This is a genomic window from Cryobacterium sp. CAN_C2 (genome assembly GCF_015751745.1).
Taxonomy (GTDB): Bacteria; Actinomycetota; Actinomycetes; order Actinomycetales; family Microbacteriaceae; genus Cryobacterium.
Genome location: NZ_JADOUX010000004.1, coordinates 1 through 228846 on the forward strand (window position 1 = coordinate 1; position 228846 = coordinate 228846).

General features: G+C 65.2%; 222 protein-coding genes and 1 riboswitch (1 of these 223 only partly in view). Of the genes, 64 read left to right on the plus strand and 158 right to left on the minus strand.

Going from position 1 to position 228846, the window contains the following annotated elements; all coding sequences use genetic code 11:
- Positions 1 to 94: 94 nt before the first annotated feature.
- The 3 genes from IWX77_RS04500 to IWX77_RS04510 form a co-directional block, all read right to left on the minus strand.
- Positions 95 to 613, minus strand: coding sequence for a pyridoxine/pyridoxamine 5'-phosphate oxidase (locus tag IWX77_RS04500; RefSeq protein ID WP_196843337.1), 519 nt, complete (start codon positions 611 to 613; stop codon positions 95 to 97).
- A gap of 354 nt (positions 614 to 967) precedes the next feature.
- Positions 968 to 2224, minus strand: a complete 1257-nt coding sequence (locus IWX77_RS04505; RefSeq protein WP_196843338.1) for a GAF domain-containing protein — start codon at positions 2222 to 2224, stop codon at positions 968 to 970.
- Between the two features lie 80 nt (positions 2225 to 2304).
- On the minus strand, positions 2305 to 3603 hold the full coding sequence (locus IWX77_RS04510) for a DUF445 domain-containing protein (protein WP_196843339.1): 1299 nt from the start codon (positions 3601 to 3603) through the stop codon (positions 2305 to 2307).
- Between the two features lie 220 nt (positions 3604 to 3823).
- On the opposite strand from IWX77_RS04510, the gene IWX77_RS04515 reads away from it, so the two are divergent.
- A complete protein-coding gene (locus tag IWX77_RS04515; RefSeq protein WP_196843340.1) occupies positions 3824 to 4123 on the plus strand; it encodes a hypothetical protein in 300 nt (99 codons plus the stop codon).
- 78 nt (positions 4124 to 4201) lie between these two features.
- Here the strand turns inward: IWX77_RS04515 and IWX77_RS04520 are convergent, their stop codons facing one another.
- Complete coding sequence (locus tag IWX77_RS04520) at positions 4202 to 6124, minus strand: primary-amine oxidase (protein ID WP_196843341.1); 1923 nt, start codon at positions 6122 to 6124, stop codon at positions 4202 to 4204.
- Positions 6125 to 6280: 156 nt separating this feature from the next.
- Here IWX77_RS04520 and IWX77_RS04525 point away from each other — a divergent pair, with 156 nt between their 5' ends.
- The 3 genes from IWX77_RS04525 (at position 6281) to IWX77_RS04535 (ending at position 10625) form a co-directional block, all read left to right on the plus strand.
- The gene (locus IWX77_RS04525) at positions 6281 to 6877 is read left to right on the plus strand and encodes a TetR/AcrR family transcriptional regulator (protein ID WP_196843342.1); all 597 of its coding nucleotides are present in this window, start codon (positions 6281 to 6283) and stop codon (positions 6875 to 6877) included.
- Between the two features lie 815 nt (positions 6878 to 7692).
- Positions 7693 to 8811, plus strand: coding sequence for a helix-turn-helix domain-containing protein (locus IWX77_RS04530; RefSeq protein WP_327012064.1), 1119 nt, complete (start codon positions 7693 to 7695; stop codon positions 8809 to 8811).
- Positions 8812 to 9119: 308 nt separating this feature from the next.
- Positions 9120 to 10625, plus strand: a complete 1506-nt coding sequence (locus IWX77_RS04535; RefSeq protein WP_196843343.1) for an APC family permease — start codon at positions 9120 to 9122, stop codon at positions 10623 to 10625.
- A gap of 152 nt (positions 10626 to 10777) precedes the next feature.
- Here IWX77_RS04535 and IWX77_RS04540 read toward each other — a convergent pair whose 3' ends face one another.
- A complete protein-coding gene (locus tag IWX77_RS04540) occupies positions 10778 to 11710 on the minus strand; it encodes a DMT family transporter (RefSeq protein WP_196843344.1) in 933 nt (310 codons plus the stop codon).
- A 72-nt stretch (positions 11711 to 11782) separates the two neighbouring features.
- On the opposite strand from IWX77_RS04540, the gene IWX77_RS04545 reads away from it, so the two are divergent.
- Complete coding sequence (locus tag IWX77_RS04545; RefSeq protein WP_196843345.1) at positions 11783 to 12424, plus strand: LysR family transcriptional regulator; 642 nt, start codon at positions 11783 to 11785, stop codon at positions 12422 to 12424.
- A 106-nt stretch (positions 12425 to 12530) separates the two neighbouring features.
- On the opposite strand, the gene IWX77_RS04550 is transcribed toward IWX77_RS04545, so the two are convergent.
- The 3 genes from IWX77_RS04550 to IWX77_RS04560 are packed head-to-tail and all read right to left on the minus strand — an operon-like array spanning position 12531 to position 16434.
- Positions 12531 to 14558: a TPM domain-containing protein gene (locus IWX77_RS04550; RefSeq protein ID WP_196843346.1), complete on the minus strand. Its 2028-nt coding sequence runs from the start codon at positions 14556 to 14558 to the stop codon at positions 12531 to 12533.
- 49 nt (positions 14559 to 14607) lie between these two features.
- Complete coding sequence (locus IWX77_RS04555) at positions 14608 to 15594, minus strand: aldose 1-epimerase family protein (protein ID WP_196843347.1); 987 nt, start codon at positions 15592 to 15594, stop codon at positions 14608 to 14610.
- Between the two features lie 9 nt (positions 15595 to 15603).
- Positions 15604 to 16434, minus strand: coding sequence for a DeoR/GlpR family DNA-binding transcription regulator (locus IWX77_RS04560; protein WP_196843348.1), 831 nt, complete (start codon positions 16432 to 16434; stop codon positions 15604 to 15606).
- Between the two features lie 84 nt (positions 16435 to 16518).
- On the opposite strand from IWX77_RS04560, the gene galT reads away from it, so the two are divergent.
- Genes galT through IWX77_RS04575 form a run of 3 tightly spaced genes read left to right on the plus strand, consistent with a single transcriptional unit; the run spans position 16519 to position 19491 of the window.
- Positions 16519 to 17742, plus strand: coding sequence for a galactose-1-phosphate uridylyltransferase (gene galT / locus IWX77_RS04565; RefSeq protein ID WP_196843349.1), 1224 nt, complete (start codon positions 16519 to 16521; stop codon positions 17740 to 17742).
- A complete protein-coding gene (galK, locus tag IWX77_RS04570) occupies positions 17739 to 18896 on the plus strand; it encodes a galactokinase (protein ID WP_196843350.1) in 1158 nt (385 codons plus the stop codon). Before galT ends, galK begins: the two co-directional genes overlap by 4 nt.
- Positions 18897 to 18948: 52 nt before the next feature.
- Positions 18949 to 19491, plus strand: coding sequence for a gamma carbonic anhydrase family protein (locus IWX77_RS04575; protein WP_196843351.1), 543 nt, complete (start codon positions 18949 to 18951; stop codon positions 19489 to 19491).
- Positions 19492 to 19572: 81 nt separating this feature from the next.
- Here IWX77_RS04575 and IWX77_RS04580 read toward each other — a convergent pair whose 3' ends face one another.
- From IWX77_RS04580 to IWX77_RS04615, 8 genes are all read right to left on the minus strand, one after another.
- Complete coding sequence (locus tag IWX77_RS04580) at positions 19573 to 20457, minus strand: bifunctional methylenetetrahydrofolate dehydrogenase/methenyltetrahydrofolate cyclohydrolase (RefSeq protein WP_196843352.1); 885 nt, start codon at positions 20455 to 20457, stop codon at positions 19573 to 19575.
- 183 nt (positions 20458 to 20640) lie between these two features.
- Entirely contained in the window at positions 20641 to 21933 is a 1293-nt protein-coding gene (glyA, locus tag IWX77_RS04585; RefSeq protein WP_297412815.1) for a serine hydroxymethyltransferase, read from the minus strand.
- A gap of 21 nt (positions 21934 to 21954) precedes the next feature.
- Positions 21955 to 22043, minus strand: a riboswitch (ZMP/ZTP riboswitch).
- Between the two features lie 50 nt (positions 22044 to 22093).
- The gene (mnhG, locus tag IWX77_RS04590; protein ID WP_196843353.1) at positions 22094 to 22438 is read right to left on the minus strand and encodes a monovalent cation/H(+) antiporter subunit G; all 345 of its coding nucleotides are present in this window, start codon (positions 22436 to 22438) and stop codon (positions 22094 to 22096) included.
- Entirely contained in the window at positions 22435 to 22704 is a 270-nt protein-coding gene (locus IWX77_RS04595) for a monovalent cation/H+ antiporter complex subunit F (protein ID WP_297412814.1), read from the minus strand. Before IWX77_RS04595 ends, mnhG begins: the two co-directional genes overlap by 4 nt.
- Positions 22701 to 23306 carry a Na+/H+ antiporter subunit E gene (locus tag IWX77_RS04600; protein WP_196843354.1) on the minus strand — a complete coding sequence of 202 codons (606 nt, stop codon included), beginning with the start codon at positions 23304 to 23306 and terminating at the stop codon, positions 22701 to 22703. The genes IWX77_RS04595 and IWX77_RS04600 overlap by 4 nt, the downstream gene beginning before the upstream one ends.
- Complete coding sequence (locus IWX77_RS04605) at positions 23303 to 24910, minus strand: Na+/H+ antiporter subunit D (protein ID WP_196843355.1); 1608 nt, start codon at positions 24908 to 24910, stop codon at positions 23303 to 23305. Before IWX77_RS04605 ends, IWX77_RS04600 begins: the two co-directional genes overlap by 4 nt.
- The gene (locus IWX77_RS04610) at positions 24907 to 25452 is read right to left on the minus strand and encodes a sodium:proton antiporter (RefSeq protein ID WP_196843356.1); all 546 of its coding nucleotides are present in this window, start codon (positions 25450 to 25452) and stop codon (positions 24907 to 24909) included. The genes IWX77_RS04605 and IWX77_RS04610 overlap by 4 nt, the downstream gene beginning before the upstream one ends.
- Positions 25449 to 28415: a Na+/H+ antiporter subunit A gene (locus IWX77_RS04615; protein WP_196843357.1), complete on the minus strand. Its 2967-nt coding sequence runs from the start codon at positions 28413 to 28415 to the stop codon at positions 25449 to 25451. The genes IWX77_RS04610 and IWX77_RS04615 overlap by 4 nt, the downstream gene beginning before the upstream one ends.
- Before the next feature lie 422 nt (positions 28416 to 28837).
- Between IWX77_RS04615 and IWX77_RS04620 the strand changes: the two genes are divergently transcribed.
- Positions 28838 to 30313 (plus strand): amino acid permease, encoded by a 1476-nt coding sequence (locus IWX77_RS04620; RefSeq protein ID WP_327012075.1) that lies wholly within the window; start codon positions 28838 to 28840, stop codon positions 30311 to 30313.
- A 32-nt stretch (positions 30314 to 30345) separates the two neighbouring features.
- Here the strand turns inward: IWX77_RS04620 and IWX77_RS04625 are convergent, their stop codons facing one another.
- Entirely contained in the window at positions 30346 to 31599 is a 1254-nt protein-coding gene (locus IWX77_RS04625) for an MFS transporter (RefSeq protein WP_196843358.1), read from the minus strand.
- Between the two features lie 216 nt (positions 31600 to 31815).
- On the opposite strand from IWX77_RS04625, the gene purU reads away from it, so the two are divergent.
- Positions 31816 to 32676 (plus strand): formyltetrahydrofolate deformylase, encoded by an 861-nt coding sequence (gene purU / locus IWX77_RS04630; RefSeq protein ID WP_196843359.1) that lies wholly within the window; start codon positions 31816 to 31818, stop codon positions 32674 to 32676.
- A 76-nt stretch (positions 32677 to 32752) separates the two neighbouring features.
- Positions 32753 to 33109 carry a YrdB family protein gene (locus IWX77_RS04635; RefSeq protein ID WP_297412810.1) on the plus strand — a complete coding sequence of 119 codons (357 nt, stop codon included), beginning with the start codon at positions 32753 to 32755 and terminating at the stop codon, positions 33107 to 33109.
- 35 nt (positions 33110 to 33144) lie between these two features.
- On the opposite strand, the gene IWX77_RS04640 is transcribed toward IWX77_RS04635, so the two are convergent.
- The 7 genes from IWX77_RS04640 to IWX77_RS04670 form a co-directional block, all read right to left on the minus strand.
- Complete coding sequence (locus tag IWX77_RS04640) at positions 33145 to 33852, minus strand: alpha/beta hydrolase (protein ID WP_196843360.1); 708 nt, start codon at positions 33850 to 33852, stop codon at positions 33145 to 33147.
- A gap of 76 nt (positions 33853 to 33928) precedes the next feature.
- On the minus strand, positions 33929 to 34927 hold the full coding sequence (locus IWX77_RS04645) for a ring-cleaving dioxygenase (RefSeq protein ID WP_196843361.1): 999 nt from the start codon (positions 34925 to 34927) through the stop codon (positions 33929 to 33931).
- 91 nt (positions 34928 to 35018) lie between these two features.
- Positions 35019 to 36257 (minus strand): MFS transporter, encoded by a 1239-nt coding sequence (locus IWX77_RS04650; protein ID WP_327012065.1) that lies wholly within the window; start codon positions 36255 to 36257, stop codon positions 35019 to 35021.
- An 85-nt stretch (positions 36258 to 36342) separates the two neighbouring features.
- The gene (locus IWX77_RS04655) at positions 36343 to 40041 is read right to left on the minus strand and encodes a S8 family peptidase (RefSeq protein WP_196843362.1); all 3699 of its coding nucleotides are present in this window, start codon (positions 40039 to 40041) and stop codon (positions 36343 to 36345) included.
- Between the two features lie 234 nt (positions 40042 to 40275).
- Complete coding sequence (locus IWX77_RS04660) at positions 40276 to 43857, minus strand: S8 family serine peptidase (protein ID WP_327012066.1); 3582 nt, start codon at positions 43855 to 43857, stop codon at positions 40276 to 40278.
- Between the two features lie 457 nt (positions 43858 to 44314).
- Positions 44315 to 44491, minus strand: a complete 177-nt coding sequence (locus tag IWX77_RS04665; protein ID WP_196843363.1) for a hypothetical protein — start codon at positions 44489 to 44491, stop codon at positions 44315 to 44317.
- 274 nt (positions 44492 to 44765) lie between these two features.
- Positions 44766 to 45980, minus strand: a complete 1215-nt coding sequence (locus IWX77_RS04670) for an NADP-dependent isocitrate dehydrogenase (RefSeq protein ID WP_196843539.1) — start codon at positions 45978 to 45980, stop codon at positions 44766 to 44768.
- 159 nt (positions 45981 to 46139) lie between these two features.
- On the opposite strand from IWX77_RS04670, the gene IWX77_RS04675 reads away from it, so the two are divergent.
- Positions 46140 to 46592: a GNAT family N-acetyltransferase gene (locus tag IWX77_RS04675; RefSeq protein ID WP_196843364.1), complete on the plus strand. Its 453-nt coding sequence runs from the start codon at positions 46140 to 46142 to the stop codon at positions 46590 to 46592.
- Positions 46593 to 46595: 3 nt separating this feature from the next.
- Entirely contained in the window at positions 46596 to 46922 is a 327-nt protein-coding gene (locus IWX77_RS04680; protein ID WP_196843365.1) for an MGMT family protein, read from the plus strand.
- 36 nt (positions 46923 to 46958) lie between these two features.
- On the opposite strand, the gene IWX77_RS04685 is transcribed toward IWX77_RS04680, so the two are convergent.
- A complete protein-coding gene (locus IWX77_RS04685; RefSeq protein WP_196843366.1) occupies positions 46959 to 47990 on the minus strand; it encodes a LacI family DNA-binding transcriptional regulator in 1032 nt (343 codons plus the stop codon).
- Between the two features lie 206 nt (positions 47991 to 48196).
- Here IWX77_RS04685 and IWX77_RS04690 point away from each other — a divergent pair, with 206 nt between their 5' ends.
- The 3 genes from IWX77_RS04690 (at position 48197) to IWX77_RS04700 (ending at position 52047) form a co-directional block, all read left to right on the plus strand.
- Entirely contained in the window at positions 48197 to 49429 is a 1233-nt protein-coding gene (locus IWX77_RS04690; RefSeq protein WP_196843367.1) for a sugar ABC transporter substrate-binding protein, read from the plus strand.
- A gap of 96 nt (positions 49430 to 49525) precedes the next feature.
- Entirely contained in the window at positions 49526 to 51136 is a 1611-nt protein-coding gene (locus IWX77_RS04695) for an ABC transporter permease subunit (protein ID WP_196843368.1), read from the plus strand.
- Positions 51136 to 52047, plus strand: a complete 912-nt coding sequence (locus tag IWX77_RS04700; protein WP_196843369.1) for a sugar ABC transporter permease — start codon at positions 51136 to 51138, stop codon at positions 52045 to 52047. The genes IWX77_RS04695 and IWX77_RS04700 overlap by 1 nt, the downstream gene beginning before the upstream one ends.
- A 172-nt stretch (positions 52048 to 52219) precedes the next feature.
- On the opposite strand, the gene IWX77_RS04705 is transcribed toward IWX77_RS04700, so the two are convergent.
- The 3 genes from IWX77_RS04705 to IWX77_RS04715 all read right to left on the minus strand — a co-directional run bounded on the left by IWX77_RS04705 (position 52220) and on the right by IWX77_RS04715 (position 56359).
- Complete coding sequence (locus tag IWX77_RS04705) at positions 52220 to 52489, minus strand: hypothetical protein (RefSeq protein WP_196843370.1); 270 nt, start codon at positions 52487 to 52489, stop codon at positions 52220 to 52222.
- Positions 52490 to 52676: 187 nt separating this feature from the next.
- A complete protein-coding gene (locus IWX77_RS04710; RefSeq protein ID WP_196843371.1) occupies positions 52677 to 54500 on the minus strand; it encodes an ABC transporter ATP-binding protein in 1824 nt (607 codons plus the stop codon).
- The gene (locus IWX77_RS04715; protein ID WP_196843540.1) at positions 54497 to 56359 is read right to left on the minus strand and encodes an ABC transporter ATP-binding protein; all 1863 of its coding nucleotides are present in this window, start codon (positions 56357 to 56359) and stop codon (positions 54497 to 54499) included. The genes IWX77_RS04710 and IWX77_RS04715 overlap by 4 nt, the downstream gene beginning before the upstream one ends.
- 621 nt (positions 56360 to 56980) lie before the next feature.
- Between IWX77_RS04715 and IWX77_RS04720 the strand changes: the two genes are divergently transcribed.
- Positions 56981 to 57751 (plus strand): DedA family protein, encoded by a 771-nt coding sequence (locus tag IWX77_RS04720; RefSeq protein WP_297413718.1) that lies wholly within the window; start codon positions 56981 to 56983, stop codon positions 57749 to 57751.
- Positions 57752 to 57779: 28 nt separating this feature from the next.
- Here the strand turns inward: IWX77_RS04720 and IWX77_RS04725 are convergent, their stop codons facing one another.
- The 8 genes from IWX77_RS04725 to sucC all read right to left on the minus strand — a co-directional run bounded on the left by IWX77_RS04725 (position 57780) and on the right by sucC (position 65819).
- Positions 57780 to 58859 carry a Glu/Leu/Phe/Val dehydrogenase dimerization domain-containing protein gene (locus IWX77_RS04725; protein ID WP_196843372.1) on the minus strand — a complete coding sequence of 360 codons (1080 nt, stop codon included), beginning with the start codon at positions 58857 to 58859 and terminating at the stop codon, positions 57780 to 57782.
- Between the two features lie 127 nt (positions 58860 to 58986).
- Entirely contained in the window at positions 58987 to 59889 is a 903-nt protein-coding gene (locus tag IWX77_RS04730; RefSeq protein WP_196843373.1) for an SCO6745 family protein, read from the minus strand.
- A 94-nt stretch (positions 59890 to 59983) separates the two neighbouring features.
- Positions 59984 to 60094, minus strand: a complete 111-nt coding sequence (locus IWX77_RS04735; protein WP_196843374.1) for a LysR family transcriptional regulator — start codon at positions 60092 to 60094, stop codon at positions 59984 to 59986.
- 35 nt (positions 60095 to 60129) lie between these two features.
- Positions 60130 to 61794, minus strand: a complete 1665-nt coding sequence (gene purH / locus IWX77_RS04740; RefSeq protein WP_196843375.1) for a bifunctional phosphoribosylaminoimidazolecarboxamide formyltransferase/IMP cyclohydrolase — start codon at positions 61792 to 61794, stop codon at positions 60130 to 60132.
- Positions 61791 to 62384, minus strand: a complete 594-nt coding sequence (gene purN / locus IWX77_RS04745) for a phosphoribosylglycinamide formyltransferase (protein WP_196843376.1) — start codon at positions 62382 to 62384, stop codon at positions 61791 to 61793. Before purN ends, purH begins: the two co-directional genes overlap by 4 nt.
- Before the next feature lie 9 nt (positions 62385 to 62393).
- Positions 62394 to 63641, minus strand: coding sequence for a cell division protein PerM (locus IWX77_RS04750; protein WP_196843377.1), 1248 nt, complete (start codon positions 63639 to 63641; stop codon positions 62394 to 62396).
- 107 nt (positions 63642 to 63748) lie between these two features.
- Positions 63749 to 64636, minus strand: coding sequence for a succinate--CoA ligase subunit alpha (gene sucD / locus IWX77_RS04755; protein ID WP_196843378.1), 888 nt, complete (start codon positions 64634 to 64636; stop codon positions 63749 to 63751).
- A 13-nt stretch (positions 64637 to 64649) separates the two neighbouring features.
- Entirely contained in the window at positions 64650 to 65819 is a 1170-nt protein-coding gene (sucC, locus tag IWX77_RS04760; protein ID WP_196843379.1) for an ADP-forming succinate--CoA ligase subunit beta, read from the minus strand.
- Between the two features lie 220 nt (positions 65820 to 66039).
- Here sucC and IWX77_RS04765 point away from each other — a divergent pair, with 220 nt between their 5' ends.
- The 8 genes from IWX77_RS04765 (at position 66040) to IWX77_RS04800 (ending at position 71098) form a co-directional block, all read left to right on the plus strand.
- The gene (locus IWX77_RS04765) at positions 66040 to 66750 is read left to right on the plus strand and encodes a VIT1/CCC1 transporter family protein (RefSeq protein WP_196843380.1); all 711 of its coding nucleotides are present in this window, start codon (positions 66040 to 66042) and stop codon (positions 66748 to 66750) included.
- Between the two features lie 18 nt (positions 66751 to 66768).
- The gene (locus IWX77_RS04770) at positions 66769 to 67140 is read left to right on the plus strand and encodes a DUF3054 domain-containing protein (RefSeq protein ID WP_196843381.1); all 372 of its coding nucleotides are present in this window, start codon (positions 66769 to 66771) and stop codon (positions 67138 to 67140) included.
- A gap of 43 nt (positions 67141 to 67183) precedes the next feature.
- Positions 67184 to 67600 (plus strand): hypothetical protein, encoded by a 417-nt coding sequence (locus tag IWX77_RS04775; protein ID WP_196843382.1) that lies wholly within the window; start codon positions 67184 to 67186, stop codon positions 67598 to 67600.
- Positions 67601 to 67846: 246 nt separating this feature from the next.
- Positions 67847 to 69787: a PKD domain-containing protein gene (locus IWX77_RS04780; RefSeq protein ID WP_196843383.1), complete on the plus strand. Its 1941-nt coding sequence runs from the start codon at positions 67847 to 67849 to the stop codon at positions 69785 to 69787.
- A 17-nt stretch (positions 69788 to 69804) separates the two neighbouring features.
- Positions 69805 to 69993: a DUF3054 domain-containing protein gene (locus tag IWX77_RS04785; protein WP_196843384.1), complete on the plus strand. Its 189-nt coding sequence runs from the start codon at positions 69805 to 69807 to the stop codon at positions 69991 to 69993.
- Positions 69994 to 70144: 151 nt separating this feature from the next.
- Complete coding sequence (locus IWX77_RS04790) at positions 70145 to 70492, plus strand: type II toxin-antitoxin system Phd/YefM family antitoxin (RefSeq protein WP_196843385.1); 348 nt, start codon at positions 70145 to 70147, stop codon at positions 70490 to 70492.
- On the plus strand, positions 70489 to 70878 hold the full coding sequence (locus IWX77_RS04795) for a type II toxin-antitoxin system VapC family toxin (RefSeq protein ID WP_196843386.1): 390 nt from the start codon (positions 70489 to 70491) through the stop codon (positions 70876 to 70878). Before IWX77_RS04790 ends, IWX77_RS04795 begins: the two co-directional genes overlap by 4 nt.
- Positions 70859 to 71098 (plus strand): hypothetical protein, encoded by a 240-nt coding sequence (locus tag IWX77_RS04800; RefSeq protein ID WP_196843387.1) that lies wholly within the window; start codon positions 70859 to 70861, stop codon positions 71096 to 71098. Before IWX77_RS04795 ends, IWX77_RS04800 begins: the two co-directional genes overlap by 20 nt.
- A 57-nt stretch (positions 71099 to 71155) precedes the next feature.
- On the opposite strand, the gene IWX77_RS04805 is transcribed toward IWX77_RS04800, so the two are convergent.
- The 6 genes from IWX77_RS04805 to IWX77_RS04830 all read right to left on the minus strand — a co-directional run bounded on the left by IWX77_RS04805 (position 71156) and on the right by IWX77_RS04830 (position 78110).
- Complete coding sequence (locus IWX77_RS04805; RefSeq protein ID WP_196843389.1) at positions 71156 to 71968, minus strand: FAD:protein FMN transferase; 813 nt, start codon at positions 71966 to 71968, stop codon at positions 71156 to 71158.
- A 55-nt stretch (positions 71969 to 72023) separates the two neighbouring features.
- On the minus strand, positions 72024 to 72566 hold the full coding sequence (locus IWX77_RS04810; RefSeq protein ID WP_196843390.1) for an FMN-binding protein: 543 nt from the start codon (positions 72564 to 72566) through the stop codon (positions 72024 to 72026).
- Complete coding sequence (locus tag IWX77_RS04815) at positions 72563 to 73987, minus strand: ferredoxin reductase family protein (protein ID WP_327012067.1); 1425 nt, start codon at positions 73985 to 73987, stop codon at positions 72563 to 72565. Before IWX77_RS04815 ends, IWX77_RS04810 begins: the two co-directional genes overlap by 4 nt.
- Positions 73988 to 74105: 118 nt before the next feature.
- Positions 74106 to 74333: an FUSC family protein gene (locus tag IWX77_RS04820; RefSeq protein ID WP_327012076.1), complete on the minus strand. Its 228-nt coding sequence runs from the start codon at positions 74331 to 74333 to the stop codon at positions 74106 to 74108.
- 65 nt (positions 74334 to 74398) lie between these two features.
- Positions 74399 to 76942 (minus strand): ATP-dependent helicase, encoded by a 2544-nt coding sequence (locus tag IWX77_RS04825; RefSeq protein ID WP_196843393.1) that lies wholly within the window; start codon positions 76940 to 76942, stop codon positions 74399 to 74401.
- Between the two features lie 55 nt (positions 76943 to 76997).
- Entirely contained in the window at positions 76998 to 78110 is a 1113-nt protein-coding gene (locus IWX77_RS04830) for a glycerophosphodiester phosphodiesterase family protein (RefSeq protein ID WP_196843394.1), read from the minus strand.
- A 244-nt stretch (positions 78111 to 78354) separates the two neighbouring features.
- Here IWX77_RS04830 and IWX77_RS04835 point away from each other — a divergent pair, with 244 nt between their 5' ends.
- The 3 genes from IWX77_RS04835 (at position 78355) to IWX77_RS04845 (ending at position 80901) form a co-directional block, all read left to right on the plus strand.
- Complete coding sequence (locus IWX77_RS04835; protein ID WP_196843395.1) at positions 78355 to 79173, plus strand: Bax inhibitor-1/YccA family protein; 819 nt, start codon at positions 78355 to 78357, stop codon at positions 79171 to 79173.
- A gap of 91 nt (positions 79174 to 79264) precedes the next feature.
- Complete coding sequence (locus tag IWX77_RS04840) at positions 79265 to 79417, plus strand: hypothetical protein (protein WP_196843396.1); 153 nt, start codon at positions 79265 to 79267, stop codon at positions 79415 to 79417.
- Positions 79418 to 79587: 170 nt separating this feature from the next.
- The gene (locus tag IWX77_RS04845) at positions 79588 to 80901 is read left to right on the plus strand and encodes an MFS transporter (RefSeq protein ID WP_196843397.1); all 1314 of its coding nucleotides are present in this window, start codon (positions 79588 to 79590) and stop codon (positions 80899 to 80901) included.
- A 12-nt stretch (positions 80902 to 80913) separates the two neighbouring features.
- On the opposite strand, the gene IWX77_RS04850 is transcribed toward IWX77_RS04845, so the two are convergent.
- The 7 genes from IWX77_RS04850 to IWX77_RS04880 form a co-directional block, all read right to left on the minus strand.
- A complete protein-coding gene (locus IWX77_RS04850) occupies positions 80914 to 81210 on the minus strand; it encodes a HigA family addiction module antitoxin (protein WP_196843398.1) in 297 nt (98 codons plus the stop codon).
- Between the two features lie 11 nt (positions 81211 to 81221).
- Positions 81222 to 81503 (minus strand): type II toxin-antitoxin system RelE/ParE family toxin, encoded by a 282-nt coding sequence (locus IWX77_RS04855; RefSeq protein WP_196843399.1) that lies wholly within the window; start codon positions 81501 to 81503, stop codon positions 81222 to 81224.
- Positions 81504 to 81724: 221 nt separating this feature from the next.
- Entirely contained in the window at positions 81725 to 83338 is a 1614-nt protein-coding gene (guaA, locus tag IWX77_RS04860) for a glutamine-hydrolyzing GMP synthase (RefSeq protein ID WP_196843400.1), read from the minus strand.
- Positions 83335 to 83769, minus strand: a complete 435-nt coding sequence (locus IWX77_RS04865; RefSeq protein ID WP_196843401.1) for a DUF3817 domain-containing protein — start codon at positions 83767 to 83769, stop codon at positions 83335 to 83337. The genes guaA and IWX77_RS04865 overlap by 4 nt, the downstream gene beginning before the upstream one ends.
- 9 nt (positions 83770 to 83778) lie before the next feature.
- Positions 83779 to 84561 carry an SURF1 family protein gene (locus IWX77_RS04870; RefSeq protein ID WP_297412740.1) on the minus strand — a complete coding sequence of 261 codons (783 nt, stop codon included), beginning with the start codon at positions 84559 to 84561 and terminating at the stop codon, positions 83779 to 83781.
- Between the two features lie 5 nt (positions 84562 to 84566).
- Positions 84567 to 86048: a cation:proton antiporter gene (locus IWX77_RS04875; protein ID WP_196843403.1), complete on the minus strand. Its 1482-nt coding sequence runs from the start codon at positions 86046 to 86048 to the stop codon at positions 84567 to 84569.
- Positions 86049 to 86052: 4 nt separating this feature from the next.
- Positions 86053 to 86586 (minus strand): cation:proton antiporter regulatory subunit, encoded by a 534-nt coding sequence (locus IWX77_RS04880; protein WP_297412739.1) that lies wholly within the window; start codon positions 86584 to 86586, stop codon positions 86053 to 86055.
- Positions 86587 to 86803: 217 nt separating this feature from the next.
- On the opposite strand from IWX77_RS04880, the gene IWX77_RS04885 reads away from it, so the two are divergent.
- Positions 86804 to 87829 (plus strand): hypothetical protein, encoded by a 1026-nt coding sequence (locus IWX77_RS04885; RefSeq protein WP_196843404.1) that lies wholly within the window; start codon positions 86804 to 86806, stop codon positions 87827 to 87829.
- A 246-nt stretch (positions 87830 to 88075) separates the two neighbouring features.
- On the opposite strand, the gene IWX77_RS04890 is transcribed toward IWX77_RS04885, so the two are convergent.
- From IWX77_RS04890 to guaB, 3 genes are all read right to left on the minus strand, one after another.
- A complete protein-coding gene (locus IWX77_RS04890) occupies positions 88076 to 89806 on the minus strand; it encodes a glycerol-3-phosphate dehydrogenase/oxidase (RefSeq protein ID WP_196843405.1) in 1731 nt (576 codons plus the stop codon).
- A 100-nt stretch (positions 89807 to 89906) separates the two neighbouring features.
- Positions 89907 to 91025, minus strand: a complete 1119-nt coding sequence (locus tag IWX77_RS04895; protein WP_196843407.1) for a GuaB3 family IMP dehydrogenase-related protein — start codon at positions 91023 to 91025, stop codon at positions 89907 to 89909.
- A gap of 101 nt (positions 91026 to 91126) precedes the next feature.
- The gene (gene guaB, locus IWX77_RS04900) at positions 91127 to 92629 is read right to left on the minus strand and encodes an IMP dehydrogenase (protein ID WP_196843408.1); all 1503 of its coding nucleotides are present in this window, start codon (positions 92627 to 92629) and stop codon (positions 91127 to 91129) included.
- Positions 92630 to 92903: 274 nt separating this feature from the next.
- On the opposite strand from guaB, the gene IWX77_RS04905 reads away from it, so the two are divergent.
- The 4 genes from IWX77_RS04905 to IWX77_RS04920 are packed head-to-tail and all read left to right on the plus strand — an operon-like array spanning position 92904 to position 96870.
- Positions 92904 to 94169 (plus strand): branched-chain amino acid ABC transporter permease, encoded by a 1266-nt coding sequence (locus tag IWX77_RS04905; RefSeq protein WP_196843410.1) that lies wholly within the window; start codon positions 92904 to 92906, stop codon positions 94167 to 94169.
- A gap of 8 nt (positions 94170 to 94177) precedes the next feature.
- Positions 94178 to 95158, plus strand: coding sequence for a branched-chain amino acid ABC transporter permease (locus IWX77_RS04910; RefSeq protein WP_196843412.1), 981 nt, complete (start codon positions 94178 to 94180; stop codon positions 95156 to 95158).
- Between the two features lie 46 nt (positions 95159 to 95204).
- The gene (locus IWX77_RS04915; RefSeq protein ID WP_196843544.1) at positions 95205 to 96116 is read left to right on the plus strand and encodes an ABC transporter ATP-binding protein; all 912 of its coding nucleotides are present in this window, start codon (positions 95205 to 95207) and stop codon (positions 96114 to 96116) included.
- Complete coding sequence (locus tag IWX77_RS04920; protein ID WP_196843413.1) at positions 96103 to 96870, plus strand: ABC transporter ATP-binding protein; 768 nt, start codon at positions 96103 to 96105, stop codon at positions 96868 to 96870. The genes IWX77_RS04915 and IWX77_RS04920 overlap by 14 nt, the downstream gene beginning before the upstream one ends.
- 189 nt (positions 96871 to 97059) lie before the next feature.
- On the opposite strand, the gene IWX77_RS04925 is transcribed toward IWX77_RS04920, so the two are convergent.
- From IWX77_RS04925 to groES, 4 genes are all read right to left on the minus strand, one after another.
- Positions 97060 to 98361 carry an ABC transporter substrate-binding protein gene (locus tag IWX77_RS04925; RefSeq protein ID WP_196843414.1) on the minus strand — a complete coding sequence of 434 codons (1302 nt, stop codon included), beginning with the start codon at positions 98359 to 98361 and terminating at the stop codon, positions 97060 to 97062.
- Positions 98362 to 98488: 127 nt separating this feature from the next.
- Positions 98489 to 99196, minus strand: a complete 708-nt coding sequence (locus IWX77_RS04930) for an ABC transporter substrate-binding protein (RefSeq protein ID WP_196843415.1) — start codon at positions 99194 to 99196, stop codon at positions 98489 to 98491.
- Between the two features lie 51 nt (positions 99197 to 99247).
- The gene (gene rarD, locus IWX77_RS04935; protein WP_196843416.1) at positions 99248 to 100192 is read right to left on the minus strand and encodes an EamA family transporter RarD; all 945 of its coding nucleotides are present in this window, start codon (positions 100190 to 100192) and stop codon (positions 99248 to 99250) included.
- Positions 100193 to 100278: 86 nt separating this feature from the next.
- Entirely contained in the window at positions 100279 to 100575 is a 297-nt protein-coding gene (gene groES / locus IWX77_RS04940) for a co-chaperone GroES (RefSeq protein ID WP_196843417.1), read from the minus strand.
- A gap of 125 nt (positions 100576 to 100700) precedes the next feature.
- Here groES and IWX77_RS04945 point away from each other — a divergent pair, with 125 nt between their 5' ends.
- Positions 100701 to 101906 carry a class I SAM-dependent methyltransferase gene (locus tag IWX77_RS04945; RefSeq protein WP_196843418.1) on the plus strand — a complete coding sequence of 402 codons (1206 nt, stop codon included), beginning with the start codon at positions 100701 to 100703 and terminating at the stop codon, positions 101904 to 101906.
- A 5-nt stretch (positions 101907 to 101911) separates the two neighbouring features.
- Here the strand turns inward: IWX77_RS04945 and IWX77_RS04950 are convergent, their stop codons facing one another.
- From IWX77_RS04950 to glmS, 10 genes are all read right to left on the minus strand, one after another.
- Positions 101912 to 102322, minus strand: a complete 411-nt coding sequence (locus tag IWX77_RS04950) for a hypothetical protein (protein ID WP_196843419.1) — start codon at positions 102320 to 102322, stop codon at positions 101912 to 101914.
- An 85-nt stretch (positions 102323 to 102407) separates the two neighbouring features.
- Positions 102408 to 102854 (minus strand): DUF4190 domain-containing protein, encoded by a 447-nt coding sequence (locus IWX77_RS04955; RefSeq protein ID WP_196843420.1) that lies wholly within the window; start codon positions 102852 to 102854, stop codon positions 102408 to 102410.
- Between the two features lie 52 nt (positions 102855 to 102906).
- Complete coding sequence (gene tsaD / locus IWX77_RS04960; RefSeq protein WP_196843421.1) at positions 102907 to 103992, minus strand: tRNA (adenosine(37)-N6)-threonylcarbamoyltransferase complex transferase subunit TsaD; 1086 nt, start codon at positions 103990 to 103992, stop codon at positions 102907 to 102909.
- A complete protein-coding gene (rimI, locus tag IWX77_RS04965) occupies positions 103989 to 104495 on the minus strand; it encodes a ribosomal protein S18-alanine N-acetyltransferase (protein ID WP_196843422.1) in 507 nt (168 codons plus the stop codon). Before rimI ends, tsaD begins: the two co-directional genes overlap by 4 nt.
- Entirely contained in the window at positions 104492 to 105127 is a 636-nt protein-coding gene (tsaB, locus tag IWX77_RS04970; RefSeq protein WP_196843423.1) for a tRNA (adenosine(37)-N6)-threonylcarbamoyltransferase complex dimerization subunit type 1 TsaB, read from the minus strand. The genes rimI and tsaB overlap by 4 nt, the downstream gene beginning before the upstream one ends.
- Before the next feature lie 13 nt (positions 105128 to 105140).
- Positions 105141 to 105908, minus strand: a complete 768-nt coding sequence (locus tag IWX77_RS04975) for a sulfite exporter TauE/SafE family protein (protein ID WP_196843424.1) — start codon at positions 105906 to 105908, stop codon at positions 105141 to 105143.
- On the minus strand, positions 105905 to 106471 hold the full coding sequence (gene tsaE, locus IWX77_RS04980) for a tRNA (adenosine(37)-N6)-threonylcarbamoyltransferase complex ATPase subunit type 1 TsaE (RefSeq protein ID WP_196843425.1): 567 nt from the start codon (positions 106469 to 106471) through the stop codon (positions 105905 to 105907). The genes IWX77_RS04975 and tsaE overlap by 4 nt, the downstream gene beginning before the upstream one ends.
- Positions 106464 to 107585, minus strand: a complete 1122-nt coding sequence (gene alr / locus IWX77_RS04985) for an alanine racemase (RefSeq protein WP_196843426.1) — start codon at positions 107583 to 107585, stop codon at positions 106464 to 106466. The genes tsaE and alr overlap by 8 nt, the downstream gene beginning before the upstream one ends.
- Positions 107582 to 107938 carry a holo-ACP synthase gene (locus IWX77_RS04990; protein ID WP_196843427.1) on the minus strand — a complete coding sequence of 119 codons (357 nt, stop codon included), beginning with the start codon at positions 107936 to 107938 and terminating at the stop codon, positions 107582 to 107584. The genes alr and IWX77_RS04990 overlap by 4 nt, the downstream gene beginning before the upstream one ends.
- Before the next feature lie 5 nt (positions 107939 to 107943).
- Entirely contained in the window at positions 107944 to 109794 is a 1851-nt protein-coding gene (gene glmS, locus IWX77_RS04995) for a glutamine--fructose-6-phosphate transaminase (isomerizing) (RefSeq protein WP_196843428.1), read from the minus strand.
- A gap of 34 nt (positions 109795 to 109828) precedes the next feature.
- Here glmS and coaA point away from each other — a divergent pair, with 34 nt between their 5' ends.
- Entirely contained in the window at positions 109829 to 110785 is a 957-nt protein-coding gene (gene coaA / locus IWX77_RS05000) for a type I pantothenate kinase (protein WP_196843429.1), read from the plus strand.
- A gap of 5 nt (positions 110786 to 110790) precedes the next feature.
- Here coaA and IWX77_RS05005 read toward each other — a convergent pair whose 3' ends face one another.
- Genes IWX77_RS05005 through IWX77_RS05015 form a run of 3 tightly spaced genes read right to left on the minus strand, consistent with a single transcriptional unit; the run spans position 110791 to position 115025 of the window.
- Positions 110791 to 112305: a carboxyl transferase domain-containing protein gene (locus IWX77_RS05005; protein ID WP_196843430.1), complete on the minus strand. Its 1515-nt coding sequence runs from the start codon at positions 112303 to 112305 to the stop codon at positions 110791 to 110793.
- Position 112306: 1 nt separating this feature from the next.
- The gene (locus tag IWX77_RS05010; protein WP_196843431.1) at positions 112307 to 113611 is read right to left on the minus strand and encodes a CaiB/BaiF CoA transferase family protein; all 1305 of its coding nucleotides are present in this window, start codon (positions 113609 to 113611) and stop codon (positions 112307 to 112309) included.
- Between the two features lie 31 nt (positions 113612 to 113642).
- Positions 113643 to 115025 carry an SLC13 family permease gene (locus IWX77_RS05015; RefSeq protein WP_196843432.1) on the minus strand — a complete coding sequence of 461 codons (1383 nt, stop codon included), beginning with the start codon at positions 115023 to 115025 and terminating at the stop codon, positions 113643 to 113645.
- A 116-nt stretch (positions 115026 to 115141) separates the two neighbouring features.
- Here IWX77_RS05015 and IWX77_RS05020 point away from each other — a divergent pair, with 116 nt between their 5' ends.
- A complete protein-coding gene (locus IWX77_RS05020; RefSeq protein WP_196843433.1) occupies positions 115142 to 115846 on the plus strand; it encodes a FadR/GntR family transcriptional regulator in 705 nt (234 codons plus the stop codon).
- Positions 115847 to 115868: 22 nt separating this feature from the next.
- Here the strand turns inward: IWX77_RS05020 and glmM are convergent, their stop codons facing one another.
- The 4 genes from glmM to IWX77_RS05040 form a co-directional block, all read right to left on the minus strand.
- Complete coding sequence (glmM, locus tag IWX77_RS05025) at positions 115869 to 117230, minus strand: phosphoglucosamine mutase (RefSeq protein ID WP_196843434.1); 1362 nt, start codon at positions 117228 to 117230, stop codon at positions 115869 to 115871.
- Positions 117231 to 117249: 19 nt separating this feature from the next.
- Positions 117250 to 117735, minus strand: coding sequence for a 30S ribosomal protein S9 (gene rpsI, locus IWX77_RS05030; RefSeq protein WP_134468461.1), 486 nt, complete (start codon positions 117733 to 117735; stop codon positions 117250 to 117252).
- Between the two features lie 50 nt (positions 117736 to 117785).
- On the minus strand, positions 117786 to 118232 hold the full coding sequence (gene rplM, locus IWX77_RS05035) for a 50S ribosomal protein L13 (protein ID WP_092107284.1): 447 nt from the start codon (positions 118230 to 118232) through the stop codon (positions 117786 to 117788).
- 191 nt (positions 118233 to 118423) lie between these two features.
- Positions 118424 to 119347 (minus strand): tRNA pseudouridine synthase A, encoded by a 924-nt coding sequence (locus IWX77_RS05040; RefSeq protein WP_297414618.1) that lies wholly within the window; start codon positions 119345 to 119347, stop codon positions 118424 to 118426.
- Positions 119348 to 119436: 89 nt separating this feature from the next.
- On the opposite strand from IWX77_RS05040, the gene IWX77_RS05045 reads away from it, so the two are divergent.
- Positions 119437 to 121392, plus strand: a complete 1956-nt coding sequence (locus tag IWX77_RS05045; RefSeq protein ID WP_196843435.1) for an acyltransferase family protein — start codon at positions 119437 to 119439, stop codon at positions 121390 to 121392.
- Between the two features lie 4 nt (positions 121393 to 121396).
- Here IWX77_RS05045 and IWX77_RS05050 read toward each other — a convergent pair whose 3' ends face one another.
- From IWX77_RS05050 to IWX77_RS05300, 51 genes are all read right to left on the minus strand, one after another.
- Positions 121397 to 122440, minus strand: a complete 1044-nt coding sequence (locus IWX77_RS05050) for a GNAT family N-acetyltransferase (protein WP_196843436.1) — start codon at positions 122438 to 122440, stop codon at positions 121397 to 121399.
- 39 nt (positions 122441 to 122479) lie between these two features.
- Positions 122480 to 123523, minus strand: a complete 1044-nt coding sequence (locus tag IWX77_RS05055) for a GNAT family N-acetyltransferase (RefSeq protein WP_196843437.1) — start codon at positions 123521 to 123523, stop codon at positions 122480 to 122482.
- Positions 123524 to 123634: 111 nt separating this feature from the next.
- Positions 123635 to 124168, minus strand: coding sequence for a 50S ribosomal protein L17 (rplQ, locus tag IWX77_RS05060; protein WP_196843438.1), 534 nt, complete (start codon positions 124166 to 124168; stop codon positions 123635 to 123637).
- 50 nt (positions 124169 to 124218) lie between these two features.
- Entirely contained in the window at positions 124219 to 125208 is a 990-nt protein-coding gene (locus IWX77_RS05065; RefSeq protein WP_196843439.1) for a DNA-directed RNA polymerase subunit alpha, read from the minus strand.
- A 135-nt stretch (positions 125209 to 125343) separates the two neighbouring features.
- Positions 125344 to 125742: a 30S ribosomal protein S11 gene (gene rpsK / locus IWX77_RS05070; protein WP_035834641.1), complete on the minus strand. Its 399-nt coding sequence runs from the start codon at positions 125740 to 125742 to the stop codon at positions 125344 to 125346.
- A gap of 45 nt (positions 125743 to 125787) precedes the next feature.
- Positions 125788 to 126162 carry a 30S ribosomal protein S13 gene (gene rpsM, locus IWX77_RS05075; RefSeq protein WP_092449488.1) on the minus strand — a complete coding sequence of 125 codons (375 nt, stop codon included), beginning with the start codon at positions 126160 to 126162 and terminating at the stop codon, positions 125788 to 125790.
- A gap of 143 nt (positions 126163 to 126305) precedes the next feature.
- Positions 126306 to 126419, minus strand: coding sequence for a 50S ribosomal protein L36 (gene rpmJ, locus IWX77_RS05080; protein ID WP_035834639.1), 114 nt, complete (start codon positions 126417 to 126419; stop codon positions 126306 to 126308).
- Between the two features lie 65 nt (positions 126420 to 126484).
- Positions 126485 to 126706 (minus strand): translation initiation factor IF-1, encoded by a 222-nt coding sequence (gene infA / locus IWX77_RS05085; protein ID WP_035834638.1) that lies wholly within the window; start codon positions 126704 to 126706, stop codon positions 126485 to 126487.
- A gap of 199 nt (positions 126707 to 126905) precedes the next feature.
- Entirely contained in the window at positions 126906 to 127736 is an 831-nt protein-coding gene (gene map / locus IWX77_RS05090) for a type I methionyl aminopeptidase (RefSeq protein ID WP_327012068.1), read from the minus strand.
- 162 nt (positions 127737 to 127898) lie between these two features.
- Complete coding sequence (locus IWX77_RS05095; RefSeq protein WP_196843440.1) at positions 127899 to 128495, minus strand: adenylate kinase; 597 nt, start codon at positions 128493 to 128495, stop codon at positions 127899 to 127901.
- A complete protein-coding gene (gene secY, locus IWX77_RS05100) occupies positions 128492 to 129814 on the minus strand; it encodes a preprotein translocase subunit SecY (protein WP_196843547.1) in 1323 nt (440 codons plus the stop codon). The genes IWX77_RS05095 and secY overlap by 4 nt, the downstream gene beginning before the upstream one ends.
- 127 nt (positions 129815 to 129941) lie before the next feature.
- On the minus strand, positions 129942 to 130520 hold the full coding sequence (rplO, locus tag IWX77_RS05105) for a 50S ribosomal protein L15 (protein ID WP_196843441.1): 579 nt from the start codon (positions 130518 to 130520) through the stop codon (positions 129942 to 129944).
- Complete coding sequence (gene rpmD / locus IWX77_RS05110) at positions 130520 to 130702, minus strand: 50S ribosomal protein L30 (protein ID WP_066597599.1); 183 nt, start codon at positions 130700 to 130702, stop codon at positions 130520 to 130522. Before rpmD ends, rplO begins: the two co-directional genes overlap by 1 nt.
- Complete coding sequence (gene rpsE / locus IWX77_RS05115; RefSeq protein WP_442784421.1) at positions 130702 to 131409, minus strand: 30S ribosomal protein S5; 708 nt, start codon at positions 131407 to 131409, stop codon at positions 130702 to 130704. Before rpsE ends, rpmD begins: the two co-directional genes overlap by 1 nt.
- The gene (gene rplR, locus IWX77_RS05120) at positions 131406 to 131777 is read right to left on the minus strand and encodes a 50S ribosomal protein L18 (RefSeq protein WP_092107252.1); all 372 of its coding nucleotides are present in this window, start codon (positions 131775 to 131777) and stop codon (positions 131406 to 131408) included. Before rplR ends, rpsE begins: the two co-directional genes overlap by 4 nt.
- A 2-nt stretch (positions 131778 to 131779) precedes the next feature.
- Complete coding sequence (rplF, locus tag IWX77_RS05125; RefSeq protein WP_196843442.1) at positions 131780 to 132316, minus strand: 50S ribosomal protein L6; 537 nt, start codon at positions 132314 to 132316, stop codon at positions 131780 to 131782.
- 6 nt (positions 132317 to 132322) lie between these two features.
- The gene (gene rpsH / locus IWX77_RS05130) at positions 132323 to 132721 is read right to left on the minus strand and encodes a 30S ribosomal protein S8 (protein WP_092107248.1); all 399 of its coding nucleotides are present in this window, start codon (positions 132719 to 132721) and stop codon (positions 132323 to 132325) included.
- Between the two features lie 198 nt (positions 132722 to 132919).
- Entirely contained in the window at positions 132920 to 133510 is a 591-nt protein-coding gene (gene rplE / locus IWX77_RS05135) for a 50S ribosomal protein L5 (RefSeq protein ID WP_196843443.1), read from the minus strand.
- Positions 133510 to 133869 carry a 50S ribosomal protein L24 gene (rplX, locus tag IWX77_RS05140; RefSeq protein ID WP_196843444.1) on the minus strand — a complete coding sequence of 120 codons (360 nt, stop codon included), beginning with the start codon at positions 133867 to 133869 and terminating at the stop codon, positions 133510 to 133512. The genes rplE and rplX overlap by 1 nt, the downstream gene beginning before the upstream one ends.
- 2 nt (positions 133870 to 133871) lie before the next feature.
- Positions 133872 to 134240, minus strand: coding sequence for a 50S ribosomal protein L14 (gene rplN, locus IWX77_RS05145; protein WP_196843445.1), 369 nt, complete (start codon positions 134238 to 134240; stop codon positions 133872 to 133874).
- 34 nt (positions 134241 to 134274) lie between these two features.
- Positions 134275 to 134574, minus strand: a complete 300-nt coding sequence (gene rpsQ / locus IWX77_RS05150) for a 30S ribosomal protein S17 (RefSeq protein ID WP_196843446.1) — start codon at positions 134572 to 134574, stop codon at positions 134275 to 134277.
- 2 nt (positions 134575 to 134576) lie between these two features.
- Complete coding sequence (gene rpmC / locus IWX77_RS05155) at positions 134577 to 134921, minus strand: 50S ribosomal protein L29 (protein ID WP_196843447.1); 345 nt, start codon at positions 134919 to 134921, stop codon at positions 134577 to 134579.
- Complete coding sequence (gene rplP / locus IWX77_RS05160) at positions 134921 to 135340, minus strand: 50S ribosomal protein L16 (protein WP_035880247.1); 420 nt, start codon at positions 135338 to 135340, stop codon at positions 134921 to 134923. The genes rpmC and rplP overlap by 1 nt, the downstream gene beginning before the upstream one ends.
- Positions 135340 to 136110, minus strand: coding sequence for a 30S ribosomal protein S3 (gene rpsC / locus IWX77_RS05165; RefSeq protein ID WP_092107240.1), 771 nt, complete (start codon positions 136108 to 136110; stop codon positions 135340 to 135342). Before rpsC ends, rplP begins: the two co-directional genes overlap by 1 nt.
- Complete coding sequence (rplV, locus tag IWX77_RS05170; RefSeq protein ID WP_035880249.1) at positions 136110 to 136475, minus strand: 50S ribosomal protein L22; 366 nt, start codon at positions 136473 to 136475, stop codon at positions 136110 to 136112. The genes rpsC and rplV overlap by 1 nt, the downstream gene beginning before the upstream one ends.
- Before the next feature lie 26 nt (positions 136476 to 136501).
- Positions 136502 to 136783, minus strand: coding sequence for a 30S ribosomal protein S19 (gene rpsS, locus IWX77_RS05175; RefSeq protein ID WP_104127852.1), 282 nt, complete (start codon positions 136781 to 136783; stop codon positions 136502 to 136504).
- Positions 136784 to 136792: 9 nt separating this feature from the next.
- The gene (gene rplB, locus IWX77_RS05180) at positions 136793 to 137632 is read right to left on the minus strand and encodes a 50S ribosomal protein L2 (protein WP_196843448.1); all 840 of its coding nucleotides are present in this window, start codon (positions 137630 to 137632) and stop codon (positions 136793 to 136795) included.
- A 22-nt stretch (positions 137633 to 137654) separates the two neighbouring features.
- Entirely contained in the window at positions 137655 to 137957 is a 303-nt protein-coding gene (gene rplW, locus IWX77_RS05185; RefSeq protein ID WP_092107233.1) for a 50S ribosomal protein L23, read from the minus strand.
- Complete coding sequence (gene rplD, locus IWX77_RS05190; protein ID WP_092107231.1) at positions 137957 to 138607, minus strand: 50S ribosomal protein L4; 651 nt, start codon at positions 138605 to 138607, stop codon at positions 137957 to 137959. Before rplD ends, rplW begins: the two co-directional genes overlap by 1 nt.
- 5 nt (positions 138608 to 138612) lie before the next feature.
- Positions 138613 to 139272 carry a 50S ribosomal protein L3 gene (rplC, locus tag IWX77_RS05195; RefSeq protein ID WP_196843449.1) on the minus strand — a complete coding sequence of 220 codons (660 nt, stop codon included), beginning with the start codon at positions 139270 to 139272 and terminating at the stop codon, positions 138613 to 138615.
- Between the two features lie 8 nt (positions 139273 to 139280).
- Complete coding sequence (rpsJ, locus tag IWX77_RS05200; protein ID WP_035834607.1) at positions 139281 to 139589, minus strand: 30S ribosomal protein S10; 309 nt, start codon at positions 139587 to 139589, stop codon at positions 139281 to 139283.
- Between the two features lie 634 nt (positions 139590 to 140223).
- On the minus strand, positions 140224 to 140511 hold the full coding sequence (locus tag IWX77_RS05205; RefSeq protein ID WP_196843450.1) for a hypothetical protein: 288 nt from the start codon (positions 140509 to 140511) through the stop codon (positions 140224 to 140226).
- Between the two features lie 80 nt (positions 140512 to 140591).
- Complete coding sequence (locus IWX77_RS05210; protein WP_196843451.1) at positions 140592 to 141029, minus strand: hypothetical protein; 438 nt, start codon at positions 141027 to 141029, stop codon at positions 140592 to 140594.
- A 176-nt stretch (positions 141030 to 141205) separates the two neighbouring features.
- On the minus strand, positions 141206 to 142399 hold the full coding sequence (gene tuf, locus IWX77_RS05215) for an elongation factor Tu (RefSeq protein ID WP_196843452.1): 1194 nt from the start codon (positions 142397 to 142399) through the stop codon (positions 141206 to 141208).
- 133 nt (positions 142400 to 142532) lie between these two features.
- Positions 142533 to 144647, minus strand: a complete 2115-nt coding sequence (gene fusA / locus IWX77_RS05220) for an elongation factor G (RefSeq protein ID WP_196843453.1) — start codon at positions 144645 to 144647, stop codon at positions 142533 to 142535.
- 137 nt (positions 144648 to 144784) lie between these two features.
- A complete protein-coding gene (gene rpsG, locus IWX77_RS05225) occupies positions 144785 to 145255 on the minus strand; it encodes a 30S ribosomal protein S7 (RefSeq protein WP_092107221.1) in 471 nt (156 codons plus the stop codon).
- Positions 145255 to 145629, minus strand: coding sequence for a 30S ribosomal protein S12 (gene rpsL / locus IWX77_RS05230; RefSeq protein WP_035834602.1), 375 nt, complete (start codon positions 145627 to 145629; stop codon positions 145255 to 145257). The genes rpsG and rpsL overlap by 1 nt, the downstream gene beginning before the upstream one ends.
- A 408-nt stretch (positions 145630 to 146037) precedes the next feature.
- Positions 146038 to 146739 carry a spermidine/putrescine ABC transporter substrate-binding protein gene (locus IWX77_RS05235; protein WP_196843454.1) on the minus strand — a complete coding sequence of 234 codons (702 nt, stop codon included), beginning with the start codon at positions 146737 to 146739 and terminating at the stop codon, positions 146038 to 146040.
- Positions 146740 to 146800: 61 nt separating this feature from the next.
- Complete coding sequence (locus tag IWX77_RS05240; RefSeq protein WP_196843455.1) at positions 146801 to 147292, minus strand: DUF6121 family protein; 492 nt, start codon at positions 147290 to 147292, stop codon at positions 146801 to 146803.
- Positions 147293 to 147374: 82 nt separating this feature from the next.
- The gene (locus IWX77_RS05245; protein ID WP_196843456.1) at positions 147375 to 148439 is read right to left on the minus strand and encodes a hypothetical protein; all 1065 of its coding nucleotides are present in this window, start codon (positions 148437 to 148439) and stop codon (positions 147375 to 147377) included.
- A gap of 87 nt (positions 148440 to 148526) precedes the next feature.
- Complete coding sequence (locus tag IWX77_RS05250; RefSeq protein WP_196843457.1) at positions 148527 to 149300, minus strand: hypothetical protein; 774 nt, start codon at positions 149298 to 149300, stop codon at positions 148527 to 148529.
- Positions 149301 to 149302: 2 nt separating this feature from the next.
- Positions 149303 to 149968 carry a hypothetical protein gene (locus IWX77_RS05255; RefSeq protein ID WP_196843458.1) on the minus strand — a complete coding sequence of 222 codons (666 nt, stop codon included), beginning with the start codon at positions 149966 to 149968 and terminating at the stop codon, positions 149303 to 149305.
- Entirely contained in the window at positions 149965 to 151053 is a 1089-nt protein-coding gene (gene pilM, locus IWX77_RS05260; RefSeq protein WP_334353649.1) for a type IV pilus assembly protein PilM, read from the minus strand. Before pilM ends, IWX77_RS05255 begins: the two co-directional genes overlap by 4 nt.
- Positions 151037 to 151864 (minus strand): prepilin peptidase, encoded by an 828-nt coding sequence (locus tag IWX77_RS05265; protein ID WP_196843459.1) that lies wholly within the window; start codon positions 151862 to 151864, stop codon positions 151037 to 151039. Before IWX77_RS05265 ends, pilM begins: the two co-directional genes overlap by 17 nt.
- 5 nt (positions 151865 to 151869) lie before the next feature.
- Positions 151870 to 153306, minus strand: a complete 1437-nt coding sequence (locus tag IWX77_RS05270) for a hypothetical protein (protein ID WP_196843460.1) — start codon at positions 153304 to 153306, stop codon at positions 151870 to 151872.
- Positions 153297 to 153866, minus strand: coding sequence for a hypothetical protein (locus IWX77_RS05275; RefSeq protein WP_196843461.1), 570 nt, complete (start codon positions 153864 to 153866; stop codon positions 153297 to 153299). The genes IWX77_RS05270 and IWX77_RS05275 overlap by 10 nt, the downstream gene beginning before the upstream one ends.
- A gap of 1 nt (position 153867) precedes the next feature.
- Positions 153868 to 154248, minus strand: coding sequence for a hypothetical protein (locus tag IWX77_RS05280; protein ID WP_196843462.1), 381 nt, complete (start codon positions 154246 to 154248; stop codon positions 153868 to 153870).
- Between the two features lie 135 nt (positions 154249 to 154383).
- The gene (locus tag IWX77_RS05285) at positions 154384 to 154833 is read right to left on the minus strand and encodes a type IV pilin protein (protein ID WP_196843463.1); all 450 of its coding nucleotides are present in this window, start codon (positions 154831 to 154833) and stop codon (positions 154384 to 154386) included.
- Between the two features lie 132 nt (positions 154834 to 154965).
- Positions 154966 to 156195, minus strand: coding sequence for a type II secretion system F family protein (locus IWX77_RS05290; RefSeq protein ID WP_196843464.1), 1230 nt, complete (start codon positions 156193 to 156195; stop codon positions 154966 to 154968).
- Positions 156196 to 157599 (minus strand): type IV pilus twitching motility protein PilT, encoded by a 1404-nt coding sequence (locus IWX77_RS05295; protein WP_196843465.1) that lies wholly within the window; start codon positions 157597 to 157599, stop codon positions 156196 to 156198.
- Between the two features lie 19 nt (positions 157600 to 157618).
- Positions 157619 to 159289 (minus strand): GspE/PulE family protein, encoded by a 1671-nt coding sequence (locus IWX77_RS05300; RefSeq protein WP_196843466.1) that lies wholly within the window; start codon positions 159287 to 159289, stop codon positions 157619 to 157621.
- Between the two features lie 235 nt (positions 159290 to 159524).
- Between IWX77_RS05300 and IWX77_RS05305 the strand changes: the two genes are divergently transcribed.
- From IWX77_RS05305 to IWX77_RS05315, 3 genes are all read left to right on the plus strand, one after another.
- The gene (locus IWX77_RS05305; RefSeq protein ID WP_196843467.1) at positions 159525 to 161741 is read left to right on the plus strand and encodes a putative bifunctional diguanylate cyclase/phosphodiesterase; all 2217 of its coding nucleotides are present in this window, start codon (positions 159525 to 159527) and stop codon (positions 161739 to 161741) included.
- 57 nt (positions 161742 to 161798) lie between these two features.
- Positions 161799 to 163844, plus strand: a complete 2046-nt coding sequence (locus tag IWX77_RS05310; RefSeq protein ID WP_196843468.1) for an amino acid adenylation domain-containing protein — start codon at positions 161799 to 161801, stop codon at positions 163842 to 163844.
- A gap of 87 nt (positions 163845 to 163931) precedes the next feature.
- The gene (locus tag IWX77_RS05315) at positions 163932 to 164690 is read left to right on the plus strand and encodes a 4'-phosphopantetheinyl transferase family protein (RefSeq protein ID WP_196843469.1); all 759 of its coding nucleotides are present in this window, start codon (positions 163932 to 163934) and stop codon (positions 164688 to 164690) included.
- Here IWX77_RS05315 and IWX77_RS05320 read toward each other — a convergent pair.
- The 3 genes from IWX77_RS05320 to IWX77_RS05330 are packed head-to-tail and all read right to left on the minus strand — an operon-like array spanning position 164687 to position 166181.
- The gene (locus tag IWX77_RS05320; protein ID WP_196843470.1) at positions 164687 to 165526 is read right to left on the minus strand and encodes a class I SAM-dependent methyltransferase; all 840 of its coding nucleotides are present in this window, start codon (positions 165524 to 165526) and stop codon (positions 164687 to 164689) included. The genes IWX77_RS05315 and IWX77_RS05320 overlap by 4 nt on opposite strands.
- A 51-nt stretch (positions 165527 to 165577) precedes the next feature.
- Positions 165578 to 165916, minus strand: a complete 339-nt coding sequence (locus tag IWX77_RS05325; RefSeq protein ID WP_196843550.1) for an EAL domain-containing protein — start codon at positions 165914 to 165916, stop codon at positions 165578 to 165580.
- Positions 165888 to 166181, minus strand: a complete 294-nt coding sequence (locus IWX77_RS05330; RefSeq protein ID WP_196843471.1) for a hypothetical protein — start codon at positions 166179 to 166181, stop codon at positions 165888 to 165890. The genes IWX77_RS05325 and IWX77_RS05330 overlap by 29 nt, the downstream gene beginning before the upstream one ends.
- 362 nt (positions 166182 to 166543) lie before the next feature.
- Between IWX77_RS05330 and IWX77_RS05335 the strand changes: the two genes are divergently transcribed.
- Entirely contained in the window at positions 166544 to 168937 is a 2394-nt protein-coding gene (locus IWX77_RS05335; RefSeq protein WP_196843472.1) for a glycosyltransferase family 2 protein, read from the plus strand.
- Positions 168938 to 168974: 37 nt separating this feature from the next.
- Here the strand turns inward: IWX77_RS05335 and IWX77_RS05340 are convergent, their stop codons facing one another.
- From IWX77_RS05340 to rpoB, 11 genes are all read right to left on the minus strand, one after another.
- A complete protein-coding gene (locus IWX77_RS05340) occupies positions 168975 to 171989 on the minus strand; it encodes an EAL domain-containing protein (RefSeq protein WP_196843473.1) in 3015 nt (1004 codons plus the stop codon).
- Between the two features lie 83 nt (positions 171990 to 172072).
- Positions 172073 to 172924 carry a hypothetical protein gene (locus IWX77_RS05345; protein WP_196843474.1) on the minus strand — a complete coding sequence of 284 codons (852 nt, stop codon included), beginning with the start codon at positions 172922 to 172924 and terminating at the stop codon, positions 172073 to 172075.
- Positions 172911 to 173783: a PP2C family protein-serine/threonine phosphatase gene (locus tag IWX77_RS05350; RefSeq protein WP_196843475.1), complete on the minus strand. Its 873-nt coding sequence runs from the start codon at positions 173781 to 173783 to the stop codon at positions 172911 to 172913. Before IWX77_RS05350 ends, IWX77_RS05345 begins: the two co-directional genes overlap by 14 nt.
- 3 nt (positions 173784 to 173786) lie before the next feature.
- On the minus strand, positions 173787 to 175082 hold the full coding sequence (locus tag IWX77_RS05355) for a DUF5684 domain-containing protein (RefSeq protein WP_196843476.1): 1296 nt from the start codon (positions 175080 to 175082) through the stop codon (positions 173787 to 173789).
- Positions 175083 to 177710, minus strand: a complete 2628-nt coding sequence (locus tag IWX77_RS05360; protein WP_327012070.1) for a transglutaminase-like domain-containing protein — start codon at positions 177708 to 177710, stop codon at positions 175083 to 175085.
- On the minus strand, positions 177707 to 179077 hold the full coding sequence (locus IWX77_RS05365; protein ID WP_196843478.1) for a DUF58 domain-containing protein: 1371 nt from the start codon (positions 179075 to 179077) through the stop codon (positions 177707 to 177709). The genes IWX77_RS05360 and IWX77_RS05365 overlap by 4 nt, the downstream gene beginning before the upstream one ends.
- Positions 179074 to 180039, minus strand: a complete 966-nt coding sequence (locus IWX77_RS05370; RefSeq protein ID WP_196843479.1) for an AAA family ATPase — start codon at positions 180037 to 180039, stop codon at positions 179074 to 179076. Before IWX77_RS05370 ends, IWX77_RS05365 begins: the two co-directional genes overlap by 4 nt.
- 51 nt (positions 180040 to 180090) lie before the next feature.
- Positions 180091 to 186087, minus strand: coding sequence for an Ig-like domain-containing protein (locus IWX77_RS05375; RefSeq protein WP_196843480.1), 5997 nt, complete (start codon positions 186085 to 186087; stop codon positions 180091 to 180093).
- A complete protein-coding gene (locus IWX77_RS05380) occupies positions 186087 to 187259 on the minus strand; it encodes a serine/threonine-protein kinase (protein WP_297412838.1) in 1173 nt (390 codons plus the stop codon). The genes IWX77_RS05375 and IWX77_RS05380 overlap by 1 nt, the downstream gene beginning before the upstream one ends.
- Positions 187260 to 187550: 291 nt before the next feature.
- Positions 187551 to 191474 (minus strand): DNA-directed RNA polymerase subunit beta', encoded by a 3924-nt coding sequence (locus IWX77_RS05385; protein WP_196843481.1) that lies wholly within the window; start codon positions 191472 to 191474, stop codon positions 187551 to 187553.
- A gap of 42 nt (positions 191475 to 191516) precedes the next feature.
- The gene (gene rpoB / locus IWX77_RS05390; protein WP_196843482.1) at positions 191517 to 195008 is read right to left on the minus strand and encodes a DNA-directed RNA polymerase subunit beta; all 3492 of its coding nucleotides are present in this window, start codon (positions 195006 to 195008) and stop codon (positions 191517 to 191519) included.
- Between the two features lie 308 nt (positions 195009 to 195316).
- Here rpoB and IWX77_RS05395 point away from each other — a divergent pair, with 308 nt between their 5' ends.
- Positions 195317 to 196207, plus strand: a complete 891-nt coding sequence (locus IWX77_RS05395; RefSeq protein ID WP_196843483.1) for a spermidine synthase — start codon at positions 195317 to 195319, stop codon at positions 196205 to 196207.
- 232 nt (positions 196208 to 196439) lie between these two features.
- On the opposite strand, the gene IWX77_RS16960 is transcribed toward IWX77_RS05395, so the two are convergent.
- A complete protein-coding gene (locus IWX77_RS16960; RefSeq protein WP_297412836.1) occupies positions 196440 to 196751 on the minus strand; it encodes a hypothetical protein in 312 nt (103 codons plus the stop codon).
- Here IWX77_RS16960 and IWX77_RS16965 point away from each other — a divergent pair.
- From IWX77_RS16965 to IWX77_RS05410, 3 genes are all read left to right on the plus strand, one after another.
- A complete protein-coding gene (locus tag IWX77_RS16965) occupies positions 196743 to 196982 on the plus strand; it encodes a hypothetical protein (protein ID WP_297412835.1) in 240 nt (79 codons plus the stop codon). The genes IWX77_RS16960 and IWX77_RS16965 overlap by 9 nt on opposite strands.
- Before the next feature lie 278 nt (positions 196983 to 197260).
- Complete coding sequence (locus IWX77_RS05405) at positions 197261 to 198433, plus strand: PQQ-dependent sugar dehydrogenase (protein ID WP_196843484.1); 1173 nt, start codon at positions 197261 to 197263, stop codon at positions 198431 to 198433.
- A complete protein-coding gene (locus IWX77_RS05410; RefSeq protein ID WP_196843485.1) occupies positions 198433 to 198927 on the plus strand; it encodes a SprT-like domain-containing protein in 495 nt (164 codons plus the stop codon). The genes IWX77_RS05405 and IWX77_RS05410 overlap by 1 nt, the downstream gene beginning before the upstream one ends.
- 18 nt (positions 198928 to 198945) lie before the next feature.
- Here the strand turns inward: IWX77_RS05410 and IWX77_RS05415 are convergent, their stop codons facing one another.
- Positions 198946 to 200211 (minus strand): hypothetical protein, encoded by a 1266-nt coding sequence (locus tag IWX77_RS05415; RefSeq protein WP_196843486.1) that lies wholly within the window; start codon positions 200209 to 200211, stop codon positions 198946 to 198948.
- Positions 200212 to 200254: 43 nt separating this feature from the next.
- The gene (locus IWX77_RS05420) at positions 200255 to 200695 is read right to left on the minus strand and encodes an EVE domain-containing protein (RefSeq protein WP_327012071.1); all 441 of its coding nucleotides are present in this window, start codon (positions 200693 to 200695) and stop codon (positions 200255 to 200257) included.
- Between the two features lie 43 nt (positions 200696 to 200738).
- On the opposite strand from IWX77_RS05420, the gene IWX77_RS05425 reads away from it, so the two are divergent.
- The 5 genes from IWX77_RS05425 to IWX77_RS05445 all read left to right on the plus strand — a co-directional run bounded on the left by IWX77_RS05425 (position 200739) and on the right by IWX77_RS05445 (position 205602).
- Entirely contained in the window at positions 200739 to 201290 is a 552-nt protein-coding gene (locus tag IWX77_RS05425) for a hypothetical protein (RefSeq protein ID WP_196843487.1), read from the plus strand.
- Between the two features lie 80 nt (positions 201291 to 201370).
- A complete protein-coding gene (locus IWX77_RS05430; RefSeq protein ID WP_196843488.1) occupies positions 201371 to 202009 on the plus strand; it encodes a DUF1684 domain-containing protein in 639 nt (212 codons plus the stop codon).
- Between the two features lie 226 nt (positions 202010 to 202235).
- On the plus strand, positions 202236 to 203906 hold the full coding sequence (locus IWX77_RS05435) for a DEAD/DEAH box helicase (RefSeq protein ID WP_196843489.1): 1671 nt from the start codon (positions 202236 to 202238) through the stop codon (positions 203904 to 203906).
- A gap of 118 nt (positions 203907 to 204024) precedes the next feature.
- A complete protein-coding gene (locus IWX77_RS05440; protein ID WP_196843490.1) occupies positions 204025 to 204516 on the plus strand; it encodes a GNAT family N-acetyltransferase in 492 nt (163 codons plus the stop codon).
- A 96-nt stretch (positions 204517 to 204612) separates the two neighbouring features.
- Positions 204613 to 205602, plus strand: coding sequence for a nucleoside hydrolase (locus IWX77_RS05445; protein WP_196843491.1), 990 nt, complete (start codon positions 204613 to 204615; stop codon positions 205600 to 205602).
- Between the two features lie 136 nt (positions 205603 to 205738).
- On the opposite strand, the gene IWX77_RS05450 is transcribed toward IWX77_RS05445, so the two are convergent.
- Complete coding sequence (locus IWX77_RS05450; RefSeq protein WP_196843492.1) at positions 205739 to 206323, minus strand: NUDIX hydrolase family protein; 585 nt, start codon at positions 206321 to 206323, stop codon at positions 205739 to 205741.
- Positions 206324 to 206452: 129 nt separating this feature from the next.
- Between IWX77_RS05450 and IWX77_RS05455 the strand changes: the two genes are divergently transcribed.
- Positions 206453 to 207115: an alpha/beta hydrolase gene (locus tag IWX77_RS05455; protein WP_196843493.1), complete on the plus strand. Its 663-nt coding sequence runs from the start codon at positions 206453 to 206455 to the stop codon at positions 207113 to 207115.
- 133 nt (positions 207116 to 207248) lie between these two features.
- On the opposite strand, the gene IWX77_RS05460 is transcribed toward IWX77_RS05455, so the two are convergent.
- On the minus strand, positions 207249 to 207686 hold the full coding sequence (locus IWX77_RS05460) for a DUF5997 family protein (protein ID WP_196843494.1): 438 nt from the start codon (positions 207684 to 207686) through the stop codon (positions 207249 to 207251).
- Positions 207687 to 207769: 83 nt separating this feature from the next.
- Here IWX77_RS05460 and IWX77_RS05465 point away from each other — a divergent pair, with 83 nt between their 5' ends.
- Positions 207770 to 208621, plus strand: a complete 852-nt coding sequence (locus tag IWX77_RS05465; RefSeq protein WP_196843495.1) for a LysR family substrate-binding domain-containing protein — start codon at positions 207770 to 207772, stop codon at positions 208619 to 208621.
- 89 nt (positions 208622 to 208710) lie between these two features.
- Here the strand turns inward: IWX77_RS05465 and IWX77_RS05470 are convergent, their stop codons facing one another.
- The 5 genes from IWX77_RS05470 to IWX77_RS05490 all read right to left on the minus strand — a co-directional run bounded on the left by IWX77_RS05470 (position 208711) and on the right by IWX77_RS05490 (position 212596).
- On the minus strand, positions 208711 to 209115 hold the full coding sequence (locus IWX77_RS05470; RefSeq protein ID WP_196843496.1) for a VOC family protein: 405 nt from the start codon (positions 209113 to 209115) through the stop codon (positions 208711 to 208713).
- A 35-nt stretch (positions 209116 to 209150) separates the two neighbouring features.
- Positions 209151 to 210098: an ABC transporter permease gene (locus IWX77_RS05475; protein ID WP_196843497.1), complete on the minus strand. Its 948-nt coding sequence runs from the start codon at positions 210096 to 210098 to the stop codon at positions 209151 to 209153.
- Positions 210095 to 211162: an ATP-binding cassette domain-containing protein gene (locus tag IWX77_RS05480; RefSeq protein ID WP_196843498.1), complete on the minus strand. Its 1068-nt coding sequence runs from the start codon at positions 211160 to 211162 to the stop codon at positions 210095 to 210097. The genes IWX77_RS05475 and IWX77_RS05480 overlap by 4 nt, the downstream gene beginning before the upstream one ends.
- A complete protein-coding gene (locus IWX77_RS05485) occupies positions 211159 to 211374 on the minus strand; it encodes a hypothetical protein (RefSeq protein ID WP_196843499.1) in 216 nt (71 codons plus the stop codon). The genes IWX77_RS05480 and IWX77_RS05485 overlap by 4 nt, the downstream gene beginning before the upstream one ends.
- A 259-nt stretch (positions 211375 to 211633) precedes the next feature.
- Positions 211634 to 212596 carry a hypothetical protein gene (locus IWX77_RS05490; protein ID WP_196843500.1) on the minus strand — a complete coding sequence of 321 codons (963 nt, stop codon included), beginning with the start codon at positions 212594 to 212596 and terminating at the stop codon, positions 211634 to 211636.
- A 502-nt stretch (positions 212597 to 213098) separates the two neighbouring features.
- On the opposite strand from IWX77_RS05490, the gene IWX77_RS05495 reads away from it, so the two are divergent.
- Positions 213099 to 213563: a hypothetical protein gene (locus IWX77_RS05495; RefSeq protein WP_196843501.1), complete on the plus strand. Its 465-nt coding sequence runs from the start codon at positions 213099 to 213101 to the stop codon at positions 213561 to 213563.
- 224 nt (positions 213564 to 213787) lie between these two features.
- Here the strand turns inward: IWX77_RS05495 and IWX77_RS05500 are convergent, their stop codons facing one another.
- The 3 genes from IWX77_RS05500 to IWX77_RS05510 form a co-directional block, all read right to left on the minus strand.
- Positions 213788 to 215074, minus strand: a complete 1287-nt coding sequence (locus IWX77_RS05500) for an ATP-binding protein (RefSeq protein ID WP_196843502.1) — start codon at positions 215072 to 215074, stop codon at positions 213788 to 213790.
- Between the two features lie 46 nt (positions 215075 to 215120).
- Complete coding sequence (locus IWX77_RS05505; RefSeq protein ID WP_196843503.1) at positions 215121 to 216803, minus strand: aldehyde dehydrogenase family protein; 1683 nt, start codon at positions 216801 to 216803, stop codon at positions 215121 to 215123.
- A gap of 124 nt (positions 216804 to 216927) precedes the next feature.
- Positions 216928 to 217170: a hypothetical protein gene (locus IWX77_RS05510; RefSeq protein WP_196843504.1), complete on the minus strand. Its 243-nt coding sequence runs from the start codon at positions 217168 to 217170 to the stop codon at positions 216928 to 216930.
- Positions 217171 to 217227: 57 nt separating this feature from the next.
- Here IWX77_RS05510 and IWX77_RS05515 point away from each other — a divergent pair, with 57 nt between their 5' ends.
- Positions 217228 to 217674 carry a MarR family winged helix-turn-helix transcriptional regulator gene (locus tag IWX77_RS05515; RefSeq protein WP_196843505.1) on the plus strand — a complete coding sequence of 149 codons (447 nt, stop codon included), beginning with the start codon at positions 217228 to 217230 and terminating at the stop codon, positions 217672 to 217674.
- Between the two features lie 74 nt (positions 217675 to 217748).
- Positions 217749 to 218375 (plus strand): LysE/ArgO family amino acid transporter, encoded by a 627-nt coding sequence (locus IWX77_RS05520; RefSeq protein ID WP_196843553.1) that lies wholly within the window; start codon positions 217749 to 217751, stop codon positions 218373 to 218375.
- 116 nt (positions 218376 to 218491) lie between these two features.
- On the opposite strand, the gene ald is transcribed toward IWX77_RS05520, so the two are convergent.
- Entirely contained in the window at positions 218492 to 219607 is a 1116-nt protein-coding gene (ald, locus tag IWX77_RS05525) for an alanine dehydrogenase (protein WP_196843506.1), read from the minus strand.
- Positions 219608 to 219779: 172 nt separating this feature from the next.
- Here ald and IWX77_RS05530 point away from each other — a divergent pair, with 172 nt between their 5' ends.
- Positions 219780 to 220241: an Lrp/AsnC family transcriptional regulator gene (locus IWX77_RS05530; protein WP_327012072.1), complete on the plus strand. Its 462-nt coding sequence runs from the start codon at positions 219780 to 219782 to the stop codon at positions 220239 to 220241.
- A 36-nt stretch (positions 220242 to 220277) separates the two neighbouring features.
- Here IWX77_RS05530 and IWX77_RS05535 read toward each other — a convergent pair whose 3' ends face one another.
- Genes IWX77_RS05535 through IWX77_RS05550 form a run of 4 tightly spaced genes read right to left on the minus strand, consistent with a single transcriptional unit; the run spans position 220278 to position 222392 of the window.
- On the minus strand, positions 220278 to 220859 hold the full coding sequence (locus IWX77_RS05535; protein ID WP_196843508.1) for a hypothetical protein: 582 nt from the start codon (positions 220857 to 220859) through the stop codon (positions 220278 to 220280).
- A gap of 41 nt (positions 220860 to 220900) precedes the next feature.
- Positions 220901 to 221230 (minus strand): hypothetical protein, encoded by a 330-nt coding sequence (locus tag IWX77_RS05540; RefSeq protein WP_196843509.1) that lies wholly within the window; start codon positions 221228 to 221230, stop codon positions 220901 to 220903.
- Positions 221227 to 221877: a hypothetical protein gene (locus IWX77_RS05545; RefSeq protein ID WP_196843510.1), complete on the minus strand. Its 651-nt coding sequence runs from the start codon at positions 221875 to 221877 to the stop codon at positions 221227 to 221229. Before IWX77_RS05545 ends, IWX77_RS05540 begins: the two co-directional genes overlap by 4 nt.
- Positions 221874 to 222392: an RNA polymerase sigma factor gene (locus IWX77_RS05550; protein ID WP_196843554.1), complete on the minus strand. Its 519-nt coding sequence runs from the start codon at positions 222390 to 222392 to the stop codon at positions 221874 to 221876. Before IWX77_RS05550 ends, IWX77_RS05545 begins: the two co-directional genes overlap by 4 nt.
- A 258-nt stretch (positions 222393 to 222650) precedes the next feature.
- Between IWX77_RS05550 and IWX77_RS05555 the strand changes: the two genes are divergently transcribed.
- The 8 genes from IWX77_RS05555 (at position 222651) to IWX77_RS05590 (ending at position 227984) form a co-directional block, all read left to right on the plus strand.
- Positions 222651 to 223073: an Asp23/Gls24 family envelope stress response protein gene (locus IWX77_RS05555; RefSeq protein WP_196843555.1), complete on the plus strand. Its 423-nt coding sequence runs from the start codon at positions 222651 to 222653 to the stop codon at positions 223071 to 223073.
- Positions 223070 to 223264: a DUF2273 domain-containing protein gene (locus IWX77_RS05560; RefSeq protein ID WP_297412730.1), complete on the plus strand. Its 195-nt coding sequence runs from the start codon at positions 223070 to 223072 to the stop codon at positions 223262 to 223264. The genes IWX77_RS05555 and IWX77_RS05560 overlap by 4 nt, the downstream gene beginning before the upstream one ends.
- A gap of 125 nt (positions 223265 to 223389) precedes the next feature.
- Positions 223390 to 223713 (plus strand): hypothetical protein, encoded by a 324-nt coding sequence (locus tag IWX77_RS05565; protein WP_196843511.1) that lies wholly within the window; start codon positions 223390 to 223392, stop codon positions 223711 to 223713.
- Entirely contained in the window at positions 223710 to 224318 is a 609-nt protein-coding gene (locus IWX77_RS05570; RefSeq protein ID WP_196843512.1) for a DUF6286 domain-containing protein, read from the plus strand. The genes IWX77_RS05565 and IWX77_RS05570 overlap by 4 nt, the downstream gene beginning before the upstream one ends.
- A complete protein-coding gene (locus IWX77_RS05575) occupies positions 224315 to 224920 on the plus strand; it encodes a hypothetical protein (protein WP_196843513.1) in 606 nt (201 codons plus the stop codon). The genes IWX77_RS05570 and IWX77_RS05575 overlap by 4 nt, the downstream gene beginning before the upstream one ends.
- Before the next feature lie 87 nt (positions 224921 to 225007).
- The gene (locus IWX77_RS05580) at positions 225008 to 225181 is read left to right on the plus strand and encodes a CsbD family protein (RefSeq protein ID WP_196843514.1); all 174 of its coding nucleotides are present in this window, start codon (positions 225008 to 225010) and stop codon (positions 225179 to 225181) included.
- A gap of 293 nt (positions 225182 to 225474) precedes the next feature.
- Positions 225475 to 226545, plus strand: a complete 1071-nt coding sequence (locus IWX77_RS05585; protein ID WP_196843515.1) for a YihY/virulence factor BrkB family protein — start codon at positions 225475 to 225477, stop codon at positions 226543 to 226545.
- A 161-nt stretch (positions 226546 to 226706) separates the two neighbouring features.
- On the plus strand, positions 226707 to 227984 hold the full coding sequence (locus IWX77_RS05590) for a hypothetical protein (protein WP_196843516.1): 1278 nt from the start codon (positions 226707 to 226709) through the stop codon (positions 227982 to 227984).
- 64 nt (positions 227985 to 228048) lie between these two features.
- Here the strand turns inward: IWX77_RS05590 and IWX77_RS05595 are convergent, their stop codons facing one another.
- Both IWX77_RS05595 and IWX77_RS05600 read right to left on the minus strand, forming a co-directional pair.
- The gene (locus tag IWX77_RS05595) at positions 228049 to 228567 is read right to left on the minus strand and encodes a CarD family transcriptional regulator (protein WP_092107039.1); all 519 of its coding nucleotides are present in this window, start codon (positions 228565 to 228567) and stop codon (positions 228049 to 228051) included.
- Positions 228568 to 228579: 12 nt separating this feature from the next.
- A protein-coding gene (locus IWX77_RS05600; protein ID WP_196843517.1) for a TetR/AcrR family transcriptional regulator crosses the window boundary here: on the minus strand, positions 228580 to 228846 show its 3' end. It continues 417 nt past the right edge of the window; only the last 267 of its 684 coding nucleotides appear in the window; the start codon falls outside the window, past its right edge — the gene reads right to left on this strand; the stop codon is at positions 228580 to 228582.

Genomic DNA, 228846 nt, shown 5'->3' on the forward strand with positions numbered 1-228846 from the left:
CAACCCCCGCCAACCCAAAGCCGGAAAACTCCGCCCCCTGCACAGACCCGGAAACTCTTAGCGTGGTATTTATTCCGTTTCGTGAGCTGACCCCTTAGAGGTCGTAGCGGTGGCGAATGTGGTGGAGATCGGGGCTGGCCTGCCAGAACTCGACCTCGGTGGGGTGCAGGGCGTAGAGCTGCCAGTCGGGGTTCGCCCGGCCGTCGGCTCCGGGTCGTTCCTCCCAGTCGAGAGCGGATGCCTCGGCCGACAGCAGGGTGACCGCGCCAACCACGCGCACCTGACGCCCGAGAGATGCCCAGTAGAAGTTCATGGCGGCATGCGGGTTGGCGGCGAGCTCGGTCCCCTTGCGGGAGCTGCGTGTACTCGCGAACTGCCAGGTACCGTCGTCGATGTTCTTCAGGATGAGCATGCGCGACGAGATTAACCCTCCGATGGTCGACGTCGCAAGGCTGAAGGCGTGAGGCTGCAGCACGCCGGCAGCGAGCGCGTGCTCGAGCCAGTCCAGAAAGAGGTCGACCGGATCGGCCGACGCCCGGGCCGGATCGAAGACGGGCAGCTGGTCGGGGAAGTCGGGCAGGGCGCGCAGCCTGCGCTGTAAGGATTCGCTCACGCCGCGAGCCTACAGCGAGAACGGGTTAATAGCGCGGCGTTGACAGCCAACAGATCAACTCGCGGCCACCACGCCAACGCGTGATTTCGCCCGGTCAGCTGATGCCATTCTGGGGCTGGAGCAGCCGATCCCGTCGGCGTCCTCAGAATAGTGCTGAATCCGCTCCACGAGGGCCTGCCACTGGCCGACGTCGCCGGTTGCGGGCGTGTCCGCCAGTGGGAGAAACCAGACCTTGCCCCGTCCAACCAGGCACACATTTTCACGACCGGATTTCGGTTGTTGGGCTGATATCCACGGCAGCCCAGTTCCCACCGCCATCGAGGTCCAGTCGCACTTCTTGCCGCACTTTGCACCCTACGCTCGCCGTGCCGGCACCCGCAGCTCCCGCTGCACCAGCAGCGCGAGCTCGCGCAGCAGCACTTGGTCGACCTCGGCGAGTGCCCGCGGTTTCGGGTCGAACACGCACAGGGCACCGATGCGCTCCCCCGACGGCGACTCGATGGGAAACCCGGCATAGAAGCGAATGCGCGGGTCGCCGTGCACGAGCGGGTTGTCGCTGAAGCGGGCGTCGGTGCGGGCATCCTCAATGATGAGCGGCCCCTCGCCGTCAATCGTGATCGCGCAGAACGATTCGGAGCGGGGCAGTTGCGTCGCCTCCAGCCCGACGCGGGCTTTGTGCCACTGCCGGTCGTGATCGATGATGCCGAACAACGCCGATTCGGTGTCGAACAGGCGCTGCGCGAGAACGACCAGCCGGTCGAACCGGGCCTCCGGCGGGGTGTCGAGAATGGCGAGGCCGTCGACGGCCGCTTGCCGGGCGCGTTCCCGGCCAGCGGCATCCGTGTCGCGCGTCGACGGATGAACGCCGAGACCGAGGGGCGCCGCGGCCCGACCCGCGAACCCGAGGCGTGCCGCGTCGAGACTGTCGGACATGGCGCCCGCCAACAGCACGGCCCAGCCGCGATAATCGGCGGGTGTGCGATGTCGGTCGGTCTCCACGGTCGCGGTGGGCGAAAACGGCACGAAAGTGGTGCGCGGCGCGACGGCGGCCAGTCTCTCGCTGACCGCGTTGAGGTCGGAGGCCGACCAATCGGCGATGAACACGAGCGGAAGCTTGAAGATTTCGATGCTGCGAATGGGCGGAATGCCGAGCACAAAGATCGTGGTGCTGCGGGAGGTGTCGCGCTCCAGCACGTCGAGCAGAGCCGTCAGGCGGCGCTGCCACTCGGTGACGCTGGTGAGGTCGAGTGCTTCGTTCACGCCGAGAACGACGACGACGGCATCAAAACGGCCGAGTCGAATGTCGGTCAGCGCGGTGAGGGCGGTCGAGGCGGTCATGGTGCGGCTGGCTACGAGGTCGATATCGACGCCGCGGCCGGTACGCGCCGACAATTCACGGGCGAGCGAGCCGGGAAGGGCGAGCTGGTGGCTGAGCACGCCCCAACCGACGGCCGGTCCGCAGCCGAGAATGAGCACGCGGTCGCTGTCGATTCCGGGAGCGTGGGCCTGCGGCGCATCGCTCGGGCGGGGCAGGTGTCGGTCCTGGCGCTCGGCAGATGCCGTCCAGACGCGCATCAGTGGGCGCAGGGCCCACCGGGTGAGGTCGTGCATTGGTGCCTTTCGGGTACAGCAGTTCAGGCTAGTCTGCCCCGAATCGGGGCCAACGCGGTACAGTTCTGCGGTATCGCCGTTTAGAACAGTGCGGCCACCGCGTGCGCGAGCGTAAAAATGGCCAAGCCGGCGAGGGCGCCGACCACGGTTCCGTTGATGCGAATGAATTGCAGGTCGCGGCCCACCTGCAGTTCGATCTTCGCCGCCGTCTCCGCGGCTGGCCAGCGTTCGACGGTCTCGGTGATCACGCCGGCGATCTCATGGCGATAGTTGGCGACGATATAGCTGGTCGTGTCGGCGAGCCAGCGGTTGATACGGGAGCCGAGCGCGGCATCCGTTGTGAGCCGCTCGCCGACATCATGAAGCGTCGAACGGATGCCGACCCGCAGCGCGCTCCTCGGCTCAACGAGGGCCTCGGTGAGGGAGGCCTTGATCGCCTCCCAGGTGTCGGCGGCGAACTCGCGCAGCTTGGCGTTATCGAGCACCTCGGCCTTGAGCGTTTCGACCCGCTGAATCATGGCTGGCTCATATTGCAGGTCGTGCATGACTTCGCCGAGGTACTCGTCAATGGCCCGCCGCACCGGATGCTGCCGGTCACCGCGCGCCGACGCCACGAAAGCCAGCACCTCACGGTAGGCCTTGTCGTCGACGAGCTTGTCGACGAAACCGGGCAGCCAGCTGGGCAGCCGCTGCGAAACCACACGACCGAACGCTTCGGGATGCGCCCGCAGCCAGCCGTCGGCGCGGTCCAGGAGCAGGTCGACGGCCGCGTGCTGCTGCCCGCTCGTGACCAGCCGCTCCCCCACCCGGCCGAGGCTCGGACCCCACTCCGGCTGGACCAGGTGTTCGCGGGCGACGGACTCAATGAGGTTCTTGATGGCGTCATCGCCGAGCAGGTTGAGCATGCCCTGGCCGGCCACGGCGAGTTCGCCGGTGAGTTTCTCGGCGTTGGCCGGCATACTGAGCCAGGCGCCGACCCGGCGGGCAACCCCGATCGACTCCAGCTTGCCGCGAATAACACTCTCGGAGAGAAAGTTGGTCTCGACGAACTCGCCGAGGCTTGCGCCGATCTCGTCTTTACGGTTGGCGATGATATTGGTGTGCGGAATGCGCAGGCCCAGGGGATAACGAAACAGGGCGGTTACGGCGAACCAGTCCGCGATGGCGCCGACCATGCCACCCTCGGCGGCCGCGCGCACGTATTCGAGCCAGGGGTAGCGATCCTGCAGGGCGAACGACACCGTGAAGATGACGGCCATGAGCACGAGCAGCGCGGCCGCGAGCCGTTTCATGCGGGTGAGCGCGATGCGGCGCGCGGCATCGTTCGGGGATTCCGCGAGGCGTGCCGCGAGGGGTGCCGTGGATGTGGTCTGCGCCATGACTCCAGCCTGCCCGATTGCGCGGTCGCGTGGTGTTCATTTGCCCGTGTTCAGCGACAGCGGCACAATTCGATATTCTGAGGGGGTTCGCGGTTCGCCTGTGCCGCTCACGCGTGCGTCCGCTCACGCGCGCGTCCATCCGTGGAGGCGCGCATGACACTGACCGGGGTTCTGCCCGCGTGCGCTTCACAGGCGTGCCGCGCTGAATCTGCGCCCGTCATTGCTCGCCCTGCTGGCGCTCGTGTCCCTACTGCTGAGCGTGCTGACCATTCACTCGGCAGCGAGTTCGCACATCATGGGACTTGCTTTGGTCGCAACGGCGCCTGCTGAACCGGCTGCGACGCACCGAGAGCCGGCCGCCCCGCTGCTGATCGAACCCACGGTCACGGCGGTGGGCGTCGCGATAGCCATGACGACGTCCATGGAGGCCACGGCTATGCATCGGGGTCACGACGGCATGTTGGACCGCGCCCCGAATCGAGCGTGCGCGAACGTTCGCGGCCTCGGTCCTGAGCCGTGAGTTTCAGCCCAGTTTGTACGATGCAACGGGCAGAAACTCACGGCTCGACGGCGGGGCGGCACCCGCCCGACCAGTGGCTCAGTGGCAGTGACCGGATGCCGGCGGCACGTTCGCCGGCACGTCGAGCACCGGGCTGCGGTCGAAGAAGCCGTCGGGGCGCAGTTTGAAGCCCACGGTGTCGACCGGCATGATCGGCCAGTCTTCGACCCGTGGAAAGTGGGTCAGGCCGAACGTGTGCCAGAGCACGATGTCTTCACCGTCGATGTCGCGGTTCGCCGCGATGAACGCGGGCAGTCCGGCGCCGCCGGAGTGCTGGTTGACGAAGTCGCCGGTGGGATAGCGTTCGTCTTCGGCGAAGCGGGTGACCCAGAGGCCCTTGGTGGCGAACGCCGCGCGCTGGGCCACCGAGGAGTCGGGATCGGCGAGCAACATGGGCAGCCCTTGGGGGTGCAGCTTATACGCCACGGGTTCGCCGAGGCGGTTGAGGGAATTGGGGTTGGAGACGTGCCAGGTGCGGCCGATGGAGGCATCCGCTTGCCTGACGCCATCGGATTCGGTGGCGAGCAGAGTGCGCTGGCGGGTGAAGGCGTTGCCGCGTTCGTTGCCGACCCCCATGGGCACGCGCACGACATCTTCTTCTTCGACGCGGTTGGTGTCGCCGTCGAGAGCCATGTCGAGGCGGGCGCTGAACAGGTGCTGGTGAAAGGGGGCGCCGAGTCCGGGGGCGATTTCGGAGGCGTAGGGGTAACCCTTGCCGGCATAGGCGCTCGTGAAGACTACGCCGGTGGCTTTAGCCTCGAATTCGATCGTGCCGTCGAGATAGAGGTACCAGTAGAAACCGTAGTCGTAGTTGCCGACGGTCGTGAAGAAGGAGATCACGAAGCGACGGTTGCGGCGGGTGTACTCGATGCCGCTCCAGAGATCGCTGTGCTTGGCGAGGATGCTCCAGTCTTCTTCGTGCATGCAGATGCCGTTGCGAATTTCGCGCGGGTTGCCGAAGCCGTCGGTGATGACCGGGCTCAGGTAGGTGATCTCACCGAGGCAGTCGCAGCCGAGTTCCAGCGAGTTCGCATACTGGCCAACGAGGTATTCGCCGGTGTCGAAGTAGTTCTGCCAGGAGCGCACGGGCGCGGGGTCGCCGTAGGGCACGACCATCTCCGCGATCGAGGCGCGACGAATAATGGACCGCGTTTGTTCGCCGTCGCGAAAGCCGATGTTGTGCAGCACGACGCCTTCGCGCACATCGAAGCCCACATCGAGGCTCCATTTCTCCCACTCGATGTGGTTGCCGCCGGTGACGGTGAAGCTCACGCCCTCGGGCTGGGTGATACTGATCGGCTTGAGCGTGTCGCGCAGCGGCCCGGTGAGGGTGGGATCGGTGTAGTTTCCGTGTTCAGCAGGAATGGGAACGACGCCGAAGTCGAGCACCTGGTCAACGGTCTTAGCGACGATGTCGACGTAGGCGACGAGGCCGTCGATCGGGTGCGCCCAAGCGCTGTCCTCGGGAAAATTCTGCACGAAGGCGAGGCCGCGCAGAATGCGGTGGCCCTTCTCGTTCGGGTACTCGAACACCCCGGCGGAGAGTGGCGCGACGCGCACGGTGGCCACGTCGAGGCCGCGGGCGGCGAGGGCGGCGAGCCAGCGGGCATCCGTCGTGAGGAGCTCTTCGACGGCGCCGAATTCCTCTTCGAGTACGGGCAGTTCGCCGGTGAGCGCGGTGTCCAGGGTCACACTCGATTCGACCAAGGCGTGCGTGACCGAAACGGTCACGTCGGTGGGAGCGGCGCCGGAGATATCGTGCAGGAAGACTCGAAAGCGGCGATCCGTTTCTTCACTTGTGGCGCCACGTGGCGGGTCGAGCAGACCGAGATAGGCGACGCGCATACTGTCGCCAAAGAGGTCGGCGTCGGCCAGAATCGTGCGCACTTTATGCAGTTCCTCCGCGGTGGGCAGCGCGAAGGCGGTCACGGTGTCGGTGTCGGCGGCAAGCCCGGGAGACATGGGTTCTCTTTTCCTGGATCGGCCCGGACCACAATGGTGTGGACCCGAGAGAGTTTTTTTCCTATGGTTGTAGAATATAAATGGTCAGCGCTACCGATGGCAAGCGTTTGACGAATCTTTCTGACAAGCTAAGGTTTCGCCACCAGAAGAGGGCCCATGCCGAAAGTCGTCGATCACAACCAGCGTCGCGTTGAATTGGTCAATGCCACGTGGCGCATCATCGCTCGCCACGGTATCGAGGGCGCGACCCTGCGCGAGATCGCGACCGAGGCGGGATTCGCCAACGGCGCACTCAAGCCCTATTTCGGCACCAAGGACGACCTACTGACCTTCGCCTTCGGGCACGTGTTCAGCCAGACCAATCTGCGCATCGCGCGCTCGACCGCCGGACTGACCGGACTGGCTGCCGTGCGCGCCTACTGCCACGAGATCTTGCCGCTCGACGAGACGCGCGTGAGCGAGGCGCGCATTGTGATTCCGTTCTGGCAGAAGGCGCTCAACAGCACCGCCAAAGCGCAGCTGCACGACGAGTCGATGTTGCAGTGGCGGCTCGCACTGCTCGGTCACCTCGCCGAGGCGCGCGCGGCCGACGAGGTGCACACCAGCATCACCGATACGGATGTTGTGGGTCACCTCATGAACGTCGTGCTGGGCGCGCAGATTACCGCCTCGCTCTCCCCCGACGAGCACGCGCCCGAGCATCTCGTGATGCAGCTGGACGGGTACTTGCGTCTGCTCGCCACCGGGAACTAGCCGTTCTCAGCTGCACGTGCGCAGTGGTCAGTGGTCAGTGGTCAGTGGTCAGTGGTCAGTGGTCAACGGTCGTTGGTGGAGGTGCGGCGGCGGCTGGGTGTATTCGCGGAGTGGATGGCCGGCACGGTCGCTCGGCGGTCACGGCCGGAGCTCGGCCGGGAGGGCCTGGCGGCGGGCGGGGGTTTGCGCCGCCGGGGGCGATGATTCAGCACGTGAACGGCTCCAGCCGCGCGGAAGCGGTGAAGCTCGGTGTGTCGGGCATCTTGATGGCCGAAACGGATGCCGCGGAATTGACTGTCACGTTGGCGGCCGAGAAGCGCGCTGCGGAAGGGACGTTGGACCCGCCGACTAGACCAGGAAGGCTGGCAGGTGGTTTCCGACCACGGCCCGTTCTGGCTGCAGCCACCCGTAACGATCGACCCGCAACAGACGCTGATCCCACTGCACAGCAAGAACCCGCTCATACTCCAACTCCAGCATCAGTAGCGAGGCACCGAAGCCCGCTGACGCCGTGCCGGATGGCCGAGATGGTCTCGACCAACGAGATGGTGTCGACCGACGGGATGGTCACGCACCGCAGCCATAGTCGCGTCGTGCGCGTTGCCGCCCAGCCGCCACAGCCGCAGCGTGGCCTGCATTGATCAGCACGAGGGACCGCTACCTCATGCACGTGCGTCATACGGGTCTTTTTTCGCCGAGTGTCGAAAAAAGAATGACATTCGGCGCGCGCGGTACTACATTGGCTGCAGACGATCATCGATCCGCCCCCGAGGACCGAGCTGGTCGCCGAACTAGACCCGGCGAAGGAGTTCCTCGTGACGATGACGGTTGTGAACCCGGCGGCGCAAGCCGCACGCGAGACGATCGTCGCCCCGCCCAACGACATCGTTCCGCTCAGCCAGACGCTGACCACGACGTCGACCAGCACGTCGGCCACCACGTCGGCCAGCACGTCGGCCACCACTTCGGCCACCGACACTGCCAGCTTGGCCAGCACGGTACCGACCGACAGCGTAGAGTTCGCCGTCGCCGACTCCTTCGCGCAGTGGCGCACGCTCGTGTCGCAGTCGTTCGTTCCGCTCGAGGTGCGGAGTGTTTCCCGCACCTTTCACGGCACCCTGCGCTCGCGGGTGCTTGACGAGCTGTCGATCGTCGAGGTCACCGCCAACGGACACCAGGTTCTGCGTACTTCGGCCCTGATCGCGGCATCCGCTCGGCAGTATTTCAAGCTGAATTTGCAGCTGGCGGGCACCGGCATGCTCGTGCAGGACAACCGGGAGGCAACCCTGCGCCCGGGCGACCTGGCCGTCTACGACACCAACCGGCCGTACACGCTCGCCTTTGAAGAGGATTTTCGTACCCTCGTGCTCATGTTTCCGCACGACGTGCTCGACCTTCCGGCCGATTCGGTCGGCCAGCTCACCGCCGTGCGACTGCCCGGCGACGCGGGACTGGGCCGCCTGATCAGTCCGTTCATGGTGCAGCTCGCAGAGAACCTCGACGTGCTCTCCGGCGCGAGCGGACACCGCCTCGCCTACAACGCCGTCGACCTCATCGCGACCATGTTCGAGAGTGAACTGAACCTGCGCCGCGATCCCGTGGCGGGGGTGCATGGCGACCTGCTCGCGCGCATCCGCTCGTATGTTGATGGGCATTTGGGCGATCCGGAGCTGTGCCCGGCGAGCATCGCGGCCGCCCACTTCATCTCGACTCGGCACCTTCACAATGTGTTCCACGAGGCCGACAGCACCGTGGCGAGCTGGATCCGTACCCGCCGCCTGGAGCACTGCCGCCGAGACCTGCGCGACCCCATTCTCGGCGATCGCTCGGTGGGCACCATCGCCGCCCGCTGGGGCTTCGTCGACGCCGCGCACTTCAGCCGCATCTTTCGCACGGCGTTCGGCAAGACGCCGAGCACGTACCGCCGCGGGTGAGTGCTCGGGCGTGCTGAGCCTGCACGATTCGACACGTGCGATGCCGCTCGAGAGCACGCAGCTCAGCACCACCGCACCGCGCCATTCGGCAGCGCTGCGCAGCCCGACAGCTGGTGCCGCGCCACAGCACGTGAACCTCGACAGCACTGCGCAATTCGACAAATGCGGTGCCGCAAATGACAAACGGTTTAGCACAGAGATTGACACGCTGTGAGACACACAGCGGAACGGATGCCGCAGCATCCGTTCTCCGACACCAGCCTCACGCACACAATTGCACTCGACCTCTTACTCAACGAGGAGTAGCCATGACCCAGACCAAACCTGATTCAACCACAGCACCGGAAACGGCCCTGCACACGGGCCGGCTCGGCGTTCTCGGAATCGTCTTCTTCGTCGTCGCAGCCGCGGCCCCGCTCGTCGGTATGACCGGAGCGGTGCCCGTGGCGATTGTGCTCGGCAACGGCGCGGCGGCCCCCGGCGCCTACGTTGTCGTCGGGCTCACCCTGCTCGTGTTCAGCGTCGGCTACGCCGCGATGAGCCAGCGCGTCACCAACGCCGGCGCCTTCTTCGCCTACATCGGCCGCGGCCTCGGGCGCCACCTCGGCACCGCCTCGGCGTTCGTGTCGATCCTCGCCTACCTCGCCATTCAACTCGCCATCTATGGATTCTTCGGCGCCCTGATGGCCGGTCAAGTTGGTGTGCTCCCCTGGTGGGCCTGGTCACTCCTGTCCTGGGGCGTCGTGACCCTGCTCTCCCTGCTCAGTGTCGACGTCGGTGCCAAGGTACTCGGCGTGCTGATGCTGCTCGAACTGACCGCCCTCGTGGTCACCGCGGTCGCCATCCTCATCGACGGCGGGCCGGAGGGCCTGAACTTCTGGGCCTCATTCAACCCCGCCGCCATCGTCGCCGGCGGACTGGCCGGCTCGGCCGGCATCGCCTTCGCCTTCGCCTTCGCCTCCTTCATCGGCTTCGAAGCCACCGCCATTTACGGTGAAGAATCCAAGGATCCCAAGACGGTCGTCCCCCGCGCTACCTACCTTGCCGTCGTCGTCATTACCGTCTTGTTCGGCCTGACCGCGTTTGCCATGGTGACTGGCATGGGAACGTCGACCGTGGTCGAGAAGACCGTCGAGTTGTCTTCGGTTGCGGGCGTTCCCCTGGCCGACCCGGCCGCGGTGCTGTTCGCACTGGCGACCCAGTACGTCGGCCCGTGGATGGCGACGCTCATGAGCATCCTCGTGCTGTCGAGCTTGTTCGCCGGACTCCTGGCGTTTCAGAACGCGGCCAGCCGCTACCTGTTCGCGCTCGGTCGCGGCGGAGCGCTACCCAAGCTGCTCCGCACGGTCAACGGGCGCGGAGCCCCGAGCACGGCGTCGCTCGTCACGTCCGTCATCACCGGCGTCGTGCTCGTCGTGTTCGCGGTGTTCCAGCTCGACCCGGTGCTCAACCTGTTCTACTGGTTCAGCGGCCTCGCGGTCATCGCCATCGTGCTCATCGAAATTCTGGTGAGCATCGCCATCATCGTTTACTTTCATCGCAATCAGGGCACCGAGAACATCTTCCAAACCCTGATCGCCCCGGTGCTGGCCACGGTCGGTCTGCTACTCGGCGAATACCTGCTCATGAGCCACTTCGGCCTGCTGGCCGGCACCGTGGCCGACGGCGTCGACCCGACCACCACCTCCTGGGGCCTCAGCACCATCGGCTGGGTACTCGTCGCCCTCCCCTTCGTGCTGCTGATCGGTGGCTACATCTTCTCTCGGCTGCAGAACCACGAGAACGACGACCTCGTGCGCGACGTGCTGTCGTAACGTCGCTTGCGGTATCCGCTCGAGAGCACTCTGGGCGCCGCGTGGTTTCGCTGCGCCGACCTGTGAGCAAGACCTATGAGAACGACACCAATTCACCGGGGGAAACTCACAGCTCGGCCAGTGGGACGCAGGCGCCGGAGCCACACGCCGGGTCAGCCTAGGCGGCCCGAGTTCACACGGTGGGCGGCCTCGATACGCTGGCCCCAGAAGGTTCCCGCAATGATGAGCACGGCCCCGGCGGCACCCAACAGACCGAGGGTCTCGCTGCCGAGCGATACTCCCACGAGCACCGCCCAGATGGGTTCGGTGCCCATGAGCAGGCTCGCTCGGGCGGCAGAGGTACGGCGGATTGCCCACATCTGCGCCAGGAACGCGAACACGCTGCAGGCAAGGCCGAGGTAGAGTACGCCGACCCATCCGGCCAGTGTGAAGGTCGCAATGGCCGCGACGAGGCCGGGAACGTCGAAGGCGGTGAAGACGGCCGCCCCCACGAGTGCCTGCAGCAGGGTGAGCGTGATGGTGCTGTCGCTACGGCCGCGGGTGAGGTGGCCCATCATGGTGACGTGTAGGGAGCGCACGAGCGCCGCCGCGAGGATGAGCAGGTCGCCCGCGTCCGGCTGTGAAAATCCGTTTCCGGAGACCAGCAGAGCGACCCCGACCACCGCGAGTACGGCGGCAACGAAGAACGGGCGCGGTAGCCACCGGCGGGCCGCGACCGACTCGAGTACCGGCGTGACAATGATGGTGAGGCTGATGATCAACCCGGCATTCGTGGCCGAGGTGAACGCCACTCCCTGGGTCTCGAGCCAGAGGATACTCGCCTGCGTCACCCCGAGCAGCACCCCGATACCCACCGCACGCCGCGACGGAAGCCGCTCGCGCCGAACCACCCATACGATCACCAGAGCGAGCGCCGCCACCAGAAACCGCAGTGCGAGAACGGCGAATACGCTGGCCTGCTCGGTGAGCACCTTTGCACTCAGGTAACTGCCGCCCCACACCGCGGCAACGAGCAGGAGCACGATGTCGACCCGGTAGCGCCCAAGGCGCGGCAGCAGCGAGCGATGGGCCAGGGTGGTGGTCATGGGGTAATCGTGCGGGACGGCATCCGTGCAGTCTAGATGCCATTTTTTGAACAGATACTTTAGCCTCGGCTCATGGAAGTGCGTCAACTGGCCGTGTTGCGAGAGCTCGGCGAGCGCGAAAGCGTCGCCGCGGTGGCTCGGGCACTGCACGTCTCGTCGTCGGCGGTGTCGCAGCAGCTCCGCGCCGTGCAACGGCGGGCCGGCGTACCGCTCACCGAGAAACGCGGGCGGGTACTCGGGTTGACGCCGGCCGGGGTGGCACTGGCGCTGGCGGCCACCGGTGTGTCAACAGCGATGGCTCGGACGGATGAAGCGGTGGCGCGGTTTCAGAACGACCCCGGCCTGCCGGTGACCGTGAGTGTGTCACTGTCGATAAACGATATTCGAAACGAATCCTGGGTCACCGGACACGCCGGTTTTCCGCTCGCAGAGGCGGTGAACGTGGTCGCCGCTGCGGCCGATGCGCCGCTACGGATCGCGCACCGCATCAACGAGTTCTTCGTGGCGGCCTCGGTCGTCGCGACCGGGGCGGCCCTAGCACTGCTGCCGCGCTACACGATAGCGCCCCGCAAGGGCGATGGTATGGTGCTCGTACCGTTTCGCGACCTGTCGGTGGGGCGGCAGATCGATGTGCTGAGCCGACCAGAAGTTCTTGTTCGCACGTCGGTGCGCCGGGTGCTCGCCGAACTGGTTATCGGAGCCGGGCAGCGTTAGGCGGACTGCTCAACACCGGCGACCTCGTGTGGCACGTGCTGTCAAAAGCTGGCCAGCCGGGCCCGCTGAACTCAGAACGAAGAGGGCCTGCCCCGTTCTTAGTGAGTCAGAAGCTGCCACCGCCGCCGCTATCGCCGCCGCCACCAAACCCGCCACCGCCACCGCTATTGCCACCGTCACCAAACCCGCCACCGCCACCAAACCCGCCGAAGCCACCACTCAACAGCGATCCGATCAGGATGCCACCAAGCGCCGCACCCAACGAGCCGTTGCTCCCACGCGAGCCCCGGCCGCCACCAAAGAAGTCGTCGTCGTTACCGTAGCCATCGACGTCTTTGCGGGCGAGTGCGTTCGCCTCGGCGGCGAGCGCATTTCCGCGCTGGGCCGCCGCAAGCGCCGCCTCGGGGTCAACGCCCGCCTGGGCTTCGGCGAGCGCCACGAACCGGGTAGCCTCCGCCAGCCTGGTGCGCGACTCCGGTCCGATCGCACCGCGTCGCGCGCCGATGAAGTCCTCGGCGGCCGACACCTGACCGCGGGCGGACAGCAGGGTCTGGTCGAGGGCCGTGCGCACCCGGCGTGCTCGCTCGGTGGCATCGCGAACGCCCTTGAGCACGGCGTCCATTTGCGCATTGACCGACTCAAGTCGCTGACCGAGTTCGAGCGGATTGACCGGGCCCGACGCGAGCCGGGTCTTCGTCTCGCTCAGACACTGCTCGGTGAGCGCGATTACGCCCGGGAGATTCGCACCGGCGTCGGCCTGGCTCGGAATAGATCGGGCGACTCTCAGGTCGTTCTCAAGGTCAGCGACGAGAGGAGCGATGCTGGCCACCGCCTTGCCGAGCCCGGACGACAGACGGTCAATCGCCTCGAGCAACAGTTCGCCCTGATCGACGGATTCTTCGGCGGCGCGAAGGGTGACCGCGGCAGCGCCAGGGTCGGAGGCCTCAAGGCGCGCCCTGGCTTCACCCAGAGCCTCGCTCGCGAAGGTGATGCGTTCGCGGGCCTGCGCCGGGTTGTCGGCGACCGTAGCGAGGGCCACCTCGGTGTAGCGAGAAGCGAGGCTGGCGAGCTCTTGTTCAGCCCGGGGCACGCGGGATTGCAGTTCGGCTAGTTTTTGGGCAACGGATGCTGCCACCGCCGGTGCGTTTTTGGCGACCTGGCGGAGTTCGTCGAAGTCAGCGGTCTGCTCGTCGAGCAGCGCGTTTGCAAGGGCGCAGAGCTGCCCGATTTCATTGAACCAGGCGCGACGCTGCTCGTCGCTGTCGGGTTCGGCATCATCGAGTTTCTGCTGCAGGGTGAAAGCGGCCAGAAGCTTTTGCTGGGCCTGGGCAAGTGCGGTGTGGAATGGCTTGGTGGACGCCTCGCCGTATTGGGCCGTCGCGAAGCCGAGCTCCTGCCCGCTGGTCTTGACGGCGTCGTCAGTTTGCACGAGGGCGCGGCCGGCCTCATGACCGAGTTGTTCGGTGGAAATCTGCGGCTCCACCCGAGCAACGGGTGAGGCACGACGTCGACGACGACGAACAATGAAGAGGAAGATCAGTCCGATCCCGATCAGCACGATCACGGTGCTGAATATTGCCCCGCCCCCGCCTGATTGGCCAGCATCGGGCTGCACCTGGCCGTCGCTGGGGTTGCCCGGGCCGGTCTCGGGCTGGCCCTGGCCGGAAACGCCGGCGGCGAGTCCATCAGCTGCCGCCAGTGCAGCGCCGGCCCAGTCGCTGTCGCGGAGGGCAGGTTCGATCGACCCCAGCTGCACATCGGAGAGTTGGGAGGCGGTCAGGGGAAAGCCCGGTGTGACGCGCAGCTGGTATTCCCGATCGTCGGTGGCCACCGCAAGCAGAATGTCATTGGTGCCCATGCCGTTCTGGCTGATCACCTGGTCGGCCCACTGTTCTCGGTCGCTCGGATTCGTAAACGAGCCGACGAAGGCAACGTAGAGGTCGATCTGCGTGTCGCTGAACAGTTGGTCGAGCCGGTTGGTGACCTCGGCTGCACGGTCGCCGAGAACCCCGGCCGAGTCGACCACGTGGCTCGCGCCGAAATCGACGGGTGCCGTGGCGTAGGCCACCGTCGAGGCTCCCGCGCCCACGATGAGCGCCAGTAGTCCGGCGCCGAGTGCCACGAATGCTCGCATCGCTCTACTTTCTCGCTGTCGGTGACGCGCTACAGAAGACACCATCAGTTTAGGCACCGGCACTGCTCTGAACCGAAACCCGCTGCGTCCCGGTGAACCCCTCGTGACGAATACCCCAGCGCACGGTCCAGGATTCATCCGGTCGTAGCCAAGTCAGGCCCGCGCCGGAGTTGAACGCGTCGGCGGGTGCCGTCATGGGCTCAATGGCGATCGCCTGCCCGCGCGCATCCGCTTCATTTTCGCTCGCCCGCACCGGAAAGATTCGGGGCGTGAAGACCTGAACGTAACGCATATTCTCATCGCCCCAGAGGGTGACGCTGCGACCGTCGGGGGCCTGGAGACGATGTTCGCTGCGGCCGTCAACGACCCGTACGGCCCCAAAACCATCGTCGAGGTCGAGATCGGCCACACGTGCTCCCCCACGCAGGTCGAATCGGGTACCGTCGACGGCGCTTTCACCGAGTGGGTTCAGACGTTCATCGACGTCGATGTGCGTTTCAGCACAGAGGTGCAGCACGAGGTCGCCCGTCGGCACATCCCCAATCTTGAGGTACGGGTGGGTACCGAGCGCTACCGGGGCCGAATCCGAACCCGTGTTGCGCAGGGTGTGATTGGCCTCCAGGCCATCAGCCGTGAGCGTGTACGTGACGCGCGTCTCAACCTGAAACGGGTAACCCGACTGCGCAAAGACGGTCGCTGAAAGCGTGACCGACGCCGCTGTGCTGGCGACCGGCCGATAGGCGCCGAAGCGCAACAAACCGTGAATGGCATTGTGGCGGGCAGGTTCGGTCAGAGCGAGCTGACGAGTCACGCCCTTCTGAGTCCAGCTACCGTCGCGAATACGGTTCGGCCACGGAACGAGCACGATTCCCGCGGCCATTGGAGGTGTTACCTCGGCCGGAAAAGGCTCGACCAGATCGATGCCGTTCACCGTATACAAGCGGATGCCGGCGGCCACCTCTGTAATGACGGCGCGTGCACCGCCGCTCGGCGTCTGCACGGTGAGTTCAAACTGCTGTCCCGTTGCTGCGCTCATTCGCCCAGCCTAGGGGGCGCTGTCGCCACCGGGCTGAAGCACGGTCAATCCGTACTTGCGGAGGGGTGCCAGCGTGGCCGCGTCGGCGGCAGCATCCGTTAGGAGCGTGTCGAAGGCGTCGAGCGCGCCGATTCGGCCGAGGTGTACCCGGCCAATCTTCGACCCGTCGGCCACGACGATTACCCGGGTGGCTGAGTCCAGCATCTGTGCCTTCACGCCCGCCTCGGGAAGGTTGATGTTCGTCACTCCGTGCTCGACGTCGACGCCGTTGCAGCCGATGAAGGCGAGGTCGGCGTGCACCTGGGCGAAAATCAGGCCGGCGAGCGGGTCGACGAGGGAATGCTGCAGCGGGCGCAGGGAACCGCCTGTGACGATCACGGAGAAGCGGGGAATGGCAGGCTCGAGCTCGAGAGCAATGCTGAGCCCATTGGTGATCACGACGACGTCGCGCAGGTCTGTCCTGGCCCGCAGCGCACGGGCAATCGCCAGCGTCGTCGTGCCGACATCAAGGATCACGCTCTGTCCGCTGAAAACGAGCGATGCCGCGAGCGTGCCGATCTGCTGCTTCGGTAGCACCGAGGCCGAAAGTGCCTCTTCGAACGAGAATTCGCGTGCGGTCAGCCCCGAAAAGGCCACCGCAACAGCCCCGCCGTGCACGCGACGCACTCGACCGGCCCGTTCGAGGGCATCAAGGTCGGTGCGTGCGGTGACACCGGAGACCCCGAACGTTTCGCCGAGTTCGCTGACCTTCTTGAATCCGCGGTCGATGACCAACTGCGCAATCTGCTCACGGCGCTGATGCGCCGGCAATACGTCCTGTTCGGTCGTCGCCTCGGTCATACCTCCATCTTCACTTACTTGTGTTTCTTTTTCAATACGAAAGTAGTGGTTTCAGATACGCAAATTTGTTACGGTGGGTCTGTCATGACAAACCCTGCCCCCACGTTCCTCGCGGATCCGCGCATCCCGCGCCACACCCATCAGCTCAGCGACGGACGCGACCTCATCTACTTTGACGACCCGGATTCTGCCCTCCCGGCCGAGCGCGGCGCTGATCTGCGTTTACCCGCGCCGCGACAAGAGACCGCAAGCATGCGTCAGGACGCACTGACCAACGAGTGGGTTTCGATCGCCGCTGGGCGGCAGAACCGAGTTTTCCTGCCACCGGCCCGATTCGACCCGCTCGCACCGGCGACGCCCGACAACCCCTCGGAGGTGCCCAGTAATTACGACGTGGCCGTGTTCGAGAACAAGTCGCCCTCGTTCGGTCCGCTGCTCGCCGACGACAACGCCCCGACCGGTCTCGACGACCTTGCGACGGTCGGGCTCGGCCGCGCTCGACGATCGGTCGGCCGATGCGAGGTCGTCTGCTTCAGCCCCGAGCACGAAGGATCGTTCGCGAGCCTCTCGGTCGTTCGGGCCCGTACCGTCATCGAAGCCTGGGCCGAGAGAACCTCTGCACTCTCCGGCATGACAGGCATCGAGCAAGTCTTTCCGTTTGAAAACAGAGGCGAAGAGATCGGGGTGACCCTGCGGCATCCGCACGGCCAGATCTATGCCTACCCGTACGTCACCCCGCGAACCCAGCGGCTCATCGAATCGGTCTCACGCTACGGCCCCGGGCTCTTCGCCGACGTTCTCCAGAGTGAACAGGCCGGTGAACGCGTGCTTCTTCGCGGGGAGCATTGGACCGCCTTCGTACCCTTCGCCGCCCGCTGGCCCCTTGAGGTGCACATGCTGCCGCATCGCCAGATACCCGACATCGCCGCAACAAGCCTGGCCGAACGCGACGAACTGGCCGAACTGTATCGCCGCCTTCTGCGCGGCATCGACGCGATCTACACGAGTCCAACCCCGTACATCGCTGCCTGGCACCAAGCCCCGGTCAACGTGCACCGAGACGACATCCGATTGATGCTCCAGGTAACCAGCCCCCGACGGGCCGAGGATAAACTCAAGTTTCTGGCCGGCTCGGAGGCCGCCATGGGCGCCTGGATCGGTGACGTCACGCCCGAACAGGCCGCCGAGCTCATTCGTGCTGGGGTTGAGCGCAGTATCGTAGCGGATGCCGCCGCAGAGCGCGGTGGGCCGGCGCAAACCTCACAGGCCGCGGGGGCCGCATCCGCTGCCGCACGGGTTATTCAATGAGCGCTGTGCACGCGCGCACCGTCGCCGGTTTCGCGATGCGGTTCGGCGAGGCCCCGGCTGGAGTCTGGTCGGCGCCGGGACGGGTCAACCTGATCGGCGAGCACACCGACTACAACGAGGGTTTCGTTTTTCCGCTCGCAATTGACCGGCGCACCGTGGTCGCGCTCAGTCCGCGCGACGACCGACTGATTTCCGTCGCGAGTTCGTTCTCGGACGACATCATTGGGCTTCGGCTCGACGACCTTCAGCCCGAGAACCTGCGGGGCTGGTCGGCCTACCCGCTCGGCGTAGCGTGGGCGCTCAGCCAGTTCGGCGCCGATCTGAGCCGCGCGGGCGGTTTTGACGTTTACATCGACTCTGAGGTGCCCATCGGTGCCGGCTTGTCGTCATCGGCCGCAATCGAAAGCGCCATCGCCCTTGCGCTCAACCATGTCTGGAACCTCGGTCTGGAGCGTCCGACGCTCGCCAGGGTGGGTCAGTTGGCCGAAAACCGTGCGGTGGGTGCGCCGACCGGCATCATGGACCAGTCAGCATCGCTGCTCGGGCGCGCCGATTGCGGCGTCTTTCTGGACTGCCGCAGCCTGCACTCCGAGGTGATTCCGCTCGGCTTCGACGCCGCTGAGCTTAATCTGCTGGTCATCGATACCAAGGTGGTACACGCCCACTCCAGCGGTGGTTATGCCGCCCGACGAGCCAGCTGTGAGGCCGGCGCCGCGCTCATGGGAGTTGACTCGCTGCGTGACCTTGATCTGCACGACCTGGGCCGGGCCGCTGAAACCCTCGACAACGAGACGTTTCGGCGGGTGCGGCACATCGTGACCGAGAACCAGCGGGTGCTCGACACCGTGCAGGCGCTTCGCTCGCACGGCCCGGGCGCGATCGGAGCCCTCCTGGATGCTTCACACCTGTCGATGCGCGACGACTTCGAAATCTCTGTGCCGGAACTCGACCTGGCGGTCACGACCGCTCGTGCGGCCGGGGCCATCGGAGCCCGAATGACCGGCGGAGGATTCGGCGGCGCGGCGATCGCACTCACGCCGCGGGCCGTCCTGCCCGCGGTCAAGGCCGCTGTTCTGGCGGCTTTCGACGACCGAGGGTTACGTACGCCCGACCTGTTCGTCGTGCGCGCCGCCGACGGCGCCGGGCGCGAGTAGGCTGCGGCATCCGCTGGACGCGACGAGCGAGTGCCCCGGTAGGCTGGCGCCTATGACTGCCGACCGTTCTGCCCGCATTATTGCGCTGCCCAACACGCCCGCCCCGATTATCGCCGAGAGCGCGTTCGTCGCGCCGGGCGCCGTCATTGTGGGCAACGTGACCCTGCACAACCGGGCCAGCGTATGGTACAACTCCGTGCTGCGGGCCGAGCTCGAACCGATCACGATCGGGGCCGGGTCTAACCTGCAGGACAACGTCTCGTGCCACGTCGACACGGACTTTCCCCTCACCCTGGGCACGGGCGTCTCGGTTGGGCACGGAGCGGTGCTGCACGGCTGCACGATCGAAGACAATGTGCTCGTCGGCATGGCCGCGACCATTCTGAACGGCGCCCTCATCGGCACCGGATCGCTCGTGGCCGCCGGAGCCGTGGTGCTCGGCGGCACCGTTGTGCCGCCCGGATCGCTCGTGGCCGGGGTGCCGGCGAAGGTTCGTCGCCCGCTGACCGACGACGAGATCGCCAGCATCCGTCTCAACGCCGAGAACTATCTCGAGCACACCGAGCGGCACCGCGCGGCCCTGACCGCACTGTAGTTCGACAAGCTCGACCAACGGGCATGCGCTCGACCAATGTTTCGTTCGTCGAGCCTGCCGAGACCGCCGACGGCGGGCAGCCTACGCCCGCAGCGACTGCTCGGCGGCCTTGACCACGTTGGAGAGCAGCATGGCGCGAGTCATCGGGCCGACGCCGCGCGGGTTGGGTGAGAGGTGCCCGGCGACCGTGGCCACGTCGGGGTGCACATCGCCGGTGAGCTTGCCCTTGCCGGTGACCTCGTCGTGCACACGGGTGATTCCCACGTCGAGTACCGCGGCACCGGGCTTGATCCAGTCGGCCTGCACCAGGTGCGGCACACCGACAGCGGCCACGACGATGTCGGCGCGACGTACCTCAGCGGCGAGGTCGACCGTGCGGGAATGGGTGAGGGTGACGGTCGCGTCGAGGCCCTTGCGCGTGAAAAGCAGGCCAAGCGGACGCCCGACCGTGAGTCCACGGCCGACCACGACGACCTTCTTGCCCACGATCGGCACGTCATACCGGCGTAGCAGCTCGACGATCCCAGCGGGGGTGCAGGGCAGCGGTGAGCGGAGTTCGCCCTCGATACCGAGCACGAGGCGTCCCAGGTTGGTCGGGTGCAGGCCGTCGGCATCCTTTGACGGATCGATGAGCTCGAGCATCGCGTTCTCGTTGTGGCCAACCGGCAGCGGCAGCTGAATGATGTAGCCGGTCACCTCACGACTGTTGTTGAGGTCGTTGATGGCGGCGCGCACGTCGGCCGTGGTCGCCGAACCGGGCAGGTCGATACGCAGCGATTCGATGCCGACCTCAGCGCAGTCGCGATGCTTGCCCGCAACGTAGAGCTCAGAACCCGGGTCATTTCCCACGAGCAGGGTGGCCAGGCCCGGCACGACGCCGTGCGAGCGCAGGGCAGAAATACGGTCCCGCAGCTCGGCTTTGATATCGGACGCGGTTGTGACCCCGTCCAGTGTGATTGCCGTCATCGTGGTTCCTAGTCTGATCGTTTACGTCGGTGCACCGGGGCCGCGTGCCGTCGTCCAGTCTGCGATCGGTACGAGTCGCGCGGGTAACGCGCAGGCAACGCACGAGCGACGCGCTGTCAATGCCGAGACGACGGATGCCGCTAACCGAGCCGGCCGGCGGCATCCGTTATCGACGCGGTTACGTTACTGCTGCAGCCCGGAATACAGCGGGAACGCCTGCGTGAGCACGCCGACGCGGGTGCGGAGCGCGGCAATATCGGCGCCGGGCTTGAGCGCTTCGGCGATGACGTCGGCGACCTCGGTGAACTCGACATCGCCGAATCCGCGGGTGGCCAGGGCGGGCGTGCCGATGCGGAGGCCAGAGGTGACCATCGGCGGGCGCGGGTCGAACGGAACCGAGTTGCGGTTCACGGTTATGCCGACCTCGTGCAGGGCGTCTTCGGCCTGTTGGCCGTTGATTTCAGAGTGGCGCAGGTCGGCGAGCACGAGGTGCACGTCGGTGCCGCCGGTGAGCACGTCGATGCCGTGGGCCCGCGAGTCATCGGCAGTGAGGCGGTCGGCGAGGATGCTGGCACCGCGCAGGGTGCGCTCCTGGCGCTCCTTGAACTCGGGCTCGGCCGCGAGCTTGAACGCGGTGGCCTTGGCGGCGATCACGTGCATGAGCGGTCCGCCCTGCTGGCCGGGGAACACGTTGGAGTTGAGCTTCTTGGCCAGGGCCATATCGCGCGACAGAATGATCCCCGAGCGCGGGCCGGCGAGTGTCTTGTGCACGGTGCTCGACACGACATCGGCGTAGGGCACGGGCGAGGGATGCAGGCCAGCAGCGACGAGTCCGGCGAAGTGGGCCATGTCGACCCACAACAACGCGCCGACCTCGTCGGCGATGGCACGGAAGGCTTCGAAGTCGAGGTGGCGCGGATAAGCCGACCAGCCGGCAATGATGACCTTCGGCCTGCTTTCGAGGGCCTTGTCGCGCACGACGTTCATGTCGATACGGAAAGTCTCCGGGTCGACGCCGTAGGCCACCGGGTTGTACAGCTTGCCCGAGAAGTTGAGCTTCATGCCGTGGGTGAGGTGGCCGCCGTGGGCCAACTCGAGCCCGAGGATGGTGTCGCCGGGCGTGGCGATGGCGGAGAGTACCGCGGCGTTGGCGGTGGCGCCGGAGTGCGGCTGCACATTCGCGTAGGCGGCACCGAACAGGCTCTTGGCGCGGTCGATGGCGAGCTGCTCGGCAACGTCGACGTACTCGCATCCGCCGTAGTAGCGGCGCCCCGGGTAGCCCTCGGCGTATTTGTTGGTGAGCACCGAGCCCTGCGACTGCAAAATGGCGCGGGAAACGAAGTTCTCGCTCGCAATCATTTCGAGATAGTCGCGCTGGCGGCCGAGCTCCTGCTCGAGCACGGCGGCAATCTCGGGGTCGACAACCGAGAGCGGCTCGTTGAAGGTCGACCTCAGAACGGTAGCGGTATCAGGCACGGAGTTCTCCTTACGTGTGGATGTTGCGGCCCAGGCGTGCGGCCACCAACCGTGTCAGTCGCTCCCCGATGGTGACCCATCTTCGTGCTACGCCAGTTGCGACTCCGCCAGCATATCAGCCTGTGCCGGCGTTTGCGTCGATGGGCCAGACCGCGAGCCGTTAGCGAGCGGCCCGGCGGGCCTCCAATTCGTCGACGATGAGCAGGTCGGGGCGCAGGTGCTCGGTCTCGTACGCGGCCCGGCCCACCAGGTGCGCGGCCATCGGCGCGGTCAGGGCCTGAAAGACGACGATCGCAACGACAAGCGTGACGGTGCCGACCGAGAAGTTGTTGATCGCGACATCCGCTGTCACAGCCATGAGACCAAAAATCTGCGGTTTGGTCGCGGCGTGCAGACGCGACAACACGTCGGGAAAGCGGATGAGCCCGATTCCGGCGGCGAGGCACATGGTGGCGCCGGCGAGCACGAGAACCGCCGTCAGTACATCGTGAAATAGGGCGCTCATGCGCTGTCCCGCGCGGGCAGAAAGCGGGCGACGCTGAAGGATCCGAGCACCGCGAACAGTGCCAGTACGAGCAGCACCGGCAGGGTGTCGGTGTGCCGATTGAGGGCCATCTCGGCGCCGAGGGCGCAGATGATCGTCGCGACGAGCACATCCGAGGCGATGACGCGGTCGAGCACGCTCGGGCCGACGACGATGCGGTACACGGCGAGGAGCGCCCCGACCGCGAACATGACCCCGGCGACCACGGCCACACTCTGCAACATCATGAGGATGCCTTTCCATTGGTTCGTGCGGCGCGGCGGGCCGTGAGACGGTTCTCTGGCCGCACCCCGCGCATCCGCTCGACATCTTCGCGGGAGCCGAAGCCGCGCACGATCCGCCGCTCGGTGTCGAGAACGCACCGCCGAAACCGCTCGATATCGCGGGCACTGTGCATGTTCAGCACGTGCAGAAACAGGATCGATGATTCCCGGTCGATGTCGACGACGATCGAACCCGGCACGATCGACGTAGCCACAGCGGTCCAGGTGAGGATGAGGTCGCTACGGGTGCGCAAGCGAATCTCCAGGATCGCATTGCTCGTGACCAGCCGAGGTTTCACCGCCAGCCAGGACACATCGATCGAGGCCCGCACAATGTCGACGATCAACCGCACGAAAAATACCACGGTGTGCAGCGGATGCAGGCGCCCGCTCAGCTGCACCGGCACCAGGTAGAACACCACGGTGACGATCATGGCGACAACGAACCCGACGAGCAAGTTCAGCCAGGAGAACTCACCCCAGAGCAGCATCCACAGCACGATCAGGGCGATCAGCGGCGGAATCTGGTTGCCGACGGCTTCAAGGCGTTCGCGCGACGTGGTCACTTGGCGCCGCCTTCGAAGTTTGTGCCCACGTTCGTGTCTTCGATCGCTCCGGTGCCGTTCGGGAACACGGCGTCGATGTAGGTGGACGGCGAGCTGATGTTGCCGGCAGCCCGGGTGGTCAGCTCAAAGATCGGACCGGCGAAAATGGTCAGGCCGAGGGTCAGGACGAGCATGGCGGTCGTCGTGCCGACCATGAGCGGTGACACCGTCTTCTTGAGCACGATGCCCTCGTCCTGGGGGTCTTCCACCAGCGACGCGGACATCGACGAGGTGTAATCCTTGACCTGGTTCTTGGGCCGCCAGAAGGCCAGGTTCCAAGCTCGAGCCAGGGTATACAGCGTGAGCAGCGAGGTCAGAGCACCGACACCGATCAGCACGTAGATGATCGGGTCGCCGACGATCGTGCCGGCCTGGAAGAGGGCGATCTTGCCGAGAAAGCCGGAGAACGGTGGGATGCCGCCGAGGTTGAGCGCGCCGAGAAAGAACAAAATGGCCACGACCGGGGCAGATTTGAGCAACCCGCCGAGGCGCGACAGCGACGTGGTGCCGCCGACGCGGTCGATGAGCCCCGCCGCCAAGAACAGGGTCGTCTGTACGGTGATGTGGTGCACGACGTAGAAGATGGTCGCCGCAAGGGCCAGCGGGGTTCCGATCGCAATGCCAAACAGCATGTAGCCGATGTGGCTGATCAGGGTGAACGAAAGTAGCCGTTTGATATCGGCTTGGGCGAGCGCCCCCAAAATGCCGACGAGCAGGGTCAGTGCCGCGACGATCATGAGCGGCATCGAAAACTGGTTATCGGGAAAGAACAGGGTCTGGGTGCGCAGAATCGCGTAGACACCAACCTTGGTGAGCAGTCCGGCGAACACCGCCGTGACCGGTGCGGGCGCGGTCGGGTATGAATCCGGCAGCCAGAACGACATCGGAAACACGGCGGCTTTCACCCCGAAGGCGATCAGCAGCAACAATCCGAGGATCAGCTGGCTATCGGCCGGGAGGTCGGGCATCCGCTCGGCGATGAGGGCGAGGGTGACCGTGCCGGTCGCGCCGTAGATGAGCGCGATCGCGCTCAGGAACAGCAGTGACGACACCAGACTCACGACAATGTAGGTGATGCCCACTCGAATGCGGGCGCCCGTGCCGCCGAGGGTCAGCAGCACATAGCTCGCCGACAGCAGCATCTCGAAGCCGACATACATGGTGAAGAGATCGCCGGCCACGAAGGCGTTGAACAGTCCGGCGGCCAGTACGAGATAGGTCGGGTGAAAAATCGACACCGGAGCTTCGGTATCGCCGTCGACGATGCCCTGGCCGACCGCGAACAGCAGAACTCCGAGCAGCATGAGCGCCGAGATGAGCAGCATGATCGCCGAGAGTCGGTCGACGACGAGCACAATGCCCCACGGGGCCTCCCAGCCGCCAACCTGCACCACGGCCGGACCAAACCGGTCGACCAGCACGAGCAGCACCGCGCTCATGACAGTCGCCGCGGCGAGGCTCGCCACGCTCACCATCACCTGCAGGCGACGACGCTGGCCGAGCGTCAGGGCGACCGCCGCACCGAGCAGCGGCAGGCACACGATGAGGGGAACCAGGGGGGTCATCGCTGGTCTCCCTCATCGGGAACAGGCGTATTGCGAGCGGATGCACCAGCGCGGCCGCCAGCATTCGCTGGGCGGTTCCTGCTGACTTCATCGCTCGTGGCGCCGTCGCCCCGCTCGAAGCCCTCGATGGATTCGGCGATCGCATCGTCATCGTCTGACGAGGAGCGGAAGGTGGCGTCGGCCTCACCGGCGCTCTCGCCGGCGTGCTCATCCGTGAGGGTATCGCCCTCGTCACCCAACTGGGCCAGCCACCAGGAACGATAGATGAGCGCGAGCAGCAGTGCGGTGATGCCGAAGTTGATCACGATCGCGGTAAGTATGAGCACCTGGGGAATCGGGTCGACCATGTCCAGGAGGCTCGTACCGGTGACGATCGGTGAACTACCCGCCCGCCCACTCATGATGAAAATGAGCAGGTTGGTGGCATTGCCGACGAGCAGAAAGCCGATCAGCACCCGGGTGAGGCTGCGTTCGAGCATCACGTAAACGCCGGCCGCGTACATGACGGCCATCAGAATGACGAGGGTGAGGGAGGCGCTCATCGGTTGACCTCCTCGGTTTTCGTGGCAGGGGTCGGCGCCCCGACATCGATCAGGGGTTCGGGCGTGGGCCGCAGCCCGCTCTGGTCCGACTCGCTCTGCCGGTCGATTTCACTGCCGAGGCTGCGCAAAATGTCGTACGTGAGGCCGATGACGACGAGGTAGACGCCGATATCGAAGATGGTCGCGGTGCCGAACGACAGGTCGCCGAGCACGGGCACGGTCGCCGTGAAGTACGCCGACTCCAGAGGAACGCCGTCGAAGAACAGCGAGACGACGCTCATGCCGACGGCGAGAATCACGCCGAGGCCGAGAATCTTGCCCGGGTCGATTGGGGCCGCTTCGCTCAGCTCGTAGCGTCCGCCGGCGAGATACCGCGCCACCAGGGCCAGGCCGGCGAGCAGTCCGCCGGCGAACCCGCCGCCGGGTAGGTTGTGGCCGGCAAAGAGAAGGTAGATCGACACGATCATCGCGGGGTGGAACAGCAACCGCACGAGCACCTCGATGAGAATCGACCGGCTGCGCTGCGGGTTCTTGCGCCCCGCGAGCAGGAAAGCCTGACGGGTGACGGCATGGCCCTCGCTCGAGAACTCGGGGTCGGCGACGACCCGGCGACGGTTGGCGACCGAGCGCAGGCGGCGGGATTCCTTCAGCCGGGGCACGATGGAATTACGACCCGACACGAAGAGCAGGCTCGCGACTCCGGTCGCCACAACGATGAGCACGGATACCTCGCCCATGGTGTCCCAGGCTCGAATGTCCACGAGCATCACGTTGACGATGTTGTTGCCGTGTCCGTCTTCAACCGACAGCCGCGGCAGTGCCCCGGCGATACTCTCGAACTGGCGGGCACCGAGCGCGATGAAGCCGATCGTGCCCATGACCAGGCCGACGAGGCTGCCGATCAGCACGCGGCGCTTGCGGCGTACCGGTTTGTTGTGCTGGGCGATGTTCGCGGGCAGGCGGCGCAGCACGAGCACGAAGATCACGATGGTGATCGATTCGACCAGGGCCTGGGCGAGGGCGAGGTCGGGTGCGCCATGAAAAGCGAACAGGACGACGAGGCCGTAGCCGGTGACGCCGGCGAGAATGACCGCGGTCATCCGCTGCCCGACCCGAGCCGCCATCACCGCGCAGGTGGCCATGATCAGGGCGATGATGATCTGGCCCGGGTAGTCCCAGAGCACGATCGTGTCTGGCCAGGTGCGGTTGACGACGAGCGCGACGCCGAGAGCGAGCACGAAGACGGTGAGGATGGTGCCGAGGTACTGTGGCAGTCCGCCCCGCTGGGCGAAGTGGGTGACCCGGGCCGCGACGCGGTCGACGCCGCGAATGGCCTTGCCGTAACCGCGGCCGGCGTCGATATAGTCGGGCACTCTCAATTGCAGCCGCAACACCCCGCGGCGTGCCCGAAACAGTAGGGCTCCGAGCAGCAGAACGACGGCGCTGAGGTAGACGGACGGTTCGAGCCCGTGCCACAACGCGAGGTGGTACGGCGGTTCGGTGAGACTGCCGGCACCCGGCACGGTGTCGGCGTAGGGTGCGAGCAGCGGGTCGAGTACGGAGGCGAACAGCCCGAGACCGATGGTCGCGACGGTGAGCACAGCGGGGGCGAGCAGCGTGTCCCAGGGGCTCGCGTGCAGCACGGTTCTCGGCTGTTCCTTGCGCGTTCCGAAGGCACCCCAGAAGAAACGGATGCTGTACGCCGCCGTGAGCACGGATCCCACGGCGGTGCCGATGAGCGCCGCGTAGCCCCAGCCGGAACCCCCGACGGCGGCGTCGATCAGCGAGGTGAACACGGCTTCCTTGGCCACGAATCCGAACACCGGCGGCAGGCCCGCCATGGACGCCACCGCCACGAGCGCGATTACGGCGAGTGTCGGGGCGCTGCGACCGACGCCGCTGAGCCTGCGCCAGTCGCGCGTGCCGGCCCGGTGGTCGATGACACCGACGACAAGAAACAGCGTCGCTTTAAAGAGCGCGTGCGCGAGCAGCAGGGCGGCGCCGGCGAGCGCCGTGTCGCGGGTGTTGAACCCGATCGCGATCATGAGAAAGCCGAGCTGGCTGACCGTGCCGTAGGCGAGCAGCAGTTTGAGGTCGTACTGGCGCAGGGCCCGCCAGGCTCCGACCACCATGGTCCAGACCCCGAGGGTGACCAGCACCGGCAGCCAACCGTCACTGTCGGCGTAGCCGGGAGCGAGACGGGCGACGATGTAGATTCCGGCCTTGACCATCGCGGCGGCATGCAGGTACGCGCTGACCGGGGTCGGCGCGGCCATCGCGGCCGGCAGCCAGAAGTGGAATGGTACGAGCGCCGATTTCGAGAGCGCCCCGACCAGAATGAGCAGAACCGCCCAGGTTCCCATGGTGTTCGTCACCGGGTTGGCCACGATGTAGGCGAGGCTCGTTGTGCCGGCGGCGACCGAGATCATCACGACGCCCACGAGCATCACCAGGCCGCCGAACGTCGTCACGATCAGAGCCTGCAGGGCGGCGCCACGGCTCTCGCGTTTATGCGTGTAATGCCCGATCAACAGGTAGGAGAGCACGCTCGTGACCTCCCAGAACATAAACACGATCACGAGATCGTCGGCGGTGACGAGACCATACATGGTGCCGGTGAAAGCGAGCAGCAGTGCTGCGAAACGGCCGAGGCTGGGCTCGTCGTCGGTGAAATAGCGGGCACAATAGACCAGCACGAGGGCGCCGATACCGGTGACGACGAGCGCGAGCAGCCAGGCCAGCGTGTCGACCCGGAAGGACAGACTGATGCCGAGCTGCGGAACCCACGGGATCGACTGGGTCACGGCCCCGCCAGCGGTGACCGTGGCGGTCTGGGTGAGCGTGTACGCGAAGGCGCCAACCGGCAGCAGGGCGATCAGGTAGAAGACGCGGGTGCCAAGTCGCCGGGTGAACCACGGCGTGAGTACTGACAGCACGATGAACGCGAGGAGGAATGGAACCATGCGTCCTCCAGGCTTGTCAGGTCGGGGTGTGAAGGTCTACCCTACCCGCCGACCGGCGGCACCCTGACGGGTTTTCGGCGATCAAGAAATCGCGCGGGCGGGCACGCGCGGGGGTGCAGGGGTAGGGTTGCGCTATCCCCCGGCCGACGCCGCACGCCGCCAGAAGCGCGCGTGAGTGCAGTTTCCGGCCACTCCCGTGCCCCTCTCGAACCGTTTCTTGGCAAGCGCCGTTTGTTCGCAACGCGCCGTTATTCGTACCTGAGAAGCTGTTCCCGAGCAAACGGCCAGCGAAATCGAGAACCGTTTTGAGCCCCACCCGCGGCCAGCAGCCCTCCCCCACGCCCGCACCGAGCAACCAGTCTCCGAAGCCGCACGGTCACCACGACCACGCGAACCCGCCAGGGGAAACTCCCTTCGAGCACATCCAAGACGCTCTGAACGCGCACGAGGACGACGCCCTGCACAAGGGACTCAAGTCCCGCCACGTGCAGATGATCGCAATCGGCGGCGCTATCGGCACCGGATTGTTCCTCGGCGCCGGCGCACGCCTCGCAAGCGCCGGTCCCGCTCTGGTTTTTGTCTATGCCATCTGCGGTTTCTTCGCCTTTCTCATTCTGCGGGCGCTCGGCGAACTGGTGCTGCACCGCCCGAGCTCCGGTTCCTTCGTGTCGTACGCCCGCGAGTTCTTCGGCGAGAAAACTGCGTTCGTGACCGGCTGGCTGTACTGGCTCAACTGGGCCATGACGGCGATCGTCGACGTGACCGCGGTCGCCCTGTACATGAACTTCTTCGCGACCTACTGGGCGCCGTTCGGCTCCGTGCCGCAGTGGCTGTATGCTCTTGCCGCGCTCGGTCTGGTCCTGTCCCTCAACCTGCTCTCGGTGCAGGTGTTCGGCGAGATGGAATTCTGGTTCGCCCTCATCAAGGTACTCGCGATCGTGGCGTTCCTGATCGTCGGTACCTGGATGGTGATTTTCGGCACGCCACTCGCCGGGGCCACGACCGGGTTTGCGCTGATCGGCGAAAACGGAGGTTGGCTGCCCAACGGGCTGATCGCATCCGTTCTGGTGGTGCAGGGCGTCGTGTTCGCGTATGCCTCCATCGAACTGGTCGGCACGACGGCCGGCGAGACGAAGAACCCTGAAAAGGTCATGCCGAAGGCGATCAACACGGTCATTATTCGCATCGCAGTGTTCTATGTCGGATCAATTCTGCTGCTCTCGCTGTTGTTGCCGTACACGGCATACAAGGCAGGCGAGAGCCCGTTCGTCACCTTCTTCGGCACGATCGGGGTCGACGGTGTCGACGTAATAATGAACCTCGTCGTGCTCACCGCGGCGTTGTCCTCGCTCAACGCGGGCTTATATTCCACCGGACGCATACTTCGGTCCATGGCGCTCGCCGGATCGGCGCCGCGCTTCGCGGGCAAGATCAGCCGCAACGGGGTTCCGTTCGGCGGCATTCTGCTGACCGGGGTCGTGACGCTGCTCGGCGTGGGACTCAACGCCATCGTGCCCGACGAGGCCTTCGAGATCGTGCTCAACATGGCCGCGATCGGCATCGTGAGCGCCTGGGGAATGATCGTCCTGTGCCAGCTGCGACTGCAGGCCTGGGCCAAACGTGGCATTCTGGTGCGCCCGGTGTTCCGCATGCCGTGGGCGCCTTACTCGGGCTACGTGACGCTCGTGTTCCTCGTCGGTGTGCTGATGCTGATGGCATTCGACTGGCCGGTCGGCACTCTCACGATCAGCTCGCTCGTGCTCATCATTCCCGGGCTGATGATCGGCTGGTACGCCTGCCGCGGCCGCATTCTCGAGATCGCGGCCGCCCGCGACGGTTTCACCGGCCACGTACCGGTCGTTGCCAACCGTCCACTCTCCGACCGCCCGCGCCGCTAGCCGCTGCGTCTGAGCGGATGCGCCGAGCGCGCTCAGGCGCGTTCGCGGCGGTGGGTCATGCGGTCGGTGACGATCACGAGAGCGAGGGCCACGACCAGCAGCCCCACATAGACGATCGGCACCATCTCCAGGCCGACGCTTTCGATCAACACCGCACCGAGCAGTGCGCCACCGCCGATCCCGGCGTTGAATGCGGTCGTGTAGAAGGCACTCGCGGTGTCGCGGATTCGCGGAGACGCGGCGTGCAGCATCCGGGTCTGTAAAAGCGGGGGAAGCATGCCGAACGCCATGCCCCACAGCACGAACGAGACGAGAGCGACGGGCAGCGTCGCCGTGAAGACCGCGAGCAGCGTCACGCTGAGGGCGCTCACGGCGAGGCCCAGAATCAGGCCGAGGCTCGGGCGCGGGCCCAGGACGGTGCCGACGAGCAGCAGTCCGACCGCGCCGGCGACGCCGTAGGCGAAGAGCAGCGGGGCGATGAGAGCGAGGTCAACACCGAGCCCATCGAGCAGGAACGGCGCAATGTAGGTGTAAAAGCTGTAGTGACCGATCATGGTGATGCCCGTGATGATGCAGATCAGCACCACCGCCGGCACGGTCGCGTCGCGCGGCTGCCGAGTCGTGGTCGCGGCAGCGGATTCCGGTGCGCCGGGTGAATACCGCGCCACCGGTGGCAGAAATTTCCAGACCAGAACCGCGCCGACGAGCATCAGAGCGGCGAGCACGACGAAGGAGAGCCGCCAGCCCAGCAGGTGGCCGCCCGCGGTGCCGAGCGGCACCCCGAAGACGAAGGCGAGCGTGCCGCCCGCGACCGTGATGGAGACGGCGCGGCCGATCTGCGCTTGTGGCACGAGGTGCCCCGCGTAGGCGCCCACAACCGCCCAGAACAGGCCGTGCGCGACGCCGCCGAGCACCCGGGCGGCGATGACGAACGCATAGGTCGGCGCGATGGCGGTGAGGATGTTGCTCACCGCGAAGAGGATGAGCACGGCAATGATGAGGCCGTGCCGCGGTAAACGGCGGGTCAACATGGCCACCGGCGCGCTCGTGAGTACGACGGTGAACGCGAACCACGAGACGAGGAGCCCGATCTGCGACTGCGCAACGTTGAGGCTGCGGCTCATTTCGGGGAGCAGACCGGTCGGCAGCATTTCGCTCGTGACCGAGAGAAAAACGGCGGCGGACAGGGTGATCAGGCCGACCCAGGGAAACGGCGGGTCGGCCCGGGCGGAGGGCACGACGGGAATCGACCCGGTGGGCAAAAGGATATTGGTGGTGTTGGTCATGACTGCATTCGCACTGGGACGTCAAGGTCGACCGGTGGGACCATTCACACCGAGGTCGAAGCCACTCGACTACGCGCCGACGTGCGCGCCCGGGGCCGACTTGTTCAGTGCGACCAACCCGTAGTCTACCCAAACCAGGTATGCCGGCACGGTGAGCGGCATGGCGGCACGGTGAGCGACCGGGGCATCCGCTCCCGCGCCGGGTATTCTGAGCCAATGACTTCCTCGACCCCGCATCACTGGGTAATCACACTCGTCTGCGCCGACCAGCCCGGAATCGTGCACGCGGTCAGTGGCGCGATCGTGCAGGCGCAGGGCAACATCTCGGAGAGCCAGCAGTTCTCGAGCGATGACACCGGGCGTTTCTTCATGCGGCTGCAGGTGCAGTCGCCGGCCACGCGGCCCGAACTGGAGGCGGCGCTCGGGCCGGTGATCGACCGCTATGCGATGGCGTCGACCATCGATGTCGTCGGTCGTCCGCTGCGCACACTCGTGCTCGCGTCCACCGCCGGACACTGCGTGAACGACCTGTTGTTTCGCCAGCGCGGCGGTCAATTGCCGGTCGAGATTCCGCTCGTGCTCAGCAATCACGGCACACTGCGCGACCTCGTGGGGTTCTACGGGGTTCCGTTCGAATCGCTGCCGATCACGGATGCTGCGAGCAAGTTCGACTTCGAGGCCCGCGTCGTCGAGGCGGTCGAGGAACTCGACATCGAACTCGTCGTGCTCGCCCGCTACATGCAGATTCTCTCGCCCGAACTGTGCGCGCGGCTCAGCGGGCGCGCGATCAACATTCACCACTCCTTCCTGCCCGGGTTCAAGGGCGCGAACCCCTATCGCCAGGCGCACGCACGCGGAGTGAAGCTCATCGGGGCGACCGCCCACTTCGTGACCGGTAATCTCGACGAGGGGCCGATCATCGAGCAGAACGTGGTGCGGGTCGATCACTCGCGTACCCCGGCGGAGCTCGTCTCGATCGGGCAGGACGAGGAGAGCCGCACGCTCACCCAGGCGGTGAAGTGGTTCGCCGAGAACCGCGTGCTGCTCGACGGGGCCCGCACGATCATCTTCAAGTAGTCCCGCGCCGTTCCTTGCCCACCCTCCGCGACCGGGCCCGGAACCCAGGGGTGACGGGCATCGCTAGGATTGACGGGTGACAGATACGCGCGACCTACCGAAAATCGGCCCCAACGACATGCTCCGGTTCGTACTCGAACTCGTCGCCTTCGTCAGCCTCGGCATCTGGGGCTTCCTGGCCTGGCCCCTGCCGTGGCCGGGCGTGCTACTCGGCCTCGCCACCCCCGCCTTCGCCATTCTGGTCTGGGCCTTGTTCCGGTCGCCCAAGGCCGTGTTCCGCCTCGACCTGTTCGGTAAAGCCTTCATCGAGATCGCCATCTTCGGCTCCGCCGCCATCGCCTGGTGGGACCTCGGTTTTCCCATCATCACCGTGATCTTTGCCATCGTCGCAACGGTCAGCGGCGTCATCTCCGGACGCAAAGAAGTGCGCTAACCGCGCGTCTTCCGGCGCGCATCCATCGAACCCGACTATGAAAAATTCCTGAGCCACGCCGCGGCGGCTGCGATATCCGTTTCGGCAATGCCGTGCCCACCGGGGCGCAGCTCCTGTTGCACCGTTGCACCGCGTTCGACGAGGGCGGTGACAAGCTTCTGCACACTCGCCAGCGGTGCCATGGGGTCTTGTCGACCGTTCAGCAGCAGCACAGTGGATGCCGCCAGTTCGGTTTGAGCGAGCCGCACATCGATCGCGTGCTCACTCCCAGCGGCAACAGCGGTAGGCGGCTCGGTACCCGAATCGGGGGCCGTCGGCACTCGGTCGAGCGGATGCATCCCGGAGAACGCGATCACCCGCGCGAGCACCTCGGGGTGCAACAACGCCGTGGCGAGGGCGATGTTGGCGCCGTTCGAGAATCCGACGGCCACCAGGTGGCGGTCACCCAAGGCGTAATGTTTCCGCGCCCAGACCAGAAACCCGGCGAGGTCGTCGGCTCGTCGAGCAACGTCGTCGGTATCGAAGACGCCCTCCGACAGTCGCCGGAACCAGCGATTCAGCCCGTTCTCCTGCACCCGCCCGCGCGGCGCCAACACGGCGGCGTTCGGGTCAAGCACGTCGGCCAGACGGCTCACCTCGTGCTCATTGCCACCGGTTCCGTGCAGCAGTACCAGCACGGGGGCGTCGGCTGCCCCCGGACGAAACAGGTGCGGCCACGGGGCGTCCGGTGCTGCGGCGCTCATGCGCCCGGTACCAGCGTGACGGCGACCAGCATCGCGGCTCTGTCTTCAAGCGCAGCACCGTCGATGATCGCGGCACTCATTGGGCGCCAGCGGCGACCGGCGCCGCAGCATCCGTTATGGCCGGGTTATTCTCAGGCGGTAGCGCGAGCGGCGCGACCGCGTTCTCGATCGCCTCGCGGCTCGGTTCAAGCCACGGCGGAAGCTTCAGCGACCTGCCCAGCTCGAGCAGCGGCTCGTCGATGTCGAATCCGGGGGTGTCGGTGGCGATTTCAAACAGCACGCCGCCCGGTTCGCGAAAGTAGATCGAGGTGAAGTATTGGCGGTCGAGAATCGCCGTCACGCCGTAGCCACGATCCACGAGTTGCTCGCGCCATTCGGCCTGGGTGGTGCGGTCTGGCACCCGGAACGCCACGTGATGCACGGTTCCACCGGCGGTGAGGCCCGGCTCGCCGGTGGGGTCGGCGAGCACGTCAACGAGGTTGCCGGCCGCGCCGTCGCCGGCGCCCACCCGAATGCGACCATCCGTTTCGGAGATGACGTGCATGCCCAGGTCGGTCGTGAGCGCCTGCACGGTCTTTGCCGGGTCGGCTACGGTGAGCACCGAGGAGTGCTGCCCCCGCACCGCGAACTCGGCGGGAACGGATGCGGAATCCCACGGATTACGCGGATCCACGGTTGACGACGCCACCAGGTCGAGCTGCAGCCCGTCGGGGTCGCGCAGTGAGAGCCGTTCTTCATTCGAGGAGCGTCCCGTCACCTCGGATTCCACTTCGAGCTTCGCGAAGTGCGCCTTCCACCAGCCGAGGCTGCCTGCCGGGACCGAGAATGCGGTCGTCGTCGACTGGCCGGAGCCGGTGCGGCCGCTGCGAATACCGGTCCACGGAAAAAAGGTGAGCAGCGAACCGGGCCGGCCGGAATCGTCGCCGTAATACAGGTGATAGGTCCCCGGGTCGTCAAAGTTGACGGTCTTCTTCACGAGTCGCAGGCCGAGCCCGGTCACGTAGAAGTCGATATTGCGCTGCGGGGCGCCCGCAATCGCGGTGACGTGGTGCAGTCCGGTGGTCTGGACGGTCATGAGGTCCTCTCCTGGCAAAAAATCGGTAGACATTCATGCAAACGCATGCACCTCGCTGGGTATTCCCGATCGGGTTGCCACCAAGCCAGGGTCAGCCGTCGACGCGACGCTCCGACGGCATCCGCACCGCGTAGGCGGCCGCGATGAGCAGGAACACGGCGCCCACGGCAAACCCGGCCGAGAACGAGAAGCTATCAACGAGCAGACCCGCGACGAGCGGACCAACGATCGCCCCGGCATCCGCACACATCGAGAACACCGACACCGGGCGGCCCCCGCGGACGCCGGCGGCGTCGCCGACGGCAGCGGCCGGCGCGGTGCCCATAAAAGCAGCAGCGACCCCGTACACGCAGAGCAGCGCGCCGAGCACCCAGATGTTCGGCACGAAGGAGATTGCCACAATCGCGAGACCCGCCAGAGCAAAAGCTCCGATGATGGCCGGTTTGCGACCGACGATGTCAACAAACCGGGCGGCCGGTGCGAGTGCGAGCGCCTGGGCCACGGCCGCAGCGGCGAGGGCGATTCCGGTCCACGAGCTCGTGCCGCCGAGCACGACGACGACGAACAGTGGAATGAGCGTCGTGCGCACCCCCAGCGAGGTCCAGCCCTGCGCAAAGTTGGCCAGGCAGGCCGCGCGAAAACGTTCGTCGCGCAGCACCTCCCGAAAGGGCGTGCGCACGGCGGATGCGTCGACCGCGGCGAGCGCGCTGCGCCGCCCCCCGGAGCGCAACAGAAACAGCCCGACCAGGCCGGCCACGGTGAGGGTGCCGGCGTAGAAGAAGAACGGGGCGGTCAGCGAGATGGTCGCGAGTAGGCTGCCGATCGCGGGGCCAGCCATGCCCCCGATGAGAAATCCGCCCTGATAGAAACCGATCGCGCGGGCCCGACGGCCAGGCTCGGCGGTGCGCAGCAGTAATGTCATCGCCGACACCGAAAACATGGCCGAGCCGATGCCGCCCGCGCCGCGCAGCAGCAACAGTTGCAGGTAGCTGTCTGCGGCGCCGACCAGCCCGCTCGAGAGCGCGACGATGCCGATGCCGACGGCCAGAACGGTGCGTTCCCCCGCCCAGTCGATGAGCCGACCGCAGGCCGGGCTGAACACAAAACGCATGAGCGCGAACGCGGAGACGACCGCCCCGACCTCGAGGTTGCCCACCCCGAAGCTCTGCACGTAGACCGGAAGCACCGGAACGACAACGCCGAACCCCACCATCACGAAGAAGGCGATGAGGCCGAGCACAATCACGTCGCGGTTCAGTCGAGGCTTCGGGCTCGCGCCGGGTACAACGGATACTCCGGGTCGCCCCCGCATCCATCCCTCCAGTCGCATCCCCCCAGCCTAGGCTGCCGGGCTGCAGTCTCCCGCGCCCCGGGTCCGGCTGCAGAAGCCCGGGCCCGGTCAGGCAGCGTGGGGGCTACCGCACGATCAGCAGGGAACGCGCCGGGCTGGTCGCGGCCGCGACCGTGTCGTTGCCGGCGTAGTGCCCGACGACCCTGTACAGGCCGCGACCGAGCTGCGGCAGGGTGACACTGCCGTGCCCCTTCGCGTCGAGCTTCACGGTGAAGCGGCGCTTGTCGACCGTGACCGTGGCGGTGTCGCCGACCGTGCCCTTGCTCGTAACGGTGACCGACACGGTGACCCGGCTGGAGGAGAAGACGGCCCGGTGATTCAGTGTCACCCTAACCTTGGCCGCGTATTTCACCACCACTCCGGCCGAGGTTGCCGAGGCGCTCGGCAACCCCACCTTTGACGCCGTCACCACCACGGTCAGCGTCGTTCCGGCGAGCGCCGCTCTCGGCGTGAAGGTCGACGCTGTCGCACCGGCAATGTCGACACCGTCGCTCTGCCACTGGTAGCCGAAGGCGAGGCCCTCGGTGTTCCACTGGCCGGGATCAGCCGTCAACACGTGCCCGATCTCGGGGGTGCCCGACACGCTCGGCGCCACCGCGTTCATCGGGGCCTCCGGCTCGTTCCCGGCGCTGGCCGCGACGGCGAGAATCGTCGAAACGGTGCTGTCGCCGTAGTCAACCACACCGAGGTGGGGCGTGTTCGGCGTGAGGCCGGCCCAGTTCAGCGTGTAGGTGATCGGAACGCCCTGCGGCCCCTGAATCGTCGCCGGTGTTGCGGTGAACCCACTGGTGGGCTCTCCCGACGCGACCGCGAACGTGTTCACGTCGAACGTGGTCGACCCCGAGAAGACGTCTACGATGATGCGGTAGAAACCGGCTTCCGGGTCGAAGATGTCGACGTGTTCATCGGCGGATCCGGTGGCGGACTGCCATCCGGCAACCGGGTCACCGCCCGGGCCGTCGAGCAGCAGCACGAACAGGTCCAGGTCGGTCGAGTCGTCCACTGCGTTCAGGTCGAACCGGTCCAGCCGGCCGCCGGCCAGCTCCACCTCGTAGCTGAACTGGTCGCCGGTCGCGCCGGAACCGGAGTGCGGGTTGGACGGGTCCGCAGGGTCAGCCTGGTGCAGCCCGGTGGCGAGGCCGCTCAGTGTGAGCGGCACCGGCTCCGACCCTCCCGGGGTAACCGTCACATCAACCGACCCGTCCACGCCGGTCCCGTCCACCTCCGTGGGGGCGACGACGGTGACCGGTCGAACAGCGATCGGGCTGTGCACCACGTCGAAGGAGTCGCCCGGGTCACCCGAACCACCGTTGCCGAAGCTCCAGTCCAACGAGCCGGTGGCATATTCGTCGAGCGGGGCAGTTGTTCGAGTGAAGGTGACCGTGTAGCTCTGCTTCTCACCGACAGCACCGAAGGTCATGGTGGCCGGGGAGACGACCGCCGTGACGCCGGGGATCTCAATCGGGATAGCGGTGTAGGTGCCCGCCCGTACGGCGGTCACCGTGCGGGTGATCGTCTCGGGTGCGGTCAGGGCTCCGATCTGAATCGACGGCAGGTTCAGGTTGCTGGCGTCGATCGGATCGACGCCGGCATCAAAACCGATGCCCTGCAGGTAGGCCAGCCAGTCGGCCGGGCCGCTCTGGTAGACCAGGCCCGGATAGCCGAAGGAGGAGGGATTGACCTGTCCGGCCCCCTGTGCAAACGGGTCAGTCACCCGGTCACCGTTGGCATCGACCGTGTCCTTGGCCGTTGTCATCATGACCGATTTGATCTCGGCCGGGGTTGCGAGCGGCCGAAAGCCCAGAATCAGCGCGGCGAGACCGGCGATGTGAGGGCTGGCCATCGAGGTGCCCGACAAGAACTCAAACGTCGGGTCGGCCCCGGCCGCATTGGCACCGTCGGCAAGAATGCTGACACCGGGAGCGGCGATATCGGGCTTGAGCAGGTCGCCGCCGTCGGCGGTCACCGGCCCACGGGAGGAGAATCCGGCCACCTGGGGCACCGGGGTCGGCTTGGCGGTGGTGTTGTCGGGCGTGAACGTGACCGTTGCAGCCTCCGTGGCCGCGTAGGCGAAGACCGGATCGAAGGCGGGGGCGTCCAAGTGGATGCTCGGCACCGAGTGTTCATCGGTGTCGACGTCGGCCGGTGTGCGGTTGACCAGCAGCATGCCGCTGCCGCCCGCCCGCAGCACCTCGGCCGATTTAGCCACCCGGTCGTAAACGCCGCGTTGGCAGAAGACGATCCCACCGGCCACCTTGGCCGGGTCGAGTGCGCCCGGTGCGCAGAGCAGTGCGTCGGCTGGGTCGAAGCCGTCCACCGATACGAGGTCGGCCCGCAGCAGGTTGCCGGAGAGCGGGGTGGCTCCCGGCGCGCGGTCGACGGTGATCGACGCACCGGCGTAGGTCGAGCCATCACCCAGGGTGGCCGTCGCCTCGTACGAGGGGATGGTGCTCGCGGCGACCGTGGTGATCCACGGTGAAGCGTTGTCGAGGGTCGACGCGGTGGGTCCGTCGTTGCCGGCAGAGGCGGCCACGAAGATCCCCGCTGCTGCCGCGCCCAGGAAGGCCTGGCCGGTGGCTGAGAACGTGGTCTGGGCCGGGCCGCCGCCGATCGAGTAGTTGATCACGTCGACGCCGTCGGAGATGGCCTGGTCGATGGCCCCCAGAATGTCGGTGTCCGCGCAGCCGTCATCGCTCGTGACCGACGGGTCGGGGCCCGACCAGCACACCTTGTAGGCGGCGATCTTGGCGGCCGGGGCCACCCCCGAAATGACGCCGAAATCGACCCCGTTTATCATGGTCGGCACGTCGACGTTACCGCCGGCGGTGCTCGCGGTGTGCGAACCGTGGCCGTCGCCGTCCCGCGGGGAGACATATTCACCCGTTGAAGCGTCGCCGATTTGGTCGGCCCCGAACCCGTTCAGAAAGTAGCGGGCCCCGATCACCTTGGTGTTGCAGTCACGCGTAGTGAACTGTTCGCCACTTTGGCAGGTGCCGGTGAAGGTGGTTCCGTCGGCCTTGTTCATGGTGATCGTGTCGCCGTCGAACCACGGCTCAGCGCCGGGCGTCGTGCCGAGCGCTGCGCCGGCGAATGAGGGGTTCTCCGGGGCGATTCCGGTGTCGAGCACGCCGATTACGACGCCCTTTCCGGACTCGCTCGACCCGCCGAGCTCGGACCACAGGCCGGTCGGCCCGCTCAGCCGCAGAAAGTCGGTCGACGACTGCACGGTCACGTGCCGGAGAGCGTCGGGTACCACCGACACCACGTTTCTCTGTGCGGCGAGTGTCGCCGCCTGCTTGCCGCTCAGCTGCGCGGCGAAACCGTTGAGGGCGAGCGTGTAGGAATACCCCACGGTGGCGTCAACGGATGCCGCCACCTCGCTCTGTACCCGCGTGAGATAGTTCCGGTAGCTCTCGGCCGAGCGGCTTTGGGCGTCGAGTTTGGCCCCGGCGCCCGGCATGGTGGCCGAGAAACCATTGACACCGCCCTGGTACAGCGCGACGGCCTCGTCGCTGAGGGTCACGATGTAGCGGCCGGCCGTGAAGTCCATGCGCTGTCCGCCGGTATGGCCGATGCTGCCGGACAGCCCCGTCGCTGCGGGGGCGGCGTTGGCCGGCACAACCCCGCCGACGAGCGTTGAAGCGCCCACCAGGGCGATGGTGACGGTGGCCGCGATTGTGGCGCGACGGCGCGGGCGGGACGTTGGCGCCGGGTTCAGCGCTGAATCCGGCGCAGACGTCGTGCGCCTGAAGAAAGAACTCACGTGGGTGTCCAATCCGATAACGGTGCGAGGTGGTCTCGTTCCACAGCAGGAACGGTTGACTGTTCCTATCGCGGGACAGTTCGCTCGTGACCGTAGCGCGCTCGCCGCCCCCCGGATAGGGGCATTCCACAGGTACCGCACGCTGGGGGGATCAGCGGGCGGGCACGCTCAAACGCGCGCCGCGGCATCCGATTCGAAGCGGATGCTGCGGCGCGCGTTTGCCGCGCGGCCCGGCTACCGCACGATCAGCGTGCCCGGCTTGCTCGTTGCCGCGGCGACGAGGTCGGTGCCGGCATAGTGCGCGGTGACCGTGTATGTGCCGCGGTCCGGGTCGGCCAGGGTGAGCGTTCCCTCGCCCAACCTGTCGAGGGCGACGTCGTAGCTCGTGTCGTCGACCAGGACCTGCACTGTTCCCAACTGCGCCGAGCGCGGTGCGTCGGTCGTCACCGACACCGCGATCTTCACGCCCGCCGAGTGCGGCTTGGCCCTCGACTCCACCTTCAGGTCAACCGTGGCGCCGTACTTCACGACGACCCCGGCCGAGGTGGCCGCGCCGGCCGGCCGGCCGTCGGCCGTAGCGGTAACGACCACGGTGAGCGTCTTGCCGCCCTGCGATCTGGTCGGCTCGTAGTCGGTCTCGGTGGCCTTCTTGATGTCGCGACCATCGGACTGCCACTGATAGCTGTACTCCAGCCCGGCGACGTTCCACTCGCCGGGGTTGGCGGTCAGCTTCTGTCCGACCACAGCGGTGCCCTCGATCGACGGCAGGACCGTGTTCACGGGCGCCTCCGGCTCGGCCGCTGCGCCGCTGGCCACGGACACGACCGTCGATACCGCGCTGTCGCCGTAGCCGACGAGACCGAGATACCCGGTGTCGGGGGTAAGGCCCGACCAGGACAGCGAGTACGTCGCCGTTACGCCCTGCTGGCCCGCGACGACCGGCGGCGCGGCCGCGAACGACCCCTCACCGGCGCCGGCGAGCACCGAGTAGGTGTTCACGTTGAACGCCGTCGTTCCGCTGTAGACCGAGTTGATCACCCGGTAGAAGCCGGCCTGCGGATCGACCAGGTCGATGAGCTCATCGGCCGAACCGGTCGCTGATTGCCAGCCGGCGACCGGGCTGCCGCCGTCACCGCTCAGGCGGTAGACGATCAGGTCGAGGTCGGCGGTCTGGTCGACCGCGTCGAGATCGAATCGGGCGAGCTGGGTGCCGTTCACAACCTCGACCTGGTAGCTGAACTCGTCGCCGGCGGTGCCTGTTCCGGTGTTCGGGCTCGACGGGTCGGCAGCGTCGGGCTGGTGCAGCCCGGCCGCGAGGCCGATCAGGTTGAGTGCCACGTCTCCGGTGGCTCCGGGGGTGATGGACACGTCGACCGAACCGTCGACCCCGGTGCCGTCCGCGGTGGCGGGGGCGATCAGGGTCACCGGCTGAATGGCGACGGGGCTGTGCACGACTGTTCCCGAGTCGCTCACCCAGTTGAGCGTGCCGGTCGAGAACGTATCGAGTGGGGCATCCGTTCTGGTGAAAGTCACCGTGTAGCTGGCCGATTCGCCCGCGGCACCAAAGCTCAGCGTGGCGGGCGACACGACCGCGTCGATACCAGGCACGGTGACCGGCTGGGCGGTGAAGGTGCCGGCCTCGGTGCTCGTGACGGTGCGAGTGATGGTTTCCGGCGCGGTCAGTGACCCGATCGCGATGGAGGCCAGGTTGAGGTTACTCGGGTCGACCGGGTCGACGCCGACGTCGTAGCCGATGCCCTGAATGTACGAGTACCAGGCCTCGGTGTCGTTGAGATAGAGCAGGCCCGGTTCGAACATCTTCGTCGGGTCGACGTGTCCGGCCCCCTGCGTGAGCGGGTCTGTGACGGTGTCGCCGTTGGCGTCGACGGTGTCATAGGCGCTCGTCATCAGAGCCGACTTGATCTCGCCCGGCGTCGCGAGGGGGCGTTCGCCGAGGTACAGGGCGGCGAGTCCGGCGATCTGCGGGCTCGACATCGACGTGCCGGAGAGGAACTGCCAGGTCGGCTCGCCACCCGCGGCGTTGGGGCCGTCAGCGAGAATGGCCACGCCGGGCGCGGTCACGTCGGGCTTGAGAATGTCGCTGCCGTCGGCGAGCACCGGTCCGCGCGAGGAGAACCCGGCCACCTGCGGTGTCGGCGGCGTGTAGCTGGTCGTGTTGCCATCGGTGAAGACAACGGATGCCCCGGCGCTGCCCGCGTAGGCAAACGTCGCGTCCCAATAGGGGGCGTCGAGGTGAATGGTGGGCACCGTGTGCTCGTCGGTGTCGACCGAGCCGGGAACACGGTTCACCAGGAGCATGCCGATGCCGCCGGCACGCAGCACCTCGGCCGATTTCGCCACCCGGTCGTAGACACCACGTTCACAGAACACGATGGTTCCACGGGCGAGGTCGGCGTCGAGTGAACCCGGGCCGCAGAGCAGGGCGTCGGCCGAGTCGTGGCCGGCGACGGCCACGAGGTCACCGCGTACGAGCGTTCCAGCCAGCGGCGTGGCGCCCGGGGCACGGTCGACCGAGATCGATCCGCCCGCGTGAGCTGTACCGTCGCCGAAGGTGGCGGTCGCCTCATAGCCGGGGATCGTGCTCGCGGCGACCGTGGTGATCCACGGGGCGGCGTTGTCGAGCGTGGACGCACCGGGTCCGGCGTTACCGGCCGAGGCGGCTACGAAGATGCCCGCTGCGGCAGCGCCGAGGAAGGCCTGGTCGGTCGGCGAGACCGTGGTGTCGGCCGCTCCGCCGCCGATCGAATAGTTCAGCACGTCGACGTTGTCGGCAACGGCCTGGTTGATGCCGGCCAGCAGGTCGGAGGTAGCGCAGCCGTCATCGGTCGACAACGTGGGATCGGGTCCGGACCAGCACACCTTGTAGGCGGCGAGTTTCGCCGCCGGGGCCACGCCCGAGATGAGGCCGTAGTCGAGGCCGCTGATGGTCGCGGTGACGTCATGATTGCCGCCCGCGGTACTCGCGGTGTGCGATCCGTGGCCGTCGCCGTCGCGCGGCGAGAGGTATTCGCCGGTAGACGGACCACCGATGCGGTCGGCGCCGAAGCCGGTCACGAAGTAGCGCGCGCCGACAACCTTGGTGCTGCAGTCGCTCGTGGCAAACTGCACGCCCGTGACGCACTGGCCGGTGAAGGTGGTGCCGTCGCTCTTGTTCATGGTGATCGTGTCACCGTCGATGTAGGGAGCGGCGCCGGGCGTGCTGCCGAGCGCTTGGCCGGCGAAGGAGGGGTTCTCCGGTGCAAGCCCGGTGTCGAGCACGCCGATGACGACGCCCTCGCCCGCGGTTTCGGCACCGCCGGTGTTCGCCCAGACGCCGTCATCGCCGGAGAGTCCGAGAAAATCAGTGGACGAGGTGGCCGTCACGTGCTTGAGGTCGTCGGGCGTGATGGCCACGACGTCTTTCTCGGCCGAGAGCGCTGCGGCCTGCGTTGCGGTCAGTTCGGCGGCGAACCCGTTGAGGGCGAGCGTGTAGGAGTAGTCGATCGTGGCATCAACGGATGCCGCCACCTTCTTCTGCTTACCACCCAAGTAGTCGGAGTAGCTCGACGAGGCGCGACTTCGCGGATCGAGGCGGGCGCCGGCGTCCGGGGTGGTCGGCGCAAAGCCGTCCACCCCGCCGGTGTAGGTGGCGACAGCGTCGTCGGCCAGGGTCACGATGTAGCGACCGTCGGTGAAGTTGGTGACCGGCTGGCCAATGCCGGCGCCGATCGTGCCGCCGAGTCCGGGGGCCATCGGTGCGGCTACGGCGCCGCTCGCACCGACGAGGACGCCGGCGACGACGAGGGTTGTGGTCATGAACAGTGCCATCACGCTCCGCACCTGGTGCGGGGCGACGTGCGGGCTTTCGGGCGGGAGCGTGGTTCGCCTGAAGTGTGATTTCACGTGTGTGTCCGTTCGATCGGAGTGCGCCGGCCGCTCTGCCCCAGTTCGAGGTACAGCGTGATCGTGAACGTATCGCATTGGCCATACCCCCGTACAGTGTGCAGATTGCTCGGTAACACGATCGTTACCTTGACGTGTGCACAATTCAGGCCGTGAAATGCCTCTGATTCAGAACGGTCTGTCTACTACTGGGTGTACCGTTCTGTCCGCTTTTTCGGGACCGCTCGCGGCAACCGAAAGCCCGCGCGCCGCGGCGCCATCCCGCCGACTGCCAATCGAGCGCAGCGCGTTCAGAATGGTCACGAGGTCGACGGCCTCCTGACCGATCGCTCCCGCGCTCGTGCGCGGCCGCAATAGCGGATGCCGCCAGCTACGTGACTCGAATACTGCTCGGCCGACGCCGCCACGGTCCAGAGCTCGTCGGTGGTGCAGCCCGCTTCGGGCGCACCTCGGTGATCGCTGGCGTGCCCCAGGTGAGCGTTCCGGTCTTGTCAAAAACAACCGTCTTGGCGCGGGAGAGCGCTTCGAGCACCTCGGTGGCGGGCACGTCGGTGGCCTCACCCGAGTCAGGGTCGAGCCGGTGGGCGATCTGGCGGGGTAGCGGCCAGGGGGTAGCGGCCAGGGGGTAGCGGCCAGGGGGTAGCGGCGCACAAGCGCGAGAAGGCGGGGTATGCCTGCATTCTCTACCGCGCCGGTGCCGTGCGCCACCGAGAACAGCTGCGCCTGCACCCAGAACGCCAGAGTCCCCCGACCGATACGGTCGGGGGACTCTGGCTACTTGGGTAAATCAGCTGCGTGGGTGAAGCAGACGCTGTTGCCGGCTACGCCAGACGGGTCTGCAGGTTCTCGGCGAGCGAGGCGAGGAACTCCTCGGTGGTCTGATAGCCCTGGTCCGGGCCGACCAGGAGCGCAAGGTCCTTGGTCATCTTGCCGCTTTCGACGGTCTTGATAACCACGTCTTCGAGGGTCAACGCGAACTCGGCCAGGGCCGGGTTGTTGTCGAGCTTCGCGCGGTGCGACAGACCCCGGGTCCAGGCGTAGATCGATGCGATCGGGTTGGTCGAGGTGGGCTTGCCCAGCTGGTGCTGGCGGTAGTGGCGGGTCACGGTGCCGTGGGCGGCCTCCGCCTCGACGATCTTGCCATCGGGGGTGGAGAGCACGCTGGTCATGAGGCCGAGCGAGCCGAAGCCCTGGGCGACGGTGTCGGACTGAACGTCGCCGTCGTAGTTCTTGCAGGCCCAGAGATAGCCACCTTCCCATTTCATGGCCGAAGCGACCATGTCGTCGATCAGACGGTGCTCGTAGGTGAGCCCGGCCGCTTCGTAGGCGGTCTTGAACTCGGCGTCAAAGATGTCCTGGAAGATGTCCTTGAAGCGACCGTCATAGGCCTTGAGGATGGTGTTCTTGGTCGACAGGAAGACCGGCACGTTGCGCTCGAGGCCGTAGGCCAGGGTGGCACGAGCGAAGTCGGTGATCGACGAGTCGAGGTTGTACATGCCCATGGCGACGCCGTCGCCGGGAGCCTCGAACACCTCGAACGTCGACGGCTCGCTGCCGTCCTGCGGGGTGAAGGTCATGCTGAGCGTGCCCTTGCCCTTGAACCGAAAGTTGGTGGCCTTGTACTGGTCGCCGTAGGCGTGACGGCTGATGATGATCGGCTTGTTCCAACCCGGCACGAGGCGCGGAATGTTGGAGATGACGATCGGTTCGCGAAAAATGGTGCCGCCGAGTATGTTTCGGATGGTGCCGTTCGGCGAGAGCCACATCTTCTTGAGGCCGAACTCTTCCACCCTCGCTTCGTCGGGCGTGATCGTCGCGCATTTCACGCCGACGCCGTGCTTCTGAATGGCGCGGGCGGCGTCGATCGTGATCTGGTCGTTGGTTTCGTCGCGCTTTTGAATCGAGAGGTCGTAGTACTCGAGGTCAACGTCGAGGTACGGGTGAATGAGCGTTTCCTTGATGGCGTGCCAGATGATACGGGTCATCTCGTCGCCATCGAGCTCGACAACTGTTCCCTCAACCTTGATCTTCGACAAAAAATTCTCCTCGTTACTCTTTGTGGCCGTCACGACCATCGACAAGCCTACTAGAGGCCCGCAACTATCTTGACATCGAGATAAATGTTGCAGGTGAATTGCCGGGGTCGAACGGTCACTCGACTACCGACCGCCCCGGGCGCACGTTAGCCTGATCACATGGGTGATCTGAAGCTGGAAGAATTATCTGCTCGAAACATCGTCGCGGCCAACACTTTGAGCCTGAAACCGGGCCAGGAACAATTCATTGCGCCGGTCTCGTATTCGGTTGCAGCCTCGGTGATCAACCCGGCAACCTCGTGGCAGCGCGTGGTACTTCTCGATGGTGTCGTCGCGGGATTCATCCACGGTAACTTCGATCCCAACTCTGAGCACGAAGAGTTTCGCGCCTGCATCTGGCGCATCAACGTGGACGCGGATGCCCAAGGGCAGGGCGTCGGCAAGTTCGCTGCTGAAGCGCTCGCCGCCGAAGCTCGCGAACGTGGTTTCGACCGGGTCAACGTCATTTGGGAACCCGGTACCGACGGGCCGGAAGCCTTCTTCCACCGCATGGGCTTCGTGGATGTCGGCGAAACCCAGTACGGCGAAGTCATCGGCGCCCTGCAGCTCTAGTCGGTGCGACTGGCGCCCGACAGCCCGTTCGTCGAACACGTCCTGGCGATCGTCGAATCGATCCCGCGCGGCCGGGTTATGACCTATGGCGACGTCGCCGCAGTGCTGGGTTCCCGGGCCGCTCGGGTGGTCGGCCAGGTCATGTCACACTACGGTGCTGACATGCCGTGGTGGCGCGTTGTCCGTTCGGGCGGGCATCCGCCGTTCCAGCACGAAGCCCGCGCCCTCACGCACTATCTCACCGAGGGCACACCCCTGCTCCGGCGATCGCCAGCGGATGCGCACTACCGCGTCGACTACGCCGCCGCCCGTTGGTCACCCCCGGCTTAGCGGATATGTCGGTCGAGCGACCAAACGGTGGTCGAGCTAGGACGGCGGGCGGGCTGTGCTGTCCCGCACGATCAGCTCGAACGGCATGCTCGTGTTCAGGGCTCCCGTGCCGGCATCCGCCACGCCGGCCGAGCCGGCCTGCAGCTCATTCATGAGAATCTCTACCGCCTTCTCGCCCTGCGCTTCGGGAAACTGGGCGACCGTGCTGAGCCCAAAGAATCCGGCTTGCTCGTGGTCGTCGACGCCGATCACCGACACGTCCCGCGGAACAACCAGGCCGAGGTCGCGGGCAGCCAGAATGCAGCCGATCGCCATCTCGTCTGAGGCCGCGAAGATCGCCGTGGGTCGCTCATGGGGGCTGCCCAGCAGTTGCTTCGCGGCCTGATAACCGCCCCGCATCGTGAAGTCGGCGGGTTTATAGAGTTCTGGGGACACCTCAATGCCCGCCCCGGCCAAAGCGGCCTGGTAACCGAAGCGCCGGTTTGTCGGCAGGTTGAAGTCGAGGTCGAACGCCTTGTCACCGCCGATGTGCGCGATTCGGGTGTGACCGAGCGTGATCAGATGCTCGGTGGCCAGTCGGGCAACGGCGATGTCGTCGACGGTCAGCGTAGGCACTCCCAAGAGCGGCCCCCCCACACCGACGAGAGGCTTGCCGAGCGCGTGCAACCGAGTCACCTCGTTTTCGGTCAGCTCGAGTGAGACGGCGATGACGGCATCCACTCGCTGGCGCAGCAGAAAATGTTCGAAGACGCTGCGCCTGGCCTCGGTGCCACCGGTGAGGTTGTACAGGGTGAGGTCGTAGCCGTTGCGCTGCAGCGCGCTCTGCGCACCCTCCACGACGCTCGCGAAGAACCATCGGTTCAGAAACGGAACGACGACACCGATGTTTTTCATGCGGCCCGAGGCGAGGCTCGAGGCGTTCGACGACGGTACGTAGCCGAGCTCTCGGGCCGCCGATTCGACCCTGATACGGGTGGCCGCCAGCACCGGCCCGTTGCCGCTGAGCGCTCGCGACACCGTCGCGGTGGAGACTCCGGCGTGCCGGGCGACGTCAGAGATGCCGACCATGAAGCTCCTTCGCGCGTGGCTCGTGCTGTTTTATTGAGCCTAGCGCGCCCTGCCCATGCTGCAAGCGTTTCCATAAACAGTGCGATTGGAGGATTCCTTAATGAATTTGTGACTATCTAAACCGCCAATAGCCGCGAAGTCATGGCAGGATCAATCTGTAATCGCTTGCATCGAGGCGAGCGTGAAATCTGAAAGGCACACCACCAATGACGGTGAACAAGAAAAGCCTGCTCCTGGCCGGCGCTCTAGCGGTCGTCGCTTCCCTCACTCTGGCCGGTTGCACCTCGGGGGCCGCAACCGACTCCGGTGGTGACACCGCCGCCAACACCCTGACGATCTGGCTCGACGCTGAGCGGGTCGACGCCCTCAAAGACTCGGTCGCGGCATACTCCGAGAAGACCGGCGTCAAGGTCAAACTCGTCTCGAAAGACAACGCAACCCTCAAGGATGACTTCATCCAGCAGGTACCGACCGGCAAGGGGCCGGACATCACAATGGGCGCGCACGACTGGCTCGGTGAACTCGTCACCAACGGTGTCGTGTCGCCGATCGAACTCGGCGACAAAGCCGGCGACTTTCTTGATGTCGCGATCTCGGCATCCACGTATGACGGCCAGGTCTATGAGCTGCCCTACGCGGTCGAAAACCTCGCACTGCTGCGAAACGCCGATCTCGTTCCCGAGGCCGCAAGCAACTTCGACGACATGATCGCCAAGGGCACCGCTGCCGGCGCGAAGTACCCCTTCCTGGTCGAACAGGGCGTAGACGGCAACCCGTTCCACCTCTACCCGTTCCAGACCGCCTTCGACGCCCCGGTCTTCGGCACCGATGCCGCCGGCGGCTACGACGCCACCAAGCTCGAGCTCGGCAATGCCGGCGGCGAGGCCTTTGCCACCTGGCTCGGTAGCCAGGGCAAGAACGGCACCGGCGTGTTCAACACCGAAATCACCGGTGACATTGCCAAGGCCGCCTTCACCTCCGGTGAAGCCGCCTTCTGGCTCACCGGACCCTGGAACGTCGGCGCCGCCGTTGACGCCGGCATCAACCTCGCCGTCGACCCGATCGCTTCTCCCGGCGCCAGCGCGGCCCAGCCGTTCGCCGGCGTCAAGGGATTCTTCGTCAGCGAGCAGAGCAAGAACAAGGTGGCCGCCAATGACTTCCTGGTGAACTACATGGCGACCGAAAAGGTACAGACCGCCCTGTTCGAGTCCGGCCAGATTCTGCCGGCGCTCAAGGCCTCCGCCAAGGCCGCCTCGGCCGACCCCGTCATCGCCGGATTCGCCACCGTCGGCGCCGACGCCGTGCCGATGCCGGCCATCCCGGCCATGGGCCAGGTCTGGGAGTTCTGGGGCATCGCCCAGGCCGCCGTCATCAACGGTGCCGACCCGACGACGACCTGGCAGAAGCTCACCGCTGACGTGCAGGGCGCCATCGGCTAACGGCTCCCGCACGTCTGCACGACGGCCGTGGTCCGGATGCTTTGGCATCCGGCCACGGCCGTGATACGACCCTTGGACCACGAAGAGAGCCAGGCCATGCGCACCACCGACAACGACGTCAGCACCACAAAGCCCACGAAACGCCAGCATCAGGCGGCGATGATTGCCGAGCGTGCCTCGGGCGGTCTCCGGGCAATCCTGATCAAGATTGCACTGCTCGGTATCGTCGACGCCGTCGCCGTCTACGCCATCTTCATGTTGTTCATCAAGGAACAGTGGATCATTCTGGTGCTCGTCGCCGCGGTCACGCTGCTCGTGAACTGGATCTACTTCACCCCGGGCAAGCTTCCGGCCAAGTACCTCGCGCCCGGCGTGCTCTTTCTCATCGTCTTTCAGATCTTCGTGATCGGCTACACCGCCTACATCGGCTTCACCAACTACAGCACCGGCCACAACAGTGACAAGGCGCAGGCGGTGTCCGCACTGATGAGCTCGGCCCAGGACCGCGTACCCGACTCGCCGACCTACGCGGTGACCGTGCTCGATCAACTCGGCACACTCAATTTCTTGGTCACCGATCCTGATGGCACAATCAGTGTCGGTAACAGCGACAACCCGTTGGCCCCGGTCACGGGTGCCACGATCGAGGCGGGCGAAGCCGTCGCCCTCACCGGCTACACCACCCTGAGCTTCCAGGACATCCTCGCTCGCACCGGCGAGATCACGGCGCTGGCCGTACCCTTATCCGCCGATCCCAACGACGGTGCCCTGCGCACCCCCGACGGCAGTAGCGCCTACGTCTACCTCTCATCGCTCGTCTACGACGAGCGGGCCGACACCATGACGGATGCCGACACCGGTGCGGTCTACACCGACACCGGGGAGGGTGCTTTCGTCTCCGACTCCGGCGAGGAGATGCTCCCGGGTTGGCGCATCAACGTTGGATTTGACAACTTCGCTCGCGCCTTCACTGAGGAAGGCATCCGCACCCCACTGATCAACGTGACGGTGTGGACCATCGTCTTCGCGGCCCTCTCCGTTGCCTCCACCTTCTTTCTGGGGCTGTTCCTCGCCATCGTCTTCAACGACATGCGCATGAAAGGCCGTAAGTTCTACCGCGTCGCCATGATTCTGCCCTACGCCTTTCCGGCATTTCTCTCGGCACTGGTCTGGGCTGGCATGCTCAGCGAAAGCTTCGGCTTCGTCAACCAGGTGCTGCTCGGCGGTGCCCAGATACCCTGGCTCACCAACGAGTGGCTGGCCAAGTTCAGCATCCTCCTCGTGAACCTCTGGCTCGGCTTTCCCTATATGTTCCTGGTCTGTACGGGGGCGCTGCAGTCGATCCCGAAGGAGCTGGAGGAGGCCGCGACCGTTGATGGCGCGCGGCCCTGGGCGGTGTTCCGGCTGATCAAGCTGCCGCTGCTGCTCGTGTCGGTCGCTCCCCTGCTGATCGCTTCGTTCGCGTTCAACTTTAACAACTTCAACCTGATCTACATGCTCACCGGCGGTGGCCCGCGTGACGCCGCGGCCGACGTCAACGTTGGCGCGACCGACATTCTGATCTCGATGGTCTACAAGGTGGCGTTCACCGGACAGGCCCGTGACTACGGGCTCGCGAGTGCGTTTTCGATCATCATCTTCATTCTGGTGGCGATCATTTCGATCGTCAGCTTTCGAAAAACCAAGGCGCTCGAGGAGCTGAACTGATGGCATCCGCCACTCTCAAAAGTGCTGACCGTAAGGTCAGCTCCGCACAGCGCCCGGTCACGGTGAAGCGTTGGTTCACGGCAACCGGATGGCGCCACGCCGTGGGCCTGGTCATGGTCGTGTTCTCGGGTTTCCCGCTGCTCTACGTGCTTTCGGCGTCGCTCAACCCGCGCGGCACATTGACCGGCTCGAACGCCCTGTTCCGGGAGGTCGGATTCGACGCCTACGCACGCATTCTGACGAACCCGGAGATACCGTTCGGCACCTGGTTCGCCAACACGCTCATGATCGCCGGAATCACGTCGATCTGCACGGTCTTTCTCGGCGCCCTCGCGGCGTATTCCTTTTCGCGAATGCGATTCACCGGCCGGCGCACCGGGCTACTGGTGCTGGTGCTCGTGCAGATGTTTCCGCAGCTACTTGCCGTCGTCGCGATCTTTTTGGTGATGAGCACGATCGGTGACCTGTTTCCGGCAATCGGCCTGAACACCCAGATCGGGCTGATCATGGTCTACCTGGGCGGAGCGCTCGGGGTGAACACGTACCTCATGTACGGGTTCTTCAACACCATCCCGGCGTCCATCGACGAGGCGGCGAAGATTGACGGTGCGAGCCACGCGCGCATCTTCTTCACGATCATCCTGCGCCTGGTTGCTCCGATTCTCGCCGTCGTCGCGCTGCTGTCATTCATTGCCACGACGAATGACTTCGTGGTGGCGAGCGTGTTGCTCGTCGACCCCGAGAAGCAGACCCTCGCCGTGGGCCTGTACCGGCTCGTCTCCAACCCGAACTACGCCGACTGGAGTGCGTTCTCGGCTGGTGCCGTGCTCGCGGCACTCCCGGTCATGGCCCTGTTCCTCTACCTGCAGAAGTACATCGTCGGCGGCCTCACCGCCGGCTCAGAAAAGTAGCCGGCTCAGAAATTCAGCAGGCTCAGAAATTCAGCAGGCTCAGAGACGCAGCAGGCTCAGCGGCGAGACGCCGTCGGCGGCTCCGACGTTACCTATTCCTCTGTTGCCCCGCCACGGGGAGGCCCCGGTCGACAGCCGCGTACGAGCACCGTGAGCAGCACGAGGCCGATGGCTACGACGCCGACGAGCACACCCGCAGAACGAGGATGCCACCAGACACGAGAAGTTCCACGGCAACCGGTCCGAGCAGATCGGTGTGCACGCCCGCTTCGGGCTTCCGGATAATCTCCTGAGTGCCGGCGCCGACCAGTCCCGGCATCGTGCCCGAAAATGACCATGATGATCGGTCCCGGCTGCGCCCCGGACCGCGCACGCGGTGGTGAGCGGGGAGGAGTGCTGCGGAAGGGGTCGAGCCGGGCGGGGTCTGTTGGAGAGGCGTCATACTGCTCATCGTCTGGCAGCCTTTCTGATGCCCGAATGCCGAAGGACGAAAAGTCCGGCTGCAGCATCCCGCGCCTCCCCGCATCGCACCAGTGACCAAAGTCCCGCTGTGCGCTTGAATACCGTGGTTGACCCGGCGGCTGGGTCCACGTCGCATCGACACCTGGCCGACCAGCCCTCAAGGTCTGCTACACGAGGGAGTCGCGCCAGGCGGCGTGCATGGTCGCAAAGCGGCCGGTTCCCGAGATGAGCTCGTTCGGGGTTCCGTCCTCCACGATGCGGCCGTGTTCCATCACGAGTACCCGGTCAGCGATCGCCACCGTCGACAGGCGGTGCGCGATGATCACGGACGTGCGATCGGCGAGCAGCGTCTGCAGCGCTTCCTGCACGAGCCGTTCGCTCGGAATGTCGAGCGACGACGTGGCCTCATCGAGAATGAGCACCGCCGGGTTCGCGAGAAAAGCGCGCGCGAACGAGATCAGCTGACGCTGTCCGGCCGACACCCGTCCGCCACGCTTGTTAACGTCGGTGTCATATCCGTTGGGCAGGCTGTCGATGAACTCGTGGGCACCGACAGCGGCCGCGGCGGCGCGAATCTCGTGCGCCGAGGCATCCGGTTTACCGAGCGCGATGTTCTCGGCGACCGAGCCGCTGAACAGGTACGCCTCCTGGGTCACCATGACGATCGCTCGCCGCAGGTCCTTGGGGTGCAGGTCGCGCAGGTCGACGTCGTCGAGCCGTACCCGGCCATCCGTAGGGTCGTAGAACCGGCTCATGAGCTTGGCGAGCGTGGATTTGCCGGCTCCGGTCGACCCGACCAGGGCGATGGTCTGCCCGGCCGGAATATCGAGGTCGAAGTGCGGCAGAATCTCCCGATCGGCCTGGTAGGCGAACTGCACGTTATCGAAACAGACCCGACCACGCGCCTCCCAGAGGTCGACCGGGGCAACCGGATCGGGCACGCCGGGCCGTTCCTCGAGCACGCCCGAGATCTTTTCGAGCGCCGCCGCGGCCGACTGGTAGGAGTTGTAGAACATAGCCATCTCCTCCATCGGGTCGAAGAACCGGCGGGTGTAGAGCAGGGTAGCGAGCAGCGCGCCGATGGCGAGCTGACCGTCGGCCACCCGAAACCCGCCGACGAGCAGCACGGCGGCGACGGTGACGTTGCCGATGAGCACGAGACCCGGGTCGAACACGCCGAACAGCTGAATGACGCGCGCGTTGACCTGCCGGTAATTTTCAACGAGCTTGCCGAAGACTGACTCGTTGTGCTTTTCGGTGCGGAACGCCTTCACGGCGCGAATGCCGGTCATCGTTTCGACGAAGCGCACGATCAGGCTCGCCGACGCGACCCGCGACTGCCGAAACAGGCGTTGCGAGCGCATCTGAAACCAGCGGGTGAGGATAACGAGCGGCAGTAGCGCGCCAAACAGCACGAGTCCGCTGGTACCGTCGAACAGCACGAGGGCGATCGCGGTGAACGACATATAGAGGACGCCCTGCACGAGCTGGTTGATGCCGGAGTCGAGCAGCTCTCGAATGGCATCGAGGTCGCTGGTCTGGCGCGAGATGATGCGCCCCGAGGTGTACGACTCGTGAAATTCGAGGCTGAGCTTTTGCGTGTGCAGGAACACCCGCTTGCGCAGGTCGATCAGCACGGCCTGGCTCACCCGGGCGCTCAACACGGTGTACCAGGCGATGAGCAGCGCGCCGAGCACCCCGGCGACGAGGTAGATCCCGCCGGTCGTCGCGAGCGGCATCCAGTCTTGTTGAAGCAGCGCGGGTAAACCGCGGTCGATGCCGAAGGCGATGAGCGCGGGGCCGGCCACCTGGGCGGCGGTCGAGACGAGCACCAGGAGCATGGCGAGCACGACCTTGCCGCGCACCGGCAGCAACAGCGAGCCGAGCAGTCGCAGGGAACGGGCTCGGATCTGCTTACTTTCGGCCTTGGTGAAGTCGTGGCGTTCTTCGCCCTCTACTCCATTGACGCTTGAATTGGCGGTGACGCTCACAGCGCTTCCTCCGCTCGGTTCGACTCTCTGCGTTCCTCGTCTTCCAGGCTGGAGATGACGAAGGTGTAGTGCGGGCTGGTGCGTAGCAGCTCGGAGTGTGTGCCGACGGCGGTGATGCGGCCGTCTTCGAGCAGCGCCACCCGGTCGGCGAGCATGACCGTTGATGGGCGGTGCGCCACGATGAGCGCGGTGGTGTCGACGAGTACCTCGCGCAGCGCGTTCTCCACGAGCGATTCGGTGTTCACGTCGAGCGCCGACAGCGGATCGTCGAGAATGAGCACGGATGGCCGGGCCGCGACCGCGCGGGCGAGCGCGAGTCGCTGCCGCTGCCCACCGGAGAGGCTCATGCCTTCCTCGCCGACGAGGGTGTCGACGCCGAGTGGCAGGTCGTTCACAAAACCGGCCTGCGCGATCTGCAGGGCCTGCGCGAGCACGGCATCCGCTGCGGGGCTACTGCCGGCAAATTCGGCGCGACCCAGCAGCACGTTGTCACGAACGGATGCCGAGAACAGCGTTGCATCCTCGAATGCCATCGCGAGGTGGCTACGCAGCTCCTCGCGACTGAGCGCACGCACGTCGACACCGTCGAGCGTCACGGCGCCAGCGGTGACGTCATAGAGGCGGGTCGTGAGCGCCGTGAGCGTGGACTTGCCCGAGCCGGTGAGGCCAACCAGCGCCATGGTCTCCCCCGGTTCGAGAACGAGGTCGATGCCGTTGAGCAGGTCGGGAAAGCGCTCCGGCGAGTCCGGGTAGCGAAAGTGCACGTTGTTGAACGCGAGCCGGCCGAGCGGTGCGGCGAGCGTGGCCGGGTCCGCGGGGTCGGTGATCTCGTTCGGGGTGTCGAGAATGTCAAAGAACCGGTCCGTCGCGGTACGCGCGTCGAAGGTCATCGACAACAAAAACCCGATTGATTCCACCGGAAACCGCAACACGGTCGCGGTCGCGAAGAACGCCAACAGCTCGCCGCCGCTGAGGTCGCCCTGGCTGGTGAGCCAGACACCGACCATGAGGCAGAGCGCGAACGCGACATCGGGCACGAGCAGCAGCCAGAGCCAGATGCCGGCTATGGCGCGTGCCTTCTCGATCTCGGTGCCGCGCAGGCTTTCCGCCTGCGAGGCGAAGTTCTTGAGCGCGAACGACCCGCGTCCAAAGGCCTTGAGCACGCGAATGCCGTGCACCGACTCCTCGACGGCGGTCGCGAGGTCGCCGGCCTGGTCTTGGCTGCGCCGGGCGATCACCGAGTACTTCTCCTCGAAGACGTAGCCGTAGATCCAGATCGGTATTGAGCAGACCACGAAAATCACGCCGAGCAGCCAGTTCATCCAGAGCAAAATGGCGACGCCGGCGACGATGGTGAGAAAGTTGACGACGAGCAGCACGAGCCCGAAGGACACCCAGCGGCGAATGAGGTTGAGGTCGCTGACAGCGCGCGAGAGCAGCTGACCGCTCGGCCAGCGGTCGTGAAAGCTCACCGGCAGGTCCTGCAGCCGGGCATAGAGGTGGTTGCGCATGCGCGCCTCAATGTGGGTGCCAGGGATCAGCACGAACCAGCGACGCAGGGCGATCATGATCGCTTCGAGCACACCGAGCCCGAGGACCACCCACACGGCCGGCCAGATCTGCGAGGCGCTGTCGCCGTTCCCCGCGGTGCGCAGCGGGCCGTCAACGAGCCAGGCCAGCACCTGCGGAATGGCCAGGGCCACGAATCCGGCGAGAAGCGCGGCCACCATGCCGAGATAGATACGAGGCAGGGCCGGTTTGGCATAGGGGTAGAGCCGCTGCAGGCTGCGAAAGGTACTGTTGCGTGCTGCCGCGTCGTTCGTGGGGGGCGGCGGTGCCGGTGGTGTGGTCGTGGTCATGGTCATGTCCTGATTGTGCTGCGGCCGCGCCCCGGGGTGCAGGGTTACGGCGGATGTCTATGGTCGCCGATACCAAACGAGGTGGGCGGTGGGGAACGTGCGAGCGACGAGCTGACGAGAACGTGCCGCGCTTGGTGTTACGGCCGGCGCAGTACGGCGGCGCAGTACGGCTGGGCAGTACGGCTGGGCAGTACGGCGGCGCAGTACGGCTGGGCAGTACGGCTGGGCAGTACGGCATTGCGGGCGGATACTCCCGGGCCACGTCACCCAGGTCGCGGCACGAGTGCTGAGCGCCTGACCGGACGAGCGACGAAAGAGCTAGACGGGGAAGCTCCCAGCGGCAGCGAAGAACGGGGCAAACGCGCCAAAGTGAACGCCGTCGTTCGCAATGGTCGCGAGCGTGATCGGTGCTGTCTTTGTCATGTCTGCCTCCTGGGCGCCTCAAGGAATATGTGTCCCATGCCCCCCCGGATCAGGCAGCCTTTCAGACTATGCGAAAGGAGGGCAGAACGCAAGGTTTTTTCCGGGATGGCATCCGCTTGGCCAACGTTGGCGTCTCGAAGCCGCAGGGTCGGGGCTGGAGGGTCGGGGCTGGAGGGCGACACCGCGCGTTTTTCCAGCATGGCGTCACGTAGTCTGGGATCTGCGCTTGTCGTCGGCATGGCCATGCCGCGCGCGCTCACCCCGTTGGAAGGATTCTTCATGCTGCCCACCCTGCTCGGAATCGATTTTCTCGACTCTGACTGGCTGATCCACTCGTTTGGATCGTTCGTGCTGCTTGGCGTCGCCGCGGTTGTCTTCATCGAGACCGGTTTTATTGTGCTGTCGTTCCTACCGGGTGATTCACTGCTGTTCACCGTTGGCCTGCTGACCGCGACCGGAGTCGTTCCGCTGCCGATCTGGATGACCTGCCTGGTCGTCTTCGCGGCTGCCTTCGCCGGCGACCAGCTCGCCTACGTCATCGGTCGAAAAGCTGGCCCCGCGGTGTTCTCTCGGGAGAAAAACCGTTTCTTCAATCCGAAAAACGTCGAGCGCACCAACGCCTTTTTCGCCAAGCACGGCGGTAAGTCCATCATCCTGGCCCGTTTTCTGCCGGTCTTTCGGGCCTTCGTGCCGGTCGCTGCCGGGGTCGGCAAAATGCGGTACCGCAGCTTCGTGACCTACAACGCCATCGGAGCCTTCGCCTGGGGCGTCGGCCTCACCCTCGTCGGATTCTTCCTCGGCCAGTTCGCCTTCGTCGCGGCGTACTCCGAATACTTCATCATCGGCATCATTCTACTGTCGGGAATCCCGATTCTCACCGAACTGGCCAAGGCCGCCCGCACGACGCTCAAGGAGCGCCGTGCGGCCGCACGCGTTCTGCCGACGATTCCGGCCGACCTGCGCGAGTAGCGTCACGCGCAGCCGGCGCTCGAACGCGCTACCGGGCGGCGTCGAGGCGGGCAGCGGCGAGCAATTCCGCGGCCGCGAGGGTTGTGATCTCGTTCGCGCGGGCATCCGTGAAAATCTGCGTGAGCACAGAGCCAATTGCCGCGACGCGCTCAGTGATCTGCGTGAGGTCGGCGTTTGGTTCGCTCGCCATGGCGAGGTAGACGACGCCGCCGGCGTTGACGACAAAATCCGGAGCCCAGAGGATGCCCCGCGAGTCCAGCTGGGCGGCCCCGGCGGGGTTCGCGAGCTGGTTGTTGGCTGCGCCACAGACGCCGACCACGTTCAACTCCGCGATGACGGCTGATGTCAAAACGCCGCCGAGTCCGCACGGCACGAACAGGTCGGCGTGCACCCGGTGCGCATCAGCGACCGACACCCAGGTGGCGCCGAGCTCGTCGGCGAGTGCGCGCTTGTCGGGGTTGATGTCGGTGACGGTGAGGGTGGCGCCGGCGGCGGCGAGCGCCGTGGCGAGGCGTCCGCCGACCTGGCCGAGGCCCGAGATCACCAGGTGGCGGCCGTGCACCTCGCGGCTGCCGAACAGTGCCGCGAGGGTGGATTCGATGCTCGCGTACACGCCGGCCGCCGTGGCATCGGCTGGTTCGCCGACGCCGCCGCTGGCGACGGGCAGCCCGCAGACGTGGCTCGTGCGTTCGGCGACGATGGCCATGAGCTCGGCGCTCGTGCCGACGTCTTCGGCCGTCTTGTAGGCCCCATTGAGACTCTCGATAGCGTCGCCAAGGTCGAGCATCGCCCGGCGCTTCTCGGCATCGGTCAGCACCGTGCCGAGCGGCAGGTAGATCACGGACTTGCCGCCGCCAAGGTTCAGGCCGGCGGCCGCGTTCTTGAGGGTCATGGCGCCGGAGAGCCGCAGGGCGTCCGCGACCGCGTCGGTCCAGCTCGCATACTGCCACAGGCGGGCGCCACCGAGGGCCTGGCCGAGCCGGGTGGAATGAACCGCAACGGTAATCGTCAAACCCGAGCGAGCTCCGGTGGTGATCAGCACTTTCTCGTGTTCGAGCGATAGCGAGGCAAGGGCATCCAGCGAGGGTGCGGCGTGCGTAAGGGTCATCGATTACTCCTTCAAAGTGGCCTTGTGGGCCGGATGCGGCGGGGCCGGTGTGTGGCGTCGCCTCAGACAGGATAACGCGACCGAGGCCCTGTGCGGGAGCACAGCGACTCTTGCAGTGCCCCTCGGCTCAAGGCGCGACGGGAGCGACCGGAACTGCAGTGGCCTGCGGGTCGGTGGTGGGATCCCAGGGAGCTGGCATGCCGATCGGGTTCGGGTACGGAAATATGGTCGCACAAGCGTTGGCGATCGGGGCGAGCAGCCGAGCTACTCCTCGGACCTCCTCGTCGCTGAGTGCGTTCCACGGGCTCTGAGCCAACTGGTTCGTGAGCAGCTCCGCCCGGTTGAGCGCCTCACATCCACTCTGACTCACGGCCCCGCCGGGTGTCAGGAGCCCCCGCTTCGCCAGGTCATCACGGGCCTGGCCCCACTGTTCGTCGGTCCAGCCTCGACCACGCTGCATCGCTGCGGGGTCGAGGTCGAGTGCGCTCCGAATCACGATGGTGCTCAATCCGGCCAGCTTTTCGGTGACGAGGGCTATGACGTGGCCGTCTCCGCGGTGTTCGCGAAGGGTCGCTGCGGCCTGCCAGAGCTGGCGGTAGGGGTCTGCCGGTTCGGGTAGAGCCTGGTTCGCCGCGGCCAGCGGGCGACCCACCGTGTCGGCGCGCTGAACGATGCGGCTCAGGGCCTCTGCGGCTCGGGCGACCACGTCTTCGTCGGGCACGAGGTCACGCAGCGTCTGTGCTGCCCCGAGGGATCGCGCCTCGATGGCTTGTTCGGCGGAGACGGTGGACCAGACCGCCGGTAGGGAGCGCGCAACAAGTGCCGGGGCGAATCCGCTGAAGATGGCGACGACCGGCGCTGTTCCAACCGGGCCGAGCGGCGCCGCTCTGCCGGCGAAGTAGCCGTCCCAGTAGCGGATGAGGCCGATATCGGCGAACGCTGCCCGAGCCTGCTGAGAGAAATACGTGACGGCGTGAATCGGTTCGAACAGTGTCCACAGCGCCCGCACCACGTGCTCTCTTGATGCCATCCGGACCTCCTCGTCGTGACCGAGCCTACGTGAGCGGCGATCGGTTCCATCACCGGTCAGGTGCGTGCCCCGCGTTGGAACGGATCCGCCAGGGTCAGCTGGCCTGCGACAGCGACGGTTGGGCTACGTGGAGATGTCCGGCCGCGCGCCCACAGCCGCCGTGGTCGACGGCGCCCAGAAAGAAGCGTAGGTGCCGCACAGCCATGTTGCCTGCAGCCCCGTGATTTACTCACGGATGACCTAGTGAAAGAAGTGGCGCTCCCCGGCGAAGAACATCGAAACCCCGGCAGCCTCGGCCGTCGCAATGACTTCGGGGTCGCGCACGGATCCACCGGGCTGCACGACGGCCGCGATGCCGGCGTCGAGCAGCACTTCGAGTCCGTCCGCGAAGGGGAAGAATGCGTCCGACGCGGCGACCGATCCCTTTGCGCGTTCGCCGGCGCGGCTCACGGCGAGGTGGCAGGAGTCGACCCGGTTGACCTGGCCCATGCCCACACCAACGGATGCCCCGGCGTGCGCGAGCAGAATCGCGTTCGACTTCACGGAACGGCACGACTTCCACGCGAATTCGAGGTCGGCGCGGGTGACGGCATCCACGTCGGGGCCAGCCACGAGCATCCAACCTACCGAGCTGAAGCTTTCGAAGCTGTCGGTCTCCTGCACGAGCAGACCGCCCGAGATCTGGTGCAGTTCGAGCGAGGAACGCTCGTAGTCGGCGGGCAGCTCGAGCAGGCGAATGTTCTTCTTCTTGGTGAGCAGTTGGACCGCGGCCGGCTCGAAGCCGGGGGCGATGAGCACCTCGGTGAAGATCTCACTGATGGTTTCAGCCATGCCGAGAGTGACGACGCGGTTTGCGGCGATCACGCCGCCGAACGCGGAGATCGGGTCGCAGGCGTGGGCGCGCAGGTGCGCGGAGGCGATGGCATCCGGTGCGTTGGGCTTGGCGATAGCGATTCCGCACGGGTTGGCGTGCTTGACGATCGCGACGGCTGGCTCGCTGAAGTCGAACGCGGCACGCACCGCGGCATCGGCGTCGACGTAATTGTTGTACGACATTTCCTTGCCGTGCAGCTGCCGGGCCTGGGCGATACCGCGGCCGCCCTCGCCGACGTAGAGCGCGGCAGCCTGGTGCGAGTTCTCGCCGTAGCGCAGGATGGCCGCACGGGTGACCTCAATGCCGAGTCCCTCGGGAAACGGCGACTCGTCGTCTTCGTCGTCGGCCGCCTCAAGGGTGCCGTCTTCACCCGGCGCTTCGATGTCGTCCTGCCACTGGTCGTAGACGTTCTCGGTGAACCAGGCCGACACGCTCAGGTCGTAGTCGGCGGTGTGCTCGAACGCCAGGGACGCGAGCTTCTGGCGCAGCTGGAGGGTCGAGCCGCCCTCGGCGACGGCGGCGATGATCTCGCCGTAGTTGGCCGGGTCGACGACGATGGCCACGTTGGCGTGGTTTTTAGCCGATGCACGCACGAGCGCCGGTCCGCCGATGTCGATCTGTTCGATCACGTCGGCCGGCTCGGCACCGCTCAGGGCGGTTTCGACGAAGGGGTACAGATTGACGACGACGAGCTGGAAGGCCTTGATACCAAGCTCTTCGAGCTGCGCTTGGTGCGCTTCGAGGCGCAGGTCGGCGAGGATTCCGGCGTGCACGCCGGGGTGCAGGGTCTTGACGCGGCCGCCAAGCGATTCCGGAAAGCCGGTGACGGCGGAGACGTCGGTGACGTCGTAGCCGGCGGCGCGAATGGTGGCCGCGGTGGATCCGGTGGAGACGATTTCGACGCCATCCGCTGTCAGGGCGGCGGCGAGGTCGAGCAGGCCGGTCTTGTCGCTCACGGAGATGAGTGCACGCTCAATGGCGATCTGGTCCCGGTTACGGTACGAGCTGGACGCGTTGGTGTGACCACTCATGCGTTGGAATTCTCCTTGAGGTTCATGTGTCCGTTGGCAATGTCGAGCACGGTCTGAATGAGCAGGCGCCTCTCAACGATCTTGATGCGATTCTGCAGGATGGTTTCGGTGTCACCGGGCAAGACGTCGACGCGCTCCTGCACCAGGATGGGCCCCGCGTCGATACTGTTGTCAACCACGATGATGCTCGCACCGGTCTGTACGGCCCCGGCGGCGAGGGCGTCACGCACGGCGTGCGCCCCGGGAAACTCGGGCAGGTAGGCCGGATGCGTGTTGATCAGGTTTGGCGACAGGGCGGCGACTACTCGCGGCGGCAGCAGCCGCATCATGCCGCTGAGCACGACCAGGTCGGGCTGCCACTGCTGAATCTGCGCGAGCAGTTCGTCGCCCCAGGCTGCGCGGTCGGCGAAGGATGTGTACGGAACGGAGAACGCAGGGATTCCGAATTCAACGCCGAGTTCGAGCCCGTCGGCGTCGCGGTCGGCGCCGATCGCCACAATTCGGGCCGGAAACTCGGCGTCTTCTGACGCCTCCAGCAGGGCCCGCAGGTTGGATCCTCCGCCGGAGATCAACACGACAATAGACAGCACCGTTTGAGCCTACCGTTTGGCGCGGAGCACCGAGGGGACCCGTACCCGGCCGGAGAGCATGCCGAGGGCCGCCGCGACGCCGATTTCGGCTGCGGCGAGCGCGCCGACCATCAACGCATTCGGCCCGACCTCGACCAGGCGACCGGGGCCCATTGCCCCGGCCGACCACCAGGAGAGCAGGCCGAGGAGCGCGCCGCCGACGACACCCATGCCGAGGCCGCTGAGCACGTGTTCGAGCGTGGTGCGTTCAGGCACCCCGGTGCGGTCCAGGAACTGCCGGGTCACGACGGCAAACACGAAACCAATGAGCACGGGCACGAGCAGTCCGACAAAGCCGTAAGCGGGGGTCCCCTGCGGCAGCGCGCCGAACAGCGGCAGGCCGGGCAGGGTGCCGACGACGGTACCGATCGGCGACACGGTGGTTCCCACACCCATCGCGATTCCGGGCCCGACGAACCACGCAGCGGCCCAGATGACGAGGTTGGGAATGAGGGCGAGCTGGGCGAGGGTGATGGTGGCACCGCCGAAAACGCCGGCCTGCACCGCCTCATAGAGCCCGATGATGGTCGCGTAGTTGACCGCGATGAGCGCGGCCACGGCAACGGCGGACACGATCAGCACCCCGGCGGCAGCGGCCGTTCCGCCGCGCAGGGCACCCTCGATGACGGTGCGGGCGGGCTGCGGCATCCGCTGGTACCACGAGCGGATTCCGCGGCTCACCCGATCCAGACCGGCCACGGCCCCCGCGGTCTTGCGCCGCCCCAGTTCCGCCCCGACCAGAACCCCGACCGCATAGATGAGCGTCGGCAGCACGAGCCCCTGCAGCTGGTTGGGCCTCACCGTTTCCGCGAGTGCGGACAGCGTCACGAGCGAGGCGAGAAGCGCGTAGGTACCCACCGCAACGCCGACGCCGGTCCAGCGATGCGGGGTTTCTGCGGCGCGACGGCCGGTGTGCACGCCCATGAGCACGGAGAGCATGGCGAAGCCGAGCGGCACGATCGAGATGAGAAAGGGGGTGTCTGCGCCGGCCAGGCCGAGCGCGGCGGCCACGTCGGGGCCGAGCTGCACCGTGAGGTCGACGCCGTTGCCAAGCAGCCAGATATCGGCGGCGGCCCGCCAGAACACGAACCATTCGACCGACAGGCCGAAGTGCGCGGCCCAGAGTACGGTGAGCGGCACCATGGCGATGCCAATGCCAATGGCGACAACAAGTAATGCCTCGAGAGCGGCGAGCAGGGCGGTCGTTATGCGGTTCATCCGTTGCGAGCCTATATCGCCTTGCCGACAATGCTCGCCAGCACGCGCCCGGTACGCAGAAGGGGCCCGCCGATAACCCGGCGAACCCCTCACGTACAGCGTGTTGCTTACAGTGCGGCCAGTGCCTCACGGAGCAGTGTGGCAGCCTCGCTCGGCGTCTTGCCGACCTTGACTCCGGCGGCCTCAAGGGCCTCCTTCTTGCCCTGGGCAGTTCCGGCGCCGTCAGAGACGATGGCGCCGGCGTGGCCCATGGTTTTCCCTTCGGGGGCCGTGAAGCCGGCCACGTAGCCGATGACCGGCTTCGTGACGTGCGCCTTGATGTACTCCGCGGCCTTCTCTTCAGCGTCGCCGCCGATTTCGCCGATCATGACGATCGCGAGAGTCTCGGGGTCAGCCTCGAACGCCTCGAGGGCGTCGATGTGCGTCGTGCCGATGATGGGGTCGCCACCGATGCCGATCGCGGTCGAGAAGCCCAGGTCGCGCAGTTCGTACATCATCTGGTAGGTCAGGGTGCCTGACTTGGAGACGAGTCCGACCGGACCCTTGCCGGTGATGTTCGCCGGCGTGATGCCGACGAGTGCTTCACCGGGGGTGATGATGCCGGGGCAGTTCGGGCCGATGATGCGGGTCTTGCTGCCCTTGGCCTTGGCGTAAGCCCAGAACTCGGCCGAGTCCTGCACCGGCACGCCCTCAGTGATGATGACGAGCAGCGGAATCTCGGCGTCGATCGCTTCGATGACGGCATCCTTGGTGAATACCGGCGGCACGAAAACGATGGAGACGTCGGCGCCGGTCGTGGCGACGGCCTCGGCGACCGTGCCGAACACGGGCAGTTCTACGTCGCCGTGCACGACCGTGGTTCCGGCCTTGCGGGCGTTCACGCCACCGACGACCTGGGTACCGGCCTTGAGCATGAGGGCGGTGTGCTTGGTGCCCTCACCTCCGGTGATGCCCTGAACGATGACCTTGGAGTCCTTGTTGAGGAAGATTGACATTCTTGGTTGTCCTTTACTTCGCTGCGTGGGCGAGCTCGGCGGCTTTGGCGGCGCCCTCGTCCATGGTGGCGGCCAGTGTTACGAGCGGGTGGTTCGCCTCGGCGAGGATGCGACGGCCCTCCTCGACGTTATTGCCGTCGAGGCGCACCACGAGCGGCTTGTTGGCGCTCGAACCGAGCTCGGCGAGCGCGCCGACGATGCCCGTGGCGACAGCGTCACACGCGGTGATGCCACCGAATACGTTGACGAACACGCTCTTGACCTGCGGGTCGCCGAGAATGACGTCGAGGCCGGCGGCCATGACCTCGGCGGATGCTCCGCCCCCGATGTCGAGGAAGTTAGCCGGCTTGACGCTGCCGAAGTTCTCGCCGGCGTACGCGACGACGTCGAGGGTGCTCATGACGAGCCCCGCGCCGTTGCCGATGATGCCGACTTGACCGTCGAGCTTGACGTAGTTGAGGCCGGCAGCCTTCGCCTTGGCTTCGAGCGGGTCAGCCGCAGCAGCGTCCTCGAGGAGGGCGTGCTTGGGGTGACGGAAGTCGGCGTTCTCGTCGATCGTGACCTTGCCGTCGAGGGCGATGATATCGCCCTCTTCGGTGAGGACGAGCGGGTTGACCTCGACCAGGGTCGCGTCTTCACCCGTGAACACGTTGTAGAGCTTGACGAAGACCGGGGCGACCTTGTCGACGAGCTCGGCCGGGAACTTCGCGTCGATGGCGATCTGTTTCGCAACAGCGAGGTCGATACCGACCATCGGGTCGACGGCCGTGTAGGCGAGCGCTTCGGGCTTCTCGACGGCGAGAACTTCAATCTCCACGCCGCCCTCGTAGCTGGCGAGCGAGAGGTAGGACCGGTTGGATCGGTCCAGCAGTACGGAGAAGTAGAACTCCTGCTTGATGCGAGCTCCGCCGGCCACCATGACGCGGTGAACGGTGTGGCCCTTGATGTCGAGGCCCAGGATGCCCTGGGCTGCGGCCTCGGCGTCATCGGGGTTCTTGGCCACCTTGACGCCGCCGGCCTTGCCGCGGCCGCCAACCTTGACCTGCGCCTTGACGACGACCACGCCGCCCAGCTTTTCGGCCGCTGCACGCACTTCTGCGGGGGTGTCCGCGATGATGCCCGGCAGAACCGGCACACCATATTCCTCAAAGAGGTCTCTGGCTTGGTATTCGTAAAGATCCACGCTGCTCTTCCAATCCGCGTCTCAGCGGTCTTACCGCTGTTGAGGTTGATGGTGACAGCAGTCATTGCCGCAAATATAGCTCGACATCAAGACATACCGACCATCTGAAACTCTATCGCGTGAATTGGGGGGTCAAGTCCCACCCGAGCACCGGCACCACCCGTGAAAGGCTAGCCACACCTTGCTGGACCGCCGCGCGACAGAGTGCTTATCTATTCTTATGACTGTTTTAAAGCAAGCCGTCGAGCCGCACGCGGCCGGCCTGGCGTCACGTTTGAACTGGCTGCGCGCCGGCGTGCTGGGCGCGAACGACGGCATCGTCTCGGTGGCCGCTCTCGTGGTGGGTGTCGCCGCCGCCACCACGGACTCCCACGTCATCCTCATCGCCGGGGTCGCGAGCCTTCTCGCTGGCGCGATCTCGATGGCCCTCGGCGAATACGTGTCGGTGAGTAGTCAGCGCGACTCCGAGCGAGCCCTCATCGCGAAGGAGACCTGGGAGCTCGAGAACCAGCCGGAGGAGGAGCTCGCCGAGCTGGCCGGATTCTACGAGGCCAAGGGCCTTTCCAGCCACACCGCCCACCAGGTCGCGGTCGAGCTCACCAAGCACGACGCCCTCGCGGCGCACCTCGAAGTTGAGCTGCACATCACCGCGGAGGACGTGTCGAATCCGTGGCACGCCGCCTACGCATCCGCAATCGCGTTTACCGTCGGCGCGGCGCTCCCCCTGCTCGCCGTGCTGCTGCCGCCGGCGGAGTGGCGCATCGGCGCCACGTTCGTCGCGGTTCTGGTGGCCCTGGCCATCACCGGCTGGCTCAGCGCACACCTCGGCAACAGCCCCAAGCCGCGTGCCATCGCCCGCATCGTCCTCGGTGGGATCCTCGCTCTCGCGGTGACCTACTTCATCGGGGCCCTCATCGGCGGCAACGTCTGACCCGATTAGGCTGGACGAGTGCCTACCCGTCGAAACGCTCTATTCTTTCTCGTCGATGCCGTCCTCGTGCTGGTGTTCGTGCTCATCGGGCGCGCCAGCCACAACGAGGGCCTGCTGGGGGCTTTGGTCACCTACTGGCCGTTCCTCGCCGGCCTCATTCTGGGCTGGCTGTTGCTGCGCGCCTGGCGCAGCCCGAGCCGCATCCGCTTCACCGGCCTCGGAATCTGGGTTTCAACGGTCGGGTTCGGTCTACTACTGCGGGTCGTGAGCGGCCAGGGCGTGCAGTTGAGCTTCGCGATCGTCACCACGGTCGTGCTCGGCGTCTTCCTGCTCGGCTGGCGCGCCGTCGCCGCCCTCGTTCACCGCTCACGTTCGGCCGCGCACGCCTGACCTCTTTACGAGCGCGGAACTTGGGACCTCATGGGTTGAGGTCATGGACATGAACACAGTGGTGAGGAGGGCTGCGGTTGCGTACGCCGATGCACAATTCGATCTCACGGGCAATAGCTACCCGTTTGGAGCCATCAAGAATGACGATGACTACGACGACGATGAAGTTCTTGCCGCCGGACGGCGGAAATTCCTCGAAAATCGACCCGGTGAATCAGAAGTCAACGCGCAATCGACGGTCAGCCATTTGGGCGCAGCACTCTACGAACTGGCGCACGCAGACGGATGGGATTCCCTCGACAAGGCCCCTGGGCTGACTCCCCTGGGGTCAGCCATCGTGGCGGCCGAGCAGACCGACCAGATTGAATTTTCGCAGGATCTCTTAGACGACGAAGAGCCTGACCGCAATTTCGCTATTGATGGCCGAGTGCTTTACACCGAGGAGAATCGGTACTTCTGACGATCATCAGCGCGATGAGAGGCGACGCATGGTACGTCATCGATACGATTCTGCCGATGCTGAAGGCTCCGTTTAGCTCGGGAAGCGCGCCACCGACATCCCTTATCGGTCGATCGATCCCGTTGCGGACGGGTCATTGCCTCACCCGCGCGCAGGGTCTATTCTGCTTTGCAAGACGCGTGTCACGCACCTCTTGAGGTGTCCGGTGCCAATCGTCGAACGCGGCAGAGGTATGAGGAGTCGGCCATGAATGCACGCAGGTCATTTGCCGCGGGGGCCACCGGCGCGGCCCTCGTCTTGGCCGCATTCGTGGGGTCGACCCCGTCGCCCGCCGCGATCGTCCCGGCGGTGGCTGCCCAGGGAACAGTACACTTCACCGCGGCAGGAGACGTGAGCGCAAGCGCGGCCGCGAGCGCGATGTTGAGCCAGGTCGGCGCGGCACGTCCCGATGCCCACTTCACGCTCGGCGACCTGAGCTACGGCTCCACCGGGGCTGAACAGACCTGGTGTGACTTCGTCACAACGAGGGTCGGTGCCGGATTCCCGTTCGAGGCGATCTCCGGAAACCACGAGAGCAATGGCCTGAACGGCAATATCAACGACTTCACGGCGTGCCTGCCGAACCAACTTCCTGGCGTGGTGGGAACCTACGGTCGCCAGTACTACGTCGACGTCCCGCAGGTCAATCCGGTCGTGCGATTCATCATGATCTCTCCCGAGCTGACCTTCGTGGATGGTGTCTGGTCGTACGCGGTGGGCACCCCGCGGTACCAGTGGACCTCGAATACGATCGACGGTGCACGCGGCGCCGGTATTCCCTGGGTCGTCGTCGGTATGCACAAGCAATGCATCTCGGTCGGGCGGGGCGGGTGCGAATCCGGCGCCGATCTGATGAACCTCCTCGTCTCTAAACGGGTCGACCTCGTACTGACCGGCCACGAGCACAACTACGCGCGCAGCAAACAGCTTGCGCTCGGCGCATCCTGCACTGCGATCGTGCCGGGGACTTTCACGGCCGGCTGTGTCGCCGACGGCGACAATGCGCTCGTCAAGGGAGCCGGCACCGTATTTGACACCGTCGGCACGGGAGGGACGCCGCTTCGGGACCTCACGATCGGGGACTCGGAGGCACCGTATTTTGCGGCGTCAGCGGGGCTCAACTCCAATCCCACCTTCGGTTACCTCGATGTGAGCACGACCGCCGATACGCTCACGGCGCGGTTCCTGCCCGTGCTGGGCGGCACGTTCACGGATGCCTTCACGATCACCGCTGGCGCCACGCCCGTCAACCAGGCGCCCGTCGCCTCCTTCACGGCCGCCTGCACTGCGCTCGATTGCAGCGTCAACGCGAGTGCCTCGAGCGACCCGGACGGGACCATAACGGGCTACGCCTGGAACTGGGGCGACGGAGCAGTCGGGACCGGTGCGACCGCTGCCCACAGCTTTGCGACGGCCGGGACCTACACCGTGACGCTCACCGTGACCGACAATGCAAGTGCGACCGGCAGCACGACGCGCCCCGTCGTCGTCAGCACCGGAACGCCGCCCTTCGCCGTGGATTCCTTCTCACGAACGGTGACGAACGGCCTCGGCACGGCCGAGGTGGGCGGGGCGTGGACCACGACTGGGAGTTCCACCATGTTCTCGGTCGACGGCGCGGCGCGCATTCGAGTTGCGACGGCCGGGGTGACGGCCAACGCCTATCTCGCCCAGGTATCCCAGGCGCAGACCGATGTGCAGTTCGTCGTGTCTTCCGACAAGGTTGCCACCGGGGGCGGTATCTTCATCTCGGCCAGTGGTCGGCGCATTGTCGGGGTTGGTGCCTATCAGGCGAAGATCGTCTTGCGCTCCTCCGGGCTGGTCGCCCTCTCGCTGGTGCGTGTGAACGGCTCCGGCTCTGGGGAGGTCGTTCTTCAGTCCGCGATCAACGTGCCGGGTCTGACGGTGGCCGCCGGAGACCGGCTCAACGTTCGGGTGCAGGTCACGGGGGTGAATCCGACTACGGTGCAGGCGAAGGTCTGGCCGGTCAGCGGTGCCGAGCCGACGACGTGGCAACGTACGGTCACGGATGCGACGGCCGGGCTCCAAACGGCCGGCGGTCTCGGAATCACGGTGTACGTCTCGAGCAACGCGACGAACATGCCCGTGGTCGGAACGATCGACGATTTATTCGCTCGTATCCCCTAAATTTCTGACGTACTTCATTGCTGCTGCGGGTTGTGAGCGGTCAGGGTGTGCACGTGAGCTTCGCGATCGTCATGACTGTCGTGCTCGGCGACTTTCTGATCGGCTGGCGCGCGATCACCGCCCTCGTGCGTCGCACCCGTTCGCGCACCGCCTCCTTGTCGGGTGATAACCAAGGAAAAAGAAGTAAACAAGGATTAAACAGATGAATCATGTTCGAGTTTTATCGAACTCCTGATGAACTGCGGTCATGTCATTCGTGCCGGCCACGTTCCCAACGGATACCTTCCGCGAGCCGGAGTTTCTGCCCGGCACCGGCCAGCAACGACGGGCCAAGAGTGAGAACGAGCTGTCACCGGAATGAGAGTCGACGATGGCGTCGCGTTCGTAGAACGCCGCGTGGCGAGGGTCAGAGAATATACGCAGAGTGCTACGAGTGCTGCACTCGTGGGCACGACACGAACGATCCCGCATCGCGAGCTGCGCAACAACAGCGCTGAGGTCCTGCGTGCGGTCGAAGCTGGCGAGACCTTCCAGATAACGAATCATGGTGAAGTCGTCGCCGTGCTCTCACCGCCGCCAGCCCCGCCACTGTCAGGGATCAAGCACTATCCCGCGCGCAAGCGAGGCCGCTTGAGCGACGTGCAGCGGAGAACCATCCCCGGTGGAACCGGTGCCATTCTTGACGAGCTTCGAGAAGAACGGTGATTACCTATCTGGATACCTCCGCCGTCGCGAAACTCATCTCAGACGAGCCCGAGTCACCGGCCCTGACCGCGCACCTTGATGATGTTGCAGGGGACTCTATCCTCGTTTCTGCGACCTTGCTCGAAACGGAACTACGTCGTACGGCAACGCGAACGCGGATCCCCCAGACTGACGTGACGGCCATCATCTCCCAGGTGACGCTTCTGGAAATGGACCGGGCGCTCTGTCGGGAAGCAGGGCTGATCCAGGGAACAAGTCTTCGCAGCCTCGATGCGATGCACATTGCCGCTGCACTTCGCAGCGAGGCCGACGAATTCATTACCTATGACGCACAGCAGAGCGCCGCGGCCGCGCAGGTTGGCTTGCATGTCGTTCGGCCCGAGTAGGGCAATAAAAACCCAACGAACGGATGCCCGCGCCTCCCTCGCCAATCTCACCGAGCAGGGCTGGGCCAAGGTCGTGGCGAGCGCGCCCGGACACGTCGAAGAGGTGCGCACCGTCGTGTTCGACCCGCTGAGCGAGCGTCACGTGGCGCAACTGAGCGAGATCTGTGGCCGAATGTTGGGTGCCCTCGACCCGGAACACCGTCTGCTCGGCCTGGATTAGGCGTCACCGGGACCACCCACACATACTCGCGCGCCAAGCGACCCCTCGTACCAGACGTCAACAAGGGTCAGTGCGGGCCGGATTGACCTGGCGCAGCCCGGGTGTCGCAAGCAGCTGCCCGTCGCGCAGGACGGCGAACACGTCAATCGAAAAGCGTTCGGTGCACCGGTTCAGGGTGGCTTCGCCGCCAGCGACGATTGCCGTCGCGAGCACGTCGGCGGTCACGATATCGGCAGCAAACACGCTGACCTGCCAAAACGGCGACAGGCCGCCGGGCGCCGGAGTCCAGATGTGCTCGCCGCGCTCGGCGCTGCCCGACGTGGCCACGGCCCGCATCGGGATGCGCAGCGGCACGGTGACGAGTGCGTCCAGCCGATCCCGGGGGTTCACGATCGACACGGTCCATTCGGAGCCCGGGTTCAATCCCCCGCACACAAGAATGTCGCCACCGGCGTTGACCGTCCAGTCATGCAGCCCTGCAGTGCGCAGCGCCGCATCGGATTCGGCGATCGCGAGCGCCTTGACGACCCCGGAGAGGTCGATCACCCCGTCTGCCCGATGCGGCGTGAACACTCCATCGGTACGGTCGCGCCAGTCGAGCGCCAGGGCGTAGCAATCACGTACGGCCTCACTGGCTTCAGGCAAGCGGATGTCCCCGCGCGCGATGCGACTCAGCTCCGAAGACTCCCGGTACAGGCTGAAGCGCTCATCCCAGCGGTGAAACACCGGCTCCACGATCGCCCGCGCGGCCGCGCAAGCGACCCGCTGGGCAGCGTGGTCAGCCTCCCTCTGGATACCGTCGAGCGCATCGTCGTGCAGAACGAACCCGCCATCGGCCTCGCCGAGCCGTAGGCTGATGACCGTGCCCATCGACGGGAACCCGGCTGCCGCCCCCGATCCGGCCGCGGTCCTCACGCGCGCCGGCTCAGAACCCCGCAGCATCGAGTGCCGACTGGAGTGATTGCAGGTAGCCATCGGTGGTATAGGTCGCGCCGCTGACATTGTGTACGCTCGCCGACTGCGCCGAGAGAATCTCGGACAGCAGAACCGGGGCGGCGTAGTTGCTGATCTGTACCGAGCGCCCGTCGTGGTTGGTCAGCTGTAGGGGCGTGACGCCGGAGATCACACCGGCGTTGATGGTCACCGAGACCTGTACGTTGCCGAACCGGGTCGGAGCGACCGATCCCGTGAAGGTGCCAGACGCCGCGACCGCGGGAGCCACGTTCGCTGGAACCGCGGTCGCTGGAGCCGCGTACGCTGGGGCCGCAGTTGCGGTCGAGCCGGAGGCATCCGCGGCGGTAGACGCAGCAGCAGCTTGAGCGGCGGCAGTCGCTGGCACGGTGCTCGTGGTGCCCGACGTTGCGGCCAGATTCTGTGCGGCATCGATCTGGGCCGCGCCCAGCTCCCAGCCGATTGCGACGACAGACAGCGACGCGAGGGTGGCGGCTATCGCGGCGCGCGCTCTCACCAGTCAAACCTTTCGTAGTGGATCTGCTTCTTGGGAACCCCGCCGGCGCGAGCATCGCGCACGACGGCGTCGGTCCACGGGCGGGGGCCGCAGATGTAGATATCGGCCTGTTGGAGCTCGGGCACGATCTTGCGCAGGGTGATGCCGGCCCGGGCGGCATCCGCTGGCAGCCAGGTACTGACTCCCGTGGGTCGTTTGCCGGCAAAGATGCGCAGCTCGGCGCCGCGCATCCGGCACAGATCAGTGACTTCGTCGACGAGGTACGTATCGCCGAGGGAGTGAGAGCGCAGCAGCACGGTGGCGTGGCCGGGCGCGAAGGACACGGTTTCCAGCAGCGAGCGAATGGGAGCGACACCAATTCCGGCGGCGATCAGCACCACGCGGGGAGATGTGCGGGCGTTCTGGGTGAACAGTCCGTAGGGCCCTTCGAAACTCACCCGGGTGCCGCGCGTCAATTGGGGAAGCTGCTGGGACGCGTCGCCGAGACCACGAACGGTGATGCGCAGGCCGCGCTCGCTCGGAGCCGACGACAGGGAAAAGGGGTGTGCCTGCCACCAGAGTCCGTGGGCCCAGAACCGCCAGACAAAAAACTGTCCGGAGGTCGCCCGGAGCTTGTCCAGCTGCCGACCCGGCAACGTGATCGAGACCACGCCGGGAGCGACGGCATCCACGCGGTCCACGACGATGCGGTGGCGCAACGACCGGGTGACCGGCAGCAGAAACCGAAACAAGATGATGGAGCCGGCGACCGCCACGTAGAGAGCGAGCCAGTAGTAGCGGGCGATGGCGCCCTCACTGAGCAGGTTGCCCACGCTCAACTGGTGCGGAATGGCGACGAGCACTGACAGGTAGGCGAGCAGGTGCACGGCATGCCAAGCCTCGTAGCGAAACTTGCGGCGCACCACCACGAGCGAGGTGATGACGACGCCGATCATGAGCGCCAGTCCGAGAAAGGCGAGCGGCATGTCGGGCAGGCTCGTGAACATGTTCCAGATCTCGACGAACACGTTCACGTTTTCGGCGAGCGAATAGCCGGCGATGAGCAGCGCGGCATGACCAAGAATGAGATGCAGGGCGGGCTTGCCGAGCGACTGGTGCACGGCCATGGCCTGGTCATGGCCGAACGCGCGGTCGATCGGGGGCAGCCGGGCGGCCAGGACGAGCATTACGAGGAGAAGGTCGGTGCCGACGAGGCCGGCGACGATTCCGAGGGAGGTGAAGGCTTCAGCCGCGGTACCGAACCGGGCGGCTCCCCCATCAGCGAGAAAGATGGCGATGACGACGGCGACCGACAAAACGCAGAGAATCTGCAGGCTGTCGGCCAGGCGCATCCGCTTCTTGTAGGCCGGGTGCACCGTGGCACCGTGCGCGCGGTGCACGGGCGCCGGGCCGGTTCGGGTGGTACGTGTGTCGAGGCTCATGAGTAGAGCATCAGGCGAGCGCCCATCGAACAGCTATCGACAACCTGTGAACAATCTGTGTGTCGTCAATGCCTCGTTATCGGCGGGCAGATGGGGGTCGAGGCCAGTTCACGGATGCTCACAGCGTCGTCATCGCAACCGGACTCGTGAGGTGAACCACGGTCAGAGCGAGCGGGGTCACTGAGATCAGGGCGGCTCCGTAGTGTCGGCCGATGAGAATTTCGGCACCGAATTGGCCGAGCGCGATGATCAGAATGAGCACGGTAACCAGTGGGCCCGGCAGTAAAACGAGCACGGTCAGGCCGACCCCGAGCGTCGTGCCGATCATGCGGTGGAAGGCGCGCAGGGAGCGCGCCTTCCACTCTCACGCTTTCGGGCTGGGTGTCCCGAGCGGGACCAACGGGGTGCAGGCTAGATCTTTTCGATCGGAGCGATCTTGATCAACAGTTTCTTGGCGCCCGCGGTATCGAACTGCACGTGTGCGATGCGCTTCGTGCCCTCGCCGGTGACCTGGTTGACCCGGCCCTCGCCGAAGTCATGGTGACGGATGCGGTCGCCCGCCGCCAGCTCGAGGCTGCCGTTGTCGCGCACCGTTCCGGTGATCCTGTTCGCCCACTCGGTCTTCGGTTTGCCCGGCGGTAGTCCGGCCTGCTGCTTGCTGCGCCCGCCGAAGCCGTCGCTGGAATTGCTCGACACGCCCAGCGAGTTACCGAAGCCACCGAATCCGCCGTCGCGGCGGGCATTGAGAGCGCGCGGCTGGGTACCGCCGCGAGAATTGGCCATGCCCGGCGACTGCTTCCAATCGATCAGTTCGGCCGGAATCTCCTGCAGGTAGCGGCTTGGCATCGCCACGTTGATGTCGCCGAACTGCGCCCGGGTCATGGCGAGTGAGAGGTAGAGCCGCTTGCGCGCCCGTGTGATGCCCACGTAGAACAGGCGTCGTTCTTCGGCCGGGCCCCCGGGTTCGTTCGCCGACATCTGGTGCGGCAGCAGCCCCTCCTCGACACCGGTGAGGAACACGGCCTCATATTCGAGGCCTTTCGCGGTGTGCAGGGTCATCAGTGAGACCGTGCCAGAGGCATCGTCGAGATCGTCGGCCGCCGCGACAAGCGACACCTGGGTGAGAAAGTCGACGAGCCCGCCGTCGGGGTTCTCCTTGTTGAAATCCTTGGTCTGGGCGACGAGCTCCTCGATGTTCTCGGCACGCACCTCGTCTTGCGGGTCGCGGCTGTTTCGTAAGCCGGCGAGCAGTCCGCTCCCGTTCAACAGAAACTCGAGCACCTCGGAGACATTCGCGCCGCCGACCCCCACACCGTCATCGGTGACCGCGGTGGGCACGAGCATGAGCGCGGCCGCATCGAGCAGTTCGGCGAGCTTAAGGATGGCGCCGGTCACCTTCGGGCCGAGGCCGAGGGCTGCGGAGGTGCGCATGGCCTGCCGAAAGGTGAGCTCGTTGTCGTCGGCGAAACTCGAGAGCCCGGTCTCGGTGGCCGGGCCGATGCCACGCTTGGGGGTGTTCAAAACGCGGCGCAGGGCGAGTTCATCGACCGGATTGGCGACGGCGATGAGGTAGGCCAGGGCATCTTTTATCTCAGCCCGCTCGTAGAACTTGGTGCCGCCCACGACCCGGTACGGCGTGGCCGAGCGCACCAGAATCTCTTCGAGCGCTCGGGTCTGCGCATTGGTGCGATAGAACACAGCCATGTCGCGGTAGGCCATGCCGGCCGCGTGCAGCACCTGAATCTCGTCGGATACGAACTGCGCTTCGTCGTGCCCGGAGTACGCGGTGTAGCCGACGATTTTTTCGCCGTCGCCGCCCGCACTCCACAGCTTCTTGTCGGTGCGGTCGAAGTTGTGGCCGATCACCGCGTTCGCCGCCGAGAGGATGTTCTGGGTCGAACGGTAGTTCTGCTCGAGCAGAATCACCTTCGCTCCCGGGTAGTCGCGCTCGAACCCGCTGATATTGCGAGTGTCGGCCCCTCGAAAGGCATAGATCGACTGGTCGGAGTCGCCGACCACGGTGAGCGACGCCCCGGGAATGGCGCCGGTGGCGTCGCGTAGGTTGCGCACGTGCACGCCGTCCTCTTCCATCTCCTGGGCAAGCTCGGCCGTGACCGGGCGGGTGAGCTCGTGCACGAGGGCATACTGGGCGTGGTTGGTGTCCTGATATTCGTCGACCAGCAGGTGCCGAAACCGACGCCGATAGAGCGCGGCGACCTTGGGGAACGCGCGGAACAGGTAGACGGTCTCTCCGATGAGGTCGTCGAAGTCGAGCGCGCTTGCGGCGCGCAGCCTGGCGGTGTACTGCCGAAAGATTTCGACGAACATGACCTCTTGCGGGTCGCTCATGTTCACGTTGCGGGCGTAGGAGTCGGCATCGGCGAGCTCATTCTTGAGCTTGGAGATCTTGGCGCCCGCGGACCCGGGCGTGAACCCGTAGGTGTCGGCGTCGAGCCCCTTGATGATTCGCTTGAGCGTGACCTTGCTGTCGGCCGAGTCGTAGATACTGAACGTGCTCGACAGGCCGATCTTCTCAGCTTCACGGCGCAGAATACGCACGCACGAGGAGTGGAAGGTGCTGATCCACATTCCGTCGGACCCCTGGCCGAGGATGGCGTGCACGCGCTCACGCATTTCGGCGGCGGCCTTGTTGGTGAAGGTGATCGCGAGAATCTGGCTCGGCCACGCATCGCGGGTTTCGAGCAGGCTCGCGACCCGGCGGGTGAGCACGCTGGTCTTGCCCGAGCCGGCGCCGGCGATGATGAGCAGCGCCTGCCCTCGGTATTCGACGGCCTCTTTCTGCTGCGGGTTCAGCCCGTCGAGCAGTGGGCTTTGCGCAGCGCTGCCGGTGCCCGGGTATCCATTCGCCGCTTGTCCATGGGCATCGAGAATGATCGGCGTGGCCGAACGATTAGAGGTTGCGGGCGCGGATTCCGCGTTAAGAGGTGTGGTCATATCGATTTCCAGTGTAGGCGAGGCCCCGGACACGAGGGCCGGACACGAGGGCTGGTCAGCCCATTTCGTCGCGTACGCGCACGGCAAGATCGGGATGGTCGGCGAACACGCCGTCGATGCGCGAGTCGAGAATGACACGAAACTCCGACTGCCAGTGGCCGAAGTCTGCTGCGCGGGTGCCGCTCTGAAACGTTTTCGCCAGAAACTTGTTTTCCGGGCGCAGGGTCCAGCAGTAGATTTCCAGCCCCGCGGCGTGGGCGTCGTCGACCAGAGCGGCTGCCCCGGTGACCTCGCCCGCGTCATCCGTTTTGAGGATGAGCGATTTGGGCACGCTGATGCCGTCGAGGCCCCAGCCGTCACGACCGGTGTCGCTCGTGGCCGTGCTCGTCGCCGTGCTCGTGGCCATGCTGCTGCGGATGCCGCCGGCCGCCCGAGTAATCGAGCGTCCCACCGCGAGGCTCGCGAGGCCGTCGGCGGTGAGGTGGTCGGCATAGCTCAGAGCCCCGGCGCCCCGATCGGCGCGCTCATCGACGAGCTGGTCGACCGGATGCCCGTGGTCTTCGAGTAGAAAGATACGTTTGCCGCGCACGCCGTTGGCTCGAACTTGGGCGAGCACGCTCGGTTCGAAGCTTTCCACGGTGAGCCGGTCGGTGTTCCAGCCGGCCGCGAAGACCTCGGCGGCGAATAGTTCCGGCAGCGGCAGGCCGAGTGCGGCGAAATAGTTGGCGTGCTTGATCTCGGCGACGATGCCGAGCACACGATCGGTCTGCTCGGCCGCGGCGTCGACAAGGTCGAACAGGTCACGCAGTCGCAGAATCGGCTGTTGGTCGTCGAAGGTCGTGTTGCTCTGCCGCAGGGCGGGCAGGCGTTCCCTGGCGCGCAGAGTGCTCAGTTCGGCCCAGGTGAAGTCCTCGGTGAACCACCCGGTGACGCGCGTTTTGTCTATGTGTTTCTCCGTGCGGCGAGCGGCGAATTCGGGCCGGGAGGCGACATCCGTTGTGCCCGAAATCTCGTTCTCGTGGCGGATGACGAGCACGCCGTCGCGGGTCGCGACCAGGTCGGGTTCGACGGCATCGGCACCGAGGGCGAACGCGAGCTCGAACGCTGAACGGGTGTGCTCGGGCCGGTAGCCGCTTGCCCCGCGGTGGCCAATGACGATCGGGTACATGGTTTCAGGCTAACCGCGCCACCAGAACGGATGCTGGGGGCCGGCAACACTGCCCCGTCCTGCCCCAGCCGTCGCGGCCTGCAACACTGCCTGAAACACGACCCGCATTGCTGCAAATCAGCTGATCTACTGCGTATTTGCATGTACTTTCGGGTACCGTTGTCGATGTGCCGCACCAGGCGCTGCGCGTTGGTTTACCCGCGCGCATCGAATACTCCACCAGCTGATTGTGAGTGCTCAACCCATGGCATCCTCCAACCCCGCTTTCTCCCGCAACGAGGCGTTCGGCGCTCGTGGCGCAGTGGCGTCGTCGCAGGCCCTTTCTGACAACGATCTGCAGTCGATGTACAACCGGCCCTCCGCTGGTTCGCAAGACACCGAACGCATGACCTACGAAGACACCATCACCAAGACCGGCCTCGGGTTCGCGCTGCTGCTCGTAGCAGCGGTGATCTCCTGGGTCGCCACTCCGGTGCTGCCGTTCCTGTTCATTCTTGGTGCGATCGCCGGTTTCGTGCTCGGACTGGTCAACACTTTCAAGAAAGAGCCGTCGGCTCCGTTGATCCTCGCGTTCGGCGCGGCGCAGGGCCTGTTCGTTGGTGGCATCTCCAGTGTGTTTGAGGTCATCTATCCCGGCATCGTCACTCAGGCCGTCCTCGCAACCCTCGTCGTCGTCGTGGTCACCCTGCTGCTGTTCAAGAGCGGCAAGATCCGTGCCTCGAAGAAGGCGACCAAGGTCTTTTTGATCGCCATGGTCGGCTACGGCGTGTTCTCGCTGGTCAACCTCGGAATGATGATCTTCGGTGGCACCGACCAGGCGTTCGGCATGCGCAGTGCCAGCATCAGCATTCTCGGCATCGATCTCAAGCTCGGCGTCGTCATCGGCATTCTCGCGGTGCTCATGGCCGCGTATTCGCTCGTGCTCGACTTCGACTTCATCCAGAAGGGCGTCAACAACCGCCTGCCGCGAAAGTACGGCTGGAGTGGTGCGTTCGGCATCATGATGACCGTCGTCTGGCTCTACGTCGAGCTGCTGCGCATCTTCGCCCTCACCCGCGAGTAGCAGCACCCGCTCTCGATCAAGCGCCCTCGTTCCCAGGAACGAGGGCGCTTTTTCGTACCCCACGCACCCCACACTGTGGTTGGCTTAAGCAATGAGTTTCACTGACCTGCACACGCTGCTCCCGCTCGAAGCAAACGGCATGAACGCCATCTTCGGTTATATCGGCAGCGCCATCGTGCTCCTCGGCCTCGCTTGGGTGGTCATCCTCGCGATTCGTCGCTACCTCAAGGCACCCAAGGACTGAGCCTGCCTCGGGCCGAACCAGGCACGGCAGTCGTCAGCGGAGCGACCGCAAGTAGCGTCTACGCACGATCCGCTGAGCGAATTGAAGTCCTGCGTAGAGGGCTCGCCACGGCTGCTGCAGGACTGCCCGAGTGAGCGAGCGCAGCGTGGGCCTGCCATATACTCGGGGTCATGTCGCTCGGTCGCCCATTTCGAGCGCTCTGGGCATCGAGTGCTTCCTCCAATCTCGCTGACGGGGTCGCATTCATCTCGATGCCGCTCTTGGCAGCATCGATCACCGACGATCCACGACTCGTCGCGGGTCTGGCGACAACCTACGCCCTGGTTCGGCTTCTGGTCGCGCTGCCCATCGGGGTGTGGGTCGATAGAGTCGATCGACGCACCCTGCTGATCGGCGCCAACCTCATCAGGGGACTCGTCGTGATCGCCCTGGCCGTCTCCCTTCAGCTAGAGCTGGGAACCCTGCCGCTGCTCTACGCCGTGTTTGCCGTGATCGGAACGCTGGAGAGCGCGGCGGATAACGCATCCGTTTCTCTGCTGCCCTCGATCGTGCCCACCGAGCAGCTGGATCGCGCCAATGGTCGAATCTCGGCCGCACAGCTGATTGCCGATGAGTTCGCGGGCCCGCCGCTTGGCGGACTCGTGTTTGCCGTCGCGGCCGCGGCTCCCATGTATCTCATCGGCGGGCTCTGGGCTGCGGCCGGACTTCTCGCACTGGCGCTGCCGATCCGCTGGTTTGGTGTCGGCTCGGGGACTGAGCCTGCGCTACGCGAGCCCGCTGTTCTCAAGGCCATGCAGGGTGCCCGGTGGCTCGTTAAAAACCGCACGGTCGGTGGGCTGGCACTCATCGGCGCTCTCGCCAGCGTGGGCTACATGCTCCCCTTCTCGATCCTCGTTCTCTTTGCCGGCCAGCGCCTCAACCTCGATGCTGTCGGCTACGGCCTAATCCTCGCAATTTCAGCGCTCGGCGGCTTGATCGGATCATTCACCACCGCGCGGGTCCGAGGATGGATCGGCTACCGTTGCACGATTGTTGCGAGTCTACTCACGGGGGCAGCGGCGCTTCTCGCGCTGTCGCTTACCACCAACGCCGGGGTCGCTGCAGTGCTGCTGGCGGTCTACATCCTCCACGCCGTGGTGTGGGGAATCTGCGCCAACTCCCTTCGGCAGCGACTCGTCCCCGACGCTCTGCGAGGACGCGTTAATGCAGCGTCACGCGTGCTCAGCCTCGTCGGTCTGGCCCTCGGGTCCGCCCTCGGCGGCATACTGGCCCTCGTCAGCCTGTCGCTGCCGATCGCCGTCGGCGGCCTTGTCTTCATCGGGTGCGCGATGCTGGCCGCCGTGGTCATTCACCCACAGCGGGAGCACGACGGGGCCGTGCCCGACCGTGTCACGACCGCGTCACGACCGTGTCACGGGTGTGCACGCGAATCTCGTCAGCAGACGCATGAATACCCGCACCGAAACCAGGGTCCACGCGGGTAGCACAGGACTCCGCTAGTTGCCGATCAGGAGGTGAATGTTGTTGAGTTCATGCTCGTTTGCTGCAGCGCTGATTTCCAAATCAAATCGAGTCTGCAGATTCATCCAGAAGCGGTCCGAAGTGCCGAGGGCCTTGGCAAGGCGGAGGGCAGTGTCGGGGCTGATCGCGCGCTTGCCGTGCACGATTTCGTTGATGCGACGCGGCGGCACGTTGATTTGGTGAGCTAGGCGGTACTGGCTGACCTCAAGTGGCTTCAAGAATTCCTCTAGGAGGATCTCGCCGGGATGAATGGGTTCATGTGCGGTCGTCATGCTGACTCCGCTCAGTGGTACTGGGTAATCTCAACGTCTTCGGGTCCTGCCTGCGTCCAGATGAAGCAGATTCGCCATTGCGCGTTGATCCGGATGCTGTGCTGACCTTGCCTCGTACCTTGCAGCGACTCCAACCGGTTTCCCGGCGGCATCATTAAATCTTTCAGAGTCTCCGCCGCGTCCAAGATCAGGAGTTTGCGGTGCGCAGCGCGCTGCAGATCTGGACTAAATTGTTGGACGTGTTTCCGACGCAAGACTCGCTCGGCATGCTTTCCGGCAAAAGACAGAATCACAGCACGAGCACAACGCGATGCGTTATCAAACTCAAGGGTTGTGACCGCATCCGGAGGCAGACGATGGCAGGCTACGCGAGTGCTCGCAGCGCGTCCGTGGCGGAAAACGCCAAGCTATAAGCTCAGCCCACCACTGGCATGACCCGGCGGCGACCCGATGCCTCGCAGACACAAGTAGGGCCGGCTCGAGAGCCGGCCCTACTTGACACGCTGGCGCGGGGTCACTCCCACTCGATGGTCCCCGGCGGCTTCGACGTGACGTCGAGTACCACGCGGTTGACCCCGTCGACCTCGTTGGTGATGCGATTAGAAATCTTCGCGAGCAGGTCGTAGGGCAGGCGGGTCCAGTCGGCGGTCATCGCGTCCTCTGAAGACACCGGCCGCAGCACGATCGGGTGGCCGTAGGTGCGGCCGTCGCCCTGCACGCCCACCGAGCGCACGTCGGCCAGCAGTACGACCGGGCACTGCCAGATCTCGCGGTCGAGGCCGGCGGCGGTCAGTTCGAAGCGCACGATCGCGTCCGCCTGACGCAGCAGGTCGAGGCGTTCCTGGGTGATCGAGCCGACAATGCGGATGCCCAGGCCGGGGCCGGGGAACGGCTGGCGCTGAACGATTTCGGCCGGCAGGCCGAGCTCGGCGCCGATCGCGCGTACCTCGTCCTTGAACAGGGTGCGCAATGGTTCGACCAGTTCGAACTTGAGGTCATCGGGCAGGCCACCCACGTTGTGGTGGCTCTTGATGTTCGCGGTGCCACTGCCTCCGCCGGATTCAACGACATCGGGGTAGAGGGTGCCCTGCACGAGGAAGGCGATCGGGTCGCCGTCGGTTTGGGCGGCTTCCTTGATGAGTTCGGCCTGGGCCTGCTCGAAGGTTCGAATGAACTCGCGGCCGATGATCTTGCGCTTGGTCTCCGGGTCGCTGACGCCCTCGAGAGCGGTGAGGAACTGCTCCCGTACGTCGACGGTGACCAGGCGGATGCCCGTGGCCTTGACGTAGTCCTCTTCCACCTGGCGGCGTTCGTCCTGACGCAGCAGCCCGTGGTCGACGAAGACGCAGACGAGCTGGTCGCCGATGGCCTTGTGCACGAGGGCGGCGGCGACGGCGGAGTCGACTCCGCCGGAGAGCCCGCAGATGACCTTGCCGGTGCCGACCTGGGCGCGAATCTTGGCGACCTGCTCGGCGATGACGTTGCCGCTGTTCCAGTCGGGGTTGATGCCGGCGGCGCGGTGCAGAAAGTTTTCGAGCACGTGCTGGCCGTTCTCGGAGTGCTTGACCTCGGGGTGCCACTGCACGCCGTAGAGCCGCTTCTTGTCGTTGGCGAACGCGGCGACCGGGGTGGAGGTCGACGAGGCGAGCACGGTGAAGCCCTCGGGGGCGGTGGCGACCGAGTCGCCGTGGCTCATCCAGACGGTCTGGCTGTCGGGCTGGTCGGCCAGCAGCACGTTGTCGCCGTTGCTCACGGTGACCGGGGTCGAGCCGTATTCGCGGGCTCCGGTGTGGGCGACGGTGCCGCCGAGGGCGGTCGCCATCACCTGAAAGCCGTAGCAGATGCCGAGCACGGGAACGCCGAGGTCGAAGATGTCGGCGTCGAAGCTGGGGGCGCCGTCGGCGTAGACGCTCGACGGCCCGCCGCTCAGCACGATTCCGCGCGGATTCTTGGCGACCACCTCGGCGGCGGTGATCGTGTGTGGCACGATTTCAGAATAAACGGATGCCTCACGCACGCGCCGAGCGATCAGCTGCGCGTACTGCGCACCGAAGTCAACCACGAGAACGGGGCGATCGAGACCGGAGTCAGCGAGGGGAGCATCCGCTGTGTCAACGAGTGCACTCATGAACGCACCTCGGCAGCTTTTTTCACTTCGATCTGCTCGAGGTAACGCTTGACACGGCGGGACATGGGGCCTTCCAGGAAGAACGAGAGCGTGGGAATGATGCCGCCGAGCGCGATCAGCACGAAGAGCGGGAACGGCCAGCGCATCAGGCTCCAGAGCCGAAAATCGGCGAACAGGTACAGCACGTAGAACCAGCCGTGCACGATCAAAATGATGGTGCTCAGGTTGATGGCGGCGACCGTTTCGCGCGGCACGAAGGCGAGAAAGCCCTCGGCGCCGTTCATTTCGAGTTCATAGCCGAGGATGAACTTGGCGTACACCTCGGCACAGAGCAGCAGCAGAAAGACACCGGTGATAATGGACGACACCTGGTAGAGCCGAAGCGCACCGGGGATTCGGGAAATATCGGCGGGCTTGGGTTCAAGTGGCATGGACTAATTCTATGCGCCCGCGCTGGGAGCGCTCGCAGTCACCGCTTCGAGCGCTGCCTCTTCCTGCTCGCGTTCCAGGGCGTCGCGCACCAGGCGGTACCAGAGGAACACTGCGAACCCGGCGAAGACGACCCACTCGATCGCGTAGAAGATGTTCAGCCAGTTCAGCGACTGATCAACGTCGGGCACCGGGGAGTCGATCACGTCGAGCCCGGCCGGGGCGGCAGCGTCGACGATATATGCGGAATACACCGACTGATCGGTGAAATCAGCCCACAGATTTATCAGAGCGGATGGTGCCACCTTGGTCAGCTCCATTGGGTCGCCCTGGGGGTCGGGCAGCTCCGGGGCCTCGCCGGTGAGAAAGCGTCCGGTCAGGGTGACAGAGCCGATCTCGGGTGCGGCCTGCAGCGTGGCCACGGCGGCCTCGGCAGTGCTTTTGTCGGGGGCCCACCCGCGCGCGACGGCGATGCTGGCGGCGTCGGCATCCGTCTGAAAATGGCTGACGACCCAGAATCCCGAGATGCCGCCGTTGAAGCGCGTCGTGATGAGCTGCTCGTCACCGGCCACCCACGTGCCGTCGGCGGTAACCATTTGGCCGGTCGCGATCTGCGTCACCCCGCCGTCAGGCTGGGCAACGTCGGTGAGCGGCTTCACCTCTTCGGTGCTGCGTTCCACGACCACGCCGGACTCGATGGCGCGCTCCAACTGCCAGTGCCCGAGCAGGGCGAAGGCCGCGGCAATGCCGAGGGCAAGCAGCAGTGCGGCCACCCAGCGGGGGCGCACCATCATTCTGATCACGAATAGTCACCTGTGTGGGTTTCTCGCCCGGGTTTGCGTGCCGGTCTGTCGGCATCATCATCGGGTTCTGGGGAGTGCTGACCGAGAGCGAAATCAGCCATCGGATCCAGACCAGAATCGGCCGGATGCGAGCGTTTCACTGTGTTCACCGTATCGGCCGCCGGGTGGGAATTGGCCGAGTCGACCACCCGCTTGGCTGGACGACGGGTGTACTCGTCGGCATCCGCTGCCTGGGCGGCGGTCGCCGCCTCGACGAGAGCGATCTCTTCATCAAGCATCGGGTTGCGCGGTGGGCGGGCGGCAACGGACGCCGGCACCCGGCGGCGCAGAACCGATCCGATCTTCTCGGAATTCGCCGCGAACAGCGGACCGAGAATAGCCATGACCAGGACGTAGAGGCCCGCGAACGGCTGCAGCCGCGGATCGAGCCCGGCCGACACCGACAGTGTCGCCAGAATCAGGGTGAACTCGCCACGGTTGACGAAGATGGCGGCAGTATTGAGAGCCTCACGAGGCCCCATTTTGTGCAGCCAGGCCAGCAGCGCCCCGGAGAACAGGCTGAGCAGAAAGGTCATCACGATGGCGATGAGCACGACGACGATCACCGAACCGAACTGGGCCATGTCGAGGGCGAGGCCGAAGTTAAGAAAGAAGAATGCCGCGAATATATCGCGCAGCGGCACGGCGACGCGTTCGATCTTGGCACGGTAGCTGCTCGCGCCGAGCACGACGCCGATCAGGAATGCGCCGATCGCGTCGGTGACGCCGATGATCTCACCGATACCGGCGAACAACACCACGAGGCCGAAGAACAAAATGGTGAACAGTTCGTCGTCTTTGGTGCGCATGAGGCGCGAAACGACGCGCCCGCCCCAGCGGGCGAGCGAGAACATGGCCACGAGAAAAAGGAACGCGATGGAAAGTTGCAGCACGATCGGCCAGATCTCGGTTGCACCGCTGAGCACGACGGAGACGATCGAGAGGTAGATGGCGATGAAGATGTCGCCGACGACGGTGACGCCGAGGATCATCGGGGTCTCTTTGTTTGCGAGGCGCCGCAGTTCAATGAGCAGTTTGGTGATGATCGCGCTCGAGGAGGTACCGGTCATGCCGGCGATGACCAGGGCTTCGCGAGGACCCCAGCCCACGAGCAGACCGAAAATGAAGCCGGCGCCCATGTTGATGAGCACCCAGGACCCACCGGAGATGATCAGGGTCTTGGCATTGCCGAAGAACTCTTCCTGGTCGAACTCAAGGCCGAGGCTGAAGAGCAGAAGAATCAAGCCGAACACGGCAATGAGCTCGATGTCGCTGGACTGAAAGTCGAGGGGGAAGAAGTCGGTGTTCGGGCTCGCGAGTACGCCTACGATCATATAGATCGGGATGGTGGGGAGCCCGATCAGTTTGCCCAGGCGGCCAAGAACGTAGGCAACGACGAACAGAATGCCAAGAACGAGGAGGTCTTCGCTCAGGTGCATCGGCCTACCCCCCGGGTGGAACGTCGACGGTCTTCGCCTTCACTTCACCGGTGCGAAAGAACGCGAAGGCCTTGACGACCTTTTCGGGCGAGCCGGCGACGACGAGGGTGTCACCGGGAAAGACTTTGAAGTCGGCGGCAGGGGCGGGGTTGGCGGATTCGCCGCGCACGACGGCGACCACGGTCAGTCCGGCGATGCCGCGGTCGGCGGGATTGCCGAGCGACTGGCCGGCGATATGGTCTTCGTAGTCGACGGTGAACCAGTCAATGCTGAGCCCGGGAATCTGGTCGAGGGCGGTGAGCGACTCGGTGATCTGGGTGCCGCCGAGCAGCTCGGCGAGGGTATGCGCCTCGTCTTCGTTGAGCCGCAGCGAAACCTTACTCGCGTCGGGGCCGCCCTCGTCGTCGGCGAAGGTAATGAGGTCGCTGTGGCCGGAACGGTGGGCGATAACGCCAACCTTGCCGCCGTCATCCGTGATGAAGGTGTGCAGCACACCCACGCCGGGAAGTTTGACCCGCCGAACATCAACCATTGTCATGACTCCTGAGGTTTAGGGGCAGTGCTGCCAGTCTATCGGAGCCGCTTTTGACCCCGTGCGCCCGTCGTATCCGTCGCAGCGCCCGGTGCCGGTGGCCGCGCCAGCTCCAGGTGGCGCGGCCACCGGCACCGGGCGCGGTGAGCGACCACGGAGCTGAGTTATGCACAGATGCACCGGCGTGCGGCCCAAGCAACCCATTTGCTGCCATTCTCTGGCCATGGCAAACACGGCGCCCTTCGAACCTGCATCGAACCACCTGCCCGCAGCCCGCGTGCGGCCAGACGGCCTCATCCTGTCCTGCGATGCTGCGGCGATCGGACTGCACGAGGCGCTTCGCACTGAGTTTGCCCACCGCCGAGTCACCCGGCTGCGGCGCGGCGTCTATCTGCCCACCCCGCACTGGGAACGCCTCGATCTCGACGCGCGCTACCTTTTTCGCATCCGCGCCTACGCTGCGGTCAGCGCCGATCCGCCGGTGTTCTCCCACTACTCCGCGGCGGCGATCTGGGGGTTCCCCCGACCATCAAGCTGGCCGACGGATGTTCACATCGATGTCCCGCAGGCATCCGGCGGTCGTTCCAAACCCGGCATCGTGCGGCACAGCGCCACCGCCCCGGACGCCCTGGCAACCCGGGCCGTCATGCGAGGTGGACTGTTCGTCACGTCGGCGGCGCACGCCGCTGTCGCGATGGCTCGCATTCTGCCGTTTCCGCAAGCCGTCGCGATGATGGACCGGAGTATCCACGTGCCGCGCATGATGGCACCCGGAGGCGGCCCGGGAACGACGCTGGCCACGCGCGACGAGTTGCAGGCGGCCCTGGACACCCTCGGCTGCTCCGGCCGCTGCTCCGGCAGAACTGCGGCACTTCGCGCCGGGGACTTCGCGTCGACAAAGTCCGATTCAGGCGGGGAATCGATCAGCCGCGCGCACATGTTCTTGCTCGGGTTCGCCGTTCCCGAGCTGCAGGTACGCTTCGACGATGCCGCCGGGTTCATCGCTTTTGTCGACTTCTTCTGGCGAAGCATCAACAAGGTCGCGGAGTTCGACGAGCTCGGCAAGTATCTGAAGGACGCGTACACCCGCGGACGCACCACCGCCGAGGTCGTCATGGACGAGAAGCACCGTGAAGATCGAATTCGCGCGTGCGGGCCATCCGTTTCACGGTGGGACTGGCCGATCGCGCGCGACCTCGCAGCGTTCGGAGCGTACCTCGCGCGCATCGGCGTACCTCGGGTCCGGTAGCGACCCCGACCTGGCTGCTCGCCCCTGCCAGACGTCATGGTCGCACCCGACGCCGGTGAGTTGCGCCCTCGCCGCGCCCGGTATCGGTGCCCGCGCCAGTTTTCGGTGGCGTGCCTGGGTGGTTGAACCGTCGCCGCGCCCGTTACCGGTCGCCGCGCCAGTTATAGGTGGCGCGGCCACCGGTACGTGGCGCGGTGAACTCGGCGAGCGGGCGCGCGATAGGGAGCGGGCGCGCGGGCCGGCGCGCTAGTTGGTGACCACGATGTCGGGGGCTTCGAGGCGCACTCGGTCGGCGGATTCGTCGTTGGGCTCCTCCTGCGAAGCACGCTCGGCGGCGACCCGGGTGAGGTAGAAGCCCACCTCGCGGTCGACGCGCTCCTGGTCCCAGCCAAGAACGCCGGCCATCAGCGCGGCGGCGACCGGCGCAGCCGAGACCCCGCGGTCCCACGCCTCGATCGAGATGCGGGTGCGACGGGCGAGCACGTCTTCGAGGTGCAGGGCGCCCTCGTGTGAGGCCGCATAGACGACCTCGGCACCGATGTAGTCGTCGGCGCCGGGCAACGGCTCGGCGAGCGCCGGGTTCGCCCTGATCAGGTCGAGCAGTTCGTCGGCGAGGGTGCCATAGCGGTTGAGCAGGTGTTCCACCCGCACCGTGTGCAGTCCGAACGCCCTGGCGATCTTGCCGCGCTTGTTCCAGGCGGCCTGGTATCCCTCAGCCCCCAGCAAGGGGATGTCGTGGGTCGCCGACCCGGGGATGCGTCCGTCGAGGGCCGAGACCGCGGCATCCACTGCGTCTTTGGCCATGATGCGGTAGGTGGTCCACTTGCCGCCGGCGATCACGACGAGGCCGGGCACGGAGTGCCCGACAAGGTGTTCGCGGGACAGCTTCGAGGTCTGGTCACTCTCACCGGCCAGGAGCGGACGCAGCCCGGCGTAGACGCCCTCGACGTCTTCGCGGGTGAGCGGCACGCTCAGCACGGAGTTGATGTGTTCGAGAATGTAATCGATGTCGGCTGCTGTCGCGGCCGGGTGCGCCTTGTCGAGGTGCCAGTCGGTATCGGTCGTGCCGATGAGCCAGTGTCGGCCCCACGGAATCACGAACAGGACGCTCTTTTCGGTGCGCAGCAGCAGACCCATGGCGCTTTGGAACCGGTCGCGCGGCACCACGAGGTGCACGCCCTTCGACGCCCGCACCTTGAAGGTGCCGCGTTCGCCGACCATGCGCTGGGTGTCATCGGTCCAGACGCCGGTCGCGTTCACGACCTGCTTGGCCCGAACGTCGAAGTGTTCGTCGGTCTGCAGGTCGTGGGCGTGCACGCCCACGACGCGCTCCCCCACCTTGATGAACCCCTCGACCCGCACCCGGCTGGCCGCGTGCGCACCGTAGAACGAAGCCGTGCGCACGAGCGACGACACGTAGCGGGCATCGTCGACCTGGGCGTCGTAGTACGTGATGCCGCCGACCAGGACGTCATTGGCGAGGCTCGGAATGAGCTTCTGCACCTGGCTCTTCGACAGGTGGCGGTGGTGCGGCACACCGGGCGGGCGCCCGCCGGTGTACGAGAAAATGTCATAGAGCAGCATGCCGGCGCCGATGTAGAACCGTTCGGTGAAGCGCTTCTTGAGCGGGTACAGAAACCGCACCGGCTTAACGAGGTGCGGCGCGATTCGCTGCAGCAGCAGGCCCCGCTCGGTGAGGGCCTCGCGCACCAGACGAAAGTCGAGCTGTTCCAGATAGCGGATGCCGCCGTGCACAAGCTTGGACGACCGGCTCGACGTGCCCGACGCCCAGTCCCGCGCTTCCAGAATGCCCACACTCAAGCCGCGCGTGACGGCATCAAGGGCGGCGCCGGCGCCGACGATGCCGCCGCCGACGACAAGAATGTCGAGTTCTTTGTCTTTGAGCTTGGTGAGAGCGGCGACCCGCTCCTCAGGCCCTAATTTTGTGGACCGGGTAACCGAATTGTGGGAAGCCATTGCTACTCCTGTTCAGACTCAGTGTTCAAGACGAGAGGTCAGGGCGTGCTGCGACAACATTGTTGCGGGTGATCGAAGAAAAGTACGTCTATCTTCGACGCTAGTTCACTCGGTACGGCGCGACAACCACTTCAACCCGTTGAAATTCTTTGAGATCGGAGTAGCCGGTGGTTGCCATCGACCGACGCAGCGCGCCGATCAGGTTGGCGGTGCCGTTGGCGACCGGCGCCGGGCCGTACAGAATCTCCTCGAGCGGGGCGACGGAGCCGACCTCGACCCGCTTGCCACGCGCCAGCTGCGCGTGGTGTGCCTCGGCGCCCCAGTGGAATCCGCCACCGGGGGCATCCGTTGCCCGGGCCAGCGCGGTGCCGAGCATGACGGCGTCGGCGCCGCAGGCGACGGCCTTGACGATGTCGCCCGACGTGCCGAGGCCACCGTCGGCGATGACGTGCACGTAGCGGCCACCCGATTCGTCCATGTAGTCGCGACGCGCGCCGGCAACGTCTGCTACCGCGGTCGCCATCGGGGCGTGGATGCCGAGGGTCGTGCGGGTGGTCGACGCGGCTCCTCCGCCGAAACCGACCAGAACGCCCGCGGCTCCGGTGCGCATGAGGTGCAGGGCAGCCGTGTAGGTGGCCGCGCCGCCGACGATGACGGGAACGTCGAGTTCGTAGATGAACTTCTTGAGGTTGAGCGGTTCCTGGTTCTGCGACACGTGCTCAGCCGAGACGGTTGTGCCGCGAATGACGAACAGATCAACGCCAGCGTCGACGACGGTTTCGTAGAGCTCCTGGGTGCGCTGGGGCGAGAGGGCCCCGGCCACTGTGACGCCGCCGGCGCGAATCTCGGCGAGGCGGGCGGTGACGAGCGCCGGCTGGATCGGGGCGGAGTACATCTCCTGCATGCGGGCGGTCGCCGTGTCAGCGGGCAGTCTGCGAATTTCGGCGAGCAGCGGCTCGGGGTTCTCGTGCCGGGTCCACAGACCTTCGAGGTCGAGCACGCCGACGCCGCCGAGCTGGCCCATCATGATGGCGGTGGTGGGCGAGACGACGGAGTCCATCGGTGCCGCGAGCACCGGAATGGCGAACTGGTAGGCGTCGATGGTCCACCCGACCGACACGTCCTCCGGGTCGCGGGTGCGCCGACTGGGCACCACCGCGATGTCGTCGAAGGCGTACACGCGGCGTGCGCGCTTGGAACGGCCGATCTCGATTTCCATGGTTTCAGTTTAGCCGACCCGTACCGGGCCCTCGTCGTGGAGCACTACAAAACGAACTAAGCCCGGATACCAGCAGCCATCCGGGCTGGGTTCGGCAATGACTAGCGGCGGTAGTTGGGCGCCTCGACCACGATCTGCACGTCGTGCGGGTGCGATTCCTTGAGCCCGGCGGGCGTGATGCGCACGAACTTGCCCTTCTGCTTGAGCTCGGCGATGGTGCGGGCGCCCACATAGAACATGGACTGACGCAGGCCGCCGGTGAGCTGGTAGGCCACCGCCGCGAGCGGGCCGCGGTACGGAACCTGGCCTTCGATGCCCTCGGGAATGAGCTTCTCATCGCTCGGCACGTCGGACTGAAAGTAGCGGTCCTTGGAATACGAGGTCTTTGAGCCGCGGGTCTGCAGCGCGCCGAGCGATCCCATGCCGCGGTAAGTCTTGAACTGCTTGCCGTTGACGAACACGAGTTCGCCGGGGCTTTCGGTGCAGCCGGCGAGCAGGGAGCCGAGCATGACGGTGTCGGCGCCGGCCACGAGGGCCTTGGCGATGTCACCGGAGTACTGCAGTCCGCCGTCGGCGATGACCGGAACACCGGTTTCGCGTGCGGCAAGCGAGGCCTGATAGACGGCAGTGATCTGAGGAACACCCACACCGGCCACGATGCGGGTGGTGCAGATGGAGCCGGGACCCACGCCCACCTTGATGGCGTCAGCGCCCGCGTCGACGAGCGCCTGGGCGCCCGAACGGGTGGCTACGTTTCCACCGATCACGTCAACGTCGGCGAAGGCCTTGTCTGATTTTAGACGGCGAATGATGTCGAGCACGCCGGCACTGTCGCCGTTGGCGGTGTCCACTACGAGCACGTCCACCCCCGATTCGAGCAGGGCGCTCGCGCGCTCCCAGGCGTCGCCGAAGAAGCCGATCGCCGCGCCGACACGCAGGCGCCCACCGTCATCCTTGGTGGCGAGGGGATACTCTTCGCTCTTGTCGAAGTCCTTCACGGTGATCAGACCGGTGAGCTTTCCGCCGGCATCGATCAGCGGGAGCTTCTCGATCTTGTGCCTGGCGAAGATCGCGAGTGCATCTTCGGGGGCCATACCGACTTTGCCGGTGATCAGCGGGGACGTCGTCATGATCTCGCGCACCCGGGTGAGAGCCTTCTTGGCGTGGGGCACGAAGCGCATGTCACGGTTGGTGATGATTCCGACGAGAACACCCGCGCCGTCGATGACGGGTAGCCCGCTGATGCGGAACTGGCCGCACAGGGCGTCAACCTCGGCCACGGTCGCGTCGGGCGAAGTGGTGACCGGATTGGTGATCATTCCGGATTCGCTGCGCTTGACCAGGTCGACCTGTTCGGCCTGGTCGCCGATCGAGAGGTTGCGGTGCAGAATTCCGAGGCCGCCCTCGCGGGCCATGGCGATGGCCATGCGCGTCTCGGTGACGGTGTCCATGGCGCTCGAGAGCAGCGGCAACGACACGTCGATTCGCCGGGTCAAGCGGGACTTGGTGACCGCCTCACTCGGAATGACGTCGGTGTGCCCCGGCAGGAGCAGCACGTCGTCGTAGGTGAGCCCGGTGAATCCGAACGGATCTGGCTGATCCATGAAACCCCTTACCTATAGCAAAAAACAGAAAATTATCCGGCAGAACGCGTGAAACAACCGGTCCTCCAATGTTAAGCGTGTTTGGGCTCATCACATTCCGCCCACGAATTGTGAGCCAGTGCGGAGTTTCGAAACATATAGGACATAATCGGCACGTACTCTCAACAACGACGTTGGCAGTACTTGCCCGGCGCCCGCCCGGTCACCCACCGGTCGGCACCAACATGGAGGTCCCGTGAAGTCCACTCTTACGGCTCAGAGATACGTACCCAGGATGTTGGCCATCCTGTTTGTGACGCTTCTCGCAGCCCTCACCCTGGCCACCTTCTCGGCGGGCAGCGCGCACGCCGACGAGGTGGGCACCGAGTACAACTTCACCCTCTCGGGCAACGTGCAGTTCAACGGAAAAGCCCTCGACCGTGTTTCCATCGCCGTCGACGGTAACGGTTACAAGGCCGACACCGTGACTGACGCCGAGGGCAAGTGGTCGATCGGGGTTCCCGAAAAGGGCACCTACAAAGTAACCCTGGACGAAGAGACCCTGCCGAAGGGCGTCATCGTCGCCAAGGGCGCCAATGTCATCAATGCGGAGTTCGGGCTGACCGACCGCCGCTCGGTGAACTTCTTCCTCGGTGAAGGCACCCGCACCACGGTCAGCTTCTTCGACCAGTTCGTCAACCGGTTCGTGAACGGCGTGAACTTCGGCCTGCTGCTGGCCCTCGCCGCGATCGGCGTGTCGCTGATCTTCGGTACAACGGGCCTGAGTAACTTCGCCCACGCCGAAATGATCACCTTCGGCGCCCTCATGACACTGGTCTTCTCGGTGACCCTCGGCCTGCCGATCTGGCTGGCCATCCTGATCGCGATTGTGCTCAGCGGATGCCTCGGCTGGGGTCTCGACGCGGTCCTGTGGAAACCGCTGCGCAAGAAGGGGGTAGCCGTTATCCCCCTCATGATCGTCAGCATCGGCCTGTCGCTCGCACTGCGCTACCTTTACCAGTATTTCTTCGGCGGCGGCACGAGCCAGCTGCCCGGTGCCGGTATGGCCGACCTCAAGTTCGGCGCGATTTCGCTCTCGCCGATTGACCTCGCGAGCATGGGCATCAGCGTTGTCGTGCTGCTCGCTGTCGCCTACTTCTTGCTGCGCACCCGCGTCGGCAAGGCCACCCGCGCTGTCTCGGACAACCCGAGCCTCGCCTCGGCGAGCGGCATCGACGTTGACGGCGTCATTCGCATCGTCTGGGTGGTCGGCGCAGCCCTCGCCGGGTTGAGCGGCGTGCTCTGGGCCTACTTCAGGCCCGGCGTGAGCTGGGACATGGGGTTCCAAATGCTTCTGCTCGTGTTCGCCGCCGTGACACTCGGTGGCCTCGGTACCGCGTTCGGCGCCCTGATCGGCTCGATTATCGTCGGCTTGTTTGTTGAGTTGTCGACGTTGTGGCTTCCGTCCGACATGAAGTACGTCGGCGCCCTTGTCGTGTTGATCCTGGTGCTGCTGCTTCGGCCGCAAGGCATCCTGGGTCGCAAAGAGAGAATTGGTTAGGGGTTCACATGGACTGGGGAGCAATCTTTAGTAACGCAGCCGTCGAGCTGATCAGCCCGACCACGGCCGCATACGCCCTCGCCGCCCTCGGGCTCGCGGTGCATTTCGGCTACACCGGTCTGCTCAACTTCGGCCAGGCCGGGTTTATGGCTCTTGGAGCCTACGGCTATGCGATCTCGATTCTGACCTTTGGGTTTCCCGTCTGGGGAGCCTTTCTGGTCGGCGTCGGGGCATCCGTTTTGTTCGCCCTGATTTTGGGTATTCCGACGCTGCGACTGCGCGCTGACTACCTCGCGATCGTTACGATTGCCGCCGCCGAGATCGTGCGGCTGTTGTTCACGACAAACACGTTCGCGTCGGTCACCGGGTCGGCCAACGGACTGAGCGGCTACAAGAACGAGTTTGCGGCGCTCAACCCGCTCGCCGACGGCACCTACGGCTTCGGCCCATTCACGAACAACGCCTACGACACCTGGCTGCGCATCGTGGCCTGGTCAATCGTGATTCTCGCCGCGCTGCTGGTCTGGCAGATCATGCGCAGCCCCTGGGGCCGTGTTATCAAGGGCATCCGGGAAGACGAAGACGCCGTGCGCGCGCTCGGCAAGAACGTCTACGCCTACAAAATGCAGTCACTCATTTTCGGTGGTGTTCTCGGCACCATCGCCGGCATGATCTTTGCCCTGCCGCGAGCGGTCGTGCCGTCGAACTACCAGACGACACTGACCTTCTTCATCTACGCCATCCTGCTACTCGGCGGAGCCGCGACGGTGCTCGGCCCGATCATCGGTTCGATGATCTTCTGGGTGCTGCTGTCGTTCTTCTCCGGTTTCGTCGCCCGGGCCGTGGAGGCAGGCTGGTTGCCGTTCATGTCGAGCATCCAGGCCGGGCAGCTACGTTTCATCCTGGTCGGGGTGGCGATCATGCTGATTGTGATTTTCAGACCGCAAGGCATCTTCGGAAACAAGAAGGAGTTGGCTTTTGTCCGCTAATACTGTTCCCACTGGCACGGGCCCCGCTGGCCCCGTTTCGACCGGCGTGGTTCCCACGGCCAAGCCGATCAAAACGACCGGCCTACACATCGGCGACGCCGAACCGGGCTGCGAGAAGATCGATCCGATCCTCGTCGTCGACAACGTGCGACGCACGTTCGGCGGCCTCACCGCCGTCGATGTCGACCACGTTGAGGTTCCGCGCGGCGCCATCACCGCGCTGATCGGGCCGAACGGCGCCGGCAAGACCACGCTGTTTAACCTGCTGACCGGCTTCGACAAGCCCGACAGCGGCAGGTGGACCTTCGACGGCCGCTCCCTCGCCGGCGTTCCCGCCTACAAGGTCGCCCGCATGGGTCAGATTCGCACGTTTCAGCTGACCAAGGCGCTCGGCCTGCTGACCGTCATGGACAATATGCTGCTCGGCGCCACGGGCCAGACCGGCGAGAACATGTTCCGCGCCCTGATGCCTTTTCTCTGGCGCAACCAGGAAGAGGAGAACCGGGCCAAAGCGCTCGATCTGCTCACCCGGTTCAAGCTCGACACCAAAAAAGATGACTATGCCGCGAGCCTGTCCGGTGGCCAGCGCAAGCTGCTCGAAATGGCGCGAGCGCTCATGAGTGACCCGACCCTTGTGATGCTCGACGAGCCGATGGCCGGGGTCAACCCGGCCCTGACCCAGTCGCTGCTCGACCACATTCTGAACCTCAAATCCCAGGGTATGACCGTTCTGTTCGTGGAGCACGACATGCACATGGTGCGCCACATCGCGGACTGGGTGATCGTGATGGCCGAGGGCAAGGTGGTCGCCGAGGGCGACCCGCACGAAGTCATGAAGAACCCAGCGGTGATCGACGCCTACCTCGGACAGCACCACGACGAGGACATCGGCGAAGACCTCAGCGCCGAAACCGAGAACGTGTCAGCCATAAAGGAGTTGCTCAATGACGAACGCTGACCCGCTGGCCGTGCCGGCTCCGACCAAGACCCGGAACGCGGTCGTCGAGGTCAAGACCGTCACCGCCGGCTACGTGACCGGTGTGAACATTCTCAACTCCTGTTCGCTCACCGCCTACGACGGCGAACTCATCGGCATCATCGGTCCGAACGGTGCCGGCAAGTCGACGTTGCTCAAGGCGATCTTCGGCCTCGTGAAAGTGCGCGACGGCGAGATTCTGCTGCGCGGCAACAACATCACCAATCTCAAGGCGAACAAGCTCGTCGCCCAGGGTGTCGGTTTCGTGCCGCAGAACAACAACGTGTTTCCCACCCTGACCATTCGCGAGAACCTCGAGATGGGGATCTTTCAGAAGCCCAAGGGTCTCGTGGAGCGGCTGGAATTCGTCACGGAGATCTTCCCGGAGCTCGGCAAGCGCATGTCGCAGCGCGCGGGTTCGCTCTCGGGTGGCGAACGCCAGATGGTCGCCATGAGCCGCGCGCTGATGATGGGACCGCACGTACTGCTGCTCGACGAGCCGAGTGCCGGCCTCTCTCCGGTGCGCCAGGATGAGGCTTTCTTGCGGGTGAAGGAGATCAACAAGGCGGGGGTGACGACGATCATGGTCGAGCAGAACGCTCGTCGCTGCCTGCAGATCTGTGACCGCGGTTACGTGCTCGACCAGGGCCGCGACGCCTACACCGGCACCGGCCGCGAGCTGCTGAATGACCCCAAGGTCATCGGCCTGTACCTGGGCACCCTCGGGCAGGATTAACCCGCAGAACCGCCCCCAGCAGCTTCTCAGCGGCGCCCGAGAGTCTCTCGGGCGCCGCTTCTGTGTTCCCACTGCCCTCGGCGGCATCGTTTGTGGTCTCGACGTGTTCGACCACAACGGGTCAGGGCACGCAAAAGGGCCCCAACCGGAGTCGGGGCCCTTCCTGCCACGCCCGAAGGCCGGCGCTGACTAGTTAATGCGGGTGTACGTGTTGTCGGCTTTGTACTCGTAGATTCCGATGGTCGCCTCGGTCGGGTCGCCGTTCTTGTCGAACGTGATCGGGCCGGAGAATCCGTCGTAGTTGATCTGCTCACCCTTGGCGAGTGCCTCGGCGCCGGACTTGAAGTCCGTCACCTTGGTACCGTCGCCGGTGCCGCCCGAGACCTGGCGGAGGTAGTCGGCAATCGACTGACCCGACGTGTCGTTGGCTGCATAGGCGGCCAGGGCGATCAGGATGACCGCGTCATAGGACTCAGCCGCATAGCTGTAGTCCGTCAGAGTGGGGTCGATCTTGAGGAGGCGCTCGGTGAAATTTCCCAGGGTTCCAACGTCGAGGCCGGGCAGTGTGCCCTTCGAGCCGGTGATGAGTCCGGCAGCGAAGTCGGCCTTGTAGTCCTTCAGGTTTCCGTCAACGAAGTAGAGCTTCCCACCGGGGTAGCCCGAACCGACGAGCGCGGGAACGATGATTTTGGACTGGTCGAAGGTGATCAGGGCGATCGCGTCAGGGTTCTGGGCGGTCACCTCGGAGATCTGCGCCGCGAAGTTGGAGTCACCCTCGTTGAAGAGCGAGGTCGCGACGACTTTGCCGCCTGAACTTTCGAAGGTCTCGGTGAGCACCTTGGCGAGGCCGGTTCCGTACGAGTCGTTGAGGACGATGAGACCGAGCGTGCTGACGCCGTCATCAGCGATCTGGTTGCCGAGCACCTCACCCTGCAGCAGGTCAGAGGGGGCGGTACGCCAGTACAGGCCCTTGTCCGCGTAGTTGGTGAAGTCGAGTGAGGTGTTGGCCGGAGAGAACTCCACAACCCCTGCCCCGGTGATCTGATCGATCACGGTCTTGGTCACGCCCGACGAGGCGGCACCGATGATGGCCGAAACGTCCTGCGAGAGCAGGTCGGTCACCGAAACGGTCGCCGTGTCGGTCGTGGTGTCGCCCGAGTCGCGAAGAATCGCTTCGATGTCGATCCCGAGGTTTGCGTCCTTGACGTCCTGTACAGCGAGCTGAACGCCCGCTTCTTCGGGCGGGCCGAGGAAGGCCAGTCCACCACTCTGTGGGAGGATGGTGCCGATCTTCAGGGAAAGATTGCGATCACCGGCCTCGACCGTCTTGAAGTCAGCAGAACCTGCAGCGGGGGCTGCGGATTCGCTCGGTGCCGTAGCGGCACCGTTGCTGCACCCGGTGAGCAGAAGTGCACTCACGCCGATGAGGGCGACGCCGGTAACGAGGGTACGAACTGAGCGGGAGGCCGAGGCCTTCGCGAATACGCTCATGTTGCTCCTTGATGGTTGAAGAGAGGTAAGTCTGGTCAGCCGATTGACTGCCGTGGTGTCAGAGTAGGCAATCACAGGCCCCGAAACCTACCTGTTCGTGTCACAACCGTGTAAAGCGATCAAATCGTTACGAACGACGGCCGGTAATCCCCTGATAATCAACGGTTTGCGTCTCGCTCAGGGCAAGCACACACTCCCCCCAAGAGGTGCACACGGCGCTTCCAGACGTCACCCGGGGCCAGCCCGCTTCGAGCGAGGCGCCGCCATCGTCGCCCGTGATGACGGCGGCCAGGGCGGCCGTCATCACCCCGTCGTAGGCTTCCGCGCCGCCCGCGGTGCCGGCGAGGCCGGGGTCAGCGGTCTTCAGGCGCGCGGTAAACGCATCGGCGGCGGCGAGCGGCGTGCCCCCGTTTGCGAAATCGATCAGGGCGACGATGGCGGCGTTGCCCACGGATGCCTCGGCTTCCGCTGGTAACGTCGTCGTCGCGTCCCACAGCACGAGGTCGACGCCGCGCGCCGCGAGGTCGACGTAGGCCGCGGCGAGGTCGCCGGCCGAGTTGCGGTGAATGAGCTGCACGGCTCGGGTGGGCGTGGTCTGCTCGGCCAGGATATCGCGCACGGCGAGTTCGGTGCCGGCGACCTGGGCGGCGCCGCTCGCGGCGTTGTCACCGGTCATCGGAAACAGCGTGCCGATGCTCAGCGTTCCGTCGCCGCTCGGTGCGGTCGTCACGACCGCGACCGGGGTGGAGCTCGGCTTGGCCGCCGGTGCGCTCGTGCACCCGGCCAGAGCCAGGGCTGCCAGCAGAACGACGACGACGAGCGGACGACGGGGCATCAGAATCCTTTGGTACGAGCTGGAAGGCTGTCGGTTCAGCGTATCGGCTGGTCAGGCCGGTTCGAGGGCACTGCGGCGCGGAGCGCGACCGGAGGCGACCATGTCGAGCGTCAAGATGATCAGGGCGACCCAGACCAGTCCGAATCCAACCCAGCGTTGGAGCGGCATCGCCTCGTTCAAAATGAATACACCCACGAGAAACTGCAGCACCGGAGCCACGAACTGAATGAGCCCGAGCACGGTCAGCGGCAGACGCCGGGCGGCCGCGGCGAACAACAGCAGCGGAACCGCGGTGATGACACCGGCCGCGAGCAGGCCCGCCGTGTGCCAGGGCGACACGGTGCCGAAGGTGAGCCCGGACATTCCCGAAACGACGAGAAGTTGCACGACGGCAACGGGGGCCAGCCACGCGGTCTCGAGGGTGAGACCGGTCACGGCGTCGACGCTCGGGCCGACGCGTTTCTTGATCAGGCCGTAGAACCCGAAGGAGAACGCCAGAATGAGCGAGATCCAGGGCAGCGAGCCGTATCCCACGGCGAGCACGACCACGGCGAGAAAGCTGATTCCGATGGCCATCCACTGCAGCCGACGCAGGTGTTCGCGCAGCACGAAGACGCCCAGCAGCACCGTGACGATCGGGTTGATGAAGTAGCCGAGCGCCGCTTCGACGACGTGTCCGGTGGTCGCGGCGATCACATAGGTCTGCCAGTTGATGAAGATGAAGACACCGGCCAGGCCCATGATCCAGACCAGACGCGGCTGCCGCAGGGCCCGCCCGAGCACGGTCCACGTGCGGGTGACCGTGATGATCAGGGCGCAGAAGACCAGGGAGAACAACACCCGCCAGGCCACGATCTCAAAGGCACCCGCGGGCGTGAGCAGCAGAAAATAGAGGGGCAGCACACCCCACAGAGCGTAGGCGAGGCCGCCGAAGATGAGCCCGGTGCGGTGCGTGGAGCGGGCTGCCGTGCGGGCTGGTGCGGCAGCATCCGTCATGAATGATCTCCTGAAAACACAAAAACTCCCGAATGGCGACGCCATTCGGGAGCTTCAGTCTAGGGACTAGGTGGTGAAGAAACTACTCAGCGTACGACCACGGCGAGCACGTCGCGAGCGGAGAGAACCAGCAGGTCATCGCCACCGAACTTAACCTCGGTTCCGCCGTACTTGGAGTAGATGACCTTGTCGCCGATGGCGATGTCGAGGGGAATGCGGTTGCCGTTGTCGTCAATGCGGCCGGGGCCGACTGCAACGACTTCGCCCTCCTGGGGCTTTTCCTTCGCGGTGTCCGGAATGACCAGACCTGATGCGGTGGTCTGCTCGGCATCGACCTGCTTGATGACGATGCGATCCTCGAGCGGCTTGATGGAGACCGACACGGTTGACCTCTTTCTAAGATTTGGGTTAGCAGACTCACAGCGAGAGTGCCAAGTGAAGTTTAGGGGGCTTCTGGCACTCACGCAACGTGAGTGCCAGAAGGGGGTCATTTTGGTAGCGTTGCAGCATGGATCGAACCGAACTCGTCGAGCTGCTGTCCCCCGCGAGTTTACGGCTGCTGGACTCCCTGCCGCCGTACGACAGCAACGGAGACGTACTCAAGCTGATCACCGATCTGCGTAGGGCCGGGCATGCGCCCGGGCTCGTGTCGGCCGTGCTCAGCCAGTCCCGCCTTCGAGCGAAAGCCGTTGGCAAGTTCGGTGAATTTGCCGAGCGGATGCTGTTCACCGAAGCCGGTCTGGAACAGGCGACCCGGTTGCGAGTCGCCGCATTGCACGCCGGCCGATTCGCCGGACTGTCCGCCGCACTCGGCCACCCATCCCGGGTTGCCGACCTGGGCTGCGGAATCGGCGGTGACGCGATGGCCCTCGCCGCTTTGGATCTACCGGTCCTGGCCGTTGATGCCGACGAGGTGACGGCGACCGTAGCGAGCTTCAACCTTGCGCCGTTTCCGAACGCTCAGGCGTTGCAAGCCGACGCCGAGACTGTCGATCTGACCGGCTGTGACGCGGTCTGGCTCGACCCGGCCCGTCGCACGAGCGGGCATAGCAACACAACGAGGCTGACCCGCTCCGAGGACTACTCCCCCGCACTCGACTTCGCCTACCTGCTCGCCACAACTCTGCCGCTCGGCATGAAGCTCGGTCCCGGTCATGACCGCGATCAGATTCCGGTCGACGCCGAAGCCCAATGGGTGTCGGTCGATGGCCAGTTGGTGGAGATGGGGCTGTGGTTTGGCGCCCTCGCGCGCCCCGGCATCCGTCGATCGGCACTGCTGCTGACCGCTGGCGGCGCCCAAGAGCTGACCGCTCCCGACGACAGCGAAGACGCGCCCGTGGGCGAACTGGGCAATTACGTCTACGAACCTGACGGCACGGTCATTCGGGCGCGCCTGATTGGCGACCTGGCCCGCTCGCTGAATGCTCGTATGCTCAGCGAGGGCATCGCCTACCTGACCAATGACACACTCACGCCAACGCCGTTCGCGAACGCGTTCCGGGTACTCGAGACGCTTCCGTTCGATGAGAAGAAGCTGCGGCTCGCGCTGCTTGCGCGACGCATCGGCACGCTGGAGATCAAGAAGCGTGGCGTCGACGTTGACCCGGCGACGTTGCGCACCCGATTGAAGCTCAAGGGGCCGGAGTCGGCGACGCTGATTCTGACGCGGGTGGCCGGGCATCGCGTGGCGCTGCTCGTGGAGCGCGTGCGGTAACTGCGTTAGGTACCTGAGAGCAGGGGCAGTAGGGTCTGGCTGATGTAGACGACCCAGCCGGCCGCGAGCAGAACGCCGACGAGGCCGCTGACGAGACCGCTGCGCCAGAGTGTGCGCGCCCGATTTTCGGTCGTACGCGCGATCAGCGCGAGGGTGATCGCGATCAGCGCGATCGGCAACCCGAACACACCGATCACGCCGAGGGCGAGCCCGAACAGGCCACAGATCACGGAAGCGACCGAGAGGCGGCGGCGGCTGGTGATGCGCGCCACCTCCGCCTCGGTGTAGGTGTACGGCACGAACTCGGTCGGAGCGGTGACCGTCGATTCCCAGTCGAGCTGACTCCCGGGCGGCGCGGGGGCGCGCGTGTGGTCCAGATGCGCCGAGGTGTCGGAGTCCCGGTGGGGTGGAGTCATAGCTGTCCTCTGGCCGCCCACCGGGTTCGGTCGGTGTCGGTCGGAAACTTGTCGGGTGGCCACATTCGAGGCCGCCCGATTGGGGTTAGTTGTAGTAGGTCGAGCCGGTCGTGGCGGAACCGATGACAATGGCGGCGATGATGATGCCCCCGATGAGGCCGAGGGCAAAGCCGAGGTATCCAAGAATCAAGCCCCAGAGCGCCAGAGCGCGGCCCTTTTCGCCGGTCTTCTTGATCTGACTCATGCCGATGTGGCCGGTAATCACACCGACAATCGAAATGCCGAGAATCGAGGTAACGAGCGAGATGATCGACAAGACGTTGTACTTGTCCTGTGGGCTCTGCTGCCCGTACGGGTTCTGGCCGTACGCGGGTGGCTGGCCGTACGCCGAAGCCTGGCCGTAGGCGGGAGCGGCCGGGGCACCCGGTGCCGGGTAGGCCGGGGCGGCCGGAGTTTCGTATGCCGGCGGAACGCTGGAGTCGGTAGGCTTCGAGCTCGCCGGGTCGACGGGGGGCTGGGTGGGATCAGACATTTGCGGTCTCCTTCATAATTTCGTTCGGTGGTCGCACGGCCAGATTATCGCGTTACGGTGCGTCGAGCGACAGTGGCAAACCCGAGACTTGGATCTGGCCGACCGGCAGGGTGGAATCGGCGCCGAATTGCAGCGTCGACGGCTCGTGTCCGGCCATGATCAGCTGCGCGCCCAGGGCTGCGATCATGGCACCGTTGTCGGTGCAGAGTGACAGCGGCGGGATGCGCAGCACGACGCCGGCAGCATCCGTTCTCCGGGTGGCAACCGCACGCAGCCGGGCGTTGGCGATGACGCCGCCGCCGAGCAGCAGGCGCGGCACGTCGTAGTCGGCGCACGCGGCGAGAGCCTTGGTGAGCAGAATGTCGACAACCGCCTCCCGAAAACTTGCCGCGACATCGCCGATTGGCACTGGTTTGCCGGCATCCTGACGCTGTTCGACGAAGCGCGCGACCGAGGTCTTCAGCCCCGAGAACGAGAAATCGTAGCGGTGCGCGGCCATGTCTTTGGGCTGGCTGAGTCCGCGCGGGAATCGAATGGCCTTCGGGTTGCCGTCGGCGGCGACCCGGTCGATCTGCGGCCCGCCCGGGTACGGCAGGGAGAGCAGCCGGGCGACCTTGTCGAAGGCCTCGCCGGCGGCGTCGTCGATGGTCTCGCCGAGCAGTTCGACGTCGCTGACCAGGTCTCGCACGAGCAGCAGCGAGGTGTGGCCGCCGGAGACGAGCAGGGCGATCGTCGGGTACTCGAGCGGTTCGGTGCCGGTTTGCAGCAGGTCGGCGCCGACGTGGCCGACGAGGTGGTTGACCGCATAGATCGGCTTGTCGAGCGCGACCGCGAGCGCCTTGGCGGCGCCGATACCGACCATGAGCGCACCGGAGAGTCCTGGCCCGCAGGTGACGGCTATGGCGTCCAGATCGGTCAGGCGGATGCCCGCCTCGGCGACGGCCGCGTTGATCGCCGGCACGAGCTCGTCAAGGTGTGCCCGGGCCGCGATCTCGGGCACGACGCCGCCGTAGCGGGCGTGCTCGTCCATCGAGCTCGCGATCGTGTTGGAGAGCAAGGCGGTCCCACGCACGATGCCGATGCCGGTCTCGTCGCAGGAGGTCTCGATACCGAGCACGAGCGGGGCTAATCGATTCATGAGAGCACCGTCACGGTAGACGTGGTGAGCATAGATTCCAGTTCGGGAATATTCAGGCGCATGACGATGGCGTCGACGTTGTCGGGTTGGTAGTAGCCGCGGCGCACCCCCACGTCGATGAATCCGAGGCGTTCGTAGAGGCGCTGGGCGCCGGGGTTGTCGGCGCGCACCTCGAGAAAGATCAGCCGGGCGCCGCGCTTGCGGGCCTCGCTGATGAGCGCCTGCATGAGCGTGCGGCCGAGCCCGTGTCCGCGCGCCGAGCCAGCGACGGCGATGGTCTGAACGTCGCCCTCGGTGGCTCCTTGCGGCGCAAGCAGCCCGGCGTACGCTTCCACGTTGTTCGGATCGTCAGGAGGAAAGGCCACGAGATAGTAGCAGGCCGGGTCGCCGAGGTCGCGCGCCATCATGGGCGCCGACCAGGCGTCGTTCTCGAAGATGCTGGTTTCGAGACGCATGATGGCGGCAAGGTCGGCCCCGTGCGCGCGGCGCAGTTGCCAGGTCATCGGCTCACCCGCTTCGGTCCGTTCGATACGGTGACGTCGGGTGATCGCAGGTACAGCGGCGCGTTCGCGGCGGACACTCGACCGTGGGCGAACCGCAGTTCGGCGACCATGCCGAGATCGCCGGCGGAGACCACAACGGCGTCCCGCCGCGGCCAGCCGGCGTACGCCCAGCCGGGGACATCGAGTTCGGTGGGTTTGGCCAGGCCGGGCGCTTCGGCACGTACGGGCAGCCCGACCGAGTCGGCACCGGTGTAGGTCGACCAGTAGACCTCGCGCCGGCGAGCATCGGTGACGACGAGGAGCGGTCCGACGTGGCCGGCCTGATAGTGGCCATAGGCGATGGCGTCGTGGCTGATGACGGGGACCAGCGTCTTTCCGGCGCCGAGCGCGAAGACTCGGGCCGCGGCAATACCGACGCGCAGGCCGGTGAACGGTCCGGGCCCCATCCCACCGACAACTCCGGACAGTGCTGACACCGCTACATCCGCTTCGGTCAGGCATTCCTGAATGAGCCGGCCGACCACTTCGGCGTGCCGCATGGTGTCACTTTCGCCGCGTTCAGAAAGAACACCGCGGTCTCGATCGACGACAGCAACGCTCGTGCCGGCCGAGGTATCGATGGAGAGCAGCATTCGTTCAGCCTACCTAGGTCAGAAAGAGAACGACCGCCGCGGTGAGCGCGACCACGATCAGGATTGTTCGTAGCACCGGCGCCGACAACCGTCGCCCAATGCGTGCACCCAACCACCCACCGGCAGCCGACCCGACACCGATGAGCACGGCGATCACCCAGTCCACGGTGCCGCTGGAGATGAAGATAATCGCCGAGATCAGGTTGGCCGTACCGGCCAGCACGTTCTTGGCTCCGTTGGCCCGATGCAGGTCGGTCGACCATAGGATTCCCAGAAATGCGAGCAGCACGACTCCCTGGGCAGCACCGAAATAACCGCCATATACACCCGTGCCGAGAATGCCGAGGATAAGCCCGAAGGTCACCGGGCGCGCGTCGGTTTCTCTGCCGGCCGGAGCCTTGCGCCGGACGAATCGCGCGACTCGGGGCTGCGCCGCTGAAAGTCCCGCCGCGAGCAGCAGCAGAAACGGAACGACCGCTGAGAAGGCCTCCTCGGGCAGAATCAGCAGGAGTAAGCCGCCGACAGCGCCGCCAACGACCGAGAAGACAGCCATCCAACCGACCGCGTGCCACTGGGACGCCAGTTCCCGCCGGTAGCCGTAGGCGCCCGCAATCGAACCGGGCACGAGCCCAACGGTGTTTGAGACATTTGCTGTGATCGGGGGAACCCCGAGGGCCAACAGCGTGGGAAAAGTGATGAGCGTTCCGGCCCCCGCGACGACGTTGATCACGCCAGCCGCAATACCAGCGACAAGAATGATGACACCTTCCAGAAAAGTCATGGCTGTGGAGGTATCCCGTCAATGGGTGAGTCAGCGTCGTCGGTCCAGCGTGGTCCGTGCCGGGTGATCGTGACCGTACGGGGCTCGTCAAGGTCGAGATCAAGGTCGAGATCAAGATCGAGATCGAGATCGATTTCTGCCCCGGATGCCACAGCATCCGTTGCCTGCAACCGACCCTGTGGCCGTTCGATCTCGATGTCGAGCCAAGATTCGGTGATGCCGTCAAGCAGGCCGCGGCCCCACTCCACGACCACGATGGAGTGGGCGAAATCGATGTCGAGGTCGTCGAGTTCCACGGCGCTGCTCAGACGGTAGGCGTCGACGTGCACGAACGGCGGGCCCCCGACGAGGCTCGGATGGGTGCGCGCGAGCACGAAGGTGGGGCTGGTGACGGCTCCACGCACCCGCAGTCCCTCACCGAGGCCCCGCGTGAGGGTGGTTTTGCCCGCACCGAGCGGTCCGGTGAGAACGATCAGGTCACCGACCTGCAGGGTGCGCGCGAGGTCGACGCCGAACCGGTGCATTGCTGCGGCATCCGGAATGGTTCGACGCAGCTCAGCCATTGATGTGTCGCCGGGTCACCCGGTGGCCGATGCGGGTCACGATCTCGTAGTTGATCGTGCCGGCCGCGTCGGCCCAGTCGGTCGCGCTCGGTGCTCCGGTGGCGGGGTCGCCGAACACGATGACCTCATCACCGACGGCCACGCCCGGGTTATCGGCGCCAAGGTTGACCACGAACTGGTCCATCGCCACCCGTCCAACCAGCGGATAGTTCTCGCCGTGAATGTGTACGAGCGCCTCGCCCGACGTCTGCCGCGGAATACCGTCGGCGTAGCCGAGCGGCACGAGCACGAGCGTGGAATCGTGCGGCGCCCGCCACAGATAGTCGTAGGAGACGCCGGCGCCGGCGCTCACCCGACGCACGAGGGCCACCCGGCCGCGCAGCGTCATGGCCGGCACCAGCCCGAGATCGGCCGACGTCGCGTCGTCGAACGGCGACAGCCCGTAGACGGTGATGCCGAAGCGCACCATCGTGAAGCGGGCGGCAGGCAGTCTCAGCGCCGCCGCCGATGAGGCCAGGTGCACGAGGTTGGGGGTCAGGCCGGCGGCGCGGGCCTCAGCGACGCCGCGTTCGAAACACTCCAGCGCCTGCTGGTCGTCGTGCTCTGAGGCATTGGCGAGGTGGCTCATCACCCCGTCGACGCGCAGCAGTCCGCTCCGCTCAAGTGCGGCGGCGAGCGCGAACACCTCGGCCCAGTCGTTTTCGTGCACTCCGTTGCGGCTGAGCCCGGTGTCCAGTTTCAGGTGCACGGATGCGGTCCTGCCGAGTTCCGCCGCCGCATCCGCTACCTGTTGCAGTTGACGCGCTGACGAGAGCCCGAGGGTCACGTCATCGTCGACGGCGGCGCTGAAATCGGCGTCGGGGTCGTGCAGCCAGGCCAAAATCGGTGCGTCAATGCCGACGTCACGCAGGGCCAGTGCCTCGTCGATGTCAGCGACGCCGAGCCAGTCCGCCCCACCGGCGAGGGCGGCGCGAGCCACCGGGATCGCGCCGTGACCGTACGCGTTGGCCTTGACGACCGCCATCGCGTGCGGGGTGCCGACGAGTTGGCGCAGGTGGGCCATGTTGCTGCGAATCGCGGCGAGGTCGATCACGGCCTCGCGAAACCCGCTCATTGCTGACCCTCTGCGACGACGAACGCGCAGGCCACGCCCGCGTCGTGGGTCATGGTGACATGCACCCGGCTGATACCACGATCTTTCACGGTTCTGAGGGCCGCGCCACTCAGCCTGAATTCGGGGTTGCCGTGTGGGTCGTTCACGATTTCCATCTCGTGCCAGGTGACCCCTGCGCTGTCGCCGAGCGCTTTGATCAGGGCTTCCTTGGCGGCGAAGCGCGCAGCGAGGGAGTGCACCGGCAGGCCGCGTTCGCTTTCGGCGAACAACCGCGGTACGAGGCGTGGCGTGCGCTCGATCTGGCGGGTGAACCGCGCCAGATCGACCACGTCAACCCCGATGCCCTTGATCATCGGGGTTACTCGACCGTGACGGACTTTGCGAGGTTACGCGGCTGGTCGACGTCGAGGCCCTTAGCGATGGCAAGTTCCATGGCGAACATTTGCAACGGCACCACGGCCAGCAACGGCTCGAACAGGGGCGCGGCGAGCGGAATGTGAATGACGGTGTCAGCAAACGGCAGCACAGCGGCGTCGCCGACCTCGGCGATGGCGATGATGCGGGCCCCGCGGGCGCGGATCTCCTGAATGTTGGAGACGACCTTCGGGTGCAGGTGGGCGGAGCCGCGCGGGCTCGGCACGACGACGAACACCGGCTGGCCAGGCTCGATCAGCGCGATCGGGCCATGCTTGAGCTCACCGGCGGCGAAGCCTTCGGCGTGAATGTAGGCGAGCTCCTTGAGTTTGAGCGCACCCTCGAGCGCGATCGGAAAACCGACGTGGCGTCCGAGGAACAGCACAGCGCGGGTGTCGCTCATCCAACGGGCCAGTTGGCGCACCTCGTCTTCGACGCCGAGAACGGTCGCAATCTTCTCCGGAATGGCCTGCAGCTCGGCGACCTGCGCGGCCTGCGCGGCCTCGGTGAGGCTGCCGCGCACGCGCGCGAGGTGCAGGGCAAACAGGTAGAGAGCGGTGATCTGGGCCACGAAGGCCTTGGTCGACGCCACGGCAACCTCCGGGCCGGCGTGGGTGTAGATCACGGCGTCGGACTCGCGCGGGATGGTCGCGCCCTGTGTGTTGCAGATCGAGATCGCCTTGGCACCGAGTGACATGGCGTATTTGACGGCCATGAGCGTATCCATGGTTTCGCCGGACTGGCTGATCGAGATCACCAGGGTGTCGTCGCTGAGCACCGGGTCGCGGTAGCGAAATTCGTGGCTGAGTTCGACATCCACCGGCACCTGGGCCCACTTTTCAATGGCGTACTTGGCGGTCTGGCCGGCGTAGGCGGCGGTTCCGCAGGCAACGATGACGATTCGACGGATGCCCGCGAGCACGTCATCGCCGAATTCGGTCAGTTCGGGCACCACAACGCGGCCGTCCGTGATGCGGCCGCGCAGGGTGTTCGCGACGGCATCCGGCTGCTCGGAGACTTCCTTGGCCATGAAGCTGGACCAGCCGCCCTTGTCGGACGCCGAGGCGTCCCAGGCGACGTCGAACTCTTCGGTCTCGACCGGGTTGCCGTCGAAGTCGGTGACGGTGACGCTGTCGGGCGTGATGGTGACGATCTGGTCCTGGCCGATAGCGACGGCGCGGCGGGTGTACTCGACGAACGCGGCGACGTCGGAGCCGAGAAAGTTCTCGCCGTCGCCGAGGCCGATGACGAGGGGGGAGTTGCGCCGGGCGCCGACGACGACGCCCGGCTGGTCCTGGTGCACGGCCAGCAGCGTGAAGGCGCCGTCGAGGCGGGCCACGATGGTGCGGAACGCCTCGGCCAGATCACCGACGCGCTGGTACTCACGGCCGAGCAGCACCGCGGCGACCTCGGTGTCGGTTTCGCTCAGAAAGGTGAAGCCCTCATTGAGTAGTTCGTCGCGCAGCGGCGCGAAGTTCTCAATGATGCCGTTGTGAATGAGGGCGAGCTTGTTGTTGTCGCCGAGGTGCGGGTGCGCATTGCCATCGGTGGGGCCGCCGTGGGTGGCCCAGCGGGTGTGACCGATACCGGTCTTACCGTTGTTGATGGGGTGTGCCTTGAGCTCACTGGTCAGGGCAGAGAGCTTGCCGGCCCTCTTGGCCGTGTTGAGCACACCGAACTCGTCGATGACGGCGATCCCCGCGGAGTCATATCCGCGATATTCGAGCCGTCCGAGCCCTCCCATGAGAACGTCAACCGTCTTATTGCTTCCGACATAACCTACGATTCCGCACATGGAAGTCGATTTTAGTCGGACTAAGCTTGGGGGAATGTCCGATCCGGTGCTGGCCCCTGTAATTAACGGTCACGGTACCCCTTTTGTGGAACTCGACCGAGCCGACTGGGCAGCCCTCGCGCCGACCACTCTGCTGCCGCTCAAAGAGACCGAGATCGTGCAGTTGCGAGGCATCGGCGAGCCGCTCGACATCAACGAGGTGACAGACGTCTACCTTCCGCTGAGCCGCCTGCTCAACCTCTACGCGGCGAATGCTCGCACGCTGCACCGCGCCACCAGTGGATTCTTGGGCGAACGCGCCCGCCCGACGCCATTCGTGATCGGTGTGGCCGGCTCGGTCGCGGTCGGCAAGTCGACCACCGCGCGGCTGCTGCGTGAAATGCTCGCCCGCTGGGACGACACCCCGCGGGTAGAACTCGTGACGACCGACGGCTTTCTGTTTCCCAACGCGGAGCTGAACCGCCGGGGCCTGATGGAGCGTAAGGGCTTCCCGGAGTCCTACGACCGACGTGCGCTGCTGCGGTTCGTGAGTGCGGTCAAGAGCGGCGCCCCCGAGGTTCGGTCACCGTTCTATTCGCACCTGAGCTACGACATCGTGTCCGACGCGCAGATCGTCGTGCGGCAGCCCGACATTCTCATCGTCGAGGGCCTCAACGTTCTGCAGCCGCCCGGGCCTGGCCACGGCCTCTCGGTCAGCGACCTGTTCGACTTCACGATCTACGTGGATGCTCGCACCCAGGACATCGCCCGCTGGTACGAGGAGCGTTTTCTCAAATTGCAGCGCGGGGCGTTCGCCAACCCCAACTCCTTCTTTCACCGCTATGCCGACCTCACCAACGATGAGGCTCGCGCCAAGGCGCGCAGCATCTGGACCAGCATCAACGAGCCCAACCTGCTGCAGAATATTCGCCCCACCCGGTCGCGCGCGACCCTGGTGCTGCGCAAGGACCCCACGCACGCCGTCTCCAAGGTGCTCCTGCGAAAGGTCTGACCCAATTACCCGCGCCGGCCCATAGTACGGAATTTCGCTATTCGCGCCGGCAGTAGCTGCACCACCGGAATCAGCGCCAGCGTGGCGAGTTCGTATTCGATCGCCGCAGCCATGCGCTCGGCGAATGGCCGGGCCTCGAGGGCCGCATCCGGACGCTCGTCGACGACGTGGTCGACCAGCCCGTCGGCGACCAGCGCCGCCACGTTGATGCCCTGCTTGGCCGACATCTGCGGCGCGAAGTCCACACTGCGGTGCACGATCGCACTCGCGCCCTCGGGCGGCAGCGGGCTCAGCCACGCGTGCTGGGCGGCGATGGTGCGGTCCGCGGGCAGCAGCGCGAGCGCCCCGCCGCCCGCGCCCTGGCCGAGCAGCACCGACACGCTGGGTGCTCGCAGTCCGATCAGGTCGTGCAGCGAGCGGGCAATCTCACCGGCCAGTCCGCCCTCTTCCGCCTCCCGGGACAGCGCGGCCCCTGAGGTATCGATCACGGTCAGCAGTGGCAGCCCGAGCTCCTCGGCCAGGCGCATGCCGCGCCGGGCCTCACGCAGGCTCGCCGGCCCCATCGCGTTGTTCTGCGACGGCCGACGGCGGTTGTGTCCGAGCACGATGCAGGACTGCTCGCCGAAGCGGGCGATCGCCAGCAGCAGTCCCGGATCCTTCTCGCCCTGGCCGGTGCCATTGAGCGGCAGCACGTCGCGCGCGCCCCAGGCCAGCAGCTGACGCAGATCGGGTCGGCGTGGATTGCGAGAGATCTCCACGGATGCCCAGGCCTCAGAATCCGCCGCCGTCACCTCGAGCGTCGCCGGCGGCCGCACGGCGTCGCTGGGCTGCTGCACCAGCATGCTCAGCGCGCGGTCCACGATCTCACCGAGCTGCTCGGGTGGCACGACCGCGTCGACCAGGCCCTTGTCGAACAGGTTCTCGGCGGTCTGGATGTCCGCGGGAAAGACGGTGCCGTAAAGTGCCTCGTAGACTCGCGGGCCGAGGAAACCGAGCAGCGCACCCGGCTCGGCAACGGTCACGTGCCCGAGCGACCCCCAAGACGCCATCACCCCGCCGGTGGTGGGGTGGCGCAGGTAGACCAGGTAGGGCAGGCCGGCCTGCCGATGGGCGCGCACGGCGGCGGTGATACGCACCATGGACAGGAACGCGAGCGTGCCCTCCTGCATGCGGGTGCCGCCGGAGGCCGGCCCGGCGAGCAGGGGCAGGCCCTCGCGGGTGGCGCGTTCCACGCCCTCGACGATGCGGTCGGCGGCGGCCTGCCCGATCGACCCGGCGAGGAAGGCGAACTCGCTCACGATCACGGCCACCTCGCGACCGCGGATGCGTCCCCGGCCGGTGACAACGGATTCATCCAGTCCGCTGCGGGCCCGGGCCTTCTCCAAGTCGGCGCGGTAGGCGGCATCCGGTCCGGGGTCACTGATCGGCTTGTCCCAGCTCTCGAACGAGCCCAGGTCGAGCACGACCCCGATCAGCTCGGTGGCGTTCAGGTGGCGGATCTTTACGCTGTCTGCGGTCATCTCAGTACCCTCTTTTCATGGCGGTGCCTGCGGTCATGGCGGTGCCTGCCGTCGTATCGGTGTCTGCCGTCGTATCGGTGTCTGCCGTCATGTCACAGTCCCCGGTTGCGCTGGCGAGCCAGACGCGGATGGCGTCGCCGTCCTGGTTCAGGGTCGGCGGAGCGGTGTGGGACCGGTTGGTGGTCTCGGTCGCGTCGCCCGGTCCGAAGAAGCGCACGGGCGGCCCTGGCAGGGTGATCGGCCCGAGCACAGCATGGTCGACGTCGATGACCAGGCCCTGCGAGTGCACCTGGTCCCAGGCGTACACCTCGTCCAGGCTGCGCACCTTGCCGGCCGGGATGCCGACCTCGTTCAGCCGGGCCAGCAGGGTCTCCGGCACCCAATCGGCGAACACCCGTTCCACGTCGTCGATGAGCAGGCGCCGGTTCTCTACCCGGTCGCCGTTGGAGGCGTACTCCGGCCGGCCGGCGTCGAGCCCGAACGCCGCGGCGAACGTCGTCCATAACTTCTCGCTGCCGACGCTGATCTGCACGCTGCCGCCGCGGCAGTGGAACAGTCCGTACGGCGCGATGGACGGATGGTGGTTGCCCTGCGCCTGCGGCACCTCGTGTGCGACGGTCGAGCGGGTGCCCTGGAAAGCATGCACCCCCACGATCGCCGCGAGCAGCGACGTGCGCACAATCTGTCCCCGACCGGTGCGCTCGCGTTCCAACAGGGCGGCGAGCAGCCCGAACGCTCCATACATGCCGGAGAGCAGGTCCGCGATCGGCACGCCAACCCGCTGCGGGTCGTCGGGGCCGGAGCCGGTCAGCGACATCAGCCCGGCCTCACCCTGCAGGATCTGGTCGTATCCGCTGCGGCTGGACTCCGGCCCGTCGTGGCCGAACCCGGTGATGGAGAGGATGACCAGGGCCGGGTTCAGCTCGTGCAGGTGCGCCGTCGAGAACCCCAGCCGGTCGAGCACTCCCGGCCGGAAGTTCTCTACCACCACGTCGGCCCGCCCGACCAGATCGCTGAGCACCCGGTGCCCGTCCTCGCTCTTCAGGTCGAGAGCGATGGACTCCTTGTTGCGGTTGCAGGAGAGAAAGTAGGTGGACTGCCGGTCGGTGTCCGGTCCCACGAACGGCGGGCCCCAGCCCCGGGTATCGTCCCCGGTGCCCGGCGTTTCCACCTTGATGACCCGGGCGCCCAGGTCGGCCAGCATCATGCTCGCATGGGGTCCGGCGAGGGCACGGCTGAGGTCGACGACAAGGTAACCGGTGAGGGGTCCGCGGGGGGCAGCATCCGGAGCAAGGGGGTGGGTCATGGTCTACTTTCCGATCGGTGCGTGGTCGGTGTCACAGCCAGCCGGGGACGACCAGGATGAGCCAGGCGATCGCCGGGCCGGCGACCACGACGATGCCGCTGTAGCCGAGGATCTGTTTGTAGAACTTCTCCTTATTGACCTCCTCCGGCGCGTTGGCCAGCACCAGTGCGCCGTTGGTGGAGAACGGGGAGACGTCCACGATGGTGGAGGCCACGGCGAGGGCGCAGATCACGCCGACCGCGCCGATCTCGCCGGTGGCCAGGAACGGCACGGCCAGCGGGATCAGGGCGGCCAGAATGGCGGTGGAGCTGGCGAACGCGGAGACCACGGCGCCGATGTAGCAGATGAGCAGTGCGGCCAGCAGTGGCATGCCGAGCTGGGCGACTCCGTCGGAAACGTACTCGATGGTGCCGGCCTCTTCGAGCACGCCCACGAAGGTGAGCATGCCGCAGATGAGCAGCACGGTCGACCAGCTGATCTTGTTGACGGCGCCCTTCTGTGCCTTGGGCGAGACCAGGGCGAGGATAACCGCGATGGTGATGGAGACGAAGCCGACGTCCACGCTGAAGCCGAGGGCGATCACGGCGAGGGCGATCAGGCCGATGATGGTGATGATCTGCGGGATGCGCTCGGCGCGGGTCTCGGACGGTGCGGGAGCGGTGGTGATGGCGGCGGTTCCGGCCGGATCGCGCGGTCCGTAGATGCCGGAGCCGAAGCCCTTGAAGGTGACGTCACCGGCGGCACGGATGCCGACGCTCGCCGACAGGCGCACCTCGGCGGCCTGCTCGACGAAGTCGCCGACGCGTGCGGTGACGATCTTGCGCCCGCCGAGCACGACGTACAGAATGGCGGCGATCATGAGGTTGAAGCCGAGGCTGGCCAGGAAGAGGGCGGTCGGGTTGGACTCGAGGGTGGTCTGGTCCATGATGCCGTTGACGGTGACCCCGTAGACGGCGATCGGCGAGAAGCCACCGGCCTGCGCGCCGTGGATGACCATCATGCCCATCAGCAGCGGACTGATCTTGTACTTACCGGCGAAGTTGAGCGCGATCGGCGCGATGATGGCCACGGCGGCTGGCGAGAGTGCGCCCACCGAGGTGATCAGCGCGGTGATGGCAAACATCACCCACGGGATGAGGCCGACCCGGTTGCCAACCAGACGCACGGCCCCTTGCACCAGCAGGTCGATAGTGCCGTTGTTCTGCGCGATGGCGAACAGGTAGGTCACGCCAACGATAGTGAGAAAGAGCCCGCCGGGAAAGTTGGCGAGAATATCGGAGGTCTCCATGCCGAGGAAAACGGCGCCGAGCAGGAAGGCGCCGACGAAGGCCAGCGCGCCCATGTTGAGGGGTAGAAGCGTGGCGAGAAGGAACATCACCGCCAGGATGATGATCGATAGAACGGGAGCGGACATCGTTGTTCCTCCAGAGGACGCGGGGTGGACCGCAGTGGCCCACTGGCCTATCCTCCTAGACAGTAGGTCACTGTGTCAAGAGGACTAGAATGAGGACAATCGATGAGGAGTCGCGTATGAGCGAGCAGCCACGGGTGCCCGCACCACTGCGCCGGGTGCTGAAGCCCCGGCTGTACGAGCAGCTGGTCACCCAAATCCTCGGCTATATCGATTCCGCACAGCTCGGCCCCGGTGATCTGCTGCCGGCCGAACGGGACCTCGCGGAGCGGCTCGGGGTATCGCGGGCAACACTGGCCCAGGCCCTGGTCGCCCTGGAAGTGCTCGGAGTCATCGACGTACAGCACGGCACTGGCGCGGTGTTGGTTTACCGGCCGAGCGTGGCATCCGTCATCAGGGATCTGCGTGAGCACCGCAGCCGGCTGCCCGAGATCGTGGAGGCGCGCAGCACACTCGAGGTCAAGCTGGCGGGCCTGGCTGCCGAGCGACGAACGGATGCTGACCTGGCTGCCATCGACGCCGCACTGGAGACCATGGCGGCGGAGATCACAGCGGGTGGCAAGGGCGCACACGGCGACGAGCTGTTCCATCAGGCCGTGACCCAGGCGGCACATTCCGCGGTGCTCGCCCAGCTGATGACGTTCATCGCGGAGATGATCCTCGAGACGCGACTCGAGTCGCTCGGGCAGCCCGGGCGGCCGCAGCAGTCGCTCGCGTCGCACCGGGTGATCGCCGCGGCGATCCGCACCGGGCAGCCGCAGCACGCCGAGCAGGCCATGCTCGCGCACATTGCGCTCGTCTCCGACGTGGCTCTGCTGAAGTAGCGCCGTCGACCGGCGGCAGCCGCTAGTTGGCGAGGCGCTCCAGCACTACCGCGGCAAGCCGGTGCGCGAGCCGGTCGGCGGTCGGCTGGTCGGCCGCCTCCACCATCACGCGCACCATGGGCTCGGTGCCCGACGGGCGCAACAGAACCCGCCCGGTCTCGCCCAGTTCGGCCTCGGCGTCGCGGATCGCGTCCGCGATCACCTCGTCGGAACCGAGCGCGCGGTGGTCCACCCCGCGCACATTCACCAGGATCTGCGGGAAAACAGTCATCACCGCGGCCAGCTCGGCCAGCGTCTTGCCGGTACGGGCCATTTCAGCCACGAGGTGCAACCCGGTGAGGATGCCGTCGCCGGTCGTGGCGAACTTGGTCATGATGACGTGACCGGACTGTTCGCCGCCGAGTGAATACCCATGGGCGTTGAGTTCTTCGAGCACATACCGGTCACCGACCTTGGTCTGCACCATGGTGATGTCGTTGGCCGCCATCGCCTTGCGCAGGCCCAGGTTGCTCATGACGGTCGCGACGAGCGTGCGATCTTTCAGCACGCCGCGTTCGGCCATCGAGACGGCGAGAATCGCCATGATCTGGTCACCGTCGACGATGTTGCCGTCACGGTCCACGGCCAGGCATCGGTCGGCATCGCCGTCATGGGCGATGCCGATGTCGGCGCCGTGCTCAAGCACGGCCTTGGCGAGGTTGTCGAGGTGGGTCGAGCCCACGCCGTCGTTGATGTTGAGGCCGTCGGGGTCGGCGCCGATCACGGTGAGGTGAGCACCGGCATCCGTGAATACCTGTGGCGATACGCCGGCGGCAGCGCCGTGGGCGCAGTCGAGAACGACGTGGATGCCGTCGAGGCGGTGCGGCAGTGTCGTGAGCAGGTGCACCACATAGCGGTCTTCGGCGTCGGCGAAACGACGGATGCGTCCCACGTCGCCGGCGATCGGCATCAGGGCGTCGCGACCGATGTAGGACTCGATGCGGTCTTCGACGTCGTCGGGAAGTTTGGTTCCGCCGAAGGCGAAGATCTTGATGCCGTTGTCGGGCGCCGCGTTGTGTGAGGCAGAAATCATCACACCGAAGTCGGCACCGATGTCGTTGATCAAGAACGCTGCGGCGGGCGTCGGGATGACCCCGGCGTCGAGTACGTCGACACCGCTGGAGGCAAGACCGGCCGAGACGGCAGCCGTGAGAAATTCACCGGAAATTCGCGGGTCGCGGGCGACCACGGCGACGGGTCGGCGACCCGCTTCGATGCGTGCTTGGGCGCGACGGCCACGCGTCAGCACGGCGGCGCTGGCTTGGGCAAGGCTCAGGGCCAGGCCAGCCGTGAGATCACGGTTGGCCAGGCCCCGAACGCCGTCCGTGCCGAAGAGACGAGTCATATCGTCGTCGGCTATCGGGTTAGCGCTTGCTGAACTGAGGTGCCTTACGGGCCTTCTTGAGTCCGGCCTTCTTACGCTCCTTGACGCGAGCGTCGCGGCTGAGGAAGCCGTTCTTCTTGAGGATGGCACGGTTGTTCTCTTCGTCGATCAGGTTGAGGCAGCGTGCAATGCCGAGGCGCAGGGCGCCGGCCTGGCCGGACGGGCCACCACCGGTGATGCGCGCGATGACGTCGTACGAGCCGAGCAGGTCAAGAACCTTGAACGGGTCGTTGATGAGCTGCTGGTGCAGCTTGTTCGGGAAGTAGTCGGCGAACTCGCGGCCGTTGACTACGATCGTGCCGGAGCCGGGGACGATGCGCACGCGGGCGATGGCCTGCTTGCGGCGGCCCACGGCTGCGCCGGGAACGTTGAGGACGGCGCGGGGCGCCTTGGTTGCGGTTTCGGCCGGAGTCTCGGTGGAGTAGCTCTCCGGAGCCTGGTCAATCTGGTCTGCGATCTTCGCCACGATGATGGGAATCCTTTTTATCTAAGAGTCGAGAAGTCTGGTTGCCGGCGCTACTGCGCGACCTGGCTGAGGGTGTACGGCTTGGGCTGCTGAGCGGAGTGAGGGTGCTCAGGGCCGGCGTAAACCTTCAGCTTGGTGAGCTGGGCGCGACCGAGCGAGTTCTTCGGCAGCATGCCGCGAATCGCTTTTTCAACCGCACGGGTCGGGTGCTTCTCGAGCATCTCGGAGTAGTTGGTCGCCGTGAGGCCGCCCGGGTAACCGGAGTGGCGGTAAGCGATCTTCAGGTCGAGCTTCTTGCCGGTGAGGGCAACCTTCTCGGCGTTGACGATGATGACGAAGTCGCCACCGTCCATGTGCGGGGAGAAGGTGGCCTTGTGCTTGCCGCGGAGCAGGATTGCCGCGTGGCTGGCCAGACGTCCGAGGACGATATCGGTGGCATCGATGACAACCCAGTCGTGCTGGAGTTCGCTTGCCTTGGGGGTGTAAGTGCGCGTCACTGTTGTGCTGCTTTCTTCTTTTTCGAACGGAGGTGTTCGTGAATCCCGCTCCGGGCGTGTTCTCATGGGGAGAACGCTGTCGATGGAGGGCTCACGTTCGGGTGCCGCGCTGCAACGCACAGACACCAAGGGTCAACGTTAGTCGGCCCAGGCCACGGGCGCAACTTGGGCTGGCGAGGGTGAGCCAGCGCCTAGTCTGCGACGACAACCGGCAGCGAGCGCCGGTTGCGGGTATCAACGGCGCGCTTTGCCAGTTCGGCGTCGTCGGGGTAGCCGACGTCGATCAGGGTGAGGCCGTGCGCCTGCATCACCTTGAACTCGCTGATGCGGTGCTTGTCGAAGTGCAGGTGCGCGAGGGTGCTGCCGTCGAGCCGCCCCTCCCCCACGGCGACGCAGGCGCCGACCATGGCGCGCACCATGCTGTGGCAGAAGGCATCCGCTTTGATGGTGGCGATGAGGAGGCCGTCGGCGTCGCGGTGCCAGCGAAAGTCCTGCACGGTGCGAATGGTCGTCGCGCCCGGGCGTGGTTTGCAGTAGGCGGCGAAGTCGTGCAGGCCGACCAGGGTCGCCGCCGCGGCGTCCATCGCCAGAGGATCCAGTTTAAACGGATGCCATGTGGTGCGCATCCGCTGTTGCGGGTCGCGCAGGGCGAGGGGGTCGGCAATGCGGTACTGGTAGCGGCGCCACAGGGCCGAGAAGCGGGCGTCGAAACCGCCGGGCACGACCGTGGCGCGGCGCAGCACAATGTCGGGCTTGGTCACGAGGATGCCGCCGAGGCGGCGCAGCACGGCGGTGCCGAGATCGACCGGCGGGCGGTTGCCGGTGCCGCGCTGGATGCGCACGAGGGAGTGAACCTGCTCGGCGGTGAGATCGAAGTGGGCGACCTGTCCGGCTGCGTGCACCCCGGCATCCGTTCGGCCAGCGACGATGAGGGTGGGGTGCGGGGGAAAGCTTTGCAGAATGCCGGCAAGGCCGTTTTCGATGTCGGCCTGCACGGTGCGAAAGCCCGGCTGGCGGGCCCAGCCGGTGAAATCGGTGCCGTCATAGGCGAGGTCGAGGCGGATGCGCGTGGAGCCGAGCGCTGCATGAGCGGCGCGGGGCACAAAGAGATTCACGAGGGTAAGCCTAGGCGGCGCGCGCGGGTTATCGTTGAACCCGGTCCCTGGTTCGCCCCGTGCGCGTGCCAAGAAATCTCGTATTGCCCATGACTCGTTCCCCGCTGTCGTTCCCGTTCACCGGGAGGACTCGGTCAACCGCTGCTGCAATCGGTCCGGTGAACGCGCCGGTACTCGGGCCGAACAATGCCCCGGGATTATCCCCGCGCAGCGGTCACCTGGCCGGCCTCGACGGACTGCGCGCCCTCGCCGTCATTGCCGTCGTGCTCTACCATTTCTTTCCGGCTCTGCTGCCGGGCGGCTTCATCGGCGTCGACGTCTTCTTCGTGATCAGTGGTTTCCTGATCACGGGGCTGCTCGTCTCCGAGCACACCCGCACTGGGCGCATCTCGTTGCGGCGGTTCTGGCAGCGGCGCGTCCGCCGGCTCATTCCCCCGCTCATCCCGGTGATTCTGATCGGTTGCACCATCGCGTTCCTGATCGACGGTGATGTGCTCGTCGGGCTGGGCGCTCAGCTGTTCGGCGCCGCGACCTTCGGCTACAACTGGGTGGCGATCGCCAACGATGCCAGCTATTTCAGCGTCAACGAGCCCGAACTGCTGCGCAACCTGTGGTCGCTTGCCGTGGAGGAGCAGTTCTACCTGGTCTGGCCACTTATCCTGCTCGCTGTGCTGCTGATTCGCCGCCCGTGCGTGCGACTGGCCCTCGTCACCGCGCTGTTCGTCGCGTCAGCTCTGTGGATGGGCGTGCTCTACCAGCCCGGCGCCGACCCGACCCGGGTCTACTACGGCTCCGACACGCACAGTTTTGGCCTGTTTGCGGGTGCCGCCCTCGCCGTGCTGCTGCGGCGCCCGAGCGGGCAGCGCAACGAGCTGCCCCGGCTGCGTCCGTGGCTCGGCGGGGCGGCGCTGTTGGCGATCATCGCGTTCGCATTCTGGCTGACCGAAGACGGCACCGCCACCTATCGCGGCGGCCTCGTCGCGGTGAGCCTGGCCACCGCCGTCGCCATCTGGGCCGGCGTGCGCGGCGGCCGGTTCGGGCGGCTGCTCGACAGCGCCCCGCTGCGCTACCTCGGTGAACGCTCCTACGGCATCTACCTGTGGCACTGGCCGGTGCTCGTCCTGCTGCAACTGCTGTGGCCACCGTCGTCGCGCTCTGGCAGCCTGCTGCCGATCGGCATGCTCGCCACGGTCATCACCCTCGTTCTGGCCGGCCTGTCGTACCGCTGGCTGGAATTGCCGATTCGGCGCGTCGGCGCGCGCGGCAGCATCCGTCGGATCGGTGCATTGTGGACCGGCCCCACCCGTCGTCGTCGCCTGGTCGCGGCGACGGCCGCGCTGTCTCTGCTGCTCTTTGGTGGCACCACGGCTGCCGTCGTCGCCGCACCCGTGCAGACCACGGCGCAGCTCCGCATCGAACGCGGCCAACGGGCAATGGATGCCGCGCACGCTGCCGCCGCCGCCGAGGCGGCCCGCCAGTTCGCGACAGCCCCGGACCTCACCGACGGCCCGATCACGGCCATCGGTGACTCGGTCATGCTGGCCTCGGCTCCAGAATTGCAGGCCACCTTTGCGGGTATGACCGTTGACGCTTCGGTCTCGCGTGGCATGTATTCCGCAGACGACATCTTGGTGGCGTTGAAGGCCGCCGGCCAATTGCATCCGCTCGTCGTGATCGGGCTCGGCACAAACGGACCGATCACCGCCTCCGAACTTACCGAAATCTTGCGCATTCTTGGCCCGGACCGGCATCTTGTGCTCGTCAATGCCTATGCCGAGCGAAACTGGACCGACGGCGTCAATACGATGCTCGCCGACTTCGCTGCGGGCAATCGCCGGGTCGAGCTCGCGAACTGGCACGACACGATCGCGGGGCGGCTCGACCTGCTGGCCGGCGATCACGTGCACCCGGGTCCGATGGGCGGCCAGCTCTACGCGGACGAGGTGGGCGGCGCGCTCGACCGTCTCGCGGCGGTGCCGCCGCTGCCCGATGACAGTTGGTTGTTGAGCGACCCCGACGCGCCCCGCCCAGCGCCCTACCGCTGAGGTTTCAGAACTCGAGCACGTAAGCGAGCTCGCGGTTCGTGGCGAAGAAGCCCATGCCGGTGTACAAGCCGAGCGCGCCGGTCGGGCTCGCCGAGTCCACATCGAGGGTGGCACGCTCGTGCCCGGCGGCGCGGCTGGCGGCCAGCTGCGCCGCTAGAAGTGCCTGCGCGATGTGGCGGCCGCGCCATCCGCTCAGCACGCCGACGAGGCCGATGTAGCTGCTGCGGTAGCCGGCTGCTGCCCAGTCCTCCTCGTTCACGCTCGACATGACAAAGCCGACGACGTGCTCGCTGCCGTCGGGGTCGGTTCCCAACGCGACGAACGAGAGGTCGTCGACGAACGAGGGGCCCGTCACGTAGGCGTTCCAGCTTTCGTCGGGAATCGGCTGACTCGACCAATGGTCCATGAAGGCCACATCGCGCGCGGCGTGCACTGCGGCCGACAGCTCGGGCGTATACCCGGCCACGCGGATGCCGTCGGCCGGCTCAACATCGCGAATCGGGTCGGCGAGCATTCTGTCCAACGACAGAAAGTACCGGGTGCAGAGCAGTCCGGCCCGTTCGTAGAGGCGGCCGTTCTGCGGGGCCCGCTCGTCACAAGAAGCTCCGATCCAGCCGGGCAGCAGCTGGTCTGAGGTCGCCAGTTGCTGCCTGGCGCGAGCGACCTGCCAATTCAACAGTTCACGACCGATACCTCTGCCGCGCATCTCGGGCAGCACTCCCCCGCCCAGGGTGGATTTTACGAGGGTCTGCTGCCCCGGCTGGAGCACCACGAGCCCGTGGGCGACCATGCGGCCATCGGCGTCGAGGCCGACGAGTGTGTCGCTGTCAACGTCGACAAAGGAGAAATTGAAGGCCTCGCCGACTTCCTCCCGCTCGACCACGTAATTGGGGTGGTCGGCCCGGCCAGTCGCTTTCTCGAGCTCCCAGATGGCGTCGATGTCGGCGGGCGTTGCTGCCCGCCACCGTGCGACGTCGGCGTGCTCGGGAACGGGCAGCTGCGCGTGAGCTGTCACCCGCGCGGAGAGCGGACTCGTGTGATCGGTCATGCTTCACCCTATCCACGCGGCCACGAACGGGGCCAGTTCTTAGAACTCGAGGGTGTAGGCCATCTTGCGGTGCGTGGGCACGAAACCCATGCCGGTATACAGGCCGAGCGCGCCGGTGGGGCTGTCGGAGTCGACCGCAAGGGTCACTTTCTCGTGGCCGAGGGCCTGCCCGCCGGCAAGCTGGGCGGCCAGGAGCGACTGCGCGATGTGGCGGCCGCGCCATCCGCTCCGCACACCGACCAGGTCGATGTAGCTTCCGGTGAAACCCTGCGTGGCCCAGACGTTCTCGTTCGCCGTGGCCAGCACGAAACCGACCACATGTTCGGTTCCGTTCTCGTCCGTGCCGAACGCCACGAAGGAGAGGTCCGCGCGAAACCACCGGCCGCCGACAAAAGCATTCCAGTTCTCATCGCTCATCGGCTGGCTCGCCCAGTGATCCAGAAAGGCGTCATCGCGGGTCGCGTGCACGGCAGCCGAGTCCTCGGGTCGGTATTGCGCAATACGGATGCCGACGGCCGGCTCGACCGATCGCACCGGCGCATCCAGGGCCCGCTCCAGTGTGAGGAAGTACCGGGTGAGCTGCATGCCCGCCGACGCGAATAGGCGTGCGGCGTGCGGAGCCCGTTCGTCGGCGTAGGCGAACACCCAGCCGGGCAGTGTCTTCTGTGAGCTTGCGAGTTGCTGGCGCGCGCGACCGAGCTGCCAGTCCAGCAGCACGCGGCCCACGCCGCGCCCACGCAGGTCGGGATGCACGCCGCCGATTGGGATCGAGCGCACGAGGGTCACTTGCCGTGGCGGGAACATGACCATGCCGTTCGCGACGATGCGCCCGGCGGCGTCCAGCCCCACGATCGAGTCGACCTCGGCGTGAAAGTGGGAGTAGCCGAAGTCGGCGGCGATGGCACCGCGAGCGGTGAGGTAGTTGGGGTGGTCCACACTGCCCATGGCCTGCCGCAGCTCCCAGATACCGTTCACGTCGGCGTCAGTCGCGGGCCGCCACCGGGCGATGTCGGGGTGCACGGGCAGGGCGAGCACGGCGTCGGCCGGCACCCTTTGGCTCAGGGGTGTGCGCGGGTCGACCATGTCTCCAGCCTAACCGCGCCGCCGCATCCGCCGCCCGGCGCGCACACGCCACCCGCACACGAAAAAAGAGGGGCCCGACCGAAGTCGGGCCCCTCTTTGCTGGAACAGGTGCTACTTGGCTTCCTCGGCGACGGGTGCGTCAGCATTCGCTTCGACAACGGCTTCAGCAGCGTCGGTTTCGCCGACGACAACGTCGTCAGCGACGACCTCGTCGACAACAACGTTCTCAGAACCGACCGGCGTCGCAGCGACGGTCGCGGTCTTGGAGCGCTTGACCTTGGGGGTCAGGGGCTCGAGAACGAGCTCCATCTGCACCATGGACGCGTTGTCACCCTTGCGGAAACCAAGCTTCGTGATGCGGGTGTAACCGCCCTGCCGCTCGTTGACCTGCGGGGCGATGACCGTGAACAGCTCGTGCACGACGGTCTTGTCGGTGATCGTCGCGAGAACGCGGCGACGGGCGTGCAGGTCGCCGCGCTTGGCAAACTGCACCATCCGCTCGGCGAGCGGACGCAGGCGCTTGGCACGGGTCTCGGTCGTCTTGATCGACTTGTGGGTGAACAGGGCCGCGGCCAGGTTCGCAAGCATGAGGCGCTCGTGCGCCGGGCCGCCACCGAGACGGGGGCCCTTTGTGGGCTTAGGCATTGTTAATCTCCAGTATCAAAAAATCGAAAGGCAGCGTTGAAGCGCGAGCCTTAGATGGTCTCTTCTTCGTAGCCGCTGTAGAAGTGCGCGCCGTCGAATCCGGGAACCGAATCCTTCAGGGACAGGCCGAGCTCGACGAGCTTGTCCTTTACTTCGTCAACCGACTTCTGCCCGAAGTTGCGGATGTTCATCAGCTGGTTCTCCGAGAGGGCGACCAGTTCGCTGACGTTGTTGATGCCTTCGCGCTTGAGGCAGTTGTACGAGCGCACCGACAGGTCGAGGTCTTCGATCGGAATCGAAAGCTCGGTCGAAAGCACGGCGTCAACCGGCGCGGGGCCGATTTCGATGCCCTCGGCGGCGGTGTTGAGCTCGCGGGCCAGGCCGAACAGCTCGGTCAGGGTGCGACCGGAGGATGCAATGGCGTCGCGAGGCGAGATAGCCGACTTGGTCTCCACGTCAACGACGAGGCGGTCAAAGTCGGTGCGCTCGCCGGCACGAGTTGCCTCGACACGGTAGGTCACCTTGAGCACGGGCGAGTAGATCGAGTCGACCGGAATCTGGCCGGCCTCGGAGAACTCGTTGCGGTTCTGGGTGCTGGACACGTAACCACGGCCACGCTCAATGGTCAGTTCGAGTTCGAACTTCGCCTTGTCGTTGAGGGTTGCGATGACCAGTTCCGGGTTGTGCACCTCGACGCCGGCCGGAGCCGAAATGTCAGCGGCGGTGACTTGGCCGGCACCCTGCTTGCGCAGGTACGCGGTGATGGGCTCGTCGTGCTCGCTCGAGACAACGAGGCCCTTGATGTTCAGGATGATCTCGGTGACGTCTTCCTTCACACCGGGAACGGTGCTGAACTCGTGAAGCACGCCATCGATGCGGATGCTGGTTACAGCAGCGCCCGGGATCGAGGAGAGCAGAGTACGGCGAAGCGAGTTGCCGAGGGTGTAACCGAAGCCAGGTTCGAGCGGCTCAATGATGAACCGTGAACGGAACTCCGAGATGTTCTCTTCGGTGAGCGTTGGACGCTGTGCAATAAGCACTGTTGATTCCTTTCGGCTAAGTGTCCGCTATATGACACTTGCAATGACGAGAGAGTGAAAAGTGAAAGAAAAGAAACGCTGAGTTCCGGTCGACGTGACGAGTCACGTCGACCGGAACTCAAGCGACAGAGTGCTTTAGACGCGGCGGCGTTTCGGCGGACGGCATCCGTTGTGGGCCTGGGGCGTCACGTCGTTGATCGAACCGACCTCGAGGCCAGCGGCCTGCAAAGAACGGATCGCGGTCTCGCGGCCTGAGCCGGGTCCCTTGACGAAGACGTCAACCTTCTTCATGCCGTGTTCCTGCGCCTGACGGGCGGCCGATTCGGCGGCCAGCTGTGCGGCGAAGGGGGTCGACTTGCGCGAACCCTTGAAACCAACCTGGCCCGACGAGGCCCAGCTGATGACGGCTCCGGTCGTGTCGGTGATCGACACGATCGTGTTGTTGAAGGTGCTCTTGATGTGGGCCTGGCCCACAGCAATGTTCTTCTTTTCTTTCTTACGCGGCTTCCGTACGGCCGACTTGGGTTGTGCCATGAATTTCTCCTGAATCCTAAAGGCGTTAGCGGGCTGGGCCGAGGCCTAGCGCGCCTTCTTCTTGCCGGCTACGGTGCGCTTCGGGCCCTTGCGGGTGCGAGCGTTGGTCTTGGTGCGCTGACCGCGAACGGGCAAGCCCTTGCGGTGGCGAATGCCCTCGTAGCTGCCAATTTCAACCTTGCGGCGGATGTCAGCGGCAACCTCACGGCGGAGGTCGCCCTCAACCTTGAAGGTTCCTTCGACGTAGTCGCGGAGAAGGACGAGCTGGTCGTCGCTCAGATCCTTGACGCGGATGTTTCCGTCGATTCCGGTGTCGGCGAGGGTCTTGAGGGCCCTCGTGCGGCCAACACCGTAAATGTAAGTCAATGCAACTTCCACGCGCTTATCGCGCGGGATGTCGACGCCGGCTAGACGTGCCATTGTGTCTCCTGTTAGTGATGGAGGTCTGTAACAGCTCCTGTACACCGGCCTCCAACCGATGGTGTCACCCTGACGGGCTCCCGGAACTGCTGTATGTATTCAGTTATTCAGGTAAATCTCGAAGCGACGAGTCGCAACGAAATTTAACCCTGGCGCTGCTTGTGACGCGGGTTCTCGCAGATCACCATCACGTTGCCGTTACGGCGGATGACCTTGCACTTGTCACAGATCTTTTTGACGCTGGGCTTGACCTTCATGTGATTCCTTGTTTTCGCTGTCTTCGTACCCTCGGGATGCCGTGGGCCGTTACTTACAGCAGCCGTTACTTGTAGCGGTAGACGATCCGGCCTCGGGTCAGATCGTAAGGACTCAACTCAACGATCACGCGGTCCTCTGGGAGGATGCGGATGTAGTGCTGACGCATCTTGCCCGAAATGTGGGCAAGAACTCGGTGGCCGTTTGACAGCTCAACGCGAAACATCGCGTTGGGCAGAGCTTCGACTACTGCGCCCTCGATTTCGATGACACCGTCTTTTTTGGCCATACCCTCACTGTCGCTCTGTATTGATTGCTGGTCATGCGGGATTGATGCCGGACACGCCACACAAGACGACACCAGACACCAAAGGTCAATCTTATGGTATGAGATTGCCTTTTGGCAATTCAGTCCTATAATCACTGCCGCTGGTCGAGTGTGTTTCCGCTGGTCGAGCGTGGCGAGATTTCAACCAACGACAGGCGGCCTACGGGATAGGGACGGGAACGATGCCGAACTGGGCGAGGCCGGCGGCTCCGCCATCTTCGGCGGTGAGCACCCAGATGCCCTCCTTGTGCACGGCGATGCTGTGTTCCCAGTGTGCCGCGGCCTTACCGTCGCTCGTGGCGACGGTCCAGTCATCCTCGCGGGTGTAGGTGTCGATCGATCCCAGCACGACCATCGGCTCGATGGCGACGACCAGGCCCGGCTTCACATCGGGGCCTTTTTGGCGCACGCGGTAATTGAAGACCGGAGGGGCTTCGTGCATCGAGCGCCCGATACCGTGGCCGACGTAGTCGGTGAGAATCCCGTAGGTGCCCTGCGATTCCACGTAGTCTTCGATGGCTTCGCCGACCTCGTTGAGGTGCCGCGCGGTGTGCAGACGGGAGATGCCGTGCCAAAGCGACTGCTCGGTCACGTCGGACAGCTTCTGGCGCTCGGCCACGAGCTCGGGCCTTGAGGCGTCGGGCATCACGAAGCTGAACGCGGCGTCGCCGTTCCAGCCTTCGATGATCGCGCCGCTGTCGATCGAGACAATGTCGCCGGCGCCGAGGCGACGACCGGAGGGGATGCCGTGCACGACGTCATCGTTCACCGACGCGCACACGGTGTGGTGGTAGCCCTCTTCGAGCTTGAAGTTGGGCTTGCCGCCGAGCGCGACAATGGCCGCTTCGGCCGCGGCGTCAAGGTCAAGGGTGGTGGCGCCGATGACCATGGCCGCGCGAGCGGCCGCAAGCGATGCCGCGGTGGCCAGACCGGGTGCGACCATGAGGCGCAGCTGGGCCGGGTTCTTGTAGATGGAACGTCGAAGACTCACTGATTTCCTACAAACTAGCTCCGAAAAGGGGAGCGATATTTTTATGTGTATGGCTGTGCGGGTGGAACACACACGACCGATGGGCCGCGCCTTGAGGCCCGGCCCATCGGTCGTGTACGGCAGACTGTGACCGGAATGCGTGACCGGTTCAGCGCGTGCGGTTCAGAGCGCGGTGGTAGTGGCGCGCAGGCCGCGTTCGGCCAGCGCGGCGAGGATGCGGTCGGTGACGACTTCGACGGCACCGAGGCCGTCGATCGTGACCACGACGCCACGGGCGCTGTACACGTCGATGAGCGGCGCGGTCTGCTCGGCGTAGACGTCGAGGCGGTGACGGATGACGTCGACCGTGTCGTCCGCGCGGCCCTGCTCGGCGGCACGCTTCAAGAGCCGATCGACGACTTCGTCGGTATCGGCGGTGATTAGCACCACGACGTCGAGCTGGGTTCCCTCGGCGACCAGAAGGCGGTCGAGTTCAGCGACCTGATCGGTCGTGCGCGGGTAACCGTCGAGCAGAAAGCCATTCGCGGCATCCGCTTCTTTCAACCTGTCGGCGACGATCGCGTTGGTGAGGGAATCCGGTACATAGGCGCCGGCATCCATGAACGACTTGACCTCAAGCCCCAGTGGGGTGTTGCTGGTCACGTTGTGGCGAAAGATGTCGCCGGTCGAGATGGCGGGAACATCGAAGGCGAGCGCCAGACGCTCGGCCTGCGTGCCCTTGCCCGCGCCGGGCGGGCCGATCAGAAGTAAGCGCGTCATTTAAGAAGCCCCTCATAGTGTCGCTGCTGCAGTTGCGAGTCGATCTGCTTGACCGTCTCGAGCCCCACACCGACGACGATGAGAATGCTCGCGCCGCCGAACGGGAAGTTCTGGTCGGCACCGATGATCGAGAAGGCGATGAGTGGGATCAGCGCGATCAGGCCCAGGTAGATCGAGCCCGGGAGGGTGATACGGGTCAGTACGAAGTCGAGGTACTCGGCGGTCGGGCGGCCGGCGCGAATACCGGGAATGAACCCGCCGTACTTCTTCATGTTGTCGGCGACTTCTTCGGGGTTGAACGTGATGGCCACGTAGAAGTAGGTGAAGCCGATGATCAGCAGAAAGTACATGGCCATGTACAGCGGCTGGTCGCCACCGGTGAGGTTCTGCGAGATCCAGACCACCCAGGCCGGGGCCTCCTTGCCGGCAGCCGGCTGGTTGAACTGCGCCAGCAGGGCCGGCAGGTAGAGCAGCGAGGAGGCGAAAATTACGGGGATCACGCCGGCCATGTTGACCTTGATCGGAATGTAGGTGTTGTTGCCGCCGTAGGTGCGTCGCCCGACCATTCGCTTGGCATACTGCACCGGTATTCGGCGTTGCGATTGCTCGACGAAGACCACGCCGGCGACCACCAGAATTCCAACGATAAGAACGATGATGAGGGTGTCGAAACCCTGCTGCTGGCCGATCGCGGTCAGCGATCCCGGGAACAGGGCGGCGATCGAGACGAAGATCATGAGCGACATGCCGTTGCCGACGCCGCGCTCGGTGACGAGCTCACCCATCCACATGATGACGCCGGTGCCGGCGGTCATCGTGATGACCATGAGCATGATGGCGTACCAGGCGTCATTGGTGATCAGCTGCGTGCACTCGGTACTGGCGGAAGTGCCGAACAGGGCGCCGCTGCGAGCCACCGTAATCAGGGTGGTCGACTGCAGAATACCGAGGGCGATGGTGAGGTACCGCGTGTACTGGGTCAGAGTGCTCTGACCGGAGGCACCCTCTTTGTAGAGGGTGTCGAAGTGAGGGATGACCACGCGCAGCAACTGCACGATGATCGAGGCCGTGATGTACGGCATGATGCCAAGCGCAAATACGCTCAGCTGGAGCAGAGCGCCACCGCTGAAGAGGTTGACGAGCTCGTAGAGGCCGCTCGTGCCCTGGTTGGCTGCAAGACACAGCTGCACGTTGCCGAAGTCCACGAACGGGGCCGGAATGAACGAGCCCAACCGGAACAGAGCAATGATGCCCAGAGTGAAGCCGATCTTCTTGCGAAGGTCGGGTGTGCGGAAGATCCGCGCAATGGCGCTGAACAAAAAGGCCTCCAGATTTTTACGCAGATCGATCTGCACAGATCGACTTAAAGCGATCGAGCTTGTCGAATCACACCAAACGATTTACTCGATTGACGGATTCGACAAGCTCGATTGAGCGTCTACGGACTTACTTTACAGATCCACCCGCGGCGACAATTTTCTGCTCGGCTGAAGCAGAGACCTTGTCGACCGTCACGTTCAGCTTAACGGTAATCTCACCGGTTCCGAGAACCTTGACTTTTTCGTTGTCACGAACAGCACCCTTGGCGATCAGGTCGACAATAGTGACATCGCCGCCGTTCGGGTAGAGCAGTTCGAGCTTTTCCAGATTGACGACCTGGTACTCAACGCGGAACGGGTTCTTGAATCCACGCAGTTTCGGGGTGCGCATGTGCAGAGGCATCTGCCCACCCTCGAAGCCGACGCGTACGCTGTAGCGCGCCTTCGTGCCCTTGGTTCCTCGACCCGCGGTCTTACCCTTGGATCCTTCACCACGGCCGACGCGCTGGCGGGCCTTCTTAGCGCCGGGAGCCGGGCGAAGGTGGTGTACCTTCAGCACGTGCTCGCGGGGCTCAGTCGGCTCAGCTGCAACAGCGACCTTTTTGGGGGCAGCGGCCTTCTTGGGTGCTGCGGCCTTCTTGGGGGCGGCAGCCTTCTTCGTGGCGGGCTTGTCGGCTACCTGGGTAGCGTCCTTCTCGTCAGCCATTAGTCAATCTCCTCGACCTTTACGAGGTGAGCGACGGTGTTGACGTAGCCACGGTTCTGCGAGTTGTCCTCGCGGATCGTGACGGCGCCAATGCGTCGCAGACCCAAGCTGCGAAGAGTGTCGCGCTGGTTCTGCTTCTCACTAATTTTGGACTTGATCTGTGTGATCTTCAGCTGGGCCATCAGGCACCTGCCTTCGCGGTTGCGGCTGCTGCAGCTGCAGCAGCGTCGGCACGCAGAAAACGAGCCGGAGCCACGTCTTCATAGGCCAGGCCGCGGCGAGCCGCAACCGCACGCGGCTCTTCGAGCTGGTGCAGCGCCTCGACCGTGGCGTGCACGATGTTGATGGTGTTCGACGAACCGAGAGACTTGCTCAGAACGTCGTGGATGCCAGCGCATTCGAGTACGGCGCGCACCGGGCCACCGGCAATAACGCCGGTACCTGCTGCTGCCGGACGAAGCAGAACGACGCCGGCTGCGGCCTCACCCTGCACGGGGTGCGGGATGGTCAGGCCGACGCGAGGAACGCGGAAGAAATTCTTCTTCGCTTCTTCAACGCCCTTGGAGATAGCGGTCGGGACCTCGCGGGCCTTACCGTATCCAACGCCGACCAGGCCGTTACCGTCGCCGACGACGACGAGAGCGGTGAAGCTGAAGCGACGACCACCCTTGACGACCTTCGACACGCGGTTGATGGTGACGACGCGCTCCAGAAACTGGCTCTTGTCGGCATCGCGGCTTCCGCGGTCCTTGTTCGGGTTGCGCTCACGGCCACCACGACGAGCCTCGCGAGGCTCGTTCTGCGGTGGGGTCGTGGAGGCAGCGGTTTCAACCGGCGCCTCGGCAACGGCAGCAACAGGTGCTGTGGTTTGGATCTTTTCAGTGCTCACAGGTTCAATCCACCCTCTCGAGCTCCCTCGGCGATGGCTGCGACGCGTCCTGCGTACTTACTGCCACCGCGGTCAAATACAACGGCTTCGATGCCGGCAGCTTTCGCACGCTCAGCAACAAGCTCACCGACCTTGCGGGCCTTGGCGGTCTTGTCACCATCGAAGGTGCGCAAGTCCGTTTCGAGCGTGGATGCCGACGCAAGGGTGAAACCCTTGCTGTCGTCGACGACCTGCACGAATACGTGGCGAGCTGAGCGCGTGACGACGAGGCGTGGGCGAAGCGCCGTTCCCTCGATCTTCTTGCGAAGACGTGTGTGTCGACGTCCGCGGGCTGCGGCCTTGCTCTTGCCTCTAGTTCCGAGTCCCATGGTTACTTACCGCTCTTTCCGGCCTTGCGGCGAACAATCTCGCCGGCGTAACGCACACCCTTGCCCTTGTAGGGCTCTGGCTTGCGAATCTTACGGATGTTGGCGGCAACCTCGCCGACGGCCTGCTTGTCGATTCCGCTGACCGTGAGCTTGTTGACGCTCTCAACGGTCAAAACGATGCCAACGGGCGGCTCGACGACAACCGGGTGCGAGAAGCCGAGGGCGAACTCAACTGAGGTGCCCTTCTGCGCCGCGCGGTAACCGGTACCGACAATTTCGAGACCCTTGGAGTAACCAACGGTTACGCCGATGATCTGGTTGTTGATCAGGGTGCGGGTCAGACCGTGCAGCGAACGCGACTGGCGCTCGTCGTTCGGACGGGTGACGAGAACGTGACCGTCCTCGATCGAGACCGCGATGGGGTTGGAAACGACGAGTGCGAGCTCGCCCTTCGGGCCCTTGACGGAGACGGCCTGGCCGTCAGCCACAACCGTGACCCCAGCGGGGATCGGGATGGGGAGTCTTCCAATACGTGACATTCTCAGTTACCACACGTAGGCGAGAACTTCTCCGCCTACGCCCTTCTTCTCAGCCTGGCGGTCGGTGAGCAGACCGCTGGAGGTGGACAGGATGGCAACGCCGAGGCCGCCGAGAACCGTGGGGATCTCCGTGGACTTCGCGTACACGCGGAGGCCGGGCTTGGAAACCCGCTTGATGCCGACGATGGAACGCTCGCGGTTCGGACCGAACTTGAGATCCAGAGTGAGTGTCTTGCCCACTGTTGCATCTTTGACGGTCCAGGCAGAGATGTAACCCTGAGCCTTGAGGATGTCAGCGATGTGCGCTTTCAATTTGCTATGCGGCATCGACACTGTGTCGTGGTACGCCGAGTTCGCGTTGCGCAGTCTGGTCAGCATGTCTGCGACCGGATCTGTCATTGTCATTTTGTGGTGCCTTTCTCGCCTGGTTTCGCCCATTCGTTACGCGAATGACGACCTGTGGTGGTGAGGAGACCAATCGGTTGATTGGCTTCCGGGGTGAAAATCTGTGTGCGCCCGAAGGTCGGGGCCAGCCGGAGTGGGAGCCTGCAGAGCGCAAGCCTCCCACTCTAGTTGAAAGTGTTCCTTCGTGGTGAGGAACTGCTACTTGGCGTCGTCCGACTTGAACGGAAAGCCGAGCGCCTTGAGCAGCGCGCGACCCTCGTCGTTGGACTTCGCGGTCGTAACAACCGTGATGTCCATACCGCGAACGCGGTCAATGCGGTCCTGGTCGATCTCGTGGAACATGACCTGCTCGGTGAGACCGAAGGTGTAGTTGCCCGCACCGTCGAACTGCTTGTCCGAGAGGCCGCGGAAGTCACGGATACGAGGAAGAGCCAGGCTGAGCAGCCGGTCCAGGAACTCCCACATGCGGTCGCCACGAAGAGTGACGTGGGCGCCGATGGGCTGTCCCTCACGCAGTTTGAACTGCGCGATGGACTTGCGGGCCTTGGTGACCTGCGGCTTCTGGCCGGTGATCTTGGTGAGGTCAGAAACCGCACCGTCCATCACCTTGCCGTCGCGTGCTGCTTCTCCGACACCCATATTGACGACAATCTTCGTCAGGGTGGGGATGCGGTGCACGTTGGTGAAGCCGAGTTCCTTGGAGAGCTTGGCACTGATCTCATCGCGGTACTTCTGCTTCAGGCGCGGCAGGGCCTTGACGGGCGATTCGCCCGTAACGGTGTCAGTCATTAGAGGTCCTTCCCTGACTTCTTGGCGTAACGAATGCGAACCGTCTTGGTGACGCCGTCTTTCGTTACCTCTTCCTGGCGGAAGCCGACGCGGGTCGGCTTCTTGGACTCCGGGTCGACGATTGCAACGTTGGACACATGGATGGGGGCTTCGAACGTCTCGATGCCGCCCGTCTTGGTGCCGCGCTGGGTCTGGCCGACGCGAACATGCTTGGTCACGAAGTTGATGCCCTCAACGAGCACGCGGTTCTTCGCGGCGTCCACAGAGATGATCTTGCCCTGCTTGCCACGGTCTCCGCCGCGAGCCTGGCTGCGGCCGCTGATGACCTGAACGAGGTCACCCTTTTTGATTCTGGCCATGATTAAATAACCTCCGGTGCCAGCGAGATGATCTTCATGAACTTCTTGTCGCGAAGTTCGCGACCGACCGGTCCGAAGATTCGGGTGCCGCGGGGGTCACCGTCTGCCTTCAAGATCACTGCAGCGTTCTCATCGAACTTGATGTAGGAGCCGTCTGCACGACGGGTCTCCTTCTTGGTGCGAACGATGACAGCTTTGACGATGTCACCCTTCTTGACGTTGCCGCCCGGGATTGCATCCTTGACCGTGGCAACGATGACGTCGCCCAGACCTGCGTAACGACGGCCGGAGCCACCGAGAACGCGGATGGTCAAGAGTTCCTTGGCACCGGTGTTGTCGGCAACCTTGACTCGTGATTCTTGCTGAAGCACTTTATAACTCCTTTACGTCAAGTAAGCGCGAGGCTTACTTGGCCTTCTCAAGAATCTCGACCAGGCGCCAGCGCTTGGAAGCGCTGAGCGGACGGGTCTCACTGATCAGGACCAGGTCGCCGATGCCGGCGGCGTTCGCCTCGTCGTGCGCCTTCAGCTTGGATGTACGGCGGATGACCTTGCCGTACAACGGGTGCTTCACGCGGTCTTCGACCACGACAATGATGGTTTTGTTCATCTTGTCGCTGGTCACGTAACCACGCAGCGTCTTGCGGTAGCCGCGTACGAGCTCGGTGGCTTCGCCTGCGACGACCGTTTCGTCAGTCTTCGCCATGACTAGGCCTCCTTCGTCTCGACGGTCTCAGCTGCAGCGTCGTCCGTGGACTCCGCTTTGGCCTTGGCCTTCTTGGTCTTTTTTTCAGCCTTTTCAGCCTTGGCCGGAGCCGGGGCTGCGACCGGTGTGGCACGAATGCCCAGCTCGCGCTCACGGAGAACCGTGTAGATGCGAGCGATGTCGCGCTTGACCGCGCGGAGGCGGCCATGGCTCTCGAGCTGACCGGTGGCCGACTGGAAGCGAAGGTTGAACAGCTCTTCCTTGGCCTTCTTCAGCTCGTCGAACAGCTTCTCATTGTCAAAAGTATCGAGCTCGACTGGGGCGAGCTCCTTGGTTCCGATCGCCATTATGCGTCGCCCTCCTCGCGCTTGATGATGCGTGCCTTGAGGGGCAGCTTGTGAATTGCGCGGGTCAGCGCCTCTTTCGCAACAGCGTCAGTGACACCGCTGAGCTCGAACAGAACGCGGCCCGGCTTGACGTTGGCCACCCACCACTCGACCGAACCCTTACCGGAACCCATGCGGGTTTCGGCCGGCTTCTTGGTCAGCGGACGGTCGGGGTAGATGTTAATCCACACCTTCCCGCCACGCTTGATGTGACGCGTCATGGCGATACGAGCGGACTCGATCTGACGGTTGGTCACATATGCGGGGGTCAGCGCCTGAATGCCGTACTCACCGAAGGACACCGTGGTGCCACCGGTAGCGTGGCCGGTGCGACCCGGGTGGTGCTGCTTGCGGTGCTTGACTCTACGTGGAATCAACATTATTTAGCCTCAACTCCTGCTGCGACCGGTGCCGCTGCCGGAGCATCTGCACGAGGTGCACGGCGCGGTCGATCGTCACGACGCTCGGGGCGGGACGACTTAGCGTTGGCCTGCTCGCGAGCGAGTTCCTTGTTGGTGATGTCGCCCTTGTAGATCCAGACCTTCACGCCGATGCGGCCGAAGGTGGTCTTGGCTTCGTAGAAGCCGTAGTCGATGTTCGCGCGCAGCGTGTGCAACGGCACACGGCCTTCGCGGTAGAACTCGCTGCGGCTCATCTCGGCGCCACCCAGACGACCGGACACCTGGATGCGCACACCCTTGGCGCCGGCGCGCTGTGCACCCTGCAGGCCCTTACGCATCGCACGGCGGAACGCCACGCGTGCAGAGAGCTGCTCAGCAATACCCTGCGCGACCAGCTGGGCATCCTGCTCGGGGTTCTTGACCTCGAGGATGTTCAGCTGAATCTGCTTGGCGGTGAGCTTCTCAAGGTCAGAGCGGATGCGCTCGGCCTCCGCGCCGCGGCGACCAATCACAATGCCCGGACGGGCGGTGTGAATGTCGACGCGAACACGGTCACGAGTGCGCTCGATCTCGATGCGGCTGACGCCGGCACGGTCAAGGCTGGTGCTCAGCAGGCGACGGATCTTGACGTCTTCTGCAACAAAGTCAGCGTAACGCTGACCCGGCTTGGTCGAGTCCGAGAACCAACGCGATACGTGATCGGTGGTGATTCCCAGACGGAAGCCATAGGGATTTACTTTCTGACCCATTACTTCGTACCCTCCTCAGGAGTGGTGAGCACAACCGTGATGTGGCTGGTGCGCTTCTTGATTTCGAATGCGCGACCCTGGGCACGAGCCTGGAAACGCTTGAGGGTCGTGCCCTCGTCAACGAATGCCCGGCTGATGAACAGGTCCTGCTCGTCCAGATACGTGTTGGCTGCATCTGCCTTGACCCGGGCGTTCGCGATGGCCGAGGCCACCAACTTGTATACCGGATCGCTCGCGCCCTGGGGTGCGAACTTCAGAATTCCCAGCGCTTCGTGCGCCTGCTTGCCGCGGATCATGTTGACAACGCGACGAGCCTTCTGGGGGGTAACGCGGATGTGACGCACGCGTGCGATCGACTCCACCATTTCTTCTCCTCCTTCACGTCCCCGCGCTAGCGGCGACGGCCCTTCTTGTCGTCCTTCACGTGTCCACGGAAGGTTCGGGTGGGCGCAAACTCGCCGAGCTTGTGCCCGACCATGCTCTCGGTGACGAACACCGGGATGTGCTTGCGTCCGTCGTGCACTGCGATGGTGTGTCCGAGCATGTCGGGGATGATCATCGAGCGGCGCGACCAGGTCTTGATTACGTTCTTGCTCTTGGCTTCGTTCGCCGTGAACACCTTGCGAAGCAGGTGGTCGTCAACGAAAGGGCCTTTCTTAAGACTTCTTGGCATCGTCTACTCCTACTTACGCTTCTTGCCGACGGTGCGGCGACGAACAATGAGCTTGTCGCTTTCCTTATTCGGGTGGCGGGTGCGCCCTTCCTTCTGGCCCCAGGGGCTGACGGGGTGACGTCCACCGGACGTCTTACCCTCACCACCACCGTGCGGGTGATCGACCGGGTTCATGGCGACACCACGAACGGTCGGGCGAACGCCTTTCCAGCGCATACGTCCGGCCTTGCCCCAGTTGATGTTCGACTGCTCGGCGTTGCCGACCTCGCCGATCGTCGCGCGGCAGCGAGCATCCACGTTGCGGATTTCACCGGACGGCAGACGAAGCTGGGCGTAGACGCCCTCCTTCGCGACGAGACGAACCGACGAACCGGCGGAGCGGGCCATCTTGGCGCCACCACCCGGACGCAGCTCAATCGCGTGAATGATGGTACCGGTGGGGATGTTCTTCAACGGCAGGTTGTTGCCGGGCTTGATGTCAGCCCCGGCGCCCGACTCGATGACGTCGCCCTGTGCCAGCTTGTTCGGCGCGATGATGTAACGCTTCGTGCCGTCAATGAAGTGCAGGAGTGCGATGCGCGCCGTGCGGTTCGGGTCGTATTCAATTTCAGCGACGCGGGCGTTGACGCCGTCCTTGTCGTTGCGCTTGAAGTCGATCACACGGTACTGGCGCTTGTGGCCACCACCGATGTGACGGGTCGTGATGCGGCCCTGGTTGTTACGTCCACCGGTCTTGTGGAGCGGACGCAGAAGCGACTTCTCCGGGGTGGAACGCGTGATTTCCGCGAAGTCGGCAACGGATGAACCGCGTCGACCCGGGGTCGTGGGCTTGTACTTACGAATAGCCATTAGTTATCCCTCTGCCTGTCGCTTAGCCGACGGCCGTGAAGATGTCGATGGAGCCAGACTTGAGCGTGACAATGGCACGCTTGGTGTCCTTGCGCTTGCCCATGCCGAACTTGGTGCGGCGAGTCTTGCCCACGCGGTTCAGGGTGTTGATCGAAGCGACCTGTACCTTGAAGATCTTTTCGATCGCGAGCTTGATCTCCGTCTTGTTCGAGCGGGGGTCCACGATGAAGGTGTACTTACCCTCGTCAATCAGCCCGTAGCTCTTTTCAGAGACAACCGGAGAGATGATGATGTCGCGGGGGTCCTTGTTGGTCGCGATAGTCATTATGCGGCCACCTCTTCCTTCTTGGTCTTGCTCTCCACGAACGCGTTGAACGCGCCGGTGGTGAAGACAATGTCATCGCTGACGAGCACGTCGTAGGCGTTGAGCTGATCCCACGAGAGGATGTGTACCGTCGGGATGTTGCGAATGCTGCGCAACGTGGTCTCGTCGGTCCGCTCGAGAACAACCAGCACGTGCTTGCTCGTGGCGATCTGCGTGAGCAGCTCCAGGGCAACCTTGGTGTTGGGCGTCTCAGCCGTGAACAGTGCCTCGACGATGTGCAGGCGGCCACCGCGGGCGCGGTCGCTCAGTGCACCCTTGAGGGCTGCAGCGATCATCTTTTTCGGGGTGCGCTGGTCGTAGCTGCGCGGGGTCGGTCCGTGGACGATTCCACCACCGGTCATCTGAGGAGCGCGGATCGAGCCCTGACGAGCGCGACCAGTTCCTTTCTGCTTGAACGGCTTGCGGCCGGCACCGGAAACTTCTCCACGGCGCTTGACCTTGCTCGTTCCCTGGCGTGCGGCAGCAAGCTGCGCGACGACGACCTGGTGGATGAGAGGAATATTGGCGGGAACGTCGAAGAGCTCGTCGGGAAGCTCGGCAGAGCCTGCCTTCTTGCCCTTGGCGTCAATGATGTCGAGTGCTGTAGCCATAGTGACTAGGCTCCCTTCACTGCGTTGCGAACGAATACGAGGCGGCCACGAGCACCGGGAACGGCACCCTTGACGAGCATGAGGCCCTTGTCGGCGTCAATAGCGTGCACCTTGAGGTTCAGCACGGTTACGCGCTCGCCACCCATACGACCGGCCATGCGCATGCCCTTGAAGACACGGCTCGGGGTCGAGGAAGCACCGATGGAACCGGGCTTGCGGTGGTTACGGTGCGAACCGTGAGAGGAGGAGACACCCTTGAAGTTGTGACGCTTCATAACACCGGCGAAACCCTTACCCTTGCTGGTGCCCATGACATCGACCTTGGTGCCGGCAGCGAAGACACCGTCAACGGTGAGCTCCTGGCCCAGGTTGTAGTCAGCGGCGTCCGCGGTGCGGAGCTCGGTGATGTGGCGACGCGGCGTGACGCCGGCCTTGTCGAAGTGACCGGCAAGGGGCTTGCTAACCTTGCGTGGGTCGATGGGGCCAGCGGCGATCTGAACGCCGTTGTAGCCGTCGACGGCCTTGGTACGAATCTGCGTGACAACGTTCGGCGCGATCTCGATGACGGTAACGGGAACAAGCTTGTTGTTCACGTCCCACACCTGGGTCATGCCGAGCTTCTTGCCGAGGAGACCCTTGGTGGTCTTGGTATCGGAGTAAGACATCGCGGGCCCTAGAGCTTGATCTCGATGTTGACGTCGGCCGGAAGGTCGAGGCGCATGAGCGAGTCAACTGCCTTCGGGGTCGGGTCAATGATGTCGATCAGACGCTTGTGGGTGCGCATTTCAAAGTGCTCCCGGCTGTCCTTGTACTTGTGAGGAGAACGGATGACACACACCACGTTCTTCTCGGTCGGAAGCGGCACCGGGCCGACGACCGTAGCGCCCGCACGGGTCACTGTGTCGACGATCTTGCGCGCCGAAATGTCGATGACCTCGTGGTCATACGACTTAAGTCGAATGCGGATCTTCTGTCCCGCCATGTCGAACTCTCTCTCTGTCGAGGCGTCGTACAGACAACGGCACGAATTGCCGAGGTTGCATTGGACGCCGTAGTAGCACTGCTGCTGTCGCACCACTGTTCATATGTCAATTTCGATTCACGACGAATAAACGACGCTCATCGTCAACGTCGACTCCCAGAGCAGAACCTGGGGGACGACACGGTTTTACCCACGCCGACCAGATCGTTGGTTTACGCTGCGCTCTGCTCCCTGCGGCCTAGCCTGCAATCCGGCTTCTTCCGAAGCGTTAGACGCGACTATGCACTGCCTGGCAGTGATTCCGAGCATGCGCGTGACGCACACCGAAAGTGTTGAACTAGAAGAGTCTGCCACACAGTTGCCACTTCGTGCAACCCGGGCGTGTCGCGTGCGGCGTGTCGGTGCCTTGTTCGACGGATGCCTGCGGCCGGCTGGCCACAGCGGCCAGCGACGGGGCGTCCCCGGGGCCAACCCTGGGTGATGCCAGCGGGCCCCTGCCCGCATCCGTTTCACGCTACGCGGGGGTTGCGCCAATGCGCGGGAGGCGCAACTGGGGCGTAGCGGCGCAGGTCCCGCGCGACGCGAGCCGCGAAAGGGCAGCATCCGTCGAGTGTTACCAGCGCCACGGCGGATTTCAGGTCGCGGGCGGCGGGTGCGGGCGGCGGGTGCGGGCGGCGCCGCGCACCCGGACCGGGTATCGCTGGTCTTCGCGCGGCAGGTTCCAACGGGCGCTGGGATAGTAGAGTCCGTGGCTCACCCGCAGCAGTCGACCGCGAGTCGATTCGCGTCGCAGTCGAAAGTCTTCGCCGAGCGCAGCGGTGAGGTCGGACGAGAGAATGAGTGCGTCGCCGGGGTCAAGACCAGAGCCAGAGCCAGAGCCGGGCATGGCGTCGAAACTGGACTTGGAACCGGGCTGGGACATTCAGCCACAGTGCCCAGAAAGCGGATGCTGCGGGCCGGCCGTAGGAGTCAGCTTCAACGGCTCCCCCGGTCTCGCCGCGTCTAGCCCTGGGTGATGCCGGCGGCCACTCGGGAGCTCTGGTCGGGGCAGCTTTTGGCGGTGGATTCGGTCAACACGCGTTGGGCCATGACCAGGCGCGATTGCTCGGACAGCCCGGTCGTGGGATATTCGGCGAGCACCTTGGTGATGATCTCCGAAATCGACAGGCTGGCGTATTTCTTCAGGCTGTCGCAGACCAGCACGCTGTAGACGCTCACCGTGCTGCCGACGATGTTGTCAAGAATCTGCGCCTCGGTAGCCGCTGCGGGCGTTGGTGTCGCAATTGCGGTCGGAGTCGGGGTCGGCGTCACCCGGGTGGCTGTGGTGTGAGCAGCGGGAGCGGGCCCAACCAGGCGTGGCAGGATCACCCCGGCGAGGATGCCGACCACAACGACCGCAAGCACGATCAGGATGCGCATTTCCAGTTTCGATATCTGCATGCGCAGACCATAACCGGATATTGCGAATCCTGCCCCGGGTCGGCGCGCACCGATATCCGCTTGAAATAGAGCGAGAGGCCAAACCGGCGCGGGACAGACAGAACTGGCGCTGGGCACAGAAAAAGGGCCGGGCCCACAGGCCCGACCCTTCTTTCAAAGATCGAAGTAGAAGAAGGCTACTTGATGATCTTGGTCACCGTGCCGGCGCCGACGGTACGGCCACCTTCACGGATAGCGAAGCCGAGGCCCTCTTCCATGGCGATCGGCTGAATCAGCGCGACGGTCAGGTCGGTGGTGTCGCCAGGCATGACCATCTCGGTGCCCTCGGGCAGCGTGATGACGCCGGTGACGTCCGTGGTGCGGAAATAGAACTGCGGGCGGTAGTTCGCGTAGAACGGGTTGTGACGGCCGCCCTCGTTCTTGCTGAGGATGTACGCGGTGCCCTCGAAGTCGGTGTGCGGCGTGACCGAACCCGGCTTGACGACGACCTGGCCGCGCTCAACGTCTTCGCGCTTGGTGCCACGAAGAAGAAGTCCACAGTTCTCGCCGGCCCAAGCCTCGTCGAGCTGCTTGTGGAACATCTCAATACCGGTAACCGTGGTCTTCTGCGTCGGGCGGATGCCGACGATCTCGATCTCGGAGTTGATCTTGAGGGTTCCACGCTCGGCGCGGCCCGTAACAACGGTGCCACGACCGGTGATCGTGAAGACGTCCTCGATCGGCATCAAGAACGGCTTGTCCTTGTCGCGGACCGGGTCGGGAATGAAGTCGTCAACGGCCTGCATGAGAGTCAGGATGTTGGCGGTCCACTTCTCGTCGCCCTCGAGCGCCTTGAGTGCGGAAACCGGAATGACGGGGGCGTTGTCGCCATCGAAGCCCTGGCTGGACAGCAACTCGCGAACTTCGAGCTCAACGAGCTCCATGATCTCTTCGTCATCAACCATGTCGGCCTTGTTCAGCGCGACGAGCAGGGTCGGAACGCCGACCTGCTTGGCGAGAAGAACGTGCTCACGGGTCTGAGCCATCGGGCCGTCAGTAGCGGCAACCACGAGGATTGCGCCGTCCATCTGAGCAGCACCGGTGATCATGTTCTTGATGTAGTCAGCGTGGCCCGGAGCATCGACGTGCGCGTAGTGACGCTTGTCGGTCTCGTACTCAACATGCGAAATGTTGATCGTGATGCCGCGCTGGCGTTCTTCCGGAGCCGAGTCAATCGACGCGAAGTCGCGCTTGACGTTGATCTTGGACGGGAACTTATCGGCAAGAACCTTGGAGATCGCTGCAGTCAGCGTGGTCTTTCCGTGGTCAACGTGACCGATCGTTCCGATGTTTACGTGCGGCTTTGTCCGCTCGAACTTGGCCTTGGCCACTGTGGGTCCTCCTCAGGACTCGCGTGCAAATTCACGGCCGCCGTTATGAGCGGCCGGTATGCGCTGGATGTGTCTACTTATGTTACTCGGGCCAGGTGGCCGAAGCGATTTGGCCCGAAGGCCACCTTAGGGGCTATTCGCCCTTGTTTTTGTTGATGATCTCGTCGGCGACTGCCTTCGGGACCTCCGCATAGCTCTCGAACGTCATCGAGTACACCGCACGGCCCGAGGTCTTCGACCGCAGGTCACCGATGTATCCGAACATCTCCGACAGTGGAACGTGGGCGCGAATTACCTTCACGCCCTGCGCATCCTCCATGGTCTGGATCTGCCCACGACGCGAGTTGAGGTCTCCGATTACGTCACCCATGTATTCCTCAGGGGTACGAACTTCGACCGCCATCAGCGGTTCGAGCAGAACGGGGTTCGCCTTACGAACGGCTTCTTTGAAGCCCATCGAGCCGGCAATCTTGAAGGCCATCTCCGAGGAGTCAACGTCGTGCGCAGCGCCGTCAAGCAGGCTGGCTCGAACGCCCACCATCGGGTAGCCGGCCAGGATGCCGACGCGGAGCGCATCCTGAATTCCAGCATCCACCGAGGGGATGTATTCACGCGGGATACGGCCACCAGTGACCTTGTTGAGAAACTCGTACGACTTTTCAGGAGTGATCTCCATCGGCTCGATCGCGATCTGAATCTTCGCGAACTGGCCGGATCCACCGGTCTGCTTCTTGTGTGTGTAGTCGTGACGCTCGACGGACTTACGAATCGTCTCGCGGTACGCCACCTGGGGCTTGCCGACGTTCGCCTCAACGTTGAATTCACGCTTCATGCGGTCGACGAGGATGTCCAGGTGGAGTTCACCCATTCCCTTGATTACCGTCTGGCCAGTCTCCTGGTTCTGTTCGGTACGGAAGGTGGGGTCTTCTTCAGCGAGCTTCTGAATAGCAAGGCCCAGCTTTTCCTGGTCCTGCTTGGTCTTCGGCTCGATAGCGACCTCGATGACCGGGTCAGGGAACGTCATGGACTCCAGTACGACCTGGTTGCTCGGGTCGGACAGCGTGTCGCCCGTGGTGGTGTCCTTGAGGCCGATGACCGCGTAGATGTGACCGGCGGTCACGAAGGCCACCGGGTTCTCCTTGTTGGCGTGCATCTGGAAGATCTTGCCGATGCGCTCCTTCTTGCCCTTGGTCGAGTTGATGACCTGGGCTCCGGAATCGAGACGGCCCGAGTACACGCGCACGTAGGTGAGGCGACCGAAGAACGGGTGCACCGCAACCTTGAACGCGAGAGCCGTGAACGGCTCCTCGGCGTCGGGGTGACGCATGATGACCTTTTCTTCGTCGCGCGGGTCGTGTGCCTCAATGGCAGGCACGTCCAGCGGCGTCGGAAGGTAATCGATGACAGCGTCGAGCATCGGCTGAACGCCGCGGTTCTTGAACGCAGAGCCGCACAGAACCGGGTAGATCTCACTGTTGATGGTGAGCTTGCGGATGGCGCCCTTGATCTCGGCAATCGTCAGCTCTTCGCCGGCGAAGTAACGCTCCATGAGGTCGTCGTCGGTTTCGGCGACGGTCTCGAGCAGAAGCTTGCGGTACTCGGCAGCCTTCTCGACGAGGTCAGCGGGGATCTCTTCGATGGCGTACTTCGAACCCATCTCCACGTCACCCTTGGAGTCGCCACGCCAGGTAAGTGCGCGCATCTGAACGAGGTCAACAACACCCTCGAACTCAGACTCTGCACCGATCGGCAGCTGGATGACCAGCGGCTTGGCGCCGAGGCGCTTGATGATGGTGTCGACCGTGAAGTAGAAGTCGGCGCCGAGCTTGTCCATCTTGTTGACGAAGCAAATGCGGGGCACGTCGTACTTGTCGGCCTGACGCCACACGGTTTCGGACTGGGGCTCAACGCCCTCCTTGCCGTCGAACACGGCAACGGCACCGTCGAGGACGCGGAGCGAACGCTCCACCTCCACGGTGAAGTCCACGTGTCCGGGGGTGTCGATGATGTTGATCTGGTTGTTGCCCCAGAAACAGGTCGTCGCAGCGGAGGTGATCGTGATGCCACGTTCCTGCTCCTGCGCCATCCAGTCCATCGTCGAGGCGCCGTCGTGGGTCTCGCCGATCTTGTGGTTGACACCCGTGTAGAACAGGATGCGCTCAGTCGTGGTGGTCTTGCCAGCATCAATGTGAGCCATGATGCCGATGTTGCGGACCTTACTCAGGTCGGTGAGCACGTCAAGTGCCACGGGGGTCCTCCGGAAGGGTAGGGGTGGGAATGCGGAACAGGGCCGTAAACATCCGCTTTTCGGCTGTGGGGCAGGCGCGTGCCAACGAAAGCCGGTACGCGCCTGACCTGCTGATCAGGAATGCTCGATGGATCTAACTACCAGCGGTAGTGAGCGAAGGCCTTGTTCGCTTCAGCCATCTTGTGAGTGTCTTCACGACGCTTGACAGCGGCACCGAGGCCGTTGCTCGCGTCGAGGATCTCGTTGGTGAGGCGCTCAGTCATGGTCTTCTCGCGACGCGCCTTGGCGTAGCTGGTCAACCAGCGCAGGGCCAGGGTGTTGGCGCGGTGCGGCTTGACCTCAACCGGAACCTGGTACGTCGAACCACCGACGCGGCGCGAACGCACCTCGAGGGTCGGGCGCACGTTGTCGAGGGCCTTCTTCAGCGTGACAACGGCATCCAGCTCGTTCTTGGCGGAAACACCGGCGAGGGCATCGTAAACAATGCGCTCGGCGAGGCCCTTTTTGCCATCGAGAAGAATCTTGTTGACGAGCTGGCTGACGATGGGTGCACCGTAAACCGGGTCGGCAATGACAGGGCGCTTGGGAGCGGGTCCTTTACGGGGCATTACTTCTTCTCCATCTTTGCGCCGTAGCGGCTACGTGCCTGCTTGCGGTTCTTGACGGCCTGGGTGTCCAGTGCGCCGCGAATGATTTTGTAACGCACACCGGGGAGGTCCTTGACGCGGCCTCCGCGCACGAGCACCATCGAGTGCTCCTGCAGGTTGTGGCCCTCGCCGGGAATGTAGGCGGTGACCTCGGTGCCGTTGGAAAGCTTGACGCGAGCGACCTTGCGCAGAGCCGAGTTCGGCTTCTTCGGCGTGGTCGTGTACACGCGGGTGCAAACGCCGCGCTGCTGCGGGTTGGACTTTAGGGCGGGAGCCTTGGTCTTGGTGACCTTGGGGCTACGGCCCTTCCTGACCAACTGCTGAATGGTGGGCACTAATTACTCCTTGTTATTGCTGCACGGTGACAGCTTTGTGATGGTTAGCATTCGATCTTTCGACCGAGTTCATCTGGACCCGCCGCGCTCACGCAATTACTCGCATGGGTTTGGGTGGGTATGCCGTGGGGGCTGCTCGGAGAACAAACCCGGGGTCGTGTGAAAGCCGCTGCCTGGTGCTACCTCTGTTCGAAGCCCGAAGGCTCAGTTGACGGAGGGCATAATTCAGGCGTGCGACAAAGCGCACACCCCATAATTCTAGCCCGGTGGAGCCTGCATGGTCAAATGGGTCACGCCCCACGTCGTGCCCGCCGTTTTGCCGGGCTGTCCGTGCCGTTTCGCGCACGATCTTACGTTCCGCTTCACGTTCTGGGCTCGGTCCGTATGAGAGCGGATGTAGCGGCTCGGCTAGGGATTTCGCGGCCAGAGCGGGGAGTCGAGGGTGCTTTCGAGGTCGGCGAGCAGGGCCTGCACCTGGGGCTCGACGAACTGGGCGATCGCAGATAGCAGGCGGGTCCGCTGCTGGGCGAGTTGAGCGCAGACTCGGCGGCCGACCTGGGTCGCAAACTCGTCGGCGAGGCGTAACTCGGCGGTGAGCGCCGTCTTCTCTGCCGAGCTGAGCGGCGGGAGCGGATCGGAGGGTGCCGGGGCGTCGTGCTCGTGCTCGGGAGCGGCGGTCTGGGGTTGCGCGAGTTCGGAAGGCTGCTGGTCGGCGAGCTCGCTGAAAGTGAAGAGATAGGGGGCATCCGCTGCCGGTTGCGGGTCGAGGTCGAGACCGCGAAACTCCGGGTCGAGCCCCTCCGCAGGTCGGTAGGCCTGGGCGGACTCGCGGCGCTCGCTCAGGTTCAGCTCGTGCGCGAGCAGCGGCAGGTTGCGCTCGGTGTATTCGTCAACGGATGCGTCGATCACAATCTTCATGCGCATCGACAGGGCATGCTGCACGACGTGGGGCACGTCGACGGCGAGTCCGGCGGCGGCGATCATCGGTGAGCCAAAGCACTGTCGGCAGAGGCGGGCTCGCCCGCGGTGCGTGGCGGGGCGCCAGCGGGTGATCCAACGCAGCCAGTTCTCAACCTCGTGGTTGACGCGCGACTCGATGGACCTATCCATACTGCATAAGGGTACTCGTCCGGCGTCGCGCGCGAGATGCCAGTGTTGCATTCGCCCTGGGCTAGTTATCGTCGTTCTTCTCCCATGGCCACTCGGGCGCACCGGAACCCGCGGGTTTGGCCAGGAGCACCACGAAAAACAAAAAGGCGATGAGCCAGCCACTGACAGCCACGGCGATCGCGAACGGGCTCGTCATTTCGCCTCCGATGAAAATGACCGAGCGAAAGAGTTCGCCGGCGCCGAGGCTGTACACGACTCCCCCGGATAGGCAATAGCCGAGGTAGGCGGCGACGCCGGCGATGAAGATCGGCAAAGGCGGAACCTGCGTGAGGCGTTCGGGCGAGCGCAGGACTGCACTCAGAATGACCCAGACCAACGCGAGCACCGCGGTGGTGACCATGATGGGGCCGAGGAGGGCGCCGGCATCCGTTTCGTTGATGACGTCGCGATTGAGCAGCAGGCTGAGCACCCCGAACGCCGCCACGATGAAGGCCACATAGAGCGCGACCGAAAAGGCCGCTATGGTGATCGCGTACTTTCGGTATTCCCGCATGGCTCCAGCGTAGGCCCGTTGGCGCAACGAGAGGCCCCGGCCGCCGTGCGGCAATCGGGGCCTCGTCAGCGCGAACCGCGCGTTATGGGCGCGTGACGTGCGGGCCGCCGGCGAGCTGACGCTCGTACTCGGTGCGCGCCTCGAGGTTCTTGGCTGTAACGCGACGTCCGCGGCGGGCGATCCAGGCTCCGGCCCAGATCGGCACCTCGCGGGCGATGAGCGCGGCGGTAATGGCACCGGGGTTCAGCAATAGGCTGCCCACGATGCGGCTGAGTTCGTCCGGGCTGAGTCCGTCGGCTCGGCCGTCTATCACGAGGCCGAGCAACGCCCCGCCGATGTAGGAGAAATAGACCACGGCGGCGACGAGGAATCCAAAGAGCACGTAGGCCCACCAGCCGCCCCGATTGACCAGGGCGATCAGCGCGCTGTAGGCGAGGAAGAAGAAGATAATGGGAATGTAGAACACCGGCAGCGCAGCGAAGGCGGTGAACCCGCTCATGGTCACGGCGACGGTCGTACTCGTCACACCGATGATGATGAACGCCGCGACGGCGTAGAGCGCCGCGAAGACCGCCGTGGCGAGCAGGGCGATCAGAATGCCGCCGCCCCGGTTGCTGCGGTTTTTCGGCTTGGTGGGCGCCTGCACGTATATGGGCGGCTGCTGCTGGGCCGGTGCGGTGTCCGATGGGGCGTGGCCGACCGGGGTGATCGGAACCGGCGCCACCGCGGCAGTATCGGCCTCAGCGGCAGTTGCAACCGCAGGGCTCTGGCCGACATTGCGCGAGTCGCCATCGGTCGCTGCGTAGTCGTCGGCGAGGTTCGGCTCGGGTGCATACACCGGTGCCGGTTCGGCGAGCCGCTCAGACGGCAGGGCCGCGTGCGAGCCGGTGGTCGTGGCCGGTTCGGTGCCCTCGGCCCGGTCTGAACGCTCGGCGGCGCTCAGGTTCTCGTTGATGGCGTCATAGTCAATGACGAGGGGCTCCCGCGCGGGTTCCGGCGCCGTCTTCGCCGTGGCAGACTCCGGTGCAGCGTGTTCGGGGGCACCGGTCTGTTCGGTGGAACCCTGCCCTGTGTTGGTCAGATCGGGCACTGTGGAAGCATCCGTTTCAGAATTCTTCTTGCCGTCGATTGGCGTGTTGTCGCTCATGTTGAACTCCTCGTGGCCTTCGCCGTGACTGACTGCCAACTCTAGCAATGCGTCGGCCCGATGCCCGGATTCCCCGGCGCGTTGCGCCTAAGCCGCTGGCGTCGCCCCGACAGCGTTGGTGTCGGCGTGAAGCAGTACATAGATGAGGGCGGATATGGTCGCGGTGACTGCGTCGGACGAAGCAGGTGTCACTTCTGCGGCGCTGCTGCCTGCATCGGCGTTGGCGGGAGCAGTTGAAACGACTGCGCCCGTCGTGGAAAACGTTGTGACCATGACTAGGCGGGTGCCTTTTTGAAGCCCCTCAAGGAAATCGAGCACATTCCCATAATTGCCGTCAACCGTGAGCGAGATGGGAACGGAGACGAAGTTTGCAGCCGTGATGAGAGGGCTCGGCGTCGGGGCGAGAGCTGCCGCGGTTTCCGCTGCCGTCGGCACGACCGGTGCCGCGGTTGGAACAGGCGTGCTCCCCTCCGCGGGGACTGCGGCCGTGACAACCGGGGCAGCAACCACCGCGGGCACATACGGTTGGGCATCGTTCACCGTGATGCCGGTGAGCGTCACTTGGTGTTGTTGGCTGATCGCATCGAGCTGGGTCACAAATGCGGGGATATCCGCCGCACTCGGAACTGCAAGCTGCAACGCGGCCAGATCGCTCTTCAGATCTCCGATGCTGTCGAATTGTTTCTTCAGCGCGGCAACTTGAGCCTCATAAGCGACGTTTTGGGTTTCGACGATCGCACGCTCCGCTGTTGCCGCCTTCGCTGCATTGAGCATCGGCGAGATGCCCAGCACCCAACCGAGAACGGCCGTCGCGCCGATCAGCACAAGCGCGCCGAGAACCCAAAGTCTGTTCCTGTCCATAACTACTTTCCCTCTGTGCCGGCGAAACGATTCGAATACGCACCGTCATTGACGTGCAGGGTGAGGTCCACCTTGTAAGCGCCCGTTTCGGCCCGGACTATCGACCCTGGGTTGGCGTCCGCAAAGCCCGGCAAGCCCTCCAGCGCCTCGAGCCACTGTGGCACCGACGGCAGACTCGGGCTGGTCAGTCCCAGAGTGAGAGTGGCTACCCGCGTGGCCTGGAGCGGGGCAGTCGCCTGACCGAAACCGATTAGCGGTGATGCGGAGTCGACTGTCACCGTGTCGATGCTCACATCCGCAGGAAGCACGGCTCGGACCGAGGAGAGATAGGCCTTCCAATCAACCTCGGTGGCCGCCCCGAACTGGCGTGCCGCGATCGTTGTATCGACCGCATCCTGCACTTGGTTCACCTCAGAAAACTTAGACTGGTTCGCAAGGAGCTCTGCGGCGCGACCCTGAGCGGCAGCGAGCTGCGCTTGGCTCTGCTCCGCCTGCCACGAGGCCGCGACCATCCCACCTGCGACGAGCACCAGAGCGCCGACGAGGATGCCGATCAGGCGCTGCCTCGTTGCTTTTGTCTTCTTCCGGGCTTTGACCTCGGGCGGCAACAGATCGACGCGCGGTTCGGCCCCCAGAACCAGACCCTCGGCGACGGATGAGCGGCTCATGCCCTACTCCCCAATGCGAGTCCCAGCGCAACGGAGAATACACCTCGAGTTTGCTCCAGGGCGTCGGCGTCAACACCGCGCCCAAGCGTGACCGCCGCGGACAGGTTCGCCGCGAAAACCGGAAGCCTGGTGAGTTCGCCGAGTGCTGCGGCGAAACCGCCCAACTGGGCGCCACCGCCGGTCAGCACTATCCGGGTCACTAGAATACTTGGTCTGGTGTTCGTGAAGTAGTTCACGGTATTCCGGAGGCTGTTGAGCAGCTCATTTGTGACCTCCGAAATAACGGTCGCCGCGGCCTGGGACTCCGGGTCCGTCGAAACCCCCAGACCCAACGAACGTTTCAGCGCGTCCGCATCATCGGCAGTGATCCCCAGGCGCAGGACGAGCGCCTGGGTGAGATCCCCGCCGCCCGCCGGGATGAGACGTAGGAACTGCGGGACCCCCGCAAGCGTCACTGCGACAGTGGTGGTGGCGACGCCAACGTCGATCTGCACCACTGCGCCATCTGCTTTCGCGCCTCGGTTGATGACCCGGCTCAGCGCGAAGGGGATGAGGTCCACCTCGACCGGAGTCAACCCCGCCAGCTGCACAGCTTTGACGTTGCTCAGCACTGCGTCTTTGACCGCGGCGATCAACAGGCCGTTGATCTCGGGGCCGGTCTGTCCCTCGCTCTCGGAGATCGGGTAGAAATCGAGGAGCGCGTCCGCGACTGGAACCGACAACATGTCCTGGACCTGGAACGGCAGGGATTCACGGATGCGCGCTATAGACAGCTTCGGAACGGTCAGATCTCGTGCCAGAACCCGGTGGTTACCCATCCCGAGGACGACGTTTTTGCTTTTGAAACCTCCCACGGACCACAGGCTCCTGAGCGCGGCCGCAACCGTGTTGGGCTCAACCACCTCGCCCCGGTTCACGGCGCCGTCGAGAAGTCGAACTTCGTGATAGCGCACGAGCGTCGGACGAGCCTTGTCGGCATCGCTCACCTCGACGGCGCGCAGGCCGGCGGTGCCGATATCGATTCCTACGACGTTTGTCGTCATTGCTTCTCCTTCACAGGCCGTACCATCATGCCAATCCGACAAGCGACAGATAGCCAATGGCTATCTGCTCACCATAGAAGATGCCGAGCCATGCACCGGCCAACATCCACGGCCCGAAAGGAATCCCGCTCTTGCGAGTCGCTCTGCGAGTGATCAGAAGTGCGAGCGCGAAGAGTCCGCCCAGCAGGAACGCCGAGAAGGCGCCCACGACGAGGGGTGCCCATCCGAGCCATCCCAGGTAGAGGCCGAGCACCCCGGAGAGCTTCACGTCACCGAGCCCCATGCCTGCCGGGTACGCCACCGCAAGCAGGAGATAAAAGGCAAAAAGCGCGCCAGCCCCGATGAGCGACGTCAGAAGCCGGCCCGGATCCCGTGTCAGGAGCGCCGCCGCCGTCAACAGAATGGCGGCGACCGGGTAGGCCGGAAGAACAATGCGATTCGGGAGAGTGTGCGTGTCCAGATCGATCATCGCGAGCGTGACGCTCACGGCGGCCAGGTATAGAAACGCCACCAGCATCACCGCCACTGCGGCAGTCGGACCCACCCCGGTGGTCGAGCCTGTCGCGACCCATGCCGCGAGCACCCACCAGGCGACCACACCAAAGAACATCGCCGTACCCAGTTCAACAAGCGGATACCGAACCGAGATCCTCACCTGGCAGTCGCGGCACCGTCCGCGCAAGAGCAACCACGACAACACCGGGATGTTGTCCCAGGCGCGGATGCGCCGCCCGCATCGGCCGCAAGTACTCGGGGGCGACACGATCGACCGCCCCGCGGGTACACGGAAGATCAGCACGTTGAGAAAGGAACCGATGAGTAGTCCAAAGCTCCCGATGAGAATTGCCGGCATCGCTATCAACCGGCCAGATCTCGCCTGGAAACCGAGGAACCAGGCTGCGGCCGGATGACGACCAGAGTTGTGCCGCCGGTATCAAAACTCACCCCGGCGACACCGACCGGCACGAACGTGAAGGTCGGGTTGTTCTTGACCGAACTGTACTCACCGGCATATATCTGGCCACGCCACGTGAACCCGTTGCGGCCGTCGAACGCGCAGGGCGTGTACAACATCGCGTCGATGGGATCTGCAATGACGAAGTTGTTGTTGACCGCGAAATCTCCTTGGTTGATGGGGGTCAAAGACCTTTGGCAGTTTGGCACTGCACTCGCGATGTAATCGGGGGTGACGAAATACAGGTGGTGCGCGGCAGTCGTCGCCGACGCGAACGTCAGGCTGTTAGCCGCGGCGAAATCAAACTTCTGGGCGAAGATCACAACATCGCTCGTCAGTTTGACGGTGGTGTTATTAGTCACGGTGGGCCCCCCAGCGCAACCCAGAGCGTTGATGATCACGGGTTTGCCCGCGACGGCACCCCCCAGGTTCCCGTTGGGCAGCTTGCAGTCCGCTACTGTCGTGACCGCCCTTACCTCGTAGGCCACGCCGCTAGCATCCACCCAATCGGTCGGGGTGTACTTTACCTCGGTCCACGGCGGGATGACCGGCAATACCCCGCCTTGCGTGTACGTGCCACCTACCTTGCTCCCCGGCGGGTTGGGGCTTACGCTCGCGGCCACCAGGTTGTCTCGTATCGAACCTGAACCGAGGGTGGCTGCGCCCGATACCCAGGCGTTCCCGTTGACCCGGCAGCTGCCGGTGAAGGTCAGGGCACCGGTCACGAGGATGCTGCCGTTGATGACGGCATTGTTCTTGGAGCAGTCCAGGTTCCCTTGCTTGATCATCAAGCCAGCGCCGTTGGCTTCAGTAAGGTCGAGGCTGGAGTTGGCTTCGACGATGCCCCCGCCGTACAGGTACATTCCGACACCGCTGGGATCAACCCCGGGCGTGTCCCAAGCGAAAACCGCTTCGACTTTGCTGATGTTGCCAGACGATGCTCCATTGACCCCGGCAGCTTGGGCCGTTCCAGTAGAAACGATGCGGATGCGGGTTGCGGTCGTGCTGGGGCAGCCAGCCACCCAGCCGAGTCCGGCGTCGTACTCGACCGTCGCGGTGTAGGCCGGGGCCGAAGTCCGGATGTACCTTCCGGGAGTCGGCTGCACGGCACAATTACCCGAAGTGAACAGACCGGTTTGCACGGCGGCGATGCCGGCATCCGCCGAGGCTTGAGACTGCACTCCCGCCCGCGTTGAGGAACTGAATCCGTAGGCGCCGACGATTGAGGTCGCGATGAGCGAGGTGAAGATGAGGCCGACCGCCATTATGCCCAGAACGGCAGCGAGGGCGGAGCCCCGTTCGCCCTGGTAGCAGCAGTGCACGGGTTGTTTCAAAAACATGCCAGACTCCCCGACGATCCCGCTCGGCTGGTCGCCGAACTCGTGATGATAACCGGCGGATGATCTCCCGCGAGGCCCTTGAAGGTCATGGTCAGCCGTTGGCCGGCCGAAGTGAAGATGGTCGTGCCGCTGGCCGGTTTGACTCCCTCGTTCAGGAGCACCCAGGTGGAGAGTTCGCTCGCGGTCGGTGGAAGGATCGCCGCATTCGATTGATGGAATCGGATGGCCCCCGTACCGGCCGCAGAGTAGTACCACGCAATACAGCTCCAGGTGAGCGTGGTGCCTCGCTGCGCCGTTCGGGCCACCAGGAGTTGGTCAGTGCCGCTGGGGATCGTGAGCTGGAAGTCGGACGCATTGCGAATGTTCGTCTCGACGGAGTCCGCGACGATCTGACCGGCGGAGGACGCGTTCGTCATGGTGCGCACCGCCGTCGCGGTTTTGAGGCCGCTGACGAACAGGCCTCCGACAACGCTCAGGACCAGCAGGAGGAGTGCGCTGTAGACGATCAGCTCGATCAGCGTGAAACCGGTCTCGGAAGTTTCTTCGGCGCGCGCGCCCATGTCAGCTCACCGCCACGAAAACCAAGGTGCTGGCCGAGGACAGGACCGCACCGGTATCGCTGCGGGTGACCGTCACGGTCACGGGTACCGTGATCGGATAAGCCGGCGCTGCCGGTGGCACCGTTGCCGCTGGACAGGACCCGCCGACCGTCCGGGCAACCTGCAGGGTGATCCCGCGGGGATCGAGCACTGAGAAGGTTGTGGCAGTGAGGCTGCTGCACGTCGTGCGCGAGCGGGCGAGCTCCATTTCGTTGTTCACGAGCTGAGTCGCGGCCGCCAGGCTCGAGTTCACGGAGGATTGCTTCACTCCCTGGACCAGCAGCGGCAGGAAGGCGATGGCGAGCAGTGCGAGCAGGAACATCGAGATGACGATTTCGATCATCCCAAAACCTGATTCCCTCGGCAGGGCTGCAGATTCGTACCGTGTTTCCACTCTTCCACCCCTTCCGAATCGTCATGTGGTGATACGGGACGGGGGCGCCGCCCGAAGACGACGCCCCCATCCTTGAGCTAGTCCTTACGGAGTAGTGAAGAGACCAGTGGTAGTGCACGAGCCTTTTTTGACTCCGTCCCTGTTGGTGATCGCGAAGGAGGGCGTGCCTGAGCTCGGGCTCGTCATCGCGATGCAGAACGTGCTCGCTGCGGTAGCGGATGCAGCAGTGATCGTGGGAGTCACGGCCGGGTAGGTTTGAACGAAGCCCTTCCCCTGGAGAGCAACGAGGTCCGGGATCGCACCCGGGGCATCCACGAGCTGGCTGACATAGGCGACCTTGGCGTTGGCGAGGTCGGACTTGACGCCGGCATCCTTGGCCTGGTCCTGCTGGCCGAGGAAGATCGGGATGGCAACAGCGGCGAGGATTCCGATGATGATGACCACCACCAGGAGCTCGATCAGTGTGAAGCCCTTTTCCTTCTCGGTGAGGGAAGAACGCTTGCGGGCAAGTGCACCCGTGATGCTGTGGATCATGTGATTGTCCTTTTCTGAAGGGGTGCTGGGAAGGCTGCTGCGCTGCCCAGTCCGAGTATATTGCGGCACTGCTCGGGGCAATACCCCGAAATACAAATGGGTATTGCGCAATCACGCCCCCAGTTGTGGGGTTTACTTGATGTATTGGAAGATGCTGAACATGGGCATGTAGAGAGCGACGATCATACCGCCGACCACCACGCCGATGAAGGCGATCATCAGCGGCTCGATGAGGGCTGTGAGCTGGTCGGCGGTCGCCTGTACTTCCTGGTCGTAGAAGTCCGCGATCTTGCCGAGCATCGTCTGTAGGGCGCCGGCATCCTCGCCGACTGCAATCATTTGCACGACCATTGCCGGGAACACCGGCTCCAGTGCCAGCGGCCCCGCGATCGACTTGCCCTGGCGCACCGATTCCTGCACCTTGCGCAACGCCGACTCAACGACCCAGTTGCCCGAGGTCTCACCAACGATGTTGAGCGATTGCAGGATGGGTACGCCAGCGCCGATCATCGTGGAGAAGTTGCGGCTGAACCGGGCGATGGCCAGCTTGGTCATGAGCGGGCCGAATACGGGCAGTTTGAGCTTGAGCGGATCGACGACCTTGCGCACGCGCTCGGTGTTCTTGTTCTTCTTCCACCAGATGGTGAACGCGACTCCGCCGACGATGAGCACCGGTAGGAGCCACGCCATCGCCTTCGAGAGCACCACGAGCACCATCGTGGGCGCGGGTAGCTGGCCGCCAAAGCCCGCAAACATCTTCTCGAAGACCGGCACGATGAAGGTCAGCATGCCGATGACCGCGAGCACCGCCATGATCAGCACAATCGTGGGGTAGGCCATCGCCGACTTGATCGTATCCCGGAGCTTGGTCTCCGACTCGAAGTTGCCGGCGACCGAGTTCAGCGAGCTCTCGAGAAACCCGCCGGTCTCCCCCGCCTTGACCAGGTTGATCATGATCGGCGGGAACACGGTGGCATGTTTGTCCATCGCCTCAGACAAGGAGATGCCGGTCTCGACGTCGTTTCGGATAGATGTGAGGATTTTGGCGAGTTCCTTGTTCTCGGTCTGCTCCGAAAGAATGTTCAGCGTGCGCAGCAGCGACAGCCCCGCCGAGGTCATGGTCGCCATCTGCCGGCTCATGATGGCCAGATCCTTCAGCGTGATGCCTTTGCTGAACCCGGGAATCTTGATCTCGGTGCTGAGCCCGGTGCCGACCGCCACCTCGGTAACGGAAATCGGCGTCAGACCCATCGTGCGCACGCGTGTCATGGCCGCGTTCTCGGAAGCGGCATCCAGACGCCCCTTGACGACCTTGCCGGCGGGATTGCGACCCTTGTAGGCGAAGGCGAGGCTGGTTGCCATCTACTGCCCCCGCGGGGAGTAGGAGTCGCCGAAATCGATGCCGTTCATGCCGCTCACGGATGCCTCGACATGGTCCACGCGACGGATCAACTGGTTCAGCCCCTCGAGGTCTTGGGCCTTCTCCTCCGCCGACGCGCGAGCGATCAGACCTGCGTCCACAAGCTCGGCGAGGTGCTGATCCATTGTGTGCATGCCCAAGGCCTTGCCGGCCTGCATCGCCGACGCCACCTGGTAGGTCTTGCCCTCGCGAATCAGGTTCGCAACCGCCGAGGTCGTCACCAGGACCTCAGTGGCGACGACACGGCCGCCACCCACCTTCTTCACGAGGGTCTGGCAGACCACGCCCTGCAGGGTGGCGGCCAGTTGAGCCCGCACCTGCCCCTGCTGGTGCGGCGGGAACACGTCGATCACCCGGTCAATGGTCTGGGCCGCCGACTGCGTGTGCAGGGTGGCGAAGACGAGGTGACCGGTCTCGGCAGCGGTCAGGGCAACCGAGATTGTCTCCAGGTCGCGGAGCTCGCCGATCAGGATCACGTCGGGGTCCTGCCGCAGCACGTGCTTCAGCGCGGCCGCGAAGCTCTTCGTGTCGTGACCGACCTCGCGCTGGTTGACCAGCGATTTCTGGTGCTTGTGCAGAAACTCGATCGGGTCTTCGACGGTCACGATGTGGTCGGCACGGGTGCGGTTGACCAGGTCGATCAGGGCGGCCAGAGTGGTGGACTTGCCGGAACCAGTGGGCCCGGTCACCAGCACGAGTCCGCGGGGGAGCTTCGCAAACTGGCCGACGGTCTCGGGGATACCGAGGTCTTTCAGCGGCTTGATCTCGCGCGGGATCAGACGGAACGCTCCACCGATAGAGTTGCGCTGGTAGTAGTAGTTGACGCGAAAGCGCGCGCCGCCCGCAGTGTAGGCGAAGTCGAGTTCGAGCTCTTCCTCGAACTGAGCTCGCTGCTTCTGCGACAGAATGCTGAAAAGCGCCGACGTGACCTTGTCACCCATCCAGACCGACGAGCCATCAATCGGTCGCAGGCCACCGTCGACACGGATGCTGGGTGGCGCGCCGACCGTGATGTGCAGGTCGGAGGCGCCCAGGTCGAGCACCTCGGCCAGGGCGTTCAGTAGGTCAAGGTCGGACACCTCGTTGTCGGCGCTTCTGGTGCGGGAGCGACGTCCGGCTGTCTCGACCGGTCCGGTCTCGGCGTCAGCCGCAACAACGGCAGCCTCCTCCGTAAGCGGCGCCACGACCTGTGCAAACGCAACGGGGGTTTCCGGCTCCACGGTGGTGGCGGCAGCGCCCACCAGGTCTTCCGGCTCGGCGATGCGGCGATCCTCCTCGCCGAGGCTCCAGCTGCGACCAGAGCTCCCCGATGGCGTTACCGGAATTTCGTAAATAGGCTGGCTCATGCAGATATCCCCTTTTGCACTATGCGACAACTCGCAAGATTTCTTCGATCGATGTCAAACCCATTTGAGCCTTGGCCCAGCCGTCTTCGCGGAGGGTGATCATGCCTTGGTCGCGCGCAACCCGGCCGATTTCAGCGCTGGATGAGCGGGCGACGGCGAGGCGCTCGATCTCCTCGGTCACCGTCATCACCTCGTGCACAGCGATGCGGCCGCGGTAGCCGGTCTTCGAACAGTGCGTGCATCCGGCCGGCTCGTAAATCGTGGGCAGCGGCCGTTCCGGGTCGAACGCGAAGCGCAACCGGGTCAGGTAGTCCGCTGTCAGTTCGGAAGGCTTCTTGCACTTGTCACAGAGACGCCGCGCCAGCCGCTGGGCGACCACACAGTCCAGGGCGGAACCAACCAGGAACGGCTCGATGCCCATCTCGGTCAGCCGGGTGATGGCGCTGGGCGCGTCGTTGGTGTGCAGGGTGGAGAGCACGAGGTGGCCGGTCAGCGAGGCCTCGATGGCGATCTGCGCGGTCTCGTGGTCACGGATCTCACCCAGCAGCACGACATCCGGGTCGCTTCGCAGGATGGAACGCAACGCACTCGCGAAGGTGAGGCCGGCCTTGACGTTCACCTGCACCTGGTTGATGCCCGCCATGCGGTACTCCACCGGGTCTTCGACCGTGATCACGTTGATCTCGGGGCGGGCGACCGCGCCGAGGGTCGTGTAAAGGGTGGTCGACTTGCCCGAGCCGGTCGGCCCCGTGATCAAGATCATGCCGTAGGGCTTGGAGTAGGACGTCTTGTAGGCCTCGAAGTTGTAATCGAGCAGGGCCAGCGCACGCACGTCGAGGGTCGTGTTCGAGTTGTCGAGGATTCGCATGACGACCTTCTCGCCCCACACTGTGGGCAGGGTCGCCACGCGCAGGTCGATCTGGCGGCCGGCGTGGCGCACGGTCATGCGGCCGTCCTGCGGTTTGCGCCGCTCGGCGATGTCGATGTCGCTCATGATCTTGAGCCGCGAGATCACGCCGTTCTGGATGCTCTTGGGTGCGGTCTGCATCTCGTGCAGCACACCATCGATGCGATAGCGCACCCGCAGGCTGTGCTCTCCGGGTTCGATGTGAATGTCGGAGGCCAGGTCCTGGATGGCCTGACTCACCAGCAGGTTCACGAACCGCACGATCGGGGCGTCGTCGTCGATCGAGTCCGAGACGCCGAAGGAGGAACTCTCGGTGGCCGCGTTCTCTTCTTCGAGCGTGGAGGTGAGGTCGCTGAGCTCGTCGTCCGCGCGGTGGTAGCGGGTGATGGCGGCGAGCAGGTCGGAGCGTTCGGCGACAACCTGCGTGACCCGCATCCGTGATGCTTCGCGCACGTCGTCGACGGCGAAGACGTTGCCGGGATCGACCATGGCCAGGATGAGGCGGCCGTTGTCAACCGCGATCGGGATCACTTCGTGGCGCTTGCAGACCGCCACGGGAACGAGGGCCACGGCCAGGCGGTCAACCGGGTAGTCGACGAGTTCAACGAAGGGCAGGTTGGCCTGCTGGGCCCTGGCCTTGGCGAATTGCACCTCGGTGATGACGCCCTTGGCGACGAGCGCACGAACGGCGCTCTCGTCAGCGGGATCGCCGGCCATGAGGTGGTCGAGCTCCTCGATCGGCAGAAGGCCGTGCAGGATGAGCATCTCGGTGAGGCTTGCCACGCAATCCTCCCCTAGCGATAAACTGGCTTCGATTCTCTATAGTAACGTTAGGCGCCGTCGCGTGGCCCGACCCGACCACCCCCACAATCGGGGGCTTTCCCCGGTACTTGCCCCGTGTGGGTTACGCTGACACAGTGGCTAATCGGGGGGTTGTATGCGGTCAAATAATCGCCGGGTTCGACGTGGAGATTCCTCTAAATTGCGGCGGAATTTCGCTGCCTGGCCCTTATGGGTCATGGGTCTGCCGTTGGGCGGCTACCTGCTCGGTCTGGCACTGCACAAGGGCGAATTCAATCCGATCGTGGACGGGTGGTTCGGAACCCTCACGCAGCTAATTCCTGCCGCCGTGTGTTGGATGGCGGTGTATCGAACCAGATTCCGGCACATTCATGTACTCCTTGCCGCGCTTGCCATGACGTCCTACGCGCTCGGGAATACCTACTACGTTCTAACCCTGGCAGGATCGCTGGCGTTGCCGTTTCCATCGCCCGCCGATATCGGATACCTCGGATTTTATCCGCTCATGTTGGGCACATTGTTTGTGCTGGGTCGATTTCAGGTATGGGATCGTTCCTGGTCGATGGTGTTGGAGGGTGCCGTGGGATCGCTTGGCGCGGCCGCCGTATTGGCGGTCTTGCTCGGCCCGGTTCTAGCTCTCGATTCCACCGGGCCACCGTCGCTGGCGACCGCGGTCGCGGTCGCCTACCCCCTGTTTGACCTGCTGTTGGTAGCGGCGATCTTCGGAATCGCTGCCTCGCAGAGTCTGATGGTCGGCCGTTTCGGGGCCGTGCTCGCCATTGGACTGGTGATCTTTGCCGCCGCCGATGTCATTTATGCCCAGCGGGTCACCAGTGGCCTCTACGCCATTGGGACGCCGTTGGACGCGGGATGGTCAATCGGGCTCACCCTGGTCGCGGTGTGGATCGACCGCTCGGTGCGTGCTGACACCGCCGTGAAACCAGCTGGCCTGCGCGTGACGGCGTTCGCCGTGTCGGGCGTGTCAACGGTGGCGGGTCTGGGGGTACTGGTCTTGGGAACTCAGGTACGTGTGTCGATGCTCGCTCTGATCCTGGCCGGGTTGGTGCTGATCCTGGCGGCGATTCGCGCGCAGCTGGCGTTTCGGCAGCTGGTGCGCATGTCGGACCTGCATCGCCAGTCGCGGACCGACGACCTGACCGGTTTGCCGAACCGGCGGGCCCTCTACTCCGACGTTCCCGGGCTGCTGGCCGCTGGGCAGGCCGGGCGAAGTGCGCTGCTGCTGCTCGACCTGGATCGGTTCAAGGAGGTTAACGATAGCCTGGGGCACGATATCGGAGACCGGCTGCTGGCCGAGGTCGGCCGGCGGCTGTCCCAGCAGTTGCGCACCGACGACCTGCTGGCCCGGATAGGCGGGGACGAGTTCGCGATCTTCCTGGACAACACCGATCAGGATCAGGCCGTGGCCGTGGCCCTCAAACTGCGCGCAGCGCTGGCCGAGCCCGTCACCCTGGAAGGCATCGCGCTGCAGACCGACGTCAGTATCGGAATAGCCCTGGCCCCGGACCATGGCGGCGATGTCGGGTTACTGCTGCGTAGAGCGGACATGGCAATGTACAAGGCGAAGTTCGCTCGCAGCGGGCACCACGTCTACGCGAGGGCCGACGACAGTCGCGGCGAGGAGAGACTTCGCACCCTGGAAGAACTGCGCATCGCGCTGGTTACGGACCAGCTGATTTTGCACTACCAGCCTAAGATCGACCTGGCGACCGGCGACGTGAACGCGGTGGAGGCTCTCGTTCGCTGGAAACACCCCGGTCGCGGCCTGCTCTACCCAGACACCTTCCTCCCCCTGGCCGAGGAGGCCGGGCTGATGCACGACCTGACGAACGTGGTGCTCGGAAAAGCGTTGGATCAGGCCGCAGCCTGGCGGGCGCACAACCAACCCCTGACCGTCGCGGTCAATTTCTCCGCCAGTTCCCTGATCAACGCGGACCTGCCTGCGCGGATCAGCGCGATGCTCGTCGACCGTGGACTGCCCCCTACGGCCCTGACGCTGGAGATCACCGAAGAATTCTTGATGGCAGACTTTCCTCGGGCTCGGGTCATCCTAAGTTTGCTGCGCGGCAGCGGCATCCAAATATCCGTCGATGACTTTGGTACCGGTTACAGCTCGCTCGCCTACCTTCGAGACCTGCCCATAGACGAACTCAAGCTCGATAAGTCATTCGTCATGCCTATGGCCGACGACCCCCGAGCCGCCGCGCTGGTCGCCTCGACCATCGTCTTGGCGCACAGTCTGGGCCTACGCATGGTCGCAGAGGGAGTGGAAAGCGAGGCGGTGTACAACGCTCTGGCACGTAGCGGCTGTGACCAAGCCCAGGGTTACTATATGTCCCGACCGATTCCGGCCACGGAACTGGACCGTTGGCTCGCCAACCACCGCACTGTTGCGGCCACAGGACTTGCACTATAGGCTCACGAAAAGTACCTACATCACGGGGTGGGTGCTCAGCCTACAATGGGGGATCGCTTGTTTGGCGACGTAAACGGCACGTACAATGTTGTAACAAATCACCTCGGAAAGATGTCAATCTGGCCGATAGCGCGCAAAAATGCTCCGGGATGGCGTGCCGATAACTTCTCGGGTTCCAAACAGGCTTGCCTCGAACACATCGATGTCGTGTGGCAGGACCTCCGTCCAAATAATGTCGGAACAACCCACAGTTCTCCGGCCCAGAAATCCGCTAGACCGGAGAGAGTGCAGTACCGGTCGGCGGTCGAGGGGGGCTCCCCAGAGGACCTCCCCTCGGTTCCGGAGATCTTTGCCACCATGGCTCGAAAGCAACCTCACAGCGTGGCCATCGTGGATGCACACGAAAGTTGGACATTCGAGCGCCTCCTGACCGAGGTGGAGACGATTGCTGTTGCTATAAAGACACGAGGACTACGCCAAAGCGCGCGAGTGGGGGTTCTTCTTTCACGGAGCAATTGGTTTGCGGCGGCGGCACTCGGGGTCATGAGAGCCGGCCACGTCATCGTTCCGCTCGACGGGACTGAGCCGGTGGCTAGACTGCAAACGATTGTGACGGAGGCCGACCTCGACCTCATTCTGGTCGACAGCACGACCGCGACACTCGGGGCTCGATTGGGCAATGCTATCCCGGTCGATAGTTTCGCTCGCGACCCGGTACTGGGCACATCTCAAACGTGGCCCAACCTCCGGGAGATGGCGTACATCGTTTTCACGTCAGGGTCCACAGGCACTCCCAAAGGAGTTGTGGTCTCGCATCTCGCGTTCGCAAATCTCGTGGCGTCGCATCAAGAACGGCATCACGCGCAGGCTCGAAAAATCGCCGGACGCAACCTTCGAATCGCCCACACGACCTCGGTCGCCTTCGACCTCTCGTGGGATGCATTTGCCTGGATGCTCTCGGGGCACACTGTTTACATGGTTCCCGATTCTGTTCGTCGGGACCTTCCGGCCCTCGTTGAGTACCTCATGGACTCACGCATTGACGTCATGGAGTGCACGCCCTCCCAGCTTGAGCAAATGCTGACGGCGGGCTATTTGGCGCCTGGTACTTACAGTCCCACGCTTATCGCTGTGGGCGGCGAGAGCGTGTCCCCGGACCTCTGGTCGTTTCTCCGCGATGCCGCGCCGACGGCGTACAACTTCTACGGCCCGACCGAATTCGCAGTCGATGCGCTCGTGAGTGAAATTGTCGGCTCTCGACCAGTAGTCGGATACCCGCAAGCAAACTGCCACGTACGAATCCTGGACCCAGACGGGTCAGTCGTTCCTGATGGGGCCCCAGGGGAGATCTACCTGGGTGGGCCTCAACTCGCGATCGGATATTTGAACGCCCCCGCGCTCACGGCTGAGCGCTTCGTTCCGGACGCATATTCCAAGGAACCCGGGTCGATCCTGTACAGGACTGGCGACCTGGGACGCCTCACGGACGATGGAGTGGAGTTTCTCGGAAGAGCTGACCGCCAGGTCAAGGTCCGAGGCCTGCGAATTGAATTAGGAGAGATCGAAAGCAACATTCGTGATGCCGATGGCGTGATAAACGCTGTTGTCCTTCCGATTTTGGTAGACGGACGGGTAAGTGGGCTCTCCGGTTTTGTCGTGCTGGAACCAGATACGACCATGGAGAGTGTCGAGGATTTTGTGGAGTCACATCTGCCCAACCACATGGTTCCGGCCACTATGACTGCAATTGTTCAGATCCCGCTCAGGTCATCGGGCAAAGTGGATGAGGCCGCCCTGAGGGAGCTGGAGACAGCAGCAGAGCTCAAGAAACTCGGAAACCGGCCGGAGGGAGATCTGGAAACGACCGTTGCCGCACTCTGGAGTGAAGTGTTGGGTCATCGGGTTAACAACAGGCAGGACAATTTCTTCTGTGTAGGCGGGCATTCGCTCAGCGCCGTCCAGCTCATGGCGCGTGTGAATGCAGTGTTTCACACTTCACTTTCTCTCAGCTTGATGTTCGAGACTCCGACAATTCACGCGCTGAGCCTCGCCATCGAACGCGAAAAACCCAAGGCTCCACCGCCCCGGACTTTACCGCTCTGAATGAGGCCGATTGGCGGTTAATGAAACTGCCGCACTCGGTCGTGATTACGGTCGTGGAGGAGATGAGAAGCATGAGTACACGCGGCCATGCTTGATTTCTGCGACGTTTTCTGGGCGTCGTCACGGTTCAACGAAGTGTTCTTGGGAGCGCTCTCAGCCGATGAACTCGACCGGCGGCGCAGTTTTCGATTTTCACAGGACGCCGATGTATTTTCCGCGAGCCGTATTCTCCTCAGACTCGTTCTCGCAGATCGGATTGGCCAGACGCCGGCAGATCTGAAGTTCACACGCGACTGTCTTTTTTGCCCAAGACCGCACGGCAAACCGCGCCTCAACCTGCCGAATGCGCAAGTCCACTTCAATGTTTCCCATTCAGCGGGTGTCGTCGTCGTAGCGGTCGCGTCTGTGGAGGTCGGCGTTGACATTGAAGCCATACCCACGCATCCACTCGATGCATTCGAGGGGATGGCCGTGCATCCCATGGAGCTGTCACATTTCGATCAGACCGAAATGGTGGATCAGCCCCAAGAACAAATGCGCCTCTGGACGAGAAAGGAAGCAACCCTCAAGGCCGCCGGAGTCGGACTTGTCGTCTCCCCACGAGACATCTCGGTTGGCGCCTCAGGGTCGGCACCAGAACGCGTCCAGTGGGACGGTCTTCACAAGCCCGCACTTCCTATTTGGGTGAGCGACATTGACTTTCTCCGAAACTACGCCTGTAGTATCGCCACGATGTCAGAATCCCCACACTCGGTGCGATTGGTCGACGCCCAGGGGCTACTCACCCTAAGCCGCCTCGCGCGGACCGGAGGGAATCCGGACCCGCGCGAGGAAGTCGTCGGCTAGGGCAGCTTCACTGCTTCCACCATGATGTGGTACCCCAAGTGGTTGAAGGGCGGCACGTCTGAAAGTGCACTCTCAAAGCGGCCGACAAAGGCGGATACAACGGGATCGGCCAAGATCTCGTCTGCGAGCCAGGCGGAGACGGGTGAGTTCCCGCGCAACTGTGTCACCACGAGCCCCGATGCTGCGCACAGGGCAGAAATGTCGCTCGGGCTGAAGCTGTACCAAGATGCCTCGAGGTCTTGCCCATCATTCGTCTCCGTGAACTTGAGTTTCTTTGTGTCCACGTCTGTGATGTCAACGGCAGCGAACCGATCAGCGCGAAAGAAGCGCTCAATAACACTGTTCTTTACCGAAATGAGAAGTCGGCCGCCGGGACGAAGTACTCGACTCGCCTCCTGGAAGACCTGCTGGCGATCCTCAAGGGGAATATGCATCAGCGCCAGCATGCTGGTCACAATGTCGAAACTGTCATCATCGAACGGCATGGAGACCATGTCACCCTCGCGCAGATCAGCTGACAGCCCCTTTGCTTTGAGCTTTGACGCGGCGACCCGCAGCATCGAACCGCTCATGTCCAGACCGGACACAATTGCACCCAGCTCGGCCATCGGTACTGTAAATCGGCCGGTGCCACAGCCAATATCCAAGACGTCCTGACCTGGAGTCACTTTACTGAGAAGAAAGTCACGTTCTGCCGCAGTGAAGTTGTCGTCCGATGGACCCGATCCCGGAATGCGATCGTCGTACTCGGATGCCAACTTCTCGTAGACGGCGTGAATATTAAGCTTTTCTTCCTCGGCTGTCTCCCCGCGCACCACGTTGATGTTGATCGTCATCGGTCCCACTGTCTCCCACACGGGTGACCCATTTGATCCCCCCACCAAACTCTACTGGCAGTTCGTTCGAGTTGCGCAGATGAGACCCGACCGGGTCGGTCCCACTGAACGTGGCCACTGAACCGGGCCAACAGGAACCTCGAGAGGACGCCTCGTCAAGGCTCGACCAGCGGCGTGTCGGTGCGTGAGGGTAACGCGGGGGACCGCGCTCTGGGCTGGCTTCGAGAAGAGATAGCCCTGGCCGTAGCGACAGCCCATCTCGCTCAGTAGGTCACGCTGACCGGTCGTTTCGATGCCCTCTGCGACGACGTCGAGGTTGAGGGAGTCGGCCAGGCGCAGGATGCCATCGACGATCGCCCGGTCATGGTCCGAACGCTCGAGGTCGCGAATGGCGGCCGTTGTCGACCGCGATCGGTATCACTTCGTGGCGCTTGCAGACGGCCACGGGAACGAGGGCCACGGCCAGGCGGTCAACCGGGTAGTCGACGAGTTCAACAAAGGGCAGGTTGGCCTGCTGGGCCCGAGCCTTGGCGAATTGCACCTCGGTGATGACGCCCTTGGCGACGAGCGCACGCACGGCGCTCTCGTCAGCGGGATCGCCGGCCATGAGGGGGTCAAGCTCCTCGATCGGCAGAAGGCCGTGCAGGATGAGCATCTCGGTGAGGCTTGCCAGCAATCCTCTCGAACAGGCTCAGTAATAAGTAACGCATAACTCTATCTGTGGGCGGGGAGTCTGGCCAGACCCACAATAAGGGGGTGATGGTTGGAGAACAGGCCCTGTGTCAGTGACTCTACCGGCGGGCTCGGCCCTTTCCAGACGGTGGAAGCCGGGGCCACGCCGCGGCGGGGTGCGCTTGGTCGAGCGTTACCGGGCCGCGTCATCGGCGCAAAGCGAGCCTCGGTGCGTGCTCGACCACCTATCGCCGCCAGATCCCCGCATTTTCAGGCTAATTCATTTGGCGAAGTGCCGTTTATTGCTGCTAGTTTCATCCATAGGAGCGACCGGGGGAAATTCGAATGACGCTGGAGAATTGGCAGTGGATGCTTGTCTATCCGGCGGTCGTCCTGGCCCTGATGGAAACGCTGTGGATCGTCTCCAGGAAGCGGCCCGGCTTCGGCCACAGGACCGCGATCGTGATCAGCCTCCTCGTACGAGTCATCTACCTGATCTGGCGGGTGCTCTTCACCATTCCAACGGATGCGTTGTGGAACACGGTCACCGGCGTGGCCCTGCTGGCCGTTGAGGTCATCGGTTTTGCCCAATCGGTGACCGTCTATGCGACCCTGTGGCGGCCTTACGTTGGTCGCAGCGTTCCTCTGCCACCGGTTGACGAACTCGCCAGTATCGACGTGTTCATCGCCACCTACAACGAGCCCGTGTCGATGCTGCGCATGACGATCGCCGGCGCGGTGGGCATGCGCTACCCGAGTGATGCCGTGCGCATCTACGTCTGCGACGACGGTGGGCGTGACGACGTGCGCAGGCTGGCCGAGCAATTCGGAGTCACCCACCTCGTCAGGGCGGACCACGCACACGCCAAGGCCGGCAACCTGAACAACGCACTCGGCCTGAGCAACGGCGAGCTCATCGTGACCCTGGACGCAGATATGGTGCCGCGTCCGGACTTCTTGGAACGCACCGTGGGCCGCTTCCAGGACGAGAATCTGGGCTTCGTACAGTCGCCGCAGGCCTTCTACAACGAGGATCCGTTCCAGTACAACCTCTTCTCCGGTAAGGCGCTGCCGAACGAGCAGGACTTCTTCATGCGCACCCTCCAGGCCGGCAAGTCACGATTCAATGCCGTCATGTATGTCGGGAGCAATACAGTGTTCCGGCGGTCGGCGCTGGAGAGCGTCGGAGGATTCGCGGTCGGCGTGATCACGGAAGACCTTGCGACCGGCATGCTCGTGCAGGCGGCGCACTACCGAACTGAGTTCGTGCCGGAGATCATCGCGGCGGGTCTCGCCCCGGAGAATCTCGCCGACATGCTCAAGCAGCGCGACCGGTGGTGCCGCGGGAACATCCAGACGGCTCGCAAGTGGAACCCGCTGACGCTGCCCGGTCTCACTCCGATGCAGCGGTGGTTGTATTCCGATGCGGTCGTCTACTGGTACTTCGGCGTATTCAAGCTGATCTACATTCTGGCACCCCTGCTCTTCCTGCTGTTCGGGGTTACCGCACTGGATACGAGCGTGCAGGCCCTGCTCGTGTTCTGGCTCCCGTCTTACCTCTGCGTGATTATGTGTTTCGTGATCGTCGTGGGCCGGCGACGGAGTCATTCGTGGAGCAACATTTACGAGTTGGCGCTTGCCCCGGCGATCGCATTCTCAGCCGCGGCCGAAACGCTGGGCCTGAAAGTCAAGGCCTTCAACGTCACCCCGAAGGGGGTTGGGCTGCCGCGTCAGGTTTTCCACTGGCGGATCGCTCTCCCCCACCTGGTGTTGCTCACTCTCTCGGCTGCCGGCCTGCTCAACGCTCTTCTTTTCTCCCCGCAGCTCACCGGCACCAGCGCCTTCTACATCAATGTCTTCTGGTGCCTGTATTTCGTCGTGGGGCTGGTGCTCGCGGTCGCACTCTGCGTTGAGCGTCCGCGTTTGCGCTCGGCGGAGCGCACGCGGATGGAGACGACCGTGACCGCCGACTTCCAGCAGTTCGGCGCTCACCCGGGGGAACTCGTCGATCTCAGCCTGACCGGCGCACGCGTATCCGTTCCCTGGTCCGATCGGCTGGACCCGGGCGATTTTGCCTCGCAGACCTCGACGGTCACCGCACTGGAGATACCCGATGTCGGACCGGTGCGCGGAGCGGGAAGCTGGATCACCACTACGGCGCGCGGCGTAGACATCGGGTATCGTTTTGATCCGCTGACACCGGAGCAGACGGTAGACCTGGTTCGGGCCATCACCCAATCGCCCAACTGGGTTCGGGGAGACGAGGAAGAGAAAGCGCACCTCATTGCAGCCGGTTGGCGAGCGGTACGCGGTGCGTCACGACCCCCGTCGCCCTGGCGGCGTTCCCAGGTGCGGATTGCCAGCGTCGGCCAAGCGATCCTGCACCCCATTGCCGCTGTGGAACGCGAACCCGCTCTCCAGCGGGTGCGGGAACGCGAGGTTGAACGTGCCATCGGCGCCCTGCCGGGGGCGTTTCCGGGCGGCGGCGCGGTGCAGGTCACCGACCAGCCGCTGACGGCGGACTTCACCACGCACACCGCCATGGTCGAGGACATCGGTTTCGGCGGCTGTCGGCTCACCCTTCGCCACCGCCTGCAGCCGAGATCGCTCGTCATTGTCGAGATCCCGGGACATCTCACCCTGCCCGAGGTGGCCGAGGTGCGCTGGGTCAAACGCCGCGGGCTGCGCTACGAGGCCGGGCTGCAATTTAATCGTTCCGCCTTGTCGGCCCCGGGCTAACCGCACGCGATCGGCGGCGCTGCCGGTGTGGCTCCGTTCAGCCGAAGTTCACGTTGGGGGATGCTGACGGTCCGGGCTTCGAGAAGAGATAGCCCTGGCCGTAGCGACAGCCCATCTCGGTCAGTAGGTCTCGCTGCCCGCTCGTTTCGATGCCCTCTGCGACGACGTCGAGGTTGAGGGAGTCGGCGAGGCGCAGGATGCCATCGACGATCGCCCGGTCATGGTCCGAACGCTCGAGGTCGCGGATGAAGGTGAGATCGATCTTGAGCAGGTCAACGGTGAACGCCCTCAGATGGGTGAAGGAGGAGTAGCCGGTGCCGAAGTCGTCGATAGCCAGGCGCACCCCGAGGGAGCGCAGTTCCTGGAAGGTGCGGGCGGCGGAGTCGATCGCATCGAGCACGGCACTCTCGGTGAGTTCCAGCCACAGCTGGTCCGGCGGAAGGCCGCTCGCGCTGAGGGCGCGTTTCACCACGGCCCCGAAGTCGTCCTGCACGAACTGCCGTGGCGACACGTTCACGCTGACCGCCATGCGGCCGTCCAGGGCCACGGCAGCCCGACAGGCCTGGCCGAGCACCGTGGTGCCGATCCCCTTGATCAGGCCGACCTCCTCGGCGATCGCGATGAACTCCCCCGGAAAGACAAGGCCCCGTTCCGGGCGTCTCCAACGGGCGAGCGCCTCGGTTGCGACCACGGTGCGCTGTTGCAGGTCGACGATCGGCTGGAACCAGGTCTCGATCTCGCCCAGTTGCACCGCGTCTCGCAGAGCCAGCTCGGTGTCGAGCCTGCGCTCGATCCGACCCCGCAGGTCGTCGTCGAACACCTCGTAGCGCGCCCGGCCGCGGCCCTTCGCCAAGTACATGGCCTGGTCCGCATTGCGCAGGAGCAGCTCCGCATCGTCGTGGCCGAGCCCGAAGGCGATGCCGATGCTCGCGTCGACCGATGCGATCTGGTCGCCGACCAGAATCGGCCGGGCGATCGCCGCCTGAATCGAATCGGCAATCCGGTGCACTTCCGTGTTACCAACGATATCCGGACAGATCACGACGAACTCGTCGCCCCCGATGCGGGACACCGTGTCGCCAGACCGAATGTTTTGGAGCAAACGAATGCCGACCTCGGTCAGCACCGTGTCCCCGGCGTGATGCCCGAGGCTGTCGTTGACGAACTTGAAGCGGTCGAGGTCGATGAACAGTACCGCCACGCCGCGTCCCTGGCGCGACGCCTGAAGGAGCGCCTGCTTCAGCCGGTCGAGGAGGAGGAGACGGTTGGGCAGGTTCGTCAGCGGGTCGTGGAAGGCCAGGTGCTCCACCCGCGCTTCGGCCAGGCGCCGGGCGGTGATGTCCTCCAGTTGGTAGAGCAGTCCCCCGGCCTGCTCCCCCTCGATGATCTCGGCGATACTGACCTTGACCCAGGTTTCCTGGGTGCCGCCGTGTCGCATCCGGCGGTCCATGCGCTGGCGGGTGGACGGTCCATCGTGCCCCGTGCCCTCCGCCTGCTTGTCGTCGCCGTTTTCTGCGGGCATGAAGATCGTCTCGATGTGCTCGTCGACCATCGAGGTGTTGTGCCCCGCCAGATCCAAGAGCCGTCTGTTGGCTGCCACCACCTGGCCGTCGAGCGTCACGATCGCCGTTCCCAGCGGGGATGAGGCGAAGGCGGCCTCGAACCGGGCGGCGGCCGCCGCCGCCGCATCCTCGGCCACGCGCAACGCGGTCACGTCGGTGACGCTGGCGAGGTGCCCGATCACACCCTTCGCGTCCAGCATCGGAGCGGTGCTCACCTTTACCCAGTTCACCTGCCCGGTTGGAGTGCGGAAACGCAACGTGGTCTCATAGGCCGTTCCGGCGGTCGCGCTCTGCTCCCATTCGCGGAGCACCCGCTCGGAATCGTCGGGGTGGATGGCGGCGGCCCAGCCGTCGCGCAGCGACTCGTTCTTGGTGAAGCCGCTGAGGGCCAGCCACTGGTCATTGGCGGAGACGAGGCCCCCCGCGGCATCCAGCTGCACGATGCCCACCGGTGCGATCTTGATCAACGTGTGCAGCGTGTCGGCCGTTTCTGCCAGCTGTCGGGTGCGACTGTCGACGGTCGCCTCGAGCGTGTGATTGGCCTCGGCCAGAGCCCGGGTTCCCGCATCCCGCTGACGATCGAGCTCGCGCAACCTGCGTGCCGCGATCCAGGTCAGTCCAACCCCCAGGACCGTCATGGCCGCGATCAGTATGGCGACACCGAACACCGCGTCGTACCAGCCCAGGCGCCTGCCAAAGATATCGAGCCAGCCCAGCACGAACGGGCCAAGGAACAGGGTGGGAATGACCGGGCGCAGAAGCTGCCCGGCACTGCCCTGGTCGCGGAGGACGGCGATCAGCCCCGAGGAAGGACGCTGCAGCAGGATCGACACCGACGACACGGCCAGTCCCAGCGCCGTGGGCAGCGCCATGCTCGTGAATCCTCCGACGGTGTACAGCGAGGAGACGCCGTAGGCGTAGCCCAGGACCGCGATCAGGCTGATGGTGAGGGCACCCAGGGCAAGACCGAGCATCCAGGCCGGCCGGGCAAGCCGGCTGGTGACGACGGATGCCCCGAGCATGGTAACAGACACAGCCGTGGCCGGCGCCATCCGGGGAGGGTGACCGGCAAAGTCGATTCCCGGAAGCAGTTCATCGACACCGAGGGGCAACCCGAGAACGTACTCGGTGAGGGTGAGGGCCCCGATGACCGCGACAGCAAGACCCAGGACCAGCGTCACGCGGCGGCGATCAAACACCAGCACTGCAACGGACAACAGTATGAATGCCGCCCCGGTCATGGGCTTCAGAAGCGACAGGCTTGAAATAATCGAGGGTAGGGTGTCGATTCCAACGTACCAACCGGTGATCACGATGACGCCCAGGACGCCGATCAGTGCCGCACCGACGCGACTGGCCAAGCGCACCATATTCCTCTGCTCCCGATTAGCAGGAGCGCCGGTCGTCATGACCAGACTACCGGGCCGCCGGGCGTGCGGGGTGGCCGGGTTGGCGGCTTCCCGATCGAGGGGAGATGTGACATCTGTCAAGAGAATAAAGCTCCTGGATATTTGGTGCTGGCGGAAGGGTGACATATGTGGCGTGGCGCGCGCGGCGGCCGGCCGCACGGCACTCACCAGGTGAGAACGGTGAAGACGACGAACACGGCTGCGGCGAGCACCACCAGGACGGTGCTCGAGATGATCGCGACCAGGGTGAATCGGCGGCGACGACGGGCTGTTGCCGCCGCACGCTCTCGAATCTCGGTGGCAGCGTCGGCCAGACGGATGCGGGCCGGATCGGACTGCACGTCGGGCACGGGCACGGGCGCTGACGCCTTCGGCTCTACGACCGCCGGTATCAGCCGTGCAGAGTAGCGCACACTCGCGCCGCTCTGCACCTGCGGCGGCTCATACCGGCGTTGCAGCGCATCGACGACGGGAGGGTGCGCTGGAGCGGCCGCCCGTCGACTGCTCAGGAGCGTATCGTCGGCCTTGCTGCGCTGCGAGGACCGCACGGTGGCCTCATCGGTCGGGTCGGAGCCTGCCGGTGCGTTGTCAGAATCTGGTTCCGAGTGCACTGCAGGGCGGTTTCCCAGCTGCCGTCGTGCCCCAATTCGGGTGTTGTCATCAGCGGTGCGCGCAACGATGCGGGTGCGTTCATCACTGTCGCGGTGCTCGCTGCGCGTGTCATCGTCGTCGGGCAGCTCGGGCACGTGGGACAGCTCGGGCACTTGGGGCAGCTCGGGCACTTGGGGCAGCTCGGGCACTTGGGGCAGCTCGGGCAGCTCGAGCCCGTCGGTCTCCCCGATCTCACCGGGCAGCTCGAGCCTGTTGCTGGCGGTCAGCGCCGGAGCTGCGGCGGCGTGGCGCGGCGCGTGCCGGCGAATAATACGGGTTACCTCGTCATCGGGTACATCGTCAAACTCGTCGGCCCCGCCGTGCCCTCGCTCCGGGACCACCTGCGCCGGGTCAGTCGGCTGCATTGCGGGCCACTCGTTGCACCGGTCGAGTATCTTCGGTGCGGGTGTCAATGGTGTCGGACTGGTCGTCGTCGTCGTCGTCGATCGCACCGCCGTGCCAGGAGCTGAATCCGCCGGCAATGACATCGATCACGATCACCGAGATATTGTCGCGGCCACCGTGTTCGAGGGCGCCGGCGAGCAGCAGGTCGGCCGTCTGCTGGGTCGTGCCACCGAGGGTCAGGGCGGCCTTGATGCTCTCGTCGGAGAGTTCTCCGCTGAGTCCGTCGGAGCACACGAGCAGGCGTTCGCCGGTCACGACCGGGCGCAGCCAGTAGTCCGCGCTGCTGTTGTCGGCACCCATGGCCCGGGTGATGACGTTTTTGCGGGCGAAGGTGGCGACATCCTCTTTGAGCAAAGTGCCGTCGTCGATGAGTTCCTGAGCGAGGGAATGGTCGACGGTGAGCTGGTGAAATTCGCCTTCGTGCAGGCGGTAGACGCGGGAGTCACCCACGTTCACGATGAGCCATTGCGGGGAATCTTCGTGATCGATGAGAACGAGTCCGGTCAGGGTGCTGCCGGCACCGCGCCCGGTCGAATTCGACACTGTGCGCACCATCATGTGGGCGCGCTCGACCGCAGACACCACGTCACCGGCCGGCACGCCGGTACGGCCGACGCAGGTCTGAAATTCGGCGATCACGGCGGCGCTGGCCCGGTGGCCGGCTTCGAGCCCACCCATGCCGTCGGCGACGATGAACACCGGCGACGCCGCCAGCAGGGAGTCTTCGTTCTCCTTCCGCTTGCGGCCGATATCGGTGCGCGAGCCGCACCGCAGCGACACCCCTGGGCTGGTCGCCCGCTGGTCGACGGGGCAGGTCATGGCTCAGGCCTCCAAGTAGATGCGCGCCGCGAGCTCCCCCAGCAGGAACCGATCGGTCAGGGGCGCGCTCGCACCCGCATCGAGCTCGTTCTCAATGCCACCGCCGTCGATCAGCACGACGCCGTTGGTGGAGTGCAGGTCGCTGATGCCCCAGGCGCCCTCGACAAAGTCGAGGCGGGCGTGCGTCTTCGACACCGTCTTATCTGGATCGTGCACGGGCACCAACTGCGCGTCCGGATGTGCGCTGTCACGCGCAGGGTTGCGCCCGAGCAGCACGACCGGTTTGGTGAGCGAGACCTTGAGGCCGTGTTCGGTTTCGAGCGTCCACGGCTTCATACGACGCACGACGATCATGGTCTCGTCGAGGTCGTCGTCGGCGTCTGATTCGGGCTCGGCGTCTGATTCGGGTTCGGCAGCCTCGCTGACGCCTGCCGCAATCACCGCAGACACCTCTGAGACAATCGCTGTGGGAGTGACCGTGGGAACCACGGCGGAAACCACCGGGGGCGTCGGCGGGACGCTCACGTAGAAGGGCGGCGGTCCGATGGGCAGACCGCGCACGGCAGGTGGTGACGGAGTCGCAGTCGGTGCAATCGGTGCAGTCGGTGCAGGTGGTGACGGAGTCGCAGTCGATGCAATCTGTGCAGTCGGTGCAGGTGGTGCCGGAGTCGCAGTCGATGCAATCGGTGCAGTCGGTGCAGGTGGTGACGGAGTCGCAGTTGGTGCCGTCGCCAGAAATGCTGCGGGCGGGGCCGGGGGCATGGGCGTCCAAACCAGCGGCGCTGGCGGGGCCGACGGGGCCGGCGGCATAGCGCTCTGGCCTGCGGGCGGCCCGGCGACCGGCACGGGTGCCGCCGACATCATCGACAACATCGACAACGGCCTCACCGGAGCGAACGGAACGTACCCGGTCGCGGACATTTCCGGCATCCAGCCCGTGTTGAAGGACTTTCCAAACCCGAGCACGCCGGCCCAGATGGGAAAGGAGACGAGGTAGAGCAGGGTGAATCCGCCGCCGCGACCCAACCGTCGGTTGACGTTGTTGACCGCCATGATGAAGATGATGAAGGCAATGAGGTTTGCGGCCGGAATGAAGAGGCCGATCGCCCACAGTGCCGAATATCGCCCAAGTTCAAACAGGGTGATGGTGTTGACGATCGGCACCCAGCCCTTCCAGGCTTGTTCCCCAAGCTTCACAAAGATCGTGCCGAGGGCGATCGACGAGAACACGTACACGCCGATGCCGAGCAGCACGATCACCACGATGACCGCGATGATCGCTCCAGATGATTCATCCATTTATGATTCGCGGCCGCTGGTGGGCGGCCGCTCCCCCATTCTGCTGGTGTCGCGCCGGTTCAGGCGTACGGTGGTGACGTCGTAACGAGATGAGCGTCGTCGAAAAGCTACGAGCCGGCGGGCATCCGCTAGCCGAGAAAAGGAGCGTAGTGAGATGGCGGCGCACAGGCGTTCGCGCCGGGTGCCACTCGCAGCGAGCACGGCACGTTCGGCCGTGACGAGTGCCCAGAAGGTATCGCTCTCGGCAGCCTGCGGCGGGTTCGGGCCGAAGACGGCTCGGTCGGCGAGGGTCGCGAGTTGTGTGCCGCCCACCGATTGGTAGTGCGACGCGATTTCGACCCGGGTCATGCTGCCCTGGTCGGCCAGACCGCGGTCGACGGCGGTATCGATGTATTCGTCCCAGCCGCCGGCGAACCGCGCCGCCACGTCAACGGCACGCGCCCGGTCACGGCGGCGCTTGAGTTTGGCGCCGAGAATCACCAGGAACGGCGTGCTGATCGCGAGCAGTGCGGCCAGGCTGATGCCGGCAATCTTGAGGGTCGCGAACAGCCAGGCCAGGTCGGGGCCGGTGACCGGTTCCTGTTCGGGCTGGTCCTCATTGCTGGTCGGATTGGCCTCGGGGGCTCGCTGCTCGGTGGCACCCTCCGCGATGACCTCGGTGTTGTATTGCGGGTCGCGGGTCGTGTCATCAATGGGCGACAGCGGGTTCTGAAACTGCGGGGTCGCGTCCACGGTCACCCAGCTGCCGTCGCCGCCGGCCACTTCGACCCAGGCCGCGAGGTTTCGCCCCGAGCAGACGCCCTGCACGCAGGAGCCGGGAGCACTCGAATCAGCGGATGCCGCACCGAGGGTGAATCCCACCACCACGCGAGACTCAAACCCGAGGTGGCGGGCGAGCAGCGCGGTCGCGACGGCGAACTGTTCGTCGTCACCAATGGCGGCCACCAGCTGGGAATTCTCGGTGGCGCTCGTGCTGTTCTGCTTGTCGAGCAGGGCGGTGAAGAGGGCGTCGATGCGGGCGACCGAGTGCCCAGACAGGCTCGGAGAGAACCGGTAGTCGCCAAGGTCGGCGGTCCAGGAGTCCACCGCCGGCACGGTCAGGGCGTGGCTGAGGTAGCCGCGCTGGCGCAGACGCGTGACGAGTTCGGCAAGTCCGGCGCCATCGTGCGTGACCGCCTGGGCGTCTACCCAGTCGCCGAGGCTCTGTGGAGTGAGCGAATCGTCAATCGCGTCGCCGGCCGGGCGGGCGAGGCCGGCCAGGTCCGTCGCATCCGTGTGCTGCTGCGAGACGATCGTGTAGCGGTCACCGTTTTTGAGGGTGTTGAGTTGAATTCCAGATGCCGTGCCCGCGTTATAGAAAAAGCCATCGCTCAGGTCAGCGGCGCGGTCACCGGCGAAGCGGATGCTCGAGAGAGCGCCGGCGCCCGGCATCCAGACGCCGGTGTACCCGGCTATGGCGAACCCGGTCGTGACGCGTCCACCGGTCGACCCGCGGGTGTGCGGCACCCGGGCGAAGGCGGTGGCCTGGTCGCGCTCGCTCGCGGCAGGGTTCACGACCCGAAAGACTTCGCCGTCGTAGTAGCTGAGCACGGCGAGGCGCACTCGCGCCGCGGCGCCCTCTTCGACAGCATCGCCGGTCACCGTGAAAAGCTCGGCGTCGTACCGCTCGGCGCTGAAGTAGCTGCGGTACTGGCTGAGCGGGCTGACGTACTCGCGCAGGTCGACGGCGGGGTCGATGCTGCTGCGCAGCACCTGACGGTCCGGCATCGCCGCGACGGCCGAGAGCCCGCCGAGCGTGACGCCACTGGCGATCACGAGCACGCCCCCGGCGACGGCGGCCCGGCGCAGACGACCGCCGAGGCCGCCGGGGGTGCGCCGCACCCCGGTCGTGCGGCCGGCCAGATCAAGCGCCTCACTGCGAGTCAGGTGGGTTCGCCAGGACAGAAAGCCGAAGGCGAGCAGCAGGGCGGCGAGACCGATCAGGCTCTCGCGCGGTGCCGGTACGCTGACCCCGAACACGGTCAGCGGAATGCTCAGGGCACTCGACCCGAAGATCAGACCGAACAGTTGCACGGCAAAGATGAGGGGCACGGCGAGGGCGTAGAGCCGGGCGCCGCGCCAGGCCAGCGACAGGGCGACCGTGGTGCCGCCGAGAAACAGCAAAAAGGCCGGCACGAGCAGGGTCTGGTACGAGCCGACCGGCAGTTGGATGGTGACGAGCTCCTTCCAGCTGAACACCGTCGCGGTCACCAGATCGAGCAGCCCGCCGAACACGCTTTGTATGCTCGTCGGCACGATCGTGAGGGTGGTCGGCACCGCGAGCGGAACGCCCAGCAGCAGGTAGGCGCCGAGGGTGGCCAGCAGCACGGTGAACCAGGACCAACCACGCCGGGCGCCGATCCAGGCCAGGGCCAGCCCGGCCGCGATCGCTCCGGCCGCCATCACCAGGTAGCTGGTGTCCTGGTAGATCGGCCAGGCCGCCCAGGTGGCGACGAGCATCATCGCCAGGACGAACAGGGCGTTGATCACGCGGGCGCGGCGTCGGCCACCGGGCGCACGGCGCGACCGAATCGTCGGCAGGGCACCTGTCACGGGTCGGCCAGCACAGGGCGTTTGGGGCGCGCTCATGAGGCCCGCCGGCTGAGCAGGGAACGTAAGTCGTCGAGCACGCCGATGGTCAGCACGCTCGTGCCCGCGAGGTCGCGAAAGCTCGGCTGTTCGTTGGGATTGCACAGAACGGCGACGACCTGCACACTACCGGCAAATTTCAGGGTGAGCGCCTGCAGGCGCCGGACAGTCATCGCGCTGCCGCACACCACGAACGCGATCGAAATATCGGGCACCACCTGGGCGGCGAGCACGCAGACGTCTTCAACGTTCATGGCGTGCGGGCTCACCTCGATCGCGGTGAGATCATCGAGCAGGGTGCGCGTCGAGACGACACTCAGGCTGTGCACCGAACGGATGCTGCTGCGCACGATATCGGGAACCTCCTCGCTCGCCACGACGGCCAGGTCTCGCCCGTCGCGAATGGCGCGCACACCGAGCGACCCGGTCGCGCTGACCGCCATCTCGAACTCGTCGTCGGAGGCGTATTCCGCCGCGTTCAGGCTCAGCACGATGGCCAGGCGGGAGCGCCGGCTTTCTTCGAACTGGCGCACCATGAGTCTGCCGGTCTTCGCGGTGGACTTCCAGTGAATGTGCCGCTGCCCATCGCCGGGGGCGTACTCGCGAATGGCGTGAAAAGAGATGTCGGAGTCGACGATGTCGCGCGTCGGGTTGCCCTCGAGGTCGCGCACGAAACCGGCGCTCGTACTCGGAATCGACACGGTCACCGGGTGCACGAACAGGCGGTTGACGTCGGCCCAGGCCACTTCGCGGCCGAGCACCCCGAGCGGGTCGCTGCGCACGGTCGTGACCGGGCCCACATCGATAACGCCGCGCCGGTGGGCCGGTACGCGAACGTGCTCCTCATGCACGTGGCCGGCGCGCAGGAGCGGCACGTAGATATCCGCTAGCCCCTTGCCAATGGGAACATCTACGCGACCCGGCAGCTGAACCCGCGTCGAGACGTTGGTGACGGTGAGGGCGCCGAGCACCTCGGAACCGGCAACGACCCGATCGACCGGCAGCACGAAGTCGACGCTGTAGGCGCGACCACCGGCCAGAAACGGCAGCGAGATGAGAATGAGGGCGACCGCCACGCAGCCGGCCACTATCAGTTCGGTCCAGCCGAAGACGAGGCCGACCGGCAGCAGCACGATCGCGGCCGCGACCACCACCCAGCCGGCCGGTCTGACCGTTTCGCCGATCCATTCGACGGATGCCTTCACACCGTTTCGCACAGCCCGCGAGACCCGCATCCACAGCACGACCGCGCCCACAAGGGTCAACGTCGTTGACTGGCTCGTGCGCGTGCTCGCATACCGGGTGTGCGTTGCAGACCTGGTCTGGGTTTCGCGACGCGTCAGGCGCGATTCGGTATGAGAACTCACGCCAGGTCGATCCGACTGGGCGGTACGATGTCGAGCAGAATCTGGCCGATGACGGCGCTCGCGGTGACGCCGTCGAATTCGGCCTCGGGGTCGAGCACCATGCGGTGGGCGAGCACCTGGTTGGCGAGGGCCTTGACATCGTCGGGGGTGACGAAGGTGCGGCCGTGGGCGACGGCCCAGGTTTTGGCGGCCTTGGTGAGGCTGCGAGCGCCACGCACGCTGACGCCCATGCGCACCTGGCGAGCGTCGCGGGTCGCCTCGACCAGACGACCGATGTAGTCATAGACGAGCGGATTCACGAACACGCCGCGGGCGATGTCGCTCATGCTCAGGAGCGTCTGCGGGGTGATGACCGGGGCGAGTTCGTGGCGAACGTCGGCGGTGCCCTCGAGAATGCGGATGGTCGCTGCGAGGTCGGGGTAGCCGAGCGACGCCTTCATCATGAACCGGTCGAGCTGGGCCTCGGGCAGCCGGTAGGTGCCGGCCTGCTCAATCGGGTTCTGGGTGGCGATGACGAGAAACGGCACACCGGTGGAGCGGGTGACACCGTCGATGGTGACGTTGCCCTCTTCCATCGCTTCGAGCAGAGCCGATTGGGTCTTCGGGCTGGCCCGGTTGATCTCGTCGGCGAGCACGACGTTGGCGAAGATCGGTCCGCTGTGAAACTCGAACTCTCCGGTCTTCTGGTCGTAGACGGTGATGCCGGTCACGTCGCCGGGCAGCAGGTCGGGGGTGAACTGAATGCGGGTGGAAACACCCTGCACGGTCTGGGACATGGCGCGGGCGAGCGAGGTCTTTCCGGTGCCCGGGTAGTCCTCGAGCAGCAGGTGGCCCTCGCTGACCATCGCGGTGAAGGCGAGTTCGATCACGTGGCGCTTACCGAGAACAACCTGTTCGACGTTGTCGACCATCATCGTGAAGGTCGTGGCAAACCAGTCTGACTGCTCCGGGGTGATTGTCATGTGTGTGGCTCTTTCACTGTGGCGGGCTTTACTGGAAGACTGTGGCGGGCTTTACTGGGAGGCCGGGGTGCAGCCGGTGGCCGTGGTCTGGGTGATGCCGGTTACCGGGTCGAGGCCAGACGTATTGTCGCCCGACCAGATGATTTGCCACGTCACGTTCTTGACCTCGGTCGCGCCGCTGGCAACCGTGCTGCCCTCGACTCTCTGCCACGTCGCGCTGCCCTGGGCGTTGAGAGAGAGGTAGTCAGCGCCGGTGACAATCGCTGTGGCAAGTCCGGAGGTCGCCTCGACGGCGACCGCAAGCGTGCCGTCGATGACGCAGCCCGCAGTCGTGAGGCCGGTCACCGCATACGTGACCTGCCAGGCCCGTGTCGCATCAGCCGCCGCCACCCTCGACCAGTCGCTACAGAGAGTGGGGTCTTCCGTCATGCAGTACCGCACCCGAATGCGGGGATCGGCGCCGAAAATGTCAGACCCGGTGTTGGCATCAAAGTTCTCGAAGTTCGCCTCGAAGCCGACGTCTGGCCTGGTTGATGACGACGTGGGCTCGGTGATTCGGTAATCCCCGCCCGTCGGTGCCGACATCGTGTAGGTATATTCGTCGTCGCCCGGGGCAGCCGGCTGCTGCCAGGTGGTGATCGAACCGGCGTTGGCCATCGTGACCCCGTAGCCGTTGGAATAGCAGACCGACACGAAGTACTTGGTGTGCTTGGTCAGGCCGCCGATCGAGAGGTCCCTCGATGAGGCCGCACCCTCCGGGGTGAAACCCGCCGGGGTCAGCGTGCAGGTTGCGCCCTCGGTGAGCGAGGCGACGTAGAGCACCTGCACCGGCAGCGTGCTGAAGTTCGGGTTGAACCCGGTGCCCGCCACGGTGATCGACCGGTTCTGCGAACTCAGCGAACCGGCGCTCGTGATCGCGGGCGATCCGGCCACGAGCACGGCCTGTGACGTCGTCTCCTCGGTCGGACCGCTGCCCGCTGGCTGGTCGTCCCGGCTGAGCGGGGTCACCGTGACGGTCTGGTTGCCCACACCGAGCGCGAGGGTCATTTGGGTCTTTCCGGTGCCGGGCGTCGTGACGGGTTGTTCGGTGCCGTTCACGCTGTAGCGGTTGGTCGATCGGTCATTGTTCTCGATGGTCAGGGTGACGGCACCGGTCGAGGCGCTCGTGGTGCCCTTCCGAAAGACCGGTTCGGCCGTGAGTCGCCCCATGCCCGGGGTGGCATACGACCAGGCTGTGACGCTGACCGCGCTGCGCGATTCGCCGACGGCATTGACGGCCCGGGCTTCGTAGAGAGCCTTGTCACCGTTCTCAGTCGTTCGAATCACGCCGCAGTTGCCCGACGGGTCGCAGCGGGCTACCGAGGCGCCGTTGCGGTACAGGTTGAATCCCTCGAGCGCCGGGTAGGCAACGTTGGCGCCGCCGGAGCTGACCGCGAGGGTTACCGAGCGGTCGCCGTAGGCAATCTGTGTCACGGCATTCGGCGCTTTCGGGTAGCCCTGCAGATCGACCGTGATCGAGCCGTTGCGGCTTCCGGCGCTGAGCCTGCCCTGCGCGTCGCGCACCACAAAACTTGCCTCACAGACGCCGCCGGCGGTGTCGCCCGACCAGGTGGCCTTGACGTTGCGGGAATTCACGACCACGAACGACACACCAGCGCAGGTGCCGGGTGCGGTGACGGAGACAAGAGCGAGCGGGGTGCCACGGTAGAGGTTGACCTCACCCGCCGCGCCGACGACCGTTATCGAGCAACTGGAGCCCGACGACTGGGTGCAGGTCGTCGCGACGGTGCCGCCCTTGGGCAGTTCGCTCGGCGCCGGGCCGACTTTGAGCGCGAGCACTGCCGCAACCGTTTCGCGGTGGCTCGACAGGCTCACCGTCACTGCCGCCTCACGGCCGGCCACGGCGTTGTCGGCAACACCGATCGTGAGAATCGCGCCGTCCTGCGTCACGGTGAACTGGTCGGAGGAGAACTCGATCGCAAAGGTCAACGCCGGCACCGCGCCCGTGCCCTGCCAGTCGACCATATGGCTGAGGTCGTAGCGGATGGCATCGGCCCCCGGGCTTTGGGTCAGCGCCGCCGGGCGCAGTTCCGGTTGCGGGTCGAGCGGCTCGACCACGATCGGCACGACCAGCTGGGTATAACCCTCCTGCCCGTCGATGCGCGCTGGCACCGTGCAGGAGTCGGTCCACGGCGCGTCCGACCCGGCCGCGTAGGTGACCGTCGTGCCGGAGTCGAACGTGCAGGTCGCGTTGTCGCGCTCCCCCGACGAACGGATGCCGGTGCGCTGCAGTTCCAGGGTCGTTCCGCGAGGAATCGACACGAGGCTCTTGAGATCGAATGTGACGGAGGCGTCTTCGTGCACGTTCTGGTCGATGTTGCTCTTCTTCAACGCGATGATGATCGAATCCTTCGCCGGAATGCGCAGAAACCCGTAGGTCGTCACGTCGACACCCTGAAAATTCGGCCCGGTCAGGGCGAACGGGGCAAGCAGTCCCTCGTCGGGAACATCGCCGCTGATCTTCCAGCCCGTCACCACGAGCCCGGGATGACTGCCCCACAGGGTCAGGGTGAGGTCTCTGACGTCACCGGAGTTCCAGGACACCTTGTCGGTGACGACGTCGACGCCCGTCGGGAACGCGTCACGTTCATCGAGGGCCAGCGTCGTGTCGATCACGACCGGATAGTCGGGAACGGAGGAACGCACGACCTTGACCACGATGAGGCCCTGGCCGACGTCGTCGTTGGCGTTGGTCACCGAGTACACGAAGGTGAGCAGGCCGGGCTCCGTGCCGGCCGTGAACACCACTCGTTCGTCGGTGACGGAGTCGATGCGTTGCTGCAGCGCGTCGAACTCGGCGGTGCCGGGCGCCGCGTCGGGGGTGACCGCGGTCAGGGTCAGCCTGCCGCCGCCGGGCTCGATGTCGTTGGCAGTGGGAAAGACAGCCACCTGGTTGTCGGCTCCGGCCTGCACCTCGACGTAGTCGCTGAAGGTGATCGGGCTCGGGTTGGAGCGCTGGTCGAGCACACCGATGCGCACGAGTGCGAGGCCCGTGGCCCCGATGCTGTCGCGCACCCGATACTGAAATTCGATGGCGCCGTGATAGTCGAGAGGGCTGGCGAACACGATGGCGTCGCCGGTGGCATTGATCGAGGCCGTTCCGCGCGCCGGCTGAGTGAGCACCCGATCGAGCACGACGGTATCGCCGTCGGGGTCGGTGCCAAAGCTGTCAAAGGGAATCACGATGGTCTCGCCCGACAACACCCGACCGTAGAGGGTGCGCGGCTGCGGCGCCGTGTTGTCGCCGTTGGCGAGCACCTCGACCGAGACCACGGCCGAGTCGATGAGATCGGGCGCGCCCGCGGTGTACACGCTGTAGGCGAGCTCGTAGCTGCCCGGTTCGTTGGGGGCGAGGTAGCGCAGTTGAGTGCCGGCCGCGAAGGCAAGACCCTGCTGCTGTCGATTCTGCACTGATTCGGCATTGAGCATCACTCGGTTGCCGCCCGGCGCGACATCGTTGGCGAGCACCGGAATATTGATCTGGGCGCCCACACGCACCGACACGCTGTCGTTCATGGCGATCGGCACCTGCGGCACGGAGGCCTCGAGCAGGTACACGGTGGCCTCGCCGCGCACGGTGTAGAGCGGGTTTTCGGTGCCGTCCGACACGGTGTAGCGCACGGTGCCGAGCTTGCCCGGCCGTTCATCCAGAGTGGAGCCGCGTACGCGCAAGATGTTCTGCCCGACGACGTCGACGCTGAGCGAGGCGCCGAGAACGGTTTCGGGAATGGCTTCGCCGAGCAGCAGCACCCGTCCGGCCGGGTTGGAGACGGCGGTAAAAACGTCAACACTCGTGTCGGCCCGGGGCCGCACGAAGACCGTCACCGGGGAGGTCGTGAGCGCCTGGGCATCCGCTGATACCACCGAAATGCGCACGAGCGACACCACCTCGCTCACGTCGTCGGCGATCGTGAGGCTGACCGTGAAGTTGCCGACCACGGTCGCGGCAAAGTCGAAGGCGGTACCGTTGGCCGTAATGCTCACCGTGGACCCCTCGGCGCTGGCCGGGGTCGTGGCCGACGTGATGCGGTACAGGCCGGCGGCGCCGGACACGTACTCGGCCGGGTTCACCGTGAGGCGCTCGTTCACCGAGGCGAGCAGCGCGAACGGCAGGGCCCTGAGCCGGGGGGTCGGCGTGACCACGATCGTGAGCACCTTCTCGGTCGAGGCACCGTGAATGTCCGAGACGCGCACCAGAACCGTGGCCGACTGCACGGCCTGCTCGGCCGCATTGGGGTGCTTATAAACGAGTACGCCCGCGGGAGTCACACTGACCGAGCCGATATCGGTGGTGTTCAGAGCGGATGAGACGAAGATCGGATCACCGTCGGGATCGACCCAGCCGGGCAACACTGGAACGGTCACGGTGCCGCCCGGTTGCACCTCGGGGCTCGGCCAGTCCTGCAGGCAACCGTCGGTGCCGCACCAGACCGGTGCAGAATTCACGTCGGCGCCGTGCACGGTGAGCGTGACAAGGGTCGAGGGAGAATCGAGCCCATCGGTGCGCGAGCCGTCGGTGATGGCGTAGCTGAAGGTTGCCACTCCGCGGGCGCCGGGAGCCACCTGAACGGCGAGCGCCTGGTTGTGATCGATGACGGTGACCGTGCCGAACGCGGGGTCGAGCCCGGTGACCGAGGCGGGCACGACGCTGAGCACGTCGTCGTTGGCGTCATGGTCATTGAGCAGGACCGGCAGCATCACGAGCTGGTCGAGACGCACGCCAAAGGTATCCGCGACGGCCACGGGAGCCTTCGGTTCAACGACCTCGGAGGCTTCTTCCATGTCCTCCTGGCGCTGTGGTTGCTCGGCGGCGGCCAGAGACCAGTCCTGGGAACTGGCGACAAGGGCGCCGCCGGGAACGGTCCACACCCATCCGCTCCGGGTGTCGTTGAGAATCATGAGCGATTCGTTGGCGCGAAACGCAGGGGCTGCGTCGCCGTTCGGCGCGACCTGGCCGTAGCTGAGGGTCGATTCGCCCGCGCCCTCGCTGAACAGGGTGCCGCCGGTACCGGAGGCGGGCAGCCAGGCGGCGTAGCGTTCCCCTTTAAAAGGGGTCGGCGCGGCGGGGGCCCCGAGCACTACCCCGGAGTCGCCGACCAGCTCGGTGCGGGCGCCGTCGGTGAGCGCAAAGGCAACCAGGCCGGTCTGGTCGGCAATGAGCACGTCGTCGGTGGAAGCGCTCGGGCGTTGCAGCACGGCCAGTTCGCTCATGTTCGTCGCAACCGGTTCGGTCTGGCCGGCCAGCCACAGTTCGTCGCCGGCCACGCCGAGTAGCGCCCAGCTGTCGCCGACGACGCTCAGCTGGCTACCGGGCTCGGCCGGACCGTCGGCGACGGCGTCCTCACCGAGAATTCTGTCGTCCGCAATGGAATAGCGGAGCACACTCTTGGCCTCGCTGGAGTAGCTGTAGAGCACACCGTCGGGCGTGATGGCGATGGCGTCGGAGCGGTAGACGCGCCGGGTGTCACCGTCGACCACCTCATCGTCGGCGTATTGGTTCACCGGGCGGGGTGCAGCGGCCCCGTCCACAGCGCCGGCGAAGACCGTTCCCGCGCTCGTGAGGTAACCGACCCAGGAGCTCGACGACACGATGGTTCGGGTACCGGCCGGCGTGTTGTCGTAGTCGGCCGCGTCATCACCCAGGTCGATCGGCGCCGCGAGGCTCACGTCGACGACCTTCTCGTTGTTCTGCGCGTAGAGCAGCACCGTGGAAGCGGTCTGCACCAGTTCGCTCGGTGCCGGCACGGTCTTCACGGTGTCGAGTTCGCCCAGGTCGGTGTTGATGCGGGCGTACCGATTGCCGTCACCGCTCTGGAGGGCCCAGATCGAACTCGCGTTGACCGGAATCTGCTTCACGTCGAAACCATCGACGACGATAGCTACCGTGGCCAGCACGGCACCGATCGCGGCAACCGCGGCAATGCGAATGACGCTGCGGCGGGCTTTCGAGAGCACCGGCAGTCGCCGGCGAGCCCGTTTGTCGGCCATCAGATCAGCCCGGCTATCCGCAGCGCGCCGACCGTGGCGCCGCCGCCGACAACGACCGCGCCGGTCAGGAGCAGACCCAGCACGAGCGGGGAAAGTCGCCGACGTCCGATATTGCCCCCGTCGGGCAGGGTGCCCTCGCGGGTGTGCGATGCCGGGCGGCGGGCGCTTCTTCTAGTGGCGGGGCGCAGCGCGGGAATGATGACATCAGAGCTGACGGCGCCACGCGACTCATGATTGTCAAAATCGACGGGCGCACCAGCGGATGCCCAGGCTTCGTCGGCCACCTCCAGCGCGGTGACGGGCAGTCCGAGGTCCCGCTCTACGCGCTGCAGGTCGAGGGCGCATTCGAGCAGGCTCACCTGGCGGGCGGCCGGGTCGCGACTCATCATGCGCGCGAGGGCGCTTTCGAGGGGGGTGGAGACATCCGCTCGCCCAATGGTGGTGTACTCCGCGCGGTTGATGCGCTGTTTCAGCTGCACGCGCGAACGATTGGAGCCCGCGGGCAGTTCGAACGGGGACCGGTCGGCCAGCAGCGAGTAGAGGGTGGCGCCGAACGACCAGACCTCGGTCGCGACCGTGCCGGTGGTGCGCCCGTCGACGACTTCGGGGGCGCTCCACGGCAGCGACATGGCGAACAGTTCGTCGCGGGCGCCGCCGTCGAGGGACGCGGCGATGCCGAAGTCGCCGAGCACCGGGCCGCCGAAGGTGCTGGTGAGAATGTTTGATGGTTTGATGTCGCGGTGCAGCACCTTGGAGCGGTGCGCTGTTTCGAGGGCGCAGGCGATTCTCACGGCAACGTTGAGCACGGTCGCCACGGGCAGCTGCTCCGCACGCTCGCGGGAGGAGTACGACCCGGGGCAGAATTCCATGACGAGGTACGGGCGACCATCGGCCGAGATGCTCGCGTTGTACACGGTCAGAATTGACGGATGTGAGCTGAGCCGCGCCATGACATCCGCCTCGGCGTTGAACGCGCGCAACACGTCATCGTCGACGATGTCCTGCAGCAGCACCTTGACCGCCACGGAACGGCGAGGCATGTTCTGTTCGAACAGAAAAACGTCGGCGAATCCGCCCGTGCCGAGGGGCCGCACATAGGTATACCCCGACAAAATGGGCGGCGCAGAAGGGAGTCGCCTGCCCATTGCTCCCCCGACCTGCGTTAGTTCCATGATGCGTCTTCGTCGTGACTCGCGAAGGCCCAGCTGGTCTCAGGTTCAATCTTAACGAGAGCGCCCGTCAGCGTAACCCGTACGGGAATATGGGGCACCCCCATTATGGGGGTGTCGCTTGGCTCCTGTGTAGAGCGACGTGCCGCATCTCACCCGGCGGCATCTCACCCGGCGGCATCTCACCCGGCGGCGCGCGACGGCCGGGACAGCCGGCCCTCGGCATCCATTGGCACCTCTTAAACGACGGATGGCCCCTGCCGAAGCAGGGGCCATCCGTGCAGAACGGTCAGGCTAGTTGTACGTACCCGGAGTCATGTCGTCCGACGAGAAGCTGTCGAAGTCGACAAAGCTCAGGTCACCCTCGTTGAACGTGGCATCTTCGGTGAAGATGCGGTTCGGGTAACGCTCTGACTTGGCTTCTTCCGTTGCCTCGACGGTGACGTCGCGGTAACGGGGAAGGCCGGTACCGGCGGGGATCAACTTACCGATGATGACGTTCTCCTTGAGGCCCATCAGCGGGTCGCTCTTGCCTTCCATGGCCGCCTGGGTCAGAACCCGGGTGGTCTCCTGGAAGGAAGCGGCCGACAGCCAGGACTCCGTCGCCAGCGACGCCTTGGTGATACCCATGACCTCCTGACGAGCGGATGCCGTCTTCTTGCCCTCGGTGAGCGCGGTGCGGTTGAGGTCGTTGTACTTCAACCGGTCAACGAGCTCGCCCGGGAGCAGTCCGGTGTCGCCGTGTTCGACGACGGTCACCTTGCGAAGCATCTGGCGAACGATGACCTCGATGTGCTTGTCGTGAATCGGCACACCCTGCGAACGGTAGACCTCCTGCACACCGGAGACGAGGTGCTTCTGCACCGCGCGAACACCCTTGACGCGAAGAACTTCCTTCGGGTCGACGGCGCCGATGATGATCTGCTGTCCGAGTTCGACGTGCTGGCCGTCCTCAACGAGGAGGGTCGAACGCTTCAGCACCGGGTACGCGATAGCTTCGTCGCCACTGTCGGGGGTCAGGATGACCTTGCGGCCCTTGTCCGAATCCTCGATCGTGATGCGTCCGGCGGAGTCGACGATCGGCGATGCACCCTTGGGGGTACGCGCCTCGAACAGCTCCTGAACACGCGGCAGACCCTGGGTGATGTCGTCAGCGGATGCCGACCCACCCGTGTGGAAGGTACGCATGGTCAGCTGGGTGCCGGGCTCACCGATGGACTGTGCGGCGATGATACCAACGGCCTCACCGATGTCGACGAGCTGGCCCGTGGCGAGCGAGCGACCGTAGCAGACCGCACAGACACCAACGGCCGACTCACAGGTGAGTACGGAACGCACCTTGATGGTTTCGACACCACCGGCGATGAGCTTCGCGATGAGCACATCTCCGACGTCGTCCCCGGCGTCGGCGATGACCTCACCGGCAGCGTTGACCGCGGCTGCGGCCAGGCTGCGAGCGTAGACGGCGTTCTCGACGTTGAAGTCAACCAGCAGGCCGCCGTCTTCGTCATGCAGGAGCGCACCGGTCGTGGCGTCGGTACCGGCGATGGGCAGTTCAAGACCCTTCGTCGTACCACAGTCGTCTTCGCGGATGATGACATCCTGCGAGACGTCCACGAGACGACGGGTGAGGTATCCCGAGTCTGCGGTACGCAGAGCCGTGTCGGCCAGTCCCTTACGAGCACCGTGAGTAGCAATGAAGTACTCGGCGACGGACAAGCCTTCGCGGTAGCTCGAGATGATCGGGCGAGGGATGATCTCACCCTTCGGGTTGTTCACGAGGCCTCGCATGCCGGCGATGTTTCGCACCTGCAGCCAGTTACCACGAGCACCCGAGGTCACCATGCGGTTGATGGTGTTGTCGGCCGGGAAGTTCGCCTGCATTGCTGCGGCGACGTCTTCCGTGGCACGGGTCCAGATCTGGATAAGCTCCTGGCGACGCTCGAGGTCGGTCGTGAGACCCTTCTCGAACTGCGCCTGAACCTTGGCGGCCTGCTTCTCATAGCCGGCAACGATCTGCGGCTTGTTCGGCGGGGTGAGGATGTCGCTGAGCGCAACGGTCACACCGGAACGGGTTGCCCAGTAGAAACCGGCATCCTTGATCCGGTCGAGGGTTGCAGCGACCTCCACCTTGACGTAGCGCTCCGCGAGGTCGTTGACAATGGTCGACATGGTGACCTTGTTGGCAACGTCTTCGAAGTACGGGTAGTCGGCCGGAAGAGCCTCGTTGAAGATGGCGCGACCGAGGCTCGTAGCGACGAGAACGGTTCCAACGGCCTGGCCGTTGACCAGTTCGACACCTTCGGGCTGGGTGCCCTCGGTGAAGTACTTGTCGGTCAAGCGGATGCGCACCTTGGCATTCAGGTCGAGCGACTTCTGGTCGAACGCGAGAATTGCCTCGGACACGGTCGAGAATGCGCGGCCTTCTCCGACCACGCCCTCCTTCAACGTGGTGAGGTGGTGCAGACCGATGATCATGTCCTGGGTGGGCAGGGTCACCGGGCGGCCGTCAGACGGCTTGAGGATGTTGTTCGAGGCGAGCATCAGGATGCGTGCCTCGGCCTGGGCCTCAACCGAGAGCGGCAGGTGCACGGCCATCTGGTCACCGTCGAAGTCGGCGTTGAACGCCGCGCAGACGAGCGGGTGCAGCTGGATTGCCTTACCCTCAACGAGCTGAGGCTCGAAGGCCTGGATGCCCAGGCGGTGCAGGGTGGGTGCACGGTTGAGCATGACGGGGCGCTCGCGAATGATCTCTTCGAGTACGTCCCAGACCTGCGGGCGGCTCCTCTCGACCATGCGCTTGGCGGCCTTGATGTTCTGGGCGTGGCTCAGGTCGATCAGGCGCTTGATCACAAACGGCTTGAACAGCTCGAGTGCCATCTGCTTGGGCAGACCGCACTGGTGCAGCTTGAGCTGCGGGCCGACCACGATGACCGAACGGCCCGAGTAGTCCACGCGCTTGCCGAGCAGGTTCTGACGGAAACGACCCTGCTTTCCCTTGAGCATGTCGCTCAGGGATTTGAGGGCGCGGTTACCGGTACCGGTGACCGGGCGACCACGGCGACCGTTGTCGAACAGGGCGTCGACGGCCTCCTGCAGCATCCGCTTTTCGTTGTTCACAATGATCTCGGGAGCACCGAGGTCCAGCAAACGACGCAGGCGGTTGTTGCGGTTGATCACACGACGGTAGAGGTCGTTGAGGTCAGAGGTGGCAAAGCGGCCACCGTCGAGCTGCACCATCGGGCGCAGTTCGGGCGGGAGCACGGGTACGACGTCGAGCACCATTCCGGCCGGCGAGTTACCGGTCATGATGAACGCGTTGACCACGCGCAGACGCTTGATGGCGCGAATCTTCTTCTGGCCCTTGCCCTCGGCGATCTGCAGGTGCAGGTTTTCGCTCTCGGTGACGAGGTCGAAGGCCTCAAGGCGCTTCTTGATGGCTTCGGCGCCCATGTAGGCCTCGAAGTACATGCCGAAACGGTCCTGGAGCTCGTGGAAGACGGAGTCTTCCGGCTTCAGGTCGCCGACCTTGAGGGTGCGGAAGTCTTCCCACACGCGCTCGAGGTGCGCGATCTGCTCGTCCAGGGACTTGCGAACCTGGCCCATTTCCTTTTCAGCGGCGTCTTTCGTGCGCTTCTTCTGGTCGCTCTTGGCGCCTTCGGCCTCCAGTGCTGCGAGGTCGGTTTCGAGGCGCTGCAGGCGATCGGCGATGCGCGAGTCGCGGCTGGACTCGATGGTCTTGAGTTCGAGGCGCAGCTCGTTCTCGAGGCCGGGCATGTCCTGGTGGCGACCGTCCTCGTCAACCGTGATGACCATGTATGCGGCGAAGTAGATGACCTTTTCGAGGTCCTTCGGAGCCATGTCCAGCAGGTAACCGAGACGGGAGGGCACACCCTTGAAGTACCAGATGTGCGTGACCGGGGCAGCGAGCTCGATGTGGCCCATGCGCTCACGGCGCACCGACGACTTCGTGACCTCTACACCGCACCGCTCGCAGACGATGCCTTTGAAGCGAACACGCTTGTACTTGCCGCATGAGCACTCCCAGTCCCGCGAAGGACCGAAGATCTGTTCGCCGAACAGGCCGTCCTTTTCCGGCTTGAGCGTGCGGTAGTTGATGGTTTCGGGCTTCTTGACCTCACCGTGCGACCAACGACGGATGTCGTCTGCGGTAGCCAGGCCAATACGAAGCTCGTCAAATGTTGTTACGTCGAGCAATTTCTCTCCTTGGAAAGTTTTCGAAGTTTCTTTGGACCGGGCTTAGATGTCGTCGATGGTCGAAGACTCAAACCGGGTGGAAATGTTGATGCCGAGCTCTTCCGCAGCGCGGAACACCTCGTCATCCGTGTCGCGCAGGCTGACTGCGGTGCCATCGGCCGAGAGCACCTCGACGTTCAAGCACAGCGACTGCATTTCCTTGATAAGAACCTTGAAGCTCTCGGGAATGCCGGGTTCCTGGATGTTCTCACCCTTGACGATGGCTTCATACACCTTGACGCGGCCGAGGATGTCGTCGCTCTTGATGGTCAGGAGCTCCTGCAGGGCGTAAGCGGCTCCGTATGCCTCGAGCGCCCACACCTCCATCTCACCGAAACGCTGTCCACCGAACTGCGCCTTACCACCCAGCGGCTGCTGCGTGATCATGGAGTACGGACCCGTCGAACGAGCGTGGATCTTGTCGTCGACGAGGTGGTGGAGCTTCAGGATGTACATGTATCCAACGGACACCGGCATCGGGAACGGCTCGCCGGAGCGGCCGTCGAAGAGCTGGGTTTTGCCCGAGGAACCGATGAGGCGGTCGCCGTCACGGGTCAAGGTCGTGGAGTCCAGCAGACCCTCGATCTCGATCTCGAGCGCACCGTCGAATACCGGGGTGGCAACCTTGGTGCCGGGAGCAGCGCTGAAGGCGTGCTCCGGCAGGCGGGAAGCCCACTTCGGCTTGCCCTCGACGTTCCAGCCCTGCTTCGCAATCCAACCGAGGTGGGTTTCGAGCACCTGACCGAAGTTCATGCGGCCGGGGATACCGAGCGGGTTGAGGATGATGTCAACCGGGGTCCCGTCGGCGAGGAACGGCATGTCCTCGATCGGCAGGATGCGAGAGATGACACCCTTGTTGCCGTGACGGCCGGCGAGCTTGTCACCCTCGGTGATCTTGCGCTTCTGGGCGATGAAGACGACAACCCGCTGGTTGACGCCCGAACCGAGCTCGTCGTCGCCGTCCTGTGAGTCGAAGACCTTGACACCGATGATGGTGCCGCGCTCACCGTGGGGAACCTTGAGGGAGGTGTCGCGAACTTCGCGGCTCTTCTCGTTGAAGATAGCGCGCAGCAGGCGTTCCTCGGCAGAGAGCTCGGTCTCACCCTTGGGCGTGACCTTGCCGACGAGGATATCGCCGGGGCGAACCTCGGCTCCGATGCGAATGATGCCACGCTCGTCGAGGTCGGCGAGGAAGTCCGGCGACACGTTGGGCAGGTCGCGAGTGATCTCCTCCTTACCCAGCTTGGTATCGCGGGCATCCACTTCGTACTCTTCGATGTGAATCGAGGAGAGGGTGTCATCCTTGACCAGGTTCTGGCTCAGGATGATCGCGTCCTCGAAGTTGTAGCCTTCCCACGGCATGAATGCCACGAGCAGGTTCTTTCCGAGGGCGAGCTCGCCCTGGTCGGTGGCGGGTCCGTCGGCGATAACCTCGCCGGCTTCGATGCGCTCACCGGCGTTGACGATCACACGGTGGTTGAAGCTCGTGCCCTGGTTGGAGCGCGAGAACTTGCGCAGGTAGTAGTCCTGCGTGCCGCCCTCATCGAGCTGAATGGTGACGACGTCGGCCGACACCTCGGAAACCACACCGGGCTTCTGCGCGGTGAGCACGTCACCGGCGTCGATGGCCGTGTAGACCTCCATGCCGGTTCCGACGAGGGGGCTGTCGCTGAGGAGCAGCGGCACCGCCTGACGCTGCATGTTGGCGCCCATGAGCGCACGGTTTGCATCGTCGTGCTCGAGGAACGGGATGAGGCTGGTCGCGACCGACACCATCTGGCGCGGCGAGACATCCATGTAGCCGATGTCTTCAGAAGGAACGAGGTCGACCTCGCCGCCCTTCTTACGGGCGAGCACGCGGGCCTCGGCGAAGTGCGAGTCCTTGGTGAGCGGCGCGTTGGCCTGTGCGACGATGAAGTCGTCCTCTTCGCTCGCGGTGAGGTAGTCGATCGTCTCGGTGACCTTGTTGTTGAGCACACGACGGTACGGCGTCTCGATGAAACCGAACGCATTGATCTGGGCGAACGAGGCGAGCGATCCGATCAGGCCAATGTTCGGGCCTTCCGGGGTCTCAATGGGGCACATGCGGCCGTAGTGCGAGGGGTGCACGTCTCGCACCTCGACGCCGGCGCGGTCACGGGACAGACCACCCGGGCCCAGCGCAGACAGGCGACGCTTGTGCGTGAGGCCAGCGAGCGGGTTGTTCTGGTCCATGAACTGGCTCAGCTGAGACGTACCGAAGAACTCCTTGATCGCGGCAACGACGGGGCGCACGTTGATCAGGGTCTGCGGGGTGATCGCTTCGATGTCCTGCGTGGTCATGCGCTCGCGAACGACGCGCTCCATGCGGGACAGACCGGTGCGCACCTGGTTCTGGATGAGCTCGCCAACGGCACGGATACGACGGTTACCGAAGTGGTCGATGTCGTCGATGTCAATGTTGATGTCGGTCATCTTGCCGTCGCGCAGACCCTTCAGGGAGGTCTGGTTGTCGTGCAGGGCGACGAGGTACTTGATGGTGGCCAGGATGTCCTGGAGCGTGAGTACGGAGTCACTCAGCGGGGCTTCGAGGCCGAGCTTGCGGTTGATCTTGTAACGACCAACCTTGGCCAGGTCATAGCGCTTGGAGTTGAAGAAGAAGTTGTCGAGGAGCGCACGCGCAGCCTCGGCGGCGACCTGCTCGCCGGGACGAAGCTTGCGGTAGATGTCCTTGAGGGCTTCTTCCTTGGTGAGAATGTTGTCCTTCTCGAGGGTGAGCTCGATGGACGCATAGCCCTTGAACTCCTCGAGGATCTGCTCGCTGGTGAGGCCGAGGGCCTTCAGGAACACGGTCACGGACTGCTTGCGCTTGCGGTCGATGCGCACGCCGACCTGGTCGCGCTTGTCGATCTCAAATTCAAGCCAGGCACCACGGCTCGGGATGACCCGGGCGGAGTAGATGTCCTTGTCAGACGTCTTCTCCTGCTCGCGGTTGAAGTAGACGCCCGGGGAGCGCACCAGCTGCGACACGACGACACGCTCGGTGCCGTTGATCACAAAGGTGCCCTTAGGGGTCATCAGGGGGAAGTCGCCCATGAACACGGTCTGAGTCTTGATCTCACCGGTGAGGTGGTTCATGAACTCAGCGTTCACGTAGAGGGGTGCGGAGTAGGTCTTACCCTTTTCCTTGCACTCGTCAATGGTGTACTTCTCCGGCTCGAGCTCCGGGTTGGTGAAGGACAGCTGCATCGTTTCGCCGAGGTCTTCGATGGGAGAGATCTCCTCGAAGATCTCATCGAGTCCGGTGCGATTCGGCAGGTCCTGGCGTCCGGCTTTCTGGGCCTCGGCGACGCGAGCCTTCCAGATGTCGTTGCCGACGAGCCAGTCGAAGCTCTCGGTCTGCAAGGCGAGCAGATCCGGAACATTCAAGTGGTCGCTGATCTTTGCGAACGACAGACGCTCAGCTGAGCGGCCGTTCTTGGGTGAGTTGGTGGTTGCGTTGCGCGCAGCAGCCAAGGAAATAACCTCCGTGGACCCCGTCAGGTCTAGTTACTGTTATTGGTGATGACTCCGCAGACCCTAGGAAAGAAACTCGTAGGAAAGGTGCCTCAAGGTGGCTTGAACACGCAAAGCCGACCGCAATATGAAGGCAAGGTTTGTCTGGGAGCGCAAGGGTCAAGTGTATGCCCCCTCACCGCCGATGTCCACCACATTCTTGCCAAGAATCAAATTCTCAGGTATAACCCGGTGTGGCCTGCCGCCAGCGGGCGGGTAACGAGCGAATGCCGCGATCGGGGCGGGTAGGGAGGGCGCAGACTGGGGGCATGAGTACCGGGCGCAAGGATGCAGGAGAAAACGACGGGGGCAATCCGTCTGTCGTGTTGAGGTTGAGCGGACACACGGCGGTGATTGAACCCGATCGGTTCACCCCGGGCAGTTTTCAACTCGTCGTCGACGGCACGCCGCAGTCTCACGTGAACATCGACCACCCCGACGAGCTGTCCTTCGAGTACATCCAGCGCATAGGGCACGTGATCGACCTGCTCGGCGAACCGCACGAGCCGATCACCGCCGTGCACCTCGGGGCCGGCGCGCTCACGCTGCCCCGCTACGTCGAGGCGACACGGCCGGGCTCACGCCAGCAGGTCGTCGAGATCGAGAGCGATCTGATCGACCTGGTGCGGTCGGCGCTGCCGTGGAACAAGCGCGCCCAGCTGCGAGTGCGCCACGGCGATGCCCGCGAGGTTCTCGGCAAGCTGCCGGCCGGACTGCACGGCGCGGTCGACCTCGTCGTGGTCGACATCTTCTCCGGGGCGCGCACTCCCAAGCACGTGACGAGCCGCGAGTTCTTCGCGCTCACGGCTCCATTGTTGTCGCCGCGCGGAGTGCTCGCGGTCAACGTAGCGGATGGCCCCGGCCTCGCGTTCGCTCGCGGCCAGGCGGCAACCCTTTCGGCGGTGTTCGAACACGTGATCGGATTCGCCGAGACGCAGGTGCTCAAGGGCCGCCGCTTTGGCAACATCGTGTTCGTCGCGGCGCACACGCCGATCGATCTCAACTGGATTCCGCGGCTGCTCGCGAACGGACCGCACCCGGCGAAGGTGATCGAGGGCACCGAACTCAGGCAGTTCATGGCCGGTTCGCTCGTCGCGACCGACGAGACGTCGACGCAGTCGCCGCTTCCCGGCCGTACCGTCTTTCAGATCGGGCACTAGCAGATCGGGCACGAGCAGATCGGCCACTCGCCCGAGGTCGCGATCGATTGGTGGCTGATTCAGGAGATGCGGGGGCGAGCGGGGCGCTGCACTCGTTTTCTGGCGGCGACGACGAGCGGGTCAGGTGGTTTTTTCCTGAATTCGCCACGGCGGCGGCTGCGGCCGGATTCGCACCGGCGGCGGTACTCTGGGTGCACCCGTCTATCCTCTGCGGCTGCGGCCGCCTTCGTCATTACAGGAACACACCCTGAGTTTCATCATCGGTTACGACCCCATCACCCTGCGCGAAAAAGTAGACCTTCTGGCCGCTGGCGAGCGGCTCGCTGAGCTCGGTAGCCTGCGCAGCCTGGCCGCACTGAACGAGAAGGTCGCCCTGCTGCGCCTGGTCGGTCGACTCGAGGAGGCCTGGGAGATCGCGAACGAGGCGCTGCGTCAATCGCGCTTCACCGGTAACCGCGAGCAGGCGGTGGCCAGTCGCATCCGTCGGGCCCAGGTCTTGCAGTTTCAGGGCAAGCTCGACGAGGCTGCGAGCGAGTTGACCCACTGCATCCTCGACTCCGAGGTGCACGAGTGGACCCGCCTCGCCGCCTACGCCCGGCAGCACCGCGGCAAGGTGTACTTCGACCAAGGCAACCTCGACGGCGCGCTCGCGGACTTCACCGCTGCCGTGTTTCTGCGGGAGAAAGACGGCGCAGACGCCGACGAACTCGACAGCTCGCTGCTCGCCGTGGCCGTCGTGGAGTCGCACATCGCCGAACGCACCGCGAAGCCCTGACCGGCCCCGCAGAGTCGTCTCATGGCGTGGAGTGGCGCATAATTCCTGCAATCTGCGCGTTACCGGGCGGTACCGGCCGATTTCAGCCCTGTTTTCGACAACGTGCAGGAGTTACACGCCAACGTGCTGAAGTTATACGCTGAGCCGCACTCGAGCTCTCCCGCAGGCCGAACCAGGCCGGGCCAGCCCTCGCCCGCGCACGAGTTCTGCGGCATGCTAGGGCTGACACGTCAACCAGTTGGACTTCGACGGGCCACCAGACGAGGCGGGGAACCAGCATGAGATTTCGCACTGTGAAGCGCGGGATCCGCGTCGGTCTGGCCACGCTCGTGCTGGTCACACTCGCCGCGTGCGCCCCAAACGACCCACGGGCCACCGTGAAGACCGAACCTCCGGCGACCCAGAGCCCGTCGCAGACCCAGGCTCCGTCCGGGCCACCGGCACCGGTGCATCCGGTCGGCGACCCTGTCGTCATCGCCTCGGGGCTCGACGCCCCTTGGTCGATTCTGCGTCTACCGGGCGGCGGCACCCTCATCAGCGAGCGCGACACGACCCTCGTGCGCGAGCTGCTACCCGACGGTGGCCTGCGCGAAGCGGGTTCGGTTGCGAGCGCGCGCCCGAACGGCGAGGCCGGACTACTGGGCCTGGCCTTTCTCACCGACGACAACGCTGACGGCGGCATCGGCTGGGTCTACGCCTACCTATCGACCGACAGCGACAACCGAATTGAGCGGATGTCGCTGGCCGGCCCCACCGGCAGCCACACTCTTGGGGCGCCCACCCTCGTGCTCGCCGGTCTACCGCACGCGAGCAATCACAACGGCGGCCGTATCGCCTTCGGCCCCGACGGGCTGCTCTACGCCACGGCTGGCGACGCCGGAAACCCTGCTAACGCGCAGGATCTCGGTTCGCTCGGCGGCAAGATTCTGCGCATGACCGCCACCGGGGAGGTGCCAACCGGCGCCGAGGCCAATCCCTTCGACACTCTGGTGTACTCGTACGGGCATCGCAACCCGCAGGGCATCGCCTGGGACTCCGGCGGGCGGTTGTGGTCGAGCGAGTTCGGCCAGAACACCTGGGACGAGCTCAACCGCATCGTGCCCGGCGGCAACTATGGCTGGCCCCTGGTCGAGGGGCAGGCCGGCGACGCGAACTTCATCGATCCCCTCCGACAATGGTCCACCGCGGATGCGAGCCCGAGCGGCATTGCAATCGTGTCCGACACCATCTTCATGGCCAGCCTGCGCGGCAGCCGATTGTGGAGAATCCCGATCCTCGAAGACTCCTCCACAGGGGAGCCCACCGAGTGGTTTGTGAACAGTTACGGGCGACTTCGCGACGTGGTGTCGGGGCCGGATGGCACACTGTGGTTTGTGAGTAATAATACTGATGGCCGGGGCTCTCCGGCGGCCGACGACGACCGGCTCTACCAGGTGTCGGTGGCACCCTGATGGCCGACCTGCACCAGGTGCGGCGCTGGGCTGACGCACTGATGGTGCTGCACCTCGACCCCAGCTGGACCTTCGGCTTCGACAACGCCAAGAAGCGGGCCGGTCTGTGCAATTTCAGCAAGAAGCACATCACCGTGTCGCGCTACCTCGCCTCGCGCTATACCGACGACGACGTGCACCAGATTTTGTTGCACGAGCTCGCGCACGCCCTGGTCGGCCCGCGCGCCGGGCACGGCCCCCGCTGGAAAAAGATGGCGCACGACCTTGGTTACGACGGCAAGCGCACCCACGACGGCGAAATTGCCAATGAGCTCGCGCCCTGGGTGGGCACCTGCCCTGCCGGGCACGTGCACTTTCGGTATCGGCAACCCACCCGACCCCTGGCCTGCGGGCTCTGCGCACGCCGGTTTGATCAGGCGCACGCGATCGCCTGGTTGCGGCGGGAGATCACGCCGGCGATCCGGCGCCGGGCCGCGGCATCGGCCGGCCACTAGTTGCGCAGTGCACGCCGATCAGTGCGTGTCGTAGCGAGCAAGGGCGTCGGCATCCGTTGCCAGCGTCATGGCGCGGCGGGAGGTATCGAGGGCGGTAACCGGGTCACTCTCCGCCGCGGCGAGCGCCAACTGCCGTTCCGCCTCGGCCAGCCGGGTGCGGGCGGCGGCCTGCACCCGGCCGCGATGGGCGGCCACAAAGTCGCGGGTGACGGTGATCTGGCTGCGCGCGGTGAGCAGCGCTCCGGCCAGGGCCGTGCGCGCGTTATCGAGGCGCAGCTGGCGGTTGCGCGCCTCGGAACGGATGCTGTCCAGCCCGTTCATGGCCTCCTCGAGAGTCACCAGGTCGGCGGCGGGATCGCTCGGCCGCCCGGGCTCGCGCAGCGACGCCTGCACAGACGCCGCAACTGTGATCACACCGTTGAGGTTGGCGCTCGTGTCGGATTCTTCGTGACCATCGCGCAGGGCCCGAGCTTCGGCGAGTTCCGAGGCGGCAGCATCCAGCGCCTTTTGCAGGTTGGCGAAGCCGCGGTGCAGCTGGTCTTCGCCCGTTTCGATCGCGTCGAGCAGTTGTGTGGCCTGGAACAGATTGTGCTCGGCGGCCTGCAACTGCTCGCCGACCGGTTCAGCGGATGCCTCGGTGAGGCGCTTGGCTGCGGCGTCCACGCTCGCCACCGCCGCTTCGAGAGCTGCGCGGGCCCGGTCGACGTTGCCGATGATCGGTGCGAGCGCCGACCTGCTATAGCTCAGGCCCAGCCGCGTAAGGGTGCTCGCGCCGCCCGCGACCCGGTCAAAGACCCGGTCGAGTCGGCGCCGCAGTTCGTCGAGCTGCTGCGGCGCATTGCGCTCCACGCCGCGTTTGGCCGTGAAATCGCGGGCCTGGTTGGTCAGCCGGGCGGTCGCCTCGTCGGCGAGTTGAACAATCTGCAGGTTCCAGCGGGTGCGCTCCGCAGCGCTGTCCGGCACGGCATCGTCAAGCTTCTGCTGCAGCGCGAACGCGTCGCTCAGCTGCCGCCGCGAGGTCGCGAGCGCGCTCGCGAACGCCCGCGTCGCGGTTTCGCCGAACTGCGCGATAGCGAAGCCGAGCTCATCGGTGGTGTCCTGAACCAGATCGTCGGCGCGAACGAGGCTGATCGCGGCACCGCGGGCCAGTTCGGCGGCCGCGGCGCTCACCTGCCCGAGCCGAGCTCGGGTGCGCCGCCGCGAGGCTCTCACCAACACCCAGACTCCGGCCACAACGAGGCCGATAACGATGACCGAGGGTACCCACCAGAGATCGCCATTCATAGGCTCGAGTCTAATTTAGGTTGCTGGGTGAGTGCCCGCACCGTTACCGGTCGTCGGCGGAGGGCCGGCGCATCTGCTGCCGGATCATTTCGAAGTCGTGCCGCGAGATTTCGAGCACGCCGCGCCGCAGCGCAAAGCCCCAGTCCGGGTTGCCCCGAGTCAGCTCCAGCACCGACAACAGCGGGCGGATGCTCGTGGGCCAGGCATCGAGATCGTAGTCGGCCCGGCGTCGCCACGGCCGAAACTCGTTGCCGGGGTCGCCCACCTGGTAGGCATAGGTATCGGCTATGCGGCCGATCGCGGTGAACTCCCTGAGTGGATCACCCTCGATCGCGGTCTTCGGCGAGTAGTAGACGATGCCGTCGGCTTCACCCATCTGCTTGAGTAGGTCACCGGCGCCGCGATTGGCGCGGGCAATGCCCAAATCGACCCCGCGCAGCACGTGCTCGCGGTGCACAACGCCGAGCCAGAACCGAATTGCCACGTTTCAGTTGTACCGCATGCCTTCGTCAGACCAAACTGAGCAGATGCGAGTACTGCTGAAAGAGATCCTGAACTGCACACCGGATGCAGCCTGGCACGCCATCCACAGCCCCGCCGTGTTTCGCGAGGTGAGTTCCCCCTTCATGGCGGTGGAGTCGCTGGAGGCCGACGGGTTTCCCACCCACTGGGAGCCCGGTGAACACCCCGCGGTGTTCTCCTTGCTCGGCCTGGTGCCGATGGGAACCCAGATCATTCGGCTCGCCAACTCGACGCATCGGCCCGACGGAGTGCGCATTCTGCGCGATACCGGTCGCGGGGTGTCCGGTGCGCTGAGCGCGGTCACGCTGTGGGATCACCGCATGGCCATCGCGCCAGACCCGGCCGGCACCGGCAAAACGCTGTACCGGGACCAGCTCATTTTTCGCGGCCGACCGGCCACACTCGCCCTCTGGCCGACCTTTTGGGCGTTCTGGCAGTGGCGGATGCTGCGCCTGAAGCGCCTCGCCCCCACCTGGCAGCATGACGTTGGAATCGACGACCCCACCTTCGTGCCGCTGTCGCCGCGCGCGGCACCCACCGAGACCGGAGACAACTAGCCGATGCTCCGACGTCGGCCGCGAAGCCCGCTGCGCCTCGACCCGTGCGCACCGTGCCCGGCGGCGGTAGCGTAGCCACCATGAGTTCTTCCCTCGCAGCCTTGCAGATCGCCGACTGGCGTCGTCGCGTAACCGGACTGTATGCGGGAGTGCGCCAGTTGAGCGCGAGCAGCCCGAAGAGCGGGCACGAGCTGTGGCGTTCCGGGCGGGACGAGCTGTTCGCCGGACATCCGTCGTCGCCATTGCTGCCCGATGACCGTTCGGCGTTCACCGGGCTGCCGATCGCCGCCTACGACCCCGACTGGCGGTTCGAGGTCGAGGTGCACCGGGCCGAGCAGCCGTATCGCATGGTCGTCGAGACCGGAACCGACGGCACCGTGCCGTTCGACCTGGTCGGCACCGTGCGGCTGCCGTATCTCGGTTCACTCGATGTGTGGCGGCTCGCGAGTTACGGTGGCGGACTGTTCATGCCACTGAAAGATGCCTTGGCCGGCAAAGACGACGGTACCTACGGCGGCGGACGCTACCTGCTCGACACTGTCAAGGGCGCCGACCTCGGCCCGGGCCTGGGTGATGACAGCCTCATTCTCGACTTCAACTTCGCCTACAACCCCTCCTGCGCGTACGACCCGATGTGGGCCTGTCCGCTGCCGCAGCGCGGCAACATCATCGACGTCGAGGTGCCCGTCGGAGAGCTGTACCACGGTGACCACTCGTAGCCGCGAGGCGCCGACACCGGACGATTTGACAGCATCCGCTAGAATTGGAGCTTGCGAGTGCGTAGTTGCGCTTGCTGCGTCGTAGAACGCCCTCTTCTCTATCCGGCGGCCCACCAGGGCTGACCTGATTTTTCGAATGAAACATTCTTACGGCGAACGGATGTGCCCTTCGGCACCTTCGCCATGTGAATCCTCCTGGTTCGATTGCCGCTGTGCGGTAAACCGAATGAGCGAGGAGACTGATGCCCCGAAAGGCACCACTTTGTCTACAACCTTCAGCACGCTCGGCGTGCCGGCTCCCCTGGTCAAGGTTCTCTCGTCACAGGGAATCGACACCGCCTTCCCCATCCAGGTCGACACCCTGCCGGACACCCTGAACGGCCGGGACGTGCTCGGCCGCGGCAAGACCGGCTCGGGCAAGACCCTGGCCTTCGCCATTCCGATGGTGTCCCGCCTCGGCGGCAACCTCGCCGGCGGCAAGCGTCGCCCGGGGCGCCCGCTCGGCCTGATCCTCGCGCCGACCCGTGAGCTGGCCACGCAGATCAGCAATGCCATCACCCCGCTTGCCGAGGCTTACGGCCTCAACTCGACCACCATCTTCGGCGGGGTCTCGCAGGGCCGTCAGGTCGCCGCGCTCAAGGCCGGCGTCGATATCGTCGTGGCCTGCCCCGGCCGGCTCGAAGACCTCATGAAGCAGGGCTTTGTGAACCTCGACACCGTAGAGATCACCGTGCTCGATGAGGCCGACCACATGGCCGATCTCGGCTTTCTGCCCGTCGTCACCCGTATTCTCGACAAGACGCCTGGCAACGGCCAGCGCATGTTGTTCTCCGCCACGCTCGACAACGGCGTAGACAAGATCGTCAAGCGTTTTCTGCACGACCCGGTGATGCACTCGGTCGACGAGGCCAACAGCCACGTCTCGGCCATGACCCACCACGTGTTCGAGGTGTCCGGCGTCGACGCCAAGAAGGAACTCGTGCAGAAGCTGGCGAGCGGCTCGGGCCGTCGTATCCTGTTCATGCGCACCAAACACCAGGCCAAGAAGCTCGCCAAGAGCCTCACCGACGCCGGCATCCCCTCCGTCGACCTGCACGGAAACCTCTCGCAGGTGGCGCGTGACCGCAATCTCGCCGCGTTCAGCGCCGGCACCGTCAAGGTTCTCGTTGCAACGGATGTCGCGGCTCGCGGCGTGCACGTCGACGACATCGAACTCGTCATTCACGTTGACCCGCCGGCCGAGCACAAGGCGTACCTGCACCGATCGGGCCGTACCGCGCGTGCCGGCAGCGCCGGTGACGTCGTCACCGTCGTGCTCCCCGAGCAGAAGCGCGACACCGACGCCCTGCTGCGCAAGGCCGCCATCAAGGTGAGCCCGCAGCGCGTGGATTCCTCCTCCCCCGCCGTCGACGCCCTTGTCGGCGATGTTGCCGCCTACGTCAAGCCGCTTCCCCGCGTCGAAGCGCCGCAGCAACAGCGCCAGTCGCAGGGTGGCCGGTCCCAGGGTGGCCGGTCCCAGGGTGGCGGGTCCCAAGGCGGCCGGTCGCAGGGCGGTCGCTCGCCGGGTGGCCGGTCACAGGGCGCCGACAGCAGCCGTGGCGGTCGTGACGGCGGCCGCGATGCCGGCGCCGGCCGCTCCGGCGCGAGCCGCGACGGTGCCCGCACCGAGCGGAACGACGGCGGCCGTGGCGCCAGCCGCGACACGACCTCGGCCGGTGGCGCTCGTCGCGAACGTTCCGGTCGTCCGACCGGCGCTGCCTCCAGCGCACCCCGCTCCGGTTCGGCCGCTGGCCGTTCCGGCGGAGCCCGCGTCGGCAGCCTCCAGGTCGGCGGGCTCGTGCGCGGACCGAACTCGGGTGGAACCGGCCGTTCGGCTCCCCGCCGTTCGCAGGGCTAGTCCGCTGGCATCCGCGTGAAAAAACGGGTCGGTCTCCACGGAGACCGGCCCGTTTTCTTGTGCGTGTACCAAGGTGCGTGTGTCAGATGGCACCCGCAAAGACGGTTAGTGTCGAATCATGAACACCACAGTTGTCGTTCGACCCGTCAGCGAAGCGGATGCCGAAAGCCTGGGCCGCGTACACGCCGCCTGCTGGCATGAAACTTACGATCACCTACTCAGCCAGGCTGCACTGTCCCAGCTGCGGCCCCAGCGCCTCGCGACCATGTGGCGTCGGTTCACCACCCAGGGGCCGGAATACCGCCAGAGCGTCGTTCTCGTCGACGACGAGATCATGGGCTTCGCCGGCAGCGGACCGAGCCGCGACGACGACCAGCCCACCGAGCAGGAACTGTTCTTCATGTATCTGCTCGACGCCCAGCACGGAATGGGGATCGGCCAGAAGCTGTTCGATTCCGTTGTCGATCCCGGCGCGTCGTCGCTCTGGGTCGCCGCCGACAACCCCCGGGCACACGCGTTCTATGCCCGCAACGGGTACCTGGCCGACGGCCACGAACGCACCGAAGAGGTGCTCGGCGAAAAGCTGCACGAGGTGCGGTTGGTTCGCTAGGCGGTTTCGGCCTGATCACGGGAAAGGTTTTGTTGAACGTTCAGCCCACAACCCGCGCGTGGTTTTTGGGCCCGCGCGAAGCAATAGGGTGAGCGGATGACATATTCCACGGCACCCGAGGCGATCCCCGTCATCCTCGACGTTGACACCGGTGTCGACGACGCCCTGGCCATTTTGTTCGCGCTTGCGCACCCCGGAATCAAGGTGCTCGGGATCAGTTGTGTGGCCGGCAATGCCTCGCTCGAGCGTGTCGTCGAGAACACCCTGCGCATTCTCGACGTCGCGGACGCGCCGACCATCCCGGTCGCCGCGGGGGCTCGACGCCCCCTGCTCGAACCGGCCCGGTCGGCCGCGCACGTACACGGCGAAAGCGGCCTCGGCACGCTGCAGCTTCCGCCGAGCGACCGACGGGTGGAGTCGACCAATTCGACCGAGCTCATGCACCGGTTGATTCAGGCCAGCCCGCACCCGGTCACCCTGGTCGGACTCGCCCCGCAGACCAATTTGGCGCTGCTGCTGCGCCAGTACCCCGACGTGGTCAACAACATCGAGCGCATCGTCTTTATGGGCGGATCCACCACGGTCGGCAATGCCACCGCCGTGGCCGAGTTCAACGTCTGGCATGACCCGGAAGCCGCGGCCATCGTGCTCGACTCCGGCGTGCCCACGTTCATGTACGGTCTCGACGTGTTCAACCAGGTCTCGGTTCCGGAGCACATCGCGTCCGCTCTCGTGCACGGCGACTCGCGGCTCGGCCATGTTGTCGGCCAGTTGCTCGCCAACCGTATCGCGCTCGGGTCTGGTCGCAATTCCGACTACACCGGACTCATCGGCGATGCCGGCGCTCTGTGCGCCCTGGTCGACCCGGATGCGCTGCAGACCGCACTGCTGCCGCTGCGCATTCAACTCTCCGGCTCTGGTCGCGACCAGACGCTGGTCGACAAACGCACGCATCCGGGCGAGGACATCGTGCACGGCCTGGCGACGGAGTGGGAGGCCGCGGAGGTTGCGCTCGACGTCGATGTCGATCGCTATGTGCACTTGTTTCTCAACACGCTCGGCCTCGGTTCAGCCCTGCCCGAGTAGGCACACTCGGCCCTCCAACCGGCACTGTCCCCGCACTGTTCAGCCGACACCGCCCGGCAGACACCGCCCTGCCGACACCGCCCAGGGGATGCCGTGCGCCCGGCCGACGAGCGGCATCCGTTCGGCGAACCTGTCGTCAGTACAGCTGGCCCACCGAGGCGAGGGCCGCGCGCAACAGGGTGCCGCGGCCGCCTTCCATTTCGGCCGAGACGGCCTCGGATGCGGCATCGATCGGGGTCATCCAGGTGATCTCCAGGGCGTCCTGGCGCGGGTCGCAGGTGCCGGTGACGGGAACGACGTAGGCGAGAGATACCGCGTGCTGGCGGTCGTCCGTGTAGGCCGTGATGCCCGGCATCGGAAAGTATTCGGCAACCGTGAAGGGCACCGGACTGACCGGCAGCTGCGGAAACGCCATCGGGCCGAGGTCTTTTTCAAGGTGGCGGAACAGCGCGTCGCGCAGGGTTTCGCCATAGAGCACCCGCCCGGAGACCAGTGTGCGGGTCATTTCGCCGGTCGGGCGGGCGCGCAGCAGCACACCGACCTCCACGACCTGGCCGAGGCCATCAACCCGCACCGGCACGGCCTCGATGTAGAGAATCGGCAGCCGACGGCGGATCTCGGCGAGTTCGACGTCTTTCAGCCAACCCGGATTCGTGTTCGGGGCTCCCGCAGGGGGCTTCGGCGTCCAGTCCGGGTCTGGGTCAGGGGTTCGCACGCTCATAGCCCCATTCTGTCCTACACCGGCCCCGCTGGCGCACCTGTTCCGCTCCGCGGTGCCAGAAGCAGATCGAGCAGTGAAAGTATGGGAGGGCACGGCGCCCACGCGCCGCGAGAAACTGGGAGGACCCTCATGACCACCAGCACCACCATCGACACGGCTGCCGTACTCTGGTCGGCGACGGGCGCCGACCAGACTGACCGTCCGTTGTTGATCATCCTGCACGGCTACGGCTCGCACGAGGGCGACCTGTTCTCTCTCACACCGCACCTGCCGCTCGAACCGGTCATCGCGGCGCTGCGCGCGCCGCTGCCCGTCGGCGACGGCTGGGCCTGGTTTCCGATCAGCGAGTCGGGCAATCCCGATACTGCGTCGGTCGACGCGGCCGTCGCAGCTGTTCTGGCCTGGCTGGATGCCCTTCCGCAAAGGCCGAGGACGGTCGGCCTGCTCGGATTCTCGCAGGGCGGAGCTATGGCGCTCCAACTGCTGCGCGTCGCGCCCGCCCGCTTCAGCTTCGCGGTGAACCTCTCCGGCTTCGTCACGGGCGCCCCGCAGGGCGGCGACACCGCGCTGGCCGAGCACCCGCTCCCCGTGTTTTGGGGCCGCGGCACCGCCGACGGCGTGATTCCGGCCAGTGCGATCGAACGCACGCAGTCCTGGCTGCCCGGGCACAGCACACTGACCGAGCGCATCTACGAGGGGCTTCCCCACTCGATTTCGCAGACCGAACTCGGCGACGTGGTCAACTTTCTGCGCACGCAGTACCGGGTGACTGCGGCCGAACCGGCCGCCTAGACGCATTCAGGCACTCGGATGCCGCTGGCCGGCATCCGCCGCCCGCCCGCGACCACGCAGGGCTCAACGAACCGCGCTCGAAGCGCTAAGCGGTCGCGGTCAGCGGTCAGCGGTCAGCGGTCAGCGGTCGCGGTCAGCGGTCGCGCTTGGCCTGCTCTTGGGCAGCCTGGCGCTCGACATGCGCCTTCTTGGCCGCGCGGTGGGCGTCGCGGTCTTTCACCGCGATCTGGTCGGCGCGCACGCCGGCCTGGGTGGAACGTTCCAGCACGAGCCACGCGGGCGGCTGCTGCAGCAGGGCAGCGATTTCGGCAGTGGTCAGCGGTTCGGTGATCTCGCTGCGGGCCAGGCCCGAGATTGAGACGCCAAGCTTGGCGGCGACGACCTGGCGCGGGTGCGGGCCGTTGGAGCGCAGCAGGGTGAGCCACTCCGGCGGGTTCGCCATGAGCTCGGCGAGCTCGGTGCGGCTGACGAATTCGGTATGAAACTCGGCCGGTGCCGCGTCGAGCAGAATCCCGAGTTTCTGGGCCGCCGTGGCGGGCTTCATGGTCTGGGGCTTCTTCTCGGAACTCATTGTTCAAGCGTATAGCCTGAGAGTGCCCTGGTTAGGGCAATTCGTGCTCTGCGCCGCCCTCAACTACCCGAGAAAGGATGCCGGTGAGCTTTTCCATCGCCTTCGTCGCCGGTGTGACCCCCACCAAGTGGACTCGTATCTGGGGGGACCGCCGCCCCGATGTTCCCCTGAGGGTGTTTCGCACCGAGACCGTCGAGCAGATTGCGGTGCTGCACGAGGGTCGGGCCGAAGTCAGCCTCGTACGACTGCCGATCGACGAAACCCACCTGAGCGTCATCAACCTGTACAACGAGATTCCCGTCGTCGTCGCGTCGAAAGGCCACGCGATCGAGCAGGCCGAGACCGTGCTGCTGGCCGACCTGGCCGGCGAACACCTGTTGCAGGACCCCGACGAGGTGCCCGAATGGCGCGACCTCGCCGAGGAGGTGCGTGACGGCACCCGCCGGGCCCTGCCGCCGATGCGTGACCTCGACGAGACCATGGAGCAGGTCGCGGCCGGAGTCGGCATCATCATCGTGCCGCACTCGATTGCCCGGTTGTACGGCCGCAAGGACGTCGTGTCGCGCCCGGTGACGGATGTCGCCGACACCCGGATTGCTCTGGCCTGGATCACCCGGGAGACCACCGACGACATCGAGGAATTCATCGGCATCGTGCGCGGACGCAAAGTGGCGAGCTCCCGCATCGATACCGGTGCGGCGGCAGCGGATTCCGCGGCATCCGCTGAGGCCGACGCAGGGCCCGTGCGCAATGACGGACGCCCGCCAAAGCCGCCGCGCAAGCCCAAGAAGACCGACAAAGCGAAGGCTGCGGCCAAGGCGATTCGGGTTGCGGCGGCCAAGGCCAAGCCTGCCGTGCGCAAGAAGACCGAAAATTCGCCCGGCCGCACCAGGCCCACGAAGAACCCCAACAAGGGCAAGAGCCGCGGTCGCTGACCAGCGCCGTCGGTCGACGTCGCTGGTCGAGCTGGTCGAGATCACGGACGTGCACGCCCGTTGCTCCAGACAGGCCCACCAGCGGGGAATTACGGGTTCTTCAGCACCGACAGGATATTGCCGGAGGGGTCGGTGAACCAGGCGATGTCAGGTCCCTGACCACCGCCGGCGGCGATGCCTTTCTCGTTTTGCTCGAATCCGTCGTAGCGCAGAAAGTCCACACCGCGTTCGGTGAGTTCGTCGACGGTGGCGTCGAGGTCGGTCACGGCAAAATTGAGAATCGTGTAGGTGGCCGGCACGAAGTCCGACTTCGGATAAATGATGACGGTCGCTCCGCCGGGAAGCGCAATGCGCAGCATGCCCATCTCCCCCACCGTCACCTCGAGGCCGAGGGTTTCGGCGTAGAAGGTGCGCGCGGCGTCGAGGTCGAAAACCGCGAATCCGCTGAAGCCGGCGACGATTCCGACGAAGTGCTCGGTCGGGTGCTGGACCATGAGGGTGACTCCCTTGTCGATGAAACGGAGCGTGGTCAGCGGGAGCTGATCGACGCGAACTTGCGAATGCACAGCGGCACGAACACGAGCAGCATCACGGTGATGCCGATGAGCACGGTCAGAACCGGATTCTGCATGGTCCAGATATCGGGAACCGGCGCCGTGCCCAGATTGCCGAACAGCTGCCGCACGGCCTGAACGAGCGACGACACCGGGTTCCACTCGGCGAACACGCGCAGCACGGTCGGCAGGGTTTCGCTCGGCACAAACGCATTCGACACGAAGGTCAGCGGAAACAGAATCAGGAATGACGCATTGTTGATGACTTCTGGGCTCTTCACGCTCATGCCGAGGAGCGCCATGACCCAACTGAATGCATAGCCGAACAGCAACAGCAGCCCGACTCCGGCGAGAAACTCGAGCGGCGACGAGGTGACCCGCCAGCCGACCGCGAGACCGGTGGCCATCATGATCACCATCGAAATGGTGTTCAGGACGAGGTCGCCGTTGGTGCGTCCGATCAGCACAGCGGATGCGTTCATCGGCAGGCTCCGAAACCGGTCGATGATGCCTTCCTTCAGATCGAGCGCCATCGCAGCGCCCGAGAACGTGGCCCCAAAGACGACGGTCTGCGCGAAGATGCCGGCCATCAGGAACTGGGTGTAGTCGCTGCCCTGAACCGCAATGGCACCGCCGTACACCTGGCTGAACAGCAGCACGAACATTATTGGCTGGATCACGGCGAACACGAGCACGTCGGGCGAGCGCTTGATCTTGATCAGATTGCGCTTGGTGACGGTCCAGCCGTCGGAGTACCACAGCGTCAACGGGTTCCAGGTGGGCAGCGGGGGCAGGGTACCCACTCGGGATTCTCCCGGCGCGAGGCCAGTCGCGGTCGTCGTGCGCTCCGGACGGGTCGGCTCCGAACGGGTTGGCTCGGGCGTGGTGGACTCGGCCGGGACCGCGGTGTGCCGGGGGCTCATTTCATTTTCTCCAGATCTGCCATATCGGTCTTCGCCGCGCGCGCCTGTACCTGCTTGGCCTGCGCCCGCTTCGACAGCTTGGACCCGTCGGCATCGGGATCGTCCCCGGTCGCGCTCAGATCAGCTTTGTGGCCGGTGAGCTTGAGAAAAACGTCGTCGAGGGTGGGGCGGCGCATGCCCGCATCGTGCAGGTTGATCTGCGCGGCGCGCAGGTCAGCGAGCATGTTCTGCAGCGCGGTGGGGCCGTCGGTGACGGCAACCTCGACTCCGCGCCCGTCGGTGGAGACCGACGGGTTGCCCGAACCGTACCGGGCGAGAACGTCGCGGGCAGCCGCGCCGTCGGCGGCATCGACGAGCGCCACAACCACACGGTGCCCACCGATCTGCGCCTTGAGCTGATCGGAGGTGCCCTCGGCGATGACGCGGCCGTCGTCGATGACGACGATGTCATCGGCGAGTTGGTCGGCCTCTTCGAGGTATTGCGTGGTCAGCAACACGGTCGTGCCGTCAGCGACGAGGCGCTTGATGACGTCCCACAGGGCGATGCGACTGCGCGGGTCGAGCCCGGTGGTTGGCTCGTCGAGAAAAAGCACCTTGGGGTTAATGACGAGTGCGCCAGCGAGGTCAATTCGCCTTCGCATACCGCCGGAAAACCCCCTGACCGGCCGGTTGCCGGCGGCGGTGAGCTCGAACAGGTCGATGAGTTCCTGCGCCCGCTTGCGGGCTGCCGCGCCGCCCAGATGGTAGAGCCGACCGACCATCTCGAGGTTTTCGAAACCGGTGAGATTTTCATCAACGGCCGCATACTGGCCAGATACCCCGATGATGCGACGCACTGACTTCGGGTGACGGACGACGTCGATTCCGTCGATAACAGCGGTGCCGGCATCCGGTCTGATCAGTGTCGTGAGCATCTTCACGACGGTGGTCTTTCCGGCGCCGTTGGGGCCGAGGAGGGCTTTGACCGTGCCGCGCGGCACCTGCAGGTCGAGCCCGGCGAGCGCGTGCACCGGCCCAGTCTTGGATTGGTAGGTCTTGGTCAGGCCCTGGGCCTCAATGATCACGGGGTGTCCTTGCGGTATCGGGTGGTGCAATACGGGTCGATGCAATGGTAATAATGCCCTCCACCTTCGACAACGGCTGGATACGATTGCGCCCCGGACCGGTGCGCGTCGATCGTCGGTTCCTTGACCAGCTCGTCGAGAATTCGATGTGAGCGCTCGATGGTGCCGTTACGTGGAATCAGGTTATCGGGATGAAGAACGGCCGTCGACATTTATTCACAGAATGTGTGGCTTTCACTCACAGATGGCGGTGTTCTTTCATCTTCAGGTGGCGGGGCGGCGCCGATCGAGTTGACTATGAAAAGCCGCCCGCGTGCCCGGGAGCGAAACGGTCACCGGACCGGTCGCTGCCTGACACTGTGCGCGCGCATCGGCACCGGTCCAGAAGCTGTGCACCCAAGTGCAAATATCAGGTCCCCAGTCCGATGAGGGCTGGGGACCTGACGCGAGGCTGGTGCGGCGGGCTGTGGATCAGCCGTTGGCCGTGTTCTTAGCTCCGGAGGCGACGAAGCTGACGCAGTCACCCTGGTTCTTGAACGACGGGTTGTTGAAGATCATCCAGCCGCTCTTCAGGCACTGGCTCTTGCGCGTGGGCGGAGCGACCAGGGCCGGCGAGGCCGTGATCTTCATGGAGACGGTGCCGTTCGGCGCCCAGTTCGTGTCCTGACGGAAGATGCCGACACCGGCCGTGCCGCCGTCTGCGTAGAAGGCGGCGAACGACGTTTTCAAGAAGACGTTGTCCGGGCTGTCATCGGTGCCAACCGTCGCAGTCTGGGACGTTGGAATGCCGACATTCAGCGAGTTGTACAGGCCGACCGTTCCCAGTGGTGCCGCGCCGTAGCTCTGGGTGTTGAAAGCGATGCCCACGATGACGTCGTTGGGCAGCGTGGCACTCAGACTGCTGAGGTTGAAGTCCACGTTGAACGCGAAGCCGTTGTAGCACGATCCGTCACTGCCCCGCCACGCCGTCGGGGTGACGCAGGTGGGGTCCGCCGCCGGACGCCACGGGATGCTGATGTTCTCGGTCTTGGTCGCGAGCAGCGTGTCGGGCACCCCGTTGGTGTCGAGGTGGTTGCCGTAGACGTTCACGGTGACCGGGTGGGTCCACGTGGCCGAGTTGCCCGTGTAGCGGGCGTCGGTGGAGTAGTCGGAATACAGGGCCCAGTCGCTCATCGTCACTGTGACCGTGTTCAGGATCCGGTTCGTGCCGGCGAGGTGTACGTAGTCGCCAAACTCTGAGGTGCTAGTCGCCTGGAAACCGAGACTGGCCACGTTCGGGGGCAACGGGCTTGGGATGGCGTCGTAGACGGTCGTCGGTGACGGCGGTGACGGCGGTGACGGCGGTGCTGCCAGCGCGGCGTTGACTCCGCCGAAAAGTGAGAATGCGAGCGTCAGTCCTAGGGCTGCGATGCCAGCAGGCTTGATTCCTCGCATGATGTTCTCCTTCCCTCCAGGAAGAGGGATGTCAGGTTGGACAAAGCTGACGTGGGTCGCCCGCCTCTGCACTCCCCTCCGGTCGTTGGGACGGCCAATTCGATCGACTTCACTCCGTCTCGCGCCGCGACACCTATCACGGGCGGCGCATGAGCAAAGCAGCACGCCGCGACACCTATCCAAGGCGACGCGAGGGCAGAGTAGCACGCCGCCATCGCCCAGCTCGATCGGGTCCCGCCGGCGTGGGAAAGACACTCTCAACCTGCCGTTATGCGCTGAAATCTGATCAACCCCTTCATCACCACCGGGGCGAGCGATGCGATGACTACCCCAAGATCTGCGCTGCCGCCATCCGAACCCGCACCGTCCTGTGAAAATCTCAGAATCGTCGTCTCAGCCTGACAGCAAACACGGAGAATGCTATGTTTCGCCCATGATTCGGCCATGGGGGCTCCTTGCCTGTCAAGGTATTCGAGGGGAGCCACCCCATGGAGAGGAAATCATGACTACGACCACCCCGCGATCGGCGGCCCAAGGCGCGCGTTCCACAGCAGTGCACTCGGAGAACACGGGCGCGCGCCTGATCGATCAGCATCTGCTCACTCGCCGCATCACGGTCGCGCTCTCGCTCGCCGTCGTGGCTGCGATCCACATTCTCGATCTACCCGGTAAGTTTGCCGAAACGCCCTACTTGGCGTTCTCCTACGTTGGACTGATCATCGCCTCGGCGGTCATAATCGAGCGGGTGCTCGTCGTCGGCTCTCGAATCGACTTCTTGGCCGCCGCAGCGCTGTCGGCCGCCGTCATGGTCGGCTTCATCGTCAATCGCACCGTCGGCATGCCGATGGCCACCGGCGACATCGGGAACTGGCTCGAACCGCTTGGCCTTCTTTCACTCGTAGTCGAGGGCTTCGTGATCTGGCAGGCGCTCGTCGCCGTCGCGCTGCACCGCCGCCCGGTGCGCTAGATCCCATTCACGACGGGGCCGTGGAAAGCGGATATCGATGGCGGTATCCGACACCCGACCTGCCAAGCTCCGTCGATCAGGGACACGTCCACGCTGTCGGGCGCTTCACTCCGGGCCCGGGTCACACGCTGGACTCGCGATTGCGCAAGGCCCGCCTGCCCACTGACTGCCGCCGCGCGATGAGGCGAAGCTGAGTCGGTATCGCCGCCGCAGCATCCGCTTGCCTAGAGCCGGGCGAGGCGTTCGATGTCTTCGAGAAACTCGGCAGCGACCTCTTCGGACACGGTTCTGCGGGTTTCGGAGATTGCGATGGCATAGTCCTCGGTGCTCGGGCCGTTTATGACCGGCCCGTCTCCGACCTTGTAGAGTGCCTTCTCGAGCGCGTGTTGGGAGGCCCGATGAGCGGCGTACTCGACGTCGGCCGGCGAGAAGCCGTCGCTCTTTTCGACCAGCACGGCGAGGTCGACCTCGTTGGACACAGCCTGCGGAATGTAGCGCTCCCAGATGGCCTGGCGAGCAGCGACATCCGGCAGCCCGATCGGCACAACATAGTCGAAGCGTCCATGACGGAGAAAGGCGGAATCGAGCGCGCGAATGAAGTTGGTCGCACACACCAGCAGGCGCCCCGGCTGTTCGCGAAAGGCCGGGATGATCTTGAGCAGCTCGTTGGTCACACCCTGCATGGTCGACGGCGGTTCGCCCTGACGCTGGGCGGCGATCTCCTCGACCTCGTCGATGAACACGACCGCGTGTTCGAGCTCGGAGATCTTCAGGAAAGTTTCTCGTAGTGCGCCGGCGAGGCCCTGCGGGTCGGCCGCGAGACGCGACGGGAAGACCTCGATGAATGACCATTCCAGGCGGGAGGCGATGGCCTTGGCGAAGGTGGTCTTTCCGGTGCCGGGAGGGCCGAACAGCACAACGGCCTTGGGCGGTGAGACACCATACTGCTCTGCCAGTTCGGGTTTGGCCAGCGGCATGACCAACCGGCGTTCGAGCAGTTCCTTCTCACGCGCCATACCGCCGACTTTCTGCCACAGGTCGCGCGGCAGCAGCCGCCCGCCGAGTTCGACGAGTAGCTTGAGCTCCTCGCGCTGCACGGGAATGTGCCGTTCGAAGTACCGCAGGTTCTTCTTCACCTCGAAACCGCGGTTGAGAAAAGCATCGATCTTGGCCTCCGATTCGGGCATGAGCGCCGACAGCTTGGTCATGCCGTACGGGGCCATGCGGGCTTCGAGTGCGGCGAGCATGGCCGTGCCGATGCCCTGGCTCTGCCACTTCGCCGCCGTGGCCAGAAAGACAATCCAGCCCTGGGCGTGGGCGGCCCGCCCGACGGCGGCGCCGACGACCTCATCGCCGTGCACCGCCACGACGGCGTGATCCTTCTGACAGGAAGCGAGCACTTCGGAGAGACCGTAGACCGGCTCGGTTTCGGAGGCCTTGATCTCCTCCCACAGACGCAGAATGCCGTCCAGGTCGTCGGAGTGAAAATCGCGCAGTCGCCAGCCAGTCATCGTGAACCTCGCATCAGTGGGTGTGCTGCCAATCTATTGCACCCGCTCAGGCACGAAAAGCGGCGGCGAGGATGCGCGGGAGCTTCCGCACCGACGGGCGGGCGGCAAAGTCGGTCAGCAGGCGGGCGGTCAGTGAGCCGCTTCGGGCTGACACTAACCACGGCGGCTTCGGCAACAGCGCCCATTCGCCGTGGGCGATCGAGCGCGGAAACGGCCGGAACGGCCCCCGCACCACCGTTCGCTCCACCTCATCGAGAAGCAGGGCGTTGTGCACCACGCCGATGCCGCTTTGCACGTTGTCGAGAGTGTGGCCCGGGAACGCACCCCACGGTGCCGCCACCGACAGGAAGCCGACGCCGGTCCAGGCGTTGATGGCGATGGTTCCATAGCGCAGGCGCGCCACGGCCTGCTCGAACCCCGGCCCAAGCCGACGAATCGTGCCCGGTAGCCCGAGAATATTGGCGCCCAGTGTGCCAAGAAAATCACGGTTGACCGTCTCGACGGCGGCGTCGAGAAAGGCTTGGCCGCTGCCCGGCAGTTGCAGCACGCCGAGTACCGGTGCGAAATATTCTGTTGTGAGCATATCTTCCTGTGCAGCGGATGCCCCCGCCAGAACGAGCAGGTGCCCGCCGGCCACCGACCGCGCGGCGGGATAGGCGGCCCGGGCGGCGCGCATCCGCTCCTCGCTGCCGGGGTACCATGCTGGCCGGGCCGGCGCGGCGGCCAGGGCCGCTGCAACCTCGCCGAGAAACGCGGCCTTCTGCGGCCAGGTGGCACTCAGCACGAGCACCTGACCGGCGATGCAGTTGTAACCGCCGTTGTGCAGCCGCATGGTGGCCACGTGTGCGGCCTGATAACGGAGGTCTTGGGCGCTCCACCGCCCGGGCAGCACGATGATCGGCGAGACACCGCCGAGTTCGCTACTGATCGGCTTCGTGAGGCGCGGAGTATCCGGTGTGGATCCACCGAACACGATCGCATCGTGCGTGGCCGCGCTGCCGGTTATGTGCACGTGGCTGATGCCGGGGTGGTGGGCGAGGTAGCTGCCCACGTCGGCGCCGCCGGTGACGATGCGCAGCAGGCCCGCGTCGATGAGGGGGGCGAGCGCCGCCCGATAGACCGGCAACAAGCCGTCGAAGGTCGGGTTGAGCTTGAGAATCGACACGCGATTGTGCGCCAGAAGCTCGTAGAGCACGTCCAGGGGTGCGATCGATGAGATATTGCCGGCACCGAGCACGAGGCCTACCCCGCCGGTCATTGCGGGCGTGAGCTGCCCCAATCCGGCTCGGGACCGGGCCTGCGCCGCGGTCACGCCCGGCCGCAGCCAGGCCTCCGCACGGAAGCCGTGCAGCAGCAGTCCGTCATAGGCGCGGTACGGAAGCACCGCAACCGTGACGCGACCGCCCGGCGCGCGTCCAAACCGTCGACCGAAGAGCGGGCTGCGTTCACCAGCGAGCGATCGAAGGGTGCGCCCCAGCGCCGTCAGCGCGGTGAGCACGCCATACGGCCCGGTCAGCCACTCCTCGCCGATGAGTGTTGACGACGGTTCAACACCCTTGGCGCGGGCCGCCGCGGCCACCCAGCGCTCGGCCTCGCCAGAAACGGATACCCCGGTGCGCGCCAGCAGGTCGGCGCGTGCCACGAGGGTGGTCTGCGCCCATCGCTCACTTCCGGCGCTCAATTCGGCGATCGCGCGGTCGAGGTCAGTGCGGTACGCCGTCGTGGACATCAATCTCCCGTTATTGACACCGAGCCTAGTGCGCCGCCGGGACAGGGCGCTCGTTCACCGTGCCAGCAGTCCAACAGGTGCCGCCTGCCGAAACCCGGCGCAGGCATCCGTTCGAGGCAGCAGGTTAGTGCGCGACAGGAGGGCAGTGCAGCTGGGTGCGCTCGCCGGTGCGGTCGATGTCGTGCTGGTCCATCGGCTGGGCGCAGACCGGGCAGCCGCGCACGGGCGCGGGCGCCGCGGGCAACAGATCTGACCCGCTCGGACCGACCGGCGGCGGCCCGAGTATGGGAAACAGATGACCATTGAGCCAAGCCGTCAGTCCGCCGGGACCCTTCATACGCGAGCGGGATTCCTTGCCGTGTGTCATAACTGTTAGTGTACTAACTAAAAGCACGCAGAACAATCGGTCGAAACGGAACGCCCCATGACATCGTCAACGCTCGAGAACCCCCTCGCTCTCGACAACCAGGTCTGCTTCGCCCTGGCAATCGCCTCGCGCAATGTCATCGCCCTGTACCGGCCCATTCTTGAGCCACTCGGGCTCACGCACCCGCAGTATCTGGTCATGCTCGCCCTCTGGGACGAGAGCCCGCGCACGCTCAAAGGCCTCGGCCGGGCCCTCTGCCTTGAGCCCGCCACCCTTTCGCCCCTGCTCAAGCGACTGGAGACCACCGGCTACGTGCGCCGCCAACGCCGTCTCTCCGACGAACGCGCCCTCGATATCACCCTGACCGAGCGCGGCACGGCTCTGCGCGCGGTGGCCGAAACCATTCCGCCGCGGGTCGTCGAAGCGCTCAACCTGCCACTGGATGACCTGGCAGCCCTGCGCGAGAGCCTGCACGCGGTCATCGCCGCAACCAGCGCACACTAGTCGCGCTCGCCACGCCGCATTGGAGCGGATGGCTCGGCTCGCCTCCGTCGCCACCCGTGCCTACATTGGTACTCATGCACCTCGCCGAGACCCTGCTGCCCGCGCTCTTTGGAATCCTGACCGGGCTCGCGCTCATCGTCGCCATCGGCTCACAGAACGCGTTCATTCTGCGCCTCGGTATAGAGGCCCACAACCGCACCGTTCTGGTGGCCGTGCTGATCTGTGCGGTCTCCGACGCCGTGCTCATCCTCGCCGGCATCCTCGGCATCGGAGCCCTCGTCGGCACCGCTCCCGCGCTTCTGATTGTCGTGCAGGTGGCTGGCGTCGGGTTTCTCCTGAGCTACGGGGTCTTCGCCGCCGTGCGGGTATTTCGGCCGAAGAACCTCGTCGCGTCGGCGAGCACCGGAATCAGCGCAAAAGTTGCCGTCACAACGACCATTGCCCTGACCTGGCTCAACCCGCACGTCTACCTCGATACGGTCGTGTTTCTCGGTTCGGTCGCCAACCAGCAGGGCGCAGCCGAACGCTGGTGGTGGGGCGGCGGTGCTGTTGTGGCGAGCTTTCTGTGGTTCTTCGCGCTCGGTTTCGGGGCGCGGATGCTGCGCCCCTTCTTCGCCAAGCCCGGATCGTGGCGAATTCTCGACGGCTTCATCGCCGTCGTCATGATCACCCTCGGCGTGCGAATGGCCATCGGCATCTGAGCCGCGCCACGAGAGCGAAGGCTGGATGCCCGCAGTACTACCGAGAATCTCCGTTTGAACGAGGACTCTCGGTAGAAATGGGCGATCGACGCACCGACGCGCGTCAGGCGATCGCGTCAGGCGATCGCGTCAGCGACCGTCAGCAGCTCGGCGTGGAACGCTGACGCGACGTGCGCGTTGGTGATGCGACCGTTGTGGGTGTTGAGGCCCTTGGCGAGGGCGGCATCTTCGGCGATGGCCTTCTTCCACCCCTTCTGGGCGAGCGCGAGGACGTAGGGCAGCGTCGCGTTGGTCAGCGCCCGGGTCGACGTGGCCGGCACGGCGCCGGGCATATTGGCGACGCAGTAGTAGACGCTGTCGTGCACGGCGAAGGTGGGGTCATCGTGCGTCGTGGCGTGCGAGCCCTCGAAGCAGCCGCCCTGGTCGATCGCGATGTCGACGAGAACGGAACCCGGCTTCATCGAGGCGACCATGTCGTCGGTGACGAGCTTGGGTGCCTGCGCGCCCGGAATGAGCACGGAGCCGATCACGAGGTCGGCTTCCCGCACCTGCTCGGCGATCTCGTACTGGGTCGAGGCACGAGTCTGAATCTCGCCGTTGAAGCGAGCTTCGAGCTGGCGCAGGCGGGCGAGGGACAGGTCGATGATGGTCACGTCGGCGCCCATGCCGAGCGCGTTGGCCGCGGCGTGCTCGCCGGCGACGCCGCCGCCGATCACGACGACCTTGGCCTTGGGGGTTCCGGGTACGCCGCCGAGCAGAATGCCACTGCCACCGTTGGCGCTCAGCAGGTGGTACGCGCCGACCTGCACCGACAGGCGGCCGGCAACCTCGCTCATCGGCGAGAGCAGCGGCAGGCTGCGGTCGGCGAGCTGCACGGTTTCGTAGGCGATCGCGGTCGTGCCCGACGCAAGCAGCGCGTCGGTGCACTCAGCGGATGCCGCGAGGTGCAGGTAGGTGAACAGCACCTGGCCCTGGCGCATCAGCGGGTATTCGCTGGCAATGGGCTCCTTGACCTTCAGGAGCAGGTCTGCCGCGGCCCACACTTCGGCGGCGGTGTCGACAATGGATGCCCCGGCGAGGCGAAAAGCATCATCGGTGATGCTTGAGCCGAGTCCGGCGCCCTTTTCAAGAATGACCTCATGGCCGCGGCGGGTGAGCTCGTTGACGCCGGCCGGGGTGATCGCGACGCGGTTCTCGTTGTTCTTGATCTCTGTGGGAATGCCGACCAACATAAGTGCTCCGTCTCGGTTGCTGCTGCCGAACGACTCGGCTGTGATAGAGGTAAGACTGCTATTGATTCGTTTCCATTAGGTAAAATCCGTAGAATCTGCCAGACTTCGAGAATATTCCACGGAATATGCGGCCGATTGGAGATGCGCGATGGTAGAAACGAAGAGGATTCGGGTGATCGAGACCCTCGACGAGGTCGACCGCATTCTGGTCGCGGCGCTGCAGGCTGATTCCCGCACCACGAACAGCCGGCTGGCCAGCGCGGCCGGCATCGCCGAATCGACCTGCGTCTCTCGGGTGCGTTCGCTGGTCAGCCGCAAAATCGTCACGGGCTTCACGGCCATGGTCGACCCCAAGTCGCTCGGACTCGGCCTGCAAGCACTGATCAGCGTGAGCATCCGGGCGGGCGCCCGCACGCACATCCCGGCCTTTCGCGATTCGATCCGCGTCATGCCGCGCGTCGTGCAGCTGTTTTTTCTCGGCGGGTCCGAGGATTTCATCATTCACCTGTCGGCCCACGACACCGACGACGTGCGCGATTTCGTGCTCGAAAACCTCTCGGCCAATCCCGCGGTCGCCTCCACCCGCACGAGTATGGTGTTCGAGCACTTCTACAACGGCGTCGCCCCCGAATAGTGAGCACCGCTACCGCTCGCGGCTTGGGCATCCGTTCTAGTCGTGCCAGTATCCGGCCTTGCCGAGCAGCTGAACCTCGCGATTCGCGTTCGCCGGCACCGCCACCTCGGCTGGAAACACGCCGAAACTTCGCCACATTTCGATGTCGGGCGCTATCTGCTCCCACAGGTTTTCAACGAGCGGGTCGGGCAGTGAGTAGTCGAGGCCAATGTGGTGCGCGATGCTCCAGGCTTGGAACGCGCGGTAGAGGGCGGTGTGCTGCAGTGCTTCAGCGAGCGGATAGTCGCCGTAACTGAGGTGCACGACCCTGCGCGGGTCGAGATCGCCCCTGACAACCTGTGTCGTCGTCTCGTTGATACGGTCGTAATTGCCGATCGGATCGTCGCCGAGCAGGTCGCCCGTGTAGGTGTCGCCGACCTCCTCGATGGTCCGTCCCGCCAGCACCGCGGGCAGCCAGGCTTCGTCCTCGGCGTGCGCGGCGAGAATGTCACGCAGGGTCGGGTTCGCTGTACGCGACCACTCGGCCGGCGCCGGCAGGTCGAGCTGTGCGGAAGTGACCCGGTCGATCACAAAGCGCAACGCGGAATCCGCTTGCAGGAACATCTCTCTCTGCTTCATCTGGGGCAAGGTAGCACCGCTCCCCTCGATCGGCTAGATGCCTAGCCGATGCGGGCCACGATCACTTCGATCTGCGCGACTGGCGGATTGCCACTCTGCCGCAGCTGCGCGGCGATGGCGTCATGTACGCGTCGAGACACATCGCCGGAGTGCCAGGCGGCGCTGATGCCAATCTTGGCCGTGACCTTCACGCCGTCGGCACGCTGTTCCATGACGACCTTCGGCGCCAGCGGAAGGCGATGCGCCACGGCTTCGATGGTTGCGGTGAGCACGGTTGCAACGATCGAACCGGCGGGATACAACACATCCACACCGGCTACCTGGCGCACGAGAACATCGAGTTCGTCGGTTGGGGGAAGTATTGCGCTCACGTGTGCTCCTGTCCTTGGGCGGATGCTTGGGGCGCGATAGACAGGTCAGTCACCGTGATGTCGATGGCCGTCACGACGAGGTTCGTGTGTTGCGCCACCACGGCGTACATCGCCTGTCGCAATCGGTCGGCCACCAGCGGTATATTCTCTTCCGGGAATACGGTTACATCGACCGAAATTGTGATCGGTACGCCGGGCACGCCAACGTCTCCGAACAGCGCGCAGCGGCCGACGAGCACGTTCTGCAATTTGTCACCGGTCTCCCGCAGAATTCCGCGCACCGCGCCCTCCGTCACGACGAGTCGCGCGGTCGGCGACGGGTGGATCAGTGGAATGTCCCGACCCGCGTGCGCCTCCAGGGTGATGTTGTCGAGAATCGACGCGACCCAGTTGTCATCGCGGAGCGACTCCCGTTTCAGGTCCCGGTCGAGCAGCGACAACTGCACCCGGCGGAGGCGTTCGAGACCGCGCAGGGCGATCTCGCAGTCCGGCGAATCGTCGATGCTCGGGTCGGCGGGCACCCGACCGCGGTCGAGGTAGTCGCTGAGTTGCTCGATGGTGTGGCCGTTCAGACCGGCCTGTTCCCGATCGGTGTCGTCCACGTCGAATTCGACGAAGCGCCGGTCTGCCGGTGTCAGTTCAGTCATCGCCATTCCTCCATCTCACGAAGCAGGGTTTTGCGGGCTCGTGCCAGCAGGCCACGCACGGTGGATACGGGCAGGTTCAACTCGGCGGCAATGTCACCGTAGCTGTACTCGGCGAGTTCGCGCAGGGTCCAGCAGCGCCGCTGATCCTCGGGGAGGGCGGCGAGCACCCGCGCGAGCGCCTCCGTCTGGGACTCGGCCTCAGCCAGGGCGTGCGGTGCGTGGCTGTCCGGCGCCGGGGCATCCGTGTCGTCGATGTTGACGTGCGGGCGGCGAGCGCGCAGCCGATCGATGCTCTTGCGGCTGACGATGCGCATGAGCCAGCTCTTCACCGCGCTGCCATCGTCGAGCGTGCCAAGCTGCAGCCAGGCCGTGATGAAAGACTCCTGCACCACATCGTCGGTCTCGTCGTTCGAGCCGAGAACCCGGGTCGCGTAGACCCGCATCAGCGGGCCGTACCGGCGCACGAGCACCGCAAAGGCTCGCAGGTCACCGTCGGCGGCGCGGTCGGCGAGCATCTGATCGCTCGCGGTATCGAGCGGCGACGCGACCTGCTCACGCACCGTGCCGGGCACGTTCCCTCCTCGTGCAACGCTCCAGAAATATTTCTCATCTTCGCGTGACGAATATGCCACAGGTTTCGTCCTATAGGTAACAATCCGATCCGGCTTCACTAAATTGCCACCCACGAAGGAGCTATTCCCATGGAAGTCCTCAACACCAATGCTAACAACGGCACCGCAGCTTCGAGCAAGTCCCCGCGCAGCCGCGCCCCAATGGGTACCGCGCTGGCCGGTGAACCGCTCAGTGGCACGAGCACCGGCAAAACCGTCATCAATGACGGCGTCGTGGCCAAGGTCGCCGGCCTCGCCGCCCGTGAGGTGTCCGGTGTGCACGCGCTCGGTGGCGGAGCGGCTCGTGCCCTCGGTGCCATTCGTGAGGCCATGAACAGCACCGATGTGAGCCAGGGCGTCTCCGTCGAAGTCGGCGAGACGCAGGTGGCCGTGGACGTGACCATCGTCGCTGACTACCCGGTGCAGCTGCAGCAGGTCGCCGGTGACATCCGCTCAAATGTCATTCGCGCCATCGAAGACCTCGTCGGTCTGGAGGTCACCGAGGTGAACGTGACGATCGTGGACATTCACCTGCCGAGCGATGATGCCGCCGTTACTGAACCGAACAAAGCCGCGCTCCGGTGACCACCGCAACCCGCACTGGAATGCTGGTCGGCGCGATCCTGGCGCTGACCTGGGTAATTCTGGGCTTCTGGGCGTTTCTGTTCGTGGGCTCGGCCATGCTGGTCGGCGCCCTCGTCGGCCGTGTGGTTGACGGCCGCCTTGACCTGAGCTCACTGATCGGAGTGTTTCAGGGGAAGCGCTCCTCGTCGTGAGTGTGGCGACAGATTCCAGAGACGGATGGTTTCTTGATGGCACAGCACAAGTACCGGAGCCAGTCACTCCGGCTGCCGAGGCCCCGGCAGTCCCGCCGCGCACGAATCACGGTCGCACGCGCATTGTGCCGCACGCGCTGCGCCAGATCGTCTCGATTGTCACCGCGGAGTCGCTCGGCGTGAACCCCCACCAGGTCGCCGTCGAGCTCGGCGACGACCATGGCATACTCGCGTTCACGATCCGAAGTTCAATTCGAGTCGTTTCCCTGCGCTGCGTCACTCGTGAACCGGCCGTCATCGCGCGTACCGGCGGCACCATCCTGGCTCGCGCCCAATCGTCCCAGGCTGAAATCCGGCGCCGCGTCGGCGAATTGACCGGTGCCAATATTGGCCGGATCACCGTGCGCCTGACCGCGGTGGATGTCACCCCGGAACGGCGCGTGCGATGAGCACGGAGATCAATGCTTCGTCGTCGAGATCGTTCACGGCGACCTACGGGCGCATCAGTCGCCGAGAACTGCATTCGCCCCGGTCGGCCGCGGCCATCGCGGTGGCCGTCGTGGTCATCCTGCTGTGCATCTGGCTGGGCGCCGAGATCGTGCTGCGCCTCATCGACCAGCCGGCCCTGCTCGATGCGCCCGCCAGTCTTGCAGATGGCGCCGCATCCGCTCCGACCGCACCCACCGCGATGCTCGCCGGTGGTGCCGTCAGCTGCGCCCTGATCGGCCTCGTGCTCGTGGTCGTCGCCGTGTCGCCCGGGCGCCGGGCCCGGCATCTGATCGACTCCGAGCGCACGGTGACCGTTGTCGATGACGAGGTGATCGCATCCGCTCTCGCCGGCCGTGCCGCTCGTTTTGGCGGTGTCGACCCGGACAGCACCCGGGTCAGCATCTCGCGCCGCCTCGCCACGGTGCACCTGGTACCGACGTCGGGGCAGCCAGTGCACCGCGACACGGTGCTTGGCGCAGTGCGCGACCAGCTCGAGGGGTTGCACCTGCGACCGACTCTGCACACCCGCGTGATCGTAGCCGTTAGCGGAAAGGTCGGGGCGTGAACAACACCAACCGCGCGCTCAACCGCAGCGTTGTTTTCGTGGCTGGCCTGCTCCTGCTCGCCGCAGCTGCTCTACTCGGTGTGCTCGCCACTCAAACCGCAGTGCAGCAGGCCTGGAGCTCGGTCACCGACAGTACCCGGGCGACCGTCACGAGCTGGCTTCAGGCCACACCACTGGCTGGAACCATGCACAGCTGGCTCTGGATCGTTGCCCTTGCCTTCTTGGTCGCGGTCGTGGTCCTGCTGCTCACCTTCATTCTGCGCCAGGGCCGCGGCCATGTCGGCCGCCTCATCAGCGAGCAGACCATGGACTCGGGCACTACCCAGATCGATTCGGCCGTTGCCGAGCAGGCGTTGCGACAGGCGCTCAGCGAGCATCCGGAGTTTCTGTCGACCCGCATCTCGACGTATCGGGTCATGCGTGCGGCCGTGCTCAAGGTCTCGGTGACCTGCCGTCGCGGAACCTCCCCGACCGACGTCGTGCGCATCGTCGAGGAGGCCCTCAACGCCCTTGACGCACTACTCGGCCTGCGCATCCCCGCCCTGGTGCAGATCAGCGGAGGCTTTCGGGTGCGCAGCAGCCGAACCACACGCATCCGCTAGATCACAGCGGATGCCGCTCCCACTACCCACGTTCGGCGCGCCCGCGCCGAACAGCCCCTGAAAACACAACACGAAAGAGAGAACACCATGAGTGCAGCCGACAAGATCAAGAACGCCGCGCAGGACCTCAAGGGCAAGGCCACCGAGGCCGTCGGTAAGGCCACCAACGACGACTCCAAGGTCGCCGAAGGCCGCGCCGACCAGACCGCGGCGAGAGCCAAGAAGGTCGGCGAAGACGTCAAGGACGTCTTCAAGGACTAAACCCACCCCGGTGCGCGGCCGGCGCTGAGGTCTGCCGCGCACCACTACTCCCCTCGGCCCTATGGCCGATGATCACGCCATGAAAGAAAGCACAATGTCCAACCTGTATACAACCTCGTCGGCCTCCGGCGCCGACAATTCTGAGTTCGATGCGCATGCCTCCTCCCCTGCGAGGACCGCCGCGACCCACACGGCCAGATTTGTCAGAATGCAGTAGATTTCCACCGCCGGGGATCGCGATGGCCCTACCGTTTCGCGACGCCGGTCTCATTTCATTCGAGCAGGAGACTCCCATGGTTGACAAAGGTCAGAGTCAGAAACTCTCCGACGCCCCGGAGCCGGACGATGCACACACGCCCGACTCACCCACCGATGTCGGCAGAACCTCGTGGAAGTACGTGGTCAAACGCACGTTCGGCGAATTCGGCACCGACCAGTGCACCGATATTGCGGCGTCACTCACCTACTACGCCGTGCTGTCGCTGTTTCCCGCGCTCATCGCCCTGGTCTCACTGCTCGGGGTATTCGGGCAGGGGCGGCAGTCCGCCGACACCCTGCTGACCATCCTCGCCTCGGTCGCCCCGGGCGATGCGCTCGACGTCATTCGCGGGCCGATCGAACAGTTCAGCACCTCAGCGTCGGCGGGATTTGCTCTGGTGGCGGGTATCGCGGTGGCGATCTGGTCGGCATCCGGTTATGTCGGCGCGTTCAGCCGGGCCATGAACCGCATCTACGAGATCGACGAGGGCCGATCGTTTCTCAAGCTCAAGCCTACGCAGCTTCTTGTGACGGTCATCGGCATCGCTCTGCTCCTGGTGGTCGTGCTCATTCTGGCGATTTCCGGCCCGATAACGGATGCCGTCGGTGCCGCCCTCGGCCTCGGTCAGACCGTGCAGGTGGCCTGGTCCATTGCCAAGTGGCCGGTGCTCGCTGCCGCTGTCGTGCTCTTGATTGCGGTGCTCTACTACTTCACACCCAACGTTCGGCAGCCGAAGTTTCGCTGGTTGAGCCTCGGAGCGTTGGTCGCCCTCGTCGCGATCGTGGTCGCATCCCTCGGTTTCGGCTTCTACGTCACGACCTTTTCGAACTACGCCAAGACCTATGGATCGTTGGCCGGCATCGTGATCTTTCTCCTCTGGCTCTGGCTGACCAACCTCGCTCTGCTGTTCGGTGCGGAGTTCGACGCGGAACTCGAGCGTGGCCGCCAGCTGCGGGCCGGCATTGCCGCCGAGAAGACCATCCAGCTGCCACCGCGCGGTACCAAGAAGAGCCAGAAGGCCGCCCTGAAAGAGATGCAAACCGTCGCCGACGGCCGTCGAATCCGCAAAACACACGCCAGCGAGCGTTCCGGTCCCAAAACCTGACCAGCCGACATCAATCCGGGTTCTCCATCCCCTCCCCCTGTTTCCGGGCCCCTGTTTCCGGGCCCGGAACGTGGTGAGGTTCGTGACACGCGATCGTGCTGCTTGGATGGATACGTCGCGTCCAGCCGAGATCGCGAGGCTGAACCGAAAAGGGGCGACAGGTGCGACTGCTCTATGCACTGCTTCTGAGCGGACTAATCCTGGCTGTGGGGATCTCGGTCGTGCTCCCCGACGCGACGCTCGTGGCCGGTGGGCTCACCATCGCGGCGGCCGCAGTCGGGCTGGTTCTGGTTAACCGCACCCAGCGCATGATTGCGGCCGTGCTCATTGCGGTGGGTGTCGTATCCGTTCTGCTGGGTGTTCAGCTGGGCGGCCAGATCAACGGCCGCGACCTGCTCTCAGTCAATCAGGACCTCATCGGCATGCTCACCGCGGTGTCGTTTCTGCGATTGGTCACCCCAATCTCGCCCACCAACCGCAGCCGCCTGCATGGCCGGCTCGCCGTGCTGCGCACCGCGCTCGCCACGCACGCGCTGGGCGCCATCATCAACATCGGCGCGGTCGGCATCGTCGGCGACCAGTTGCGCGGCCGTTCCGCGCTGCGGCTCGCCGATGCCGCACTGTTGTCACGGTCGTTTTCGGCCGCGGCATTCTGGTCGCCGTTCTGGGCGGCCGCTGCGGCGGCCACCACGCTCGTTCCTGGAGCCAATTCTCTCGTGCTTATTCTCCTCGGGCTAGGCCTCGCCCTCGTCGCGATCGGCCTGAGCGTCTGGGATATCTTTCACCTATGGGGCCGCGAACTGCCCGCCTATACGGGGTATTCGCTGAGTTGGGCGCTCATTCGCGTTCCTTTGGCCCTCGTGGCCCTGGTCGTCGTCGCGCACCAGCGTGCCCCCACCGTTCCGGTCCCGCGCATCGTGCTGGTGGCCGGCCTCGGCGTCACCCTGATCGGCCTGCTGATTCTGAATGGTCGCAAGGCGCCGGGCGCGCTCGCCAGGCACGCTCGCCACGATCTGCCGCAGATGCGCGGCGAGGTCACGCTCTTCGCCTCGGCCGGGGTGCTCGCGGTTGGTCTGCGGATGCTGTTTCCCCTGTTCGATCTTCAGCTACCGGTGGCAGATTTCACCGTTCCCGTCGCCTGGGCCATGATGCTCGCCATGATCCTGTTCGCGCTCATCGGGGTGCACCCGGTGGTGTCGGTCGCAATCGTGGCCACGATCGTGCATCCACTCTCTCCCGATCCGACCTTGTTCGTGCTCGCCGCGTGCATCGGCTGGGGTGTCTCGACCGCGGTCGGTCCGATCACCGGTCTGACCATGCTGCTGAGTGCGCGCTACGGCATCGATAGCGTGAAACTCACCCGTCGCAATCTGGTCTATCTGGCTGTCGTGCTCGTCACCTCGTGGCCGGCACTGCTGCTCTGCGCCGCCCTGGTCTGATTCGGGCGTGCACACAGACGAGCACCCTCGCTCGCGAGGCGAACGAGGGTGCTCGTCTGTCAGGCTAGACGGCGACTTCGACCGGCTCGTCGCTGACGACATAGTTCTGAATTTCGATGAGCAGCAGGTCGCCGGCCTCCTGGTCGGTCAGGCCCTGGGCAAGGGCGAGCTCGGAGACCAAAATCTGGCGCGCCTTTTCGAGCATGCGCTTTTCGCCAGCCGACACACCCTTGTCCTGGTCGCGGCGCCACAGGTCGCGCACGACCTCGCTGACCCGGTAAACGCTGCCGCTGGCCATTTTCTCCTGGTTGGCCTTGTAGCGGCGTGACCAGTTGCCCGGTTCTTCGGTGAAGGCGTTCTGCAGAATTTCGTACACGGCACTGACACCCGCGGCGTCAATGACGTCGCGCACGCCGACAAGTTCGACGTTGTCGACCGGCAGCTGAATGGTCAGTGCGCTCGTATGCACGTTGAGGGTCATGAACTGCTTCTCGACGCCCTTGATGGTGCGGGTCGCGAGGGCCGTAATGGTGACCGCGCCGTGGTGGGGGTAGACCAGGGTTTCGCCGATTTCAATCTTCATAAGAATGCGCCTTCAGTTTTGTGTGGGTGATGCAACGCGAACAGGCGTTGCGTACAGGGTCGGGGGTGCTAGCAACCAACCGGGCAGCAGGGCCACGAGCTGGTCGACGAGCTCATCGTCGGACACGTCGAGGTGACCTCGCATCCACGCGCCGATCAGGGTCAGCGCGCCGCCGGCGACGTAGGTTGTGACGAGTTCGGCGTTCGCCGCGTCGTCGAAGACGAGCACCGATGCGAGCATGCGGGTCGCGTAGGCCTCGATGATCTGGTCGTGCGCACT

Coding starts and splice junctions, on each gene's coding strand:
- rpsH (WP_092107248.1), bottom strand. CDS start 132,721: ATGACAATGACAGATCCGGTCGCAGACATGCTGACCAGACTGCGCAAC.
- rpmJ (WP_035834639.1), bottom strand. CDS start 126,419: ATGAAGGTCAAGCCCAGCGTCAAAAAGATCTGTGACAAGTGCAAGGTC.
- IWX77_RS05455 (WP_196843493.1), top strand. CDS start 206,453: ATGACCACCAGCACCACCATCGACACGGCTGCCGTACTCTGGTCGGCG.
- IWX77_RS04955 (WP_196843420.1), bottom strand. CDS start 102,854: ATGTCTGATCCCACCCAGCCCCCCGTCGACCCGGCGAGCTCGAAGCCT.
- IWX77_RS04830 (WP_196843394.1), bottom strand. CDS start 78,110: ATGTACCCGATCGTCATTGGCCACCGCGGGGCAAGCGGCTACCGGCCC.
- IWX77_RS04685 (WP_196843366.1), bottom strand. CDS start 47,990: ATGGTCGGCATCTCTGACGTCGCCCGGCACGCCGGAGTCTCCACCGCG.
- rpsC (WP_092107240.1), bottom strand. CDS start 136,110: ATGGGTCAGAAAGTAAATCCCTATGGCTTCCGTCTGGGAATCACCACC.
- purH (WP_196843375.1), bottom strand. CDS start 61,794: ATGAGTGGTCACACCAACGCGTCCAGCTCGTACCGTAACCGGGACCAG.
- IWX77_RS04850 (WP_196843398.1), bottom strand. CDS start 81,210: ATGACGACCGCACATGAACCCATTCATCCCGGCGAGATCCTCCTAGAG.
- IWX77_RS05210 (WP_196843451.1), bottom strand. CDS start 141,029: ATGCAGATATCGAAACTGGAAATGCGCATCCTGATCGTGCTTGCGGTC.
- IWX77_RS05245 (WP_196843456.1), bottom strand. CDS start 148,439: ATGAGCGACAACACGCCAATCGACGGCAAGAAGAATTCTGAAACGGAT.
- IWX77_RS05490 (WP_196843500.1), bottom strand. CDS start 212,596: ATGCGAGGAATCAAGCCTGCTGGCATCGCAGCCCTAGGACTGACGCTC.
- IWX77_RS04930 (WP_196843415.1), bottom strand. CDS start 99,196: ATGCCCCGTCGTCCGCTCGTCGTCGTCGTTCTGCTGGCAGCCCTGGCT.
- IWX77_RS05425 (WP_196843487.1), top strand. CDS start 200,739: ATGCGAGTACTGCTGAAAGAGATCCTGAACTGCACACCGGATGCAGCC.
- IWX77_RS05500 (WP_196843502.1), bottom strand. CDS start 215,074: ATGACTGGCTGGCGACTGCGCGATTTTCACTCCGACGACCTGGACGGC.
- IWX77_RS05595 (WP_092107039.1), bottom strand. CDS start 228,567: ATGAAGATTGAAATCGGCGAAACCCTGGTCTACCCCCACCACGGCGCG.
- alr (WP_196843426.1), bottom strand. CDS start 107,585: ATGAGCGGGTTTCGCGAGGCCGTGATCGACCTCGCCGCGATTCGCAGC.
- rimI (WP_196843422.1), bottom strand. CDS start 104,495: ATGACCTGGCAACTGCGCCGCGCGCACGGGGCCGACCTTGCCGCCATC.
- IWX77_RS05330 (WP_196843471.1), bottom strand. CDS start 166,181: ATGCTCATCCTGCACGGCCTTCTGCCGATCGAGGAGCTTGACCCCCTC.
- IWX77_RS05435 (WP_196843489.1), top strand. CDS start 202,236: ATGAGCGAGGAGACTGATGCCCCGAAAGGCACCACTTTGTCTACAACC.
- purU (WP_196843359.1), top strand. CDS start 31,816: ATGACTTCCTCGACCCCGCATCACTGGGTAATCACACTCGTCTGCGCC.
- IWX77_RS04615 (WP_196843357.1), bottom strand. CDS start 28,415: ATGGTTCCATTCCTCCTCGCGTTCATCGTGCTGTCAGTACTCACGCCG.
- rpsJ (WP_035834607.1), bottom strand. CDS start 139,589: ATGGCGGGACAGAAGATCCGCATTCGACTTAAGTCGTATGACCACGAG.
- IWX77_RS04520 (WP_196843341.1), bottom strand. CDS start 6,124: ATGTCTCCCGGGCTTGCCGCCGACACCGACACCGTGACCGCCTTCGCG.
- IWX77_RS05395 (WP_196843483.1), top strand. CDS start 195,317: ATGAGTACCGGGCGCAAGGATGCAGGAGAAAACGACGGGGGCAATCCG.
- IWX77_RS05095 (WP_196843440.1), bottom strand. CDS start 128,495: ATGACGCGCTTACTTCTGATCGGCCCGCCCGGCGCGGGCAAGGGCACG.
- rplX (WP_196843444.1), bottom strand. CDS start 133,869: ATGGCCAGAATCAAAAAGGGTGACCTCGTTCAGGTCATCAGCGGCCGC.
- coaA (WP_196843429.1), top strand. CDS start 109,829: ATGTCCGATCCGGTGCTGGCCCCTGTAATTAACGGTCACGGTACCCCT.
- IWX77_RS05270 (WP_196843460.1), bottom strand. CDS start 153,306: ATGTTTTTGAAACAACCCGTGCACTGCTGCTACCAGGGCGAACGGGGC.
- IWX77_RS04555 (WP_196843347.1), bottom strand. CDS start 15,594: ATGAGCGCAGCAACGGGACAGCAGTTTGAACTCACCGTGCAGACGCCG.
- IWX77_RS04840 (WP_196843396.1), top strand. CDS start 79,265: ATGAGTTTCACTGACCTGCACACGCTGCTCCCGCTCGAAGCAAACGGC.
- IWX77_RS05015 (WP_196843432.1), bottom strand. CDS start 115,025: ATGTCCGCTCCCGTTCTATCGATCATCATCCTGGCGGTGATGTTCCTT.
- IWX77_RS05265 (WP_196843459.1), bottom strand. CDS start 151,864: ATGCCGGCAATTCTCATCGGGAGCTTTGGACTACTCATCGGTTCCTTT.
- IWX77_RS04845 (WP_196843397.1), top strand. CDS start 79,588: ATGTCGCTCGGTCGCCCATTTCGAGCGCTCTGGGCATCGAGTGCTTCC.
- IWX77_RS05450 (WP_196843492.1), bottom strand. CDS start 206,323: ATGAGCGTGCGAACCCCTGACCCAGACCCGGACTGGACGCCGAAGCCC.
- sucD (WP_196843378.1), bottom strand. CDS start 64,636: ATGTCAATCTTCCTCAACAAGGACTCCAAGGTCATCGTTCAGGGCATC.
- IWX77_RS05510 (WP_196843504.1), bottom strand. CDS start 217,170: ATGACACACGGCAAGGAATCCCGCTCGCGTATGAAGGGTCCCGGCGGA.
- IWX77_RS05380 (WP_297412838.1), bottom strand. CDS start 187,259: ATGGAACTAACGCAGGTCGGGGGAGCAATGGGCAGGCGACTCCCTTCT.
- rarD (WP_196843416.1), bottom strand. CDS start 100,192: ATGACGGATGCTGCCGCACCAGCCCGCACGGCAGCCCGCTCCACGCAC.
- galT (WP_196843349.1), top strand. CDS start 16,519: ATGACAAACCCTGCCCCCACGTTCCTCGCGGATCCGCGCATCCCGCGC.
- IWX77_RS05415 (WP_196843486.1), bottom strand. CDS start 200,211: ATGAATGGCGATCTCTGGTGGGTACCCTCGGTCATCGTTATCGGCCTC.
- IWX77_RS04640 (WP_196843360.1), bottom strand. CDS start 33,852: ATGAGCGCCGCAGCACCGGACGCCCCGTGGCCGCACCTGTTTCGTCCG.
- IWX77_RS04645 (WP_196843361.1), bottom strand. CDS start 34,927: ATGACCGTCCAGACCACCGGACTGCACCACGTCACCGCGATTGCGGGC.
- IWX77_RS05005 (WP_196843430.1), bottom strand. CDS start 112,305: ATGACCGCAGACAGCGTAAAGATCCGCCACCTGAACGCCACCGAGCTG.
- IWX77_RS05485 (WP_196843499.1), bottom strand. CDS start 211,374: ATGTCGACGGCCGTTCTTCATCCCGATAACCTGATTCCACGTAACGGC.
- IWX77_RS04540 (WP_196843344.1), bottom strand. CDS start 11,710: ATGACCACCACCCTGGCCCATCGCTCGCTGCTGCCGCGCCTTGGGCGC.
- IWX77_RS05360 (WP_327012070.1), bottom strand. CDS start 177,710: ATGAGCGCGCCCCAAACGCCCTGTGCTGGCCGACCCGTGACAGGTGCC.
- IWX77_RS05055 (WP_196843437.1), bottom strand. CDS start 123,523: ATGGTCGACCCGCGCACACCCCTGAGCCAAAGGGTGCCGGCCGACGCC.
- IWX77_RS04715 (WP_196843540.1), bottom strand. CDS start 56,359: ATGACCACGACCACACCACCGGCACCGCCGCCCCCCACGAACGACGCG.
- rpmC (WP_196843447.1), bottom strand. CDS start 134,921: ATGGCGATCGGAACCAAGGAGCTCGCCCCAGTCGAGCTCGATACTTTT.
- rplV (WP_035880249.1), bottom strand. CDS start 136,475: ATGGTGGAGTCGATCGCACGCGTGCGTCACATCCGCGTTACCCCCCAG.
- IWX77_RS04725 (WP_196843372.1), bottom strand. CDS start 58,859: ATGACCCTTACGCACGCCGCACCCTCGCTGGATGCCCTTGCCTCGCTA.
- rpsS (WP_104127852.1), bottom strand. CDS start 136,783: ATGCCAAGAAGTCTTAAGAAAGGCCCTTTCGTTGACGACCACCTGCTT.
- glmS (WP_196843428.1), bottom strand. CDS start 109,794: ATGTGCGGAATCGTAGGTTATGTCGGAAGCAATAAGACGGTTGACGTT.
- infA (WP_035834638.1), bottom strand. CDS start 126,706: ATGGCCAAAAAAGACGGTGTCATCGAAATCGAGGGCGCAGTAGTCGAA.
- IWX77_RS05370 (WP_196843479.1), bottom strand. CDS start 180,039: ATGACAATCACCCCGGAGCAGTCAGACTGGTTTGCCACGACCTTCACG.
- IWX77_RS04975 (WP_196843424.1), bottom strand. CDS start 105,908: ATGACTTTTCTGGAAGGTGTCATCATTCTTGTCGCTGGTATTGCGGCT.
- IWX77_RS04825 (WP_196843393.1), bottom strand. CDS start 76,942: ATGACCACACCTCTTAACGCGGAATCCGCGCCCGCAACCTCTAATCGT.
- IWX77_RS04875 (WP_196843403.1), bottom strand. CDS start 86,048: ATGCACCTGAGCGAAGACCTCCTCGTTCTTGGCATTCTGTTCGTCGTT.
- IWX77_RS04735 (WP_196843374.1), bottom strand. CDS start 60,094: ATGGCTGTGCGGCACCTACGCTTCTTTCTGGGCGCCGTCGACCACGGC.
- IWX77_RS04925 (WP_196843414.1), bottom strand. CDS start 98,361: ATGAGCGTATTCGCGAAGGCCTCGGCCTCCCGCTCAGTTCGTACCCTC.
- IWX77_RS05345 (WP_196843474.1), bottom strand. CDS start 172,924: ATGCAGCCGACTGACCCGGCGCAGGTGGTCCCGGAGCGAGGGCACGGC.
- rplQ (WP_196843438.1), bottom strand. CDS start 124,168: ATGCCTAAGCCCACAAAGGGCCCCCGTCTCGGTGGCGGCCCGGCGCAC.
- IWX77_RS05460 (WP_196843494.1), bottom strand. CDS start 207,686: ATGAGTTCCGAGAAGAAGCCCCAGACCATGAAGCCCGCCACGGCGGCC.
- rplE (WP_196843443.1), bottom strand. CDS start 133,510: ATGACTGACACCGTTACGGGCGAATCGCCCGTCAAGGCCCTGCCGCGC.
- rpsM (WP_092449488.1), bottom strand. CDS start 126,162: ATGGCACGTCTAGCCGGCGTCGACATCCCGCGCGATAAGCGCGTGGAA.
- IWX77_RS04990 (WP_196843427.1), bottom strand. CDS start 107,938: ATGATCAAGGGCATCGGGGTTGACGTGGTCGATCTGGCGCGGTTCACC.
- IWX77_RS04560 (WP_196843348.1), bottom strand. CDS start 16,434: ATGACCGAGGCGACGACCGAACAGGACGTATTGCCGGCGCATCAGCGC.
- guaA (WP_196843400.1), bottom strand. CDS start 83,338: ATGAGTGCACTCGTTGACACAGCGGATGCTCCCCTCGCTGACTCCGGT.
- rpmD (WP_066597599.1), bottom strand. CDS start 130,702: ATGGCCCAGCTGAAGATCACACAGATCAAGTCCAAAATTAGTGAGAAG.
- tsaE (WP_196843425.1), bottom strand. CDS start 106,471: ATGGCTGAGCTGCGTCGAACCATTCCGGATGCCGCAGCAATGCACCGG.
- IWX77_RS04775 (WP_196843382.1), top strand. CDS start 67,184: ATGGACATGAACACAGTGGTGAGGAGGGCTGCGGTTGCGTACGCCGAT.
- IWX77_RS04550 (WP_196843346.1), bottom strand. CDS start 14,558: ATGCGAGCATTCGTGGCACTCGGCGCCGGACTACTGGCGCTCATCGTG.
- rplP (WP_035880247.1), bottom strand. CDS start 135,340: ATGTTGATTCCACGTAGAGTCAAGCACCGCAAGCAGCACCACCCGGGT.
- IWX77_RS04535 (WP_196843343.1), top strand. CDS start 9,120: ATGACCCAGACCAAACCTGATTCAACCACAGCACCGGAAACGGCCCTG.
- IWX77_RS05580 (WP_196843514.1), top strand. CDS start 225,008: ATGAGTGCAGCCGACAAGATCAAGAACGCCGCGCAGGACCTCAAGGGC.
- IWX77_RS04815 (WP_327012067.1), bottom strand. CDS start 73,987: ATGAGCCTCGACACACGTACCACCCGAACCGGCCCGGCGCCCGTGCAC.
- IWX77_RS05475 (WP_196843497.1), bottom strand. CDS start 210,098: ATGAGCCCCCGGCACACCGCGGTCCCGGCCGAGTCCACCACGCCCGAG.
- IWX77_RS05495 (WP_196843501.1), top strand. CDS start 213,099: ATGACTACGACCACCCCGCGATCGGCGGCCCAAGGCGCGCGTTCCACA.
- rplF (WP_196843442.1), bottom strand. CDS start 132,316: ATGTCACGTATTGGAAGACTCCCCATCCCGATCCCCGCTGGGGTCACG.
- IWX77_RS04595 (WP_297412814.1), bottom strand. CDS start 22,704: ATGATGTTGCAGAGTGTGGCCGTGGTCGCCGGGGTCATGTTCGCGGTC.
- rplO (WP_196843441.1), bottom strand. CDS start 130,520: ATGGCTGACGAGAAGGACGCTACCCAGGTAGCCGACAAGCCCGCCACG.
- rplB (WP_196843448.1), bottom strand. CDS start 137,632: ATGGCTATTCGTAAGTACAAGCCCACGACCCCGGGTCGACGCGGTTCA.
- IWX77_RS05250 (WP_196843457.1), bottom strand. CDS start 149,300: ATGGACAGGAACAGACTTTGGGTTCTCGGCGCGCTTGTGCTGATCGGC.
- IWX77_RS04700 (WP_196843369.1), top strand. CDS start 51,136: ATGGCATCCGCCACTCTCAAAAGTGCTGACCGTAAGGTCAGCTCCGCA.
- IWX77_RS05205 (WP_196843450.1), bottom strand. CDS start 140,511: ATGTCCCAGCCCGGTTCCAAGTCCAGTTTCGACGCCATGCCCGGCTCT.
- IWX77_RS05405 (WP_196843484.1), top strand. CDS start 197,261: ATGAGATTTCGCACTGTGAAGCGCGGGATCCGCGTCGGTCTGGCCACG.
- IWX77_RS04870 (WP_297412740.1), bottom strand. CDS start 84,561: ATGATGGTGCGCCCCCGCTGGGTGGCCGCACTGCTGCTTGCCCTCGGC.
- IWX77_RS05410 (WP_196843485.1), top strand. CDS start 198,433: ATGGCCGACCTGCACCAGGTGCGGCGCTGGGCTGACGCACTGATGGTG.
- IWX77_RS05440 (WP_196843490.1), top strand. CDS start 204,025: ATGAACACCACAGTTGTCGTTCGACCCGTCAGCGAAGCGGATGCCGAA.
- IWX77_RS05585 (WP_196843515.1), top strand. CDS start 225,475: ATGGTTGACAAAGGTCAGAGTCAGAAACTCTCCGACGCCCCGGAGCCG.
- rplR (WP_092107252.1), bottom strand. CDS start 131,777: ATGGGACTCGGAACTAGAGGCAAGAGCAAGGCCGCAGCCCGCGGACGT.
- rpsG (WP_092107221.1), bottom strand. CDS start 145,255: ATGCCCCGTAAAGGACCCGCTCCCAAGCGCCCTGTCATTGCCGACCCG.
- ald (WP_196843506.1), bottom strand. CDS start 219,607: ATGTTGGTCGGCATTCCCACAGAGATCAAGAACAACGAGAACCGCGTC.
- IWX77_RS04510 (WP_196843339.1), bottom strand. CDS start 3,603: ATGGCGCAGACCACATCCACGGCACCCCTCGCGGCACGCCTCGCGGAA.
- IWX77_RS04945 (WP_196843418.1), top strand. CDS start 100,701: ATGGATCGAACCGAACTCGTCGAGCTGCTGTCCCCCGCGAGTTTACGG.
- rpsQ (WP_196843446.1), bottom strand. CDS start 134,574: ATGGCGAAGACTGACGAAACGGTCGTCGCAGGCGAAGCCACCGAGCTC.
- IWX77_RS04730 (WP_196843373.1), bottom strand. CDS start 59,889: ATGGCATCAAGAGAGCACGTGGTGCGGGCGCTGTGGACACTGTTCGAA.
- IWX77_RS05535 (WP_196843508.1), bottom strand. CDS start 220,859: ATGAAGCAGAGAGAGATGTTCCTGCAAGCGGATTCCGCGTTGCGCTTT.
- mnhG (WP_196843353.1), bottom strand. CDS start 22,438: ATGAGCGCCCTATTTCACGATGTACTGACGGCGGTTCTCGTGCTCGCC.
- IWX77_RS04890 (WP_196843405.1), bottom strand. CDS start 89,806: ATGGCTTCCCACAATTCGGTTACCCGGTCCACAAAATTAGGGCCTGAG.
- IWX77_RS04705 (WP_196843370.1), bottom strand. CDS start 52,489: ATGACGCCTCTCCAACAGACCCCGCCCGGCTCGACCCCTTCCGCAGCA.
- IWX77_RS05320 (WP_196843470.1), bottom strand. CDS start 165,526: ATGACGATCAACATCAACGTGGTGCGCGGGGAGACAGCCGAGGAAGAA.
- IWX77_RS04780 (WP_196843383.1), top strand. CDS start 67,847: ATGAATGCACGCAGGTCATTTGCCGCGGGGGCCACCGGCGCGGCCCTC.
- IWX77_RS05335 (WP_196843472.1), top strand. CDS start 166,544: ATGACGCTGGAGAATTGGCAGTGGATGCTTGTCTATCCGGCGGTCGTC.
- IWX77_RS05430 (WP_196843488.1), top strand. CDS start 201,371: ATGAGTTCTTCCCTCGCAGCCTTGCAGATCGCCGACTGGCGTCGTCGC.
- rplW (WP_092107233.1), bottom strand. CDS start 137,957: ATGACTATCGCGACCAACAAGGACCCCCGCGACATCATCATCTCTCCG.
- IWX77_RS05350 (WP_196843475.1), bottom strand. CDS start 173,783: ATGACCTGCCCCGTCGACCAGCGGGCGACCAGCCCAGGGGTGTCGCTG.
- tsaB (WP_196843423.1), bottom strand. CDS start 105,127: ATGCTGCTCTCCATCGATACCTCGGCCGGCACGAGCGTTGCTGTCGTC.
- IWX77_RS04805 (WP_196843389.1), bottom strand. CDS start 71,968: ATGGGCACGGTCATCAGCCTACGGCTCGGCGAGGCCGATGGCGGGTTC.
- IWX77_RS04525 (WP_196843342.1), top strand. CDS start 6,281: ATGCCGAAAGTCGTCGATCACAACCAGCGTCGCGTTGAATTGGTCAAT.
- galK (WP_196843350.1), top strand. CDS start 17,739: ATGAGCGCTGTGCACGCGCGCACCGTCGCCGGTTTCGCGATGCGGTTC.
- IWX77_RS04950 (WP_196843419.1), bottom strand. CDS start 102,322: ATGACTCCACCCCACCGGGACTCCGACACCTCGGCGCATCTGGACCAC.
- IWX77_RS05255 (WP_196843458.1), bottom strand. CDS start 149,968: ATGAGCCGCTCATCCGTCGCCGAGGGTCTGGTTCTGGGGGCCGAACCG.
- rplC (WP_196843449.1), bottom strand. CDS start 139,272: ATGTCTTACTCCGATACCAAGACCACCAAGGGTCTCCTCGGCAAGAAG.
- IWX77_RS04885 (WP_196843404.1), top strand. CDS start 86,804: ATGGCAAACACGGCGCCCTTCGAACCTGCATCGAACCACCTGCCCGCA.
- IWX77_RS05470 (WP_196843496.1), bottom strand. CDS start 209,115: ATGGTCCAGCACCCGACCGAGCACTTCGTCGGAATCGTCGCCGGCTTC.
- IWX77_RS04835 (WP_196843395.1), top strand. CDS start 78,355: ATGGCATCCTCCAACCCCGCTTTCTCCCGCAACGAGGCGTTCGGCGCT.
- IWX77_RS05280 (WP_196843462.1), bottom strand. CDS start 154,248: ATGATCGAAATCGTCATCTCGATGTTCCTGCTCGCACTGCTCGCCATC.
- IWX77_RS04505 (WP_196843338.1), bottom strand. CDS start 2,224: ATGCACGACCTCACCCGGTGGGCCCTGCGCCCACTGATGCGCGTCTGG.
- IWX77_RS05240 (WP_196843455.1), bottom strand. CDS start 147,292: ATGCGGGAATACCGAAAGTACGCGATCACCATAGCGGCCTTTTCGGTC.
- IWX77_RS04920 (WP_196843413.1), top strand. CDS start 96,103: ATGACGAACGCTGACCCGCTGGCCGTGCCGGCTCCGACCAAGACCCGG.
- IWX77_RS04690 (WP_196843367.1), top strand. CDS start 48,197: ATGACGGTGAACAAGAAAAGCCTGCTCCTGGCCGGCGCTCTAGCGGTC.
- guaB (WP_196843408.1), bottom strand. CDS start 92,629: ATGGATCAGCCAGATCCGTTCGGATTCACCGGGCTCACCTACGACGAC.
- IWX77_RS05520 (WP_196843553.1), top strand. CDS start 217,749: ATGCACCTCGCCGAGACCCTGCTGCCCGCGCTCTTTGGAATCCTGACC.
- IWX77_RS05445 (WP_196843491.1), top strand. CDS start 204,613: ATGACATATTCCACGGCACCCGAGGCGATCCCCGTCATCCTCGACGTT.
- IWX77_RS05290 (WP_196843464.1), bottom strand. CDS start 156,195: ATGGCAACCAGCCTCGCCTTCGCCTACAAGGGTCGCAATCCCGCCGGC.
- IWX77_RS04765 (WP_196843380.1), top strand. CDS start 66,040: ATGACTGTTTTAAAGCAAGCCGTCGAGCCGCACGCGGCCGGCCTGGCG.
- IWX77_RS05355 (WP_196843476.1), bottom strand. CDS start 175,082: ATGGATGAATCATCTGGAGCGATCATCGCGGTCATCGTGGTGATCGTG.
- IWX77_RS04575 (WP_196843351.1), top strand. CDS start 18,949: ATGACTGCCGACCGTTCTGCCCGCATTATTGCGCTGCCCAACACGCCC.
- IWX77_RS04580 (WP_196843352.1), bottom strand. CDS start 20,457: ATGACGGCAATCACACTGGACGGGGTCACAACCGCGTCCGATATCAAA.
- IWX77_RS05305 (WP_196843467.1), top strand. CDS start 159,525: ATGGGTCTGCCGTTGGGCGGCTACCTGCTCGGTCTGGCACTGCACAAG.
- IWX77_RS04865 (WP_196843401.1), bottom strand. CDS start 83,769: ATGCCACTTGAACCCAAGCCCGCCGATATTTCCCGAATCCCCGGTGCG.
- IWX77_RS05550 (WP_196843554.1), bottom strand. CDS start 222,392: ATGCTCGCCGACCGCGCCGCCGACGGTGACCTGCGAGCCTTTGCGGTG.
- IWX77_RS04910 (WP_196843412.1), top strand. CDS start 94,178: ATGGACTGGGGAGCAATCTTTAGTAACGCAGCCGTCGAGCTGATCAGC.
- tsaD (WP_196843421.1), bottom strand. CDS start 103,992: ATGAATCGATTAGCCCCGCTCGTGCTCGGTATCGAGACCTCCTGCGAC.
- IWX77_RS04720 (WP_297413718.1), top strand. CDS start 56,981: ATGGCGTCACGTAGTCTGGGATCTGCGCTTGTCGTCGGCATGGCCATG.
- IWX77_RS04905 (WP_196843410.1), top strand. CDS start 92,904: ATGTTGGCCATCCTGTTTGTGACGCTTCTCGCAGCCCTCACCCTGGCC.
- IWX77_RS04880 (WP_297412739.1), bottom strand. CDS start 86,586: ATGACAATGGTTGATGTTCGGCGGGTCAAACTTCCCGGCGTGGGTGTG.
- IWX77_RS04605 (WP_196843355.1), bottom strand. CDS start 24,910: ATGACCCCCCTGGTTCCCCTCATCGTGTGCCTGCCGCTGCTCGGTGCG.
- IWX77_RS04895 (WP_196843407.1), bottom strand. CDS start 91,025: ATGGAAATCGAGATCGGCCGTTCCAAGCGCGCACGCCGCGTGTACGCC.
- IWX77_RS04545 (WP_196843345.1), top strand. CDS start 11,783: ATGGAAGTGCGTCAACTGGCCGTGTTGCGAGAGCTCGGCGAGCGCGAA.
- IWX77_RS04660 (WP_327012066.1), bottom strand. CDS start 43,857: ATGACCACAACCCTCGTCGTCGCCGGCGTCCTCGTCGGTGCGAGCGGC.
- IWX77_RS05570 (WP_196843512.1), top strand. CDS start 223,710: ATGAGCACGGAGATCAATGCTTCGTCGTCGAGATCGTTCACGGCGACC.
- IWX77_RS05050 (WP_196843436.1), bottom strand. CDS start 122,440: ATGACCGATCACACGAGTCCGCTCTCCGCGCGGGTGACAGCTCACGCG.
- IWX77_RS05375 (WP_196843480.1), bottom strand. CDS start 186,087: ATGGCCGACAAACGGGCTCGCCGGCGACTGCCGGTGCTCTCGAAAGCC.
- IWX77_RS05235 (WP_196843454.1), bottom strand. CDS start 146,739: ATGGATAGGTCCATCGAGTCGCGCGTCAACCACGAGGTTGAGAACTGG.
- IWX77_RS05545 (WP_196843510.1), bottom strand. CDS start 221,877: ATGACTGAACTGACACCGGCAGACCGGCGCTTCGTCGAATTCGACGTG.
- IWX77_RS04695 (WP_196843368.1), top strand. CDS start 49,526: ATGCGCACCACCGACAACGACGTCAGCACCACAAAGCCCACGAAACGC.
- IWX77_RS05505 (WP_196843503.1), bottom strand. CDS start 216,803: ATGTCCACGACGGCGTACCGCACTGACCTCGACCGCGCGATCGCCGAA.
- IWX77_RS04750 (WP_196843377.1), bottom strand. CDS start 63,641: ATGAACCGCATAACGACCGCCCTGCTCGCCGCTCTCGAGGCATTACTT.
- IWX77_RS04790 (WP_196843385.1), top strand. CDS start 70,145: ATGAGAGTCGACGATGGCGTCGCGTTCGTAGAACGCCGCGTGGCGAGG.
- IWX77_RS05275 (WP_196843461.1), bottom strand. CDS start 153,866: ATGGGCGCGCGCGCCGAAGAAACTTCCGAGACCGGTTTCACGCTGATC.
- rplD (WP_092107231.1), bottom strand. CDS start 138,607: ATGGCTACAGCACTCGACATCATTGACGCCAAGGGCAAGAAGGCAGGC.
- IWX77_RS04800 (WP_196843387.1), top strand. CDS start 70,859: ATGTCGTTCGGCCCGAGTAGGGCAATAAAAACCCAACGAACGGATGCC.
- IWX77_RS05285 (WP_196843463.1), bottom strand. CDS start 154,833: ATGATCCACAGCATCACGGGTGCACTTGCCCGCAAGCGTTCTTCCCTC.
- IWX77_RS05315 (WP_196843469.1), top strand. CDS start 163,932: ATGCTTGATTTCTGCGACGTTTTCTGGGCGTCGTCACGGTTCAACGAA.
- IWX77_RS04650 (WP_327012065.1), bottom strand. CDS start 36,257: ATGCGACTGGAGGGATGGATGCGGGGGCGACCCGGAGTATCCGTTGTA.
- IWX77_RS04675 (WP_196843364.1), top strand. CDS start 46,140: ATGGGTGATCTGAAGCTGGAAGAATTATCTGCTCGAAACATCGTCGCG.
- IWX77_RS05515 (WP_196843505.1), top strand. CDS start 217,228: ATGACATCGTCAACGCTCGAGAACCCCCTCGCTCTCGACAACCAGGTC.
- IWX77_RS05555 (WP_196843555.1), top strand. CDS start 222,651: ATGGGTACCGCGCTGGCCGGTGAACCGCTCAGTGGCACGAGCACCGGC.
- IWX77_RS04610 (WP_196843356.1), bottom strand. CDS start 25,452: ATGAGCGCCTCCCTCACCCTCGTCATTCTGATGGCCGTCATGTACGCG.
- IWX77_RS05045 (WP_196843435.1), top strand. CDS start 119,437: ATGACTCGTTCCCCGCTGTCGTTCCCGTTCACCGGGAGGACTCGGTCA.
- glmM (WP_196843434.1), bottom strand. CDS start 117,230: ATGACTCGTCTCTTCGGCACGGACGGCGTTCGGGGCCTGGCCAACCGT.
- IWX77_RS04625 (WP_196843358.1), bottom strand. CDS start 31,599: ATGACCAACACCACCAATATCCTTTTGCCCACCGGGTCGATTCCCGTC.
- rpsK (WP_035834641.1), bottom strand. CDS start 125,742: ATGGCACAACCCAAGTCGGCCGTACGGAAGCCGCGTAAGAAAGAAAAG.
- IWX77_RS05295 (WP_196843465.1), bottom strand. CDS start 157,599: ATGAGCCAGCCTATTTACGAAATTCCGGTAACGCCATCGGGGAGCTCT.
- IWX77_RS05010 (WP_196843431.1), bottom strand. CDS start 113,611: ATGACCCACCCCCTTGCTCCGGATGCTGCCCCCCGCGGACCCCTCACC.
- IWX77_RS05020 (WP_196843433.1), top strand. CDS start 115,142: ATGAGCGAGCAGCCACGGGTGCCCGCACCACTGCGCCGGGTGCTGAAG.